Source organism: Geobacillus sp. C56-T2 (genome assembly GCF_007829715.1).
Lineage (GTDB): Bacteria > Bacillota > Bacilli > Bacillales > Anoxybacillaceae > Geobacillus > Geobacillus icigianus.
The window spans coordinates 1,909,428-2,140,113 of record NZ_VJWB01000001.1 but is presented as its reverse complement, the minus strand read 5'-3'; the positions used below and the strand labels follow the sequence as shown (position 1 = coordinate 2,140,113).

The 230,686-nt window shown below is 50.2% G+C and carries 197 protein-coding genes, 5 tRNA genes, 2 rRNA genes and 14 pseudogenes (2 of these 218 only partly in view); 173 read left to right on the top strand and 45 right to left on the bottom strand.

Annotation, left to right across the window (positions count from 1 at the left end; translation table 11 throughout):
- The 4 genes from GC56T2_RS10600 to nth form a co-directional block, all read left to right on the top strand.
- Position 1, top strand: partial view of a pyridoxal phosphate-dependent aminotransferase gene (locus GC56T2_RS10600; RefSeq protein ID WP_033019577.1) — a 1-nt sliver only. 1,181 nt of this gene lie to the left of the window's left edge; only 1 of the gene's 1,182 nt is visible here; its start codon lies off the left edge, out of view; only part of the stop codon is in view: it crosses the left edge, with 1 base visible at position 1.
- A 168-nt stretch (positions 2-169) separates the two neighbouring features.
- Positions 170-1,465, top strand: a complete 1,296-nt coding sequence (gene asnS / locus GC56T2_RS10595; RefSeq protein WP_144975041.1) for an asparagine--tRNA ligase — start codon at positions 170-172, stop codon at positions 1,463-1,465.
- 63 nt (positions 1,466-1,528) lie between these two features.
- Complete coding sequence (locus GC56T2_RS10590) at positions 1,529-2,236, top strand: DnaD domain-containing protein (protein WP_144975039.1); 708 nt, start codon at positions 1,529-1,531, stop codon at positions 2,234-2,236.
- A gap of 283 nt (positions 2,237-2,519) precedes the next feature.
- Positions 2,520-3,173 carry an endonuclease III gene (gene nth / locus GC56T2_RS10585; RefSeq protein ID WP_144975037.1) on the top strand — a complete coding sequence of 218 codons (654 nt, stop codon included), beginning with the start codon at positions 2,520-2,522 and terminating at the stop codon, positions 3,171-3,173.
- Positions 3,174-3,342: 169 nt separating this feature from the next.
- Here nth and GC56T2_RS10580 read toward each other — a convergent pair whose 3' ends face one another.
- Together GC56T2_RS10580 and recU are read right to left on the bottom strand one after the other, a co-directional pair.
- Positions 3,343-6,003, bottom strand: a complete 2,661-nt coding sequence (locus GC56T2_RS10580) for a penicillin-binding protein 1A (protein WP_144975035.1) — start codon at positions 6,001-6,003, stop codon at positions 3,343-3,345.
- A 16-nt stretch (positions 6,004-6,019) separates the two neighbouring features.
- The gene (gene recU / locus GC56T2_RS10575) at positions 6,020-6,637 is read right to left on the bottom strand and encodes a Holliday junction resolvase RecU (protein ID WP_144975033.1); all 618 of its coding nucleotides are present in this window, start codon (positions 6,635-6,637) and stop codon (positions 6,020-6,022) included.
- Between the two features lie 259 nt (positions 6,638-6,896).
- On the opposite strand from recU, the gene GC56T2_RS10570 reads away from it, so the two are divergent.
- Positions 6,897-7,139, top strand: coding sequence for a hypothetical protein (locus tag GC56T2_RS10570; protein WP_033021683.1), 243 nt, complete (start codon positions 6,897-6,899; stop codon positions 7,137-7,139).
- A 44-nt stretch (positions 7,140-7,183) separates the two neighbouring features.
- Here GC56T2_RS10570 and GC56T2_RS17820 read toward each other — a convergent pair whose 3' ends face one another.
- Together GC56T2_RS17820 and GC56T2_RS10565 are read right to left on the bottom strand one after the other, a co-directional pair.
- Positions 7,184-7,354, bottom strand: a complete 171-nt coding sequence (locus tag GC56T2_RS17820; RefSeq protein WP_172706135.1) for a hypothetical protein — start codon at positions 7,352-7,354, stop codon at positions 7,184-7,186.
- Between the two features lie 302 nt (positions 7,355-7,656).
- On the bottom strand, positions 7,657-7,857 hold the full coding sequence (locus tag GC56T2_RS10565) for a YppF family protein (protein WP_144975031.1): 201 nt from the start codon (positions 7,855-7,857) through the stop codon (positions 7,657-7,659).
- Positions 7,858-8,048: 191 nt separating this feature from the next.
- Between GC56T2_RS10565 and GC56T2_RS10560 the strand changes: the two genes are divergently transcribed.
- The gene (locus tag GC56T2_RS10560; RefSeq protein WP_144975029.1) at positions 8,049-8,396 is read left to right on the top strand and encodes a YppG family protein; all 348 of its coding nucleotides are present in this window, start codon (positions 8,049-8,051) and stop codon (positions 8,394-8,396) included.
- Between the two features lie 363 nt (positions 8,397-8,759).
- Here GC56T2_RS10560 and GC56T2_RS10555 read toward each other — a convergent pair whose 3' ends face one another.
- From GC56T2_RS10555 to GC56T2_RS10545, 3 genes are all read right to left on the bottom strand, one after another.
- Positions 8,760-9,014 carry a sigma-G-dependent sporulation-specific acid-soluble spore protein CsgA gene (locus GC56T2_RS10555; RefSeq protein WP_144977254.1) on the bottom strand — a complete coding sequence of 85 codons (255 nt, stop codon included), beginning with the start codon at positions 9,012-9,014 and terminating at the stop codon, positions 8,760-8,762.
- Positions 9,014-9,199 (bottom strand): hypothetical protein, encoded by a 186-nt coding sequence (locus GC56T2_RS10550; RefSeq protein WP_033021700.1) that lies wholly within the window; start codon positions 9,197-9,199, stop codon positions 9,014-9,016. The genes GC56T2_RS10555 and GC56T2_RS10550 overlap by 1 nt, the downstream gene beginning before the upstream one ends.
- A gap of 207 nt (positions 9,200-9,406) precedes the next feature.
- Complete coding sequence (locus GC56T2_RS10545; protein ID WP_144975027.1) at positions 9,407-9,871, bottom strand: Hsp20/alpha crystallin family protein; 465 nt, start codon at positions 9,869-9,871, stop codon at positions 9,407-9,409.
- 351 nt (positions 9,872-10,222) lie between these two features.
- Between GC56T2_RS10545 and GC56T2_RS18150 the strand changes: the two genes are divergently transcribed.
- From GC56T2_RS18150 to GC56T2_RS10520, 7 genes are all read left to right on the top strand, one after another.
- Positions 10,223-10,345 carry a hypothetical protein gene (locus GC56T2_RS18150; protein ID WP_255358719.1) on the top strand — a complete coding sequence of 41 codons (123 nt, stop codon included), beginning with the start codon at positions 10,223-10,225 and terminating at the stop codon, positions 10,343-10,345.
- A gap of 168 nt (positions 10,346-10,513) precedes the next feature.
- The gene (locus tag GC56T2_RS10540) at positions 10,514-11,188 is read left to right on the top strand and encodes a response regulator transcription factor (protein WP_144975025.1); all 675 of its coding nucleotides are present in this window, start codon (positions 10,514-10,516) and stop codon (positions 11,186-11,188) included.
- Positions 11,185-12,570: a HAMP domain-containing sensor histidine kinase gene (locus GC56T2_RS10535; RefSeq protein WP_144975023.1), complete on the top strand. Its 1,386-nt coding sequence runs from the start codon at positions 11,185-11,187 to the stop codon at positions 12,568-12,570. The genes GC56T2_RS10540 and GC56T2_RS10535 overlap by 4 nt, the downstream gene beginning before the upstream one ends.
- Positions 12,571-12,587: 17 nt before the next feature.
- Positions 12,588-12,743, top strand: coding sequence for a hypothetical protein (locus tag GC56T2_RS17815; protein WP_172706136.1), 156 nt, complete (start codon positions 12,588-12,590; stop codon positions 12,741-12,743).
- 16 nt (positions 12,744-12,759) lie between these two features.
- Entirely contained in the window at positions 12,760-13,314 is a 555-nt protein-coding gene (locus tag GC56T2_RS10530) for a glycerol-3-phosphate responsive antiterminator (RefSeq protein WP_144975021.1), read from the top strand.
- A gap of 188 nt (positions 13,315-13,502) precedes the next feature.
- The gene (locus GC56T2_RS10525) at positions 13,503-15,170 is read left to right on the top strand and encodes a glycerol-3-phosphate dehydrogenase/oxidase (RefSeq protein WP_144975019.1); all 1,668 of its coding nucleotides are present in this window, start codon (positions 13,503-13,505) and stop codon (positions 15,168-15,170) included.
- Positions 15,171-15,269: 99 nt separating this feature from the next.
- Entirely contained in the window at positions 15,270-17,456 is a 2,187-nt protein-coding gene (locus GC56T2_RS10520; RefSeq protein WP_144975017.1) for an alpha-galactosidase, read from the top strand.
- A gap of 165 nt (positions 17,457-17,621) precedes the next feature.
- On the opposite strand, the gene GC56T2_RS10515 is transcribed toward GC56T2_RS10520, so the two are convergent.
- Positions 17,622-18,404: an EcsC family protein gene (locus tag GC56T2_RS10515; RefSeq protein WP_144975015.1), complete on the bottom strand. Its 783-nt coding sequence runs from the start codon at positions 18,402-18,404 to the stop codon at positions 17,622-17,624.
- Positions 18,405-19,792: 1,388 nt separating this feature from the next.
- Here GC56T2_RS10515 and GC56T2_RS10510 point away from each other — a divergent pair.
- Together GC56T2_RS10510 and GC56T2_RS10505 are read left to right on the top strand one after the other, a co-directional pair.
- Positions 19,793-20,353: pseudogene (locus GC56T2_RS10510) on the top strand (IS4 family transposase); the annotation flags it as partial.
- Positions 20,354-20,853: 500 nt separating this feature from the next.
- On the top strand, positions 20,854-21,519 hold the full coding sequence (locus GC56T2_RS10505; protein WP_144975014.1) for a hypothetical protein: 666 nt from the start codon (positions 20,854-20,856) through the stop codon (positions 21,517-21,519).
- 52 nt (positions 21,520-21,571) lie between these two features.
- Here GC56T2_RS10505 and GC56T2_RS10500 read toward each other — a convergent pair whose 3' ends face one another.
- The 3 genes from GC56T2_RS10500 to GC56T2_RS10490 all read right to left on the bottom strand — a co-directional run bounded on the left by GC56T2_RS10500 (position 21,572) and on the right by GC56T2_RS10490 (position 26,251).
- Positions 21,572-22,759 (bottom strand): IS701 family transposase, encoded by a 1,188-nt coding sequence (locus GC56T2_RS10500; protein WP_144972415.1) that lies wholly within the window; start codon positions 22,757-22,759, stop codon positions 21,572-21,574.
- Between the two features lie 228 nt (positions 22,760-22,987).
- Positions 22,988-24,646 (bottom strand): IS1634 family transposase, encoded by a 1,659-nt coding sequence (locus GC56T2_RS10495; RefSeq protein WP_144972777.1) that lies wholly within the window; start codon positions 24,644-24,646, stop codon positions 22,988-22,990.
- Between the two features lie 414 nt (positions 24,647-25,060).
- Positions 25,061-26,251, bottom strand: a complete 1,191-nt coding sequence (locus GC56T2_RS10490; RefSeq protein ID WP_144974449.1) for an ISL3 family transposase — start codon at positions 26,249-26,251, stop codon at positions 25,061-25,063.
- 183 nt (positions 26,252-26,434) lie between these two features.
- Here GC56T2_RS10490 and GC56T2_RS18385 point away from each other — a divergent pair, with 183 nt between their 5' ends.
- The 12 genes and pseudogenes from GC56T2_RS18385 to GC56T2_RS10425 all read left to right on the top strand — a co-directional run bounded on the left by GC56T2_RS18385 (position 26,435) and on the right by GC56T2_RS10425 (position 42,356).
- Positions 26,435-26,545, top strand: coding sequence for a lipase family protein (locus tag GC56T2_RS18385; protein ID WP_172706494.1), 111 nt, complete (start codon positions 26,435-26,437; stop codon positions 26,543-26,545).
- A gap of 407 nt (positions 26,546-26,952) precedes the next feature.
- Positions 26,953-27,362 (top strand): annotated as a pseudogene (locus tag GC56T2_RS10475) (transposase); the annotation flags it as partial.
- 403 nt (positions 27,363-27,765) lie between these two features.
- Positions 27,766-29,784, top strand: coding sequence for a beta-galactosidase (locus tag GC56T2_RS10470; protein WP_144975012.1), 2,019 nt, complete (start codon positions 27,766-27,768; stop codon positions 29,782-29,784).
- Positions 29,785-29,989: 205 nt separating this feature from the next.
- Complete coding sequence (locus GC56T2_RS10465; protein ID WP_144975010.1) at positions 29,990-31,279, top strand: ABC transporter substrate-binding protein; 1,290 nt, start codon at positions 29,990-29,992, stop codon at positions 31,277-31,279.
- 234 nt (positions 31,280-31,513) lie between these two features.
- Complete coding sequence (locus GC56T2_RS10460; RefSeq protein ID WP_172706493.1) at positions 31,514-32,431, top strand: carbohydrate ABC transporter permease; 918 nt, start codon at positions 31,514-31,516, stop codon at positions 32,429-32,431.
- Entirely contained in the window at positions 32,424-33,248 is an 825-nt protein-coding gene (locus GC56T2_RS10455; RefSeq protein ID WP_144975006.1) for a carbohydrate ABC transporter permease, read from the top strand. Before GC56T2_RS10460 ends, GC56T2_RS10455 begins: the two co-directional genes overlap by 8 nt.
- Positions 33,249-33,269: 21 nt before the next feature.
- Positions 33,270-36,311 (top strand): beta-galactosidase, LacZ type, encoded by a 3,042-nt coding sequence (gene lacZ, locus GC56T2_RS10450; RefSeq protein ID WP_144975004.1) that lies wholly within the window; start codon positions 33,270-33,272, stop codon positions 36,309-36,311.
- A gap of 172 nt (positions 36,312-36,483) precedes the next feature.
- Complete coding sequence (locus tag GC56T2_RS10445; protein WP_144975002.1) at positions 36,484-36,894, top strand: transposase; 411 nt, start codon at positions 36,484-36,486, stop codon at positions 36,892-36,894.
- Between the two features lie 684 nt (positions 36,895-37,578).
- Positions 37,579-38,769: a galactokinase gene (locus tag GC56T2_RS10440; RefSeq protein ID WP_144975000.1), complete on the top strand. Its 1,191-nt coding sequence runs from the start codon at positions 37,579-37,581 to the stop codon at positions 38,767-38,769.
- Entirely contained in the window at positions 38,766-39,752 is a 987-nt protein-coding gene (gene galE / locus GC56T2_RS10435) for a UDP-glucose 4-epimerase GalE (protein WP_144974998.1), read from the top strand. The genes GC56T2_RS10440 and galE overlap by 4 nt, the downstream gene beginning before the upstream one ends.
- Before the next feature lie 2 nt (positions 39,753-39,754).
- Positions 39,755-41,281 (top strand): UDP-glucose--hexose-1-phosphate uridylyltransferase, encoded by a 1,527-nt coding sequence (gene galT, locus GC56T2_RS10430; protein WP_144974996.1) that lies wholly within the window; start codon positions 39,755-39,757, stop codon positions 41,279-41,281.
- Between the two features lie 55 nt (positions 41,282-41,336).
- Complete coding sequence (locus GC56T2_RS10425; protein WP_144974994.1) at positions 41,337-42,356, top strand: LacI family DNA-binding transcriptional regulator; 1,020 nt, start codon at positions 41,337-41,339, stop codon at positions 42,354-42,356.
- 19 nt (positions 42,357-42,375) lie between these two features.
- Here GC56T2_RS10425 and GC56T2_RS10420 read toward each other — a convergent pair whose 3' ends face one another.
- Positions 42,376-42,819, bottom strand: a complete 444-nt coding sequence (locus GC56T2_RS10420) for an Hsp20/alpha crystallin family protein (protein ID WP_144974992.1) — start codon at positions 42,817-42,819, stop codon at positions 42,376-42,378.
- A 62-nt stretch (positions 42,820-42,881) separates the two neighbouring features.
- Entirely contained in the window at positions 42,882-43,172 is a 291-nt protein-coding gene (locus GC56T2_RS10415; RefSeq protein WP_144974990.1) for a hypothetical protein, read from the bottom strand.
- A gap of 685 nt (positions 43,173-43,857) precedes the next feature.
- Between GC56T2_RS10415 and GC56T2_RS10410 the strand changes: the two genes are divergently transcribed.
- From GC56T2_RS10410 to GC56T2_RS10380, 7 genes and pseudogenes are all read left to right on the top strand, one after another.
- A 16S ribosomal RNA gene (locus GC56T2_RS10410) occupies positions 43,858-45,415 on the top strand.
- Positions 45,416-45,563: 148 nt separating this feature from the next.
- A 23S ribosomal RNA gene (locus GC56T2_RS10405) occupies positions 45,564-48,493 on the top strand.
- The 16S and 23S rRNA genes sit together here with 4 tRNA genes alongside, the layout of an rRNA operon.
- A 212-nt stretch (positions 48,494-48,705) precedes the next feature.
- Positions 48,706-48,777, top strand: a tRNA-Gly gene (locus GC56T2_RS10400).
- A 9-nt stretch (positions 48,778-48,786) separates the two neighbouring features.
- Positions 48,787-48,860: transfer RNA gene (locus tag GC56T2_RS10395), tRNA-Arg, on the top strand.
- Between the two features lie 99 nt (positions 48,861-48,959).
- Positions 48,960-49,030 (top strand) — tRNA-Gly (locus tag GC56T2_RS10390).
- A 329-nt stretch (positions 49,031-49,359) separates the two neighbouring features.
- A tRNA-Arg gene (locus tag GC56T2_RS10385) sits at positions 49,360-49,436 on the top strand.
- Positions 49,437-49,802: 366 nt separating this feature from the next.
- A pseudogene (locus GC56T2_RS10380) lies at positions 49,803-50,159 on the top strand (transposase); the annotation flags it as partial.
- A 396-nt stretch (positions 50,160-50,555) separates the two neighbouring features.
- Here the strand turns inward: GC56T2_RS10380 and GC56T2_RS10375 are convergent.
- Entirely contained in the window at positions 50,556-51,689 is a 1,134-nt protein-coding gene (locus GC56T2_RS10375; RefSeq protein ID WP_015375695.1) for an IS4-like element IS5377 family transposase, read from the bottom strand.
- A gap of 664 nt (positions 51,690-52,353) precedes the next feature.
- On the opposite strand from GC56T2_RS10375, the gene GC56T2_RS10365 reads away from it, so the two are divergent.
- Complete coding sequence (locus tag GC56T2_RS10365; protein WP_144974988.1) at positions 52,354-52,602, top strand: helix-turn-helix domain-containing protein; 249 nt, start codon at positions 52,354-52,356, stop codon at positions 52,600-52,602.
- A gap of 434 nt (positions 52,603-53,036) precedes the next feature.
- Here GC56T2_RS10365 and GC56T2_RS10360 read toward each other — a convergent pair whose 3' ends face one another.
- Complete coding sequence (locus GC56T2_RS10360) at positions 53,037-53,636, bottom strand: hypothetical protein (protein ID WP_144974986.1); 600 nt, start codon at positions 53,634-53,636, stop codon at positions 53,037-53,039.
- A gap of 222 nt (positions 53,637-53,858) precedes the next feature.
- On the opposite strand from GC56T2_RS10360, the pseudogene GC56T2_RS10355 reads away from it, so the two are divergent.
- Positions 53,859-54,724 (top strand): annotated as a pseudogene (locus tag GC56T2_RS10355) (IS982 family transposase).
- Positions 54,725-54,750: 26 nt separating this feature from the next.
- Here the strand turns inward: GC56T2_RS10355 and GC56T2_RS18375 are convergent.
- Positions 54,751-54,978: a hypothetical protein gene (locus GC56T2_RS18375; RefSeq protein ID WP_370454567.1), complete on the bottom strand. Its 228-nt coding sequence runs from the start codon at positions 54,976-54,978 to the stop codon at positions 54,751-54,753.
- A 151-nt stretch (positions 54,979-55,129) separates the two neighbouring features.
- Between GC56T2_RS18375 and GC56T2_RS10350 the strand changes: the two are divergent.
- Together GC56T2_RS10350 and GC56T2_RS10345 are read left to right on the top strand one after the other, a co-directional pair.
- Positions 55,130-56,317 (top strand): annotated as a pseudogene (locus tag GC56T2_RS10350) (IS701 family transposase).
- Between the two features lie 239 nt (positions 56,318-56,556).
- On the top strand, positions 56,557-59,367 hold the full coding sequence (locus GC56T2_RS10345; protein WP_144974984.1) for a tetratricopeptide repeat protein: 2,811 nt from the start codon (positions 56,557-56,559) through the stop codon (positions 59,365-59,367).
- 240 nt (positions 59,368-59,607) lie between these two features.
- Here the strand turns inward: GC56T2_RS10345 and GC56T2_RS10340 are convergent, their stop codons facing one another.
- Positions 59,608-60,849: an aminopeptidase gene (locus GC56T2_RS10340; protein WP_144974982.1), complete on the bottom strand. Its 1,242-nt coding sequence runs from the start codon at positions 60,847-60,849 to the stop codon at positions 59,608-59,610.
- A 288-nt stretch (positions 60,850-61,137) separates the two neighbouring features.
- Here GC56T2_RS10340 and GC56T2_RS10335 point away from each other — a divergent pair, with 288 nt between their 5' ends.
- Positions 61,138-62,574, top strand: coding sequence for a sodium/proline symporter (locus GC56T2_RS10335; RefSeq protein WP_144974980.1), 1,437 nt, complete (start codon positions 61,138-61,140; stop codon positions 62,572-62,574).
- 145 nt (positions 62,575-62,719) lie between these two features.
- Here GC56T2_RS10335 and GC56T2_RS10330 read toward each other — a convergent pair whose 3' ends face one another.
- Both GC56T2_RS10330 and GC56T2_RS10325 read right to left on the bottom strand, forming a co-directional pair.
- Positions 62,720-63,022, bottom strand: a complete 303-nt coding sequence (locus GC56T2_RS10330; protein WP_370454544.1) for a 4-hydroxyphenylacetate 3-hydroxylase C-terminal domain-containing protein — start codon at positions 63,020-63,022, stop codon at positions 62,720-62,722.
- Positions 63,023-63,054: 32 nt separating this feature from the next.
- A complete protein-coding gene (locus tag GC56T2_RS10325; protein WP_186440028.1) occupies positions 63,055-64,359 on the bottom strand; it encodes a diguanylate cyclase domain-containing protein in 1,305 nt (434 codons plus the stop codon).
- 438 nt (positions 64,360-64,797) lie between these two features.
- Between GC56T2_RS10325 and GC56T2_RS10320 the strand changes: the two genes are divergently transcribed.
- From GC56T2_RS10320 to GC56T2_RS17810, 7 genes are all read left to right on the top strand, one after another.
- A complete protein-coding gene (locus tag GC56T2_RS10320; RefSeq protein ID WP_033843638.1) occupies positions 64,798-65,313 on the top strand; it encodes a DoxX family protein in 516 nt (171 codons plus the stop codon).
- Positions 65,314-65,552: 239 nt separating this feature from the next.
- Positions 65,553-67,220, top strand: coding sequence for a class I adenylate-forming enzyme family protein (locus GC56T2_RS10315; protein ID WP_222427769.1), 1,668 nt, complete (start codon positions 65,553-65,555; stop codon positions 67,218-67,220).
- A 785-nt stretch (positions 67,221-68,005) separates the two neighbouring features.
- Complete coding sequence (locus tag GC56T2_RS10305; protein ID WP_144974972.1) at positions 68,006-68,290, top strand: autorepressor SdpR family transcription factor; 285 nt, start codon at positions 68,006-68,008, stop codon at positions 68,288-68,290.
- Positions 68,277-68,924 (top strand): SdpI family protein, encoded by a 648-nt coding sequence (locus GC56T2_RS10300; RefSeq protein ID WP_144974970.1) that lies wholly within the window; start codon positions 68,277-68,279, stop codon positions 68,922-68,924. The genes GC56T2_RS10305 and GC56T2_RS10300 overlap by 14 nt, the downstream gene beginning before the upstream one ends.
- 22 nt (positions 68,925-68,946) lie before the next feature.
- Positions 68,947-69,729 carry a YhfC family intramembrane metalloprotease gene (locus tag GC56T2_RS10295; RefSeq protein ID WP_144974968.1) on the top strand — a complete coding sequence of 261 codons (783 nt, stop codon included), beginning with the start codon at positions 68,947-68,949 and terminating at the stop codon, positions 69,727-69,729.
- Positions 69,726-70,091 carry a VOC family protein gene (locus GC56T2_RS10290; RefSeq protein ID WP_014196160.1) on the top strand — a complete coding sequence of 122 codons (366 nt, stop codon included), beginning with the start codon at positions 69,726-69,728 and terminating at the stop codon, positions 70,089-70,091. The genes GC56T2_RS10295 and GC56T2_RS10290 overlap by 4 nt, the downstream gene beginning before the upstream one ends.
- Before the next feature lie 101 nt (positions 70,092-70,192).
- Positions 70,193-70,330 carry a hypothetical protein gene (locus tag GC56T2_RS17810; protein WP_011231615.1) on the top strand — a complete coding sequence of 46 codons (138 nt, stop codon included), beginning with the start codon at positions 70,193-70,195 and terminating at the stop codon, positions 70,328-70,330.
- A gap of 46 nt (positions 70,331-70,376) precedes the next feature.
- Here the strand turns inward: GC56T2_RS17810 and GC56T2_RS10285 are convergent, their stop codons facing one another.
- Positions 70,377-70,559: a small acid-soluble spore protein H gene (locus GC56T2_RS10285; protein ID WP_063165651.1), complete on the bottom strand. Its 183-nt coding sequence runs from the start codon at positions 70,557-70,559 to the stop codon at positions 70,377-70,379.
- Between the two features lie 208 nt (positions 70,560-70,767).
- Between GC56T2_RS10285 and bioF the strand changes: the two genes are divergently transcribed.
- On the top strand, positions 70,768-71,940 hold the full coding sequence (gene bioF / locus GC56T2_RS10280) for an 8-amino-7-oxononanoate synthase (protein WP_144974967.1): 1,173 nt from the start codon (positions 70,768-70,770) through the stop codon (positions 71,938-71,940).
- A gap of 356 nt (positions 71,941-72,296) precedes the next feature.
- Here the strand turns inward: bioF and GC56T2_RS10275 are convergent.
- From GC56T2_RS10275 to GC56T2_RS10270, 3 genes are all read right to left on the bottom strand, one after another.
- A tRNA-Pro gene (locus GC56T2_RS10275) sits at positions 72,297-72,370 on the bottom strand.
- Positions 72,371-72,526: 156 nt separating this feature from the next.
- Positions 72,527-72,658, bottom strand: coding sequence for a hypothetical protein (locus GC56T2_RS18145; protein WP_255516074.1), 132 nt, complete (start codon positions 72,656-72,658; stop codon positions 72,527-72,529).
- A 19-nt stretch (positions 72,659-72,677) separates the two neighbouring features.
- On the bottom strand, positions 72,678-73,139 hold the full coding sequence (locus GC56T2_RS10270) for a Uma2 family endonuclease (RefSeq protein ID WP_063165653.1): 462 nt from the start codon (positions 73,137-73,139) through the stop codon (positions 72,678-72,680).
- Positions 73,140-73,211: 72 nt separating this feature from the next.
- Here GC56T2_RS10270 and GC56T2_RS10265 point away from each other — a divergent pair, with 72 nt between their 5' ends.
- The 10 genes from GC56T2_RS10265 (at position 73,212) to GC56T2_RS10220 (ending at position 82,775) form a co-directional block, all read left to right on the top strand.
- Entirely contained in the window at positions 73,212-73,388 is a 177-nt protein-coding gene (locus GC56T2_RS10265; protein WP_255516073.1) for a hypothetical protein, read from the top strand.
- 126 nt (positions 73,389-73,514) lie between these two features.
- Positions 73,515-74,489 (top strand): glutaminase A, encoded by a 975-nt coding sequence (gene glsA / locus GC56T2_RS10260; RefSeq protein ID WP_144977242.1) that lies wholly within the window; start codon positions 73,515-73,517, stop codon positions 74,487-74,489.
- Positions 74,458-74,862, top strand: coding sequence for a cytosolic protein (locus GC56T2_RS10255; protein ID WP_144974965.1), 405 nt, complete (start codon positions 74,458-74,460; stop codon positions 74,860-74,862). The genes glsA and GC56T2_RS10255 overlap by 32 nt, the downstream gene beginning before the upstream one ends.
- A gap of 431 nt (positions 74,863-75,293) precedes the next feature.
- On the top strand, positions 75,294-75,737 hold the full coding sequence (locus GC56T2_RS10250; RefSeq protein ID WP_144974963.1) for a MaoC/PaaZ C-terminal domain-containing protein: 444 nt from the start codon (positions 75,294-75,296) through the stop codon (positions 75,735-75,737).
- A 133-nt stretch (positions 75,738-75,870) separates the two neighbouring features.
- Complete coding sequence (locus GC56T2_RS10245) at positions 75,871-77,184, top strand: MFS transporter (protein ID WP_144977239.1); 1,314 nt, start codon at positions 75,871-75,873, stop codon at positions 77,182-77,184.
- Positions 77,185-77,493: 309 nt separating this feature from the next.
- On the top strand, positions 77,494-78,498 hold the full coding sequence (locus GC56T2_RS10240) for a LacI family DNA-binding transcriptional regulator (protein WP_144974961.1): 1,005 nt from the start codon (positions 77,494-77,496) through the stop codon (positions 78,496-78,498).
- 152 nt (positions 78,499-78,650) lie between these two features.
- Entirely contained in the window at positions 78,651-79,730 is a 1,080-nt protein-coding gene (locus tag GC56T2_RS10235; protein WP_144974959.1) for a Gfo/Idh/MocA family protein, read from the top strand.
- A 60-nt stretch (positions 79,731-79,790) separates the two neighbouring features.
- Positions 79,791-80,540, top strand: coding sequence for a ThuA domain-containing protein (locus GC56T2_RS10230; protein WP_144974957.1), 750 nt, complete (start codon positions 79,791-79,793; stop codon positions 80,538-80,540).
- Positions 80,537-81,691, top strand: a complete 1,155-nt coding sequence (locus GC56T2_RS10225; protein ID WP_144974955.1) for a Gfo/Idh/MocA family protein — start codon at positions 80,537-80,539, stop codon at positions 81,689-81,691. Before GC56T2_RS10230 ends, GC56T2_RS10225 begins: the two co-directional genes overlap by 4 nt.
- Positions 81,692-81,803: 112 nt before the next feature.
- Positions 81,804-82,775 carry a sugar phosphate isomerase/epimerase family protein gene (locus GC56T2_RS10220; protein ID WP_144974953.1) on the top strand — a complete coding sequence of 324 codons (972 nt, stop codon included), beginning with the start codon at positions 81,804-81,806 and terminating at the stop codon, positions 82,773-82,775.
- A gap of 73 nt (positions 82,776-82,848) precedes the next feature.
- Here GC56T2_RS10220 and GC56T2_RS10215 read toward each other — a convergent pair whose 3' ends face one another.
- From GC56T2_RS10215 to GC56T2_RS10205, 3 genes are all read right to left on the bottom strand, one after another.
- A complete protein-coding gene (locus GC56T2_RS10215; protein WP_144974951.1) occupies positions 82,849-83,316 on the bottom strand; it encodes a CBO0543 family protein in 468 nt (155 codons plus the stop codon).
- Positions 83,317-83,590: 274 nt separating this feature from the next.
- A complete protein-coding gene (locus GC56T2_RS10210) occupies positions 83,591-83,923 on the bottom strand; it encodes a hypothetical protein (protein ID WP_144974949.1) in 333 nt (110 codons plus the stop codon).
- A 66-nt stretch (positions 83,924-83,989) separates the two neighbouring features.
- Positions 83,990-84,451: a CBO0543 family protein gene (locus GC56T2_RS10205; protein WP_144974947.1), complete on the bottom strand. Its 462-nt coding sequence runs from the start codon at positions 84,449-84,451 to the stop codon at positions 83,990-83,992.
- Between the two features lie 223 nt (positions 84,452-84,674).
- Here GC56T2_RS10205 and GC56T2_RS10200 point away from each other — a divergent pair, with 223 nt between their 5' ends.
- The 4 genes and pseudogenes from GC56T2_RS10200 to GC56T2_RS10185 all read left to right on the top strand — a co-directional run.
- A complete protein-coding gene (locus GC56T2_RS10200) occupies positions 84,675-85,001 on the top strand; it encodes a nucleoside triphosphate pyrophosphohydrolase (RefSeq protein ID WP_144974945.1) in 327 nt (108 codons plus the stop codon).
- On the top strand, positions 84,994-87,441 hold the full coding sequence (locus tag GC56T2_RS10195) for a DEAD/DEAH box helicase family protein (RefSeq protein ID WP_144974943.1): 2,448 nt from the start codon (positions 84,994-84,996) through the stop codon (positions 87,439-87,441). Before GC56T2_RS10200 ends, GC56T2_RS10195 begins: the two co-directional genes overlap by 8 nt.
- 102 nt (positions 87,442-87,543) lie before the next feature.
- Complete coding sequence (locus GC56T2_RS10190) at positions 87,544-88,335, top strand: putative hydro-lyase (protein WP_144974941.1); 792 nt, start codon at positions 87,544-87,546, stop codon at positions 88,333-88,335.
- Positions 88,336-88,831: 496 nt separating this feature from the next.
- Positions 88,832-89,221 (top strand): annotated as a pseudogene (locus GC56T2_RS10185) (transposase); the annotation flags it as partial.
- Between the two features lie 207 nt (positions 89,222-89,428).
- On the opposite strand, the pseudogene GC56T2_RS10175 reads toward GC56T2_RS10185, so the two are convergent.
- Positions 89,429-90,019 (bottom strand): annotated as a pseudogene (locus GC56T2_RS10175) (ExeA family protein); the annotation flags it as partial.
- Positions 90,020-90,247: 228 nt separating this feature from the next.
- On the opposite strand from GC56T2_RS10175, the gene GC56T2_RS10170 reads away from it, so the two are divergent.
- Positions 90,248-91,420 (top strand): RNA-guided endonuclease InsQ/TnpB family protein, encoded by a 1,173-nt coding sequence (locus GC56T2_RS10170; protein ID WP_144974939.1) that lies wholly within the window; start codon positions 90,248-90,250, stop codon positions 91,418-91,420.
- 600 nt (positions 91,421-92,020) lie between these two features.
- Here GC56T2_RS10170 and GC56T2_RS10165 read toward each other — a convergent pair.
- Positions 92,021-92,623: a M20/M25/M40 family metallo-hydrolase gene (locus tag GC56T2_RS10165; protein ID WP_255516072.1), complete on the bottom strand. Its 603-nt coding sequence runs from the start codon at positions 92,621-92,623 to the stop codon at positions 92,021-92,023.
- On the opposite strand from GC56T2_RS10165, the gene GC56T2_RS18140 reads away from it, so the two are divergent.
- The 22 genes and pseudogenes from GC56T2_RS18140 to GC56T2_RS10060 form a co-directional block, all read left to right on the top strand.
- Complete coding sequence (locus GC56T2_RS18140) at positions 92,598-93,323, top strand: hypothetical protein (RefSeq protein ID WP_255516071.1); 726 nt, start codon at positions 92,598-92,600, stop codon at positions 93,321-93,323. The two genes, GC56T2_RS10165 and GC56T2_RS18140, sit on opposite strands and share 26 nt — an antisense overlap.
- A 279-nt stretch (positions 93,324-93,602) precedes the next feature.
- Positions 93,603-94,793, top strand: a complete 1,191-nt coding sequence (locus GC56T2_RS10155) for a M20 family metallopeptidase (protein ID WP_144977227.1) — start codon at positions 93,603-93,605, stop codon at positions 94,791-94,793.
- 108 nt (positions 94,794-94,901) lie between these two features.
- Positions 94,902-95,072, top strand: coding sequence for a DUF4004 family protein (locus GC56T2_RS10150; RefSeq protein WP_255516070.1), 171 nt, complete (start codon positions 94,902-94,904; stop codon positions 95,070-95,072).
- A 3-nt stretch (positions 95,073-95,075) separates the two neighbouring features.
- Entirely contained in the window at positions 95,076-95,264 is a 189-nt protein-coding gene (locus GC56T2_RS10145) for a hypothetical protein (protein WP_255516069.1), read from the top strand.
- A gap of 179 nt (positions 95,265-95,443) precedes the next feature.
- A complete protein-coding gene (locus GC56T2_RS10140) occupies positions 95,444-96,724 on the top strand; it encodes a right-handed parallel beta-helix repeat-containing protein (RefSeq protein WP_144974937.1) in 1,281 nt (426 codons plus the stop codon).
- The gene (locus GC56T2_RS10135; protein WP_144974935.1) at positions 96,721-97,254 is read left to right on the top strand and encodes a nitrous oxide reductase accessory protein NosL; all 534 of its coding nucleotides are present in this window, start codon (positions 96,721-96,723) and stop codon (positions 97,252-97,254) included. The genes GC56T2_RS10140 and GC56T2_RS10135 overlap by 4 nt, the downstream gene beginning before the upstream one ends.
- A gap of 127 nt (positions 97,255-97,381) precedes the next feature.
- Positions 97,382-98,191, top strand: coding sequence for an ABC transporter permease (locus tag GC56T2_RS10130; RefSeq protein WP_144974933.1), 810 nt, complete (start codon positions 97,382-97,384; stop codon positions 98,189-98,191).
- Positions 98,188-98,889 carry an ABC transporter ATP-binding protein gene (locus GC56T2_RS10125; protein WP_144974931.1) on the top strand — a complete coding sequence of 234 codons (702 nt, stop codon included), beginning with the start codon at positions 98,188-98,190 and terminating at the stop codon, positions 98,887-98,889. The genes GC56T2_RS10130 and GC56T2_RS10125 overlap by 4 nt, the downstream gene beginning before the upstream one ends.
- Before the next feature lie 166 nt (positions 98,890-99,055).
- The gene (cdr, locus tag GC56T2_RS10120) at positions 99,056-100,699 is read left to right on the top strand and encodes a CoA-disulfide reductase (protein ID WP_144974929.1); all 1,644 of its coding nucleotides are present in this window, start codon (positions 99,056-99,058) and stop codon (positions 100,697-100,699) included.
- A 166-nt stretch (positions 100,700-100,865) separates the two neighbouring features.
- Positions 100,866-101,459, top strand: a complete 594-nt coding sequence (locus GC56T2_RS10115; RefSeq protein ID WP_144974927.1) for a hypothetical protein — start codon at positions 100,866-100,868, stop codon at positions 101,457-101,459.
- 384 nt (positions 101,460-101,843) lie between these two features.
- Complete coding sequence (locus tag GC56T2_RS10110) at positions 101,844-102,551, top strand: cytochrome c biogenesis CcdA family protein (protein WP_144974925.1); 708 nt, start codon at positions 101,844-101,846, stop codon at positions 102,549-102,551.
- Between the two features lie 18 nt (positions 102,552-102,569).
- Positions 102,570-103,124, top strand: coding sequence for a TlpA disulfide reductase family protein (locus GC56T2_RS10105; protein WP_144974923.1), 555 nt, complete (start codon positions 102,570-102,572; stop codon positions 103,122-103,124).
- 20 nt (positions 103,125-103,144) lie between these two features.
- Positions 103,145-103,513: a YidH family protein gene (locus tag GC56T2_RS10100; RefSeq protein ID WP_144974921.1), complete on the top strand. Its 369-nt coding sequence runs from the start codon at positions 103,145-103,147 to the stop codon at positions 103,511-103,513.
- Between the two features lie 300 nt (positions 103,514-103,813).
- The gene (locus tag GC56T2_RS10095) at positions 103,814-105,013 is read left to right on the top strand and encodes an FAD/NAD(P)-binding oxidoreductase (protein WP_144974919.1); all 1,200 of its coding nucleotides are present in this window, start codon (positions 103,814-103,816) and stop codon (positions 105,011-105,013) included.
- Positions 105,014-105,026: 13 nt separating this feature from the next.
- On the top strand, positions 105,027-105,569 hold the full coding sequence (locus GC56T2_RS10090; RefSeq protein ID WP_144974917.1) for a hypothetical protein: 543 nt from the start codon (positions 105,027-105,029) through the stop codon (positions 105,567-105,569).
- Positions 105,570-105,583: 14 nt separating this feature from the next.
- The gene (locus GC56T2_RS10085) at positions 105,584-106,993 is read left to right on the top strand and encodes an MBL fold metallo-hydrolase (RefSeq protein ID WP_144974915.1); all 1,410 of its coding nucleotides are present in this window, start codon (positions 105,584-105,586) and stop codon (positions 106,991-106,993) included.
- A 340-nt stretch (positions 106,994-107,333) separates the two neighbouring features.
- Positions 107,334-108,356: a PAS domain-containing sensor histidine kinase gene (locus GC56T2_RS10080; RefSeq protein ID WP_144974913.1), complete on the top strand. Its 1,023-nt coding sequence runs from the start codon at positions 107,334-107,336 to the stop codon at positions 108,354-108,356.
- Positions 108,334-108,963: a response regulator gene (locus GC56T2_RS10075; protein WP_011231571.1), complete on the top strand. Its 630-nt coding sequence runs from the start codon at positions 108,334-108,336 to the stop codon at positions 108,961-108,963. Before GC56T2_RS10080 ends, GC56T2_RS10075 begins: the two co-directional genes overlap by 23 nt.
- Positions 108,964-109,119: 156 nt before the next feature.
- Positions 109,120-109,473, top strand: coding sequence for a cytochrome ubiquinol oxidase subunit I (locus GC56T2_RS10070; RefSeq protein WP_255516068.1), 354 nt, complete (start codon positions 109,120-109,122; stop codon positions 109,471-109,473).
- Positions 109,470-110,498, top strand: a complete 1,029-nt coding sequence (locus GC56T2_RS10065; RefSeq protein WP_144974911.1) for a cytochrome d ubiquinol oxidase subunit II — start codon at positions 109,470-109,472, stop codon at positions 110,496-110,498. The genes GC56T2_RS10070 and GC56T2_RS10065 overlap by 4 nt, the downstream gene beginning before the upstream one ends.
- A complete protein-coding gene (gene cydS / locus GC56T2_RS18460; protein ID WP_013145009.1) occupies positions 110,495-110,587 on the top strand; it encodes a cytochrome bd oxidase small subunit CydS family protein in 93 nt (30 codons plus the stop codon). The genes GC56T2_RS10065 and cydS overlap by 4 nt, the downstream gene beginning before the upstream one ends.
- Before the next feature lie 180 nt (positions 110,588-110,767).
- Positions 110,768-111,334, top strand: a pseudogene (locus tag GC56T2_RS10060) (MFS transporter); the annotation flags it as partial.
- Positions 111,335-111,393: 59 nt separating this feature from the next.
- Here GC56T2_RS10060 and GC56T2_RS10055 read toward each other — a convergent pair.
- Positions 111,394-112,581 (bottom strand): IS701 family transposase, encoded by a 1,188-nt coding sequence (locus GC56T2_RS10055; RefSeq protein WP_144972415.1) that lies wholly within the window; start codon positions 112,579-112,581, stop codon positions 111,394-111,396.
- 119 nt (positions 112,582-112,700) lie between these two features.
- Between GC56T2_RS10055 and GC56T2_RS10050 the strand changes: the two are divergent.
- Positions 112,701-113,381 (top strand): annotated as a pseudogene (locus tag GC56T2_RS10050) (MFS transporter); the annotation flags it as partial.
- A 5-nt stretch (positions 113,382-113,386) separates the two neighbouring features.
- Here the strand turns inward: GC56T2_RS10050 and GC56T2_RS10045 are convergent.
- A pseudogene (locus tag GC56T2_RS10045) lies at positions 113,387-113,603 on the bottom strand (hypothetical protein); the annotation flags it as partial.
- Positions 113,604-114,121: 518 nt separating this feature from the next.
- Here GC56T2_RS10045 and GC56T2_RS10040 point away from each other — a divergent pair.
- Positions 114,122-115,384 carry a glycoside hydrolase family 18 protein gene (locus GC56T2_RS10040; RefSeq protein WP_144974909.1) on the top strand — a complete coding sequence of 421 codons (1,263 nt, stop codon included), beginning with the start codon at positions 114,122-114,124 and terminating at the stop codon, positions 115,382-115,384.
- Between the two features lie 385 nt (positions 115,385-115,769).
- Here the strand turns inward: GC56T2_RS10040 and GC56T2_RS10030 are convergent, their stop codons facing one another.
- Positions 115,770-117,428, bottom strand: a complete 1,659-nt coding sequence (locus GC56T2_RS10030; RefSeq protein ID WP_144972777.1) for an IS1634 family transposase — start codon at positions 117,426-117,428, stop codon at positions 115,770-115,772.
- Between the two features lie 240 nt (positions 117,429-117,668).
- On the opposite strand from GC56T2_RS10030, the gene GC56T2_RS10025 reads away from it, so the two are divergent.
- From GC56T2_RS10025 to GC56T2_RS09960, 14 genes are all read left to right on the top strand, one after another.
- Positions 117,669-118,058 (top strand): DsrE/DsrF/DrsH-like family protein, encoded by a 390-nt coding sequence (locus GC56T2_RS10025; protein WP_020278573.1) that lies wholly within the window; start codon positions 117,669-117,671, stop codon positions 118,056-118,058.
- A 25-nt stretch (positions 118,059-118,083) separates the two neighbouring features.
- Positions 118,084-118,329 (top strand): glutaredoxin family protein, encoded by a 246-nt coding sequence (locus GC56T2_RS10020; RefSeq protein ID WP_011231561.1) that lies wholly within the window; start codon positions 118,084-118,086, stop codon positions 118,327-118,329.
- A gap of 46 nt (positions 118,330-118,375) precedes the next feature.
- Positions 118,376-119,503: an MBL fold metallo-hydrolase gene (locus GC56T2_RS10015; RefSeq protein ID WP_144974907.1), complete on the top strand. Its 1,128-nt coding sequence runs from the start codon at positions 118,376-118,378 to the stop codon at positions 119,501-119,503.
- A 174-nt stretch (positions 119,504-119,677) separates the two neighbouring features.
- Positions 119,678-120,247, top strand: coding sequence for a class I SAM-dependent methyltransferase (locus GC56T2_RS10010; protein ID WP_011231559.1), 570 nt, complete (start codon positions 119,678-119,680; stop codon positions 120,245-120,247).
- Positions 120,248-120,754: 507 nt separating this feature from the next.
- Positions 120,755-121,150 (top strand): rhodanese-like domain-containing protein, encoded by a 396-nt coding sequence (locus tag GC56T2_RS10005; RefSeq protein ID WP_370454543.1) that lies wholly within the window; start codon positions 120,755-120,757, stop codon positions 121,148-121,150.
- On the top strand, positions 121,117-121,377 hold the full coding sequence (locus tag GC56T2_RS10000; RefSeq protein WP_044743707.1) for a metal-sensitive transcriptional regulator: 261 nt from the start codon (positions 121,117-121,119) through the stop codon (positions 121,375-121,377). Before GC56T2_RS10005 ends, GC56T2_RS10000 begins: the two co-directional genes overlap by 34 nt.
- A gap of 104 nt (positions 121,378-121,481) precedes the next feature.
- Complete coding sequence (locus GC56T2_RS09995; protein ID WP_011231556.1) at positions 121,482-121,709, top strand: sulfurtransferase TusA family protein; 228 nt, start codon at positions 121,482-121,484, stop codon at positions 121,707-121,709.
- A gap of 50 nt (positions 121,710-121,759) precedes the next feature.
- Positions 121,760-122,242 (top strand): DsrE/DsrF/DrsH-like family protein, encoded by a 483-nt coding sequence (locus GC56T2_RS09990; protein WP_013524024.1) that lies wholly within the window; start codon positions 121,760-121,762, stop codon positions 122,240-122,242.
- 14 nt (positions 122,243-122,256) lie between these two features.
- Complete coding sequence (locus GC56T2_RS09985; protein ID WP_033012001.1) at positions 122,257-122,622, top strand: rhodanese-like domain-containing protein; 366 nt, start codon at positions 122,257-122,259, stop codon at positions 122,620-122,622.
- A gap of 12 nt (positions 122,623-122,634) precedes the next feature.
- The gene (locus GC56T2_RS09980) at positions 122,635-122,931 is read left to right on the top strand and encodes a rhodanese-like domain-containing protein (protein WP_095859509.1); all 297 of its coding nucleotides are present in this window, start codon (positions 122,635-122,637) and stop codon (positions 122,929-122,931) included.
- Between the two features lie 36 nt (positions 122,932-122,967).
- Positions 122,968-123,537, top strand: a complete 570-nt coding sequence (locus GC56T2_RS09975; RefSeq protein WP_144974905.1) for a sulfurtransferase TusA family protein — start codon at positions 122,968-122,970, stop codon at positions 123,535-123,537.
- Positions 123,538-123,588: 51 nt separating this feature from the next.
- Positions 123,589-124,725 (top strand): MBL fold metallo-hydrolase, encoded by a 1,137-nt coding sequence (locus GC56T2_RS09970; protein WP_144974903.1) that lies wholly within the window; start codon positions 123,589-123,591, stop codon positions 124,723-124,725.
- Between the two features lie 83 nt (positions 124,726-124,808).
- Positions 124,809-125,591 (top strand): sulfite exporter TauE/SafE family protein, encoded by a 783-nt coding sequence (locus GC56T2_RS09965; RefSeq protein ID WP_144974901.1) that lies wholly within the window; start codon positions 124,809-124,811, stop codon positions 125,589-125,591.
- A gap of 130 nt (positions 125,592-125,721) precedes the next feature.
- Positions 125,722-126,105: a DUF302 domain-containing protein gene (locus GC56T2_RS09960; RefSeq protein WP_144974899.1), complete on the top strand. Its 384-nt coding sequence runs from the start codon at positions 125,722-125,724 to the stop codon at positions 126,103-126,105.
- A gap of 286 nt (positions 126,106-126,391) precedes the next feature.
- On the opposite strand, the gene desB is transcribed toward GC56T2_RS09960, so the two are convergent.
- Together desB and GC56T2_RS09950 are read right to left on the bottom strand one after the other, a co-directional pair.
- Complete coding sequence (desB, locus tag GC56T2_RS09955) at positions 126,392-127,510, bottom strand: Delta(10) desaturase DesB (RefSeq protein WP_144974896.1); 1,119 nt, start codon at positions 127,508-127,510, stop codon at positions 126,392-126,394.
- A 333-nt stretch (positions 127,511-127,843) separates the two neighbouring features.
- On the bottom strand, positions 127,844-128,263 hold the full coding sequence (locus GC56T2_RS09950) for an EamA family transporter (protein WP_231559827.1): 420 nt from the start codon (positions 128,261-128,263) through the stop codon (positions 127,844-127,846).
- Positions 128,264-128,578: 315 nt separating this feature from the next.
- Between GC56T2_RS09950 and GC56T2_RS09945 the strand changes: the two genes are divergently transcribed.
- The 18 genes and pseudogenes from GC56T2_RS09945 (at position 128,579) to GC56T2_RS09850 (ending at position 150,553) form a co-directional block, all read left to right on the top strand.
- Positions 128,579-129,439 (top strand): Cof-type HAD-IIB family hydrolase, encoded by an 861-nt coding sequence (locus GC56T2_RS09945; protein ID WP_144974894.1) that lies wholly within the window; start codon positions 128,579-128,581, stop codon positions 129,437-129,439.
- Positions 129,440-130,513: 1,074 nt separating this feature from the next.
- Positions 130,514-131,845 (top strand): hypothetical protein, encoded by a 1,332-nt coding sequence (locus tag GC56T2_RS09935; protein ID WP_144974893.1) that lies wholly within the window; start codon positions 130,514-130,516, stop codon positions 131,843-131,845.
- Complete coding sequence (locus tag GC56T2_RS09930; protein ID WP_144974891.1) at positions 131,826-133,067, top strand: hypothetical protein; 1,242 nt, start codon at positions 131,826-131,828, stop codon at positions 133,065-133,067. Before GC56T2_RS09935 ends, GC56T2_RS09930 begins: the two co-directional genes overlap by 20 nt.
- Before the next feature lie 53 nt (positions 133,068-133,120).
- Complete coding sequence (cas6, locus tag GC56T2_RS09925; RefSeq protein WP_144974889.1) at positions 133,121-134,086, top strand: CRISPR system precrRNA processing endoribonuclease RAMP protein Cas6; 966 nt, start codon at positions 133,121-133,123, stop codon at positions 134,084-134,086.
- 10 nt (positions 134,087-134,096) lie between these two features.
- Positions 134,097-135,794 (top strand): Cas10/Cmr2 second palm domain-containing protein, encoded by a 1,698-nt coding sequence (locus GC56T2_RS09920; RefSeq protein ID WP_144974887.1) that lies wholly within the window; start codon positions 134,097-134,099, stop codon positions 135,792-135,794.
- A complete protein-coding gene (locus GC56T2_RS09915; RefSeq protein ID WP_144974885.1) occupies positions 135,788-136,441 on the top strand; it encodes an RAMP superfamily CRISPR-associated protein in 654 nt (217 codons plus the stop codon). The genes GC56T2_RS09920 and GC56T2_RS09915 overlap by 7 nt, the downstream gene beginning before the upstream one ends.
- Positions 136,438-137,631, top strand: a complete 1,194-nt coding sequence (locus GC56T2_RS09910; protein ID WP_172706261.1) for an RAMP superfamily CRISPR-associated protein — start codon at positions 136,438-136,440, stop codon at positions 137,629-137,631. Before GC56T2_RS09915 ends, GC56T2_RS09910 begins: the two co-directional genes overlap by 4 nt.
- Positions 137,632-137,634: 3 nt before the next feature.
- The gene (locus GC56T2_RS09905; protein ID WP_144974881.1) at positions 137,635-138,036 is read left to right on the top strand and encodes a hypothetical protein; all 402 of its coding nucleotides are present in this window, start codon (positions 137,635-137,637) and stop codon (positions 138,034-138,036) included.
- The gene (gene csx7, locus GC56T2_RS09900) at positions 138,002-138,856 is read left to right on the top strand and encodes a type III CRISPR-associated RAMP protein Csx7 (protein ID WP_144974878.1); all 855 of its coding nucleotides are present in this window, start codon (positions 138,002-138,004) and stop codon (positions 138,854-138,856) included. The genes GC56T2_RS09905 and csx7 overlap by 35 nt, the downstream gene beginning before the upstream one ends.
- Entirely contained in the window at positions 138,853-139,635 is a 783-nt protein-coding gene (locus GC56T2_RS09895; protein WP_144974876.1) for an RAMP superfamily CRISPR-associated protein, read from the top strand. The genes csx7 and GC56T2_RS09895 overlap by 4 nt, the downstream gene beginning before the upstream one ends.
- A gap of 32 nt (positions 139,636-139,667) precedes the next feature.
- Positions 139,668-140,108: a hypothetical protein gene (locus GC56T2_RS09890; protein ID WP_144974874.1), complete on the top strand. Its 441-nt coding sequence runs from the start codon at positions 139,668-139,670 to the stop codon at positions 140,106-140,108.
- On the top strand, positions 140,109-141,125 hold the full coding sequence (locus GC56T2_RS09885) for a hypothetical protein (protein ID WP_144974872.1): 1,017 nt from the start codon (positions 140,109-140,111) through the stop codon (positions 141,123-141,125).
- A gap of 39 nt (positions 141,126-141,164) precedes the next feature.
- Positions 141,165-142,511 (top strand): hypothetical protein, encoded by a 1,347-nt coding sequence (locus GC56T2_RS09880; RefSeq protein ID WP_144974870.1) that lies wholly within the window; start codon positions 141,165-141,167, stop codon positions 142,509-142,511.
- A gap of 19 nt (positions 142,512-142,530) precedes the next feature.
- Positions 142,531-144,549, top strand: coding sequence for a TIGR03986 family type III CRISPR-associated RAMP protein (locus tag GC56T2_RS09875; RefSeq protein WP_144974868.1), 2,019 nt, complete (start codon positions 142,531-142,533; stop codon positions 144,547-144,549).
- Positions 144,550-144,955: 406 nt separating this feature from the next.
- Complete coding sequence (locus GC56T2_RS09865) at positions 144,956-145,270, top strand: hypothetical protein (RefSeq protein WP_144974866.1); 315 nt, start codon at positions 144,956-144,958, stop codon at positions 145,268-145,270.
- Between the two features lie 125 nt (positions 145,271-145,395).
- Entirely contained in the window at positions 145,396-146,169 is a 774-nt protein-coding gene (aroD, locus tag GC56T2_RS09860; protein ID WP_144974864.1) for a type I 3-dehydroquinate dehydratase, read from the top strand.
- A 60-nt stretch (positions 146,170-146,229) separates the two neighbouring features.
- Positions 146,230-146,796 carry a shikimate kinase gene (locus tag GC56T2_RS09855; protein ID WP_144974862.1) on the top strand — a complete coding sequence of 189 codons (567 nt, stop codon included), beginning with the start codon at positions 146,230-146,232 and terminating at the stop codon, positions 146,794-146,796.
- Between the two features lie 499 nt (positions 146,797-147,295).
- Positions 147,296-150,553 (top strand): annotated as a pseudogene (locus tag GC56T2_RS09850) (hypothetical protein).
- Positions 150,554-150,711: 158 nt separating this feature from the next.
- On the opposite strand, the gene GC56T2_RS09845 reads toward GC56T2_RS09850, so the two are convergent.
- A complete protein-coding gene (locus GC56T2_RS09845) occupies positions 150,712-151,122 on the bottom strand; it encodes a hypothetical protein (protein WP_144974860.1) in 411 nt (136 codons plus the stop codon).
- A 286-nt stretch (positions 151,123-151,408) separates the two neighbouring features.
- Between GC56T2_RS09845 and GC56T2_RS09840 the strand changes: the two genes are divergently transcribed.
- From GC56T2_RS09840 to GC56T2_RS09830, 3 genes are all read left to right on the top strand, one after another.
- Positions 151,409-153,451 (top strand): glycosyltransferase family 39 protein, encoded by a 2,043-nt coding sequence (locus tag GC56T2_RS09840; protein ID WP_144974858.1) that lies wholly within the window; start codon positions 151,409-151,411, stop codon positions 153,449-153,451.
- A gap of 241 nt (positions 153,452-153,692) precedes the next feature.
- A complete protein-coding gene (locus tag GC56T2_RS09835) occupies positions 153,693-154,655 on the top strand; it encodes a glycosyltransferase family 2 protein (RefSeq protein WP_144974856.1) in 963 nt (320 codons plus the stop codon).
- Positions 154,627-155,037 (top strand): GtrA family protein, encoded by a 411-nt coding sequence (locus tag GC56T2_RS09830; RefSeq protein ID WP_144974854.1) that lies wholly within the window; start codon positions 154,627-154,629, stop codon positions 155,035-155,037. Before GC56T2_RS09835 ends, GC56T2_RS09830 begins: the two co-directional genes overlap by 29 nt.
- A gap of 195 nt (positions 155,038-155,232) precedes the next feature.
- Here the strand turns inward: GC56T2_RS09830 and GC56T2_RS18370 are convergent, their stop codons facing one another.
- The 4 genes and pseudogenes from GC56T2_RS18370 to proB all read right to left on the bottom strand — a co-directional run bounded on the left by GC56T2_RS18370 (position 155,233) and on the right by proB (position 158,178).
- Positions 155,233-155,520, bottom strand: a complete 288-nt coding sequence (locus GC56T2_RS18370) for a hypothetical protein (RefSeq protein WP_370454575.1) — start codon at positions 155,518-155,520, stop codon at positions 155,233-155,235.
- Between the two features lie 14 nt (positions 155,521-155,534).
- A pseudogene (locus GC56T2_RS18455) lies at positions 155,535-155,735 on the bottom strand (beta-eliminating lyase-related protein); the annotation flags it as partial.
- Positions 155,736-155,812: 77 nt separating this feature from the next.
- A complete protein-coding gene (locus GC56T2_RS09820) occupies positions 155,813-157,057 on the bottom strand; it encodes a glutamate-5-semialdehyde dehydrogenase (RefSeq protein WP_144974852.1) in 1,245 nt (414 codons plus the stop codon).
- Positions 157,054-158,178: a glutamate 5-kinase gene (gene proB / locus GC56T2_RS09815; RefSeq protein WP_144974850.1), complete on the bottom strand. Its 1,125-nt coding sequence runs from the start codon at positions 158,176-158,178 to the stop codon at positions 157,054-157,056. The genes GC56T2_RS09820 and proB overlap by 4 nt, the downstream gene beginning before the upstream one ends.
- 512 nt (positions 158,179-158,690) lie before the next feature.
- On the opposite strand from proB, the gene ilvD reads away from it, so the two are divergent.
- The 13 genes from ilvD to paaX all read left to right on the top strand — a co-directional run bounded on the left by ilvD (position 158,691) and on the right by paaX (position 171,977).
- Entirely contained in the window at positions 158,691-160,370 is a 1,680-nt protein-coding gene (gene ilvD, locus GC56T2_RS09810) for a dihydroxy-acid dehydratase (RefSeq protein WP_144974848.1), read from the top strand.
- Between the two features lie 529 nt (positions 160,371-160,899).
- Complete coding sequence (gene paaK / locus GC56T2_RS09805) at positions 160,900-162,225, top strand: phenylacetate--CoA ligase PaaK (protein WP_144974846.1); 1,326 nt, start codon at positions 160,900-160,902, stop codon at positions 162,223-162,225.
- A 92-nt stretch (positions 162,226-162,317) separates the two neighbouring features.
- Positions 162,318-163,286, top strand: a complete 969-nt coding sequence (gene paaA / locus GC56T2_RS09800) for a 1,2-phenylacetyl-CoA epoxidase subunit PaaA (protein ID WP_144974844.1) — start codon at positions 162,318-162,320, stop codon at positions 163,284-163,286.
- A 12-nt stretch (positions 163,287-163,298) separates the two neighbouring features.
- Positions 163,299-163,652, top strand: a complete 354-nt coding sequence (paaB, locus tag GC56T2_RS09795; protein ID WP_031408967.1) for a 1,2-phenylacetyl-CoA epoxidase subunit PaaB — start codon at positions 163,299-163,301, stop codon at positions 163,650-163,652.
- The gene (paaC, locus tag GC56T2_RS09790) at positions 163,628-164,455 is read left to right on the top strand and encodes a 1,2-phenylacetyl-CoA epoxidase subunit PaaC (protein WP_033843714.1); all 828 of its coding nucleotides are present in this window, start codon (positions 163,628-163,630) and stop codon (positions 164,453-164,455) included. The genes paaB and paaC overlap by 25 nt, the downstream gene beginning before the upstream one ends.
- A 156-nt stretch (positions 164,456-164,611) precedes the next feature.
- Entirely contained in the window at positions 164,612-165,088 is a 477-nt protein-coding gene (gene paaD / locus GC56T2_RS09785) for a 1,2-phenylacetyl-CoA epoxidase subunit PaaD (RefSeq protein WP_144974842.1), read from the top strand.
- Positions 165,089-165,112: 24 nt separating this feature from the next.
- Positions 165,113-165,424: an EthD family reductase gene (locus GC56T2_RS09780; protein WP_031408974.1), complete on the top strand. Its 312-nt coding sequence runs from the start codon at positions 165,113-165,115 to the stop codon at positions 165,422-165,424.
- Positions 165,417-166,193 carry an enoyl-CoA hydratase/isomerase family protein gene (locus GC56T2_RS09775; protein ID WP_144974840.1) on the top strand — a complete coding sequence of 259 codons (777 nt, stop codon included), beginning with the start codon at positions 165,417-165,419 and terminating at the stop codon, positions 166,191-166,193. Before GC56T2_RS09780 ends, GC56T2_RS09775 begins: the two co-directional genes overlap by 8 nt.
- A 12-nt stretch (positions 166,194-166,205) precedes the next feature.
- Positions 166,206-166,979 carry an enoyl-CoA hydratase-related protein gene (locus tag GC56T2_RS09770; protein WP_031408979.1) on the top strand — a complete coding sequence of 258 codons (774 nt, stop codon included), beginning with the start codon at positions 166,206-166,208 and terminating at the stop codon, positions 166,977-166,979.
- 16 nt (positions 166,980-166,995) lie between these two features.
- Positions 166,996-168,513, top strand: a complete 1,518-nt coding sequence (locus tag GC56T2_RS09765) for an aldehyde dehydrogenase family protein (protein ID WP_144974838.1) — start codon at positions 166,996-166,998, stop codon at positions 168,511-168,513.
- A gap of 303 nt (positions 168,514-168,816) precedes the next feature.
- A complete protein-coding gene (locus GC56T2_RS09760; protein ID WP_144974836.1) occupies positions 168,817-169,680 on the top strand; it encodes a 3-hydroxyacyl-CoA dehydrogenase in 864 nt (287 codons plus the stop codon).
- Positions 169,681-169,706: 26 nt separating this feature from the next.
- Positions 169,707-170,918, top strand: coding sequence for a thiolase family protein (locus GC56T2_RS09755; RefSeq protein WP_144974834.1), 1,212 nt, complete (start codon positions 169,707-169,709; stop codon positions 170,916-170,918).
- Positions 170,919-171,119: 201 nt separating this feature from the next.
- Complete coding sequence (gene paaX / locus GC56T2_RS09750; protein ID WP_144974832.1) at positions 171,120-171,977, top strand: phenylacetic acid degradation operon negative regulatory protein PaaX; 858 nt, start codon at positions 171,120-171,122, stop codon at positions 171,975-171,977.
- A 53-nt stretch (positions 171,978-172,030) separates the two neighbouring features.
- On the opposite strand, the gene GC56T2_RS09745 is transcribed toward paaX, so the two are convergent.
- Complete coding sequence (locus tag GC56T2_RS09745; protein WP_144974830.1) at positions 172,031-172,585, bottom strand: gamma carbonic anhydrase family protein; 555 nt, start codon at positions 172,583-172,585, stop codon at positions 172,031-172,033.
- A gap of 69 nt (positions 172,586-172,654) precedes the next feature.
- Here GC56T2_RS09745 and GC56T2_RS09740 point away from each other — a divergent pair, with 69 nt between their 5' ends.
- The 10 genes from GC56T2_RS09740 (at position 172,655) to GC56T2_RS09695 (ending at position 187,030) form a co-directional block, all read left to right on the top strand.
- A complete protein-coding gene (locus GC56T2_RS09740; protein ID WP_144974828.1) occupies positions 172,655-173,605 on the top strand; it encodes an NAD(P)H-dependent flavin oxidoreductase in 951 nt (316 codons plus the stop codon).
- Between the two features lie 398 nt (positions 173,606-174,003).
- Complete coding sequence (locus GC56T2_RS09735; protein ID WP_370454566.1) at positions 174,004-175,140, top strand: Glu/Leu/Phe/Val dehydrogenase dimerization domain-containing protein; 1,137 nt, start codon at positions 174,004-174,006, stop codon at positions 175,138-175,140.
- A 125-nt stretch (positions 175,141-175,265) separates the two neighbouring features.
- Positions 175,266-176,336 carry a pyruvate dehydrogenase (acetyl-transferring) E1 component subunit alpha gene (gene pdhA / locus GC56T2_RS09730; protein ID WP_144974826.1) on the top strand — a complete coding sequence of 357 codons (1,071 nt, stop codon included), beginning with the start codon at positions 175,266-175,268 and terminating at the stop codon, positions 176,334-176,336.
- A gap of 5 nt (positions 176,337-176,341) precedes the next feature.
- Positions 176,342-177,328 (top strand): alpha-ketoacid dehydrogenase subunit beta, encoded by a 987-nt coding sequence (locus tag GC56T2_RS09725; RefSeq protein ID WP_144977215.1) that lies wholly within the window; start codon positions 176,342-176,344, stop codon positions 177,326-177,328.
- A gap of 887 nt (positions 177,329-178,215) precedes the next feature.
- Entirely contained in the window at positions 178,216-180,693 is a 2,478-nt protein-coding gene (locus tag GC56T2_RS09720) for a S8 family serine peptidase (protein WP_255516065.1), read from the top strand.
- A 382-nt stretch (positions 180,694-181,075) separates the two neighbouring features.
- Complete coding sequence (locus GC56T2_RS09715; RefSeq protein ID WP_144974824.1) at positions 181,076-182,566, top strand: peptide MFS transporter; 1,491 nt, start codon at positions 181,076-181,078, stop codon at positions 182,564-182,566.
- A gap of 282 nt (positions 182,567-182,848) precedes the next feature.
- On the top strand, positions 182,849-183,949 hold the full coding sequence (locus GC56T2_RS09710) for an ABC transporter ATP-binding protein (protein WP_144974822.1): 1,101 nt from the start codon (positions 182,849-182,851) through the stop codon (positions 183,947-183,949).
- Positions 183,946-184,887 carry a carbohydrate ABC transporter permease gene (locus GC56T2_RS09705; RefSeq protein WP_144974820.1) on the top strand — a complete coding sequence of 314 codons (942 nt, stop codon included), beginning with the start codon at positions 183,946-183,948 and terminating at the stop codon, positions 184,885-184,887. The genes GC56T2_RS09710 and GC56T2_RS09705 overlap by 4 nt, the downstream gene beginning before the upstream one ends.
- Positions 184,884-185,696 carry a carbohydrate ABC transporter permease gene (locus tag GC56T2_RS09700; protein WP_144974818.1) on the top strand — a complete coding sequence of 271 codons (813 nt, stop codon included), beginning with the start codon at positions 184,884-184,886 and terminating at the stop codon, positions 185,694-185,696. Before GC56T2_RS09705 ends, GC56T2_RS09700 begins: the two co-directional genes overlap by 4 nt.
- Before the next feature lie 17 nt (positions 185,697-185,713).
- Positions 185,714-187,030 (top strand): ABC transporter substrate-binding protein, encoded by a 1,317-nt coding sequence (locus tag GC56T2_RS09695; RefSeq protein ID WP_144974816.1) that lies wholly within the window; start codon positions 185,714-185,716, stop codon positions 187,028-187,030.
- Positions 187,031-187,332: 302 nt separating this feature from the next.
- Here the strand turns inward: GC56T2_RS09695 and GC56T2_RS09690 are convergent, their stop codons facing one another.
- Positions 187,333-187,734, bottom strand: coding sequence for a hypothetical protein (locus tag GC56T2_RS09690; RefSeq protein ID WP_081917020.1), 402 nt, complete (start codon positions 187,732-187,734; stop codon positions 187,333-187,335).
- A gap of 773 nt (positions 187,735-188,507) precedes the next feature.
- Positions 188,508-189,944 carry a DDE-type integrase/transposase/recombinase gene (locus tag GC56T2_RS09685; protein WP_144974183.1) on the bottom strand — a complete coding sequence of 479 codons (1,437 nt, stop codon included), beginning with the start codon at positions 189,942-189,944 and terminating at the stop codon, positions 188,508-188,510.
- A 191-nt stretch (positions 189,945-190,135) separates the two neighbouring features.
- Here GC56T2_RS09685 and GC56T2_RS09680 point away from each other — a divergent pair, with 191 nt between their 5' ends.
- The 3 genes and pseudogenes from GC56T2_RS09680 to GC56T2_RS09670 form a co-directional block, all read left to right on the top strand.
- Entirely contained in the window at positions 190,136-191,158 is a 1,023-nt protein-coding gene (locus tag GC56T2_RS09680) for a CapA family protein (protein WP_483299727.1), read from the top strand.
- A gap of 753 nt (positions 191,159-191,911) precedes the next feature.
- Complete coding sequence (locus GC56T2_RS09675) at positions 191,912-192,895, top strand: MBL fold metallo-hydrolase (protein ID WP_144974812.1); 984 nt, start codon at positions 191,912-191,914, stop codon at positions 192,893-192,895.
- Positions 192,896-192,900: 5 nt separating this feature from the next.
- Positions 192,901-193,308 (top strand): annotated as a pseudogene (locus GC56T2_RS09670) (bile acid:sodium symporter); the annotation flags it as partial.
- Positions 193,309-193,428: 120 nt separating this feature from the next.
- On the opposite strand, the gene GC56T2_RS09665 reads toward GC56T2_RS09670, so the two are convergent.
- The gene (locus tag GC56T2_RS09665; RefSeq protein WP_144974810.1) at positions 193,429-194,265 is read right to left on the bottom strand and encodes a rhamnogalacturonan acetylesterase; all 837 of its coding nucleotides are present in this window, start codon (positions 194,263-194,265) and stop codon (positions 193,429-193,431) included.
- A 514-nt stretch (positions 194,266-194,779) separates the two neighbouring features.
- Between GC56T2_RS09665 and GC56T2_RS09660 the strand changes: the two genes are divergently transcribed.
- The 16 genes from GC56T2_RS09660 (at position 194,780) to GC56T2_RS09580 (ending at position 214,246) form a co-directional block, all read left to right on the top strand.
- Positions 194,780-196,030: an esterase/lipase family protein gene (locus tag GC56T2_RS09660; protein WP_144974808.1), complete on the top strand. Its 1,251-nt coding sequence runs from the start codon at positions 194,780-194,782 to the stop codon at positions 196,028-196,030.
- A 423-nt stretch (positions 196,031-196,453) separates the two neighbouring features.
- Positions 196,454-196,750 carry a 4a-hydroxytetrahydrobiopterin dehydratase gene (locus GC56T2_RS09650; protein WP_144974806.1) on the top strand — a complete coding sequence of 99 codons (297 nt, stop codon included), beginning with the start codon at positions 196,454-196,456 and terminating at the stop codon, positions 196,748-196,750.
- Between the two features lie 146 nt (positions 196,751-196,896).
- Positions 196,897-198,264, top strand: a complete 1,368-nt coding sequence (locus GC56T2_RS09645; protein ID WP_144974804.1) for a sigma-54 interaction domain-containing protein — start codon at positions 196,897-196,899, stop codon at positions 198,262-198,264.
- 237 nt (positions 198,265-198,501) lie between these two features.
- Complete coding sequence (locus tag GC56T2_RS09640) at positions 198,502-199,188, top strand: CoA transferase subunit A (RefSeq protein ID WP_144974802.1); 687 nt, start codon at positions 198,502-198,504, stop codon at positions 199,186-199,188.
- A gap of 29 nt (positions 199,189-199,217) precedes the next feature.
- Positions 199,218-199,877 (top strand): CoA transferase subunit B, encoded by a 660-nt coding sequence (locus tag GC56T2_RS09635; RefSeq protein ID WP_144974800.1) that lies wholly within the window; start codon positions 199,218-199,220, stop codon positions 199,875-199,877.
- 23 nt (positions 199,878-199,900) lie between these two features.
- On the top strand, positions 199,901-201,220 hold the full coding sequence (locus GC56T2_RS09630) for a GntP family permease (RefSeq protein ID WP_186440027.1): 1,320 nt from the start codon (positions 199,901-199,903) through the stop codon (positions 201,218-201,220).
- A gap of 80 nt (positions 201,221-201,300) precedes the next feature.
- The gene (locus GC56T2_RS09625) at positions 201,301-202,077 is read left to right on the top strand and encodes a 3-hydroxybutyrate dehydrogenase (protein WP_144974798.1); all 777 of its coding nucleotides are present in this window, start codon (positions 201,301-201,303) and stop codon (positions 202,075-202,077) included.
- Positions 202,078-202,110: 33 nt separating this feature from the next.
- On the top strand, positions 202,111-203,286 hold the full coding sequence (locus GC56T2_RS09620; RefSeq protein ID WP_144974796.1) for a thiolase family protein: 1,176 nt from the start codon (positions 202,111-202,113) through the stop codon (positions 203,284-203,286).
- Positions 203,287-203,392: 106 nt separating this feature from the next.
- The gene (locus GC56T2_RS09615; protein WP_144972437.1) at positions 203,393-204,874 is read left to right on the top strand and encodes a transposase; all 1,482 of its coding nucleotides are present in this window, start codon (positions 203,393-203,395) and stop codon (positions 204,872-204,874) included.
- Between the two features lie 212 nt (positions 204,875-205,086).
- Positions 205,087-208,326 (top strand): BTAD domain-containing putative transcriptional regulator, encoded by a 3,240-nt coding sequence (locus GC56T2_RS09610; RefSeq protein ID WP_144974794.1) that lies wholly within the window; start codon positions 205,087-205,089, stop codon positions 208,324-208,326.
- A gap of 394 nt (positions 208,327-208,720) precedes the next feature.
- Positions 208,721-209,929 carry a substrate-binding domain-containing protein gene (locus GC56T2_RS09605; RefSeq protein WP_144977206.1) on the top strand — a complete coding sequence of 403 codons (1,209 nt, stop codon included), beginning with the start codon at positions 208,721-208,723 and terminating at the stop codon, positions 209,927-209,929.
- 81 nt (positions 209,930-210,010) lie between these two features.
- A complete protein-coding gene (locus GC56T2_RS09600) occupies positions 210,011-210,760 on the top strand; it encodes an ABC transporter ATP-binding protein (RefSeq protein ID WP_063165730.1) in 750 nt (249 codons plus the stop codon).
- Positions 210,761-211,465 (top strand): ABC transporter ATP-binding protein, encoded by a 705-nt coding sequence (locus tag GC56T2_RS09595; protein WP_144974792.1) that lies wholly within the window; start codon positions 210,761-210,763, stop codon positions 211,463-211,465.
- A 17-nt stretch (positions 211,466-211,482) separates the two neighbouring features.
- The gene (locus GC56T2_RS09590; protein WP_144974790.1) at positions 211,483-212,349 is read left to right on the top strand and encodes a branched-chain amino acid ABC transporter permease; all 867 of its coding nucleotides are present in this window, start codon (positions 211,483-211,485) and stop codon (positions 212,347-212,349) included.
- Between the two features lie 3 nt (positions 212,350-212,352).
- Positions 212,353-213,339: a branched-chain amino acid ABC transporter permease gene (locus tag GC56T2_RS09585; protein ID WP_370454542.1), complete on the top strand. Its 987-nt coding sequence runs from the start codon at positions 212,353-212,355 to the stop codon at positions 213,337-213,339.
- A 46-nt stretch (positions 213,340-213,385) separates the two neighbouring features.
- The gene (locus tag GC56T2_RS09580; RefSeq protein ID WP_144974788.1) at positions 213,386-214,246 is read left to right on the top strand and encodes an alpha/beta fold hydrolase; all 861 of its coding nucleotides are present in this window, start codon (positions 213,386-213,388) and stop codon (positions 214,244-214,246) included.
- A 268-nt stretch (positions 214,247-214,514) separates the two neighbouring features.
- Here GC56T2_RS09580 and GC56T2_RS09575 read toward each other — a convergent pair whose 3' ends face one another.
- Positions 214,515-215,951, bottom strand: a complete 1,437-nt coding sequence (locus GC56T2_RS09575; RefSeq protein WP_144974126.1) for a DDE-type integrase/transposase/recombinase — start codon at positions 215,949-215,951, stop codon at positions 214,515-214,517.
- A gap of 168 nt (positions 215,952-216,119) precedes the next feature.
- Between GC56T2_RS09575 and phaZ the strand changes: the two genes are divergently transcribed.
- Both phaZ and GC56T2_RS09565 read left to right on the top strand, forming a co-directional pair.
- Positions 216,120-217,013, top strand: a complete 894-nt coding sequence (phaZ, locus tag GC56T2_RS09570) for an intracellular short-chain-length polyhydroxyalkanoate depolymerase (protein ID WP_144974786.1) — start codon at positions 216,120-216,122, stop codon at positions 217,011-217,013.
- Positions 217,014-217,049: 36 nt separating this feature from the next.
- Positions 217,050-217,826, top strand: coding sequence for a 3-hydroxybutyrate dehydrogenase (locus tag GC56T2_RS09565; protein ID WP_144974785.1), 777 nt, complete (start codon positions 217,050-217,052; stop codon positions 217,824-217,826).
- 219 nt (positions 217,827-218,045) lie between these two features.
- Here GC56T2_RS09565 and GC56T2_RS09560 read toward each other — a convergent pair whose 3' ends face one another.
- Complete coding sequence (locus GC56T2_RS09560; RefSeq protein WP_144974783.1) at positions 218,046-218,573, bottom strand: YceI family protein; 528 nt, start codon at positions 218,571-218,573, stop codon at positions 218,046-218,048.
- A gap of 320 nt (positions 218,574-218,893) precedes the next feature.
- Positions 218,894-219,147: pseudogene (locus GC56T2_RS17805) on the bottom strand (DNA-binding domain-containing protein); the annotation flags it as partial.
- Positions 219,148-219,282: 135 nt separating this feature from the next.
- Between GC56T2_RS17805 and GC56T2_RS09550 the strand changes: the two are divergent.
- From GC56T2_RS09550 to GC56T2_RS09510, 8 genes are all read left to right on the top strand, one after another.
- Complete coding sequence (locus GC56T2_RS09550) at positions 219,283-220,230, top strand: aldo/keto reductase family protein (protein WP_031409069.1); 948 nt, start codon at positions 219,283-219,285, stop codon at positions 220,228-220,230.
- Between the two features lie 459 nt (positions 220,231-220,689).
- Positions 220,690-221,826 (top strand): IS110 family RNA-guided transposase, encoded by a 1,137-nt coding sequence (locus GC56T2_RS09545; RefSeq protein ID WP_144974779.1) that lies wholly within the window; start codon positions 220,690-220,692, stop codon positions 221,824-221,826.
- A gap of 212 nt (positions 221,827-222,038) precedes the next feature.
- A complete protein-coding gene (locus GC56T2_RS09540) occupies positions 222,039-223,754 on the top strand; it encodes a sigma 54-interacting transcriptional regulator (protein ID WP_144974777.1) in 1,716 nt (571 codons plus the stop codon).
- A 251-nt stretch (positions 223,755-224,005) separates the two neighbouring features.
- Entirely contained in the window at positions 224,006-225,193 is a 1,188-nt protein-coding gene (locus tag GC56T2_RS09535) for an iron-containing alcohol dehydrogenase (RefSeq protein ID WP_144974775.1), read from the top strand.
- A gap of 198 nt (positions 225,194-225,391) precedes the next feature.
- Entirely contained in the window at positions 225,392-226,855 is a 1,464-nt protein-coding gene (locus GC56T2_RS09530; protein WP_144974773.1) for a CoA-acylating methylmalonate-semialdehyde dehydrogenase, read from the top strand.
- A 493-nt stretch (positions 226,856-227,348) separates the two neighbouring features.
- Positions 227,349-227,645: a UPF0175 family protein gene (locus tag GC56T2_RS09525; protein ID WP_255516063.1), complete on the top strand. Its 297-nt coding sequence runs from the start codon at positions 227,349-227,351 to the stop codon at positions 227,643-227,645.
- Between the two features lie 286 nt (positions 227,646-227,931).
- Entirely contained in the window at positions 227,932-229,380 is a 1,449-nt protein-coding gene (locus GC56T2_RS09520; protein WP_144974771.1) for a PTS mannitol transporter subunit IIBC, read from the top strand.
- Between the two features lie 371 nt (positions 229,381-229,751).
- Positions 229,752-230,686, top strand: the 5' portion of a protein-coding gene (locus tag GC56T2_RS09510; protein ID WP_144974769.1) for a BglG family transcription antiterminator. It continues 1,159 nt past the right edge of the window; 935 of the gene's 2,094 nt are visible here — the first part of the coding sequence; the start codon lies at positions 229,752-229,754; its stop codon lies off the right edge, out of view.

The following is a 230,686-nucleotide window of genomic DNA, read 5'->3' as shown; positions in this document are numbered from 1 at the left end:
ACAGCGATCCGCCCGCCTCTTTGGCCGCTAGGCAATGGAAGGGCGGCTTTGCTTGAAGCAAAGCCGCTTTTTCCGCGCTTCAGCTAGGGGGCGAATTGTCGCGGCGGGGCGGCATCATGAGGGCAAACGCACAGACAAGGCGATAAGAGGAAAGGAAGGGAATGGATACGTGAAAACGACAACGATTGCGGAAGTGAATCAATACGTCGGACAACAAGTGACGATCGGCGCTTGGCTGGCGAACAAGCGCTCGAGCGGAAAAATTGCTTTTTTGCAGCTGCGCGATGGAACGGGCTTTATTCAAGCGGTGGTGGAAAAAGCCAATGTTTCCGAAGAAGTGTTTCAGCGGGCAAAAGCGCTGACGCAGGAAACGTCGCTCTATGTGACCGGCACGGTGCGCATCGATGAGCGCTCGCCGTTCGGCTATGAACTATCGGTTTCCGATTTGCAAGTCATTCATGAAGCGGTCGACTACCCGATTACGCCTAAGGAGCACGGCGTTGAATTTTTGATGGACCATCGCCACCTTTGGCTGCGGTCGCGGCGTCAGCACGCGATCATGAAAGTTCGCAACGAGATCATCCGTGCGACGTATGAATTTTTCAATGACCGCGGCTTCGTTAAGGTCGATGCCCCGATTTTGACCGGCAGCGCGCCGGAAGGAACGACCGAGCTGTTCCATACGAGATATTTTGAAGAAGACGCGTATTTATCGCAAAGCGGCCAGCTTTATATGGAAGCGGCCGCCATGGCGCTCGGCAAAGTGTTTTCCTTTGGTCCGACGTTTCGCGCCGAAAAATCGAAAACGCGCCGCCATCTGATCGAGTTTTGGATGGTTGAGCCCGAGATGGCGTTTTATGAGTTTGAGGACAACTTGCGGCTGCAAGAAGAGTATGTGTCGCACCTTGTGCAGTCCGTGCTCGCTCGCTGCCGGCTCGAGCTCGGCCGCCTTGAGCGCGATACGGCCAAGCTGGAATTGGTGAAGCCGCCGTTCCCGCGCTTGACGTACGATGAGGCGATCCAACTGCTGCATGACAAAGGGTTTACCGATATCCAATGGGGCGATGATTTCGGCGCGCCGCATGAGACGGCCATCGCTGAAAGTTTTGACAAACCGGTGTTCATCACTCATTATCCGACATCCTTGAAGCCGTTTTATATGCAGCCGGACCCGAATCGCCCGGAAGTGGTGTTGTGCGCCGATTTGATCGCGCCGGAAGGATACGGGGAAATCATCGGCGGCTCCGAGCGCATTCACGATTACGAACTGCTCAAAAAGCGCCTCGAGGAGCATCATTTGCCGCTTGATGCTTATGCGTGGTATCTCGATTTGCGCAAATACGGTTCCGTGCCGCACTCCGGATTCGGCCTTGGCTTGGAACGGACCGTCGCGTGGATTTGCGGCGTTGAGCATGTGCGCGAAACCATTCCGTTCCCGCGGCTGCTCAATCGTCTTTATCCATAATCCCTCAGCAAAAAAGGGTTTTTTCGCCGCCGGCATGGTATACTATCATTGAGGTGCATCGGCATGGAAAAGAAAAAAGTGGCCGAATGGCTGGCGCAAGGAAGCATTGCTGTTTCCAAACTGCTGCTTGACCGCTACAAGCAGCTCGGCTTGGACGAAAGGGAACTTGTCCTGCTTCTGCACATGCAGTCGTTTTTCGAAGCGGGGGTTTCGTTTCCAACACCGGCTGAACTGGCTGAAAAAATGACGATCTCGGCGGCGGAATGCATGGAGATGGTGCGGCGGCTTCTGCAAAAGGGAATGATCGCCATCGAGGAACAGACGGATGAGCGAGGCATTCGCAGCGAAAAATATACGCTCGAGCCCCTCTGGGAGCAGTTGGTGCACCATTTGTATACAGAAGCCGTTCGCAGCGGGCAGGCTGGCGAAGAGAAGGCGGAGGAAAGTTTATACACCGTTTTTGAACAAGAGTTTGGCCGCCCCCTTTCCCCGTTTGAATGCGAAACGCTGGCGATGTGGATGGATCAAGACGGCCACGAGCCGGCGATCATCAAGGCGGCGCTGCGCGAGGCCGTGCTGTCGGGAAAATTGAATTTCCGCTACATTGATCGCATTTTATTCGAATGGAAAAAGAACGGCATTCGGACGATTGAACAGGCGCAAGATTACGGAAAAAAATTCCGCAAACCTAAGCCGTCCGCTCGTCCGGCGAAGCAGGCGACAGGGGAATTTCAACCGACGATCCCGTTTTTCAACTGGCTCGATTCCTAAAAGGCCGATGAACACCAACGGCTCCCCTCGATCGATGAGGAAACGTGGGAAAAGAAGCGCGGATGCGGCAAGGAGGTTCTCGTTGAAAAACGAGGCTGGGATCCGACTCGCTTTCGTCAAAGAACGGGAAAGACCGACAGAGCGGGGAAATCACAAGGGAGGAAACGGTCAGTGACTCGGGGGCGGTCAGCGCTCTTCGATCATCGGTCTCCGAAAACGAGAGGCGTTGTCTCTCGTTTTTGTTTGGTCTGCGAGCGCGGCAACGAAAGGAGGGGGAAGACGGGTGCTGACGAAACAGCAAATCCGTTATTGTTTGGATGTCATGGCGCGCATGTTTCCCGATGCGCATTGCGAACTTGTGCACCGCAATCCGTTTGAGCTATTGATTGCGGTTGTCCTGTCGGCGCAATGCACGGATGCGTTAGTCAATAAAGTGACCAAACGGCTGTTTGAAAAATATCGAACGCCGCATGACTACGTCGCTGTGCCGCTGGCGGAGTTGGAGCAGGATATTCGCTCGATCGGCTTGTATCGAAACAAGGCGAAACATATTCAAAAGTTGTGTGCGATGTTGATAGAACAGTATAACGGCGAAGTGCCGCGCGACCGCGATGAATTGATGAAGCTGCCGGGAGTGGGGCGGAAGACGGCGAATGTCGTTGTTTCTGTCGCGTTTGGCGTTCCGGCCATCGCCGTCGATACACATGTGGAACGCGTCAGCAAACGGCTCGGCTTTTGCCGCTGGAGCGACTCGGTCCTCGAAGTGGAACAGACGCTGATGAGAAAAATCCCGAAAGAGGAGTGGTCCATCACCCACCACCGGATGATCTTTTTCGGCCGCTACCATTGCAAGGCGCAAGCACCACAATGTCCGGTCTGTCCGCTGCTTGAGCTATGCCGGGAAGGAAAAAAACGAATGAAAAAGCGCGAGCCATAACTTACCCGCGCTAGAAAAAGGGCTGTCCGATAAGCCGCTAAAAAATAAAGCAAGTGGAGAAAAACCTTTCGTTTCTCTCCACTTGCTTTTTGTTTCAACGTTTGTCTGAAAGCAGCTGGCGGACGCCGGCTACGTTCAGGAAGTGATGGGCTAATGCCGCCATCCTTTTTTATCGAGCGCTTCCGTTGGTGGTGCCTGATCCTTTGTTTGATGGTGTGGAAGGCGCTGACGGTGACGAGCTGCCCCCCGTGTCTCCGCTTGGCTGGTCGCTGTTGGTTCCGCCGTTCGACTGTCCGCTTGGGTTGTCGGAATGGTCTTCGTTTTCATCGTTTCCGCCATTTTCGCTCGTTCCGTTATTTCCGTTGTTTTCATCTTCGTTGCTGCCATTTCCTTGGCCTTGGCCGTTTCCTTGCCCGTTGTTTCCGTTTCCGGAGTTGTTGGAACCATCACCCGGCGTGGTCGGCGTGCCTTCATTTGGTTCGCCGCCAGGAATTTGAATCGAGGTGATGGCTGGCTTGCTCATCCGTTCGCCTTCTTTCGCATAGACGGCGATCGTGTAGGAAGCGCCCGGCGTCGGGTTGGAAATCGAGACGGCCAGCTCTTTCGTTACAGCGGTCTGCACATGGCCTTGGCTGTCTTTCATGTGCACCTCAAAGACCGTGTCGTCCGTCTGTTCGCTATACGACCACGAAACGGAAATGGTGTTCGCTGCTTGGTCGTATGAAGCAGTCAAGCCGGTGACCATCGGCAGCTCTTTAGGCTCATCTTTCGCTGTTTCCGTCGGTTCGGTACCACGGATGAACAGTTCGTAGATAATCTCGTTTTCCGGCGTGTATTTGCCGGCGAGCTTCGGCGGATTCGTCCCTTTTTTGATCGGCAGTTTCACGACGCTGGATGGCTGTTGAAACTTGCCGCTGCCGTCATCAATATGGGACATGATGTCTTTGAGCAGCAGTTTTGGAATCCGCTGTTCTCGATCTGTCAGGGACGCCGTTTCGCTTTTTTTGCTGAAGCCGACCCAGACGGCGGTCGTGTAGTTCGGCGTATAGCCAATGATCCAGCTGTCAGGCACATCGTCTTTGCTAAGCCCGAATTTGCGACCATCCTCGCCGTAGTTGGTCGTCCCTGTTTTCCCGGCCATCTCGAGCCCGGGTACGTAAGCGGACTGCCCCGTTCCGGAGCGGATGACCGATTTGAGCATATCGGTAATCATATAGGCTGTATAATCGTGCATGACTCGCTTCGGTTTCGGCCGCAAATCCATTTCCGTGCCGTCTGGGAAGACGATTTTGGTGACGGCGTACGGTTTGGTGTAGATCCCGTTGTTGCCAAACGCGGTGTAGGCGCCGGCCATTTGCAGCGGCGATACATAATGGGAAACGCCGCCGATCGCAAACGGCTCATACACTTCGGTAAAGCCCATACCGAGTCGGTTGGCGAACTCCATCGCCCGCTCTTTGCCGACAGCTTGGAACGTTTTGAGCGCCGGGATGTTATACGACCACGTGAGCGCCTCGCGCATCGTCACCTCGCCTGCGTATCTGTTGCTGGCGTTGCGGATCGGCGTGCCATCCGAGTACGCATACGGCTCATCGACGAGGATGTGCGCTGTCGACCATTTTAAATATTCGATGGCCGGGCCGTAGTCCAAAATCGGTTTAATCGTCGACCCGGGCTGGCCGACCGGTTTAATCGCATAATTGAAGCCAAACTCGACTTGGTCGCGATGACGGCCGCCGCCCAACGCGCGAATCGCGCCCGTTTTCGTGTCGATGACGGCAATCCCCGATTGCAAATCTTTTTTATTCGTGAAATAGCGATTGGAGTTTAGCAGGTTTTCAACGTAGGACTGGGCGTTTTGATCGAGCGTCGTGTAAATTTTCAGCCCATCCTCAAAGACGTTGACGTTCGCTTTATCCGTTACTTCTTTGATCACTTCTTCAATGAAGGCGTCGTACGGCACGCCGCTTTGCTTTTTCCGCTGTTTGACGAGCATCGATTGGATCGGCACTTGTTTCGCTTTTTCGGCTTCGTCTTGGCTGATGAAGCCATGCCGCGCCATGAGCGTCAACACGGTGTCCCGCCGCGTTTTCGCCGCCTCCGGATGGTCAAACGGGTTGTAGCGGTTGGGCGCCTGCGGCATGCCGGCTAACAACGCGGCTTCCGGAAGCGTCAAGTCTTTCAGATTCGTCTTGCCGAAGTAATACTCAGCGGCACGGGCGACGCCGTAAATGCCATCGGAATAATAAATTTTGTTCAAGTACATTTCCAAAATTTCTTGTTTGGAATATTTTTGCTCAAGCTGGAGCGCCAGCCATGCTTCTTGCGCTTTCCGCTCCAATGTTTTTTTCGGCGACAAAAACGTCATTTTGACGACTTGCTGGGTGATCGTACTGCCTCCCTCAGCGCCGAATCCTTCTTTAATGTTAGCGAGGGCGGCGCCGGCCAAGCGGACGATGTCAATGCCGTGATGTTCGTAAAAGCGCGCGTCTTCCGCGGCTAAAACCGCTTTTTCCAGCACTTTCGGCACTTCTTTGTACGAAACGTACGTTCGTTTGTAGCCGCCGAGTTCCGCCACTTTCTTTCCGTTCATATCAAACAAGGTCGAAGAGAGCGGGTCTTTGATCTTTGCCTCATCGAGCGGGGGAGCGTCTTTGATGAAATAGGCAAACGTCGCCGCGCCCCCGACAACGGCGAGGACGATGACAAATAATATGGCCATGGCGATCGTTTTCATCCATGAAGCCCCTTTTTTCGCTTTTCCTTTTTTTTGTTTTCTCTGCTTTGTCGCCTGTTTCCGTTCCGCGCGAGAACGATATTCACCAGACATAAAAATCCTGCCTTTCTTACGAGTTTTCACCGGAAAGGGTGAAGTATACGCGTTCTACTACACTAATATAATCAATTCTCGGTTGACAGCCAAGCGGGATGTAGTGACCGAGCTGCTCGATCTCCCGCTTAGGAATGGATTTCCGGCCGCCGGATTGTTGCTCGTTCCACCGAGTGATCAGGTGAGATGCATTGAGCAAATACGTCTCCTGAAGCGAGGAAAACCGCAAAATCGCAAAACAAATGCCGCCATGAGCGACCACTTGCTCCATATGACGGATTTGGTGAGCGTGAAAATTTTTGAGCGGGAACGCTGTTTGATTTCGCGTTTCCTTCGCTTCAAAATCGATGTATTTGCCGCGGTACACGCCGTTGTAGTCGGTCGTTGACGCTTGACGGAAATACGCTTCTTTAATGACCGCCGCGCTCCGCCTCGGATAGTCGACGCGAACGATTTGCACCGGGGTCGGTTTTTTATGCACAATGGCGATGCCGTGCTCCCGGTAATATTCATTCGTTGCATTCAAGTCGTCTTCGAGCGTCATGCCGCGATTGGCATAGCCCGCCACAGACGGGGGCTTCCACCTTGCTCGTTCATCGCGGTACGGTTTTCCGTTCGGATAGTTCAGCGTCATGGCCTCCCCTCCTTTGAATGGTTTTTATTATACCATACGCTTGAGGAATGTGCGCTTTTTTGTTTTTTCGAACGGCTCAGGCATCGAAATCCCCCGCTTCCGCCGGGGGCGCCATCAAGCCGCTGGGGAGCCATCGCTGTCGAACGGCGGCTAGTTGCTTCTTTCTTTGCCGAATTCGTTCTACTTTTGTCGCCGAGGAAGGGAGTGGTTCGCCCGGCCGCGAAAGGAATATCATCACGCCAGGAATGGGGGAAAGGGAATGAAAGAACGGCTCGTCAAAAAAGAGGAAATCGAAAAACAGCTCGAGGAAATGGTGGCGTTACTCGAACAAGTGGATGCAAAAATGGAAAAGGTGATTCATGACGTTATCGAAGACCGATACAGCCAACATCAAAAAGAAATCGGGCGTTTAGAGAAACGGATCGCCGGCATTGAACAACGGCTTGACGGCAAGAAAACAGACGGGCGGCTGCCGCTGTCGTCCACACTGTATGGGGTGTAAGCGGAGAAGCTGTCCCCTCGCGCTAGGGGACAGCTTTTTTTCGTTCAGCCATCTTTTTTGGTGGTGATGGACACAGGACCGCTTTCCGCCGTGGCGACGGTGTGAATGTCATACGCGACCCGTTCGGTATGTTTGGATGGAGCGGGTTCGCCATGTTTCGGTTTTTCGTGATCATGGCCTTTCTGCTTATGATTGAAATGCACGCCGCGTCCCATTAGCTAGCACCCCCTTTGTATTACGATGGGGTGTCGCTACGAAAAATATGCAAAAAAAAGAAGGGAAAAGCTCCCTCGTTAGGTGAATGAACGGAAACGGGTGCTGTGCCGCGAGCTGAAGCGATCGGAGACGTTCATCGGACGGTCAGCCGCACGTTCAGCCTTTTCCGCCGGTTTGATGAACATTCGTGTTCGCCACCCATCGTCCGATTCGGCGGCGATGACGAGCCCCGCCTTCCCTCTCCTTGGCGAGACCATCGTTCGTCTCGCCCCACGAGGCAGAAGATGTTTTTCCCCGGATGTCAAAGGCCGGCATATTCCTCTGCTTCGTTCGGCAGGGAGGCGCCTGCTCGTTCAAGCTCGCGGGCTAAATCGCGGTACTGGGCGAGCGAAATGTCCCCGCGCAAATACAGGCGGCGGGCAAAATCGAGCAGTTCGTTCGCCTCGGTCGGTTCGCTCTGTTTGACCGCGATAAACTTATGCTTTAATTCGGTCACGTTCATTGCTGCTTTTCCCCCTTCCCCTTTTTTACATCGTACCATGAAAATAGGAAAAACGAACGATTTCGGAAAATTAAAACTTCCGACAAGAGGTGACATGTCCATACACGCCATTGGTCGTTCGCACATATACTAGTGGCAGCCCATCCCTTTTTAGGCTGGGGAACGGAACAACGAAAAAGGGGAGAGCGACGATGTACCGTTATCCTCGTCCAAGTTCGCCGCCCTTCTATGGGCCATACGGCTTCGGCGGTCATCACTACGGGCCTTCGTTCCCGCATGGAGCTTCATTCTTCCCGCCCGCTCCTGTTCACTGGCCCCATTTCTCGCCTGGTCAAGCGGGGGCGACTTCCCACCCGGCATCGTATCCCAAACCTGGGCCTTTGTTGCCGCCGCCGCGCCCCTCTTTCCTCGAGCAGTTTAAAAACAGCGATGGCACATACGACATCAACAAAATGATGAGCACGATGGGGCAAATGATCAATACGATCAATCAGGTGAACGGTATGTTAAAAGGGCTGCTCAGCACGTGGAAAAAATAAATCATAGCGGTCTTCGGTATGGAAGGAGCGGTGGAAAAGAAAGCGGGCGCCTTCATCGCTTTTGACGCCCCTTTTGGTGGCGTCAGCAAGCGTCCCGTGGCCTCTGTTTCGCTTAGCGGGTGAAAACGGTGAGAGCGGTGAGCTCGATGGAGTTCGCCACGAAAAAAGCCGGTGTTACGAACCTTCTTGGGAGGAGAGTCCGGGGGAACGATCCGTCACCGGCCTTTTCACCCAGAGACTGTCAAACGGCGGCGCATTCGGCGAACAAACCGCACGCCGAAACGCGCCGCCGTCGTCCTTCCCCTTATGCACGGAGCCCGCGCGGCCGACTCGTTGAGACGGAAGACGTCGTTGCTCGTGAAGTTAAATGAGCAGCTCGTATACTTCGTTGAGATGGAAGGCGCGTTTTTCATCGCGCTCGTCCATCGCATAGCGGATTTCATGCCGCAAAATCCGATCCAAAAACGCGCTTTCTTCCTGCGTCAAGTCGCGGACGAATTCCCCTTCTCCCCGATACGGCTTGGTAATGAGCTTTTGATAGATGCGCTTTGGCGTGTCGTCATGGCTGTCCAAATAGTTGGACAGCACCTCACGCAAGTAAGCGAGCGTTTGTTCCATCATGGCTCGCCCCCTTCAAAAAACGAAACGAACGCTTGGCTGACCTCGGAACGGCCTTGGGCGTAGGGGTTTTCTTCCGTGACGCGGTCCGGGTCGAGCTTCGTCTTGATGACGAGCATCGGTTCGTTCGGCGGCTCATTGATCACCCGATCGTTCAGCTGCTTGAAATCAGGCAGTTTGGTCATTCGTTTTGCACCTCCTACCTAGTAGCGTAGCTTGTCAGCCAGAAAAGTATGTATGCCTGCGGGGGAGTTTCGGCAAGGAACGCCAAGCCGGGATCGCGAGCAGCGGAAGCGGCAGCCGCGAGCGGAAAAGCAACTGTCGCAGAAAAAAGGAGGGTATCCCGATCGTTTTGGGACACCCTTTTTCTACTCGACGAGATGAGCTTTGGCCTATTCAATGTCGATATATTTTCGTTTTTGTGGCAGCCGAATGACGAGTGCCCCGTTGTGAAACGAAGCTTTGACTTCGTGTTCGGCGACTGGGTAGGGAAACGGGATCCACCTCGCCACACGTCGCCGCGCCTGCCGACGCTCGTACACATGGCCATGGCTATCGGCGGACTCGATCGTTTCATAATGGTCGATGAACAGCTGCAGCCCATCGTCCTGCCACTGCAGGCTGATTTGTTCCCGTTTTGCTTCAGGCAGTCGGACGATGATTTGGTATTCGCGCTTCGTCTCTTTGACTTCGATCGGGATGTACGCTTCGACAAACGTTTGCGCGAAATAGTCGTCGAGCGTTTCCAGCAGTTTTTGCCACGGACGTTCGTCCAACCATTGATGGATCATGTGCCGCAAATGATGAAACGGATGCTCTCCGTCTCCACCGGACGGCGGTTGAAACGGCTGATTCATGGCGCTTCCCTCCTTCAGCAACAAAGCAAAATGGCTCTGCCGAGACGGCTCCGGCCGGCAAAGCGATTCATTGTCAATGTATGTTGCAGGCAAGGAAAAGGCGACGGTTGCCGGGCCGTTTCGAAACCGAGGAGAACGCGAATGGTATGCGCCCGCTGTCGGCGGTTCGTCATCGGGCCAAGTGTGCTGGCCGCGTTTTTTTCGGCGAGAAAACCGCCGTTTTTTTGTCACCATCCTTTTAGGAACTTTTCATTTTGTTTTAATCCGAATGGAATATAATGACACTTGCATCGAATAAGCGTGCAAATGGTGCCGTCAGCTATAGCTGGCGACCTAAAGGAGGGTGACGCGATGCATATCATTCATTGGTTGGTGACGGCGTTTTTTTCCGGAACAGCCGTCTCGCTTCTGTCTTATCAAGCCGTGGAAATCGTTCAAGCCATCATCGACTGGTTGGTCGACCGTCATTCGTGAGCGGTCGCGATTCGGCGGCGCGCTGGACGGCCGCCAACCTCTTTTTTCGGCTCGGTTGCCGCGGTGCGTTGGCGAACAAGCAAGACGAGGTGTATAGTTAAAGAAGAAATATCTTGAGGACGAAAATGAATGGGCGCACGGTCATGGATGGAAAGGAGGACGACAACAGTGAATGGACGCATTTTGCTAATAGAGGATGAAGCCGGGCTCGCCCGGTTTTTGGAGCTGGATTTGACGCACGAAGGGTTCGAAGTGCGTGTATGTGCTGACGGGCGCGAAGGATTGGATGTCGCCTTGTCGGAACCGTGGGATCTCATTTTGCTCGATGTGATGCTGCCGCGTCTGAACGGCATGGAAGTATGTCGCCGCATTCGGGCGGCAAAATCAACGCCGATTATTATGATCACCGCGCGCGACAGCGTGTTTGACCGCGTCATGGGACTTGACAACGGCGCCGATGACTACATCGTCAAACCGTTTGCCATTGAAGAGCTGCTCGCCCGCATCCGTGCTTTATTTCGCCGCGTTCGCCCGGAAGCGGATGCACAAGTGTTAACGTTTAAAGACTTGGTCGTCGATGTGCAGGCGCGCACGGTGAAGAAAGGGGATGAGTTTATTGAATTGACGAAGCGGGAATACGATCTGCTCGTCGCGTTTATGCAGAACATTAACGTTGTCTTGACGCGCGACGCGCTTCTTGACAAAGTGTGGGGGTTTGATGCGGAAGTGGAGACGAACGTGGTTGACGTCTATGTGCGCTACTTGCGACAAAAGCTCGATGAGCACGACAAAGAGCGATATATCCAGACGGTGCGCGGCGCGGGATATGTGATGCGCCCATGACCCGCCGCCTTTCGTTGCAAGGCAAGCTGACGATGTTGTCCGCAGCGGCCATTTTCATCACGTATTTTCTCTTTACGTTTTTGCAGTACCATATGGTGAAACAGTGGATGCTGAGGGAAGAACGAAAAACGATGGAACGAACCGTGGCGGAAATTGAAACATATTACGCCGAAAAACGTAATTTATCATGGGAGGACATTCGCCGCAGCCGTTCGTTTCTCGAGAGGCTGAATGAGCGCTATCAGCTCATTCGCGTGACCGATGAGAAAGGGACGATCATCGTTTCTGTTTCGAACGGCGCTTCCGTCTCGCTGACGCCGGACGAAAGACCGAGCACGCGCAAATTGGATGAGCATTTCGTCAACCATGAGCGGTTTTTGTTGCTAAGCCAGCCTTTTCATGCTGGTCGGCTGCACGGGACGATTGAAATCGCCCGCCGGCTCGTCAAGTTTCAACAAGCGATGGATACGTTGTTTATCATTATGACGGTCATCGGTGTGATGGCCATGGCGGCAAGCGCGCTCGCCGGTCGATTCGTCGCGCAAACGTTCGTCCGGCCGCTGCAAAAGCTGGCAAAAACGATGGTTGCCATCCAGGATAACGGGTTGAAACAGCGCATTGATGTGCCTCCGGCGCGCGATGAAATCACCGAGCTGATGCATATGTTCAACCGCATGATGGACGAAATTGAACGGTCGTTCGCCGTACAGCGCCAGTTTGTGGAGGACGCGTCCCATGAGTTGCGCACACCGATCGCCATTTTGCAAGGCCATCTGTCGCTGCTGCAGCGATGGGGCAAGCACAATCCGGAAATTTTGGAAGAATCGCTTCAGGCGGCGGTGAAAGAGGCGGAGCGGCTGAAACGGCTCGTTTTGGAACTGCTCGATTTATCACGAGCCGAGGCGATTGCCGTGCCTGAGGAGATTGCTCCGATCGATGCAGCGGCAGCGGTTGGACAAGTCGTCAAAAATTTTCGCGTTCTGCATCCAGAATTTGTGTTTCTCATCGACCAACCGGCCTATCCGCTCGCGCGTGTTCTAATCACAAAGTACCATTTTGAACAATTGCTGTTCATTTTGCTTGACAATGCGGTAAAATATTCTCAGCAGGTGAAAAAGATCGTCATTTCCTTGCGCGAAGAAGACGCGTTCGTCATCGTGGCTGTTCGCGATCACGGCATCGGCATTCCAAAAGACGAGCTGAAAAACGTTTTTTTGCGCTTCTACCGCGTCGACAAGGCGCGTAGCCGTGAACAGGGCGGCGCTGGACTTGGGCTTTCGATTGCCAAGGAAATCATCGATAAATACGGCGGGCAAATTGCGGTGGAAAGTGAAGTCGGGCAAGGAACGACGGTCGAGCTCGCCGTTCCGAAAGCGGAGTAGGAGAGGAGCGTGAGGCTATGGAACATCTTCACGAGGAAGAGGCAGCCAGCAAAAAAACGATCCATCACGTCGTCGAAAAGTTTCGCAAGCGCGGGGTGAAAATCGCGACGTGCAAACCGCGAACTATGATGTCGTTCACATGCTTAGAGGAGATGGACAAAACGAGAGGATGAATCGAGGCAGCGAAATATGGAAACAAAGCAACGCGTCATCCCAGCCATCAAAACGATGAAGCAATTCGAGTCGTTTTTGGCGAGCCGCTATGAATTGGCGGTGTTGCTTGAGGTACATATCGCCCAGTTACGAAGCCTTTTTGACTATGCGCGCCGCCGCCATAAGCAGCTGATCGTCCATGCGGATTTAGTGCAGGGGTTGAGCCACGACGAACACGCGGCGGAATACCTTTGCCAACAATTCCGCCCGCACGGCCTAATTTCCACGAAAGCGGGCGTCATTACGAAGGCGCGTCAAAAACGCGTCTTGGCCGTGCAGCGCATCTTTTTGCTTGATTCGCACGCGTTGGAGAAAAGCTACCAGATGATTGCGAAAACGAATCCCGACTGCATCGAAGTCATTCCAGGAGCTATGCCGCACATCATCCGTGAAGTGAAAGAGCGGACCGGGAAGCCGATTTACGCCGGCGGGCTCATCCGCACCACTGACGACGTCGAACGCGCGCTAGAAGCTGGGGCGGCGGCGGTGACCACGTCAAATGAAACGCTTTGGCGCCATTACAGCCCGTAGCGCCCGCCTGAGGCCGCCATAAGCAGCTGTGTGCATCAGGCTGGTCAAACGGGCTACGATCTGCTATAATGAAAGCAACAAGTTAATCATCAGTCAGGAGACGAGGAGAGACCATGCACACATGGTAGGCGAAGGCTTATCGTGTTTGCACTGGTCTCTTTTTGTCTTTTTCAAAGGAGGAGTCAACCATGACATTCTCAAGCAAACAGCGGAACGATGTTCTTGAGGCGATGAGCGAAAAGCCATACGATCTGTTGGTGATCGGCGGGGGGATCACCGGGTGCGGCATCGCCCTCGATGCCGTCTCGCGCGGCATGACGGTCGCGCTTGTCGAAATGCAAGATTTCGCCGCCGGCACGTCAAGCCGGTCGACCAAGCTCGTCCACGGCGGCTTGCGCTACTTGAAGCAGTTTGAGGTGAAGCTCGTCGCCGAAGTCGGGCGCGAACGGGCGATTGTGTATGAAAACGGCCCGCACGTCACCACACCGGAGTGGATGCTGCTGCCCATTTATCGCGGCGGGACGTTTGGCAAATGGAGCACGTCGGTCGGCCTTTGGCTGTATGATCGGCTGGCCGGTGTCAAGCCGAGCGAGCGGCGCACGATGCTTAACGCCCGGCAGACGTTGGAAAAAGAGCCGCTCTTAAAGCGCGACGGCCTCCTTGGCGGCGGCTATTACGTCGAGTACCGGACGGACGATGCCCGCTTGACGATCGAGGTGATCAAAAAAGCGGTCGAGCTTGGCGCCGACGCTGTCAACTATACAAAAGCCGAACAGTTGTTGTACGATGAGCGCGGCCAGATCATCGGCGCCCGCTGCCGCGACATGCTGAGCGGGCGGACGTATGACATTCGCGCCAAAAAAGTCGTCAACGCCGCTGGGCCATGGGTCGATGCACTGCGCGACAAAGACGGTTCGAAAACGGGCAAACGCCTCCAACTGACCAAAGGCGTCCATATCGTCATCGACCAAAAGCGGTTTCCGCTCAAGCAAGCTGTTTATTTTGACACTCCGGACGGCCGGATGGTGTTCGCCATTCCCCGCGACGGGAAAACGTATGTCGGCACGACCGATACATTTTATAACGGCGACCCGGCCCACCCAACGATGACGGACGAAGACCGCGACTACTTATTGCAAGCGATTCACTACATGTTTCCATCTGTCGGCATCACCGCGGCCGATGTGGAATCAAGCTGGGCCGGCGTCCGCCCGCTCATCTATGAAGAAGGGAAAGACCCATCGGAAATTTCCCGCAAAGACGAGATCTGGACGTCGCCGTCTGGCCTCATTACGATCGCCGGCGGCAAGCTGACCGGCTACCGGAAAATGGCCGAGACCGTCGTCGATCTTGTCGCCAAGCAGCTCGAAAAAGAGGAGCGGACAACGTTCCGTCCATGCCAGACGAAACAATTGCCGATTTCCGGCGGCGATGTCGGCGGCTCGTACCGCCTCCCTGCCTTTATCGCTGAAAAGGCGGACGAAGCGGTGCGCTACGGATTAACGAACGAAGCGGGAGCGCGGCTGGCGCGACAATACGGCACGAACGTTGATCAGCTGTTTGCTTTAAGCCGGCAATACGACCGTTCATTTGGCGTAACGCGCGAAACATTCATCCGCCTCGTTTATGCCATGGAAGAAGAAATGGCGGTCAAACCGGTCGACTACTTCATCCGCCGCACCGGCGCGCTGTTGTTTGACATTGATTCGGTCCGGCGGGAGAAAGAGGCAGTGGTGGCGTTTATGGCGCGGTATTTGGGGTGGACGGAAGAAGAGCGGGACGTGTATGAGAACGAACTCGACACAGAACTGCGGCGCGCGGTGTTGGGGGAAAAGGGGGAAGGGAACGAGCGGTAGGCCAACAAAATAACGAGCGCCTAAATTAAGGCGCTTTTTTATTGGTCTTTTCATAAAAAATTAAGTAAAATTTAAATAAAAAATAAGGGGGAGAAGGCGATGGCGATTACTTATCATCCGCAAACGCGGCAGTTTCATTTGCAAGCAGGCGAGGCAAGCTACATCATTCACTTGTTCCGCTCGCGATATTTAGCACATGTCTATTGGGGCAAAGCGGTGCGCGATGTTCGGGGGGAGCGGAGGTTTCCGCGGCTGGACCGCGCGTTTTCCCCCAATCCCGACCCATCCGACCGCACGTTTTCGCTCGATACGCTGCCGCAAGAATATCCGGCCTATGGGAATACCGATTTCCGTGCCCCGGCGTATCACGTGCAGCTTGAGAACGGTTCGACGGTGACGGATTTGCGCTACAAGACGCACCGCATTTACAAAGGGAAGCCTAGACTGAACGGGCTGCCGGCGACATACGTGGAACACGAGAATGAAGCGGAAACGTTGGAAATTGTCCTCGAGGATGCGCTGAGCGGTCTAGAGGTCACGTTGCAGTATACCGCGTATGAAAAATGGAACGCCATCACGCGTGCGGCCCGTTTCGAAAACAAGGGGCGTGAGCGCCTAACGCTGTTGCGGGCGCTCAGCATGAGCGTCGATTTCCCGTCTGCCGATTATGACTGGATCCATCTCCCCGGAGCGTGGGGGCGCGAACGCTGGATCGAGCGGCGTCCGCTTCTGACCGGGGTGCAGGCGGCCGAAAGCCGCCGCGGCGCGAGCAGCCACCAACAAAACCCGTTTATCGCGCTCGCCGCCAAAAACGCCGATGAGCATCAAGGTGACGTGTACGGGTTCAGCTTTGTGTACAGCGGCAATTTCCTCGCCCAAGTCGAGGTGGACCAGTTTCACACCGCCCGTGTCTCGATGGGAATCAACCCGTTTGATTTCACATGGCTGCTTCAGCCGGGCGAGTCGTTCCAAACGCCGGAAGTGGTCATGGTCTACTCTGACCAGGGGTTAAATGGGATGTCGCAAACGTACCATGAACTGTACCGCACCCGCCTGGCGCGCGGCGCATTCCGCGACCGCGAACGCCCGATTTTGATCAACAACTGGGAAGCAACGTACTTCGATTTTAACGAAGAAAAACTCGTCAACATTGCGAAAACGGCAGCGGAACTGGGCATCGAACTGTTTGTGCTTGACGATGGCTGGTTTGGCGAGCGCGACGACGACCGCCGTTCGCTCGGCGATTGGATCGTCAACCGGCGCAAGCTTCCGAACGGCTTAGACGGGTTGGCCAAACAAGTGAACGAACTCGGGCTGCAGTTCGGCTTATGGATCGAGCCGGAAATGGTGTCGTCAAACAGCGAGCTGTACCGGAAGCATCCCGACTGGTGTCTCCATGTGCCGGACCGTCCGCGCTCTGAAGGGCGGAACCAGCTTGTGCTCGATTACTCCCGCCAAGATGTATGCGATTATATGATCGAAACGATCGCGAACGTGTTGGCGAGCGCTCCAATCACTTATGTGAAGTGGGATATGAACCGCCACATGACGGAAATCGGCTCGGCTGCCCTGCCGCCTGAGCGCCAACGCGAAACGGCGCATCGCTACATACTTGGACTGTATCGCGTCATGGACGAGATCACCTCACGCTTTCCGCACATTTTGTTTGAAAGCTGCTCAGGAGGCGGAGGGCGGTTTGATCCGGGGATGCTGCATTACATGCCGCAAACGTGGACGAGCGACAATACCGACGCCGTCTCGCGCCTGAAAATCCAATACGGCACGAGCCTTGTTTACCCGGTGAGCGCCATGGGCGCCCACGTCTCCGCGGTGCCGAACCATCAAGTCGGGCGAGTGACGCCGCTCAAGACGCGCGGCCATGCCGCGATGTCGGGCAACTTCGGCTATGAGCTCGATATCACAAAGCTGACAGAAACAGAAAAACAAATGATAAAAGAACAAGTCGCGTTTTACAAGGAAGTGCGCCGCCTCGTCCAGTTCGGCACGTTCTATCGGTTGGTAAGCCCGTTTGCGGGCAATGAAGCAGCGTGGATGTTCGTCTCCGCCGACCGCTCGGAAGCGCTCGTCGCCTACTTTCGCGTGTTGGCCGAGGCGAACGCGCCGCTGTCCTACCTGCGCCTCAAAGGGCTTGACCCGAATCAAGACTACGAAATCGAGGGGCTTGGCGTTTATGGAGGCGATGAGCTGATGTACGCTGGACTCGCCGTGCCGCCTCGTGCGGGTGATTTTTTCAGCGCGATGTGGCGGCTGAAAGCCATTCGATAGGCTTTCGCCAATGAGGACGGTGAAAAACAGCGCCGCCCCTTAACTGACGTCAGGTGATGTGAAAGTTGCTGCTGTGAGGCTTCTCTATTTGGAGAGGGAGCAACATGCTCTTTCAATCACGGGCTTTCTATCGATCATCCCGAAATCAATCGAACCCGGTGTCGTCTAGACATCGGGTTCCCATTGTTTGAGCTTCTCGATAATGCGCCGCTTCCGATAGAGCATCTTCCCGGTTTCGGCGATATCTTCCATAAACGATTTGTTAAACAGCGAACCGAAAATGACGCCGATGATCGGCACGGCTTGAAACAGCTTTTTCCACCCGTATTGGTCGCGGAACGTCATCATCACTTCCCGCCAGCCTTGCAGCTCGGAAAATACCCGCTCACGCTGGCCGGTAAATGAAGCCAGCTCCTCTAAAATCGCTTTTTTCCCGACGATGTCCGCTGCGGCAAACTGCAGGCATTTCACGACAAACACGCGCTCTTGTTTTTCGTTTGGGTCGTATCCATAGATGATGGCGATTTCTTGCAGCGTTTTCAGCGCCAACCCGAGCAGGGCGGGAACGTCCACCGCCAGCGTCAGCGCTCCGCCGATTCCGGTCGCCGCTCCTTGCAACTGGGCGAACGTCACGCGCGCCTCGATCAATTCATCACAGACGCGATCCATCGTCTCAAGCGGCAAGTGCGGCACTTCCTCAAGCGACGTGACACCAAGGCGTTCCAATATGTTCTCTTTCTTCACTAAGTATTTTCCGCCGTTTTGAATATAGCTTCCTAATTCGTCGAGCCATTGCCCGAGCTTTCGATGAACCATTTTTGGCGTCAGCTTGTCCAACACTTGAAACGGCAAGCGGCCGAGCTTTTCCCAAAACCAGAGATCTTTTTGGGAGTGTTCCCACTGGTTGATCCGCTTCAATTCCTCTTGCAACTGTAGTTTTGCTTCCATTTTTGAAGGGCCTCCATGTTTTTTCTAGTTTTAGGATATATGGATTTTAATGAATTATACGGGTTAGGGGATGATTTTGTTTCAAGTAGTCCAACTATGTCCATCACTTGAAATAACAAACAAATTTAAAAAAAGTTGGTTCATCACCGAAAGATGTACTTGACTTTTAGGAACAAACATGATATTATCCCTCCCGGTTGAACAAAAATAACAAAAAATGGCAATAAATCTTTTTGACGTTTTTATCATGAAAAACGTTTTTTGTCAAGTACATTTTGTGGTGAAGAGCCAAAAAGTTGTTTGAAACAACTAGACATAATTTTTTAGATTTGATATTATGAAAGCGTAGACATTTTACTCAAATTTCAGTCCCGAAGAGAGGTCTTGTTGGGATTCCCCAATGCTGGATACGCAGGCGAACAGCACCACTGCCCCATACCGTTTCACCGCTCAAATTACTTCAGCAGTTGATACAATAGATCCTATGATACAGTATGGTATAGATGTAGATAAAGATGAAAAAGTCTATTATTTCGGTGTAAACAAATTTAGCTTCGGTAAATTTGCTTGGCGATCCTAAACATAAAACAGCCCTTATGTTGATTAAGGGCTGTTTTATTATTAATATAAATTCGTAAAAATGGATAAGGAGGATTTATTTTGAAGTTATTCTCTAAACGGCTTATTATATCATTTTTAGTTTGTTTATTGATGTTATATCTAACGGAACTTTTTACGAAAGAGCCTCACGTAACTTCAGGTAACGGAAATCCGGGGCTTTTTATTATCATGTTAGCAGCATTTTCATTTTTGTTCTTTGGGATGGAGTTATGGAAAGTTCTCACTAACAAGAGCATTTCAAAGAGAGGTTTGTTGTCTATGAGTATTGGTTCATTCTGTATTTTAAGCATGTCCGCTTTTTTAGAAATTACATATGTTTTAGACTTAATTAAACAACTCGGAGGACCTCCATCTAACGTAAATTCCAAAATCTACCGTTTTAGCTGGATAAATCAATATACAAATACTTTTTACGTTAATGCTTATACGTTGTTAATCTTTATTTCAAGTATTCTTTTAATTTACTCCATACAAAAAATGTTTACAAAAGACTGTAGATGAGCGAGTCAGTCAAGACTTTGTGGAGAACATTTTTTAGTCTACTACGGGTGTTGTCAATCACCGGTTGGTAGACTATTTTTAGGAATTGATATCGTAAGGGCTTTCGGACCCTCATCCCATACCCGTCAAGTTTAGCGGTATAAAATTTTTAAGACGATACTCGTGTTCATCCCCATAGCCATCAAGTTAAGAAAACAGGAATAAATCTATGCCTCATTTGACCATCCTTTTGAAGACTTCATCATGTCTTAGAAAGGGTGGTTTTTTTGAAGACGTCCTTATCTCTCCAAGAGGAATGGCATTGTTTTTTAGAGGGTTTACGAAGGGTGTTATCGTGCGAAGAACTGGAACAGATGGCCCGAGATCATCGATTTATTCAACGAAAGGGGAAGTTGCGCGCCCATGATTTCGTGGCACTTTGCACATTTCTCTAGGAAGAAGGCGGTCAAAAATCATTGGTGCAGCTCTGCAGTGCTCTAGCTCTCAAGCAAAACACCTCTCTGAGTGCGGAAGGGCTCAATCAACGGTTTAACGAAAAAGCAGTGAGTTTCCTCAAAGCGGTGTTCGAAAAACTGCTGATTCATCAGACGCAGGAGGCCCGTCACGTGTGTCAAAGACATTCGCTGTTTCGGCGGATTCGCATTCTCGATTCCACATCGTTTCAACTGCCTCCTGAGATCCAAGGGATTTACAAGGGATGTGCGGGGCCTGGGGTGAAAATTCAGTTAGAATATGAATGTCTAGAAGGGAAGTTTCTCCATGTGGACGTCGGGGATGCTCGTCATCATGACGCCGCCTACGGAGCGTCCCTTCGATCGACCGTTCAAGGAATTGTAATATATCAGAAAAAGTGGTATGATAATCAAAGGCATCCATGATTAAGCAAAATAATCATGGCTGTTTTTGTTTGATTTTGCATATAAGAAAAGATGATAGTTTTGATGATAAAGGTCTAGTCATCCTCATATGATCGTGTGGTTGAAATCATGGATATTCCCTCGTTTTAAGCGATGAAACAAGTCTTTTCTTAACAAAGTGAGGGAATATGCATGTTTGTCATGTCAAGAGGAAGATTTGTTCGTATTTGTGTTATGGGGGTGAAACAATGAAAACCCTAAGTCGTGAGACTCGAATGATCAAGGGATTTTAAAATCTGAGAGATCATTTGAATAAAAATAAGGCGATAAATTAAGATATTATTAAAAAATTTCCATAAATAGAATATTATGTTGATATTTTAGCACTAGCATATAAAAGTTTCGACGATACCGATCATCTAGAGCAACGATAAACACTATAAAAAATAATCGAAAAGGGATGAAGGATCTTGAAATCTTGGCTCATTGCAGGACTCTTATCTTTGTTATTTCCTGGACTAGGGCAAATCTACAATCGCCAAACAAGTAAAGGGCTTGTTTTGATGCTTCTTCAGTTTGTTTTTATTTTAGTTGGTATATTGACGATGGGGTTTTTAGGAGCGCCCGCCGTTATTCTATGGATTTGGGGAATCGTCGATGCCATCATTAACGCTCAAAAAAGAGACAGACAAAATATGAAACAACCATTCACAACAAGTGATAAATCTTTATATGTTTATGTTGAACTTGGTATTGGTGCAGTTATAGCTATTGTATTGGTATTTCTTGTTTGGAAAATTGGTACAGGGATTTATTGCGAACCTCATCCTGATAAAAAGGTAGTCAAGGAAGATGCCGTTCAATATTTAACAGAAAAGTATGAACAAGAGTTTGAGATTACAAAGGTAAAGTTCAACTGCTATCCTTACAATACGTTTGAAATCAAAGCGTATTCATTAAATAACCCTGATGTGACTATTACTATGTATGCACCATCTACAGGTGATGAATTTTCGGATGATTATATTAGTAAACTCTGGGATAAGGAATCGAAAGAGGAATTAAAGCCTTTAGTAGAAAAATTTTACCCTGAGTCACCGCCATTTAGAGCAGACATTATTATTAACTGTAGATGAGCATTTTTCATTACAGTAATTTCCATTCCCTAAGAGACAAACAGGGTCCCCCTTAGGCGACATGGAGCTGTTTTTTAATCACATCAATGGGAATATCTTGTTTTGCGGCGTCATAGATGAACTCGACGACGCTGTGCCCTTTCCGAGACCGAAGAAGCTCCAGGCCGGAAGAGAGGTCTTGTTGAGATTCCGCGATGCTGTATACGCAGGCGAACAGCACCACGGCCCAATACCGTTTCACCGCCCGAATGTGACGAACACGGTATCCATCGAGCTTCAGCTGGTCTTTGGCCTGCCGGAAAAAGCATTCGATCGTCCAGCGCTGGGCATAGTAACGCAAGATCTCTTCATCGCCTAGCTCCCGGTCGGTGCTCAAGACGACATGGAGATGATCCGGCGTCATCGGTTGATTCGCCTTCCAAGCCAGCAGCACCACCGCGTCATCGAGACCATGGATCGCTCCCTCGTAGCGATACACGCGGTAACGCTCCTTCCCCACCGTGACGAGGCGGGTGTCGTTGGGCTCGATATAGCGGGCGAACTTCTTCGCTTGGATGGCGATGCCTTTCGGATAGAGAATCCGGTTCGTCTTGAGCATGGCGATGACATGGAATCCTTGTTTCAGGCAGGCTTCGATGAGCGCTTGGGACGGATACCACGAATCCATGAGCACATACACCGGCTGAGCCCGTTTCCCCTTGAGCGAGGAAAGCATCTCGATCGCTAGGTCGATTTTGCTTCTTCCCGCCGCCTTATCATAGAGACGAAACGCGAACGGAAACGCTTGCGAGAAAGTATGCACCATCAGCCAAACAAGCGAATGCCCCCAGACGGATTGATGATCTTTGTGCGAGTAGTGCCAATCACACCCTTGAATGGCGCGGGCAGCCCGTGACGAAGGCTTCGTTTTTTGGCAAATGGTATCATCAATCGAAACAAAAAGGGGTTGATTCTCCTGTTTGGCTAGGCGTTCGATCTGGCGAAGGATCCATTCTTGCAGCTTCTCAAGCAGTTTTTCCTCGTTCCAAGGGCTTTTCGTGAAAAAGTGGCTCAGTGTCGTTCGATGATTCGGGTGAAAACTCCAGTACCGGACATCCGTCAATGTCCCCGAAAATCCCTTGGTCGTCAAGGCGTCGACAAGATGAACGAGATGCTTGATGACCGGCTTCGAGAAATAAAGCGCCAATCCCAGCGTCATGAAAAACTTGTGGATTCCTTGATGATGTGCTAATCTATTCATGAGACATGAACCTCCTTGTGGGTAGTTGGTAGCACATCTATTCTAACCAAGGAATCGGGTTCATGTCTCCTTTTTTGTTTAGTTGTCAATTTATGTTAGCACTCACATTTCGCACCCTAACAAGGTCAAAACAAAGGATTTTTTATTTAGTTTTTCAGAATAACTTTTTGACCAACACAACGAGCGATGGCTATCCTTTTTTACCATCGCTGGTCGTTCCGTATGACGTTACACGTAAATGCTCTCATCCAGCCCCAACCCCTGCAGAATCCTTCGTTGTTCAGGGGTGAGGGAGCGATCCAGTGAGCGTTGGATGCGCCCATCCGGCAGCTCCAGGAGGACGACGTTCACATATTGAAACAGCTGAAAAATCGCCTGTCCCGTCGGCCGGGTCAGCTTGCGGCCTCCAGGACCCTTCAACGGGTGTTCTGGAGTAATAAACTGACGCACTCGGCGCTGAAAAACGCGGTAAATCGCCAAGGCCAACAGAAACAAATAGCCTAATACTGCGACCCGTTCTGGTTTTTTGACGTAAATCTCATCCGTGAAAAACGGATCTTTCAAAAAAGCGAAGTTCATTTCCACCGAGATCTGCCCTTTATATAGCTTCAAGATCTCTTGGGCATCCATTTGTTGGCCCTTCCATTCCTCCGGAACGGTCGTGACGAGGACAAACCGGGACGCTTTCCGTCTTGCCTGTTCCCACGCGTTTTGGTCGAATTCGACGTCAAGGCGCAAGAGATACCGCGTCTCCATCTCGGGTTCCACCCCTTTTTTCGGCCGTCCGCGCCGTTTTTTCGGGCGTACGATCTCTTCGACCGCGGCCTTGACCTGATGAAACCGTGGGCGAAGGGACATCTTGAGGGACGCCAAGGCTTGTTCAGCGTCTTCCCGGCACGAGAAAGGGTGGCGCTCCCAATGGGCTTGTTCCTCGCGAAGAAGCTCCGCTTCTTTGGTTCGTTCTTTTTCGAGCGTCTTTCCTTTTCGCTGGTCGAGCGCACTCGATTCGACGACGATCAGCCGAACGGGGTGGCCTTCATAGGTGGAGGATGTTTCCCATACCCGGTACGTGGCGCCGTTTCTCTCCGCCAGCGTAAAGGGTTCGCTCCACGGGATGTGAGGCGAATCGGCCTCCGCTAATGCCCGTTTCACGATCCGAAGCGACGAAGGGCCTCGGGTGATCAAAAAGGCGTTGGCCGCTTTGGTTTGCGCCAGAGTGTCTTTTGTCATCGCGGCGGAATCGGCCACGTAAATCCATTCGTCTTCCATCTTGGCTTGTTTGAGCTGTTCGTGGACACGGGACAGCACCTCCGGATTCCACGTTTTGTCAGGCAGGTTGCCGTCGTGCACATCGCCGTAAAACGGGATGCCGTCCTCGTTGCCGACCAGTCCGAAACCGATCTGTTTTTGCCAACGATGATGGCGGTTATAGCCATGTGTGATTTGTAAGGCCTCTAACGAGGCCGATTCATACGCGCCGTAAACGGTCTTGTCCGTCGTATCGGCGTGAAAGGCTCGGAGGGAAAGGCCTTCTTTGCGATAAATGTGAATCAAGCAAGTGCTGATCACCTTGTGAATATCGGCCTCATACAAGCGGTCGAGATGACGAGCCAAGGCATCGTCGTTCAACCAGGAAGGATGGAGACCGGGACGGATGAGTTTCTCTAGATCGATCTCCTGAGCCCATCGTTCCACGTGAACGAGGGCTTGCCGGCCGTCAAACATATTGTAGATGATGGCCTGAACGGCATCGCTGACTCGAGTCTGGCACTGTGGATCAACGGGAACGAGATGGTCAATCAATTGGGGCAGGCCCAGTTTCTTGAATAGGGCACTTATTATATTCAAATAATCATTACGATAGACCTTTTTGACTTGAACGTTCATGAGAGAAAAACTCCTTCACTTTCCTTGTGTGTCAAGGATTCATTCGACATCGGAACGAAAAAATCCTCCCGATTTTCGTCGAGAGGGTGCGAAATGTGAGTTAGCAAATTTGCTCATCTACAGTTATTAATAGAGATGCGATAGACAAATTACAGAAATCTACTAAAGTTCCAAGCTTGAAACAGGCTCGAAAACACTATATCAATGAGATGACTTTATCTTTTGGGGTCTTCACCATTTTCTGTGATTTCCACTCAATCCTAGAAACATGTTAGCTGGATGAAATAGGTTCATCAGTCAGGATCCTTCTTCCGCATACAGACCACGAAGTTGGTAGAATGGAAACAGTCAAGTGCTTTCCTTGACGGGTTCCATTCTACCAACGATCATACCGAGAGCGGAAGAAGGGAGCGTTTAGGCAGCCTGACTACCTGTAGTGTTCCCTGTACACTCCAGAAATACACGCAAACGAAACCGTTCCCGATTTCGATAGCCATATGCCCGGCGTTTGATGTTTTTGATCTTGTGATTCGTTCCCTCGATTCGGGCATTGGTATAGGGGCACAAAAAGTAGGAAAGAATCGGCTCCTTCCACCTTTCAAGCGTGTTGGCTACTTCCTGAAAAGAAGCAAAAGGGCTCTGTTTGGCTAACTGAATCCATTCTTCCAAGCGTTCCTTTGCTTCGTTATATCCATCGGTTCGGTAAAAATCCCGAAACAACTCTTTCAGATAATAGGCAATGGAAAGTACCGGATACTCCTCCAAGATATCGTCTAATCGATGCCGTTGGTCCTGACGAAGCTTTTCACAGCCTTTCAAGAGAAGATATCGAGCCTTTTTCAATGGAGAACATTCCTTTCTTGCTTGATCCAAGGCTTGTGTCACTTTTTGAACCACATGGTACTTATCGATGACAATCGAAGCAGATGGAAACAGGGCACGAACCGCCTTATGATAAGGTTCCCACATGTCAAGAATCACCGTTTGAACCCTTTCTTTCGACAGGACCTTTTGGCTCAACAAGTGGATAGCGGAGTCACATTGGCGATCGGCATGCATTCCCATGACGGATCCAGCTTTGGCATCCATCAATATGGTTTCATACTGATGTCCCTTTTTTACAGCGATTTCATCTAAGCTAAGCACCATCTCTTCTTGAGAAGATGTTTCTATCGCTGTCTGACGCTCTTTTGCTTTTTTCGATGCGATGGAGTAATAGATGCGTTCCAATGTCGTATATGGGATACGGTGCTTTCGGCTCACCTCTTGAATGGTGGAACCTTCACAAAGTTCATACAAGTACTCACAAAATCGGTTGGTGTAGTGCTGATTGGGTTGAACCGATTCCAAAGAGGCGGAAAACACTTGAGAGCAATTCCAGCACCGATAGCGCTTTATTTTCACGAACAAGTACACCGGTTGATGGAAAATCGCCAAATCCCGTACTTTTCTTGTCCGTCTGTCGTGGACAGAGGAAGTGGCAAACCCACAATGAGGGCAATGTTCCTGTGTCTCTGTTTTCTCTACATGAATCGCATAACCATAGGAATGAAGTTCTTGTTTAATCACTTTAAATTCTGGCAATCCTAGTGGTATAGAAAGCACTTACGAGACCTCCTTAATGTTGATTTCACCGCTAACATTATTGCCAGGATCTCGTTAGTGCTTTCTCTTTTTTGTCACTAAATCACAAAATTTGGTGATGAACCAAAAAAATTAATGATTAAAAAATTATCAATTTTATAGAATTACATTAGAAAGGAGAATTTAAATGCCAAGGGATAAAGAATATCTGATCTTAAGTCAACTTGCCAATCATTTTATAATGAAGTATTAATGAAAGCTGGAAATAATCGTATCACCGTAACGGGACATTCTTTAGGAGGAGCAATAACCTAGGTGTTGGCGGCGAATAATGATCTGTCTGCGGTTACCTTTAACACGCCTGGGGTTCTGCATCTCTTAAATCCTTTGCAGATATTAAAAGCTTTAAATGGAGGGTATGATAACTAAATCATTAACTATTCAGATTTCCATCGGTCCACTAGGCGCGCTGGAAATCTTCATCTGAAAGGGCGTGCAAATGTTCCGAAAGAATGTGCAAAATCCGGAACAATCCGCAAAAATTTTGCACATTATTTCCGAATCCGCCTGAAATAATTTGAAAAAGGGATTCTGAAATAATGTACTAATTTACAGGAAGTTTCTCCATGTGGATGTCGGGGATGCTCGTCATCATGACGCCGCCTACGGAGCGTCTCTTCGATCGACCGTTCAAGAAGGAGACCTTTGTTTGAAAGACTTAGCATGACATTCATACGCTGTATTCTCTTCGCTGGCAAATTGAGGTGATAGTTAAAACATGGAAATCCCTGTTTCACATTCATCGATTCAAACGGATGAAAGGGACTCGCTTTCAGTGCCACTTGTATGGAACGTTGATTGCCTTATTGATCAGTTCTACGGTCATGTTTGCCATGAGAGAATGGCTCTATCGAAAACAGAAAAAGGAATTGAGCGAATAGAAGGCGATGAGTATGATCAAGGAGTGGGGGATGGATTGATTTCAAGCCTTATGGTGTTCTGAGACTTAGCTATCCAGCTCCTTTTCAAACTGTGTGACATCATTGCTCAACACGGAAAAAAATCAAGGCGTTATACAAAAAAGAGCGCTTTAGACATGATCGAGAGTTTGGTCATCATGCCGTTGTCGTAAGAAATTCCCGTCTCATACCATAAAAAAACCTTCTATAGGGAAGGTGTATTTGGCATGCCTATCTTTCCATATTCCCACGGTCACAACCTCCAAAGATGAAGAGGGGATGACCCAAAAGGCGATCTCTCCTCAAGAAAGACACAACATATAGCTTGGATTCGCCAGCCATTGTCTATAATAGTTTTGAGAGAGGGTACCCCGATCCTTTTGGGATACCCTCTTGATGGCTATGGGGGGCCTGTTTATCTCTTAGGGAATGGAAATTACTGTAATGAAAAATGCTAATCTACAGTCTATAATTTAAAAATTTTAAAAAATATATATTTAGTAAAATTTTATCGTTGACTTATATTAAATTTTAACTTAATTTATAATTAGATGAAAATTATTAGGGGGGATAACTTTGAATGTATTATCCTCAATTTGTTACGGAGGAGATTACAACCCAGAGCAATGGCCGGAGGAAATTTGGTATGAAGATGCTCAGTTGATGCAAAAAGCAGGAGTAAATTTGGTATCTTTGGGGATTTTTAGTTGGAGCAAGATCGAACCGTCTGATGGACTGTTCGACTTTGAATGGCTAGACAAGGTTATAGACATACTATATGACCACGGTGTTTATGTTAACTTGGGGACGGCAACTGCAACTACTCCGGCTTGGTTTGTAAAAAAGTATCCAGATTCTCTACCAACAGATGAAAGCGGTGTCATTCTCTCGTTTGGTAGTAGACAACATTATTGTCCTAATCATCCTCAATTAATTACGCACATAAAGAGACTTGTAAGGGCTATAGCAGAACGGTATAAAAATCATCCGGCACTGAAAATGTGGCATGTTAATAATGAGTATGCATGTCATGTTTCTAAGTGTTTTTGCGAGAATTGCGCTGTCGCGTTTAGAAAATGGCTGAAGGAAAGATATAAAACAATCGATGAATTAAACGAACGTTGGGGTACAAACTTTTGGGGACAACGATACAATAACTGGGATGAAATTAATCCACCTAAAAAAGCCCCAACTTTTATTAATCCGTCTCAAGAACTTGATTATTACCGTTTTATGAACGATTCAATTCTTAGATTGTTTTTAACGGAAAAGGAAGTTTTACGTGAGGTAACACCAAACATCCCAATATCAACTAATTTCATGGGTTCATTCAAACCGCTAAACTATTTTCAATGGGCTCAGCATGTAGATATTGTGACATGGGATTCATATCCTGATCCTAGAGAGGGTTTGCCAATTCAGCATGCCATGATGAATGACCTTATGCGTAGTTTAAGAAAAGGTCAACCGTTTATTTTAATGGAGCAAGTAACCTCACATGTTAATTGGCGTGATATTAATGTCCCTAAACCGCCAGGTGTAATGCGTCTATGGAGTTATGCAACTATTGCCCGTGGTGCAGATGGTATTATGTTTTTTCAGTGGCGTCAAAGTAGAGCAGGAGCTGAAAAGTTCCACGGTGCAATGGTGCCCCACTTTTTGAATGAGAATAATAGAATTTATAGGGAAGTTACACAGTTAGGGCAAGAACTGAAAAAGTTAGATTGTTTGGTCGGATCTAGAATCAAAGCAGAGGTCGCGATCATTTTTGATTGGGAAAATTGGTGGGCTGTCGAACTAAGTTCCAAACCACATAATAAACTAAGATATATCTCTATAGTTGAAGCTTATTATAGAGAATTATATAAACGCAATATTGCTGTCGATTTTGTAAGGCCATCTGATGACCTAACAAAATACAAAGTAGTTATCGCTCCAATATTATATATGGTTAAAGAGGGAGAAGATGAAAAATTACGGCAATTTGTTGCTAGCGGTGGCACTTTGATTGTCAGTTTTTTTAGTGGTATTGTGGATGAAAATGACCGTGTATATCTAGGTGGATATCCTGGTCCTCTGCGAGATATTTTGGGGATTTTTGTTGAGGAATTTGTACCATACCCAGAAACAAAGGTAAACAAAATATATAGTAACGATGGGGAATATGATTGTACAACGTGGGCGGACATAATCCGATTAGAGGGAGCAGAACCCCTAGCAACGTTTAAGGGAGATTGGTATGCAGGACTTCCGGTGGTTACACGTAACTGCTACGGTAAAGGAGAGGGGATTTACGTCGGTACTTATCCAGATAGTAATTATTTAGGCAAGCTTTTAGAGCAGGTTTTGGTTAAACATCATATTAATCCCATTCTTGAAGTAGCTGAAAATGTAGAGGTGCAACAAAGAGAGACTGATGAATGGAAGTGTTTAATTATTATCAATCATAATGATTACGAAGTGACGCTGTCACTGCCAGAAGATAAGGTATACCAGAATATGATTGATGGGAAATGTTTTCGAGGAGGTGAATTGAGGATTCAAGGGGTTGATGTAGCAGTGTTAAGAGAGCATGACGAAGCCGGGAAGGTTTAGATAGTCTCGTTCCAGCAGTTGGCAACATAATATGCATAAGATGACAATGTTTATAAACATTGTCATCTTATGCACTTAGTGAAAAGGTTCATTTACTTTCACTAAAACGACAAATGAAAAATGTATGTTTTTCGTCTGTGTATTCTTAATTAGACTTCTTTTTTGCCAAAAATTTATAAGAATTAAAAAACAGGAGGGGTTTTCTTTGAAAAAGATTTTGACACTATGTTTAGTAAGTATTCTTTTATTAACTGCTTGTTCTTCAAAAACGCAAAACGGTGGAGCTGGAGATAGCACAAAAAGTACGAAAGAAATAACAGTGTGGACGTGGGATCCAAATTTTAACGTAAAAGCGATGAAAATTGCAGAAGAGTTTTATAAGAAAGAGAATCCTAATTTTAAATTAAAAATTATTGAAAATGCTCAAGAGGATATCGTTCAGAAGCTTAATACAAGTTTGAGTTCTGGCACAACGAAAGGCTTGCCAAATATCGTATTAATTGAAGACTATCGTGCGCAGAGCTTCCTTAAAGCGTATCCTGATGCATTCTATGACCTATCAAAATATTTCAAAGCGGAAGATTTTGCTGAATATAAGCTTGCTCCTACTAGTTTAAATGGCAAACATTATGGTCTTCCATTTGATACAGGGGTTGCTGGACTATACGTGAGAACAGATTATTTACAAAAAGCAGGATATACTATTGATGATTTGCAAGGATTGGACTGGAACAAATATATTGAAATCGGAAAAAAGGTAAAACAAGCAACAGGTAAATATATGCTTGCGCTCGATCCTAAAAATCTGGGGATCATTCGCGAGATGATTCAAACTAGTGGTTCGTGGTATGTGAAAGAAGATGGCGTAACTCCGAATTTGGCAGACAATGAGCCGCTGAAGGAAGCGTTTAGAACTTACAAAGAGATTGTAAACGCAGGGATATCGAAACCTATTTCCGACTGGAGTCAATTTGTTGCCTCTTTTAATAGTGGAGCAGTTGCATCAATTCCAACGGGAAACTGGATTACGGCTTCTGTTAAAGCTGAAGCTTCTCAAGCCGGTAAGTGGGCTGTTGTGCCTTTTCCAAAACAATCGGGCATTCCAAACTCTGTTAATGCTACGAACCTAGGCGGAAGTTCTTGGTATGTACTTAACATTCCCGGAAAAGAAAAGGCGGCAGAATTTTTAGCCAAAACGTTTGGATCAAATGTGGAGTTCTATGAAGCACTAAACAAAGAGATTGGTGCAATTGGCACATACAAACCAGTTGCTAATAGCGAGACTTATCAAGCTGCAGATGAATTTTTTGGAGGACAAAAAGTTACAGCGGATTTTTCTAAATGGATGAAAGACATTCCTCAAGTTAACTACGGTGCACATACGTATGTGATTGAAGACATTTTAGCAGCTGCTATGCAAGACTACTTGAAAGGTAAAGATCTGAACAAAGTATTGGAAGATGCACAGAAGCAAGCAGAACAACAAATTAAATAAATATACAGAACATCTATCAATTGTTTTATGAATTAAGCCCCGGGATTCCGCCGTCCTGTCTGATTGTTATACTAGAACCATTCCGTAGGAGGCGGAATGGTTCGGGGCTTTTCAGTGAAGAGGTGCGCCTTGAGTTGTTATTTTCATGCACGTACGGAGAGTAAAAGTTTGTCCACGGATTTTTTGTTATCAATAGTGATAGGGAGTTGAGATAGAGTGATTCCGTCAACAAAGATGAATATAGATTTGACGATTAAAACAGGTCGAAATATTAATCGGAAACACCGTATTAAGAGCACAATAGTTGGATGGTCTTTTGTGATATTGGCTACTATTATGATTTGCGTATTTTATTTCTATCCAATGGTTCAGGCATTGATTCTTTCGTTACAATCAGGTTCGGGTGCGAATCTAACTTTTGTTGGACTGAAAAATTATGCTCGTCTATTTAACGATCCTACCTTTTTAACAACTGTAAAAAATACAGTGATATACCTTATTATTCAAGTTCCGATTATGATTATTGTCGCTTTATTCTTAGCCGTACTATTGAATAATCCGAAATTAAAGCTGAGAGGATTGTTCCGAACAGCAATCTTTTTACCATGTGTCACTTCCCTAGTTGCGTATTCTGTCATATTTAAATATTTGTTTAGCCAAGATGGACTGATCAACGTTCTGTTGACGAAATTTTCCCTTATATCTGAACCAATCAACTGGCTAGCTGATCCTTTTTGGGCTAAAGTGACCATTATTATTGCTCTTACGTGGAGATGGACAGGCTATAATATGATTTTTTACTTATCTGCTCTACAAAATATCGATCAATCCATTTATGAAGCCGCTAAAATTGATGGTGCTTCGCCAGTTCAGCAGTTTTTTAAAATTACGATTCCATTGTTAAAGCCTATGATTTTGTTTACATCAATCACTTCAACAATCGGTACGCTCCAGCTGTTCGATGAAGTAGTGAACATTACGCAAGGGGGACCGGGAAATGCAACGATGACGATTTCTCAATATATCTACAATCTTTCATTTAAATATACTCCTGATTTCGGTTATGCGGCAACAGTTTCGTATGCGATTGTGATTATGATTGTATTCTTTTCTATTATTCAGTTTAAAGTGGCAGGTGATAAAAATGAGTAATCTTAAAAACGTATTCAACTATACTGTTTTAACCATTGCATCTATTGTTTCTGTGTTTCCATTTTTGTGGATGGTTGTTAGTGCAACGAATAAATCAGTAGAAGTGACGAAAGGGCGGTTGTTGCCAGGTAGTCACTTTATGGAAAACTTCCGCAACCTGCTTGATAGCACTAATCTGGTCAATGCATTAATGAATTCGGCAAAAATCGCGATTGTAACAACTTTACTTGCACTGTTGGTCTCCTCTTTGGCTGGTTACGGATTTGAAATTTTTAAAAGCAAAACCAAAGATTTGGTATTTAATTTCTTATTGCTTTCAATGATGATACCTTTTGCTGCTTTAATGGTCCCGTTGTTTAGAATGTTTGGGACAATATCGCAAATATTTCCGAGCATGGGTATTGATACAATGATGGCCGTTATTTTGCCGACAGTCACAACGGCATTTCTGATTTTTTTCTTCCGCCAAAGCACGAAAATGTTCCCGAAGGAAATTATTGAAGCGGGCCGAATTGATGGATTGTCTGAATGGGGGATCTTCTTCAGGCTGTATGTCCCTACCATGAAAACAACCTATGCAGCCGCGGCCATTATTACATTTATGTCGAGCTGGAACAGCTATTTATGGCCACTTGTCATATTACAGTCTCCGGAGAACCAGACGGTGCCATTGCTTATATCAAATCTCGGATCGAGTTATTCTCCAGACTTTGGAATGATCATGACCGCTATTGTGATCGCTACCTTGCCGACGGCGCTGATCTTCTTTTTCATGCAAAAACACTTCGTTGCCGGGATGCTCGGTTCAGTAAAATGATGAGTAGGGAGTGTGGAAATAATGAAAAAAACATTAACAACCCCCACATTAGAATGGCTTTTGGATCCTTGTGTTTTCGGGGTTAATCGCCTGCCTGCCCATTCGGACCATATTTATTATGAGACGTTGGAAGAAGCAAAAAGTAGAATTTCTATGTCGATGCGCTATGAGTTGAATGGGAATTGGAAGTTTCACTATGCAGTCAATCCAGCTAGCCGCCCGGCGAAATTTTATCAGCTTGATTTTGATTGCTCAAACTGGAGTGATATTTCCGTACCAGGGCATATTCAGTTGCAAGGTTATGGAACTCCCCAGTATGTAAATATAATGTATCCGTGGGATGGTCATTGCGATGTTCATCCTCCAGAAGTTCCAATGGATTATAATCCAGTAGGAAGCTATATAAAAATTTTTAATCTCCCTAAAAGCATGAAAGATAAACCGGTGTATATTTCTTTTCAAGGAGTAGAGTCAGCGTTTTATGTTTGGTTGAACGGGCAGTTTGTTGGATATAGTGAGGACTCTTTCACGCCGGCAGAATTTGAACTTACACCTTTTATAAAGGATGGAGAGAATAAGCTCGCGGTTGAGGTTTACCAGTACAGTACCGGAAGTTGGCTTGAGGATCAGGATTTCTGGCGTTTTTCTGGAATCTTTCGCGATGTATACCTTTATACAGTGCCAGATATTCATGTCTATGACTTACATGTTCGCGCCGAATTGGATTCGTCCTATACGAGAGGCATGTTAACGGCGGACTTTACCTTTTTGTCTCCGGTACCTGCTGGCTCTAGGTTTATCGCTGCGCTGTATGATGCGAAAGGCGACCTTGTAGCCCAAAAAAACGGAGAGCTTCATGGCGAAAAGGGGACATTTTCTATTGCGGTCGATGAACCGGAATTATGGAGCGCGGAGAAACCGTATTTGTATAAGCTATATATTCAGATTTTTAACGAGTTTGGTCAATTGGTAGAGGTTGTTCCACAGAAGGTTGGTTTTCGAAGATTCGAGATCATCAATAAAGTTATGCACCTTAACGGAAAACGGATCGTATTTAAAGGCGTTAACCGACATGAATTTCATTGCCGAAGAGGCCGAGCGATCACAAAGGAAGATATGCTATGGGATATTAAAACGTTGAAGCGTCATAACATTAACGCAGTCCGCACGTCACACTATCCGAATCAAAGCTATTGGTATGAACTATGTGATGAATACGGCATCTATGTCATTGATGAAATGAATTTGGAAACGCACGGGACATGGCAAAAATTAGGGCGTGTCGACCCCACATGGAATGTTCCGGGGAACAATCGAGAATGGCAAGACATTGTTATGGACCGGGCGATTTCAATGTTTGAAAGGGATAAGAACCATCCTTCCATCCTGATTTGGTCATGTGGAAATGAATCGTATGCTGGGGAAGTTTTGTTAAACGTCGCCAACTATTTTCGGTCAGTTGATCCGAGCCGTCTTGTCCATTATGAAGGAGTATTCCATGCTCGCGAGTACAATGATATAAGCGATATAGAAAGTCGTATGTACGCAAAGCCTCATGAAATTGAAAAGTATTTAACAGAAGATCCGGATAAACCGTATATCAGTTGCGAATATATGCATGCAATGGGGAACTCGCTCGGCGGTATGTACAAATATACGGATTTGGAACAAAAGTATCCGATGTATCAAGGTGGTTTTATTTGGGACTTCATTGATCAAGCCCTTGTAAAAAAAGATTGCTATGGAAAAGAATTTTTGGCATATGGAGGGGACTTTGGCGACCGTCCAACCGATTACAATTTTTGCACGAATGGAATTGTCTATGCCAACCGGGAGTTGTCGCCGAAGATGCAGGAAGTAAAATATCTTTATCAAAATTTTAAGCTTTCACCCGATCAATACGGTGTCAATATTAGAAATGAAAGTCTTTTCGCTGACACAAGTGAATATGATTTAGAATACGTCCTATTTCTTGAAGGAAGAGAGTTGTATCGAAACAAGATGAATGTATCAGTAGCACCGCAGAAAGAGAAAAGAGTCGAGTTTGACTGGCCCATTGGGATGATGAAAGATGCAGGTGAATATTGCATTCATGCTTCATTTAAATTGAAAGAAAAAACCCTTTGGGCTGATGTTGGTTATGAGGTGGCATTCGGCCAGTTTGTATTCCAGATTGGTTCCAAGGAATTCGGTATTCCTAGCGGAAAGTTAAAAGTTGTCCATGGTGATGTCAATATTGGAGTGCACGGCAAAGATTTTACAATCTTGTTTTCCAAACATGTAGGAAGCCTAGTTTCAATGAATTACGCAGGCAATGAGATGATTGCAGTCCCCCCTGCACCATTGTTTTGGAGGGCCTCGACTGATAATGACCGAGGGTTTATGCAAGACTTTTATTCGGGGCTTTGGTATGCGGCAAGTTTGGCGCGTAAATGTGTAAAAGTCGATGTGAAAGAGGAAATGGCCCAAGTAAATGTCACCTTTACCTACAAATTTTCTATTAACCCCGAATTGGAAGTGAAAATTGGTTATACCGTTTATGCTGATGGCAGCATTCGCGTGCAAGTGGTCTATCATGGAGTTGAGAATCTTCCATCAATTCCAATTTTTTCGGTATCATTCAAGGTTCCAGCCGACTATAATCAACTCGAGTGGTATGCAATGGGACCCGAAGAAAACTATGTCGACCGCTCAAAGGGGGCAAGACTTGGAATTTTTAGAAATCAAGTATCTGACAATGTATCGTGCTATCTCAAACCGCAGGAATCAGGGAACAGAACAGGCGTTCGTAAAGTGAGCTTAACGAATAACAATGGACAGGGAATAAAAATTTCTTCTATAACTGAACCGTTGGAATGCAACTTTTCGCCATACACAGCCTTTGAACTTGAACATGCCAATCATCATTACGAGTTGCCCAATATTCATTATACGGTTGTCACTGTAGCAGGTCGACAAATGGGAGTTGGCGGAGACGACAGCTGGGGCGCCCCCGTTCACGATGAATACGTCATTAAGGCAGATCAAGACATGGAATTTGAGTTTATGATTCATAAAGTTTAGCAAAAACAGCATTATGATGTAATCTTCTCATCTTAGCGTTTTCATTTATCTCGAAAAATAAAAATTGCCATAACAATATGTGCTCATTAAAAAACTAATCTTCGTAATTACTCGTGCACACTCCAATGATCCTGTTCCTAAGGAAACCAATGGAAAAGGAGCAGGATCATTCATGAAGCGTTTGTGCATCACCAACGATCACGGATGGACGCCGCAGACGCTTCGTAAACAGGAACGGAACGTCAAACATGCTCTTCTTCGCCAACGGGTGATGGGCGTTCTCCTGTTCATCGATGATGAAATGCCTGTCTATTCGCATCCTGTGTTGAGGTTCACTTGGTCTGAGGTTCGCCGTCAAAAACGAGTGTTGACATTCGGCTACCACACCACCTTGGGTATTTGGGGCTGTCAACGTCCACGATGGGGATGCCGTCCTTCACGAGGCGGAAAAGCCGTCAATGCCACGACATTCTTGGATGTCTTGCTCCGGCTCAAAGAGCGGGATCCCAATCCGATCGTGGTGCTTGTCTTGGACCATGCCCGGATTCATCAAGCTCGAATCGTGAAGGGATTTTGGCAATAAGTAAGATTATAGTTTAATTTCCTATATTCCCCCTGCTCGTCTCAGCTCAATCCGATCGAGCGTTTGTGGAAATGGTTGAAAGGGATACGGTGATTAACAACGCCTTTCACAAAGACCGCCCTGGATCCGGCAAGCGATTCAACGATTGGGTCATTCCATTCAGGAACGCCCGAAGGATGTGTTGCAGTGCTTGGGGTATGCTGTTTCATGGAGAAGTTCACTTTTCAAGGTGCATGTATTATAGGTAGATAAACAAAAATGAAAAGTGCAGGAAGCTATGTTTTCAGCTCTCATTGGCCAATATAGTACAAGAAAAATTGGTGCCTATGCAATTATCAAATTTGAAAGTGATATCCGGTATATTTTATTTATTTGTTGCTTTGGATTAGCTCGATACTAAGATTTGAACACTACCGCTAGTTTAAGGTTAAGAAATAAAATTATGAAGTGATTTTACTTTTTTAGGTATATAAAAAGAAAAGTTCCATAGATAGTGCCATCTGCCCTCCACCCGGGGATGAAGATACGCGTCAGTTCGGTATTTTCACAGAAAGGAAAGGTATTACGGTTGTAATTTTGAATTACATGTCGAATAAGCAACCTAGAAAAAATTCTTTTTTATTGTTTTTAGTAAAATTTATACTAAAATATATACTAGGAATTGATTGTTTAGGAGGCGTCATCATGGCTGCTAGTTTCGGCTTGACAGAAACCTTTAGAAATGTATTTGGTGGGGGTGAAAAACAGGTTCGTATCTTCTTCGCCCCCGGCCGCGTCAATTTGATCGGCGAGCACACCGATTACAACGGCGGGCATGTGCTGCCGTGCGCCCTTGCGATGGGCACGTATGCGCTTGTGCAGCCAACGAAAGAGCCGCTCGTGCGGCTGTACTCAACAAACTTTCCGGGAACCGGCGTCATTACCGTTCCGTATGATGACTTGTCATACCGGAGCGAGCACGGCTGGGCGAACTACCCGAAAGGGGTTTTGGCCGCGTTCCAGGCGCTTGGCCCGCTGGAGACCGGATTGGATATTTTGTATAACGGTACGATCCCGAACGGCGCCGGACTGTCGTCATCGGCGTCGATTGAACTCGTGACCGCGGTGATGCTCAACGAATTGTTCGGGCGCGGGCTTGACCAGCTGGAGCTTGTGAAAATGAGCCAAAAGGTAGAAAATCAATACGTTGGCGTCCATTGCGGCATTATGGATCAGTTTGCCGTCGGCATGGGGAAACAAAACTGCGCCATCCTACTAAACTGCCAGACGCTTGAGTACCGCTATTTGCCATTGGTGCTTGACGATTGTTCGATCGTCATCGCCAATACGAACAAAAAGCGCGGCCTGGCGGACTCGGCGTACAACGAGCGGCGGGCGACGTGCGAAGCAGCGCTTGCCAAGTTGCAAAACGTGCGCAACATCGCCTCGCTCGGCGAGCTGACGAGCGCAGAGCTCGATCAATACGCTCACCTTCTTTCCCCGCTCGAACAAAAACGGGCCCGCCATGCGGTGACGGAAAACGAGCGGACGCTTGCGGCGGCCGCGGCGCTTGAGCAGGGAGACCTCGGTCGTTTTGGTGAGCTGATGAAGCAGTCGCATTTGTCGCTGCGCGATGACTATGAAGTGACGGGCATCGAACTCGATACGCTTGTCGAAGCGGCATGGGCGCACGAAGGAACGGTCGGGGCGCGCATGACCGGAGCCGGGTTCGGCGGCTGCACGGTGAACATTGTAAAAAAAGCCTATGTTCAAGACTTCATTGAACGGGTCGGAAACGCGTATGCCGAAAAAATCGGGTACGAAGCAAGCTTTTATGTCGTTGATGTTGGTGACGGGGCGAAAGAACTCACGGAACTGGAGGAGATGTGCCGATGATTTTGGTTTGCGGAGGGGCAGGGTATATCGGCAGCCATGCGGTATACCGTCTGCTCGAAAAAGGGGAAGAGGTCGTCGTTGTCGATAACTTGCAGACGGGGCACAAAGAAGCGGTTCACCCTGATGCAGTGTTTTGCCAAGGCGATATTCGCGACCGCGACTTTTTGCGCGGCGTGTTTCGCCGGCACGACATTGAGGCGGTCATTCATTTTGCGGCGAACTCATTGGTCGGTGAAAGCATGGAAGAGCCGCTGAAATATTACGACAACAATGTGTACGGCACACAAGTGCTGTTTGAAGTGATGAAGGAATGCGGCGTCAACCAAATCGTTTTTTCCTCAACCGCCGCGGTGTATGGAGAGCCGAAACAAGTCCCGATCGTTGAAACCGATCCGACGGAACCGACGAATGCATACGGAGAAACGAAGTTGGCGATGGAAAAGATGATGAAATGGGCGGATCGCGCCTACGGCATTCGTTCGATTTCGCTTCGGTATTTTAACGTTGCCGGAGCGTACGGCACGGCAATCGGCGAGGATCATGATCCGGAGACGCATTTGATTCCGTTGATTTTGAAAGTGCCGCTCGGCCAGCGCGAGGATATTTCCATTTACGGTGATGACTATGATACGCCCGACGGCACATGCATCCGTGACTACATTCATGTGCTCGATCTCGTCGATGCCCACGTTTTGGCGCTTCATAAACTGCGGAACGGAGCGGCCAGCGACGTGTACAATTTAGGCAACGGCAATGGCTTCAGCGTCAAAGAAGTGATTGAAGCGGCGCGGCAAGTGACCGGTCATCCCATTCCCTCCCGCGTTGTGGCGCGGCGTCCGGGCGACCCGGCGAGACTTGTCGCGTCATCGGAAAAAGCAAAGCGCGAGCTTGGCTGGGAGCCCAAATTCCCATCCATTACCGATATTGTCGCCTCGGCGTGGGAATGGCACAAAGCGCGGCCGAACGGCTATCGAGGTGTGTGACAATGGAAACGATTTTTGCGGCGATTGAACAACTGATCCGTTATGCCGAGCAACGCGGCCTTTTAGCGCCGGAAGATGTTGTGTACGCGCGCAACCGCCTGCTGGCAACGCTCCGACTCACGGAATGGCAGCCGGCCGAGGTCAAGGACGTTCCCTTGGCCTCGCCGGCCCCGGGATTGGACGCCATGATCGATTGGGCGTATGAACAAGGATTGTTGGAAACGAATACAACGACCGAGCGCGATATATGGGATGCGAGACTGATGGACTGCGTCATGCCGCGGCCGTCGGAAGTGATCCGCGCCTTTTACGAGCGATACCGCCGCGACCCGCAGGAGGCGACGGACTGGTTTTATTCGTTGAGCCAAGCGTCCAATTACATTCAAACGGCGCGCATCGCCAACAATCAGCACTGGAAAGTGTCAACCATCTATGGAGAATTGGATATCACCATTAACTTGGCGAAGCCGGAAAAAGACCCGAAGGAAATCGCCAAAATGAAAGAAGCACCGTCATCCTCGTACCCGAAATGTGTGCTGTGCAAAGAAAATGAAGGGTATGAAGGAACGTGGAGCCACCCAGCTCGTTCCAATCATCGAGTCATCCCGATCACGTTATTGGATGAACAGTGGTATTTCCAATATTCTCCCTACGTGTATTATAATGAACATTGCATCGTCTTCCACGCCGAGCATGTGCCGATGAAAATAGAACGAAAGACGCTCGAGCGTTTGCTTGATTTTGTGGAACAATTTCCCCATTATTTTATCGGCTCGAACGCTGACTTGCCGATTGTCGGCGGCTCGATTTTAACACACGATCATTTTCAAGGCGGGCGCTATCTGTTTGCGATGGAAAAGGCAGAGATCGAGGAATATATTGATCTCCCTTCGTTTCCATCACTGACGGCAGGGATTGTCCGCTGGCCGATGTCGGTCATCCGTTTAACCGGGGCGAAAGAGGACGTGCTGGAGGCGGCGGTGCGTCTGTATGAGGTGTGGCGGGCGTACAGCGATCCAAGTGTCGAGATTATCGCTTCTAGCGGCGATGTCCCGCACAATACGATTACCCCGATCGCCCGGAGGCGCGGCAATTTGTTTGAATTGGACATCGTTTTGCGCAACAACCGAACATCGGCAGAGCATCCGTATGGCATTTTCCATCCGCATCAGGAACTGCATCATATCAAAAAAGAAAATATCGGCTTGATCGAAGTGATGGGGCTGGCGGTGCTGCCGGGGCGGCTTGCCGTGGAACTCGAAACGTTGGCCGACTACCTTGTGCATCGGACGAAAAAAGAAGACTGGGACGAGACAATGCGTAAACATTGGCATTGGTGCGAAGCCATTCGCTCGGCTTATCCGGACATCACAAAGGAAAATGTCCATGACATTTTGCGGTACGAAGTCGGACAACGGTTTGTGACCGTATTGGAGCACGCCGGCGTATTTAAGCGGGACAAGCGGGGAAGGGGAGCGTTTCGCCGCTTCCTTAGCCATGCGGTGGAGAAGATGTCGTCTTTTGCATAAACAAGGCGAAAAAACGTGTTTCATATGAAACAGGAAGGAAGGAGTCACACAGACTATGGCCACCTTAAAAGAAATTGCCGAAAAGGTCGGCGTCTCTGTCGCAACCGTGTCGCGCGTGCTCAACTACGACACAACGCTATCCGTCTCCGACGAGACGAGAAAGCGTATTTTTGAAGTCGCTCAAGAGCTGAACTACAAAACATTGCGGGAACGGAGCCAACAGGCGCGTGAATCATTTCGCTTCGGGCTCATTCACTGGTATTCGGAGCATCAAGAAATCGACGACCCGTATTATATGGCGATCCGCCTCGGCGTGGAAAAAGAATGTTTTGAACGCGGCATCGAACTCGTCAAATTGTTTAAACAGAACGGCGCTTATCCGATTGAACGGATGAAAGGGCTTGATGGCATCATTGCCGTCGGGAAATTCGGTCCGAACGAAGTGAGCGCCTTTGCCGAAGGGGCGAAGCAAATCGTCTTTGTCGACTGCTCGCCGGATGAACGGCGGTTTGACTCGGTCGTGATTGATTTGCGTCAGGCGACGATTGCGGTGCTCGACTACTTGCTTCGGCTTGGGCACACGAAAATCGGATATATCGGCGGCCGCGAATATGTCGACGGGGAAACACCGATTCGTGATGAGCGGGAAACAGCGTTTTACGAATATTTGTATGTCAAGGGGATACACGATTCGCGCCATGTATGGATTGGCTCCTTTACGGCCGAGGATGGCTATCGGCTGATGAAAGAGGCGATTGCCAAAGGGGACTTGCCGACAGCGTTTTTTATCGCCAGCGATTCGATGGCCATCGGCGCTTTGCGCGCGTTGCACGAAGCGGGCATCGCCGTTCCGGAAGAAGTGGCCGTTGTGGGGTTCAATGATCTTCCGACCGCCGCCTTTCTTCACCCGCCGCTTTCAACGGTGAAAGTATACACAGAATTTATGGGCGAAACAGCGGTAGAGATGCTCGTTGAACGGTTGACGACCAACCGAACCATCTGCAAGAAAGTTGTCGTGCCAACAGAGTTCGTCATCCGCGCCAGCAGCGAGAGACGTGAAAAGGGGAGCGGTTGATCAACCGCTCCCTTCCATATTAGTGGAATTCGATATCAACGCGTTTTTTCGTTCCTGTTGTTGTTTTCGGGATGTGAATGTCGAGCACGCCGTTTTTGTACGTCGCGCGAATGTTTTCCGTCGCCGCATCAGCCGGCAGGGTGATCGAACGTTGGAAGCGGCCGAAGAAGCGTTCGCGCCGGTGCATTTGTTCTTCTTTGACATCATGATGGCGCTGAATCGTGCCGCTGATGGTCAACATGTTGTTCTGCACGTCGATATGTACATCTTCTTTTCGCTCGAGACCCGGCAAGTCGCACGAAACAACGTATTCGTTGGCTGTTTCATGCATGTCGATGCGCGGCATCCAGTGCTGCTCATCCATATGAGTGAACAGCGATGGAAAATCACTCGTGAAAAAGCGGTTCATATCACGGCGAATCGATTCCAAATGGCGAAACGGGTCATACGGAATTAACGCCATAACTGCTTTCCTCCTTGGTGTCACTGGATTCCGTTCAATAGTATGAGCCGTATGTTCGTGAATTATGTATGACTGGGGCGCAATTGTTCCATTGCCGTCAAATACGTTTGAATGAGCGCGATTTTTATGTCATTGGGCAAATCCGACGCAGTCACTCGCTTAACTGCGTAATAAAATTTCACTTCAGGCGTCTGCCGCAAACGCGGATGCGTCCATTCGTCGCGCAGCTCCTGCCGGATCGTTTCATATAAAAGGGTTTTGCTTTTCTGTTCATCAAGCGACTCCGGTGTGAGCGAACGATTCGGCCAAAGGCGGCGGTATCCGTCAAGCAAAACAGAAAATGGGTGATTCATTGTAACGATTCCTCCTTAATTGATGGGGTGTTTTTCGTCTTACAATATTATATAAGAACGATCATGACAGAAGGCAATCGGGCTGCGATGTGGCGGTCAGAAATTCCAATTGACATGAAGGGATGGACGTAATATAATCAAATTCGCCATTTCGCGATCGTGCAAAGTCAAAAGGCAAACGACGGAGATGGGACAATCAAAAAAGTTGTTGACAAACAAAGAATGATGATTATAATAATATATTGCCGTGATGAAATGAACGCGGCACAAAGCGATGGAAACAACCGCTTGACATTTTGAAAGATTTATTTATAATAATAGTTGTCGTTAAGTTGCAAAAGCAGTTGCTTGTTCCTTGAAAACTGAACGAAACGAAGCGCAACGAAAGGCTGAGGTCCGTGGATCGCCGCGACGGGCAAATGTTCTTCACCCGCAGGGGTGCTTGCACCCCGAGGGGGAAGGTTATTTGACCCCGAGCGGCGGCGGACCGAAGCTAGACAATACGAAAAGCGGAGGCCGCTTGCCTATCGGCGAAACGCGCTGGAGGGCCTGCGAGGAGGCTGTTGCCGCCGCAGCAGGACCGAAGCGTCGCGAGCCGATAGCGGCCGAAGCTAGACAATACGAAAAGCGGAGGCCGCTTGACACGTTTGGTGTCGGCGCCGAAGCTTACAAAGCCAATCAACTTTCATTGGAGAGTTTGATCCTGGCTCAGGACGAACGCTGGCGGCGTGCCTAATACATGCAAGTCGAGCGGACCGAATCGGAGCTTGCTCTGGTTGGGTCAGCGGCGGACGGGTGAGTAACACGTGGGCAACCTGCCCGCAAGACCGGGATAACTCCGGGAAACCGGAGCTAATACCGGATAACACCGAAGACCGCATGGTCTTTGGTTGAAAGGCGGCCTTTGGCTGTCACTTGCGGATGGGCCCGCGGCGCATTAGCTAGTTGGTGAGGTAACGGCTCACCAAGGCGACGATGCGTAGCCGGCCTGAGAGGGTGACCGGCCACACTGGGACTGAGACACGGCCCAGACTCCTACGGGAGGCAGCAGTAGGGAATCTTCCGCAATGGACGAAAGTCTGACGGAGCGACGCCGCGTGAGCGAAGAAGGCCTTCGGGTCGTAAAGCTCTGTTGTGAGGGACGAAGGAGCGCCGTTTGAACAAGGCGGCGCGGTGACGGTACCTCACGAGAAAGCCCCGGCTAACTACGTGCCAGCAGCCGCGGTAATACGTAGGGGGCGAGCGTTGTCCGGAATTATTGGGCGTAAAGCGCGCGCAGGCGGCTCCTTAAGTCTGATGTGAAAGCCCACGGCTCAACCGTGGAGGGTCATTGGAAACTGGGGAGCTTGAGTGCAGGAGAGGGGAGCGGAATTCCACGTGTAGCGGTGAAATGCGTAGAGATGTGGAGGAACACCAGTGGCGAAGGCGGCTCTCTGGCCTGTAACTGACGCTGAGGCGCGAAAGCGTGGGGAGCAAACAGGATTAGATACCCTGGTAGTCCACGCCGTAAACGATGAGTGCTAAGTGTTAGAGGGGTCACACCCTTTAGTGCTGCAGCTAACGCGATAAGCACTCCGCCTGGGGAGTACGGCCGCAAGGCTGAAACTCAAAGGAATTGACGGGGGCCCGCACAAGCGGTGGAGCATGTGGTTTAATTCGAAGCAACGCGAAGAACCTTACCAGGTCTTGACATCCCCTGACAACCCAAGAGATTGGGCGTTCCCCCTTCGGGGGGACAGGGTGACAGGTGGTGCATGGTTGTCGTCAGCTCGTGTCGTGAGATGTTGGGTTAAGTCCCGCAACGAGCGCAACCCTCGCCTCTAGTTGCCAGCATTCGGTTGGGCACTCTAGAGGGACTGCCGGCGACAAGTCGGAGGAAGGTGGGGATGACGTCAAATCATCATGCCCCTTATGACCTGGGCTACACACGTGCTACAATGGGCGGTACAAAGGGCAGCGAACCCGCGAGGGGGAGCGAATCCCAAAAAGCCGCTCTCAGTTCGGATTGCAGGCTGCAACTCGCCTGCATGAAGCCGGAATCGCTAGTAATCGCGGATCAGCATGCCGCGGTGAATACGTTCCCGGGCCTTGTACACACCGCCCGTCACACCACGAGAGCTTGCAACACCCGAAGTCGGTGCGGTAACCCTGACGGGAGCCAGCCGCCGAAGGTGGGGCAAGTGATTGGGGTGAAGTCGTAACAAGGTAGCCGTACCGGAAGGTGCGGCTGGATCACCTCCTTTCTAAGGATGACAAACCTTTCGGTTCAATGAACATGGCGCTTCCGTTTCGTTCAGTTTTGAGGGAACGAGTGATGTTCTCTCAATGGCAAACGTCGTTCTTTGAAAACTAGATAACCGCAAAAGTAAAGGAAGAAGCCGAGACTCTGTAGGTTAAGCTAGAAAGGGCGCACGGTGGATGCCTTGGCACTAGGAGCCGATGAAGGACGGGGCAAACGCCGAAACGCTCCGGGGAGCTGTAAGCAAGCGTCGATCCGGAGATGTCCGAATGGGGGAACCCACTGTCCGTAATGGGGCAGTATCCATGCCTGAATCCATAGGGCATGGAGGGCACACCCGGGGAACTGAAACATCTTAGTACCCGGAGGAGAAGAAAGCAAACGCGATTCCCTGAGTAGCGGCGAGCGAAACGGGAACAGCCCAAACCAAGAGGCGAGTCCTCTTGGGGTTGTAGGACCGCTCACTATGGGAGTGAGAAAGGAACGGGGTAGACGAACCGGTCTGGAACGGCCGGCCAGAGAAGGTGAGAGCCCTGTAGTCGAAACTTCGTTCCCTCCCGAGCGGCTCCTGAGTACGGCGGGACACGGGAAATCCCGTCGGAAGCAGGGAGGACCATCTCCCAAGGCTAAATACTCCCTAGTGACCGATAGTGAACCAGTACCGTGAGGGAAAGGTGAAAAGCACCCCGGAAGGGGAGTGAAAGAGAACCTGAAACCGTGTGCCTACAAGTAGTCAGAGCCCGTTCATGGGTGATGGCGTGCCTTTTGTAGAATGAACCGGCGAGTGACGATGGCGTGCGAGGTTAAGCCGAAGAGGCGGAGCCGCAGCGAAAGCGAGTCTGAACAGGGCGCAGGAGTACGTCGTCGTCGACCCGAAACCAGGTGATCTACCCATGTCCAGGGTGAAGGCCGGGTAACACCGGCTGGAGGCCCGAACCCACGCACGTTGAAAAGTGCGGGGATGAGGTGTGGGTAGGGGTGAAATGCCAATCGAACTTGGAGATAGCTGGTTCTCCCCGAAATAGCTTTAGGGCTAGCCTCGGGTGTAAGAGTCTTGGAGGTAGAGCACTGATTGGGCTAGGGGCCCTCATCGGGTTACCGAACCCAGTCAAACTCCGAATGCCAACGACTTATGCCCGGGAGTCAGACTGCGAGTGATAAGATCCGTGGTCGAGAGGGAAACAGCCCAGATCGCCAGCTAAGGCCCCCAAGTGCACGTTCAGTGGAAAAGGATGTGGAGTTGCGAAGACAACCAGGATGTTGGCTTAGAAGCAGCCACCATTTAAAGAGTGCGTAATAGCTCACTGGTCGAGTGACTCTGCGCCGAAAATGTACCGGGGCTAAACGTGCCGCCGAAGCTGCGGGATGACCGTTGGTCATCGGTAGGGGAGCGTTCTAAGGGCAGAGAAGCCAGACCGGAAGGACTGGTGGAGCGCTTAGAAGTGAGAATGCCGGTATGAGTAGCGAAAACAGAGGTGAGAATCCTCTGCGCCGAAAGCCTAAGGGTTCCTGAGGAAGGTTCGTCCGCTCAGGGTTAGTCGGGACCTAAGCCGAGGCCGAAAGGCGTAGGTGATGGGCAACAGGTTGAGATTCCTGTACCACCTCCTTCCCGTTTGAGCGATGGGGGGACGCAGGAGGATAGGGCGAGCAGGCGGCTGGAAGAGCCTGTCCAAGCAGTGAGGCTGGCCAGTAGGCAAATCCGCTGGCCGGAAGGCCAAGCTGTGATGGCGACGGAGTGATCCGGAAGTCCCCGATTTCACACTGCCAAGAAAAGCCTCTAGCGAGGGAAGAGGTGCCCGTACCGCAAACCGACACAGGTAGGCGAGGAGAGAATCCTAAGGCGCGCGGGAGAACTCTCGTTAAGGAACTCGGCAAAATGACCCCGTAACTTCGGGAGAAGGGGTGCTCTTTCGGGTGAAGAGCCTGGAAGAGCCGCAGTGAAAAGGCCCAAGCGACTGTTTATCAAAAACACAGGTCTCTGCGAAGCCGAAAGGCGACGTATAGGGGCTGACACCTGCCCGGTGCTGGAAGGTTAAGGGGAGCGCTTAGCGGAAGCGAAGGTGCGAACCGAAGCCCCAGTAAACGGCGGCCGTAACTATAACGGTCCTAAGGTAGCGAAATTCCTTGTCGGGTAAGTTCCGACCCGCACGAAAGGTGTAACGACTTGGGCGCTGTCTCAACGAGAGACCCGGTGAAATTATACTACCTGTGAAGATGCAGGTTCCCCGCGACAGGACGGAAAGACCCCGTGGAGCTTTACTGCAGCCTGATATGGAATTTTGGTATCGCTTGTACAGGATAGGTGGGAGCCTAAGAAGCCGGAGCGCCAGCTTCGGTGGAGGCGACGGTGGGATACCACCCTGGCGGTATTGAAATTCTAACCCGCACCCCTTAGCGGGGTGGGAGACAGTGTCAGGTGGGCAGTTTGACTGGGGCGGTCGCCTCCCAAAAGGTAACGGAGGCGCCCAAAGGTTCCCTCAGAATGGTTGGAAATCATTCGGAGAGTGCAAAGGCACAAGGGAGCTTGACTGCGAGACGGACAGGTCGAGCAGGGACGAAAGTCGGGCTTAGTGATCCGGTGGTTCCGCATGGAAGGGCCATCGCTCAACGGATAAAAGCTACCCCGGGGATAACAGGCTGATCTCCCCCAAGAGTCCACATCGACGGGGAGGTTTGGCACCTCGATGTCGGCTCATCGCATCCTGGGGCTGTAGTCGGTCCCAAGGGTTGGGCTGTTCGCCCATTAAAGCGGTACGCGAGCTGGGTTCAGAACGTCGTGAGACAGTTCGGTCCCTATCCGTCGCGGGCGTAGGAAATTTGCGAGGAGCTGTCCTTAGTACGAGAGGACCGGGATGGACGCACCGCTGGTGTACCAGTTGTCCCGCCAGGGGCACCGCTGGGTAGCTATGTGCGGACGGGATAAGCGCTGAAAGCATCTAAGCGTGAAGCCCCCCTCAAGATGAGATTTCCCATCGCGTTAGGCGAGTAAGATCCCTCGAAGATGACGAGGTTGATAGGTCCGAGGTGGAAGCGTGGCGACACGTGGAGCTGACGGATACTAATCGATCGAGGGCTTAACCTAGAAAAGTGGAAGCGCCGTGTTTCGCTCTCGAAGCCAAATGTTCTTCACCCGCAGGGGCGCTCGCGCCCCGAGGGGGAAGGTTATTTGGCAGAAGAGAGCTAGGCGCTGGAACTGGACAATAGAAAAGCGCAGGCGAGCCGGAGCTAGACCGGACGAAATGCGGCTTCTTCCGACGGTTATCTAGTTTTGAAGGAATGAATTCCTCTCATGATGCGGAAGTAGTTCAGTGGTAGAACACCACCTTGCCAAGGTGGGGGTCGCGGGTTCGAGTCCCGTCTTCCGCTCTCTGCCGTGCGCTCGTAGCTCAATTGGATAGAGCATCTGACTACGGATCAGAAGGTTAGGGGTTCGAATCCTCTCGAGCGCGTTTATTCATTAGTTTGAGAAAGATATTGACAAAAAAGAAATTAGCGATTATATTTTTATTGCAGTTGTTTCTAAGACAAGTTCCAATGATATGGATCATGCGGGTGTAGTTTAATGGTAAAACCTCAGCTTCCCAAGCTGAAGTCGTGGGTTCGATTCCCATCACCCGCTTTTCTTTATTTAAAGAAACGGTGAAGGATGTTACTCATTGTCTGCATTGCATTTCCGCAGCTCAGCGGGATAGAGCAACAAACGAGACATCCTCGAATGAACTGCGAGTTGCCCCGACGCATCAAGCTTCTTTGCGTGAGCTGGTAGAGGAAGGGGCAGCGATGGAAGATTAGAGTGTCATCTTGGTTATGTCCCAGTAGCTCAGTAGGATAGAGCAACGAGCGAGACATCTTCGAATGAGCTGCGGGTTGCCCCGACGCATCGTGCTTCCTTGCGTGATCTGGTAGAGGAAGGGGCAGCGATGAAGATTAGAGTGTCATCTTGGTTATGTCCCAGTAGCTCAGTAGGATAGAGCAGCGGCCTTCTAAGCCGTCGGTCGGGAGTTCGAGTCTCTCCTGGGACGCCACTTACATACGATCGGTTCGGGTTAACAGTGCTGAAACCCTTGATATGACCGCATTTGCGGTCATTTTTCATTTTTTGGGAATCCCGAAAAAAACGATAGAATCCGAAAAAATTTTGCACGAATTTTGTGCGCATGAGAAGTGTGTTGCCCATATAAAAATGATTTTGCCAAGTGACCTATAAGACTGGTGAAAGACCGCGGATTCCCTTCATCAATGGGGAACGCGTGAAAAGCAGAACCGATGCAACAAGGTTTTTCTCGTTAAGTAATTGTAAATTATCACTTTATCATCGGAATAAATGAGTCATTTTTTGCCCATTCTTTCAGAAAGCCCTCTCCCCTTTTCTGAAGGAATGTGCTAATTTACATCATGAGAGTGCAGGGAAACGGTTGTCAGGTCGAACGAGGAAAACGAGGAAAGGGAACAAGAAGCTGAGGTCGTGCCTCGTGGAATGCGCCCGTGCCACCGCCCGAACGAAGAACACGTACCTATCGGCCAAGTATTATCGGATCGCCAAACGAAGAGGAGCGAATCGAGCGAGTGTCGCAGTCCGGAGAACGATTTTAGAACGGATTGATTACATCTTAACTCGAAAGGAACCGTATAGAGAGTTGGGAGCGGACTACTGGGATCGGCAGCGAGAAGCGAGCCTCGTGCGTCAAACGGTGAAACGATTAGAGGGGGTAGCGTACGAAGTGAAACTGGAAAAAACGAGTGCATAGCACGGATAAACCATATATATACTGTAATGCCTTAATTTAGAAATTAGTTCCAAAGACTAGGGGATCCTTGTTTTTTTTGTCTTAAGTGGTGTTTTCAGGATAGACAAAATCAAACAACCATAAAAATAGCCCTTGCCTAGAAAACTCAACTAGCAACGCGGCCTATAAATAATACAAGAAAACCAACTGATCCACAAACCTAAAGGGAGCTTGGTTTTTTGTTGTATTTTTATCCATAAAATAACAATGCCTTTCTTAATCGTCTTTAGTGTAATACTTTATAAAACTTATAAATGAAATTAGAACTATTGCAATGATATTAGCTGTAACAGAAACTCGTTCATTCTCAACAAACACGTTAAACACCCAAACAAAAAAGAAAATCACGAGTGTTGATTATCCAAAATTATACATACGCCTTCCATAAATTTGGGCATACTCAAACAAAGCAGCGGCCATCCCGGATTTCCAATCGAGAGGAAGCTGCCCAGAGAAAAAACGGCGAACGAACGAAATGAAGGAAAGAGAGACGTTCGTCTGTTTTTTGGTTTGATCATACAGCCATCGCAGCAACACATACGCGATGAACGCCGCAAACAGTTGGTTGTATACCGCATTTTCCGTCGTGCCAAACAAGGTCGGGACATTCAGATATTGCTTCACCCAACGGAAAAAGACCTCAACAGTCCAACGTTGTTGGTACATGTCGGCAATGGTTTCCGCAGACGCATGGAAGAGGTTCGTCACGACCCGAATGTCGCGGCCATTCGCATCTCGAAAGATCACCACCCGGTGACGCTTGGTGGAGCGGCATTGTTTCGTCCCCAACTGGCACGTGAAGTCGGCTTGAACCGATGAGGATGTGCTGGAAAGGCGTTTCAAGCTTTTTTTCTGATGAAGTTCGATGTTGTCCTTCATCCGAATGACAAAGAGCTGATGCTGCTCCACAAATCGATCGAGGCGTTCGATTTTGAAATACGCCCGGTCTTCCACCAGCACTTGTTGAGCGTTCGTCAACTGTTCTCCCACCGGGCCATCATGACGCAGTCCGATGGTTTCCACCACGTCTGCCGGCAACGAGGATTCCGGCGAATACGCGACGTGCAGCTTCACTCCGGCGCGTTCGCCGTGATACGGCGCCCATGGCAGGCGGTTTTTCCCGACCGTGACGGTCGTCGAATCCACCACCCGAAGCGGTTTGGGAAACCGAAGCGAACGGCGGGTTTGGCGGTTGCACTTGGAAATGATCAACGCCAACAAGCGTTTCATGATGTCATAGGGAACTTCTTTCGCTTTCTTGGATACAGTTGAATAATGGAATCGCGGCAATCCATACAGAGGCCCCACATCGGCTCCGTGGCGAAAGCTTTTCCATTGATGCATGGCGGCCAGCAGGAAGAAGTGAATCAACTCGCGCAACGTAAAGGTTCGAGACGAATCACGATACCCAACCGCTTCGGCAATCAGTTGAATCTCTTCATCCGAAACAAGTTTTTGCATCAAATTCGGGAGTGTGGTATGCTTGTTCATAGAGAGCACCTCCTGGGTTTGTTTGTGTCGCTACTCACATTCTACAGGAAAGGTGCTCTTTTTTCTATACCCTTTGGATTTTATTGGATAATCAACACGCCTGAAAGAAAATGATCAACAGAATATCTTTATATTTTTGTTTAATTGTTTTTTTCATCTCACTCTTCCTTTCTTTAAATAATTTATTCTTACTGTAGATTTGCTCATCTACAGTATCAAACAAAAAAACGGAAGAGAGCGCTCACTTTCTTGGAATGAACAAAAAAGCAAGAGGTGATACGGAATGAATATCGTTGCAATCAGAATATTTTTACGCTTGCAGCTCTCGCGACATTAATCAAAACAGCGCTAGAGATTGAGGAAATGGTCGCGAAGCGCAAGCGTAAGAAACGAAAAAAACGATAAGCTAACTAGGGGTGGGGTTACCGCCAACCTCACCCTCTCAAGAATATTATATCCGTTCTTCCACACAAATTCCAATGAAGAAATGGTTCAAAAAAATCGAAGCGACAGATTGCTTTTTCGCAATGTTGTTCCTGTCTTGGTTGAACGAAATTGATTTCCACAACATGACGATTTTAAGATGGCTCACGTTGGTGCTTGTTGCAGCTTGGGTGATCATGATCGTGATCAAATACAAATTGAAATTCGAGGGTGATGATTGATGGAATACCACTTGAAGAACCGGGAAGAAGTGGAGTGCTTCATTAAAAATGAAGTCCTCACCACTTCCGAAGTGGTTGAAATTCTTGGAGTTACTCGTCAACGGATTAGTCAAATGATTTCCGCTGGCAAGTTGAATCCGATAAAAAAATTACGTGGTGATAGCTTGTTTTTACGGCGGGATATTGAAGAAAGAAAAAAAGAACTTGAGGCATTGCGAAAAAAATATCGCCCGTATGATGCAGAATAATGCAAAAAGCCCTTCTCATTCGAGAGGGGCTTTTATTTGTATTCATTAACCAAATATAAAGACTAGATAAATAAAAACGACAAATAAGAAAAACAAAGTAACTAAGGCGATACCTAACCACACAACTTTTCTAAAAATTTTTATTTTCTTGTCCGAATTACTTCTAAATGTTACTAGAGAAATAGCGCCAAAAATTATCCCTAAAAAGCCTCTATATAATGTGTTAAACCAAGTAACGTGATCATTTGGCCCTACTATTAACGTACCTAGTGCATAAATAAAGAAGATTATAGATAATATCAAAGAACTGTAAGTAAAAATTCGTCCTTTCTTGTTATTATTAGCAGAAAAATTATACATAAAATACCCCTTGTCTTAATTTTATTTTCTTTCTTTCGAAGCTTCTTTTATGATATAGTTTTTGAAGGCATCACCTATTGCTTTAATTTGATTATCTGTCGGGATTCCGTATTTTTTAAGTTTTTTTCTGCTAATGGGGCCATTAAGGATATAGGTGTTACATCGGCTTTGCCTATTTTAATATGAACATCAACTTTAGTTAAGTTTCTGTCAACAGATTCTTTAAATTTCTTTGTACCCCCGAAAGATTCGATAAATTCACTAAAGCGATGATGTACATCACCAGACTTTGAATAATATTTCTTAATTGCATCAGATAGTAGTAAATTTTTATTTTCTCTCATCATATTGGCAATGTTTACAGCATCTACATCCGCCAATATATCATCCCTTGAGAATGAACTGTTACCCCCAATAATGTTTTTTGCTTCTTTTTGAAGAACCTTTAGCTTGTTTGAATCTTTAGTATTTTCTTGGAGGTCTCCTAATGCAGTATGCAAATCACCCGCCCATCCAGCCCAAGAATCAGGAACAGGAGTATTTGATAATATTGCATCAATGGTTGCCGCTATATGTATGAAGTCAATCTTGTCACCAGTGACAGGATCTTTTATAAAAGCGCCTTGACCATTTGGACTAAAAAAATTATCTAATTTTTTGTTTTTTTGATTCAATATATTTCACATGTTTATCATCTATGGTACCAGCTGTAACATCCCACTTGAAGCCGTCATACTTCGTAGATCTTAAGTATTCTAAATCATAATCATTCAATACGTTTAGTTGTATCAAATAATCCGTGGTGCTAGATGAACTTGATCAAGCAAAAATAGCCCTTGCCTGGCGGATCTCCTGTAGAATGAAAGTGCAACCTACCATTCGAAAGGAGAATCCTCATGCAAGAGCACTTTCATTTTACTACAGATCGAGCTAAGATTCAAAAACAATATGCCGCCATTTTCTTTTTTGTCTCCGCCCAACTGTCATTGATTCAGACGCATCTTCAACAGCGCAACCGCCATTTGGTAAAGCAAGAAGATGGCGTGATCATAGCGATTCACATTTGGGGGAAACCGCTTGGTTTTTCTTCCGAACGGGCATGGCATCGCTTTGTCACCGGAAATTTGTTCCCAAACGGGCAGTTTCTTGAACGTTCCCGATCCAACCGTTGTTGTCGGGCACTGCGCTTTGCCATCAAATGGATTCGCCATGAACTGGCGAAACGCGGCCACCATCATGCTATGCCGTGGCCGATAGCTTACCGTTAGAGTGGTGCCATGCCACAAGAAGGCATCGTGTCAAACGGGTTCAAGGGATCGCCGACATCGGGTATGGCGCTTCAAAAAAGCAATGGTACGACGGCTGGAAACTGCACCGTCAAGTGACAGATCAAGGGTTGCCTATGGGCTATGTGGTGACGGAAGCGTCCTGCCATGATCGGATCGCCGCTGAAAGCGTGATGACTCAAATTCCTCATCCTTATCACCTCGGGGACAAAGGGTTCATTAGCCGTGAGTTGCAAAAAAAGCTGCACGAAGAATACCAAATGGCGCTTTGGACTCCGTCTCGAAAAAACCAGAAACATCGCCCGTCCGGGGCATGGGAGAAGTGGATCAAAAACACAAAATGATCGAGACGGTGTTCTCGGTTCTGGTTAACCAATACCGGATCACAGAGATTCGAGCGAATTTCGTGATCGGATTTGAAGTAGCGCTCGTGGTTAGCCTATTCGCTGATCACACTCGGGCTAGTTGAGTTCTAACGCTCAACTAGCGCCACGGGTTTTCTCTATAAATGTTTATTGATCTTTAATGGTTCTTCAAATCCGTTAATATATCTAAAAACTTTCTTATCACGATCAAAAATTGCTTTTCCGGCATGAACTAATCGGTGATGTGTTGGACACAAAATTACGATATTGGAAGGTTGATGATTTAGACTAATGGAGAAATACTCGATATGATGTGCTTCGACAACATTCACCCCGTAGGGATGTTGATGATTGACCCCACAAATTTGGCAAGAGTAGCTATAAATTTCTTTAAGATACTGTAGATGAGCAAATTCGCTAACATAAATTTACAACCAAATAAAAAAGGAGACATGAACCCGATTCCTTGGTTAGAATAGATGTACCACCAACTACCCACAAGGAGGTTCATGTCTCATGAATAGATTAGCACATCATCAAGGAATCCACAAGTTTTTCATGACGCTGGGATTGGCGCTTTATTTCTCGAAACCGGTCATCAAGCATCTCGTTCATATTGTGGATGCCTTGACTACCAAGGGATTTTCGGGAACATTGACCGATGTCCATCACTGGAGTTTTCATCCCAATCATCGAACCACGCTCAGCCCTTTTTTTCACGAAAAGCCCTTGGGATGAAGAGACGTTGCTTCGCAAACTCCAGCCATGGATCCTTCATCGCATCCAGCGAATCGCCAAACAGGAGAATCAACCCCTTTTTGTTTCGATTGATGATACCATTTGCCAAAAAACGAAGCCTTCGTCACGGGCTGCCCGCGCCATTCAAGGGTGTGATTGGCACTACTCGCACAAAGATCATCAATCCTTTGGGGGCATTCGCTCGTTTGGCTGATGGTGCATACTTTCTCGCAAGCGTTTCCGTTCGCCTTTCGTCTGTATGACAAGACGGCGGGAAGAAGCAAGATCGACCTAGCGATCGAGATGCTTTCCTCGCTCAAGGGGAAACGGGCTCAGCCGGTGTATGTGCTCATGGATTCGTGGTATCCGTCCCAAGCGCTCATCGAAGCCTGCCTGAAACAAGGATTCCATGTCATCGCCATGCTCAAGACGAACCGGATTCTCTATCCGAAAGGCATCGCCATCCAAGCGAAGAAGTTCGCCCGCTATATCGAGCCCAACGACACCCGCCTCGTCACGGTGGGGAAGGAGCGTTACCGCGTGTATCGCTACGAGGGAGCGATCCATGGCCTCGATGACGCGGTGGTGCTGCTGGCTTGGAAGGCGGATGAACCGATGACGCCAGATCATCTCCATGTTGTCTTGAGCACCGACCGGGAGCTAGGCGATGAAGAGATCTTGCGTTACTATGCCCAGCGCTGGACGATCGAATGCTTTTTCCGGCAGGCCAAAGACCAGCTGAAGCTCGATGGATACCGTGTTCGTCACATTCGGGCGGTGAAACGGTATTGGGCCGTGGTGCTGTTCGCCTGCGTATACAGCATCGCGGAATCTCAACAAGACCTCTCTTCCGGCCTGGAGCTTCTTCGTTCTCGGAAAGGACACAGCGTCGTTGAGTTCATCTACGATGCCGCGAAGCAAGAGATTCCCATTGATGTGATCAAAAAACAGCTCCATGTCGCCTAAGGGGTACCCTGTTTGTCTCTTAGTGAATGGAAATTACTGTAATGAAAAATGCTCATCTACAGAACTATTAATAATTTTGGGAGACAGGCAGTTTGATTTGGGCCTGAATTCAAATTTCTCGTTTACCGCAACCGCAGAAGCTTTTTGTCTTGCAAATGAAAACAAATTGAAACGTTCATGGTGGTGAAAGTTTGTTAAAATGTATAGGATAGAAATAAAATGACCAAACAAGCCATACAATGAACATGCATGGCAAATCAGTAAGTCGGGTGATGGACATGGAGTTTGAACAACGGCTTGTTCATAAAACGTTTTATGAAACGCTAATTGACGAAGGGGAGGGCGATGTGGTTGGCGCGCTCGGCGACGTTTTTTTCGCCGCGCACCGCGATGGCGCGGATCTATCGTCCATTCGCTTTGCCCAGGGGGAAGTCTATTTTCATCGCCGCGATTATGAGGCCGCCATTTTTAAGTGGGAAAACGTTCATAACGAGCTGCGCCCATGGGCGCAAAAGAACATGGCGGACAGCTACTATGAGCTCGGGCAGCTGAGAATGGCTGAGGAGCTGTACCGTTCGGTCGAGACGGAAAGTGAGACGCTTCAAGCGGAGCTCATTTTGTGTTTGTTTTCCCTCTATCGCGAGTTAGGGGAAACAGAAAAGGCAGATGAAATGATCAAGCGCGGCGTGACGTTGTATCCGGATTATCCGAACATGACCGAATGGGCGCGTGCCTTTTTCGAGGAACAAGGCGATTGGGAAAGCGCCATTGAGCTCGCTTTGGGGGAGGCGGTGCGGACTTCATCGCGCCGCTGGGCAGACATTTTGACCGGTTATGTGGAACAAGGACATGCGCGGACGATGGCGCCGGCGCGGTTTTCACGCTGCCTAGCGCTGTTGTATGAAACGGATCGCGTAAAGTTTGAGCGGCTTGTGCAGGCGCTATGGAACGGTTATCGAGATGGGGATCTCTATTTTTCGTGGCTCGCGGAGTGGAATCGCCTCGATGATGAGTTGGCGCTAGGTCGAGACTATGAGTGGAAGAGGATTCCTGCTCTTTTGGCCGAGGTGTACGAAGGGTTAATGAAAGGACCGTATCGATGGAAAGAGCTCGTGGAAGTGATCCCGCCGCTGTTAAAAAGCTGGGTGAATATGGCGGAAGGTTCCGCGGCGGCGGTGGCTGCGGCTGCCTTGTTGGCGTGGAGCGAGAAAGTTCCCGAGGCGTTTGCCGAAGACATCATTCGTGATGCGGCCAAGCGGCTTATGGGAACAAGAGGAAAAACACGGGAAGCAGCGCTAGCCCTGTTTGAAGAAATGGCCGAATGGGCAGAAGCGCAGCGGGCAGGGGCTCATTTCCGGTTTCGCTGGCTCATGCGGCGTCTAGCGGATGCGCAAGGACATTGCGTGTTGATTGCCGGGGCGTCGCGCCATGAGCGGTTGGCGTTTTTGCGGACGCTGGTTGGTGAGGCGGCGCTGGCGGCGCCATCTGCCCCGGTGCTCGTGTGGAAACACGGGGAAGAAGCCGAAATAGTGAAAATCAGCGATGAACAGTTTACGGTTTTCTCAAACATTGAAGAGTTTCAACAAGCATCAGGAGGTCGCGGAAGCCGGTTCCCCGATGATGCGGTCATTGAATGCACAGCTCCGTTTTCCCTTTTGCCGCAGGGAGTTTCCTTGCTCGATATCGGTCCGCTTGGCGGGCGCGCTTCCTTCGACCATGAGGCGCTGATCTCTATTGCGCTTGCCGACAGCGTTCTTTTTCTTCTGAACGGAGACGATCCGTTTTCCAGCATCGATGAGCAGCTGGTATTCCAGCTGCGCGAACGGATTCCGCAGGCGCCGATTCACTTTTTGCTTCCTCCAGGAGACGGGATGGTCGATGAGCAGGAGACAATGAGTATTGTTCGGGAAATAGAGGCGCATATCCGCACGGTTGTTCCGGAAGCCAATGTCATCGTTTATTCGCCGCATGCCCCAAGCCGCAGCCAGCAGCAAACGCTCGTTGACTGGCTCGGCGAATTGGGCCGTCATCGGTCGATAGAGCGTCGGGAAACGGCGCTATTAGCGACGATCCGCCAGTTCATTGCTCATTTGTTCCGGCAGCGAGCGGAGGCGGAAAGCCGGTTGGCCGAGTCGATTGTCTGGAAAAAAGAGATGGCGGCCAAGCTGAACGGGGCGATTCACCAGCTCGGTGATCAGCAAGAAGAAAAGACGGTGAAGATCGTCAAATCGTTCCGCGCGGTGTTGGAAGAGACGCGGACGGCTTTGGCAACGGCGATTCCCGACATGTTGCGCCAAGCGGCTGACTTCGTGGGCGACGACAGCGATTTTGCCCGTCTTCACCTTGAGTTGAATGAGCGGGTGAACGAGCGGATTCGCGCCTATATCGACGGCGAGGTGCTGCCGCGGTTGCATTGTGCTCTAAACGAGTGGATTGCTGGAGCTGAGGATGAATTCAATGAATGCCAAGCGTTTTTATATGAAATGGCCGAAGGATTGAATGCCATGTTTGGCGAGGAACGGCTGAAGCTTGAATGCGATTTTCGCCTTCTCGCCGATTGGCGGCGCGATACGGATCGATTGATCAGCGGAGTACAAATAGACGAGGTGAACGTGTTTTTGCGGAGAACGCCAAGTCAGCTGTTGTTGAAAGGGGCGGGCAAACTGCTCGGTGCGTTTCCGCAAAATAAGGCGATGCTCGCGCAAAGGTATCGACAGTGGATGCAAACGCAAGATTACAGCGATGTGGCGGAAACGGTCGCCCAGCAGTTGCTGATGCCGTTTGAATGGTTTGCCAAATCGCTCGAGCGCGATATGGCTCGGTTTTTCCAAGCGCCATCCGCCGTTTTAAATGAAACGTTGGAACGGTTGGAGCTCGAAACGGTCGCCCAAGAAAGAGAATTAAAACAGATGCGCACCCATCCGGAGGCGTACCGCGACCCGCTCGTTCTCTTTAGCATTCGTTTGCGGCAATGCGAGCAACTGGCGCAGGCGGCATCGGCCGCTGTGCATTTGCGGCAAGATATAAACAACCCTATCGGTTCGCTTTGATCGTTGCATGTGAATCCGTGTTGGAATCGAATCAGGCTGCGCCAACGGTCGGGTCTGCCCGCCTGTTGGACGCAGCCTGATGGCTTAGGAGGCTGGTGATTTCATCATGGGTACGGCTTGACGATGTTATTTCTCAATGAGAAATACTTTATTGCATCGATCGTGCTTTTCGCTTATTTTCCCATTAATGAAGGGAATCAACCGTTTTTCACCGGCCTTTTCGAGTGAAGGGAAACCAGCTTACGACAATTCGAACGCCCAGTTGCCGCGGCGGAAAATCGGTTCGCGCTTGCCGTCTTTCGTGACGCCATCGATGTTCAGTTCGGCCGAGCCGATCATAAAGTCGACGTGGACGAGGCTGTCGTTGACGCCGCGGCGGTCAAGCTCTTCTTTGGACAGCGCCGCGCCGTTTTCGATGTTCGTCGGGTACGCTTTGCCAAGCGCAAAATGGCAGGCGGCGTTTTCATCAAACAGCGTGTTGTAAAAAATGAGATTGGACAGCGATACGGGCGACTGGTGCGGCACGAGGGCGACTTCGCCGAGGCGGCGCGCCCCGTCATCGGTATCAAGCAAATGTTTGAGCGTCTCATATCCTTCTTCGGCGCTGAAATCGATGACTTGACCGTCTTTAAAGGTGAGCGTGAAGCCGTCGATGATGTTGCCGTTGTAATTGAGCGGCTTCGTGTTGCGGACCGTGCCGTTGACGCCGTCTTTATGCGGCATCGTAAACACTTCCTCGGTCGGCATGTTCGGGTTGAAGCGCACTCCGGTTTGGCTGGTCGCCGCGCCGCCGTGCCAAACGTGCCCGTCGACGAGCTCGACCGTGATGTTGGTGCCCGGCGCTTCGTAAACGAGCTGTTTGTATTGCTTGTTGTTTAAGTAATCGACGATGCGGGCGAGCCGATCGTTATGTTCGCGCCAAGCGGCGATCGGATCGTCTCGGTCGACGCGGACGATGTGGAAAATCGCTTCCCATAATTTGTCGATGGCTTCTTCATCACGCAGATCGCTAAATACTTTTCGCGCCCATGCGGCCGTCGGGACGGACAGGAGCGACCAACAGTTCCGGTCGGCCATGATGGCGCTCCGGTAGTTGGCGAGCGCTTGGGCGGCCGTTTTATTGGCGGTCGCGATCCGCTTCGGATCGACGTCTTTCAATAAGTCCGGGTTCGGGGCGTAAATCGACAAAAAGGCCGCTCCTTGTTCGACGAGCTCTTCCATCGCTTTGGCCCGCCACATCGGATATTCGGAAAACGCTTCCTCAGGGGCGTGATGAAATTTGATGTATGTAAGTGCCTCATCGTTCCACTCGACATACACGTGTTTCGCCCCGGTTTCATACGCCGTTTTGGCGATTTTGCGGACGAGCGGCGCCGCCTCGAGCGGGGCGTTGACAAACAGCGTCTGTCTAGGCTGAATGTTGACGCCGACTTTCACGGCCAATTCGGCGTATTTGTTTAGCTCGTTTTCCCAGCGATCCATATCGTTCACTCCTTTTTTTGGTGTCAAGTCCACTTTATTACATAGCGTTGTTTTTTGCAACTTTTTGAACAGCGAGAGGGAAAGGTGACAACGAGTGGAGCAAGAATTTCAGCATAAACCGCTTCCCATCATCATAATGGTAGTAATGAACCAAATAACTCAGAAGCTGCACTTTTCTTGGCTGTACCGGCATTGTCGTCTTCGTTCGATGGCAATGTCGGTTTTTTTACGGGGAAAACGGCGGGCGGCAGTGTCGTGAGGCGAACAAGATCGCGAGGGGGAGAAACGATGAATGGCCTCATCTTGGCGGAGCTCGTGCTGTATTGTCTCGTGATGGCAGCCCTTGGTTATTGGTATGGAAAAAAAGAGATGAGCCATAGCGATTTTTTGCTTGGCGGAAAAAAGCTTCCGGGTTGGACGCTCGCTTTTTCCGAACGGGCGACAGGGGAATCGGCGTGGCTGTTGCTTGGCTACACGGGGGTTGTGTTTGCGAGCGGTCTTTCTGCGATTTGGGTGGCTGTCGGCATTGTCATCGGCATCGTCTGCGCTTGGCTTTTTTTGGCTGACCGGTTTCGCCAAGAGGCGGAGCGGTACGGCGCGCTGACCCTGCCCGGCTATTTGGCGAAACGGTTCGGCGCGCACGGGCAAACGATTTTATGGCTTGCGACCGTCCTTATTTTTAGCTTTATGATGTTTTATTTCAGCGCGCAAATTGCCGGAGCGGGCAAGACATTGTTTACCGTTTTCCATATCGACCCAGCGCTTGGCATGGTCATCAGCGTGGCGATTGTCATTATCTTGTCATACACTGGCGGGTTCGTCAGTGTCGTTTGGACGGATATGATTCAAAGTGTGCTCATGCTGGCGACGCTCGTGATTTTGCCCATTGTGGCGTTCGTGGAAATTTATAGTGGTGGCTTGTCGATCAGTGAAGCGCTTCATCACGCGAAACCAGGCCTTGATTCATGGACGGGGGGAGTCACTGGATTTGCGCTTGGGCTATTGTTGTTTAACAATTTTGCTTGGTTTTTCGGCTATCTGGGCGGCCAGCCGCAGCTGAGCGTCCGCTTCATGGCGTTGAAAGACGCTCGCGAGGCGAAAACGGCCAAAACGGTGGCGATCATTTGGACGCTGCTGGCCTATGGCGGCGCGTTTGGCATCGGTCTTGCGGCGATTACCCTTTATCAGGGTCATTCCTTCGCCGACGTGGAAACGGTATTGCCGCATATGGCGCTCGATTTGTTGCCGCCGTGGCTCGCGGGAGTATTGCTGTCGGGCATTTTGGCGGCCATCGTGACAACGGCCGATTCGCAGCTGCTGGTGATCACGAGCGCCATTAGCGAAGACATTGCGCGCCGTTCATTGCGCCTTCGTCTGTCGGAAAAGCAGCTTGTCGCGCTTTCCCGCGCGGTGGTGGTTATCGCCGGACTGCTTGGTTTGGTGCTGGCGATGACATCTGAGTCGCTCGTCTATCTCGTTGTCAGCTGGGCGTGGGCTGGAATCGGCTGCACGTTGTCACCGGCGATTTTACTCTCCTTTTTCTGGAAGCGGTATTCTGGCATCGGCGTCATCGCCACGATTCTGGCTGGGTTTCTCAGCACGGTCATCTGGATTTCCTCGCCGCTTGAGGCCATCATCAGTTCACGGTTTACGACGTTTGCCATTGCGCTGGTGGCCGGGGTGCTGTTCAGCTTGTTGTTTCCCGATCGTCAGCGGACGATGTGATCGATCACGTCAATCCATTCGCATGAGGGTGTCCCGAAAGAGGCGGGACACCTTTTTTCTACACGAAACGCTTGATGATATCCCGCCTCTTTGAAGAAAAGGCGGGCGTTTATGCCGGTCCGGTGCGGTGGTTGCTGCTGTTTTGTCAACGTTGTTCGCTGTCTAAAAACCGTCGCACCATTTGGGCGCATGCCTCCCGGTCGTAGCGATGGTAAAAGGTTGTCGCAAACCGGGCCGGATCGCCGAAGAAAAACCGTTCGTACAGCGTCTGCCGCGTCCCAAAGGCGCTCATCGCCAAATCCCATGCGAAGCGGAATAGCTGCACCCGCTGTTCGGCCGGAAGCGTCGCTATTTGACCGAAGATTGTCAATGCGCTCGATATACTCGGTTCCGTTAATAATGGCCATAGTTTCCATCCCCTTTTTCTGTAAAAACCGTTTATGGCCATTGTATGCGCGCCTAGAAAAAAGGGAAGGAGGTTCATCGGCGAGCAGGACAGGCGATTTCCACCCGGTTGCGCCCGTTTTGTTTAGCCCGGTATAGCGCCTGATCGGCAAGGGAAAGAAGCGCCTCGGCATGCTCATTTGGCTGCGGGATGGCGACCGCGGCTCCGACGCTGACAGTGACGCAGTTGGCAGCGGGCGATAAGCGGTGTGGGATGGCCAGCCCTTCAATGTTCAACCGTATTGCTTCAGCGGCCGCTGCCGCTTTTGACGGCGAAGCGTGCGGCAAAATAACAGCGAACTCCTCGCCGCCATAGCGTGCCGCCGCCCCGCCGTATTGCTTGGCTGTTTGTTCAAGCGATACGGCGACTTTGCGCAAACAGTCGTCGCCGCATTGGTGCCCGTATGTGTCGTTAAACCGTTTGAACGCATCAATATCGATCATAATCAAGGCCAGCGGGGCGTTTTGTTGTTTGGCGCTTTCCCATTCACGGGCGAGCAGCTCATCGAACGAACGGCGGTTGGCGATGCCGGTCAATCCGTCAAGCGACAACATGCGCTGCAGCAAATCGTTCGCCTTTTTCAGCTGCTCCTCAGCCTCTTTTCGCAGCGTAATGTCGCGAACGACGGCGATCATCCCTTTGCCGCCGCCGAGTTTGCGCCCCGTCGTCTCAAGCCAGCTTTTTGTGCCATCTTTTTTACGGAAGCGGAAACAAAACGTCAAAATATGAAATGCCCCGCCTGTTTCTATCGATCGCGGCAGGAGCTGTTGATCTTCGTTTCGCTCAATCCATTCAAATACAGAGCGGCCGAGCAGTTCTTCCGGTTCATAGCCGAGCAGGTAGCGGCAGGCAGGCGAAACGTACACGAGCGTTCCGTCTGCGGAGATTGTTGCGATGATGTCCGAACAGTTTTCCGCGATAAATCGGTATTGTTCTTCCCGCTGCTGGAGCTCGCATTCGATCATTTTTTGTTCACTGATGTCGGAAAACAAGGCGACATAGTTGGCAATCTGCCCAGACTCATCTTTCACAGCGTCAATATGAAGCCGTTGCGGATAAACCGTCCCATCTTTTTTTCGATTCCAAATTTCCCCTTGCCATTGCCCCGTCCGCAGCAACGACTCCCACAATTGTGCGTAAAACAACTCCCCGTGTCTCCCTGACCGCCATAAGCGCGGCGTTTTTCCAAGCACCTCGTCTTTAGAGTAGCCGGTGATCGTTGTAAATGCTTGATTGACAAAAAGAATTCGGCTGTCGGCATCAGTCACCATCATCCCTTGGCTTGTATGTTCGACGATTTGCCTGTACCACTCGTATAAATGTTTCTGGTTTAACGGCATATTCACCATTTCCCCCATCGCATCTTACCGTTCCTTCTCTGTAAAAATTAACATTTTTTATTTTATTTGGCTCTTCACCACAAAATGTACTTGACAAAAAACGTTTTTCATGATAAGAACGTCAAAAAGATTGATTACCATTTTTTGTTATTTTTGTTCAACCGGGAGGGATAATATCATGTTTGTTCCTAAAAGTCAAGTACATCTTTCGGTGATGAACCTTTTATTTTCTAGACTATTTCTCAAAATGTCAATCCTTTTTCCTAGGATAAAAGACGCTCTTGTTTTGATTTTAGGGAAAAATTATATTCGTCATGATTCAGTCATAACTTTTTGACTGTATTGTGAAATGATGAACAAATCCATTTCATCGAGTAAAAAAAAAGATTAAGATAAAAGTGTAAAGAACAATTGTAAAAATGAAAGGGGAGGAACAAAATGGTTGTCAAATGGTTGCGCGAACATGTCACAGCGTCGGCGTTGATGGTGGTGTTAAGGTTGTATTTAGGGTATGAATGGATGATGGCGGGGTGGGAAAAAATCACGCAAGGGTTTGACGCCACCGGATTTTTAAAAGGAGCGTTGGCGAAGGCCACGGGCGAACACCCGGCCGTGCAAAGCTGGTGGGCGGGCTTTATCGAAAACGTAGCGCTGCCGAATGTCGGATTGTTCAACTTCCTCGTGCCATGGGGTGAATTTCTCGTCGGGATCGCGCTCATTCTCGGATTGTTTACGACTTTTGCCGCACTTATGGGAGCTGTCATGAACTTCGCTTTCATGTTCTCGGGCACGACGAGCACGAACCCGCAAATGGTGCTGCTCACCGTCTTCATCCTCGTCGCCGGAGCCAATGCCGGACGCTACGGTTTCGATCATTGGGTATTGCCATATCTCCGTCATTGGTGGACGAATAAAACGCATCGTCCACATCGTCCGGCCGCAGCGCATAAATGACCGCCGTCAAGCCGCGTAAGCTGCTCCGGGCTTTCCTCCTTTTCCTAACGGCCGCTCCTTCTCCAACGTGGAAGGGGGCGGCCGTTTGCCAGGGCGGCGAAAATGATGGGTCGTTCAAAACAAGGAAATCAACGAATGACAGCGAAATTCTATTCATACGAATGAAGCAGAGGACATGATCATAGGTTGAAAGCATTTTCTGAGGCGAAAATACTGACCGTTCAGTATTCTATCGGAGGATGGTGAAACAGGTGAACCAAACGCGCCCGTATTGGCCGAGCGGGTTGCCGAAGAAGCTTCGCTATGTGCTCGGCGAACAGCCGCTCTATCATTATTTGCGCCACCGCGGTGAACGTGAAGCGAACGAACCAGCGTACATCTTCTACAATACGGTGATCACATGGGGGACGCTGCTTGACCATGTCCACCGGTTTGCCCGCTATTTGCGGGAAAAGGGAGTGGAAAAGGGGAGCTGCGTAGCTTTGTACATGCAAAACTGTCCACAATACATCATCGCTCACTTCGCCGTTCAGCAGCTCGGCGGCATTGTCGTTCCGCTCAATCCGATGTACCGCGAATCTGAACTTGCCTACTTCTTTTCCGAAGTGCCGCTTGTCGGCATCATCGCTGGGGAAGAAGGATTATCCCGCATTCAACAAGCTGAACAACAAACGGCGCCGCTGTCGTTTACGGTCGCTTGTCATTACGGCGACTATGCGGATCCGGCAGGGGAGATCCCGCTTTGCGAGGAGGTGCTGCAACCGAAGCAGACGTGTGAAGGCGCGGATGAGTTCACCGCCATCATTGCCACTTCTCCGCCGCTTGATGAGACCGCTCCCATTGACTTGTGGAACGATGTCGGATTGATCGTTTTTACGTCGGGGACGACCGGTCGGCCGAAAGGAGCGATGCTCCCGTATGGCAGTGCGCTCTTTAAGACAGCGGCGTCCGCGCAGGCGAACCGGCTGACGGAAAAACGCGAACAGCTTATGGCCCATTCCCCGCTTTGCCATATTGCCGGCATGGTGATGGGACTGAATATGCCGGTGTACACCGGCCATCCGTGCGTATTATTCACCCGCTTCGACCCGCTGGCGACGATCAAAGCCATCGAAACGTACAAAGTCACGGCATGGTACAGCATCGCTCCGATGAACGCGGCCATCCTGCAGGCGCTCTCTTCTGTCAATGCGGATTTATCGAGCCTAAAACGCAACTTAGCGACGAGCTTCGGCCTGCCGGTGACGAAAGACCTTGCCGAGCGGTGGGCGGAAGCGGCCGGCGGCTGCCTGTTGTACGAAGCCGCCTACGGGTTGAGCGAGACGCATACGTGTGACACGTTCATGCCGGATGACCGTGTGAAATTTGGTTCGTGCGGCATCCCAACGTATGAGACGGACATTCGCATCGTGGATCCGGAAACGAAACAAGAGCTTGGGCCCGGACAGTCGGGGGAAATTGTCGTCAAAAATCCGGGGGTTTTTAAAGGCTACTTCCGCCGCGATGACGCGACGAACGAGACGCTGAAAGATGGGTGGGTGTACACCGGCGATATCGGGTATGTCGATGAAGACGGCTATTTGTATTTCCAAGGGCGGCTGAAAGAGATGATCAAAGTGTCCGGCTACAGCGTCTTTCCAGAAGACGTCGAAGCGTTGTTGAACGAACATCCGGCCGTCAAGCAATGCGCAGTCATCGGTGTGCCTGATCCGATGAAAGGGGAAGTGCCGAAAGCGTTTGTTGTTCTTCACGATTCGTATAAAGGAAGGGTCGCGCCGTCTGACTTGATCGAATGGGCGAAAACGCATATGGCGGCGTTCAAGTATCCGCGTTATATCGAGTTCATTGATGAATTGCCGGCGACGCCGTCAGGCAAAGTATTGCGAAAGCTGCTTCCAAGAGAATAACATAGCGGCGGGGGGCACGGGCCGCCCCGCCTTTTCCAAAAAAAGGGGGATCATGGTGGAGAATTTGCGGCAATGAACAGACGAACTGATGGAGAAAAAAGCGAGCGCTTGCTTGCCGCTTGGCCGACGGGGTTTTAACATCATTCCGAAAGAAGTCTCCCACTTTAAGCGTGTGAAGGGCGTAGCCCAACGATCAGTGAGAGATGAATGTCGGTTGGCGTTAGCCAAATCTTATGATAAACTGAATATATCATATGTTTCTTGATAAGTGGCTATATAGGGGTTGAGTGGACAAATGAATAGGCGAGAACCAAGCAGATTCCTTCCGCTCGTAAAATAGCCAAGGTAGAAAAGAACTTCCGTCATGTCGGATATCTAGCGTTGGAACGACCCGAAGTCACGCTCAGGGGAGACGAAAAGTTGTCGCGGAACTGAGAGGCTCCCACTTCAAGCAAAGCTAAGTGGGAGTAGTTCACCGGAAATCAGTGGGAAGCCAAGCCCCACGTTACCATGGACTCCGGGGGCGTCTAGCTGTGCGCCCTCCTTTCCACTGATATCTACGGGGGAAAACGGGAAAAGACATTGACAGTCAAATGGAATATTCTTTAATTAATAGCGAATCGTTTGTCCGATATTTAGATGTTTTTCTAAATATCTAATTATATACGTATACATGTATGAAAACTTGTTCACATTGGCGCATAAGAGGCAACGACAAAGCTCTTCTGGTGTCTTCCTAACTCCGTAAGGCGCATCGAAACATCGCTCACAAGGTGGGATGACCATTGTCGTTCAACGAAGCGTTTAAAGCGATTGCTGATCCGACGCGCCGGAAGATTTTAACGTTGCTGCAGGCAGGAGAGCTGACGGCAGGAGAAATCGCTTCGCATTTTGCTATGCAAAAGCCAAGCGTATCGCATCATTTGAAAATTCTAAAGCAGGCTGATTTGGTGCAAGACCGGCGCGAGGGACAGCATATCTACTACTCTCTGAACACAACGGTGTTTCAAGATTTGCTTCGCTGGTTTTACGATTTTGTCGAAAAGGGGGAGGGACATGATGAACGTTAGCCGGCTGACGATCGTGTTGACGGTTCTCGCTTATTTCTTGAGTTTGGCCGCCCTTCCGTATTTGCCGGATCAAGTGGCGATTCATTGGAACGCATCAGGGAAAGCGGATGGCTTCAGCAGCAAATGGTTTGGCGCGTTGCTGCTGCCCGTTCTCATGACGGTGTTCACGCTTTTAATGGCGGTCTTGCCGAAGCTCGACCCGAAAAGAGAAAACTACGCCCGCTTTCAAAAAAGCTATCGTATTGTCAATGCGGCGCTTTCCTGCTTTTTCTTGGCGCTGCATGCCGTGACATTGGCGTACAACCTTGGATTTTCCATCGATGTTGGGGCGTTCATGCCGCTTGCCATCGGCGGTCTGTTTCTTGTCATCGGAAATTATCTGCCGAAAATCAAACACAATTATTTCATCGGCATTCGCACACCGTGGACATTAGCGAGTGAGACGGTTTGGCATAAAACGCACCGTCTTGGCGGCAAAGTGTTTATCGCGATGGGGATTTTGTCGATGCTCACCGCGTTTTGGCCCGGAGAGATGAGGGCTGTTTTGTTTCTCGTCATCATCGTTGTCGGCAATTTGTATCTCATCGTTCGATCGTTTCTTTATGAGCAGCAAGAACAGCGCAACCGTTCATAAATAAGCGGGAGGGGGAGAGGATGTGGGAATGATCGGTGCGGCGGTGCAGCTCGCCATTTCACTGTTGGTTCCAGTCGGTCTCATATGGTACGGAAGAAAAAAAGGATGGCTTTCGTGGAAAGCGCTCGGCATCGGAGCGCTGATGTTTCTTATATTTTCACAAGTGTTGGAAAAAGCGCTTCACATCGCTGTCCTTGAACCGGGACGGCCGGCGCTGAAAGGGACAGACAGCGTTTGGCTCTTTGTGTTGTACGCCGCGCTGGCTGCCGGTGTGTTTGAGGAAATCGGCCGTTATGTCGGGTTTCGCTGGCTGTTGAAACAAAACCGGACGTATGGCGACGGCTTGTCATTCGGGCTTGGGCACGGCGGGGTGGAAGCAGTGCTGCTTGGCGTGTTTGGCGCTGTGAACACGATTGTGCTTTTGAGTTTGATTCAATCAGGCGCCTTCGACAAAATGATCGCCCCATCGCTCCCGGCAGGCCAGGCGGAGCTGATCAAAGAACAAGTGCTGCACACGCCGTTGGCGATGTACGTGTTGGGCGGTATAGAACGGCTGTTTGCTTTGGCGGTGCATGTGGCGCTGTCGCTCCTCGTTTTGCTTGGCGTGCGCCAGCGGCAGTTCCGTTATGTGCTGTACGCGATTTTGCTTCACGCGGCGATGGACGTCTTACCGGCGCTTTATCAAGCGAAAGTGGTCACAAACATCTGGGCGGTCGAGGGAGTGCTGCTCATTTGGGCGGTTGCGGCGGTTTCGTTCATCCGCCGGATCAAACCGGCATTCGGACAGGGGGGAGAGGAACGATGATTCGTGTAAAACGGCTTGACCATGTGCAAATTTGCATTCCGTTTGGCGCCGAAGACGAAGCGCGCGCCTTTTACACCGGTGTGCTTGGTTTTCAAGAAATCGAAAAGCCGGAATCGCTGAAAGGAAACGGTGGACTTTGGTACAAAGTCGGCGATATCGAGCTCCATATCGGAGCAGAAAACCGCGACGGCTACAACAGCAAAAGCCACCCGGCGTTTGAAGTGGAAGATGTCGAAGCCGCGCGCCGCTATTTGGAATCACAAGGCGTCGTGACGCAAGACGAAAAACCGATCCCAGGGGTGAAGCGGTTTTCCTTTCGCGATCCGTTTCACAATCGGATCGAGTTGTTAGAAAAAGGATAAGATCGTTTCATAAGCCGTCCGATCGGGCAGTGCTCTTTTGCTCCTTCGCGATAGTAACCTCTTGTCATTCAGGGCATGCTAGAGACGAAGGAGGAATCGAGATGGAGAGAAAAGCGAACAACAAGCGCAACGACAAATCTGTCCGCACCGCTGATGCCCGGACGGCAGGCCGAGCAGCGATGAAGGAACAAACGGTGCAAGAGGCCTACAAGCAACGGGAAGAGCTGACGGCCGATTAAATCAAAAAGCGGGAGAAAGGACGCGTCCTTTCTCTCGCTTTTTTCGTTATGAATGCTCCTCTAAGCTGGCGACCGGTACGCTTTGTTTTTGATTCGGATTGTCAAGCGGATGGATCGTTGCCATTCCTTTTTGCTGGTCGACATGCTCAATGTAAATGCGCTGGCCGTTGTATGTGACGTTCGCCATCACCGGTGACGAGGCGATCTCTTGCGCCCGCCGAGCATCCATTTTCAGCACCTCCTGTTTTTGCCGATAACACGTATAGTATGACATGTCTGCGGTTGGACTATGCATGTGGTCGAGGGTGGAAATCAATAATTAACAGAACTATGTGCTAAATAATCAACAAACGAAACTGACCATCTTTTCCTAGCCGATTCGCGGTTTTTAATGTAAACTATTTTTTATAAAAAGTTTACATATAAGGGGGATAGGGATGAAAACCGAACTAATCGCCAAACTGCACGAATGGGAACAAAAAGCGCAAAAGCGCCAGCTGCGCCGAGCACAGGCCTCAGGAGCTTCGGTTATCCTGAACGGAAAGCCGATGTTAAATTTAGCGTCCAATAATTATTTAGGGTTGGCGGATGACCAGCGGCTCATTGAAGCGGGTTGCGAGGCGATGCGGGCCTACGGAGCCGGAGCGGGTGCGTCACGGCTTATCGTCGGCAACCATCCGCTCTATGAGCGGGCCGAAGCCGTGTTGAAACAGTGGAAACAAGCGGAGGCTGCGCTCATTTTCAACAGCGGTTATACCGCGAATATCGGTGTGCTGACGGCGCTCATTCGCCGCGATGATCTCGTCTTTAGCGATGAGTGGAACCATGCAAGCTTAATTGACGGGATTCGCCTGAGCAAAGCCACCTGTTTCCGCTACCGGCATAATGACGTCGATCAGTTGGAAGCATTATTAAGGAAATCTCCGCCGGGCAAACGAAAATGGATCGTCACCGATGCTGTTTTTAGCATGGACGGCGATCTAGCGCCATTATCGGAGCTTGTCGAGCTGAAACGGCGCTACCGCGCGATATTGATTGTGGATGAAGCGCACAGCGGAGGGGTGTTTGGGCCGAACGGCGAAGGGCTGCTTCACCATTTCGGGCTCGAGAAAGAAGAAGATGTGATCGCCATCGGCACTTTCAGCAAAGCGCTCGGCAGCTTCGGAGCGTATGTCACCGGCGAGCCGTGGCTGATCGACTACTTGATAAACAGCGCTCGCAGCTTCATTTTTACGACCGCCTTGCCACCCGCTGTTCTGGCTGCCAATGAAGCGGCCATTCGTATCGTCCAATCCGAGCCGGAGCGGCGCGAGCGGCTGCACGCCTTCAGTGAACGGTTCCGCACGAAATTGACACAGCTCGGCTTTGACACCGGCGGCAGCGAGACGCCGATCGTTCCCGTGATCGTCGGTCCGAACGACCAAGCTGTGGCGATGAGCGGGTTGCTGCAGGAAGCGGGCCTTGCCGCCATCGCCATCCGGCCGCCGACCGTCCCTGAGGGAACGGCGCGCATTCGCTTTTCCATCACCGCCGCCATGACGGAAAAAGACGTTGATATGGCTGTTGACCGTATCGCTTGGGCAGGAAGGCAGATCGGGTTGATTTCCTAGGAGAGCGGTGAAAAACGGCTGATTCCCTTACTCAATGGGGGAATGGGCGAAAAGCAGGATCGATGCAACAAGGTTTTTCTAATTGAGAAGTGACATTGCAAAGCCGTATCTAGGATTAAATCACCAACCTCCTAGAAGGCTGGTGAAATCCCCCTAATCCTCTTAATCAATGGGAGAATGAGTGAAAAGCAGGACCGGTGCAACAAGGTTTTTCTAGTTGAGAAATGGCATTGTAAAGCCGTATCCGCGAGTAAATCACCAGTCTCCTAGGGAAAAACAGCGTCACGAGGAGGAAACGCGTGAGAGAACAAAAAAAAAAACAGCCGGGCGTTTTCCGGCTGGTCTCCTTCGATCGATCGGGATGACAGGATTTGAACCTGCGACCCCACGCACCCCATGCGTGTGCTCTACCAAGCTGAGCTACATCCCGAAATGGTTTGTCAGACATACTTCATTATACAAGAAAAACAGGATAAGATCAATGGCTAATTTTCCATGAAGTCAGAAAAGGATGCCGTTGAAAGGCCATCGGCATCCGACAAGGCTTCGTCTGTCAGCTATGGATTAGCCGTGCTGTGAAACGAGGTTATGCCATCGATCGGGCCATTCGCTCCAACTGTTTGCGAATCTGGCCGCGGCACACTCCACTGTGGTAACAGACGACCGTCTCGATGCCAAAATCAAGCAATTTTCGGACAGACCGCCTCGCTTCGTCCATATCGGGCGTTTCCTCTTTTCTACACGCCTTGGAACACGAGCGCTGTGTCAATCGTTCCGATGACAGAATCGAACATTTCGCCACAGGCGATGATCGTTTCGGCGTATCGATCATGTTCGAGTGTGCACTGACGGATCGTTTTGTTGTAGGGGTCGGCGATCCAGTATTCTTCCACTCCGTAGGCGCAGTACAAATCTTTTTTCAGCGTCACATCGATTTTGTAGGTTGACGGGCTGACAACTTCGATGACAATGAGCGGCCGCCCCTTATAGCCGCCGATGATTTTTTCCGGCCGTTCGCAATAGACAGCGACATCCGGCTGGATAAACTCGTTCATCACGTTTCCGTTCTTTTCGAGTTTCACGGATAAGTTGGAAATCGGTTGGCATGGGCTTTTTCCTTTGATCATGGAAACAAGATTGTCGCAAACGATTTGATGTTCCCATGACGGGGACGGGGACATGTTGATGGCTTCTTGCATGCTCCTCACCTCTTTTTTATTATACTTGAAACCGTTCTCCCTTGCCTACAACAAGGTTGTTGGAGAAAGACGATGGATGTCTATGTGCTCGAAGAAGGGAGATTCCGCCATCAAGGGATGTATGTTCGCGATGAGACGATTCCTGTCCGCCCCTTTCCCGGATTTGCGATCGATTTGAAAAACGTGTTTGCGGAGGAAGAACGAAAAAAAAACAGCTGCTGTTCAAACAACAGGCTAAGGACAGCTTGAGAGGAGCAGGGCCGTTATTTGCCGGCGGCCCGCTTGGCGAGGGCAAAGCGAACCTATCGGTAATTGCTGCTGTTTGAACCATTTGGGCATAGAAACGGAAAAAACAGGCGATACTAACGATCGGTGATGAATGTGTACAATCAAGAAGAACTGGCCCGCTTTGTCGAAGAAGCAAAGCAGTACGCCCGCTACGGAAAAGTGGCTGACTACATCCCCGCCTTAGGCAAGGCGAATCCGAATGAACTGTCGATCGCCATTTACACGCCGGACGACGAAGTGGTAAGCGCCGGCGATGTAACGGTGAAAGTGACGCTGCAAAGCATTTCCAAAATTCTTGCCCTCGCCCTTGTGTTGATGGATCACGGAGAAGATGACGTGTTCCGCAAAGTCGGCATGGAGCCGACAGGAGACCCGTTCAACTCGATCGCCAAGCTCGAGGAAGTGCAGCCGGCCAAACCGCTCAACCCGATGATTAACGCCGGGGCACTGGCGGTGACGCACATGATCCGCGGCCGTTCGGTCGAAGAGCGGCTCGGGCGGCTGTTGGCGTTCGTGCGCCGATTGGCGGGCAACGAACAGATTACGTATTCAAAAGAAGTGGCTCAATCGGAGTTTGAAACCGCGTTTTTAAACCGGTCGCTTTGCTATTTTTTAAAGCAGCACGGCATTATTGATGAAGACGTCGAAGAGTTGATGGACTTGTACACGAAGCAATGCGCCATTGAGATGACATGCATCGATTTGGCGCGCATTGGCTTAGTGTTCGCGCTTGACGGGCGCGACCCGCATTCGGGCAAACCGCTCATGCCGTTGGATGTCGCCCGCATTTGCAAAACGTTCATGGTCACGTGCGGCATGTACAATGCATCCGGGGAGTTTGCGATCAAAATCGGCATCCCCGCTAAAAGCGGCGTCTCGGGCGGCATTCTCGCCGCCGTCCCTGGGCGGTGTGGCATTGGCATTTTCGGTCCGGCGCTCGATGAGAAAGGGAACAGTCTCACCGGGATCAAGCTGCTTGAGCGGCTGTCCAAAACGTATTCATTAAGCATTTTTGGAGGAGGGAATGACAGTGAAAACATTTACGGTCCAGTTTCACCGTGAAGATGATGTGGAAGCGATGAACGTCGGCAAGTTGAGCCAAGAGGATTTTGATAAGGTGACCGAAGGCGGAACGCGGCATTTGTTTGATCTTGACACGAACATCGGCTATTTTGTCTTTTTTGACGCTGAAGACAACGAAGGGAATGTGTCCTACTTAATGCTTCAGTATGAGGAGGACAACGAAGACCCGAGCGCGTGCTACAGCTTCGAGCTAAAAGATTTTTACGAGTTTATGGCGCTCTATTTGAACGACCTCGAATTCGCCGACGAAGAAGAAATGGCTGAAGACGGCGAGGAAGAATATGGCCCGATCCACCACTTGGCGCATTTGCTTTACCATGTCGTTGAGGAAGGGAAGACGGTGGAGGTGTGAGATGGCGATCCCGGACGGAACAGTCCGGGAGTTTTTATTGATACGACTATGAAAGATAAGTGACACTCCTCCACTTATCAACCCCACCGTTTAGAAGAGGGCTACCTAGACATAAGCTTTTCGCTGCTAACATTGCCTTGTTCTCGAGTAGGGGTGAGGGGACTAGCCTGTTACATTATTACAGCCGTTTAGAAACAAGAAATCATAAATAACCGTTCTATCCGCCACTTCTCATTCATATGTTAGTGACAAGTATGAGGCCAAACCGTTGTGAAGAACCGAGCGGTTATGTCTCGTGATTTTCGATGATAGTTCGCTTAAAATATACTGAAAATTTGTGAAATTTTGATCGGTGAATCGTTCTTCCGTTGCTTGAAAGGGGGTGGGAAGGGGTTCACTCTTTTTGAACATGAAACGAAAGGGGGATTTCATTGCGTTTTGACCGACCTTTTGAAGGGTATGCCGTAGGCGAGCGCTATCGGTCGCGTGGGCGGACGATTACCGAGGCCGATATTGTGCAGTTTGCCGGCGTTTCCGGTGATTTTTATCCGCTGCATACGGACCGAGAATATGCGAGGCAGACACGGTTTGGCGAACGGATCGCCCACGGGATGCTGACAATGTCGGCAGCGACTGGGCTATGGGTGATGGAGCCGGGATGTGTGCTCGCTTTTTACGGCATCGACGCGCTCCGCTTCGTCCGCCCGGTGAAAATCGGCGATACGATTTACGTTGAATCGGAAGTGAGGCAGTTGACTGAGCGGGGCGGGACAGCGGGGCTTGTCACGGTGCATCAACAAGTCGTCAACCAACGCGGTGAGACGGTCATCGATGCGGTTGTGCATGTGCTTGTGGCGCGGGAAGGAAAGAGGTGAACAGCGGTCGGGGCGCTGCTTTGGAAGCCGTCGTGAAAGAGAAAGATGGTTTTTGTAAGCGCTAACATTAAAGGGTAATCGGCTAGAGCTGCTTCAGCTATTATTCATTCGTTTTTCCGCGGTTTCACATATGATGAAAGGGGTGTTGGCAGCAGTGACAACGACGATGGATGCGGCGGAATTAAAACGCCAAAAAAGGCGGGCTGTGATTTCGAGTGTGGTCGGCACGACGATTGAATGGTATGATTTCTTCCTTTACGGGACGATGGCCGCGCTTGTGTTTCCGCAGCTCTTTTTCCCGCAAAGCGACCCGTACGTAGCGCTTATGCAGTCATTTACAACGTTCGCCTTAGGGTTTGTTGCTCGGCCGGTCGGGGCTGCGATTTTCGGCCATTTCGGCGATAAAATCGGCCGGAAGGCGACGTTGGTCGCCACTTTGTTGTTGATGGGGCTGGCGACGGCGTTGATCGGTTTGATGCCAACGTACGAACAAATCGGCTTATGGGCCCCAGTCTTGGTGACCATACTCCGTCTCATTCAAGGCATCGGAGTCGGCGGAGAATGGGGCGGCGCCATTTTGATTGCGATGGAGTGGGAAGAAGGAAAACGGCGCGGATTGATGGCTTCGCTGCCGCAAATGGGCGTGCCGTTTGGGCTGTTGTCCTCTTCGCTCGTGACGACATTAATGCTCGCGGCTGGCGGTGACAGCTTTTATGCGTGGGGGTGGCGTGTTCCGTTTCTGCTTAGTTTCCTGTTGATTGCCGTCGGCCTATATATCCGGCTGAAAGTGCTCGAATCGCCGCTGTTCCAAGAAGCGATGAAAAAACAAGAAACGAGCAAGATGCCGGTCGGCGAGGTTCTCGCCAAACATCCGCGTGAAATTCTTTGGTCCGCGCTCGCACGGGTGATCGAAAACGGGTCGTTCTATATTTTTGTTACGTTTATCGTCAGCTACGGAACGACATTTTTGAAAATGGACAAAAGCATTTTCGTCAATGCGACGATTATTGCGGCCATTATCAATGCGCTTTCCATTGTGTATTCCGGCCATTTATCCGACCGGTGGGGGCGGCGGCGCGTCTATATGACAGGCGTCATTTTGCTTATGCTTTGGGCGTTCCCGTATTATTGGCTCGTCAACACAAAAAGCGTAGGTCTGATCATGTTGGCGACGATCATTGCCATGGTGTTCCACGGTATGCTGTATGGCCCGCAGGCAGCCATGATCGCTGAAAACTTCCCGACGCGCCTGCGCTACAGCGGCGCTTCGCTCGGCTACCAGTTGGCATCGATCATCGCCGGCGGCCCGGCACCGCTCGTGAGCACGTGGCTGCTGCATAAATACGGCAGTGCAACGGCCATCTCCTTCTATATCGTCGTCATGGGCTTGATCTCACTGGCCGGAGTGAAAATGCTGCAAGACCGAGCGCGCCAGGCGCTTGATTAATAATCAATCCGAATCCATAGGCGCCCCTGCGTTCGGGTAGGGGCGCTTTTGGTGCTGAATCGCTTGACTTTCTTGTAAAAAAGCAAGCTGTGGGTAAAGCTAAGGAAAGCGATTGATTTCAACGATCATCGCCAAACTAGGTGTTTATCAATCGTTGCCAACTAAAAGATTGTGATGCTGGCCACTCATTCCTTCACAGGGAGTAACTATCACAGATTTTTATTCATACGAAAAGAGGACTTGACAACGGTACTGAACTTCATATACGATGGGAATGTAATCGATTACATAACTGAGAGGATCTCATCTATGGCAAGCATAAAAGACGTAGCGAAACGGGCGAACGTATCGACGGCAACCGTGTCGCGCGTATTGCGCAATGCCGGCAACGTCACGGAGGAGACGAGAAAGCGCGTGCTTGAGGCGATCGAAGCGCTCAACTATCAGCCGAACGTGCTCGGCCGGTATTTGCGCCGCATGGAAACGGAAACGGTGCTCGTCGTTGTGCCCGATATTACGAATCCGTTTTTCTCGAAAGTGTTGCGCGGCATCGAAGCGGTCGCTCTCGAGCACGGCTATCAAGTGCTGCTTGGCGATACGCAAAACGATGCCCGGCTTGAGGAGCAATATTTAAATGTGCTGCCGCAGCGGCAAGTCGACGGGATGATATTTTTGACCGCCCGCATCCGCAAAGAGCTGATGGAAGAGATGGCGAGGCAGTTTCCGATCGTCCTCGCGTGCGAGTATTTGGAAGGGACGGACATCCCGACCGTGTCGATCGACAACATCAGCAGCGCCCGCAAGGCGACAGAACATTTGATTCGCCTTGGCCATCGCCGCATCGCCCACCTATCCGGGCCGATGAACATCATTTTGAGCCGCGATCGGCTGCGCGGCTACTACCAAGCATTGGCGCAGCATGACATCGATGCCGATCCAGCGCTCGTGCAGGAAGGCGATTTCACTTATGAATCCGGCTATAATGTCACATTGAAGCTGCTCGCTCTCGAAGAGCCACCGACGGCGATTTTCGCCGCCAACGATGAGATGGCCATTGGGGCGATCAAGGCGGTTCGCCATCGCGGCGGCCGTGTTCCGGATGATGTCGCTGTCGTCGGGTTTGACGATATTCAAATGGCCTCGATTTTTGAACCGAGCCTCACGACGATCGCCCAGCCGATGTTTGAAATCGGCCAAAAAGCGATGGAGCTTTTGCTTCAGCTAATTGAAGGGAACAGTGTCGAGCGCCGCCAGTTTGTGTTGCCTGACCGCCTCGTCATTCGGGATTCGTCCGGGGGGAAGCGCCCGGTTTGATGGAAGCGCTCCCTTCCCTGGCGGCAGGGGAGTAGGCCCGTTTTTTGTGAATGTGATGTAATCGATTACATCGCGGAGTGCGTTGCTTCAAACATAGAGGCGACGTAGAAGCAGGTTGCGCGAAAACAAGTGAACGCAAGGGGGAAATCGATATGGAACACGCACGTCCAATCCGCCTCGGATTGATCGGGGCTGGGGGGATTTCAAAAGAACATATCAAAGCGGCGCTCAAGCTCCCAGAGCGTGTCGTATTGCAGGCTATTTGCGATGTCAATGAACAAGCAGCCGCGGAAAAAGCAGAAGCATACGGCATCCGCGACGTGTACCGCGACTATACAGAGCTGCTCGCCTCACCGGATGTCGATGCCGTCATCATTACCGTGCCGAACTTTTTGCACGCCCAAGTGGCGGTCGACAGCTTGCGGGCCGGAAAACACGTTCTTTGCGAAAAGCCGATGGTAACGAAAGCGGAAGAAGCGGATGCCATCATCCGCGCCCGTGATGAATCGGGGAAACAGTTTATGGTCTCGCTGAACAACCGGTTCCGCCAGGCGGCGCAATGGCTCCATAAACGCATCGCAGAAGGCGCGTTCGGCGAGATTTATTATGCGAAAACGGGCTGGGTGCGCCGCCAGGGCATTCCGGCGTGGGGGGCGTGGTTTTTTGACCGCGAGCGCTCCGGAGGCGGCCCGCTCATCGACTTAGGCGTTCATATGCTTGATGTTACACTTTGGCTGCTTGGAAACCCGAATCCGGTCGCGGTGACGGGGAAAACGTACGCCAAATTCGGCCCGCGCCACCAAGGGGCATGGCCGGGGACATCGTTTGCGCCGAACGCTGCGTATACGGTCGAAGATTTTGCTTCGGCGTTCATCCAGCTGGAAAACGACGCAACCGTGCTCCTTGAGACGAGCTGGGCGTCGCACATCGAAGAGGAGCGGGCGTATGTCGAGTTTCTCGGCACGGAAGGCGGCGTGCGCTGGGAGTGGAATGTGGCCGGAAACCGCCAAGAAGTGAAATGGTTCCGCCATGAGCACGGCGTCCCGGCTGATGTCATCCTCCATTTTGACGATCAAGGCGAACGGGTGGCACTGCTTGACCATTTCGTCACAAGCATCACGGAGAAGACGGCGCCGCTTTGCACGGCGGAACAAGGGCTCACGATCGCCAAAGTGTTAGAAGCGATTTATGCCTCGTCCGAACAAGGGCGGCAAGTCCGCATTGAATGGTAAAGATCCACTGCTTTTTGCTTGCCGCGGCAAGCCGAAATCCAATCGAGGGGGAACGAACATATGACAACACCAATCCGCGTCGTCGTCTGGAACGAATTTCGCCATGAAAAGAAAAATGAAAAGGTAAGGGCGATTTATCCGGATGGGATGCATGCCGCCATCGCGGGCTACCTGGCTGAAGCGGGGTTTGACACAGCGACCGCTGTGCTCGACGAACCGGAGCACGGCTTGACCGATGAGGTGCTCGACCGGTGCGACGTTCTCGTCTGGTGGGGACATATCGCTCATGATGAAGTGAAAGACGAAGTAGTCGAACGCATCCATCGCCGCGTGCTCGAAGGAATGGGACTCATCGTCCTTCATTCCGGCCATTTCTCGAAAATTTTCAAAAAGCTGATGGGAACGACATGCAATTTAAAATGGCGTGAGGCGGATGAAAAAGAGCGGCTTTGGGTCGTCGCCCCGGGCCACCCGATCGTCGAAGGGATCGGGCCGTACATCGAGCTCGAAGAAGAAGAAATGTACGGCGAGTTTTTCGACATTCCGGAGCCGGACGAAACGATTTTCATCAGCTGGTTTGAAGGCGGCGAAGTGTTCCGCAGCGGCTGCACGTTCACACGCGGGAAAGGGAAAATTTTCTACTTCCGTCCTGGCCATGAAACATACCCGACGTACCATCACCCGGACGTGCTGAAAGTGATCGCCAACGCCGTCCGCTGGGCCGCGCCGGTCAACCGCGGGGAAATCGTCTTCGGCAACGTCAAGCCGCTGGAACCGATCAAAGCGAAACAAGGGGGAACAGCGCGATGAAACCGATCAACGTCGGCATCATCGGCACCGGCTTTTCCGCCTCGTCCCATATCGAGGCGCTCCGCCGCCTGCCGTTGGTGAACATTGTCGCCATCGCCTCAAGCAGCCAAGAAAAAGCGGAGGAAGCCGCGCGCCGGTTCGGGATTCCGAAAGCGTACGGCGACTACCGGGCGCTGATTGACGACCCGGACGTGGAAGCGGTCCATAACTGCACGCGCAACGTCTTGCATTTTCCGATCAACAAGGCCGTGCTCGAGGCGGGGAAACATTTGTTGTCGGAAAAGCCGCTCGCCATGGACAGCGAGCAGTCGGCCGAACTGAAACAACTGGCGGAAAAAAGCACAGGTTTGAGCGCTGTCTGCTTCAACTACCGCCATTATCCGCTTGTCGCTGAGGCGAAAGAGCGGCTCGCCCGCGAAGCGAAGCGCGTCCATTTCGTCTATGGCGGCTATGTGCAAGACTGGCTGCTTTATGACACCGACTACAACTGGCGGCTCGACCCGGCGCAAAACGGCCCGTCGCGCGCCATCGCCGACATCGGCTCGCACTGGTGCGACACAGTGCAATACGTGCTCGGCAAACGCATCGTCGAAGTGTTCGCCGATTTGCGCACCGTCCATCCGGTTCGCTACAAGCCGAAGCAGGAAGGAAGCACGTTCACATCCGGACGCGCTCAAGACGCCGAACCGGTCCAGATTGATACGGAAGACGGCGGCAGCGTGCTCGTCCATTTTGACGACGGCACCCACGGCGCATTCACGATTTCCCAAGTGAGCGCCGGCCGGAAAAACCGGCTCTATTTTGAAATCGCCGCCGATGCCATGACGCTCGCCTGGGATCAGGAGCACCCGAACCGCCTCTGGGTCGGGCGCCGCAACGGCCCGAACGAAGAAGTCGTCCGCGACCCGGCGCTCTTGTCGCCGCGTGCCGCCTCGCTCGCTCATTACCCGGGCGGCCATGAAGAGGGCTGGCCGGACGGGCTGAAAAACTTGTTCTTAGACTTTTACAGCGCCATCAGCCGGAAGCAACGAGGCGAGGCGCTCGGCGAGCTGCCGTTTGCGACGATCGCCGACGGCCATCATACGATGACGATCGTTGACGCCATTTTGGAAAGCCACCGGACGAAACAATGGGTGCGGGTGGCGGAATAAACAGCGTCAGCGCGGCCGGCACGGGCGCGAACGGCGCGCCAAAACAAAACGACACGGTGGGGCCGGCCGCTGACTGACCGGCCCTACACCGCAAGAAGGGGGAGAAACATCAATGAAAGTAGGCGTATTTACCGTCTTGTATCAACAGCTGCCGTTTGAAGACATGCTCGACAAAGTGGCCGCGATGGGCATTGAGGCCGTCGAGCTCGGCACCGGCAATTACCCGGGCAGCGCCCATTGCGATCCGGATGACCTGTTAGACCAGCCGGACAAAATCAAGGCGTTGAAAAAAGCGGTTCACGACCGCGGACTTATCATCAGCGCGCTCAGCTGCCATGGCAACCCGCTCCATCCGGACAAAGCGTTTGCGAAACAATCGCATGACACGTGGCGGAAAACAGTGAAACTCGCCGAGCAGCTCGAAGTCCCGGTCATCAACGCCTTCTCCGGCTGCCCGGGCGACCATCCTGGCGCCAAATACCCGAACTGGGTCACGTGCTCCTGGCCGCCGGACTACTTGGACATTTTAAAATGGCAATGGGACGAAGTCGTCATCCCGTACTGGCGCGAAGAAGCGGCGTTCGCCAAGGAGCACGGCATTCATCAAATCGCCTTTGAAATGCATCCGGGCTTTGTCGTCTACAACCCGGAAACGCTCCTCAAACTGCGCGAGCACGTCGGCGAAGCGATCGGCGCCAACTTCGATCCGAGCCATCTCCTTTGGCAAGGCATCGACCCGGTTGAAGCGATTAAACTGCTCGGCCGCGAAAAAGCGATTTTCCACGTCCATGCGAAAGATACGTACTTGGACGAAGTGAACATCCGCAAAAACGGCGTGCTGGATACGAAACATTACAGCCAAATTCTTGACCGCTCGTGGGTGTTCCGCACCGTCGGCTACGGGCAAAGTGAAAAACGGTGGCGCGACATCGTCAGCGCCTTGCGCGCCGTCGGCTATGACTATGTGCTCTCCATCGAGCATGAAGACATGCTCGCCTCGATCGACGAAGGGCTGTCCAAAGCGGTGGCGCTCCTCAAGCACGTGCAGTTTAAGGAAGAACTGCCCGAGATGTGGTGGGCATAAAAAAGGAGGCGGCAAGGAGCGAGGGGCTCTTTGCCGCCGATCTTTGTTTCTCCATTTGAAAGCTTGGCATCCACTAGCCTGTCGATTGTCCCCACTTATGAATAAGTTCCATCAGCATCCGAACGGAAAACGAGACAAGAAAGAGGCTAGCAAACGAATGCATCCACGTCCATCGATGGTATTCAATCAAATTCGTGTACTTTTCGTAAAGCACCTCAACGGTTGTCAGCGCCGACGTATACAATACGCACTGGACAATAATTCCAGGCAGGCGGGAATGGTACGAAGTTTGGTAAAAATAAACACAAACGGTCGGATAAAGAAAGTATTCAAAAAGAATGCTCGCTTCAAAATATTTGCCTAAAAAACGGACAGGGTACTCTAACAGCTTGGCTTCCACAACAATAACGCCAAAAAACGAGGAAAAGTACGCTTTTAACAGAAACACTAAAATTTTGTCTTTGATGGGCGGGGTTCGCAAGCTGAAAAATAGTAGAATGATGCCAACAACAAGCAACCCCCACAAATGGATTCGGTCCATCCGTTCATCGTCTCCTATAATGGCTTGGTTTATTGGTTAGTATGTGCGGCTTGGTGTCAAATCATCTTCAACTAGGCTGTTTTTGTCCGTACTTTGTCGCCAGATGGAGAGACCGCTCCATATCCGCAAGCCGTTGTATGAAGGGGAAACGGTGGTTTTTCCCTGTCTTTCTAAGCATCATGTGCATCGTATCCAAGACGAAGAAAGAGAGGGACAAGGATTCGCTGGCAGCTTCAGTGTCCCCATGATCCAGCAAGTGCGTCAGCCCTGCATCTTACACAGCAAGCGCCGCTTGGCGGCGGATGCGCCCTTTCATGAACAGAAGCCGATGCCCATCGACGGTCAAATCGATCATCGCCCCATCGAGCACATCGTGTCCCGACTCCCGTTCATTCGCCTGCAAATACGCGACCCGATACCACTTCTGGCCGTATTCAAAGTACATATACCGCCCGCGGCGAAAATCGATCCAAAACTTCACCGGCTCCCCGTTCACGGTTTTCCAGACATACCCCCACGCCCGGTCCTGGCGAACCGGCGCCATTTTCGGGCGCGCCGAATTGATCGCTTCATAGTACAATCGGTGTTTCACGTCAAACAGCACCACGATTCTTGTCCCCTTTCGGATAGGCTATAGTATATGTATAGCGCTTCAAAGGAAAAGTAGACATGCCTACTTCTCCGTCTTCCCCACCACCCGCCCCGCAAGCAGCCGAACGGCGAGCGTTAAGAAAAACATCGTCACGAAGGAGTACACCCATGTCCAGCGGTGGTACTCAATCAAATCCGTATACCGCTCAAATACTACCTCTACCCCCGTCAACACCGCCGCATACCCCGCACATTGCGCCGCCACGCCCAACCTGCGCGAACGCCTTGATGTCGCATACACATATACGCTAACGACCGGATAGAGAAGATATTCAAAAATGACACTATTGTCCGTATAAGCGGCAAAAAAACGGACCGGATACTCGAGCAGCCCGGCCCCAGCCACGATCGCACCGAAAAAACTCGCCGCATACGCATTGAGCAGAAAGGAGATTGACACTTCCCGCAACGACAACAAGCGGAAACTGAACAAAAGCAACCCGGTGCCGACCGCTACAAGCAGCCAAAGAATGAGGCATTCCATACAAGCCTCCAAGCACGAATCATGTCGATTTTTCTTTAGTATGGCACGGAGGAGGGGGGAGTATGTGAGTCTTTTGGTTTAGTTATTTTGTGACGATTGATAACAGTTTTATTTAGCCAGAAACAATAGTCCTTAGAAAAAGGGCCTTCTGCTTGTTCTTTCTATGAAAAAAAGGCGATATTTTGTAAAATAATAGTATAGTCTCGTAGATGGAGGAGTAGATATGCCGATATACAATAAACTCGTTCGCGACCGCATCCCAGCCATTATCGAACAAGCCGGAAAAACGTTCACCACTCGCATACTCAATGAGGAAGAATATAAGAAAGAACTGCAGAAGAAAGCGTTTGAAGAGCTTGAGGAGTATGTTCAGGCAGCGACCGGCGAGGCCGCCCTCGAAGAGCTTGCGGATGTGTTGGAAATCATTCATGCCTTAGCCGCATGTCATGGCGCTTCGATCGAACAAGTGGAACAAATCCGGGCGAAAAAAGCAGAAGAACGCGGGGGCTTCCGTGAAAAAATTTTTTTAGTCGAGGTTCATGATGGGTAAAGTCGAGTTGATTTCACGGCGGCTCATTGACAAGCTGCAGGAACAAATAGGCCGCTCATCGACGATATACATATTGACGTCGTTTGCCATGAAATCCGGGGTCCGTCTATTGAAGGACAGTTTGCGGGTAGCGGCAGAGCGGGGGGCAGACATCAAAATTTGTATCGGTGATTACTTGTTTGTCACCCAGCCGGAAGCGCTGCGTGAACTGATTTCGATTCATCCTGACATCGAGGTGCGTCTGTTTAGAAGTGATGGGATTTCGTTTCATCCGAAGGCTTATCTGTTTGAGGACAGCAAACAAGGCTACTTTATCATCGGGTCTTCTAATTTATCTCATTCAGCTCTCACAGACGGCATCGAGTGGAATGTGGGGCTGGATAAAAGTGTTGATGAAGATGTATTTGCCGAAGCGATGGAGCAGTTTTTAAAGCTGTTTTACGCTCCCGAAACGGTGCCGGTCAACGCCGAAACGATCGCTGACTACGAAAAACAGTATCAAGATAATCACCAACGCCATCCCAACTTATCTCGTACGTGGGCTAAGACAGAGGAAATCGAGTTAATGCTTCCGTCGGAAACGGAAAAGAAGCAAGATGGAGAGACGGCGGACAAGGCCGATGTTGTTCATGAAACGACGGCGCCCTATGGAACGATTCAGCCGCGCTTTGCCCAAGTTGAGGCATTGGAGCGGTTGGAAGCGGCCTATGAAGAAGGATACGATAAAGCCATGGTTGTCATGGCGACCGGGTTGGGAAAAACATACTTGGCCGCTTTTTTTGCCCGCCGTTTTTCGCGAGTGCTGTTCATCGCCCATCGCGAGGAGATTCTTCGTCAGGCAAAACAATCGTTCGAACGTGTGATCCCGGATCGAACGGCGGGTATATACGACGGCAATCAAAAAGACGGAAATGCGGATATGGTGTTTGCCTCGATCTTTACGCTGAGCATGAAAAAACATTTGCTTTCGTTTCGTCCTGACTCATTTGACTTGATTATTGTCGACGAGTTCCACCATGCGGCGGCTCGCTCATATGAGCGCGTCCTTCACTATTTCCGGCCGGAGTTTTTGCTTGGCATCACCGCCACCCCAGATCGGAACGACAATAAAGATGTGTACGCGATTTGCGATGGAAACGTTGCCTACCGCATAGACTTTATTGAAGCAGTGCAGCGCGGTTGGCTTGCGCCGTTTCGCTATTATGGTGTGTACGATGACACCGATTATTCGCAAATCAAATGGCTCGGCAGCCGCTATGATGAGAAAGAATTGCTTCAAGCGCAGCTTCGCGAGGAGATGGCGGAAAACATTTTGCGAGCATGGGAGCAATATAAGAAAACAAGAACACTTGTTTTTTGTTCATCGATTCGGCAAGCCGATTTCTTGTGTGAATATTTCCGCCGCCATGGCTACCGGACGATCAGTCTTCACTCGAAGCAAACAGACATCCCGCGCCAACAGGCCATTGCCATGTTGGAACACCGTGAACTGGACGCTATCTTCACCGTCGACTTGTTCAATGAAGGGGTCGATATTCCTTCTGTTGATACCCTTTTGTTCGTGCGGCCGACGGAATCGTTGACCGTCTTCACCCAGCAAGTCGGGCGTGGCTTGCGGCTGTATGAGGGCAAGGACTACTGCGTGATTATTGATTTAATCGGAAACTACCGCAATGCTGATGTCAAACTGCGCCTGTTTGATGCACAGCGGGGCGAAACGAGGAAAAAGGCGAGGGAATTCGTTGTGCCAACGGTTCCGGAAGCGTGCGAACTGCATCTTGATGTTCAGGCCATCCATCTTCTCGAGGAGATGCAGAAAAAACGCCAACCGCGCAAAGAACGGCTGCTGGCCGATTACAGACAGCTTAAGCAGGAGTTGGGCAGACGACCAACGTATTTGGAATTGCATCTTCATAGCCGAAGTGAAGCGGCGGAGTACAAACAAGAGTTCAACTCTTATGTCGGCTTTTTATATTGGGCCGGGGAGCTGTCGGATTTAGAGAAGGAAGTGTTTCTTAAGCATGAACCGTGGCTTGTTGAGGTTGAGCGGACGGTAATGTCGAAAAGTTATAAAATGGTTGTCTTAAAAGCCATGCTCGAGCGTGGGCCTTCGGGTTGGCATGAGCCCATCACTCCGCAACAAGCGGCACCGTTTTTTCACCAGTATTTAATAGAAAAAGAATACCGGAAGCGCATCGATTTTTCCGATGGGGAAACGAAACGACTTTGGGAGTACGACGAGGAAAAGGTGAGCAAACTGGTCGCCCGCATGCCGATGACGAAATGGAGCGGCAGTTCAAGGGGACTGATCTCCTTTGCAAACAATGTGTTTGCGCTCCAATTTTCCATCGCACATGAACACGAAGAAATCTTGTACAACTGGACGAAAGAAATTTGTGAGTATCGGTTGCATGTGTATTTTGAGAGGAAAAGTGGATAAATGAGGGTAAGAGCATCATCCTTAATAACTACGTAGGATATTCGGTCACATGTGCTTACTCGAAGGGAAGCGGCAAATAGAATCTAAGGGGGAGAGGATAAGGTGTTTTCTGTTGCATCAATAAACCCAACAGAGGCTCGGTGGATGATACGAAATAACGAATGGATAAAACCGACGGCAGGAGTGGCAAACGGATATACACAAGCTAACCTAGTTGTTTTGCCAAAAGAATTAGCGTTTGATTTTCTCCTATTTTGCCAACGCAATCCGAAGCCTTGTCCGGTATTGGATGTGACGGAGCCAGGATCATGGGTTCCAAACCTGGTGGCACCGAACGCAGATTTACGTGTGGATTTGCCGAAATACAGGATTTATCGAAATGGCGCACTAACGGAAGAGAGAACAGACATTATTGATCTTTGGAATGAAGAAATGGTCGGTTTTCTAATAGGGTGCAGTTTTACGTTTGAGCATGCTCTAATGAATAATGGAATCCCCGTTCGCCATATTGAAGAAAGCCGGAATGTTCCGATGTATAAAACGAATATTCCATGTGTAAAAGCAGGAAGATTTGAAGGGCCTATGGTTGTAAGTATGCGCCCCATCCCTCGTAAGGACGTGGTAAGGGCAGTCCAAGTCACAAGTCGTTTTCCATCTGTTCATGGGGCTCCTATTCATATTGGTGACCCGGAACAGATAGGAATCAAGAACATTCATCAACCTGATTTTGGTGATCCGGTCACAATACATGAGGGAGAAATCCCTGTGTTCTGGGCTTGTGGGGTTACACCTCAGGCTGTTGCGATGGAAGTAAAGCCGGAAATTATGATTACTCATGCTCCAGGCCATATGTTTATCACCGATTTGCGTGATGAGCAGTTTGGAATTTTGTAGTGCAAATGATTTCTTTATCTCGATCCGGAAGAAAAAGAAGATTAACGTTTTGGTAATCGACAGAATTCATGGTGATCGTTGTTTCTATAATGGATAGATGGACAAGTCATCAACTACATGCGTATTTGAATATGGAAAGAAGGTAGGGGAAGAAATTCTCTAAGCAAAGTCTATACTTCTAAAATAGAAATCGTTGATTGACTTATTTGATAAAACAGTCCATGCTGTTGTTGTCTAAATTTTACGAAATCAGAGGAGAGATGAGTGTAGTACAGGAAACCCGAGTTCGACAGTGACTAGGCAAACAAAATGCCTCTCATCCCTTGATACCAAAGGGACGAGAGGCATTTGGGCATACGTTGAGCGTGTATCTAGGTGCGAGGATGAATACCTAGAATCTTCGGAGGAGGCTCCAGCCCTAGAAGGCCGGTGAAAAAGTACACGCCAAGGCAGGGATGTAGGGGGCTTATGTCGAAAAAGGAAGAAGAATCTTTGAATGGAGCGTGAGCAGATCATGAAAGCCCCCAAACATCCTTCGACTCAGCCTCGTCTGTTTCAAGTCATCGACATGGAGGAACTGGTTCCCCCACATCATATCCTGCGCCAAATCAACGAAGCAGTTGACTTTTCCGTCATTCACGATTGGGTGGCTCCCCTGTACACGGAAAAAACGGGTCGTCCGGCGGCGGATCCGGAACGGCTGCTTCGCCTGATGCTGCTATCGTATTTGTTCGACCACTCCGAGCGGGAGTTGTATGAGATCCTCCCCATGCATGCCGGATACTTGTGGTTTTGCGGTCTCGACTTTGAATCCGTGCTCCATCCGGATCCTCATCACCCCACGCTGCCGGATCGAACGACGCTCGTCAAAACACGGAAGCGCTGGTGTAAATTAGCACATTATTTCAGAATCCCTTTTTCAAATTATTTCAGGCGGATTCCGAAATAATGTGCAAAATTTTTGCGGATTGTTCCGGATTTTGCACATTCTTTCGAAACGTTTGCACGCTCTTTCAGATGAAGATTTCCAGCGCGTCTGGTGGACCGATGGAAAAGAGAAAGTACAAAAGAGGCCGATTCGACCCCTTTCGTGCTAATCCCCCATTTCCTCTGTGGCCATACGTACTACTTCTTCGTCAATGATGTCCTTTTTCAGCTGATGCCCGTACAGCAGGCATGTCGTAGCCAACGTGTTGATCACCCGAGGCCATCCCCGCGACTGCAGGGCAATCGCCTCTAACGCCGATGGAGTGAAGATCGGATGCTTCGCCCCGGCCTGTTTCATCCGATGCTCGATGTAGCCCGCCACCTCCTCCTTCTCGAGCGGCCTCATCCGGCATCGCATGATGATCCGCTGGTCGAGAGGGCGGTGCTGATTGAGCCGCAGCTTCCCCTGTAAATGGGGCAGCCCAGCTAACATCAAGACAAAGGGGTTGGTTGAATCCATCTCAAAGTTGAACAAGATCGCGATGTCCTGTAAAAAGGCATCCTTCGCTAAATGCATCTCGTCCAATATCAACACCGGTGTGATCCGCCGTTCATGATACAACCGCTCAATGGCCTGCTGGATTTGGCGGAAGAGATCCACCTTGCGGTATTTCGGTTCTTCCCCCAACCCAAGGGCCAGCCCGTGGTAAAAATCCATCACGCCTCCGGTCGATAACGGGAAGTAGACCACGTGATACCTCACATTTCGCACCCTTCCGACGAAAATCGGAAGGATTTTTTGTGTCCATTGTCGAATGAATCCTTGACACCCAAGGGGGGTACCCTGTTTGTCTCTTATAACACGGAAATTATTGTAATGAAAAATGCTCATCTACAGAATTATACTAAAGGAACGAATGAATCAGGGGGGCAATGAGATGAGCTCAACTTGTTTTGCTCGTACAATCAAAAGGAGATCATTGTCATGAAAAAGATAACGATGACGGTCAAACTGCCGCTGTTCCGTCCAACCCATGCCAAACAGGAGATGTATCGAACGATGAGAAGCGAGTTTGCCCGGCTGTTAAATCGAGTGCTTGACATCAAACGGCAGCAACCAGCTCTCAACGCTAAGGACATTGATCACCTCCTCAAAAAAGAGAGCATCCTTCCCTCGACAACAAGGCAAGAAGCAAGGAAACTTGCGCTATCCCGTTATGAAGAATGGGAAATGAACAAAACAACGAAATCCTTTCCCCGCTTTAAAGAGAAACAAACGATTTTGTTCAACAATCAAAACTGGCGGCTTCGCTATGACAACGGCCGCCTGAAACTAGGGATCCCTACTATTGAAAAGGGAATCTTGACGTTGGAAAAGTATGTCCCTGTTCAAACGAACGACTACACGGAATTTTGGGTTCAGACGTTGCTGACGGGAGAGTGGGATCGAACGAGTAAGCATTATCATCCTTCTTTTGAACGAATCATAGAGATCAAAAAAGGACAAGGTCAGCTGTATGAAAAGAAAAAACGGTGGTATTTTGCGTTTTCAGTCACCTTGATTATGAGAGAGACGGAGAAACCGGTTCAAGGAAAAACGGTCGGGGTTGATCGTGGACTTAAGATGATTGCTGTCGCTGGATGCGGGCAAACGGGTGAGTATTTGATTTTCCACGGTCGGCATCTCGGCCATATCCGGAGGAACTATCATCGGTTGCGGCGACAACTGCAGACGGCCAAAAATCGAAAGGCCATCAAACGTTTAGGATGTAAGGAGCGGCGAATAGTTCATTACTGGAATCACGTCATTTCAAAACGAATCGTCCAGTTTGCCGAGCAAACTGGAGCGACGGTGATAAAACTGGAACGACTCAAAGGAATTCGCCAAATGAAGCGGCATTGGAAGCGAAGTGACCGCAATATTCATTCGTGGTCCTTTTTCGATTTAGAAAAGAAAATTCAGTATAAAGCGGAACAGAAAGGGTTAACCGTTGAATATGTTGATCCATATAAAACGAGCCAGCAATGCTTCCGGTGCGGGAACGTGAAACGCACGAACCGAAGGGGTTCGTTGTTCCAATGCTCGTGCGGGTATACCAAACAGGCGGATGTAAACGCCAGCTTTGTAATCAGTGCACGACCATCCATCGCGGGGTAACCCGCTGGCAGGGATGCTATGCCCGCGCCAAGGCCGATGGCCCGGCTGTACACTTGCCCAATGAAATTGAACCGCTTGGAAGCTGTGCGCGTTCAGGCGGATGAGATGGAGGTGCAGGTAATCGGTTTCGCTTCTCTGCGGAAAAGATGAGCAAGTTTCATGATTTGTCTGCAGGCAAGAAGCGGACGGAGGCCAACTGAACGTAGTGGGATGATACGGGTTGTTTCAGTGAACTACTCACCATTTAGCTAACGTAATATTTTAGGCAAACGAAAATGGCCTTAGTTGTTATATCAAGAAATTCGCGATGCGGGACCTGGAAAAGAACTGGATTTCGTCGGCACACGATTGGGCAATCGTGTGCCCATATACTTTTAATGTCTTTTGTATTAAGGGTGGAGAGACATTTTGTTTGCCTAGCGACGGTCGAAGTCTGGGCAGTAAAGAGGCTTTTTGAATGTTTGGTTGATGAAAGAAAACTCCCGCTTCGGGCGTGTGAGGCGCTCAGCGGGAGAGGAATGTCGATTGACGCCAGCTAGGCGTGATCTGGTGTCTGTTCGGCCAGTGGAGGATAACTGGTTTCGGTTTTACGCCGCCGCTTTAGTTTTGTACGGCTATCCGCCGTTCGAGGAACGGGGTTAACCAATTTTGGTCGAATACCGTTTCAAGAAGCAACACCGTTTCAAGGGCGGCTTGGCAGTCGAGCGTTTCGTCTTCGGTATGTTCGTTTTCGTAGCCGACGGACAAGTTGACGGACGGAATGCCGAAGGAGGCGAATACTTTTGCATCGCTTAGGCCGCCTGTCGTTGTTTTCCAATCGGGCATGCCGGCGAGCGCTCCGGCTTGTTCGAACAATCGCCCGTATTCATCCGGACAAAATGGTGTGCCGCCGTTGGAGGTGACGATGTCGCGGGTGCTGCGGCGGTCGACGACGATGGCGGCATCAACGTCGCACAAAAAGTCGCGGTCGAGATGGTGCGAACCAAGGCAGCCGATTTCTTCTTGAACGGTAAAGGCGATTTTGAGCGTGCCGCGAAAGCGGGAATGGCGGATGACATCCATCAGTTCGAGGATCACCGCAATGCCCGCGCGGTCGTCAGCGCCTAAAAGGTCCGATGAAGCGCGCAACGTATTCCCGTTGCACAAGAGGGCACGGTCAGGCAGGAACGAGCAGACGGTGTCCATATGGGCGGATAGAAGCACAGTCGGGCCGTCTCCGCAACAAGCGGTGTACCATTTCGAGCGCGCGCTTTCGGAACGCGAGGATCACGGATTCAACGATACGCAACGCATGCCTAGTCATATGGTTCTTGTCAACTGCAGCCTTTTGTTGGCTTCAGAGTCCCTGCGGGCAATCAAACAACTCGAAGACCGCTTGTATGACGAAAAGTTGGTTGAACGCTACCGCGGTGAGATTTTGCTGCAGCGGGCGGAAGAGTTTGCACGGGCGTTATATGGCATCGTGACGCCAGCTGACAGAAACATTGTGGCAGAAGAACGGTATTTCGCTGAGCAGGAGGAATGTCTTCCGAATGAAGTGCAGCTGTTCATTGAAAACGACCGCGATGGGCTGCTTGTTCGATACGGAGGCGGCGAGTGGATCGGCTTAGACTACGCTTCGTTTTACTTGTTGGCGTTGCTGCTATATAGCGAGCGGCCGCTGACAGGAGATGAAATACATCAAACATTGTTTTTTTCTTTTTTGGAACGCGAAGTGACGGAAGCGGCGATCCGAAAAATGATCGAACGGCTCCGCCATCGGCTTCCGTTTTGGGAGAGCATCATTGAAACGGCGCGCATCGGCAACAGGGTGGCGCGCCGCCGTCAGCGAGGTGTTTCGTCCCGCATTTTTTGCCGCGCCAGTGACGTGTTTCCGTGGGAGAGTGGATCTTTCCTGAAGTAAAACTATGTTCTAAATCATCAAATATGAAAGCCCGTTTTCTCACTAATGCAAAAAACTTGTTCGCTTTTGCGAAGATATGGTAATGTTTTGAAGTAGGGCATAGCGAGTTTCGGACATGGCTGGTTTGATCGTTGAAGCAGGGCATCCCTATGTTTGATTGTCAGTACGGCGCCGTTTTCTTGTTTCAACGCTGTGAGGGAGACAAGGTTCCTGCCGAGGAGGAAACGAGTGGGCGAATCTTGGTTTCCCGGTACCATTGACCGTTGGAGTGATCAACAGATGAAGCAAAAACTAATGAGCATGTTAGAAGAACGCAAAGAGGAAATGATCCGCATTCGCCGCTATTTGCATGAACATCCGGAGTTGTCGTTTCAAGAGGAGAAAACAGCCCAATACATAATGGATTTTTACAAGGGGAAAGAGGTCGACATCCAGGCAAACGTAGGGAATGGCTATGGGGTTGTCGTTACGATCAACGGAGGGAAGCCGGGAAAAACGATCGCCCTTCGCGCTGATTTTGACGCTCTTCCGATTACGGAGGAAACCGGCCTCCCTTTCCAGTCGAAGAATGAAGGGGTTATGCATGCGTGCGCCCATGACGGGCATACGGCGTATTTGCTTGTTCTCGCCGATTGCTTGATTCAATTGAAAGATGAGATTCCCGGCACGGTGAAAATCATTCACCAGCATGCGGAGGAAGTGCCGCCTGGTGGGGCAAACAGCATTGTTGAATCAGGGGTGCTGAATGACGTTGACAACATTTTCGGCATTCATTTGCTTCCGATGCATCCAGCGGGTGTGGTCGGGTACCATAGCGGTTATTCGATGGCCGGCCGGGCTTATTTGAAAGTGGAAATTCAAGGGCGCGGCGGCCACGGCTCTTCCCCCCATAAAGCCAACGACGCGATCGTGGCGGGAGCGTATTTCGTCACCGCGGCGCAAACGATTGTCAGCCGCCGTTTGAATCCGTTTGACATGGGGGTCATTACGATCGGCTCCTTCGATGGAAAAGGAACGTTTAACGTCATCCGCGATCATGTGACGCTCGAAGGAGATATTCGTTATATGTCTAATGAAACGAAAGAGATCATGGAAACGGAGCTGCGGCGGATCGCTGCCGGAATTGAAGCGGAATTTGGAGTGAGATGCGAGCTGACTTTCACTCCTGACTACCCGCCGCTGTATAATGATCCGGACGTGACGGCGTTTGTGAAGAAGTGCCTCGAAAACGCCAATGATCCGGACATTCAGGAAGTCGTCGAGTACCCGATGTTGTCGCCCTCGGACGATTTTGCCTACTACTTGGAACAAATCCCTGGCTGTTACTTTTATGTGGGATGCACGCCAAAAGGCGTCGAACAGCCGTACTTTAACCACCATCCGAAGTTTGATATCGACGAGGACGCCCTGCTTGTTGCGGCGAAAGCGGTAGGTTATGTCGTTTGCGCGTATTATGGACTTGATTCATAGCACTTGTTTTGGTAAGGAAGGCATCGTTGACTGCCTTCCTTATTTTTTGGGGCGGATGGTGGTGCGTGTTGCACATGTTTTGGTTCGCTGTACGGGCTAAAACCTATTTTGCAAGGAAAGACATGCGAGCTGATCGTTCTTCGCAAAATGGGAGTGGCGACTTGCTTTTTGACGGAAGGGGCGGCCAACTTGCACATCGAAGAAGGAGCGAAACTCGCAGTGCGGCTGCATGTGCCGACATGCATTGAAGAGTTAAAGTTGAAGCTTTCGGAGGGATGACAAATGGAACGCCATGATTTGGTCATTGCCGGGGCTGGTCATGCGTCCGGCGGACTGTATCATACCGTAAAACTTTTCGGGAATGGAAAACTATACGGTGACATCGACTGTATAGAGATGCAAGTGCAAGGAAACACGATGGTTGAAGGCAGTGTAAAAGCGAACGCTGTTCATATTGCCGGAAATGTATAGCTTTTCAGCCGTGCACTTTCCCAAGTTTATTATAATTTGCGCTGGCGCCACGATTCGCTTCCATTGGGTTGGAGTCAATGATTCGAGAAAAATAGATGCGGAAAGTCGAACAATTGACAAACGTTTTTCACAAATTGCACAACGTTGTTTGCTAATTTATACGTAAAGGTGGTGAGCAGATGAGAAGGGGCATAGATCATGGGCTGCTTGCTGCATTGCTGTTGCTTGTTTTTCCGTTGTTGGTAGGCGCGGAAGAAACGGTTCAAGCCCGCATCGACGAAGCTTCCGCATATGGGGTGGTGAGGTTGCCAAGCGGCGTTTATGACGAAGCAATCGTATTATCGAAACCACTTACACTGGAAGGGATTGGGGAGGTGACCATTCGCTCGTGTGGCCAGTCTCCCGTTATTTCCGTATTTGGAAGACATGTTGTGCTTAAGCATATTCGTGTCATCTCATGTGGGAAGACGTCTGATTTGGCAGCTGTTTATGTAACCGGTTCAGATCATGTGATCCATGATGTACATGTAAAGGCGAGGCATCGAGGCATTCAACTTGATCAAGCCCATCACGTCACAGTCTCACATTGTACCATCCAGGGAGAGAAAAGCGGAAATGGCATCGATCTATGGGAATCAACACAAAACGTGATCCATGATACGGCGGTTGCGCATGGAAAAGATGGAATTTACATAGAGAATAGCCATAACAACAGGGTGGTTAGCAATCATATCGCCTATTCCCGCTATGGTATTCATGTCATGTTTTCCAATCGTATTATCGTACGAAACAACGTTTCCGAAAAAAATGTCGCCGGAGCGATGGTGATGGGGACAGAACAAACGATAGTGGAACAAAACGTGTTTACACGAAATCTCCAGCATGTTCACTCGCAAGGCCTTTTGCTGTATGATGCGAAGAAAACAAAGGTGCGAAACAACCGGATGGTGGCCAATCGGGTCGGAATGTATGTTGAACGCGCTCACGATAATGAATTGACAGGAAACGATGTTTCTTACAATTTTATCGGTATGCAGTGGAATGAATCATCGAACAACCACGTTTCAGACAATTCATTCATCGGCAATGTTTATGACGGGCAAGCCGTTCGCAGTGCGGATAATGTCATCGTTCGTAACTACTGGGATGCAGCGTCCAAGCTAGATGTTACAGGCAAGGGAGAAAGCGCGATTCCGTACCGAATGGATCCGTTTTTTCTCGCATTGACGGCGCGCATTCCGGAATATCAATGGTTTTTCCATTCTCCAGGGATGATTGTCTTGCAAAAGCTGCTTCGCAGTCCTGACGAACAAGTGTTGACGGACGATGCTCCGCTCATAGAGACGCCAATGGTTACGAAGGACGATCCTTCTCAGCCGACAATATTGTTGTACGTGATTAGTGCCGGAATGATTATCGGAAGTCTCACTGGATTCATCAAAGGGAGGAAGCGAGCATGAAACGAAAAGGAAAATGGTTGGCTGCTTTTATGTTGCTAGTTATGAGCATGATGGGGTGTCAGCAACAACCTGAGCCGGTCGCGATTGATGAAAACAAGGATAAATGTGAGGTTTGTCATATGGCGGTAGGAAATAATCCGTTTGCAACTGAACTTGTATTGAACCATGGGCAAGTGCTCAAGTTTGATGATATTGGATGCATGTATGAGTGGAGGAAAGAACATAAAAACGAAACGGTAGAAGCCGCTTTCGTGCGTGATTATGAAACGGGCGACTGGCTCGAGGCAGAGAAAGCGACATACGTATACGACCGAGCGATTCGCACGCCGATGGCATACAATGTCATTTCTTTCAAACATAAAGAAAGCGCCAAGAAATTTGTTGATCAACACGGCGGAACGGTTTTCACGTATGATGAACTTAGCCGTCATTCATGGGAACGAAATCAAGAGATGATGATGGAAATGAAGCAAAAACATATGAAAATGGATCAACAACAAGGCCAGCATGATGATCATATGGGCAACTGAACACCGGTTGCCTTTTTTTCTCCCTCGTTTTAATTTTTAAGCGTTTGATGTCTCTATTGGTGAAAGATTTCCGCGCTCAGTTGCCATACCCTCGTTTGTGAATATCGTATGGAAAGGACAGGGTAGGATGTGGAAAATCGCACGGATGGAATGGAAGCTGCTCATGCGCCAACGTTCGTCTTATTCGTTTGTGCTGTTATGGGTCATCGTATTGTCGATGTTGTTTCTTATGGCGAAAAATCACATGGATTTAGCTGGATATACGAATATGACGGGAACGACCGCCAACGTTATTTTGTATCTGTTGCCGTTGTTAATGATGATTGCCGGTTCTTTTGCGATTGCGGGGGAGAGAGAAAACGGCCAATGGCGATTGTTATGCACGTATCCGCTGCCGCAGCGTATGTACGTGACGGGAAAATGGCTCGGGCAATGGCTTGGACAAACAACATTGTTTACGTTCAGTTTTGGCGTGAGTGTGGCGTTAAGTACCTTGCTTGGAATTGTGATCCCAGTGAAATGGATGATGGTACTCTATAGTTTCTCGTTGTCGCTCATCGCTTTGTTTCTCATGTTCGGAGTAGCGGTCGGTGCATTTACGTCGACCCGGTGGCAAGCGTTGACCATATCGGTTGGAGTGTGGTTTTTATTCATCATGATTTGGCCGACGTTGTTGATTGCGGTGCTTTCTTTCGTTCCGTACCCGCTCATTGCCCCCTTGCTGCAAGCAGCTACCCTTTTCAATCCGGCCGAGGGGTTGCGTGTGGCGTTTGTCGTTAAATTAGGGGGGAGCGCCATTTTTGGACAAGCGTACGATCATTTGCTTAATTTAGGAGAAAACGGGTTCGGTTTGATATGGTTGATCTATGTAGTCGGCTATTTAGGCGTGTTATGGCTGATCGCCACGTGGAAGTTAACAAGGAGGAAACAACGATGACCGGACTCGATGTGCGGGAAGTGTCAAAAGTGTATAAGAAGAAAACCGCGTTGTCTTCGCTGTCCTTTCAGGCGAATCGAGGGGAGTGTATCGTTTTATGCGGAGGAAACGGCGCGGGGAAAAGCACGCTTCTTTCCATTTTAGCAGGAGTGTTGCCGCCGACAGACGGAACAGTCACCCTTCATGGTGTTTCTTTACGGAGGGAGCGGGAACAATACCTTTCGTACATTGGCTACATGCCCGATGAATTTCAGGCACCGTCGATGATGACGGTTTGGGAATTTCTTTCGCATTATGCGTCGTTGCGAAAAGTGCCGCGGGAACAGGTGAAGGAAACGCTTCGTGACATCGGATTAGAGGCGCAAAAACACGAATGGATCAAGAGTTTATCCAAAGGAATGCGGCAGCGGTTATTGTTTGGTCAGTCGTTATTAGGTCATCCATCGCTCTTGCTTCTTGACGAGCCGACAAATGGTCTCGATCCGTTTTGGATCGACCGGTTCATTGACATTTTAAACCAAAGAAAAAATGAGGGAACGATCATTATATTTTCGACCCATATGATGGATGTAGCTGCGGATGCTGGGGATGTAATTCTTTTTATGAAAAACGGAGCGGTTGTTCAGCGAATCAAGGCTACCGATGGCGAATCAAAGGAACAAACAGTATGGAAACTGTTAGCTTTGCATAGAAGATAGTCGAATAGGTTGGCATGATTGATGTTGATGAGGCAAAAGAAGGGGAATGTGTGAGAAATGTCACTGTCCCTCTTCGTTATGAGTGTTATTATACATATAGGGGTATATGTCTAGGGGGTCTTGCCCATGGGGGATGGGTGAAACGAATGTGAGGAGGAGGAGCAAAATGAGAAAAATCGTCATTGTCGGCGGAGTGGCAGGAGGAGCGACGGCGGCTGCGCGCCTTCGCCGGCTGAGCGAAGAGGATCGTATTGTCTTATTTGAGCGCGGTGAATATATTTCGTTTGCTAATTGCGGCTTGCCGTATTACATCGGTGGAGTCATTGAAAAGCGAGACAAACTGCTTGTGCAAACCGCAGACGGGATGGCGAAACGATTTCGCATCGATGTCCGTACGCTGAGTGAAGTGACCGCTATTCACCGCGATCGCAAAACCGTTTCCGTCCGGAATGTAAAGACGGGGGAAGAGTACGAGGAAACATACGATATTCTCATTTTATCGCCAGGAGCGAAGCCGATTGTCCCGCCGATTCCGGGAATCGAAGAGGCGGAGGCATTGTTTACGCTGCGCACAGTGCCGGATACAGACCGCATCAAAACGTATATTGACGAACAAAAGCCGCGGCGTGCTGTCGTGATCGGCGGCGGGTTTATCGGGGTGGAAATGGTGGAAAATTTAGTCCGACGCGGCATCAAGGTGACTTTGGTCGAACGGTCCAATCAAGTGATGGCATCGGTGGATTATGAAATGGCTGCTATGGTTCATGACCATATAAGGGAACATGGAGTGGAGCTTTTGCTAGAAGACGGGGTGCAAGCGATAGAAGAGCGCGGCCGCCGTGTTGTTTTGACGAGCGGACGTGCGATCGAAACGGATATGATCATTTTGGCCATCGGCGTCCAGCCGGAAAGCGGGCTGGCCAAGGAAGCCGGCCTGGAGTTAGGCGTTCGCGGCACGATTAAAGTGAACGAGCATTTGCAGACGTCTGACCCGTCGATTTACGCCATTGGCGATGCGGTGGAAGTGAGACATTATATTCATGGGTTTGAAACGTTCGTGCCGCTCGCTTGGCCAGCGAACCGACAAGGGCGGCTTGTTGCCGACCATATCCACGGTTTTGACGTGACATATAGCGGTACGTTAGGAACATCGATTGCAAAAGTGTTTGAACTAGCAGTCGCAGCGACAGGGCTGAACGAAAAAACGTTGCGATCGCTGGGCATTCCGTATGAGGCGATACACATTCATCCGCTCAGCCATGCGGGGTATTACCCGCACGCTGCGCCGATGATGTTCAAATTGATTTTTGACCGCAACAGCGGGCGTATTTACGGCGCACAGGCGGTTGGAAAAGAAGGGGTTGACAAACGGATTGACGTCATCGCCACTGCGATCAAAGGGGGATTGACCGTCCGGGACCTGCCGGACTTGGAGCTGGCCTATGCTCCGCCGTTTTCTTCTGCGAAAGACCCGGTGAATATGGCAGGGTACGTCGCGTCGAATATCATGGACGGTCTTGTCGAGACTGTGTCATGGCATGAAATAGATCACATCGTTGCGAAAGGCGGCGTGTTGGTTGATGTGCGCACGAAAGAAGAGATCATGCAGGGCATGGTTCCCAGTTCGATCCACGTGCCGCTCGATGAATTGCGCGATCGTCTGCAGGAGCTTCCTAAAGAGAAAGACATCTATGTCATATGCCAAGCCGGGTTGCGTGGATATATTGCCGTCCGCATTTTGCGGCAGCACGGGTTTCGCGCGATCAACGTCGATGGCGGGTATCGCTTGTATGCTGTTGCCAAACAATAGCAAATAGGACGTCTTGCCGAAAGCGGCAAGACGTTTTTCATTCGAACGACCCGTTTTTTCAGCAAACATTGACAATCAGTTAACAGATGGCTAATATACCCGTAGGGGTAGTTGTAAAACAAGATGCTTCCTCGTTCGAAAGCATCTGATGGCAGGAGTGTCGCATATGGGTGATGTCATTGCCATAGGGCCGTTGCTGATTCGCACAAGTTGGATGATTTGGTTTGCTGCCGGTGTGGGAGGGTATTTATTTTGGCGGGCGGTTTGGACGGGTTCAAGCGAGCAGCGGAGGGCGATAGAGCAATTATTTATAGACGGCGTATCGATCTATATACTTGTATGGAAACTGAGTCCGGCCATTGCAGATCCTTCTTTGTTATGGCGCAATCCGCTCGGCGTGTTATATTTGCCAGGAGGAAGCAAAGGAGTGCTTTGGGGGATGGTCGTGTCTGCGGCCATGATTGTCTTTCGAACGTATCGCCGAAACATTTCTTGGCATGTGGTGGCGAATTCGTTCATTGCGGTTTATTTGGGTGCTCACTTCATATACTATTTATTTGAGCGGCAATACGGGAAGCTGATGGGGCATTCTTCTCTTTTTTTTCGCCATCCGATTCATTTATATCAATTGCTGCTCTCCGTATTGGTCATGTTGTGGCTGATCGGGCGAAGGAAGCCGATTGAAAGGGGGGATGGTCCATATTGGTTTTTCGCTGTATGGGGCGTTGGTCAATGGCTGATTTGGATGATCGCCCGGTAATCGGTGTCGAGAAGGGTGGTGAAAAACGATGGTGTTTGTAAAATCGCTGAAGTTCGCTAAGAAACAAACGCCGAGTTTATAAGACTTCGTGATTTGAAACGGTGCGATTTGCTCTCATTTCCCCTTCATTCACCCATCTTCTAGTGTGAAAGGAAGAAAAGATAGGGAAAAATCGCTCACTGAATGAAAGATTGAGACCATAACGATGCTCAGAATCTTTTGCAGAAAGGTCTCTGGCTGCGGTCTTTATAAGGCAGCCCAAGCGTGGGGTATGCGGGATCGCTCGGTCCACTTCCCGTTGTGAGAGGGGATGCCCCGGAAAGCCCCCGCTTTTAGGCGGTGGGAGGAGGCCACCGGAATCAAAAAGAAGGGGTGTTGATCCATATGTCAGCGATTTTTGCGTTTGTTGCAGGTGCTCTTTCTTTCTTTTCTCCTTGTATTTTCCCTCTTATTCCTGCTTATGTCGCTCATTTGACAGGGACGAAAGTGGCAGAAAACAAAATTCAAGCCCGAAAACAGGAAATTGTTCTTCGCTCCCTTGCTTTTATTGGCGGATTCAGCATCATTTTTGTGCTGATGGGTGCAACGGCAAGCGCGATCGGACAAATGTTGATTCAATATCGAGGATTGATGGAAAAACTCGCCGGTCTATTTATTATCGTATTTGGGCTGCAAATGGCGGGTGTTCTCTCCTTTCGTCTGCTGATGAAGGAAAAACGTTGGGATACAAGCGCGAATAACACAAAAGGATGGCTCAGTTCTGTATTTGTCGGAATGGCGTTCGCCGCGGGTTGGACCCCATGTGTGGGATTGACACTGTCATCTATTTTGTTGTTGGCGAGCTCAACGGAAACGCTATATAGTGGAATGACACTTCTCTTGCTTTATTCTCTCGGATTGGGCGTCCCGTTTTTGTTCATTTCTCTCGTCATGACAAAATCATTGCAAGTTATCAAAAATGTGAACCGCTGGCTTCCGATGTTGGCGAAAGTGAACGGCTGGTTGCTCGTTGTGCTTGGTGGGTTGCTTTATACGGGGCAGATGACGAAAATTAGCGCTTTGTTATCGAGTTACTCGATCTTTTCGTTTTAGCGTGGGGGAGGGAGAAATTTGAAAAAAGCAGCCGTGGTATTAGTGCTTCTTGTGTTGACAGGATGGGCGATTTACGATGCGTTTTTACAAAAAAACAACTTTGAGAAAAAAACGGAAGGAATGGACAGCAGCCAAGCAGTTGAAGGAATTGAAGTGGGAAACAGGGCGCCTGATTTTGCGTTGCGAACGCTTGACGGAAAAGAAGTGCGACTGTCTGATTTTCGTGGAAAAAAAGTAATTGTGAACATATGGGCAACATGGTGTCCGCCGTGCCGTGCGGAAATGCCGGATATGCAAACGTTTTATGAAGAATATAAAAATCAAGGAGTAGAGATTGTAGCGGTGAACTTGACTAAATCGGAGAAGAATTTGGAACAAGTAGCGCGCTTTATTGAAGCGTACGGCATTACATTTACAGTGGTTCTTGATGAACAAGGGGAAGTATCTCAACGATACCAAGCTCAGGCGATTCCGACAAGCTATGTGATCGATTCAGCAGGAATCATACGGAATAAAATGATTGGACCAATGAGCAAAGATTGGATGGTGGAGCAGATGAAGCAAATAGACTAAAGGCAAAGGAGACAGTGAGGATGGAAAAGGAACAACGACAGACGACGGAGGATTCGAAGTATATTCAACAACATTTGGCGAACGAGCGAACCTTTCTCGCTTGGATTCGTACATCGATCGCGGTGGTCGGGATCGCGTTTTTGGTTATCCATTTGCATGAAAAGTCAACAAGCAGCGCATTGTCTACGGCGATTGTCCAATGGATCGGGGCGTTGGCGGTTGTGATTGCGATCTGCACGATTATATTTTCAACGGTTAGTTACGTGATAAAAACAAAACAAATTAATGAGCAGACATTCCGACCGTCACGCCCGTTAATTTGGTTTTTAGCGGCTTTGTTGTTGCTGATTACCGGATTGTTCGGTTACTATTTTTTTAGTTTGTTTTGATGGAATGGAAAACGTCAACACGTTCCCGCTAGACTGACGGTTTGGGAACGAATCTCTATGGGTGAAATGATGTCAAGAGCGATGGCGAAAACAAAAGGGACGGATCATTCGCTCCGGTCTTTTGAACAACATACTGTTGCCCACTTCATTTGATTGAGGGATATAAAATACCCTCTTTCTTTTTTTTAGGACCAAACAGAATCAGGGAAATCCCCTATGGGTATATGAATGTATGATATATACAATGTAATTAAGTTAGTTAAATAGATTTCAATCCAAATAATGAAGGAGTGATCGGAAATGGCGGATGTACATCATGTAAAGGTTGCGATTGTTGGAGCGGGTTCAGCGGGGATTTCCATTGCGGCCCGTTTATTAAGAAAAAATCGTGAGTTGCATGGTCAGGTGCTGCTCATTGATCCATCAGATAAACATTATTATCAACCACTCTGGACGCTTGTCGGCGGCGGCGCAGCCAAAGCCGAGGATACCGTACGGGAACAAGCATCGCTGATTCCGGAAGGGGCAAAGTGGCTCAAAGAAGCTGTCGAAACGTTCTCTCCGAAACACAATCAGTTGAGAACGAAAGAAGGTTCAACGATTCATTACGACTATCTTGTCGTAGCGGCTGGAATTCAAATCAACTGGGAACGCATTAAAGGTCTAAAGGAAACGATCGGAAAAAACGGGGTTTGCAGCAACTATTCCTATGACTATGTCCGGAGCACATGGGAGAACATCCGCCATTTTCGCGGCGGCACGGCTATTTTTACTCAACCGAGCACACCGATCAAATGTGGCGGCGCACCGCAAAAAATCATGTATCTCGCCGATGATTATTTCCGTCAGTCAGGTGTGCGTGACGCAACAAAGATCGTGTTTGTTTCTGGTTTGCCTAATATTTTCGCTGTCAAACGATATGCGGATACGCTTGAAGAAGTCATTCAACGGAAAAATATTGAAACCAAGTATCGCGCAGACTTAGTGGAGATTGATGGAGAAGAGAAAAAAGCGACGTTCCAACATTTAGATACCAATGAACGTTTTACGCTAAGTTTTGATATGATTCACGTTACCCCTCCGATGGGGCCACCCGACTTTATTGCCAAAAGTGCGTTGGCTGATGCCGATGGATGGGTGGATGTCGATCCGTATACACTGCAGCATAAAACATACAAAAATGTGTTTGGTTCTGGCGACTGTACGAATTTGCCTACGTCCAAAACGGGAGCGGCCATCCGGAAACAAGCGCCGGTCGTGGTAGAAAACTTGCTCGCGCTCATGCGCGGAAAGCCGTTGCACGCCCGCTATGACGGTTATACTTCGTGCCCGCTCGTAACCGGTTACAATCGACTTGTTTTGGCTGAATTTGATTACGATAAAAATCCGCATGAAACGTTTCCGTTTGACCAATCGAAAGAGCGATTCAGCATGTATATCATGAAAAAGCACTTATTGCCAATCGTGTATTGGGACGGGATGTTAAAAGGATTGATGTGAAGGAGGGGAGAATATGTCGCTCGAACCTGTGTTGCAACTACTCGAAAAAGATGAACAACGCGAAGCGCTGCGTTATTTGATTGAAAAGCTCCCAGAACTAAAAAAAGCAATGGAGTCTGCGGAAGACAAACTCGCCTTTGTCCAACATGTCATGAACGATAAGCAATCGCTCGAAGCATTGTTTACCGAGTTCGAGGAAAAAATGGAGCCATTCCGATTGACGGCCGCGCACCTTGAAGCGATGGCAACGTTCATTCAGTTGCTGCCAACACTAGTTCAATGGTTGCAAAAAGCAGAGGAACTCATTTCGTTTTCCATTAGTGTGCTTCGTGACCGCGAGTCGATGGCGTATATGGTGGAGGGAGCGAAAGAGATTGTTCCGGTTGAAAAAGGACTGGTCATGTTAAAAGAGACCAATGAACGTTTTCGGCGTGAACGTGATTCATCCACTGTCTCGCTGTTGCGCATGTATCGTTTGTTAAAACACCCGTTGCTCCAAGATGGTGTTAAATATATAGAGACGCTCTTGGATGTCATCCATCAACATCGTTTGTAAAAGGGGGATGTGACATGTTATTTCGTTCATTTTCCGATGAGCAGCTGGCCCACATGTCTTACTTAGTTGGTTGCCAACGGACAGGGGAAGCGATTGTCATCGATCCAGGACGCAACGTAGATCAGTATATCGACACAGCCAAAAAAGAAGGAATGAGAATTGTTGCAGCCGCCGAAACACATATTCACGCAGATTTTGTCTCCGGTGCCAAAGAATTAGCCAAACGTTGTGGGGCAAAATTGTATTTGTCGGATGAAGGAGATGAAAATTGGAAATATCAATATTTAGATGAGGTTAATCACGAGCTTGTGAGAGAAGGAAGTGTCTTTACCGTTGGAAATGTCGAATTTAAGGTGCTTCATACACCAGGGCATACACCAGAGCATGTTTCGTTTATTTTGATAGATCGGGGCAGTGGCACAACAGAACCGATGGGCATTTTCACCGGCGATTTCGTGTTCGTTGGTGATGTCGGCCGACCGGACTTGCTTGAAAAAGCAGCAGGGATTTCCGGCGCAGCGGACATTGGCGCTCGTCAAATGTTTCAATCGCTAAAAAAATTTAAAGCGCTCCCAGATTATTTAAAAGTATGGCCGGCGCACGGAGCAGGAAGTGCATGCGGGAAGGCACTTGGTGCTGTTCCTTCTTCAACGGTTGGATATGAAAAGCGGACCAACTGGGCGCTAAAAATTGAAGATGAAGAAGAGTTTGTGAAACGATTGCTTGCAGGGCAACCGGAGCCGCCAAAATATTTTGCCATGATGAAACAAGTGAATAAAGTTGGTCCTGAATATTTGAATGAAGAAGAAGTGCCAGTGCTGTCAACACGTAAGCAACTCGACGAGTATCAAGCAAACGGAGCATTTATTTTAGACGTTCGTCCGCCTCAAGAATTTGCAAATGCACATTATGCAGGATCCATCAACATTCCGTTTAACAAGTCATTTACAAATTGGGCAGGTTGGTTTATTAACTATGACCAAGACATTGTGTTGATTGCAAGTCAAGAAGATGTACAAGCGATTCGTAAAGCGCTTGCTTATATTGGATTGGACCGCATTGTTGCATACATTGAACCAGTCGTTGCATTAAGTGGTGAAGTAGAGAGATATGAAGAAATTGATGTGCAACAATTGCGTCAATATTTACAAGACGAGCATTATCACCTTATTGATGTGCGCAATCAAGCAGAATGGGATGAAGGATATATTGAAGGGGCCCAACATATTATGCTCGGCACGCTTGTGGATCGTTTAAACGAGATTCCAGAGGGAAAAACGTACATTGTTCAATGTCAATCAGGTGCACGTTCAGCAATTGGCGCCAGTATCTTACAAGCAAAAGGGGTAAAACAGGTGCTGAATTTAAAAGGTGGATATTTAGCGTGGGTGCAAGCAAAACTTCCAATTGCCAGAAAAGCATAAGGGCTGATTTCATCAGTCCTTTCTTTCAATTTTTTTCTTTTTAAACCTAATATAAGTTGAAACTTTGTTTTACATCCATCAGAGCACCCGCCGCATTCTATCAAAGTCGACTTGTATGAAGGGAAAACAGAATCGAACAATTGGAAAATCTTTATTGAACTTAATATAATAGGGCTCTTCACCAAAAGTTGTACTTGATTTTTCCATCACACATCTTACTTATGCATCCATGAAAGAACAGGAAACCAATCATGTTTTGCTTATACCTGTTCAGAGAAGTGCACCGTCTGTCAAGTACACGTTGTGGTGATGAGCCTATAATAGGGGAATGGAGGTAAAAATGAGATTTTTGGATAGAATTTTTACTTACATTCAAGACGGGATCATTGTAATGGACCATGAGCGAACAATTGTCGAAATGAATCCAGCTGCTAAGCGACTCACTGGATGGCAACTTGGCGAAAAAGTACCATATTGCTCGTTTTGTCAAAAGCGTGATGTACGTCAAGGCGAAGAGCGATGTTATTTAATTTCCACTGAAGAAGTGCCGTATTTTTTATCTGAAATGCCAACTTATCATGGACACTTAATTGATGTGGAAATGAGCACAGCGCTTATCCTTGAGCAAGACGGTGCAAAATATTATTTGCTTGTACTTCGTGACCAAACGGTGAAGAAAAAAGAAGAAGAAGTACTGCATTCCAAGTGGATGGTGAAAAAACTAACAGAGGCAAAAGAGGAAGAACATAAACGTCTCGCACAAGAATTGCACGACGGTGTTGGTCAGTCACTCTACAGTATTTCTATTGCTTTAGATAATATCATACAACGTATACAGGATGAAAAATTACACGCATATGTCAAAGAGGTGCGTGAAGAACTTGGCCGTGTCATGGAGGATGTGAAGCTATATGCGCAACAACTTCGTCCGAAAAGTTTAGACGCACTTGGGCTCGTTCCGACCATTCAATCGCTCATTCGTTCATTTCAATCAAAAATGCCAAATATGTCATTTTCACTTCAAACGAATGTATACATGCGTTTGTCGCCAACAGTGGAAATTAATCTTTACCGTGTCATTCAAGAAGCATTGCACAATGTCATGAAACACGCGAAGGCAACAGATGTATGTATAACAATCGAACGAGTGGGGCAAGAATTACACGTATCTATTAAAGATAACGGAGTTGGTTTCGAGGTTGAAGAAAAACGTGAAGGACTTGGCTTAAAACATATTCAAGAGCGTATTTCTCATTTGGGTGGAGAAACAATAATTACGTCTTCACCAATGAAAGGAACAACGATTTTTGTATGTGTACCGATAGAAGGGAGTGAAGAGGATGAAAGTGTTAATCGTCGATGATCATGATTTAATTCGCAAAGGCATTCGTCTACTTCTCGAAGGGTTTCCAGATGTTGAAGTCGTTGGAGAAGCAAGCAACGGTTGTGATGCGATTACGCTCGCGTTGAAGCATCATCCTGATGTTGTTTTGCTAGACCTTTCTATGCCGACAGGACTTGATGGATTTACAACTGCAAAAACAATCATGGATGAACTGGATACCAAAATCGTTGTTTTAACCATGCACGATGAAGAAATATATGTGCAAAAAGCCCTTCAACATAACATTCATGGCTACTTGCTAAAAAATAGCCAAACGAACGATTTGTACAAAGCATTGAAGGCGGTATGTCGAGGAGAACGGTTTTACCGTACACATATTCCACAAGAGAAACTAGAAAAAATAATCATGGAAAAAGAACCGAGATCTCCTCTTACAAATCGTGAACGGGAAATTGTTCGGTTGACATTTTTAGGATATACCAATAATCAAATTGCGAACAAATTAAAAATCAGTCCTAAAACAGTTGAAAGCCATAAAGCGAACATTATGCAGAAGCTTGGGATTAAGGAAAAACATGAGCTCATTCAATACGCTTTAAAAAATCAGATTGCAGATTTAGTATAATTTATAAATTTTAGTGATCATTCTATGCATGTGATTGGAGATAAGGGGGTCTGATTCTTTGCTTTTTACAATGAATATGTGAAAAATGTCACAAATCATTCGCATTTGTAGAGGATAAGAGAGCATGTTTTGTGGGATCATAAAAATGACTAGTTTGTGATATTTATCACAAAATTTGTTGTGCATGAATGTCGATGGGAGAGGAGGATCGTGGGGAAACGGCAAGAAAAATGGTTTTTTGGACTGTTAGCGGCAGGAGGGCCGTTGTCGATGATCGCGATTGAGGCCGGATGGTACTTGGCGGAGGTTGGACGGCAACCTTGGATTTTGCGCGGCTATATGAAAACGGTAGAGGCCGCGACATTATCTGCCCATGTCGATCTGATGCTTGTCTTGTTTTGCCTGTTATACCTCGTGTTAGGAATCGCAAGCGTAATAGTCCTTGTTCGTTTGTTCCGCCGCAACCCGGTTGAGCGAGAATTGGCGGAGCGCGGGGAGGTGGAACTATGACGCTTGAATTTATTGGTGTTTCGGTGTTATGGTTGTTTCTGTTTGGTTATATTATTATCGCTTCGATCGACTTCGGGGCTGGGTTTTTCAGTGCCTACAGCCATTGGGCGAACAAACAGCATATTTTGCATCGCATCATTCAGCGCTACCTTTCGCCGGTGTGGGAAGTGACGAACGTCTTTCTCGTCTTTTTCTTTGTCGGCGTCGTCGGCTTTTTCCCAAAGACAGCTTATTATTACGGATCGATTTTGCTGGTTCCGGCCAGCCTTTCCATTATTTTGCTTGCCATCCGCGGTTCGTACTACGCGTTTCACACGTACGGGGGGACGGAGCGGAACTGGTATTTGCTCGCTTACGGATTGACAGGATTGTTCATCCCGGCATCACTGTCCATCGTCTTAACGATTTCAGAAGGCGGATTTGCTGAAAAAAACGGGGACTCCCTGATGCTTGATTACGGCAAGTTGTTTGCCAGCCCTCTATCATGGAGCATCGTGCTGTTAAGCGTCACAAGCGTTTTGTACATTTCCGCTGTGTTTTTGACGTATTATGCAGACGCGGCTGGAGATGAACGAGCGCGAGCATTGTTGCGCCGCTATGCTCTTATTTGGAGCGGGCCGACGATGTTATCGGCACTGCTCATCATTTACCAGCTACGCTACCATAATCCTGAACATTACGCAAATTTGTGGAACATGTCCTGGATGTTTGGCGTTTCTTTTCTCTTTTTTGCGTTCACCGTTTGGCTTCTTTGGCGGCAAAGGCGGTTCGGCTGGGCGTTTATTGCGCTTTTGTGTCAATATGCGTTCGCCTTTTACGCTTACGGTATTTCGCACTATCCGTATTTGCTTTACCCGTATTTGACAATTTATGACGGGTTTACGAATGAGACAATGGCTATTGCGCTGATCGTTGCGTTTATTGCTGGCTTGTTTCTTTTGATCCCATCGCTCTATTTGCTGATGCGCCTCTTTTTGTTCAACAAAACGTACGTCAAAGGAAAATGGGAAGGAGGAAAAGGATGATGCAAACGTTTTTGATCACGTATGCACCGATGATCATCGTTGGACTGTCGGTCGTCGTCTCATTCTGGGTGGGCTTGAAAGATGTGTGAGTGAGTAATTGCCTTCTTTATCATTCTAAACCGAGAAGCCCCCACTTCCACGCGTGAGCGTAAGTGGAGGGTGAATTGGTATTCGTCATCGATCTCTCTCTTCCCTCCCACAAATCAAAGATGTAATAATGAAAGATATGTCCCAACACTTTTGGGACATACTCTTGAGAGGTGAAAGGAATGTCTAAAAAAATCGGGATCAAGGAAAATTTATATCAATTTATTTTATTAGTCGTTGCCAATTTATTTGTTGGATCAATGGTAGGGATTGAACGAACTGTTCTACCGTTATTAGGTGAGGAACAGTTTGGTTTGGCTTCTACAAGCGCAGCCCTTTCTTTTATCATTAGTTTTGGTTTTTCTAAGGCGATTGTCAATTATTTTGCAGGGCAAATTGCTGATAAGTTTGGCAGGAAAAGAGTTCTCTTGTTAGGTTGGGTCGTTGGTTTATTTGTACCTATTCTCACTATTTTCGCACATGCATGGTGGGTAATTGTATTTGCAAATATTTTGTTAGGTATTAACCAAGGACTGACTTGGTCAATGACAGTTAATATGAAGATAGACATTTCCAAAGCGAACCAAAGAGGAACAGCAGTAGGTTTGAATGAATTCGCAGGATATTCTGGTGTGGCAATCATGGCTGCAGTATCAGGTTATGTTGCTTCTTCCTACTCGTTAAGACCGGAACCGTTTTATTTAGGAATCGGTATTGTCATTATTGGAATTTTATTATCTTTAATTCTGTAGATGAGCATTTTTCATTACAGTAATTTCCATTCCCTAAGAGACAAACAGGGTCCCCCTTAGGCGACATGGAGCTGTTTTTTAATCACATCAATGGGAATATCTTGTTTTGCGGCGTCATAGATGAACTCGACGACGCTGTGCCCTTTCCGAGACCGAAGAAGCTCCAGGCCGGAAGAGAGGTCTTGTTGAGATTCCGCGATGCTGTATACGCAGGCGAACAGCACCACGGCCCAATACCGTTTCACCGCCCGAATGTGACGAACACGGTATCCATCGAGCTTCAGCTGGTCTTTGGCCTGCCGGAAAAAGCATTCGATCGTCCAGCGCTGGGCATAGTAACGCAAGATCTCTTCATCGCCTAGCTCCCGGTCGGTGCTCAAGACGACATGGAGATGATCCGGCGTCATCGGTTGATTCGCCTTCCAAGCCAGCAGCACCACCGCGTCATCGAGACCATGGATCGCTCCCTCGTAGCGATACACGCGGTAACGCTCCTTCCCCACCGTGACGAGGCGGGTGTCGTTGGGCTCGATATAGCGGGCGAACTTCTTCGCTTGGATGGCGATGCCTTTCGGATAGAGAATCCGGTTCGTCTTGAGCATGGCGATGACATGGAATCCTTGTTTCAGGCAGGCTTCGATGAGCGCTTGGGACGGATACCACGAATCCATGAGCACATACACCGGCTGAGCCCGTTTCCCCTTGAGCGAGGAAAGCATCTCGATCGCTAGGTCGATTTTGCTTCTTCCCGCCGCCTTATCATAGAGACGAAACGCGAACGGAAACGCTTGCGAGAAAGTATGCACCATCAGCCAAACAAGCGAATGCCCCCAGACGGATTGATGATCTTTGTGCGAGTAGTGCCAATCACACCCTTGAATGGCGCGGGCAGCCCGTGACGAAGGCTTCGTTTTTTGACAAATCGTATCATCGATCGAAACAAAAAGGGGTTGATTCTCCTGTTTGGCTAGGCGTTCGATCTGGCGAAGGATCCATTCTTGCAGCTTCTCAAGCAGTTTTTCCTCGTTCCAAGGGCTTTTCGTGAAAAAGTGGCTCAGTGTCGTTCGATGATTCGGGTGAAAACTCCAGTACCGGACATCCGTCAATGTCCCCGAAAATCCCTTGGTCGTCAAGGCGTCGACAAGATGAACGAGATGCTTGATGACCGGCTTCGAGAAATAAAGCGCCAATCCCAGCGTCATGAAAAACTTGTGGATTCCTTGATGATGTGCTAATCTATTCATGAGACATGAACCTCCTTGTGGGTAGTTGGTAGCACATCTATTCTAACCAAGGAATCGGGTTCATGTCTCCTTTTTTGTTTAGTTGTCAATTTATGTTAGCAAATTTGCTCATCTACAGATCTTTAATTGTAAAGGATACCGGGCAGCATCTAAAGATTCAAATTCAAGACAATGCCACAAAAACGAAGAGTAATACTAATTTATCCTCCAAAGAGGTATTTAACTTAACAACATGGAAAGATAAAAACCTTTCCAGTATTAGTTTTTCTGGATTGGCAACGAATTTGAAAGATGGGATGGCTTGGGGGCTCTTTCCTTTATATTTTACTAATGCAGGTTTAAGTGTTAGCCAAACAGGTACAATAATAGCCATATATCCAGCCGCATGGGGATTTTTTCAGCTGTTTACGGGAGTATTGAGCGATAAAGTCGGAAGGAAAAAATTAATTACTTATGGAATGTGGACACAAGCATTTGCCCTTTGGTTTATCTTATTTGTTAACCGTTTTTCTCTATGGATTTTAGGTGCTATTCTTTTAGGTTTGGGTACAGCAATGGTTTACCCAACTTTGCAAGCAGCAATTGGTGATGTTGCATCACCTAACTGGCGCGCATCTTCAATGGGAGTGTACCGTTTTTGGAGAGATAGTGGTTATGCGTTCGGTGCGTTAATTGCTGGAATAATAGCAGATTTATTAGGAGTGACATGGGCAATCGGGATAGTGGCCTTGCTACCGTTTTTTGCTGGAGTCTATTCACGTATGCGGCTGGATGAAACTTTGAAAACAATGGCAAAGTGATGTCATGCCCGTTCGGAAGAAGAACTCAGCAGCTTTCCTGAAAGGTAAGTCGCTTTGTCCACGGCATCTTCCTGATTGACTAGGCGGTTGCGGCAATGAAGATGCATCTGAATCAATGACAGTTGAGCAGAGACAAAAAAAGAAAATGGCGGCATATGATTTTTTGAAGTCTGGCTTGAGGTGATTTCCATCGGCACAATTGTGTTTTCTGCCATTAGTTATGTCGTGAAGACGAAACAAATTAATGAACAAACGTTCCGGCCTTCGCGCCCGTTAATTTGGTTTTTGGCTTCTCTGTTGCTGTTGGCCACCGGATTGTTTGGATATGATTTTTTTACCTTGCTTTAACAGCGGTTTTTTGGCCGCTTTTTGTTTTTTCCTGTTTTAGGATTAAGAGTAGCGTACAAGCAAATGAGAATAAAACAAAAGAACGGCAATGGACTGTCGTGGTTCGCTCAACCAAATCGATACTAGGATGTATTGGAGATTACATACAAGGAGGAGTCCGCGACACAAGGTGTCCCCTCATTGTCTTACAGGAAGGAAGAAGGGGAGTTCAATGTGTGCAGTATAAAGAAAAAAAGAGAGCGCTCTAGGGGGGGATCATACATGCCACAATGGGGAGTAGAACACATACATGGGGTACAGAAGATAGCAAGACAAGGTGCAGATGCGGGCAACAGGCATATATATATATCATATTCGGAAACTTTGTTGTTCCATGCAATGGAGGGACGATCATGTTTATTCACACTGTTCAGCCTGGAGATACGCTTTTTTCCATTAGCAGGCGATACGATTATCCGTTGGAAAGTCTGCGTCTTGTCAATGGCTTAGTTGAAACGAATATTGTGCCTGGTCAAGCATTGCTGATCCCGAGCTATACGTATACAGTACAGCTAGGGGACACGCTCAGCGCCATCGCACGGAAGGCATTTGTGACGGTCGAACAGTTGCGGTCGGCCAACCCGACAGTGAATCCGTATAGAATGTATCCAAGAATGAAAATTTCTATTCCTGATATTTCTTCGTATCGAGCCATAACGTTAGCTTATTATATTTTCCGCGAACCGAACGTAGATCGGGCGTTCGTGCGGGATTTCGCTCCGTATTCATCATACATCGCTTTGTTCGAATATCGTTTCGCGCCCAATGGCGATATTGTCACGATGCGGGATGACGCCGCAGCGATTGAAACAGCATGGCAAAACCGCGTCACCCCCATCGCGGTAGTGACGAATCTAACATCGGAAGGGTTTAGTCCGAGACTGGCGAGCCAAGTGCTGAACAATCCGGAAGCGAGAGCGAATTTGGTTGAGAACATTTTTTATTTAGTGTCACGAAAGGGCTATGGTGGTGTCAATATTGATTTTGAGCAAATTCGCGGCGAGGATCGTGATTTGTTTACTGGCTTTTTGCGTCAGCTACGCGATCGGTTAAAACCGGCTGGATATGTTTTGACGATCGCCGTTCCAGCGAAAACAAGCGAGGAGATCCCTTGGCTCAAAGGCTACGATTACGGCGGCATTGGCGCGGTCGTCGACTATATGTTTATCATGGCATACGATTGGCACCATTTAACAAGTGAGCCAGGTCCAGTCGCTCCGATTCAGGAGGTGAAATCCGCTCTTCAGTTTGCTGTCGAACGTGTGCCTCGAAAAAAAATATTGCTCGGACTCCCATTATATGGATACGATTGGATCATTCCGTACCAGTCCGGGACATTGGCGGATGCTCTCTCCAACCAAGAGGCGGTTTTAACCGCTATGCGGTATCAATCGCCCATTCAGTATTCATTGGAATATGAATCGCCTTTTTTCCGGTATAAGGATGAGCTAGGAAATATCCATGAGGTATGGTTTGAAGATGTCAGAAGCATGGGGCAGAAAATGAAATTGGCTCGTCAATATCGGATTGCAGGCGTTGGGGCATGGGAGTTGAAGTTAAGATTTGCGCCAGGGCCGTGGCTTCTGAGAAAGTTTTTTACCGTAATCAAAGTGTAATGAATCGTGCGAAGTAGTGTTGATGGGGATATGAAAATGGAACGAAGTAATGGTAAGAAGTAAAGAACACGGGTGGCTGTTTTCTTTGCCGTTCGTAAAGAAAGTGTTTATAGCCATCGTCTTAGTTCGTGTCTCAATAGGGGTTATGGTGGATGGTTCTTTGGAGCATCAACGTGAGTGACTGTGGAATTGGATACAGGGGAATATGGGGATGCGCCGAAAAAGCAGCGAAAATAACGCTGCTTTTTTGTTGACAACTCACATTTCGCACCCTAACAAGGTCAAAACAAAGGATTTTTTATTTAGTTTTTCAGAATAACTTTTTGACCAACACAACGAGCGATGGCTATCCTTTTTTTACCATCGCTGGTCGTTCCGTATGACGTTACACGTAAATGCTCTCATCCAGCCCCAACCCCTGCAGAATCCTTCGTTGTTCAGGGGTGAGGGAGCGATCCAGTGAGCGTTGGATGCGCCCATCCGGCAGCTCCAGGAGGACGACGTTCACATATTGAAACAGCTGAAAAATCGCCTGTCCCGTCGGCCGGGTCAGCTTGCGGCCTCCAGGACCCTTCAACGGGTGTTCTGGAGTAATAAACTGACGCACTCGGCGCTGAAAAACGCGGTAAATCGCCAAGGCCAACAGAAACAAATAGCCTAATACTGCGACCCGTTCTGGTTTTTTGACGTAAATCTCATCCGTGAAAAACGGATCTTTCAAAAAAGCGAAGTTCATTTCCACCGAGATCTGCCCTTTATATAGCTTCAAGATCTCTTGGGCATCCATTTGTTGGCCCTTCCATTCCTCCGGAACGGTCGTGACGAGGACAAACCGGGACGCTTTCCGTCTTGCCTGTTCCCACGCGTTTTGGTCGAATTCGACGTCAAGGCGCAAGAGATACCGCGTCTCCATCTCGGGTTCCACCCCTTTTTTCGGCCGTCCGCGCCGTTTTTTCGGGCGTACGATCTCTTCGACCGCGGCCTTGACCTGATGAAACCGTGGGCGAAGGGACATCTTGAGGGACGCCAAGGCTTGTTCAGCGTCTTCCCGGCACGAGAAAGGGTGGCGCTCCCAATGGGCTTGTTCCTCGCGAAGAAGCTCCGCTTCTTTGGTTCGTTCTTTTTCGAGCGTCTTTCCTTTTCGCTGGTCGAGCGCACTCGATTCGACGACGATCAGCCGAACGGGGTGGCCTTCATAGGTGGAGGATGTTTCCCATACCCGGTACGTGGCGCCGTTTCTCTCCGCCAGCGTAAAGGGTTCGCTCCACGGGATGTGAGGCGAATCGGCCTCCGCTAATGCCCGTTTCACGATCCGAAGCGACGAAGGGCCTCGGGTGATCAAAAAGGCGTTGGCCGCTTTGGTTTGCGCCAGAGTGTCTTTTGTCATCGCGGCGGAATCGGCCACGTAAATCCATTCGTCTTCCATCTTGGCTTGTTTGAGCTGTTCGTGGACACGGGACAGCACCTCCGGATTCCACGTTTTGTCAGGCAGGTTGCCGTCGTGCACATCGCCGTAAAACGGGATGCCGTCCTCGTTGCCGACCAGTCCGAAACCGATCTGTTTTTGCCAACGATGATGGCGGTTATAGCCATGTGTGATTTGTAAGGCCTCTAACGAGGCCGATTCATACGCGCCGTAAACGGTCTTGTCCGTCGTATCGGCGTGAAAGGCTCGGAGGGAAAGGCCTTCTTTGCGATAAATGTGAATCAAGCAAGTGCTGATCACCTTGTGAATATCGGCCTCATACAAGCGGTCGAGATGACGAGCCAAGGCATCGTCGTTCAACCAGGAAGGATGGAGACCGGGACGGATGAGTTTCTCTAGATCGATCTCCTGAGCCCATCGTTCCACGTGAACGAGGGCTTGCCGGCCGTCAAACATATTGTAGATGATGGCCTGAACGGCATCGCTGACTCGAGTCTGGCACTGTGGATCAACGGGAACGAGATGGTCAATCAATTGGGGCAGGCCCAGTTTCTTGAATAGGGCACTTATTATATTCAAATAATCATTACGATAGACCTTTTTGACTTGAACGTTCATGAGAGAAAAACTCCTTCACTTTCCTTGTGTGTCAAGGATTCATTCGACATCGGAACGAAAAAATCCTCCCGATTTTCGTCGAGAGGGTGCGAAATGTGAGTGACAAACAAAAAAGCATTCGATAACATGGTTAGTGTAATACACATACATGTATATGTATGGGTCTAGGCAGCATGTATGTATAGAATTGAGTTAAGTACTCAAACATAATTACGAAAATATTCAAGGAGGTTGTTTTCGATGAAAGTGGCGATTATTGCAGCAAACGGCGGGTTGTTTGATGCGTACAAGGTGTTTAACATTGCGACAGCGGCTGCGGCGGCAGACGCAGAAGTCGGCGTGTTTTTCACGTTTGAAGGGTTGAACCTCATCCATAAAGAGGCGCACAAACAATTGCCGATTCCTGAAGGGAAAGAGCATTTCCAACAAGGGTTCCAAAAAGCGAACGTTCCATCGATTGCCGAATTGCTTCAAATGGCGCAAGAGATGGGTGTCAAACTGATTGCTTGCCAAATGACGATGGATGTCATGGGGCTTGACAAAAACCAATTCGTCGATGGCATTGAGGTGGCGGGAGCAGCGACGTTCCTGCAGTTTGCGAAAGACGCCGATATTACATTGGCCTTCTAATCGAAGGAGAGGAGGAAAGAGAATCATGGCACAAGTTACTGTTTATACTACAACGACGTGCCCGTACTGCGTCATGGCGAAAAACTTTTTGCGCGCTCAAGGGATTCCGTTTAAAGAAGTGAATGTCGAATTCGACCCGGAAGCAGCGCGCAGACTGGTGGAAACGACGGGGCAAATGGGCGTGCCCCAAATCGAAATCGGTGGCCGTTGGGTGCTCGGGTATGATCCAGATGCCATTATGGCATTGTGGAATCAGACGAATCATCGTTGAGAATAATGGACCATTGACAAAACCATAAGATCAGGAGGGGATATCGTTGGCAAAAACGATTTCGGTCAAAGAGATCGCCAATAAAATTATGCGCGGCGAGGAGTTGTTTATCGTAGACGCCCGCAATCCCGAAGATTTTGCTGATTGGCGTATTGAAGGAAAAGGAGTCGAAGTCGTCAACATTCCGTATTTTGAAGTGTTGGATGGCATTGAACCATATTTGGACCGTTTGCCGAAAGATAAAAGCAAAACGATTTATGCCGTTTGCGCGAAGGGCGGTTCGTCAGAGTTTGTGGCCGAACAGTTGGAAGCAGCGGGCTATACGGACGTTTATTCGATCGAAGGCGGGATGAAGGCATGGAGCGAGCATTTGGAACCCGTAAAAATCGGTGAGCTGAAAAGCGGAGGGACGATTTACCAATTCGTCCGCCTTGGCAAAGGGTGTCTCTCGTATCTTGTCGAATCGAACGGTGAGGGGGCGTTGATCGATACGAACCGCATGACTGACGCTTACGTCCGTTTTGCGAACGAACACGGCATTACAATCAAGCATGTGCTCGATACGCACTTGCATGCCGACCATATTTCTGGCGGGCGTAAGTTGGCGGAAGAACTGGGTGCGACGTATTACTTGCCGCCGAAAGACGCAGAAGAGGTGACGTTTACCTACACACCGATTCAAGATGGCGACCGCATCCACGTTGGCCATGTCGTGATTGAAGCGTTGTATTCACCGGGACATACGATCGGCAGTACATCGTTTATCGTAGACGATCAATATTTGTTAACCGGTGATATTTTATTCATCGACTCGATCGGGCGCCCGGATCTTGCTGGGAAAGCGCAAGACTGGGTGAGCGATCTGCGGGAAACCCTTTATCGTCGTTATAAACAATTGGCGGATGATTTAATTGTGTTGCCAGCCCATTATATGGGGCCGAAGGAAATGAACGAGGACGGCAGTGTCGCTGAACGGTTGGGGATTTTGTATAAGAAAAATCACGGACTGAATATTTCTAGTGATGAAGAGTTTCGTCGTACCGTGACAGAAAACTTGCCGCCGCAACCGAACGCTTATCAGGAAATTCGGCAGACCAATATGGGGAAACTGCATCCGACAGAAGACGAACAACGGGAAATGGAAATCGGTCCAAACCGTTGCGCCGTTCGATAAAAAAGGAGCCGGCGTTTTCGAATGCCGGCTTTTTTCATCGGGTTGAACAATTGAGATTTCGTAGTTCTGGAAACCAAACCGCGCAGCAGTTGTTTAATGCTATGATCCTGTGTTGATGAAGGAGAAAATGGAGAATACGATTAAAATGAAAAGTCCGGAATCGGAGGGAAACGAATGACAGGGCATCGTTTTCATCATGAACATGCGGAACGGTTGTTGGATCCGAAGCGCAAAGAATGGATCGACCCGGAGAAGGCGGTTTCGGTGTTGTCAGTGAAACCGGACGATACGATTATGGATCTAGGGGCAGGGAACGGCTATTTCACGATTCCGTTGGCGCAAGCAACGAACGGGAACGTATATGCGGTTGACGTGCAGCCTGAGATGATCGAATTGCTAAAGCAGCGGGCGCGACAGCTAGGAATGACGAACATACAGTACCAAGTCGCGGATGTCGTTTCGACGTCGCTGCCTTCCCGCTCCATCGATAAAGGCATCATGGCGTTTGTCTTTCATGAAGTAGAACAAAAAGACGCTGCCATTGACGAAATTCGCCGTGTGATGAAGCCGGACGGGACGTTCCTGTTGATTGAATGGGAAGCGATAGAAAGCGAAATGGGACCGCCCTTGTATGAGCGCATCCCGTCCGATCAGTTGCTTTCCTATATGAAACAAAAAGCGGGTCATGTGGAACTCGTCCGTTTCCATCCAGCTGTCTATGGCTTGTTGATTCGTTGGACGTAATCCGATTTTTCAGAGGGCGGATAGTCGCACCGAGTACGCGGTGCAACAATCCGTTTCTTGATTTGAGAAGGTGGATTGTTGAGCATCGTTCTTCATGGTATCACCGGTCTTGTAAAAGGCCGGTGAATCATGGGGACTACAAGGAACAAAAAACTGATGTGACAAAGTTTCTCTATATTTGATAAATATTGTCGGAAAATAGCGTGTTTCGTTACATCACCAGCTTTTTTGGAAGCCTAGAAGGTTGGTGAAAAACAGCTGTTTGTCTTGATCGATGATTGAACGCGTGAACATAGGGGCTGATGTAACAAGTTTTTTCTACTTGGGAAACGATTCCGAGAAGCGGTTGCGCGAGTAAATCACCAGCCCGCTAGAAAAATGACAGGTTTCCCTGCCTGCAGCGGTTTTTGTGGAAATGCAAGACGGTTGGAAATACATTCCTGTTGATTATATACTATTAGGGGTATATAATCACTTTGCATAGATAAAGAAGAGGAGGGTGAGATATTGATTGGGGGCAGTTTGTTGCTGATTTTTCTCACTTTGTTCATCGTAGCACTGTATCGACGCTACGGTCCGGTAAAAGGCGTTTTGTGTCTTCCGGTCGATCAAGTGCCGAACCGCTTGCTTATTGTCGATTTGCGTGATTATAATGAAATCAACGACCATATGTTTCGCCATGCACTGCATATCCCTGTTGCCTATATCAAACGGCAGCTGTCATCCATTCCGCGGCAGCCATTGCATGTGGTCGCTCAAGATGCGGTCGAAAAAAATATCGGCATTCGGTTGCTGCGCAGCTACGGTTATGAGGTGAAAAGCTACTCAATCGCGGCTTGTGATTGTCAAGAAAGGGGGCGAACGAGCCGGTGGAATATAACAAAGAAGTCAAAAACCGCTTAAAACGGATTGAAGGACAAATTAAAGGTGTCCTCGGCATGATGGAACAAGGCAAAGACTGCAAGAGCGTCGTTTCCCAGCTGTCGGCGGCGCGCAATGCCATTGACCGCGCCATTGCGGTGATCGTCAGTACCAATTTGGAACATTGCCTGCGGGAAAACATGGAAAAAGGAGAAAGCACAGACCATCTTGTCAAAGAAGCCATCGAACTGTTGGTTAAAAGCCGTTAATGCGTTGCTCAACAAAAAGGTGTTGACAACGTTCTTTTTCTTGTAGTAATATACCCATAGGGGTAATGGTAATAAACTTTATCTAACCAAGGAGGTCATCAATGATGAATGTAGCAAAAGTATTGGATGCCAAAGGACTAGCTTGCCCGATGCCGGTGGTGAGAGCGAAAAAAGCGATGGACGAATTGCAATCAGGTCAAGTGCTCGAGGTGCACACAACCGATAAAGGGGCGAAAAACGATTTGCCGGCATGGGCGAAAGCGAGCGGCCATACGGTGCTTGATATGAAAGAAGACAATGGTGTGTTGATGTTCTGGATTCAAAAAGGATAATTTTCACCTTTTTGTATACCCATACAGGTATAAGGAGAGGAGGTAGCAAGATGACACAGCCGAAGAAAAAGACAACGATCATTTTGTTCAGCGGCGACTATGATAAGGCGATGGCGGCTTACATCATCGCCAACGGCGCTGCGGCTTATGATCATGACGTGACGATTTTCCACACGTTTTGGGGGCTGAATGCCTTGCGGAAAGAGGCGCCCGTTCCGGTGCAAAAAGGGTTTCTTGAAAAGATGTTCGCCAAAATGATGCCGCGCGGCGCCGACCGCATGGGACTGTCGCGCATGAACTTTGCCGGCATCGGCCCGAAGCTGATCAAAAAGGTGATCAAAAAGCATAACGCCATGCCGCTTCCGCAGTTGATCGAGATGGCGAAAGAGCAGGGTGTGAAGCTTGTCGCCTGTCAAATGACGGTCGATTTGCTTGGACTGAAGCCGGAAGAATTGATTGACGGCATTGAGTTTGCGGGGGTGGCTGCCTATTTGGCCGATGCTTCGGAAGGAAATGTGAACTTATTTATTTAAAATGAGGGAATGGTATGTCGCAAACCATCATCAACATCGTGTTGTTCGTTTTGCTTGCTTGGTTTCTCGCCAGTCGTTTCATTCCGCCGAAAGGAGTGAGGATGATCACGACGGCGGAATTGAAACGCCGGTTAAAAGAACCTGACGTGCAATATATTGACGTGCGCACTCCGATGGAGTTCCGTTCTTTTCACTTGCCAGGATTTCGCAACATCCCGCTGCATGAATTGGCTGCACGCGCTCGCGAACTATCAAAAGAAAAAGAAGTAGTTGTCATTTGCCAAAGCGGAATGAGAAGCCAAAAAGCGAGCAAATTATTAAAGAAAATGGGATTTCAGCACGTAACTAACGTCAAAGGCGGCTTAAACGCCTGGCAGTAGAGGAGGATGACGATGAAAACAATCACACCGAAAGAGGTAGAAGAACGGCTTCGCGCCGGAGAGCCACTTCGAATCATTGACGTGCGCGAGCCGGATGAAGTGGCCGCAGGAAAAATTCCGGGAGCGGTCAACATTCCGCTCGGCTTGATTGAGTTCCGCATGCATGAATTGGACAAAAAGGAAGAATATATTCTTGTCTGCCGTTCCGGCGGACGGAGCGGCCGCGCGGCGGAGTTTCTTGACAGCCGCGGTTACCGCGTCGTCAACATGACAGGCGGCATGTTGTCCTGGGAAGGGCCGATCGAATAAACCGGTCGAATAAACCATCAAGGAGGGAATTTGTCAATGATTAAAGTCGATATGACGGTAGACGCGAAAGGACTGTCCTGTCCGATGCCGATTGTCCGCACGAAAAAGGCCATCGGTGAGCTGCAGCCAGGCCAAGTGCTGGAAGTGCAAGCGACGGATAAGGGCTCCAAAGCCGATATTAAAGCATGGGCGGAAAGCACAGGGCATCAATATTTAGGAACGATTGAAGAAAATGGGGTGTTGAAACATTATATCCGCAAGTCAGCGGAACATGAAACACGCAAAGAAACGACATTCCCTCATGTCGTATCGAATGAACAACTGCAAGAAAAACTTCACGATCCGGATTCGTTTGTCTTGGATGTCCGCGAACCGGCGGAGTATGCGTTTGGCCATATTCCGGGTGCGGTCTCGATTCCACTTGGGGAGCTCGAGAATCGGATGGCTGAGCTTCCGAAAGACAAAACGATTTACGTCGTGTGCCGCACAGGGACGCGGAGCGATTTGGCCGCGCAAAAGCTGGCCGAAAACGGATTTGACCGTGTGCGCAACGTTGTTCCAGGCATGTCGCAATGGAACGGGCCGCTTGATTCCGCTCAATCGTAATAGAGCGGCCTTTTTCAACAATCAAATATACATCGGGGGGTATATGATAAGATGGTGAAAGAAATGACCGTACAACAAATGACGGAAAAGGTGTTAAACAAAGCATCGTTGTTCATCTTGGATGTTCGCAATGAAAGTGATTTTCGCGATTGGAAAATCGAAGGGGAAAACTTCGCGTATTTGAACGTGCCGTATTTCGAATTGATTGACGGCGTGGATTCGATTGTCGACCGTCTTCCGAAAGACCAAGACATCGTCGTCGTGTGTGCGAAGGGCGGATCGGCGGCGTTTGTCGCTGAGCAGCTGGCAGAAGCCGGGTTTGACAACGTGTATACGCTCGCCGGCGGGATGCAGGCGTGGAGCGAGCATCTCCATCAAGCGAAGGTATACGAAGATGATCAATTGAAAATTTACCAATTCATCCGCGTCGGCAAAGGATGCCTGTCGTATATGGTCATCTCAGGAAGCGAAGCGCTTGTCGTCGATCCGTTGCGGTTTGTCGATGTGTATGAACAAGTGGCCAAACAAGAAGGAGTAACGATCACGCATATCGTGGATTCGCACTTGCATGCCGATCATTTGTCCGGAGGCAAAGCGCTGGCCGAACGAACGGGAGCAGCATATTACTTGATGAAAAGCGAAGGGGCGGTGTTCGATTTCAAGCCGCTTGAGCAACATGAAACGATCGACTTTGAAAACGTTCATCTTGAAGTGCTGGCAGTGAAAACGCCGGGCCATACGCCGGGCAGCGTCTCGTTCTTCGTCAACGGAAAATGGTTGTTCTCAGGTGACACCATTTTCGTCGGTGGTCTCGGGCGTCCGGACCTTGGCGGCAAAGTGGCCGAATGGGCGGAAGATTTGTATCACACCGTATATGAAAAAGTGGCAGCCATGGCTGATGATGTCATCGTCCTGCCAGCGCACTACGCGAACTTAGACGAAGAAATCAACGCGGAGGGATATGTCGGCGATACGCTGGGCCGCATCCGCGCCCGCAATGAGATGATGCAAAACAAAGCGAAAGACGAATTCATCGATCTCGTCATCCAAAGCGCCAAAACGGAAACCCCGCCGAACTTCGAAGACATTGTCGCCATCAACCGCGGTCTCAAAACGGTGGATATCGAAACACAACGAGAGCTTGAGATCGGCCCGAACCGCTGCGCGCTGCATCATACTCATGCCTAATGAGCGGTTGCTTAGGTAGAGGGGGATGTGCTGAACAGATCCCCCTCGTTTTTCAATAAAGATCAAGAGAGGAGGCGTAAAAGGTGGACATATCGCTTCAGTTTATCATTGTCATCTTTTTGATCGGCTTTATCGGCTCCTTTATTTCCGGTATGGTCGGCATTGGCGGATCCATTATTAAATATCCGATGCTGCTATACCTCCCGCCGTTGTTTGGGCTGGCGGCGTTCAGCGCCCATGAAGTGTCGGGGATCAGCGCCGTGCAAGTGTTTTTCGCCACGATCGGCGGCGTATGGGCGTACCGGAAGGGCGGCTACTTGAATAAATCGCTCATTTTGTATATGGGGGCAAGCATTTTAATTGGCAGTTTCGTCGGCGGCTATGGCTCGAAGCTAATGAGTGAAGGAGCGATTAACGTTGTCTACGGCGTGCTGGCGGCGTTGGCAGCGATCATGATGTTTGTTCCAAAAAAAGGGATCGATGACATTCCGCTCGACCAAGTGACATTCAACAAATGGCTGGCGGCCGTCTTGGCGTTTCTGATCGGCGTCGGGTCCGGCATCGTCGGGGCGGCGGGGGCATTTCTACTTGTGCCCGTTATGCTCGTCGTCTTGAAAATTCCGACTCGAATGACGATCGCTACTTCTTTGGCGGTGACGTTCATTTCCTCGATCGGCTCGACGTTCGGGAAAATCACCACCGGCCAAGTCGATTACGTTCCAGCGTTCATCATGGTCATCGCAAGTTTGCTTGCCTCACCGCTCGGGGCGAAAGCCGGACAAAAGATGAATACGAAAGTGTTGCAGGTGATCTTGGCAGTATTGATTTTGGCGACAGCATTGAAAATTTGGGTGGATATTTTATGAGTGGATCGATGGACGACGGAAAACGATATGTGTGAAGGCGAAAACGGATCATGTTTCGCCTTTTGTTTTTTACAGATCCGTTTGGGTATGATAAACAGTGGGGAACTATTCGCGAAGGGAAGAATAAGCAATGTTTCATTACACGATTCACGTAACAACAGGTTTGAACGAAACGATCGAGCGTTTGGAAGAACACTTGAAACAAGAAGGATTTGGCGTGCTCTGGCGGTTTAGCGTCACGGAGAAACTGCAAGAGAAAGGACTTGACTTTTCGACGCCGATGGTCATTTTAGAAGTGTGCAACCCGCAAGAAGCGGCGCGGGTGTTAAGTGAAAATCTCTTAGTCGGTTATTTTTTGCCGTGTAAAATCGTCGTCTATGTGGAAAACGGAGTGACAAAGATCGGTATGCCGAAACCGACGATGCTTGTCGGCATGGTCAGTGAACCGGCGCTCGAACAGGTGGCGGCCGATATTGAAAAGCGGTTGATCGCTTGCATCGATCGGTGCCGCTGATGGAACGGGAAACAGAAATCAGCGGCAAACGAACTCGTTTATGGTTGGATCAGCTGCGTGATATGGGAAAGTGGAACAAGAGAGGGCTCACAAAGTGGCGAGCCCTCTCTTGTTTACTGCCTATCTGTATCTGCTCCGTCAAGAAAACGTGTCTCTCGGCTGCATGCCGCGGTCGTTTCGATCTGTTGCAGATCGGCTTGTGCCCGCCACCGCTTTCCTTGCGGCGGATGCAACGACATCGGGCGCTGATGATTCCGGTAATGACACATCGTTTGGTGAGCGGTTTTTATGCCTTGCCGACCCCGGACGCTTTTTTCCATTTTGCCTTCCGCGTCGTCGGCAATGCTTCGGCGTCTTCTTCCTGCCTGCGGGGCGCGATCTCATCGGGATCGAGTCCGTTGCCAAGCGTGCCGTACACATGACCTTGCTTCGGCTCGATGAGCTCATTGTGCTCGTAGTAGATGCGCGGCGTTTTCCAAAGCGCGGCCAGCGCTTTAGTCATCGGCATCTCGTGGTAGCGTTCTGGCCACATCCGTTTGATCTGCTCTTTCACGAGCGGGTAGTATTTTGAGCTCATCGCCGGAAAAAGATGATGTTCGGTATGATACGAGAAATGGAAGTGGAGAACATCCACCCATTTCGGCACGGTGACCGACAAGCTGTTCGCCAACGGGTCGTTGACCGGCACCAACGGATTGAGGCGGTGGTTGGTCGAAATGTAGCCCATGACGATCATGTTGGCGACAAGCAGCGGAAGCAAAAAGGCGAACAGCCACTTTTCCCAGCCGACAAGCCATAACAGCCCGATCCACGTCGTCCACGGCAAGAGAAATTGACATAGGACAACGATGCGATTTTTCCAGCGGAAGTCTTGCCAAAACGAAACGAGCATCCGAATCGAGTGGACGGTAAACATCACCGACAGGGAGGCAAACGCGAAACTAGTGCGAACTGGGAACGGAATGCGGTAGACCCAGCGAAGCAGGCGGCTTTTCGCCAATTGTTCCATGCTTGGCCAGGCGTCAGGGTCTTTTTCTTCATGTTGGGTATGCACATGGTGGGTGGCATTATGCCATTTTCGCCATAGCTTCGGCCCGGTGCAGAGCGGCCAAAAGGCGATCGCCCCAAGAAGATCGCGCAGCCACGGCGTTTTGACGACCGTGCCGTGCAAAATTTCATGGCCTAAAAATCCTAACGCTGCGAAACTGAAACCGAGCACAACGGAAATGAGGAGGTTCCATACCGGGTGAAAGTGGAAAAGGGACACAGCGAGGATGCCGCCAGTGACCACCAACAAATAAGCCAAACCTCCAAACAGACGGGATCTCACAGGCTGAAACGCTTTTTTCGGCAAATGCGGGGAAATTTTCGCCGCATACCAGCCGAACGGGTGAAAATCGTTCATTCCATATCTCCTTCCACATCACTCTTCGCTCGATGTGCCGCGCGATCATGCAAGCGCGGGTTCATCGCCGCGACCATTCATTGAATGAAGGTGATCAAATGCCGAGTGGCTTTTCATCATAGTGAAGACCATCATATCATCTTTTCCTTCGTCCTGTCTATAAAAAAGTAAAAAAATTGTGGCGCCAAGCGAGAATGGAGCGTTTCTCCGTTAAACGGCGGGCTCGTTCGCGGAGCTCGGGAGGGGGCGGAGAGGAGGGCCAGGGCGCATCGTTCCCCTGATGGCCGGCTGGCAGCCGAGAGGGAAGACAAGGCGCCCGCTGAGACGGACGGGCTACAACATCATCAGCAACGTCCCCGCGGTGATGAGCAGCACCCCGATCACGACCTTCGCGGAGAGCGGTTCACCGAGAAACATCGCCGCAAACAAAATCGTCAGCACCAAGCTCGATTTGTCAATGGCCGAGACGCGGGACACATCACCGATTTGGATCGCTTTGTAAAAACAAAGCCATGACAATCCGGTCGCCGCCCCGGACAAACATAAAAACCACCAGCTCTTGGGAGAGATCGATTTGATGCCATGGTGGGCGCCGGTCAACCACACGATGGCCCACGCGAGCACAAGCACAACCGCGGTGCGAATGGCGGTCGCCAAGTGAGAATTGACGTTTTCAATCCCGATTTTCGCCAGCACCGACGTCAACGCCGCGAACACCGCCGCCAACAAGGCGTAAACAATCCACATGGGCATCCCTTCGCTTTCATTGAGAATTTTTTTCATCTATTATACTATGAAAAGCGGGCAGATTTCACGTTTTTGCCATCATTTTGGTATAATAGGGGAGCGCCTACGAGGACGGCTCTAGGAGGCCGGTGATTTCGTGCAAAATACTACTGCTTCCACCTATTTCTCAATTAGAGAAACCTTGTAGAAACAGCCTTCTTTTCTGAATGAAAATGCGATGATTGGGGTGTGACAGCGGTTTTTCACCAGCCTTCTAGTGGAAAGCGAGCCCTTGGTTTATGGTCCGCGGTGTGGAGAACAGCGAAAGAGAGGGATGGATCGATGCTTATTGCCTTAGATATGGATGGAACGCTATTGAACGGGGAGGGGAAAATCAGCGAACCAAATCGACAAGCGATCGCAGCCGCACAAGCGCAAGGCCATATCGTCGCCATCGTCACCGGGCGGGCGCGCAAAGACGCACTCGCCCCGCTTCGCGAGGCGGGGCTCGTCTGCCCGATCGCCAGCTTAAACGGGGCGATCGTCACGCTCGAAGACGGCACTGTCATCAGCGAGGCGCCGCTTGAGCGGGCGGCGGTCCGCCCAGTGCTTGAGTGGGTGCGCGAACAGACGGACTTGTATTGTGAGACGTACACGGGCGATGCGGTCTATGTCGGTTTGCACAACCGCGCTCAGTGGGAAGCGCTCGCTTCGGAGATGGCCGAGGCGGCGCCAGAGGTGAAATGGCTCGTAAACAAACAGTTCCAGCAGGCGCGGGTGACGTACGTCGACGATATCCGCACCGTGTGGGACGACCCGGCGCGGGTGATGTATAAGCTGCTGATTTTCGCCCTTGACCGCAAGCGGCTTCTTGATGCGGCGTCCCGTTTCGCCCTGCTCCCCGGCGTCACGGTCACCTCGTCACATCCGCACAACATTGAGATGAACAACGAACGGGCGACGAAAGGGGAGGCGCTCAAGCAACTCGCCGCCCATTACGGCATCGATATGCGCGATACGGTCGTCTTTGGCGACAGCCATAACGACTTGTCGATGTTTGCGGTGGCGGGCTGCCGCGTCGCCATGGCCAACGCCGCCCCCGAATTGAAAGCGAATAGTGATTTCGTCACCCTCTCCCATGAGGAAGACGGCGTGGCCGTGGGGCTTGAGCAGGTGTTGGCGCGGCGAGGAACAAGCCGATGACCTTCCCTAGCTGCACACCCCAAAACAGCCGCAAAAACGGCAGGGGTGTGCAAGCCTCTTTTTCTTTCGATTCACGAAATATGGTATTGATAGATCAATAGTTTGAACGTTTGGCAATTTCGGTCATCTGTACAAGTTTACATAATCAATTTTTATAGTTTGCGGGAGTGTGAGGGGTGTGCAAAATGGCCTCTTGCCGCCTTAGAGAATCAATGGTAAAATAAAGATGCTGTTGAAGGAATTGGGCCTCGCGGAGAGGATTGAACCAAATAAATTCCTTTTACCAATAATTGAATTTGAAACTAGTTGAAGGAATTGGGCCTCGCGGAGAGGATTGAACCATCTTTTATTGGTGTGGCGGCGTTTTGCAACAAAGTTGCGGTTGAAGGAATTGGGCCTCGCGGAGAGGATTCTTTACCCCTTCGAAAAATGCTAGAAGGCCGGTGATTTAAGGGAGCAGGCCGCTTACCGATCTCGTTTCTCAAATAGAAAAGCTCTGTTGCATCGGTATCGCCTTTTACACACTCCCCCATCGTTCAAAAGAAACAACCGTTTTTGCCTAGCCTTCTAGGGAATGTTTCCCCTGTTTGTCCTCAGTTGACGCTTCACGCGGGATAAAGCCGCAGGAGTCTTGAATCGTTAACGCCTTCACCTGTTTCACGTTCGATAGCTCCTAGGTTCAAAGATGTGTCGTTGGCTTGTTAAAGTGTACAGTTCCGTAAGCTGATGGGCTTTCGCTTATGCTTAGGCATGTTTATTATGTTAATGTCCCCCGCGTAATGGCGATGGGGTGTGTATCTACAAGCTTGAAAGCAATATGGACAGACTTTTGCTTATGAAGCAGCAACAAACTAGACGCCTTATTTTGCCTCTAAAAGAAGCGGGCTGTCACGTCGACTTTTGGTGATGAGAGGTGGAAAATGGGGAAGATTCTCCTAATCTGACGCAAAAATAATTAAAGAATAGTGAAAATTAACTATTTTTATGGTATGATAACCATATCAATCTAGAAATTTCTTCGTATGGAAGAACCGTCCTTTCGTTTGCGTACTGTCACAGTAAGGGGTGAACAGATTGCGTGAGGAGCAGTTGATTCCGCAAGTATTGATGCCGAAAGTGATCCTAAAGGCGGGGGACCTTTCGCGGACGGTGGCCGAGGTGACGAGGGATGAGGAATGTCTTCGCGCAGTGCAGCGTCTTTCGCTGTTGTTGCGGCGAATCGTGTCGAACGGAAAGCGGCGTCTCGTTGTTTTTTGGCCGCTCGATCCTCAGTTTCAAGCCATTGAGCGCGTTGTGCTTGAGCGGAAGCTTGAAGGATGGTTTGAGAGGCAAATCAAAGGCGGCTGGCGCGTGGAAGTTCATCTTCTTTCCGTTGGAAAAGGCGGTGACTTCGCTCTGTGTCGGGCTGAAATGGAAAGGATCATACATAAGTTGTGCATTCGTTTTCCCTTTGCCCAGTTCGGCCATTTAGTTGGATTTGGGGATTCTCCGCTGGTTTCCTTGTTGTTTCTTGAGGGGATTCGTCGGTTTGCGGACCGGTATGTGAGCATCTATTGGAACGATGCCGAGATACATATGGAACCGACTGTTGCGGACCCGCCCGCTGAGACGTGGCTGAAGCAAGTCCAAAATTTCATTATTGAACATGACTATAAAGCAGCATTGGAGATGTTGCAAGACTTGGAGGAGACGAAAGAAAAAGAGGCGGCTTCCCATTTGTTGCAGATGATGATCGACCGCTTGAATTTTGCGATGGAAGAGGCGCTCGGCCACTGGCATGAGGCGGTGAGGCGCATCGGCACAAACCGTGTGCTCGAGGAGACAAAGCACATTTTGCAATCATTGGTATCCGATGACATCAAGCGGCGCGACTTGGCTCGGATTGTTGAATTATACCGGCATTTGGACATGTATTTGGACGCCGGCAATACGGTGGCGTTTTTAGTTCGTTTTTACCGTGCGCGCGAGGCGGTTTTGTACTATTTGTTGCAACACGCGCAAACGGTTCCGGGAAACGTGATGATCGAGAAAAAATCAACCATTTATGAAGTGATTGAATGGCTTGAAGAAAAATATGACCAATGGGAAGTGGACGGGTATTATGGGGCGTATTTTTATTTGAAAAGTCTGAATGTGGCGAATGCCCTGCAAGTGCGCAACCGCAGTTTTATTGGCCACGCGCGAAGCGGAATCAATGAGAAAAAACTGTGGCATTCGTACTATGGGACAGACAGCGTCACCATGGAGAAGGCCAAGCGTCGGTTTATTATGGACACCTCGCTCCTGTTTCGGGATTTAGGAGTCCGGTGGGATGAAAACATTATGGATGTCAACCGGTTTCTCCTGCAGTTCATTTCCCAACTTGCCAAGGAGAGGAAGGAAGCGTATGAGATGGGTGCTCGTTGATGCTTGGTCCGACCGCTCAGCTGAGGTGATCGATGCCGTCGTTGAGGAAATGTTGGTGCGTGGATTTCGTTCGTTGGCGATTCATTTTTTTCTGCATGAAAGCGAATGGCATCGGAATGAACGAAAGCGATGGGATGAATGGACTTCCGCCATCGAAGCGACAGTCGAATGGCACCTTGTTCCGCATGGCATCGGCTTGGCGGAACAACTCGAGTTTGTTCGTTCTCGCCTGCGCGGCATTAAAGAGGGGGCGGACCGCGTTTTGTTGCCGCTCGGCCGTGGGGAGGCGAACTTGCAGCAAATGGTTGCCCATGAAGCTGTACAGTTGTTTGCGGATAAAACAGTGGTTTGGCTTGAAGAGCTGGGAATCGAAAGTGCTGGTTGGGCGAACGCCTATATCCGCAATGAGGATATTTACCATCATGTCGATGAGCTGATCGCAGCGGGAAATTTTCACGCGGCCCAGCGGCTGCTTGAGGGGAAGGTGAATGATGAACGGATTCAGACGTTGCTGGAATTTGGGGAACGGTTGAAATCATTGCGGTTCTCGCCGAAAGAATTCGAGTGCTATTTAACCGTTTTGAAGGAGTCCCTTTCCCACATTGACCGTGAAGAGGCGGAAAAAGAAGCAGCGTTCATTGAACAGATGAAAGGATTGGCGACAGGGGAACAGCGGGCGTTTCTCTTTTTTTTGCATAGCTATGCCGAACTATTGTATGAGCAACAAGAATTGATTGACTTCATTGTTATTTATTACCGTTTGGCGGAAGAAGCGCTTTTGTATGCCCTTGGCTGGGATGCCCACGACGAGGAGAGGGGTTTTCCGTTCTTTGACCGTCCTGGCGCTCAGTACCGGCTGCCGCTTGGGAAGCAAAAGCGCTTAACCCGGCATTTTCATCGTTATATGAAGGCGCTTAGCCAAGAAGTGCGGGAAATGGAGCGGCGGGAAAACGTGCGGATTCGCCGCGACCGATGTGTCGGGTTGGAACGGTTGAGCTCGCGCGATCGGTATTTTGCCGACCTGTATTTGCTGTTTAACGAAAAAGCCTTTGAGTCGCTGCTTGATTTGCGCCACGAAGGAGTAAGCGGCCACGGGTTTGCTGATTTTTCGGCAGAAATGTTCGAAGGGCTGTTGGGCGGGGAGACGCCGATGCAGAAAATGAATCGCATCTGTGATTATTTAGGGATTTGGCCTGCTTATTCGATTTTTCGGCTCATCTAAAAAGCTGTTCTCGGCTTGATCGCTCAATCATCTATACAAAGGAGTTTACCGTGATGAATAGGGAGACAAAAGTCGCCTTGTCGCTTCCGGATTTTCCGTACGTTTTGTTGCGAGCAACGCTGTTATGCACGAAAGGCGGGGCGCTGCCTGAATATAAATCTTCCGCCATCCGCGGCGTGTTGGCACGGGTGATCCGGAAAAGCGTCTGTCATGACGAGTCGCTCGCTTGTTCCCGCTGCGTTTATCGTTGTCAATGTGTGTACGCCCATTTGTTTGACTCCCCGGCCGACGAGGGAGAACGGCTGGGCATTGGCGGGACGATGCCGCATCCGTACTTGATTCGCTGCGAAGACCGGTCCACGCTGGTCAAGGAAGGGCAAATGGTCACCGTGGATATCGTCTTGTTGGGGCGGCGGGCTGTTGACTTTTCGCTTCATTGGTTATGTGCGCTTGAACAGATCGATCGGTATTCGTTTGGCCGCCAACATGTCCGTTTTTCGCTGCATGATGTCCGTCAGCGGGATGAATCAGGGCGCGAATCGATGGTGTTTGACCGTTCCCGCTTTTCTCGCCCGTCTGTTTCTTTCTTCCGTTGGCAAGGCGTGGTTGACGATTACCGGGCCGTTGTGCTTCGTTTTCGAACTCCATGCCGAATGATGCGGAAAGGAAATGTGCTGCGCCAGTTTTCCCTTTCCGAATTTTTATGGCAGCTCAAACAACGGGTCAGGCAGCTTTACTGGCTGCATGGCGAGCATGAGATCGGCTTGCAGCGTTTCGATTTTCTTCCTGAGCCGCCGAGGGAAACCGTACGGGTGCACCGCGAGCAGTGGGAGGAGCTGGCTCGCTATTCATGGCGGCAGCAAAAAAAAGTATGGCTTGGCGGGATCAAGGTGGAATTGGAATGGGAGCGCTCCGCGGAGCTGGACGAATGGCTGCCGCTGCTGCTGTTTGGCGAGAAGTTCCATGTAGGGAAAGCCACAACCTTCGGATTAGGACAATATGAACTTTTGATTCGCTAGGGGGTTGCCAATGGAGCGGTATCGATTTTTGCTGTTGCTGGACACAGACAAAATTAAAGATTACGTATTCGCGTCATCAAAGCTGAAAGAAGTGCGGGGAGCCAGCCGCCTTCTTGACTACTTAAACCGGGACGTCTCCCGGCGCATTATCTATCAATCTTTCGGGCTGCCTGATGATTTTTCCAAGGATGAGCACGAACGGTTTCGCATTGTTTACCTCGGCGGTGGGGCGGGAAAAGTCGAGTTCGTCTCGCGCGAGGACGCGATCCGTTGTGGCGAGGAGATCGCCAAGGCGTACAAGAAATGGACGCGGACCGCTTCTTTATCTTGGGAAGTGGTGGAAATTGATACAAATCACTATTACAAATGCGTGGCCAAGGGAGAATTTTTGCTGCGCTTGAAAAAACAGTCGCCTCTGACTGCTGGCCAATCGTTCCATCTCGGCATTTTTCATCGTTGCCGTCATCAAGAGACGGATGCCGTGGAGGCGGTGAACCAGCATTTTTATGAAATCAAAGAAGTGACCGAAGCTTACTATTCCTTGCGGGCTCAACAAGGAGAATCGTTTGTCAAAGTCGGCCCCGCTTCTTTAATCAAGCGAGCTTTCGATCAATATTATGAACGTTATCAAAGTTGCTTGAGCCGTTCCTCCGTTGTGAAACAGTTGCGTGCTTTCTATGGGGAAAACTGGGAGTTCCCAAAACAGCTGTCCGTGATTGGTCAAGCGGATCAGAGCGGCCACATCGGCCTCATTTATATGGATGGCAACCGCATGAATAAAGTATTGCAAACTTTGCAAACGGTAGAAAGCTATCAACAATTTAGCATTGGGTTGCAAAACGCTATCGACCGAGCGCTTGTCGAGACAATTACACAGTTGTATCCCCGCGGTCAATTGCCGAAGCTTGCTAATGAGGATGAAGATGAGCAGAAAGGACAGCCGTCCGAAGCATCGGTTTTGCCGGTGGAGTTTGTTTTGGCGGCGGGGGATGACTTAATTGTTATTGTTCCAGCCACCAAAGCGATGACGTTTGCTGAGAAGTTTATAGAAGCGTTTGGGGTGTATGCTAACAAACTAATAGACGGCCAGGCGGAGTGTTTGACAATGTCTGCCGGCGTAGCCATTGCCAAGTCGTCGTTTCCAATAAAATATTTGGTGCCATTTGCGGAACAGTTGCTGAAGTCGGCGAAAAAGAAACATTATGAACGTCGTTTGCAAGGAGAGAGTTCTCTAGAGAGACTGGCGACGATTGATTATATGGTTGTATCGATGTCCTCCAATCCCGATCTAGCCACCATTCGCCAAGAACAGTTGAAAAAGAACGAGGAAGACATCGATTATGAACTAACGGTTCGTCCCTTCGACTTAGCGACTTGGAAGTCGTTGCGTCAGCTTGTCGCCCAAGTGAAGCGGCATCGCCCCCGCTTCCCAAGTTCAAAAATGAAACAGTTATACCATCTTCATTTTATGGAACGGTGGGAAGGAGAGTATTATTTTCAAAAACTGTTTATGAACTTGAGTGATTTTCATAAACAATCGTTGCGGCAATTGTACAGTTTGGTTGGGCAAGGGATATTTCCATCGTTTTGGTATCAAAAAGAAGAAGGAGTGTATGCGAGCCCACTGCTTGACTTTTTAGAGATTTATCCGTTTATTGACGAAGCGGAAAATGTTCTTGTTGGCGAAAAGGGGGGAAATGGATGCTAACGTTTACTGTCCATTTGACTATTCGCTTTTGCTCTCCGTTCCATATTGGCACAGGAGAAGGGGTCATTGGCATTATTGACCGTCGAACCCTGTCCCATCACGACACGATAGGGGGAAAACGGATGCCGCTCATTCTCGGTCATACAGTAAAGGGGATCGTCCGCGACCGTTTTCGGGAATTGTCGCGTTTATTGAACATTCCTCACGAAGCGGAGGAAGATTTGTTTGGATCTGTCAAGAGGCAAGGAAGCGTCTATTTTTCCCCGTGGCGCATCATCGAAGAAGAACGTCGGGGCGTGGATAGTCAGTTTCTGTTTAGCACGAAAACCGGGAACCAGCTTGTTCGCTCAAGGCGGGTCGCCAAACAAGATCACTTGTTTACCTACGAGATGGCGCAGGCGTGGCCGACGTGGGAAGGAATGGTTTCAGGAGTGATCGAGGGAGAAGAATCGACAACGGACATTCCGAAGAAGTTGGTGTGGCTTCTTTTGGCGATCCAATCAGTAAGAGCTGTCGGTGGCAGAAGAAGAGCAGGCAACGGCGCTTGTACAGTAACGATTGAACGATTAATCATCAATGGACAAGCCCTCGACGATGACAAGCTGTGGAAAGAGCCGATTTTAGAATCGCTAGGAGGGTTATCGTGACGAAAGAGCGCGTTTGCTATCATGTTCGCATTACGGCCACGAGTCCGCTTTTATTGTCGAATCGGCCAGCGAGCGAAGGTTCATCTGTTTATCAATCATTGGAATATATTCCTGGAACATCTATCCGTGGGGCGTGGATTGAAGCGTACAAACGACGGAATCCAAGTCGTAGCGAAAAAGCGTATTCCCACCTCATCTCGGAAAAGTTTATGGATAGGTATTGGTTTGACGACTTTTCCCCTGAGGGACGTCAGCGGTTGCCGTTGACCGCGATTACGTGCAAGCAGTTTCCTGGGTTTAAGGATGATGAGGGACATGGCCATGGGGTAAAGGACAGTTTGCTTCTTTATTACCGAACGTTGAAACGATGCGAAGCGAACGAAGAATTCGTGGAAACCGAGTTGACGTGTCAGCGTTGTCAGTCGGTTTACACCTCCTACGGTCAATGGGTGAATGAGGAATTCGATCGTCCGGCTCAACCATTGCGCAAAATTCAGTCAGGCCATGTCGCTATTTTGCCCGTTACCCAAACGATTGTCAAAGGGAAACTGTTTTTTGAACAAACGCTTGATATTGATCAGTCGTTTGAAGGGAAAATTCATGTGCCGGTCGATGACAAAGCGGAGTTTGAGGAAATGATGGAGTGGTTGAAGGAGCATCCGCTGCGTGTCGGGGCGAAGCGCACGTCAGGATATGGGGAAGTGAAGGTGATGACATATAGGGAAAGCGCTGAGGAACATTCCCCTCCTTTGCGGGAGAGGTTTTACCGGTTTCAGGAACGTTGTCGCGAGATGGGGATCATTGGGGCCGAAGAAAAGGCGTTCTCTCTCACCATGTTATCTGACGGGGTGTTTGTGGATCGTTGGTTTCGTTTTCGCGCGGATCTCACTCCTGAACTGCTTACGGAGCTGACAGGGGTGGAATTTCCCGGGGTGAAGCTTGTGTACCGACACGTTGAGTTGCGCCGGGTGTATGGTTGGAACCAAAAATGGAACGTAGCGCTCGATGAACAAATTGCGGTCAAAGCCGGGAGCAGCTATTTGTATATCGTCTCCGGTCGGGAGAGTGAAGATTTTTGGATAGAACAGTTGGAGCGGCTTGAACAAAGCCGGATCGGGAAACGGATTCATGAAGGATTCGGGCGTTTGCGCGTGTGCGATTCTTTCCATGTTTGTACAGAGGAGGTGTGATCTGTGAATGCGATTGAGCAAATTCGACGACAGCGTATCATTGCTAAAGACATGTATCGGCTAGCTCGGCGAATCCACGATGAATTCAAAGGAACGGAGTATGGAACTTCATCGTATTTTTATTCGCTGGCTGAGCGTTTTCCTTACTTAATATCCGATCCGCAAAAATGGATGAAAGAAAAGAGCAGGCGTTCTGTTGCTAAGTATTGGGAAACAGTTGGAAAATACGAAACGTTTGCTGAAGCTATCGAACAAAGCTTTGCCGATGACGAACTGTCTCGCCATTTGCACGTTGCTTCGCGCTATTTTTGGCCGTTTTTGGCGCATTTGTTGAAGCTGGAAGAAGAAATAAAGGGGGAAAAGCAGGAGCATGACGGCAATCGAAACGACATCAGTCAAATATGATTATGTCTTTATTGAGGGAACGCTTGAATTGCAGAGCGGATTGCATATCGGTTCAGGACAAATGGCAGATGACACGGATGCGGCAGTGATCAAAGACGCCCAAGGCCGCCCTTACATTCCCGGCTCTTCACTAAAGGGAGTGATGCGGACGCTTTCCGAGCAGTTCCATCATCTCGTGATCGATCAACCTCGTGTTCCTGTCTGTTTTTTAGCCGACAGTGACTGCAACAAAGGAGAGAAAGCGGATCAGCTCCGCGCCCAAATCGAGCAGTTGATTCAGCAACAACGGGAAAGCGAGATCAATGAGTTGATTGATGAGCACGTTTGTCCTGTTTGTCAGCTGTACGGTTCACAGTTTCGAGCGTCAAAATTAGTAGTGGCCGATTCGTATTTGCAGGAAACGGAAGGCAACACGACGAGCGAGAACAAGAACACGACCATTCGTCATAGCGTAGCCATTGATCGGGACACTGGGACGGCGAAAGATGGGGCGAAATACGACTATGAAGTAGCGAACCGTGGGCTTCGTTTTTCTTTTCATCTAGAAGGAAAACAGCTGAGTAAGCAAGACGAAAAGTTGCTATTTATTGCCCTTCTTCATTTTGTCTCAGGACGCGTTCAGCTGGGTGGCAATATTTCGCGCGGATTGGGTGCGGTAAAGCTTGAGAAAGTATCGTTGTACACCTACTCCTTTGCCCAACCTGAAGGGAAGAAAGCGTATATAAACTTTTTGCTTACAGGAAGACATCAAAACGGAAAAACGTTTGAAGAATGGAAAGACGAGATCATCAAGAAGATACAAGGAGGACAAAATGAATGAACAGGACGAGAGGGACATGGAGAATGATGATGGCTGAGCTGGTTGTTACCATTCAACTCCAGCCATCTTCTCCCCTGTTGGTACAGGCGCCCGAGGAGAGGGACGATAATGAAGTCGTTCCGGTCACATGCAAAGTGAACGGTCAAGAGGTATATTATCTTCCCGGCGGCTCTATGAAAGGAGCGTTGCGCGCTCATACAGAAAAGGTGTTTTATCATTTGTTTCCTAAAAAACAGAAGCAAGCGGCTAAAGAGAACGGTTGCTCGTATGAGAAGCTAGACTATGTGAGCCAGTTGTTTGGTCATGTTCAGTTTCGTGGACGATTGACGGTGGATGATGCGTATTTTCAAAATCCGACAGATGAGAAGCGCTGTCATGTAGCCATTGACCGTTTCCGTGGCGGAAGCGAAACAGGCGCCCTTTTTGTCACGAAACCGCTCGTATCGGGAACAGCGTTGACAACCATTCGATTGAAAAATCCGGAGTTATGGCAAATCGCTTGGCTTTGTTTGCTGTTGCGGGATTGGCAGGCAGGCGATATCACCATTGGAGCGAAGGCGGCTTCCGGTTATGGGCGTCTAGAAGTCTTGGTTTCATCGCTAGACCTTCATATGTATAGTAAGGAATTGGAAGAACAGTGGAAGGGATTGGGGGTATTTGAACACGCCACGCTAAGCGGCGACTTGTATTCTATCTATCATTTTTCCGATGTACAATCGTTGGCTGTTCGTGTCATGCCGATGTGGCAGCGTTTGCTCAATGGAGGGGAAGCGTCGTGAATCTTTACTCTTTTACATTGCAGCTAGACGAAATGGAACGGCAATTCCATGAACTGACGACAATGGAGGGAACATGGTGGTGGCTGCGTGAACATCTCGAGTATAAACGGCTGGATCGGGTTGAAGATTTGCCTCCGTTTGACAAGAACGGTCTGGATTTGGCGGGGCGAGTGTTCTCATCATCGGTCGAATGGCGATATGAAAAGGAAGGAAGCGTCTATCGCTGTTTGCTTGCATCATTGCAGCCGACGACAACCCTTTCAACTCCTTCTAGGGGGGAAGTGGAAACAATGAATGTGTCATCTCTCTATGAGGAGCCAAAAGAAATATTTGTGCGCTCGTTGACTGCTTTAATGGGCAATAGGGAGGAAGATGTTGCGGATGGAAAGGTACGGGTGTTAGTGAGGGAATATGCATTTACGGATGGGATTGGTGGAACGGGGTATATGCTTTGTGGAGTAACGGGGCGATGAATGATGAAAACGATTTTTTGCACCGTGGGAACATCAACGATGGAAAAGACACGACTAAGAAACTTGCCTTGGGATAAGTATGAAAGAAAAAATCCGGTGTATGTCGAACCCACCAGCGACCAAATGAAAGTTTTTACTCGCTATAATCAAGATCTTCTTTCCTACCGGTCTGAAGATCCACAACGAAACAATATGTATCAAAAAATCGATGATAAATTTAGCCATTATATACAGAAGATTGTGGACGCGTATAAGCAGCAAATAAAGCAGCATTCATGGCCGAACTGGACAGCAGAAACGTGGCGGCTCATGCCGGCTGAGGTGTCGAGTACGATGGCTATGGTTGATTGTCTTGTCCCATCGGCGGAGAGCCCATTTAGCGACGTGCGTCTTGTGCTCTTTGTCTCGGATACCGTGCAAGCGCATCTCAGCGCGTGCGTGATTGAAAAGATGTTCGAAGACATCGGATTTAGGCGGGAAAATATAGAACGAGTACGAATTGAACGTTTCCAAATGGAAGACATCCAAGTGTTTGCCGAAGAAGGTTTGCCTAATTTCATTCGCCATCTAAAGGACAGAATCGATGTGAACGATACGGACAACCAGTGGCTCAACATTACCGGCGGCTATAAAAACTTTATCCCTTTAGTGACCCATATCGCTTCGTTCTACGGGTTGGATATGTACTACGTATTTGAAGAAGCCATTGTAAAAGGGAAAGACGCGCTTGTAAAAATTCCGAGGATTCCTACGTTGAATCATCTATTAGGAGCAAATGAAAGTATCGTATCTACGATATTGAGTATATTGAATGACATTGAAAAAGGGGAATATGGTTCGACTCCAAAAGAGGTATGGAAGAACATTGATAGTATTCTTTATTGTGATCTCTCACTTCCATCTGAAGTAGCTGAAATTTTTGTTGGTTTTATCAATAGCTTTATAGATGTTAGTGAGGGAGAGTTTAAACTTTCGACTATCGGTCGTGTGTATATGGAGCTTTTCAAATCGAGGTAGATGGATTGACAACGAACTTGTATGGTAGGGTGAATAAGCATGGGATTGGATTGGGTGTTTAAAAGAGAAGAGGTCAAAAATAGACAAGGAAAAAACTTTGACTATCGGGTGGGGATTGTAGAAACAGAGAAAGGAAAAGAGTTTATATACTATTTTGATCTTCCAGATCATCTCCAGGAACCCGCAGTCGAATGGATGGAGCAAGAGAGAAGAATTTGTAAAGGTGACGAACAGTTTCCAATTATTAAAGGGTTGTTGATACATTATTTTAGTGAGGAAACAGCATTTGATTTGGAGGTGTCGGAAAATAAAATAGAAGTGGGGAAAAATATAAATAGTTCCCGTTTTTGGGATAAGTACAAAGAAACGATCGAAACAAAAGTGAAAGAAGAATTGGAGCAGTGTTCAAACGATATTGTTCGCCTATTGTTATTGCAAAAGCTTCTTCAAATGACCCATATTTTAGCTGACCCTATTCGGGTCTCGCGAATATCTGATAATGAGCGCAAGCATCTCAATTTGTTCGGCTATTTTGTGCGCATGCATATTTTGCATACATTGTTACAACGTGAAGAAATGAGAGATTATGATCAGCTTCGGCAAAATATTGAAAATGAATATCGAAAAGAGTTTGAACATTTTTGTGAATACTTATCGGAAGAAGCGTTTTACCGATATGATTTGCCTTCTTATACAAGGGAAGTGTTTGCGGCGATTCTCGGCAAGACACATTTCGAATTTGATGATATTGTAGTTCATATCCTTGAGAAGTATATGAACTATAGAGGTCCAGATCAGATGGATCAAAGCGAAAAAAAGTGTATTTCCAAAGTGATCAACGGCTGTCTTTTGCCTAGGTATAATGTGCCTGAGTGCTTGAAACTGGTGAAGGTCACCAAGAATAGAGGAGATAGGATAAATATTCATCTGTTGCCGAGACTTTTGTCATCGATTCTGGTTGGCTTTCTCCCCGTTTTGTTGACGGGAGAATTGTACGAGTGGTATCGAAATGTAGTCAAGGATCATATTATAGCGCAACTAATTATTGTTTTATTTTCTGTTTTATTGCTTTTATTGGCATATGGATATTTAAGTCTAGAGATTAAAAACTTTTTAGGGTTTTGGGCGTGGAAACGAGCAAGGGTTATTTTTGGCCGAGGATTGGCATGGACTTTTCTCATCGCTAGTTTACTCATTCCATTTAGTGGCTATATGTTATTGGGAGAAGAAGAGTTCGGAAAAATAGAAAGCTTTTGGGGGTTCATCGAGAGGTTAGCGGAAAACAATATGTTGTACCTATTATTGTTTCAAGTTGCGCTGTCCTATTTCCTTGGCATTGTGCTGCAAGCGATTTGGGAGGACAAGCCGATTACACAGCCGTTATGATCGAAGGGAGGAAGGATTGATGAAAAAAAATAGTTGGAAATCACTGGCGCCCAAGGGATTTTACAATCCATACAATTTTGTTCGTTGGTCCCCTCCGGCGAAGCAAGAAACGGAGCTGGCGAGGGGGCCGGCTCCGAGATTGCTGGAGCTGAACGGTTACACGGGTGTAATTGTTTGCCGGCTGAAGACTCTTTCTCCGCTGTTTATAAAAGGAAATATAGTGTCGAAGACAAACCAAAACCATGAAACGTACGAGTTTTTTAAATCACATGGCCGTCATGTCATTCCCGGCAGCTCATTACGCGGCATGATCCGGTCTGTTTTCGAAGCGGTCACGAATTCAACGTATACGGTATTAAACGAAGCGAAGGAAAATGAGCCGCTTTTTTACCGTGGAGATTCCACGATGGGTGCGCGTGTCGTTCCGGCGCGCGTGTTCCGGAATGGTGACGGACAATGGATGGTCAAGCTGATGACTGGATACGTCGGGAAAAAAGATATACGTTTGGGGAATCGCTTGTCGTATGCGGCATGGGTTTTGCGGTACAGCAAACATTGGACTCCGAGCAACGAATCTCCTTATCATCAACGTTCGATTGTGAAGATTCCGAAAGGAGTTTCCCATGGAAGCAAAGTGTATGCTATTCTTTCTGAGCAACCGATTCGTCGAAAAGGTTTTTTCTTTTGGAATGTGCTTGAATTGGCAGAAGCCCCCAATCAACTAAGTGACCCGTCTAAAGCGGTCGAAGGGTATTATTACTGTTCAGGCCTTAATATAAATAGAAAACATGATGAACGCTTCTTTTTCTGTGCAGATGAATCTATGTTGAAGTCGAAAGGCGGATATCCGTTTGGAAAAAACGTTTTTCCTCTTTCTGAAGATGTCCGGCAGAGCTATGAACGGCTGTTGCAAAACTATAAAGAGGTGAATAACGGAAAAGAGTCGAAAGGGAATCTTCAAAAGAGCCGGCATATTGACGAAGATCCGCGACTGAGAGAAGGAGATCTTGTATATGCTGATCTGGACGAACAACAAACAGCAGTGAGAGCTTTGTATCCGGTCATGATTTCCCGGCGCCAATATCAAACATCGGTGCTTGATTTGCTTCCGGAGCATGTGCGGCCGCCTCAATCACTTCAGGATTTATGCCCGGCCACTCGCCTGTTTGGTTGGGTCAAAAACCGAAAAGAGGGAAATGAGGATGTCGCTTTAAAGTCAAGAGTGTATATAAGCGATGCGGTCATTCAAACATTGCGCGGCACGTTCTCAACGACGTTTCCGGTGCTAGGGACACCGAAGCCCACCGCTATTCCGATGTACTTGCGTCCTGCTTCGCCCGAAGCTCCTATTGAAAAAGTAAGAGATTTCAAGCGTGGTTATGATGAAGGACCAAAGAAAGCGACTATTCGAGGGCGAAAAATGTATTTGGCACATCACGACAAACCAAAATGGAAAGAACAAGAGGGAACACATTTGAATATTAGCGCAGTGGACGTTGTAGAGGCTGGAAGCGAATTTGTTTTTGAAATTCGATTTCGCGATTTGACGGCTGTTGAACTTGGCGCGCTTCTTTGGACCCTTCAACTCGAACAAAGAATGGTTCATCGGCTAGGTTATGCGAAACCGCTTGGATATGGGCATGTGAAAATAGAGATTGACCGCTTATGCATAGAAGATTTGAAAGCGAAATATATGAACTGGTCTTTCGATTCGAATGAGCAGTCGACGGCACATGGGGAGACTGACCGTCGAACCGACGTTGCTCGTTTCATTGAGCGATTTAAGCAAGAAATGGAGCGCGCTTTCGACAAGCCGTTTGATAACATTGTTCAAGTCGCTGACTTAAAAGCGATTCTAACTCCAAAGCCAAAACGTAGTCCAATTCATTATCCATCTAATGGATCGGGAGAGGATGGATATAAGTGGTTTAGCAACAATAAGAAAGTACCTAAGGATAGAAAAAGCGAGCGAGATCGTACGTATCGGGAAGTATTGCCCTTGGCAACCGAAGATAGGCCGCTGCCCTACAATGACTAGACTCGCGGGTCACCGGTCAGAAGGAAACTTGGGATTTAATAGAAAATAGGCTTAAACGGGGGAGTAAAACCATATGCGTTCATTGCACACCCCAAAACAGTCGCAAAAACGGCAGGGGTGTGCAAGCTCCTTTTTCTTTCGATTTGCGAAACATGGTATTGATAGATCAATAGTTTGAACGTTTGGCAATTTCGGTCATCTATACAAGTTGACATAATCAATTTTTATGATTTGAGGGGGTGTGAGGGGTGTGCAAAATGGCCTCTTGCCGCCTTAGAGAATCGATGGTAAAATAAAGGTGCTGTTGAAAGAATTGGGCCTCGCGGAGAGGATTGAAACTGGCATCGAACAGGTTATCGAACGATTTACGAAGAGCTGTTGAAAGAATTGGGCCTCGCCGAGAGGATTGAAACAACATTCCTGCGAGACCTTGTTTAATCTGTTCAACAGTCAAGTTGAAAGAATTGGGCCTCGCGGAGAGGATCTGAGTCGGCCATCCCGCCGTGGTTGCTTGGAAAAGGATAGCGCATTTTTCGGCGGTTTGGTCTATGGAACACCTAGGAAGGGCGATGTTGCCGTTTTCCTGGGTGTTTTTTGTTTGGCTGAATGGCTGTTGTGTCATTGTGCGGGGATGTTCGGCTTGCGCAACGGGCAGGAGCTGGCTTATGATGAAGGAAAGATGACATATCACCGTGTTGGCGATCAAGCAATTGGTGAATGACCGATTGGGTGACGCATGGCCAGACGGTTGGTGATGAGCGGACGATCTTCGTTTGCGGAAGTTGGCCTTTTCGACGGCTGGCCGCCGTGTTAGATTGGGCAAGGTGATGAATGGGGGAGCGATGAATGGGGATTTCAGCGAACGTGATCAAAGTTAGAAATGTCATCATTGGCGGCGACAAACCATGCCTTTGCGCGCCGGTTGTCGGGGCGGATGCAGAGCAGGTGCTGCGCGAGGCGGAGGAGGTTTGCCAAAAGAAGCCCGATTTGATCGAATGGCGGGCCGATTTTTTTCATCACATCGGCGATCTGGAGCGCGTGTTGGCCGTAGCGAACGAGCTGCGGCATGTGGCGGGGGACATTCCCGTTTTGTTTACCATCCGTTCGGAGCGGGAAGGAGGGCAGCCGATTCCGCTTGATGAGGAGGAAAAGCAGCAATTAATGAAAGCGGTGTGTGAAAGCGGAGCCATCGATCTTATTGACTGCGAACTCGCTTACGGGGAGCGCATCGCCGACGTGCGCCGCGTCGCTTATGAGTGCGGGGTGCGGCTTGTTGTCTCGAGCCACCATTTCGATGGTACGCCGCCGGAAGAGGTGCTGGTGGACATGATGCGTCGAGCCGCCCAGAGCGGTGCGGATATAGCGAAAGTGGCGGTCATGCCGTCGTCGCCGGAAGATGTGCTTGTATTGCTCGAGGCGACGCAGCTGGCGCGGCGGGAGCTTTCCATTCCGCTCATTACGATGTCGATGGGGGGATTAGGCGCGATGACGCGGCTTGTCGGATGGCTGTTTGGTTCGGCGGTTACGTTCGCCGTCGGCCAACAAAGCTCCGCTCCAGGGCAAATCCCGATCGAAGACGTGCGGACGGTGCTGTCGGTATTGCAACAATATAGCCGTTGATTTGTTGTTGCATACGGGAAGACGATGAGTTGCTGGCTGAAGGAGAAAGGGGAGTTCATCATGAACAGGCAAACCGCCATCCCGCTCCGCGAGCGAAACATCATTTTGATCGGCTTTATGGGGGCGGGAAAAACGACGATCGGGCAGCTGGTGGCGAAAAAGCTGTACCGCGATTTTATCGATGTCGACGCGGAAATCGAGCGGCGGCACGGGATGTCGATTCCGGAGATCTTCGCGCAAAAAGGGGAAGCGTACTTTCGCAAGGTGGAACGCGAGGTGATCATCGATTTATGCACGAAAACAAGGTTGAAAATTTTATCGCTTGGCGGCGGCGCGTATTTGCAGGAGGAGGTGCGGCGCGCGTGCCTCGCTCATGGGATCGTCTTTTTCCTTGACTTGTCATGGGATCAATGGAAAGAAGAGCGCCTGCCGCTCATTGTCGACAGCCGGCCGGTCTTGAAAAATAAAACATTGGAAGAGGTAGAGCAGCTGTTTTTCCAGCGGCAGTCAGCTTACGCCCTCCATCATTCCCGCGTGGTGCTGAATGAGCTTGAGGCCGAACAGGCGGCCGAGCAAATCGTCGAGTCGATCAAATGGATGTGGGATGTATACGAACCGAATCGATAGATGGTCATGACGAAAAGGCAGGCTTTTGTCGGGAGCTTGCCTTTTCGTGTTGGATGGCCGCGGCGAGAGCCGGTGGCGGAGCGGGAATCTGACGGTAATGATGTAGGCCGACTTCGTGCCTCGGTTAGATGGCTGCATCGGAAGCCGGTGACGGAGCGGGAGAGGCTGGCGTTGTCATCGCGGTTTTTTCAATAAGTGGGGTTAGCGGGCGCGGTCAAAGCGGTTCGGGAGCCAGATCTGCTTGTCCTCGCCTTGCGTTCAGTCTCGCATCCTTGATCGGCGAGGGTGTGGATGTGAGTGATGGACGGACTCGTTTTCTCAAGCCCAGAGAGGCCTGTTTCGGTGTTGGGGATCGGACATGGGGCGCGTTCTGCGAGTGGGGGAGGACGAACGACCCTGCGTTTCTTTTCTTTTTTGGGTAGAAATGCCTGTTTGTTCTTGCCGGACAAGCGCTCCTTTTGTTATAAGGAAGATACCGGGTGTGAGGGAGAGTGGGAAGATGGAGAAAAGGGCGTTCCGCTGGCTTTATGTGTATATTGTCTTGGCGGTGCTGCTTCTGTCGGCGCCGTATTGGCTTTGGTGGCTGAAGCCGGAAACGGAGCTTGAGCTGCTCATTGTCGATGACACGGTGCCGGATCGGTCGTACCGGGAGCACCAAGGGCTTGTTTGGCTGCTCCGGGCGCAAAAGTACGTGCACCGGAACGGTGAGACGTATGATGCGGCGCGCGATTATGTCGGATTTGTGCCAAAGGGCGGCGAGGCATACGAAGTGCGTCCGCTTCCGAACACGATGGCTCGCTATGATGCCGTGTATGTCGCTGACACGTACGGTGTCTATGAAGAAGAATTTGTTCGCCAGCGGACGGACGGGGCGCGGTCGGCGAAAGTGCACGGCGGTCTGGATGGCGAGACGGTGAAGGCGCTTTGGCGGTTCGCCCGGGAAGGGGGAAACACGTTGATCGCCGAATTCAACTCGATGGCCCACCCGACAGCGCAGGAGGTGCGCGCGTCGTTTGAATCGCTGTTCGGCTTGCATTGGACGGGGTGGATCGGGCGTTATTTTCCCGATTTATCCAGCCGGGAAGTGCCGGCGTGGGTCAGGGAGAACTACGAACAACAATATGGGACGCCGTTTGCGTTTCGCGGTCCGGGAATTGTGCTCGTGGATGAACGGGATCGGTTGATCGTTTTGGACCGGCGCGATCTTGGCGGCGATGGCGTCGTGTTTTCGTATACGAAAGCGGGGAAAGCGCGGTGGGGTCAACACGAGCGCGTTCCTTATTCGTACTGGTTTGACATCGTCCAGCCGCTTGATCCGGACGATGTGTTGGCGACCTATACATTGTCGCTTTCCAAACGCGGGAACGAGAAGCTGCGCGCCATCGGGGTTCCGGTTTCGTTTCCGGCCGTTGTCCGCTATGAGACGCGCACGTACCAGTCGTACTACTTTTGCGGCGATTACGCCGATCAAGGCAGTGTGCCATCGATTTACCAAACGGTTGGATTCGATCGATGGCGCAAGTGGACGGCGAGCAGCCGCCCGGATGATGAGACGGCGTTTTATTGGAAAGTGTACGTGCCGATGATGAAAGCCATTTTGCAAGAAATCAAAACGTATCAAGAGGAGAAGAAGCGGCCTGCCGCTACAGAAACGGCGGAGCAGGACGGCATCCGCTTGGCGGGGACGGTCGGGCGCGACGATCTGCAAGTATACCGCCGCGGTCGGTGGGAGCCATTGCTCATCAAAGGCGTCAACCTCGGCATCAGCAAACCCGGCGCGTTTCCGGGCGAGGCGAAAATCACGAAGGAAGAATACTTCCGCTGGCTTCAGTATATCGGGGCGATGGGGGCGAACGCCATCCGCGTCTATACGATCCATCCGCCGGCGTTTTACGAAGCGCTCTACGAATACAATCAAACCGCCAAGCAGCCGCTCTATTTGTTTCACGGCGTTTGGATCGATGAAGCGATGATGCTTCGGATCAAAGATGTTTGGTCCCCCGCGGTGGACGGGGCGTTTCGCGCCGAGATTCGCCGCACGATCGACATCATCCACGGCAACGCCAACATTCCAAAGCGGCCGGGCCACGCTGGGGGAGTGTACCGATATGACCTTTCCCCTTATGTCCTCGGGTGGATTTTCGGCGTCGAATGGGATCCGGACGTTGTTGCCGCCACGAACAAAGCCCATCGCGGATCAGGGGATTACCGCGGGACATATGTGTATACGAAGGGAGCAAGCCCGTTTGAAGCGTGGCTCGCGCGTGCGGTCGACGAAGCGGTCGGCTATGAGACGGAAACGTATGGGTGGCAGCGGCCCGTGAGTTTCACCAACTGGGTGACGACCGATTTCCTTCGTCATCCGGCCGAGCCGTTTGTCAAAGAAGATCTTGTTTCCGTCAATCCGAATGTCATGTACGCCACCGACAAGCTGCACGCCGGATAGTTCGCTTCGTATCATATTTATCCGTATTATCCGGATTTTTTGAACAGAGAAGAAACGTATATCCGCTATGTCGACTCGCGCGGCGAGCATAACAGCTATGCCGGCTACTTGCATGAGATGAAGGCCGCTCACCGGATGCCGATTCTCGTCGCCGAGTTCGGTGTTCCTTCGTCGCGCGGCATGGCGCACCGAAACGTGCACGGCAAACACCAAGGGTTTCTGTCGGAACATGAACAAGGGATGATCGACCGGAAGTTGTTTGAAGATATCGTTCATGAGCGAATGGCCGGCGGGCTGTTGTTTTCGTGGCAAGATGAGTGGTTTAAACGAACGTGGAATACGATGGAGTATGACAATCCAGACCGCCGCCCATTTTGGCTGAACGCACAAACGAACGAGCAACATTTCGGCCTGCTTCGCTTCGACCCGGGGCCGAGCGCAGCGGCGATGATCCAAGTCGATGGGCGGAAAGACGATTGGACGTTCAATGGAATCGATCCCGTATGGTCGGACGGAGAGCGGGCGCTGTATGTCACGAGCGATGAAGGGTATTTGTACGTGCGGCTTGACGGTGCGCGCATCACCGATGAAACGACGACGTACATTGCGTTTGATACGATTCCAGGCCAAGGGCAATCGCGCCTCCCGGGCCTTTCCGGCGTGCGCACGTCGGGGATTGACTTTGCTTTAGTCATCCATGGAAAGCAGCGCGCCCGGCTGCTTGTCGACAGCTACTATGACACGTTTTCTTATCATTACGGCCATCAGCTGCACATGATGCCGATGGCGCCGTACGCCCATCGCAAAGATAACGGAGTATATCATCCGATTCGGTTGACGCTGAATAAAAAGCTCGAGGAAGCCGATGGCAAGGCCGTGCCGTTTGATTCGTATGAGACCGGGGTGCTTCGCTTCGGCACCGCCAACCCGGCCGATGCGGCCTATGACTCGCTTGCCGATCTCAGCGTGAGCCGCCGCGGTGATATGTATGAAATTCGCCTGCCGTGGGCGCTGTTGAATGTCACTGATCCAAGCCGGCGCGAGGTGATGGGTGACATCTGGTCAAAAGAAGGTCTAAAAAGCCGAAAGATCATCCCTGGCATCCGCCTCGGCTTGTACATCGCCAACGGGGAGCGCTCATTTTCGTTCCCGGCGCTGGAAGGGAATGTGCTGCCGGCTCGGCAGTTTTACACGTACACGTGGCCGACGTGGGAGACGCCGCGCTACCACGAGCGGCTGAAGCCGTCGTATGAAGCGATGAAAGCGGCGTTTTCCGGCGCGGACATCGCCAAGCAGCAAGGAAACGAATAAGAAGAACGCCCCGCAACATTGGCCGCTGTTTGACATAACGATGATCGGTCAAGGCGGTTGTCTGTCCAAAAAAATTTGGCAAGCACGAGACAAAAGCCCAACCGGCCGTCAAGCAAAAAACATGCTGGCGGCCGGTTGGCTTGTTTCTTTTTCAGTTTTCAGGAGATTTCGTTTTGTTCAGCCCGGGAACGGAGTTTTCGTTCATGTTGGAGAGTTTTGCGGGCGAGGAAGTCAACCGTTTCCTGCGTTTCCGACCATTCAAGGCGCCAATAGTTCATTTTCGTTTCCAAGCGCTCAAATCGAGCATCCGTGCGCTTTTCCAAATCCAAAAGTTTTTGGTGCAACCGGTCTTCCGTCTCTCGAATTTTGGTATACAGCCGATTTTCGGTATCCTGAATCTCTGCGCGCAATCGGTCTTCTGTTTCTTGAAGTTCAGTACGTAATCGGTTTTCTGTATCTTGGATTTCGGCGCGCAATCGCTCTTCCATTTCCTTCATTTGTTGACGGAGTTGATCGGAATGCAAGTCAAGCGCCTTTAGAATTTGCTGCACGATCGTTTCGCCTTCCATGAGTTTCACCTCCTTTACCTCTGATCATAGCACATGGCCGGCATCGGGAAAATGAAAATCTAGTCCACTCGTTTCATTTTTTCACCAAACTTTCACCAACACTATGTAACGTAACCATAGAAGACGGGTGATGATAAGAAGCGTGTTGTATCACCCCCTTGTTTTTTAAATGAAGAAACCTTGGGTGGGATCGGCTTCTCGTTTCATGTCATCTGACGTCAGTTAAGGGGCATCGCTGCTTTTCCCCCTTAGTAGGAAAAAAGAAAACGAGGGAAAGGGAGAGTACATGAAGAAAAAACAATGGAAATTGGACGGATGGATTATCGCGATCATGGTCTGGTCGGCTTTTTTGCATCTCTATCAAATAGGAAACAGCGGTTCTAACGTCTATTACACGGCAGCAGCGAAAAGCATGGCAGCAAGCTGGAAGGCGTTTTTCTTTGCCGCCCTCGACCCAGAGGGATTTATTACCGTTGATAAGCCCCCAGTCGCTCTTTGGTTGCAGGCGCTCAGCGTGAAGCTGTTTGGCGTTAATGATTGGAGTGTTTTGCTTCCGGAAGCGGCGGCGGGGATCGCGTCCACATGGATGATTTATGTCATCGTCCGGCCGTGGGCCGGACAGACAGCGGCGCGGTGGGCAAGTTTCGCCTTTTCTTGCACCCCGGCGTTCGTCGCTGTGGCGCGGACGAACAATATTGATGCCGTTTTGGTGTTCACATTGCTCTTTGCGACTTGGATGCTGATGAAAGCGGTGATGACGCAACGATGGACGTGGCTGGTTGGCAGTTTTGCGGTCGTCGGCATCGGGTTCAATATGAAAATGTTGCAGGCGTACATGGTGCTCCCGGCGTTTTACTTATTTTACTGGCTCGCTGGGCGGGTGCCGTGGAAAAAACGGGCCGGACATTTGCTGTTGGCGACGATCGTGCTGCTTTCGGTTTCGCTTTCGTATGCGGCTGCGGTGGCGCTGATTCCTGCTGACAAGCGTCCGTATATCGGGGGCAGTCAGACGAATTCTGTGTTAGAGTTGGCGCTTGGATATAACGGAATTGAGCGATTGACCGGGGAAGCTGGACCGGGTGGCGGAAAGGGGAAGGCGGATGTTAACGGCAACGCGCAGCCACCTGTTGATGACAAGCCACCGTTCAACGGCAAAGCGGGAACGGCGTTTCCGGGTGGGTCAGAAGGGGCGCCGCCAACGATGGGCAGTCAACTGCAAAGTCCGCCGTCTGTACCTAGAGGTGGGATGGGTGGTATTGGTAGCGGCGAGATTGGTGACCCGGGTGTCTTTCGTTTGTTTCAGCTGCCGCTTGCTGGGCAGGCGAGCTGGCTGTTGCCGTTTGCGGCTGTCGTAGCGATCGGTTTGGAAATAGACGTATGGCGACGCCGGCAGATGACCGCGTTTCATCAATTCTTGCTCTTTTGGTTCGCTTGGCTTGGTCCGATGCTCGTATTTTTTAGCATTGCCGGATTTTATCACCGCTATTATTTAAGTATGCTGGCGCCGGCTATAGCGGTATTAGTGGGAGCGGGTGGAGCGATGTTGGCGTCCAGCGAACGGTGGACGAGATGGTTGTTCCCGGCCGCCTTGGTGGCGACGTATGCGTTTGAAGGATGGACAGCTTGGCAGTACCGTAGTTCGTTCTCCCCAGTATGGCCGCTCGCTGTCGGATTTTACGGGCTTGCAATGGTTTGCCTTTGGTTCGCGATGGAAGGCCGCGAGCATGGGAGGCGGATCGTCTATCGAGCGGCGCTCATTGGCGTGCTGGCATTGCCAGCCTATTGGTCGCTGACGCCAGTGCTATATGGGACAAACAGCACGATTCCATACGCTGGACCAGATTTACAACGAGATAGAGGCGCGCCCATGCCGACAGCCGCGATGCCGGATGGACAAGAGGAGCGTTCGCTGAGAGGAGAGACGGGCCAACCCGGCGATGGAGCGGGGCGGTGGCAAACTTCGCGCTCGTTGACAGCGTTAGTGTCGTATTTGGAGCAGCATGCGGGTAAAGCCAAATATTTAGCGGCCACCATCCGCGCGACCGAAGCGGCGGAGTTGATGCTTCACACCGATCGAGCGGTGATGGCGATGGGCGGATTCGGCGGAACGGATCCCGTACTGACCCCGAAGAAGCTAGAGGAAATGGCTCGCAACGGTGAGGTGAAGTATTTTCTCCTTTCCGGTGAAGGGCGAGGAAATCAGGAGCTTGTTCAATGGATTCAAACACATTGCAAAGAAGTTCCATTTTCAGAATGGAGTGGCGGAGAAAAGGCCTTAAACGGTGGAATGGAGCGCAGAGAAATGACGCTCTACGTATATAACGGATAAAGGGCTCGAGAAAAACAGCCGACATCCATCGCTGTTTTTGAAAACTAGGACATTCGTAGAAAAGCGTTTTTTATGGGATTCTCCATTAAAATAATTGAAGCTGATTCAAGCCGATCATTGGCGCGTGATCTGCTTCGTAGCCGAAGAAATCCATAGAGGAAAACGTAAAGCAGCCGGTGGCAAAATTGGCGAGGGTGTTCGTAGCTGAAGAAAACTATAGGGGAAGCAAGGAGGGAAATCAATGGCGACCTATTCTGTCATTATTCCTGTCTATAATGAAGCGCTCGTGATCCGTGAGACGTACCAACGGCTGAAAACGGTGATGGAGCAAACGAGTGAGCCGTATGAATTGTTGTTTGTGAATGACGGCAGCACCGATGGGACGCTCGATATTTTGAGGGAACTGGCCGTGAAAGATGAAACGGTGAAGTACATTGACTTCTCCCGCAATTTCGGTCATCAAATCGCGATTACAGCAGGAATGGATTATGCCTCTGGCCAAGCTGTCATCATCATTGACGCCGACTTGCAAGATCCTCCTGAACTGATTTTGGACATGATCGCGCGATGGAAAGAAGGGTATGATGTTGTCTATGCTCGGCGCGTCAAGCGGAAGGGGGAGACGTTGTTCAAACGATGGACAGCATATGTGTTCTACCGCTTGCTGCGGGCGGCGACCGAGATCGACATTCCCGCTGATACCGGCGATTTCCGTCTCATTGACCGGAAAGTGTGTAATCAGTTACGCTATATGCGGGAGCGAAATCGTTTTGTTCGCGGGCTTGTCAGCTGGGTCGGTTTTCGGCACATAGCGGTGGAATACGAGCGAGAGCCGCGGCTGGCTGGGGAGACAAAGTATCCACTGAAAAAGATGATTCGTTTTTCGTTAGACGGCATTACGTCTTTTTCGCATAAGCCGCTCAAATTGGCGAGCTGGCTTGGGTTTGCTTTGTCGGCGGCAAGTGCAGTCGGCATGATGGCGGTATTGTACTTGAAGTGGTTCACCCATTCGACCGTGGCCGGATGGGCATCGCTGTTGATGGTCATGTTGTTTTGCAACGGAGTGACGATGACGATGCTTGGGATTACCGGTGAATACATCGGCCGCATTTACGATGAAGTGAAAGAGCGGCCTCTGTATATTGTCAATGAAACATGGGGAGTCGGAACGAGACATGAACGAAAGCCTTCCTACATTCCGTAAAGAAAAACAAGCCATATGGCGGTTTGCCGTCGTCGGGGTGGGCAATACGGCGGTCGACTTCGCTGTCTTTTTTCTACTCACCGCCGCAGGCGTTCCTGCGGCCGTGGCGCAAGTCGGTTCTTACGGCGCCGGGGTGGCAAACAGCTACGTTTGGAACCGGCGCTGGACGTTTCAAATGAAGCAAAAGGCGAATATCAGGGAACTGTTTCGGTTTCTTGCCGTCAACGGGCTGTCGCTCGGGGTGTCGCTTGTCGTCTTGTTGGCGGCCGAACGGCTCGGCCCGCTTTGGCTCGCGAAAGGTGCGGCCACGGTCATGGGCATGGCGGTGAATTTCATCGGCAGCCGCTGTTGGGTGTTTGCGGCACCGCGAAGCGAACGTTGACAGAAAGCACGGACGGAGAATAACGAAAACGACCCGAAAGCCATAGGCGATCCGGGTCGTTTTCTGTTTAGAAAGGACTGTAAAGGAAAACGATATTTTACAACATCTATTGCCTTTCAGAAAAAAGAAATATAGTGTTCAAAAAGTGTTTCCAAATCGGGAAGGATGAAAACTCATACCTATTCGCTGAATCTGTTAGGACAATTGCCGCTTGATTCGTTCGAGTGCGGTTTGCACTAGATCGGCGGTGATTTCCCGGTGGGTGACGAAGCGAATGACGCCGTCATCAAACGGGCTGGCCAAGATGCCGGCCGCTTTCAAAAGGGCGAGAAACGCTTCGTTCGAAAGCCCAGTGTCGTGAATATGGCAAAGGACGATGTTCGTTTCGACTCCATCGACATCGACGGACAAGCCGGGAATGGCCGCCAGCCCGTTCGCAAGCAGGCGGGCGTTTGCGTGGTCTTCGGCAAGGCGATCGACCATTGTTTCAAGGGCGATGATGCCCGGCGTCCTTGCGTGCCGCTTGTGACGAACAAGGCGTCTTCTTTTCCAAGCATTTTGGCCGCCAACGCTTCTAAACGGTTGACGGTCGGATCTTCGCCGTATACGTCGTCACCGACTTCAGCTTCTGACATCGCCCGGCGCATTTCTAGCGTCGGTTTGGTCACGGTATCGCTGCGAAAATCAATGAACGGCATCGTGGCATCCCTTCTTTCCTGATCGTTGTATGCATCAAAAGGACGGGAGCGCAGGGGGTCCCGCTTCCCGCCTTTGGTTACACGGTTCGAATTTGCCCGGTCCCGTACACGAGCGATTTCGTTGTCGTGATGGCCACAAGCCCCATCGGTCCGCGGGCGTGCAGCTTTTGCGTGCTGATGCCGATTTCTGCCCCGTAGCCGAACTGTTCGCCATCTGTGAAGCGGGTGGACGCGTTATGGTACAACACCGCCGCGTCGACCGCTTGGAAAAAGCGGCGGACGTGCGCCTCGTTTTCGGTGATGATCGCTTCCGAATGTTTCGTCCCGTAGCGGCGGATATGCTCGATCGCTTCATCGACATCGGCGACGAGTTTCACGGCTAAAATCGGCGCCAAATATTCCGTATGCCAGTCTTCTTCCGTCGCTTCGTGGACAAACGGATACATAGCGGCAAGGCGGCGGTCGCCGCGCAGCTCGACGCCGCGAGCGTGAAGCGCCTCAAGCAGCTCGCCGGCGTGCGGCCACCGTTCATGAATGAGCACCGTTTCGACGGCGTTGCAGACGGACGGACGCTGCAGTTTGGCGTTTACGACGATATCGATTGCCATCAGCCGCTCGGCTGATTCGTCGATGAAAATATGGCAGTTGCCGACGCCGGTCTCAAGCACCGGTACGGTGGCGTTTTCGACGACCGAGCGGATCAGCCCCGCTCCGCCGCGCGGAATGAGGACATCAAGATAGTCGTTGAGGCGGAACATGCGCTGGGCCGTTTCCCGGCTCGTGTCTTCGAGCAGCTCAATGGCGGTTTCCGGGATGGCCGTTGTGCGAAGCGCCTCTTTCATGACGGCCACAAGCGCTTTGTTGGAATGAAGCGCTGATGAGCTGCCGCGGAGCAAGACGGCGTTGCCCGTTTTTAGGCAAAGGCTGGCGGCATCGACCGTCACATTCGGGCGCGCCTCATACACCATGCCGATCACCCCAAGCGGCACGCGCACCGTTTGAATGCGCAGCCCGTTTGGCCGCGTCCATTCAGCAACGATTTCCCCGACCGGGTCAGGCAATGAAGCGACTTGGCGGACGCCGCCGATGATTTGATCGATCCGTTCATTCGTGAGCTGCAGCCGGTCAAGCAAAGCCGGCGATAGCCCTTGCGCGCGGCCGGCGGCCATATCGTTTTCGTTTGCCGCCAAAATGACGGCGCGTTCGCGGTCGAGGGCTTTGGCGATCTGTTCCAATGCCGCATTTTTTTCTTCGGTAGACAGCATGGCCAACGTGTGTGCCGCCGTTTTCAACCGTTCGGCTTTTTTCAGCAGTTCGTTCATCTTTGGACACGCTCCTTTCGCAAAGCGACCCAATTGTCGCGGTGGATGACTTCCGGGCGGTGAAGGTAAGAATATTGCCGGGCCTCTTCGCTCGGCCGCCCTTTCACTTTTTTTAAATCGGCAGCGGCGTAATACACTTGGCCGCGGCCGATGGTAATGCCTTTTTCGTTGACGACGTCGACGACATCCATCGCATGGAAGTCGCCGGAAACGGCCGTGACGCCGGCCGGAAGCAAGCTTTTCCCCCGGGCAAGCAGCGCCTCCTCGGCGCCGCTGTCAACGGTGATCGTGCCGGAAACGGGTGCATGATAGGCGATCCATTGCTTGCGCATTTGCATTTGTTTCGGAAACGGAACACCGATATACGTACCGTCGCCTTTTCCGGCTAAAATATCAGCCAGTTTTTCTCGGCCGCTTCCCGTGCCGATGAAGACGCTGACACCAAACGAGAGCGCTTTTCGAGCGGCCAACAGCTTTGAGCGCATGCCGCCGGTGCCGACCGCCGAGCCGCTGCCGCCGGCTGAGGCGAGCATCTCGCTTGTAATCTCCGGCAAAAAGGCGTACTTTTTCGCCTGTGGGTTCGTTTTCGGATTGGCGTCGTACAGCCCGTTAATGTCGGTGAGCAAAACGAGCGCATCGGCGTGCAAAAAGCCGGCGACCAAGGCGGAAAGCATGTCATTGTCGCCAAACGTCAGCTCCTCAGCGGAAACCGGATCGTTTTCGTTAATGACCGGGACGGCGCCGTGCTCAAGCAATGTCGTGATCGTCGCAAACAAATTGCGAAACCGCTCGCGGCTGTAAAAATCGCTGCGCGTCAACAACAATTGGGCGGCGGTGAAGCCGAATCGGGCGAACGCCGAACTGTACGCCTGCATGAGCAGGCTTTGTCCGACGGCGGCGGCCGCCTGTTTGCCGGCGAGCGTCGTCGGCCGCGCCGGGTAGCCTAACGGTCCGAACCCGGCAGCGACCGCCCCCGAAGTGATGAGAATGACGTCATGGCCAAGCTGTTTCAGGTGCGCAATGGCTTCGACGTGATCATGAAGTTTGTCAAGGCATAGGCCGCCTTTTGGATCGGTGAGCGAGCTGCTCCCGATTTTGACGACGACGCGCTGCCGTTTCATGGGATTCCCTCCTTTGCGAGTTTTGCCGCTGTCGATGCCATTGTTGTTTGCCGCCCGTTGGAAAGGAGTCCAACAAAAAAACGCTTTTCCTCCCTTGGCAAAAGGACGGAAAAGCGTTCCGCGGTACCACCTTTTTTGGCGCACAAAGCGCCCACCTCTGGCCTATAACGCAGGCATGCGGCTTATGTTTGCATAAGCGGCCGTCTAGGGCAGGTTCAACCGGCTTCCCGCGAGGAACCTTCCAGCCTATGGGTTCCACTCTCTGGCGCGTTCCCTCGGTTTACTAGTCCCGTGCCGTTCCCGTTGATCCATTGTCATCATTCAGAACGATAGATAGTTTGTAAGAAATTATGCCGGCAAATTCGGCTGTTGTCAAGAGAGAAAGAAACGGAACGATCTTGGACTGCAGGCAGCCAATGAAAACGTATTCAAAATAAAGATAATTGTCTTTTTATTAAAAAAAGTGGTACAATACTAGCAACCTAGCACTTTGTACGATGGAGGGACAACAGATGAAAAAACGGCGCAGTGACATGATCAAAAAAGGGTTTGACCGCGCTCCGCATCGGAGTTTGCTGCGGGCGGCCGGCGTGAAAGACGAAGATTTTGACAAACCGTTCATTGCCGTGGTCAACTCGTACATCGACATCATTCCGGGGCACGTCCATTTGCAAGAGTTTGGAAAAATCGTCAAAGAAGCGATTCGCGAGGCGGGCGGCGTCCCGTTTGAAATGAATACGATCGGTGTTGATGACGGCATTGCGATGGGCCATATCGGGATGCGCTATTCGCTTCCGAGCCGGGAAATCATCGCGGATTCGATTGAAACGGTCATTTCCGCGCACTGGTTTGACGGTATGGTGTGCATTCCGAACTGTGACAAGATTACGCCGGGGATGATGATGGCAGCGATGCGGCTCAACATCCCGACGATTTTCGTCAGCGGCGGGCCGATGAAAGCCGGTGTCACGAAAGATGGGCGCAAAATCTCGCTTTCGTCCGTGTTTGAAGGCGTCGGCGCGTATTTAGGTGGAACGCTCGATGAAAAAGGGTTGGAAGAGCTCGAGCGCTACGGCTGTCCGACGTGCGGGTCGTGTTCCGGCATGTTTACCGCCAACTCGATGAACTGTTTGGCTGAAGCGCTTGGGCTGGCTTTGCCGGGCAACGGCACGATTTTGGCGGTCGACCCGGCGCGCAAAGAGCTCGTCCGCCGCTCAGCGAAGCAGCTCATGTATTTGATTGAGCATGATATTAAGCCGCGCGACATCGTGACGGAAAAAGCGATTGACAACGCGTTCGCGCTCGATATGGCGCTTGGTGGCTCGACGAACACGGTGCTGCATACGCTCGCGATCGCTAACGAAGCCGGCATCGACTACTCGCTCGAGCGGATTAACGAAGTGGCGTCACGCGTGCCGCACTTGGCGAAGCTCGCACCGGCTTCCGATATTCATTACATTGAAGATTTGCACGAAGCCGGCGGCGTCTCGGCGGTGCTGAATGAATTGGCGAAAAAAGAAGGGACGCTGCATTTGGATACGCTGACCGTCACCGGCAAGACGCTCGGTGAAAACATCGCCGGCTGTGAAGTGAAAAACTATGACGTCATTCGGCCGATTGACAACCCGTATTCGGAAACGGGCGGCCTCGCCATTTTGTTCGGCAACTTGGCTCCGGACGGCGCCGTCATTAAAACGGGTGCGGTTCAAGGCGGCATTACCCGCCATGAAGGCCCGGCGATCGTCTTTGATTCGCAGGAAGAGGCGCTGGAAGGCATCGCCAGCGGCAAAATCCAACCGGGTCATGTCGTCGTCATCCGCTATGAAGGGCCAAAAGGCGGCCCAGGCATGCCGGAAATGCTGGCGCCAACATCGCAAATTGTCGGCATGGGGCTTGGCACCAAGGTGGCGCTTGTGACCGACGGCCGCTTCTCCGGCGCCTCGCGCGGCCTGTCGGTCGGGCATGTGTCTCCGGAAGCGGCGGAAGGCGGCCCAATCGCCTTCATCCAAGACGGCGACATCATTGAAATCGACACAGTGAAACGGACGATCAACGTCAAGCTGTCCGACGAAGAGCTCGAACGCCGAAAAGCGAACTGGAAAGGCTTTGAGCCGAAAGTGAAAACCGGGTACCTCGCCCGCTACTCGAAACATGTCACCTCGGCGAGCACGGGCGGGATTATGAAAATTTAGTAGTTTGTCGTATGGATGAATCGAAATCCGTTCACGCAACGCTTCCGAGGATGATGAAAATTTAGTGGTTTGTCGTATACCGCGTTCGCTTGATAAAGCGCCGCAAGATGTCGAGGAGATGATGAAAATTTAGCAGTTTGTCGCCTAGCAGAGGCGGAAGCGCATATGATCACGAAGGGGGATCCAACCGTTGACGGATCCCCCTTTTTTATTTTTCTTGCGCCGATTTCACGATATGAAAAGCGTATTCGACTAGTATGAAGCACGGGAGCGCCGCAAACGTTTTTGGCGCGGACTTCGGCTGCAAACGGGGAAAAAAGCGGGGCGCCTGTTTCTGCGTGCCTTTGTCTGAAACGAAGAACCGAAAGCGGCTGCTTTTTTCTTGGCGGATGAAGGCAAAAATGATATTGACATTTTATAATATTTAGACTATTTTAAGATTAGATATGATGTTTTATATATATTACGTTTATATAACGTTATATATTTTTGTATTTTTGGAAGCGCTTTAAAAAGGAGGGCGGAAACGATGATTTTGCATGACATCGAGACGGCTGCACGCCGGGAGCTTGAGGCGCTCCAGCTCGAGCGGCTGCGGGTGACGGCGGAGCGGGTGTATGCGCGGGTGCCGTTTTATCGGCAACGGTTTGATGAATGCGGAGTGAAGCCGGAGGACATCCGGACGCTTGAGGATGTGCGCAAACTCCCGTTTACGACAAAGCGGGATTTGCGGGACCATTATCCGTTTGGTTTGCTCGCGGTCGATCTTTCCCACTGCGTCCGTGTGCACGCTTCAAGCGGCACGAGCGGCAAACCGACGGTGGTCGCTTACACGAAGAAGGACATTGAGCACTGGGCCGATATTGTGGCGCGGGCGATTGTCATCGCGGGCGGAAAACCGGGGGATGTGATTCACAACGCCTATGGATACGGGCTGTTTACGGGCGGGCTCGGGCTGCATTATGGCAGCGAGCGGCTTGGCGCCGTGACGGTGCCGGTATCCGGGGGCAACACCGACCGGCAAGTGATGATCATTGAAGATTTTCAGCCGACTGTCATTTGCGCCACGCCGTCCTATGTATTGAACATTGCTGAACGGATGAAGGAGCTGGGCAAAGATCCGCGGCAAACATCGCTCAAATACGGCATCTTCGGGGCGGAACCGTGGTCCGAGGAAATGCGGCGCACGCTTGAAGAAACGTTTGATATGAAGGCATGCGACATTTACGGGCTGAGTGAAGTGATCGGCCCGGGGGTGGCGATGGAATGCCACGAAGCGCAAAACGGCCTCCATATCGCCGAGGACCATTTCCTCGTGGAAGTGATCGACCCGAACACGCTCGAGCCGGTGGCGGAAGGGGAAGAAGGAGAGTTGGTGTTTACGAGCTTGACGAAAGAGGCGTTTCCGGTCATCCGCTACCGGACGGGTGACATCGCTTCCGTGACGAGAGAGCGGTGTGCTTGCGGGCGGACGACGGCGCGCATGTCGCGGGTCAAGGGGCGGGTTGATGATATGATTATCATCCGCGGCGTCAACGTGTTCCCGTCGGAAATTGAGCACCATCTGCTTCGTGTCTCGGAACTGGCTCCGCACTATCAGCTGCACCGTCTCCGAAACGGACATTTGGAAGCGGTGGAATTGCATGCCGAAGTGACCGACCGTTTTTACAGCGAGGTCGGGGGAGATTTGCAAAGCGAGCAGGCCGCGGCCCTTGCCCGGCGCATTCAGTCATTGCTGAAAACACACTGCCTCATTTCGATCGACGTTCATCTCTATCCTCCAAAAACGCTCCCGCGCTCGGAAGGAAAAGCGGTGCGTGTCGTTGACCGGCGCGAACAAGAGCATGCGGTGTAACGATTGAAAAAATAGTTGCTAATTTTATAACGTTAAAATATAATAACGTTAAATAAACGTTATATATAAAAATTTTTACAGGGGGAGGAAGGATGGCAGCGATGATGACGTTCACCCGCCTGTCCAATGAGGAGAAATACGAACGGTTTATGCAGCGCATCGAGGCGGGGGAAAAGATCGAAGCCGATGACTGGATGCCGGATGAATATCGAATGACGCTCATCAAGCTGATTGCGATGCATGCGGTGAGCGAAATTATGGGAGCGCTTCCGGAAAAAGAATGGGTGCCGAAAGCGCCGTCGCTGCGCCGGAAGCTTGGCATCATGGCGAAGGTGCAGGACGAGATGGGGCACGGCCAGCTGCTGCTGCGGGTGGCGGAAGATTTGCTGGCGCCGCTTGGGAAAACGCGGGAAGACATTATCGAAGATTTATTAAACGAACGGTTGAAGTTTCATAACGTGTTTCATATGCCGGCGCCGACATGGGCGGACGCCGGGCTGATCGGATGGCTTGTTGACGGGGCGGCGATTATGACGCAGACGAACATGCTGGATGCCTCATACGGACCGTACGCACGGGCGCTGAAGCGCATTTGCGCCGAGGAAGTGTTTCACGCCCAGCACGGCGAGTCGATCATTTTGGCGCTCGCCGAAGGGACGAAGGAGCAGAAGGAGATGCTGCAAGAGGCGCTCAACCGTTGGTGGGAGGCGTTGCTCATGTTTTTCGGCCCGCCGACGGCCGACACGACGGGAACCTCGAAGCAAGACATCACGATCAAATACCGCATCCGCACGAAAACGAATGAACAGCTGCGCCAAGACTTCTTTACGAAATATGTGCCGCGCATTTGGGCGCTTGGTCTGAAGATTCCGGATGAGACAATGCGTTTTGACAAAGAGAAGGGCCAATGGATTTACCAGCAGCCGGACTGGGAGAAGTTTAAACAAATCATTCGCAATCATGGTCCAAAATCGCAAGAGCGGCTGGAGCTGCGGCGGACGGCATACAAGCAGAACGCCTGGGTGCGCGAGGCGCTCAGTGCGGTGCGGACGGCTGGATGAGGAGGGATGGCCATGGCGGGGAAAGAACGAGGATTTTATCAAGTGTTTGAGGTGTTCAGCCGCAAAGCGCCGGATGCACCGATGCAGCATCAATTCAGTCTGCTTGCCCCCAATGAGGAGATCGCGCTCGTGATGGCGCAGGAAAACTTTATGCGCCGTGAGCCGGTCGCTGACCTTTGGGTCGTAAAGCGGGACTATATCCGGCGGATGAGTGAAGACGAAAAAGCAGCGCTCAAGCGGCTTGACAACAAAGATTACCGGCTGACGCGAGGATATGGGGATTTGAAAAAGCGGTGGCGCAAATATGAACAACAGGCGTTTGACGAAAAAGAAATTTTGTCATGGAAAGGCGAGATTCAACGATGAGTGAAAAGCATGTCGATGCGAACGGCCGGGAGGCGTTGACGGAGCTGTTGTTCCAGCTGGCCGACGATGACTTTTTGCTTGCCTACCGCGGCTCGGAATGGCTCGGCCTGGCGCCGCATATTGAGGAGGACATCGCGTTTTCTTCCATCAGTCAGGATACGATGGGCCATGCGGCCATGTATTATCAGCTGCTTGAAGATCTTGGCTGTGGATCAGCCGACGAACTGGCGCACGCCCGCCCAGCTTCGGCCCGGCGCAATGCGGTTTTGCTCGAACGGGCGAACGGCCCGGGGCATTATTTGCGTGAGCCTCGCTATGATTGGGCGTTCACCGTTGTTCGCCACTATTTTTATACGCAGGCGAAGCGCGTCCGTCTCGAATCGCTGACCAAAAGCAGCTATGCCCCGCTCGCGGAAGTAGCGGCGAAAATTCAAGTGGAGCTGCACTATCATTTGCTTCATTGGCATACGTGGTTTGTCCAGCTGACGAATGCCCCTGGGGAAGCGCGGACGCGAATGACCAAAGCCATTCAAGACGTGGCCGCTGATTTTGCCGGTGTGTTGACGCTCGGAGCGAAAGGAACGGACATGGTGCGGTGGGGGCTGATTGATGAGGAAAAGGTGCTGACCGAAAACACCATTGCCGCGCTGGCGCCAGCGTTTGCCGAAGTGGGGCTTGAGTGGCCGATGCCGTTTGGCATGAAGCATGGCAACGGCCGCAACGGCGAACATACGCCCGATTTGGACGAAGCGCTGGCGACGTTGTCAGAAGTATACCGCGCCGTCCCGCATGCGATATGGTAATGCCGGAGCCGCTGTTTGCCAACATGCGGCGTTGGGCGTGACGCCTCTTTATGACGGACGAAGTGTTTGTTCAAGGAGCAAAACGGTGCACCATTGGCGGCACTAGGCAGCCCAAGCGGGAAAGCGGCAGCGGGTTGGAAAATGTGAGGGAGAGCCATGACAAATGAAGAGGTTTGGAAAGCGTTAGAAACGGTGAAAGACCCAGAGATTCATTCGATTAGCATTGTCGAGCTTGGGATGGTGGAACAGGTTGACGTTCGGGATGAAGCGGTCTCGGTCTGTCTGCTGCCGACGTTTCTCGGCTGTCCGGCGCTTGATATCATCTGCACGCGGGTGGAGGAAGCGGTGAAGCAAGCAGGGGCTTCGGCGGTGACGGTTGAGTTTCTCCGCCATCCGCCGTGGACGTCCGATCGGATCAGCGAAGCCGGACGGGAGCGGCTGAAGCAGTTTGGCATCGCTCCGCCGCCGCGGCAAATGCCGTCAGGGGCGTGGCAAGTCGAGTGCCCGTATTGCGGGGCGGAGCGGACCATCATGGAAAATTTGTTCGGCCCGACCGCCTGCCGCAGCATTTTCTACTGCAAACAATGCAAAAATCCGTTTGAGGCGATGAAGCCGGTATTGATTTCGGGATAAGAAAAGGGAAAGGAGACGTTCGTGATGTTTAAAATGATTGCCTTGTACAAACAGCCGAAAGATAAGGAACAGTTTGACGCCCATTATTATGGAACGCATGTGCCGCTGACGGAAAAAATTCCTGGCCTCCGAAAAATCGAGGTGACGAAAATTACGGGGACGCCGATGGGGACGGAAAGCGAGTATTATTTGTTGTGTGAAATGTATTACGACAGCCAAGAGGCGTTCCAAGAGGCGATGAAAACGAAAGAAGCGAAGGCATCGGCCAAAGATGTCATGTCATTTGCCGGCGATCTCGTCACCTTTATGGTCGGTGAGGAAGTGGAACATGAGTGAGTGGACGTTCCTTGCGGTGCGGCAAGAGGGAGCGGTTGGCGTCATTGAACTGGCCCGTCCTGATGTGTTGAATGCGCTCAGCCGTCAGATGGTGGCGGAAATCGTCGCTGCCGTCGAATCGTTCGACCGGGATGAAGCCGTGCGTGTCATTGTGCTCACCGGGCGCGGGCGGGCGTTCGCCGCTGGGGCCGATATTCAAGAGATGGCGGACGATGACCCCATTCGTCTTGAGTGGCTGAACCAGTTTGCCGATTGGGATCGCCTGTCCCTCGTGAAAACGCCGATGATTGCCGCTGTCAACGGCTTAGCGCTCGGCGGCGGCTTCGAGCTGGCGCTGTCATGCGATTTGATCATCGCTTCGGCCGCAGCGGAATTCGGTTTTCCAGAAGTCAACCTCGGCGTCATGCCAGGAGCGGGAGGTACGCAGCGGCTGACGAAGCTCATCGGGCCGAAGCGGGCGCTCGAGTGGCTTTGGACCGGGGCGCGCATGTCGGCGAAAGAAGCCGAGCAGCTAGGGATTGTCACCCGCGTCGTCAGCCCGGAGCTTTTAATGGAAGAAACGATGCGGTTGGCCGAGCGTCTCGCTGAACAGCCGCCTTTGGCTCTTCGGCTGATCAAAGAGGCGGTGCAAAAAGCGGTCGACTATCCGCTGTATGAAGGCATGCAATTTGAGCGAAAAAACTTTTACCTATTGTTCGCCTCGGAAGACCAAAAAGAAGGAATGGCGGCCTTCCTCGAAAAACGAAAGCCGCGCTTCCAAGGAAAATAAGGGGGGCGTCCGATGTACGAAACGATCCGTTATGAAGTGAAGGGGCAAGTCGCCTGGCTGACGCTCAACCGCCCGGATCAGCTCAATGCGTTTACGGAACAAATGAATGCGGAAGTGACAAAGGCGCTGAAGCAAGCAGGAGCGGATCAAAACGTCCGCTGTGTGGTGATCACCGGCGCCGGCCGAGCGTTTTGCGCCGGCGAAGACTTGAGCGGCGTGACGGAAGAAATGGACCATGGCGACGTGTTGCGCACCCGATACGCGCCGATGATGAAAGCGCTTCATCATCTGGAAAAGCCGGTTGTCGCCGCGGTGAACGGAGCGGCGGCCGGCGCGGGCATGAGCTTGGCGCTGGCGTGTGATTTCCGGCTTCTCTCGGAAAAGGCGAGTTTCGCTCCCGCGTTTATTCACGTCGGTCTTGTGCCGGATGCGGGGCATCTGTACTATTTGCCGCGCCTCATCGGGCGGGCAAAGGCGCTTGAGCTTGCGGTGCTCGGGGAAAAAGTGGCTGCCGAGGAAGCCGTTGCTCTTGGGCTGGCCACCAAGGTGATTCCGCTCTCGTCATGGGAAGAGGAAGTCAAGCAGTTTGCCGAGCGGCTGGCGGCCATGCCGACGAAAGCGATTGGACTGATCAAACGGCTGCTGCGCGAAAGCCAAGAAGCGACGTTTGACCGCTACCTCGAACGGGAAGCGGAATGCCAGCGCATCGCGGGCTTGACGTCCGACCACCGCGAAGGCGTTAAGGCGTTTTTTGAGAAACGGAAACCGATTTTCCAAGGAAACTAAGCAAGGGGGAAAAACGATGGCGACTGTCAAGCAAAAGAAAATGGAACCGATGCCGACGAAACGCGATTTCTATCATTTGATTATCAATGGGGAGCGGGTCGAAAGCGCCGCGGGCGAAACGTTGGTCGTCACTAATCCGGCCACGGGCGAACCGGTCGCTCGCGTCGCCAAAGGGACGCGCGAGGATGCCGAGCGTGCGGTGCAGGCGGCGCGGCAAGCGTTTGACCGCGGGAAATGGCGTCATTTTCCGGTGCAAAAACGGGCGCGCATCTTATACCAAATTGCGTCCATCATGCGCGAACGTTTCAATGAATTGGTGGAGTTGGAAATTTTGAATACCGGCAAAGCGTTGTCGGCGGCTCAAGGGCAAGTGATGCAGGCGATTGAAGACTTTGAATTTTTCGCTGGGGCGATCATTGGGCACCGCGGGGCGGTCAACCCGATGCCGGGGGCGTTTCACAACTATACAGAAAAGGAGCCTGTCGGCGTGTGCGCCCAAATTATTCCTTGGAACTATCCGCTCATGATGGCAGCTTGGAAAATTGCGCCGGCCATTGCCGCGGGATGCTCGGTTGTCGTCAAACCAGCGTCGCTGACGCCGCTCACCTGCCTTGTGCTGGCGGAAATTTGCCATGAGGCTGGCGTGCCGGAAGGGGTCGTCAATGTGGTGACAGGCGCCGGAGCGGAAGTGGGGGACTATTTGGTCGAACATCCGCTTGTCGACAAAGTGGCGTTTACCGGATCGACGCCGGTCGGGAAGGAAATTATGGAGAAAGGGGCGAAAACATTAAAACGGGTGACGCTCGAGCTGGGTGGCAAATCGCCGAGCCTTGTGTTTGCGGACGCTGATTTGGAAGCCGCTGTCGCCGGCTCATTGTTCGGCATTTTCTACAACAGCGGCCAATCGTGCGAGGCGCGCTCCCGCTTGTATGTGCATGAAAGCATCTATGACGCGTTTATGGAAGCGTTCGTGGCCAAAACGAAACAGCTGAAGCTCGGTGATCCGTTTGATGCCGGCACGCACGTGGGAGCGATCATCAGCCGCGGTCAGCTCGAAGTGATCGATGAGTATGTGCAGTCCGCGGTCGCTGATGGAGCGACGATCGCCGCCGGCGGAAAAGAGGCGGTCGTGGCCGGCTTTGAAAACGGTTACTGGTATGAACCGACGATTTTGACGAACGTGAACCAGCAAATGAAAGCGGTTCGCGAAGAAATTTTTGGACCGGTTGTCGTCGTGATGAAATTCCGCGATGAAGCCGAAGCCGTTGAATTGGCAAACGACAGCGACTATGGACTGGCCGCCGCGATTTGGACAAAAGATCATGGCCGCGCCGTTCGCGTAGCCAAACAGCTGCGCTCCGGCATTGTCATGGTCAACAGCCCATTCTCCGCTTTCCCAGGCACGCCGTTTGGCGGCTACAAACAGTCCGGATTTGGGCGCGAGCTGTCTGTCGAGGCGCTTGATTTGTACACCGAAACGAAAAGCGTGCTGTCGTATTATGGTCCGCGTCCGCTTAATCCGTTTGGCGTCTAAGGCTTTTCATCGTTTGGCGTTCGTCACAATGCGCGAGCGTGTCGCGTCCTTGGAAGCAGCGTGCAGTTTGTCGCCCTTGCAGGCAAAGGCCGGTTAGGGAGGGCGATGGAGAGACACGTCCGCCCGATTGATGCGTTTCCATTTTTGGTGGCGGGCGGCCATGGGGCAGATCTATCTGGCTATCGAGCACCCCGTCGCTCGTGATGGGGTGCCCATTCATTTGACGGCGTCCGCTGCTTGGCGAACGGCACACCGGCTTGAGGCATCCGCCATGATATGCGAGAGCAGGAGAGGGGGAAGACGATGATCGAACGCCTTGTTGTCGTCGGCAGCGGCGTGATGGGGAGAGGCATTGCCTATGTCGGCGCTGTCGGCGGATTCCAGACGATCGTAGTGGACATTCAGCAAGAACAGTTGAAGAGCGCCCAGAAAGAGATTGCTTCGCTGTTCGAACAAGCCGTTGCCCGCGGGAAATTGACCGACAGCGAGCGGCAAGAAGCCGAGGCGCGCCTGTCGTATTCACTTGATTTGGCGTCCGCTGTGCGCGATGCCGATTTGGTGATCGAGGCGGTGCCGGAAAAGCTTGAACGGAAAAAACAAGTGTTCGAGACGATGGACGCCCATGCGCCGGCGTCGTGCTATTTTGCGACGAATACGTCCACCATGAGTCCGACCGAAATCGGTTCGTTTACGAAGCGGCCGGAGCGGGTGATCGCCATGCACTTTTTCAATCCGGTCCATAAAATGAAGCTGGTGGAAATCATTCGTGGCCTTGAGACGAGCGACGAGACGGTGCAAGTGGCGAAAGAAGTGGCCGAGCGAATGGGGAAAGAGACCGTTGTCGTCAATGAATTTCCGGGATTCGTCACCAGCCGGATCAGCGCCCTTGTCGGCAATGAAGCGTTTTACATGCTGCAAGAAGGGGTCGGGACGCCGGAAGAGATCGACAAGGCGATCAAGCTCGGCCTCAATTTCCCGATGGGGCCGTTTGAGCTCGCAGATTTAGTTGGGCTTGATACGCGACTGAACAACTTAAACTATTTGCACGAAAAACTCGGAGAAAAATACCGCCCGGCGCCGCTTTTGGAGCAATACGTCAAAGCGGGGCGGCTCGGCCGCAAAACCGGCCGCGGCGTCTATGACTATACGAATCGGGAAGACAGCTAATCCGCGAGAAAAGGAAGGGAGAAAACATGGGCAGAGAAGTCGTGATTGTCGATGCCGTGCGCACCCCGATCGGCCGCTATAAAGGGGCGTTGAAAGACGTGCGGCCGGACGATTTAGCCGCCGTCGTCATTCGGGCGCTCATGGAACGCAACCCGAACGTGCCGCCGGAGCAAATCGATGATGTCGTATTTGGAAACGCGAACCAGGCGGGGGAAGACAATCGCAACGTCGCCCGCATGGCGGCGCTGTTGGCCGGGCTGCCGATGGAGGTGGCGGGGGTGACGGTCAATCGGCTGTGCGGTTCGGGGCTTGATGCGGTCAATTATGCGGCGCGGGCGATTTTGGCCAATGAGGCGGACATTGTGATCGCGGGCGGCGTGGAAAGCATGACGCGCGCTCCGTTTGTGATGGCCAAACCGTCAAGCGATTTTCCGCGCGGCAATATAGAGATGTACGACACGACGATCGGCTGGCGCTTTATCAACCCGAAGATGCACGAGATGTACGGCACCGACAGCATGCCGCAAACGGCGGAACATGTGGCGAAGCGATTCGGCATTGCGCGCGAGGCGCAAGATGAGTTTGCTTACGAAAGCCAAATGAAAGCGAAACAAGCGCTCGAAACGAATCGGTTTGCCGATGAACTCGTGCCGGTCGTTTACCACGACCAAAAAGGCAACCGGATCGTTGTTGACAAGGATGAACACCCGCGCCCGGATACGACGTTGGAGAAGCTGGCCAAGCTGCCGCCGCTGTTTGAAAACGGCACCGTAACGGCTGGCAATTCCTCGGGCATTAATGACGGGGCGGCGGCGCTGTTGTTGATGAGTGCCGATAAAGCGAAAGCGCTCGGTTTAAAGCCGTTAGCCAAATACGTAACGTCCGCTGTCGCCGGCGTGGAACCGGCGGTGATGGGAATCGGCCCGATTTTTGCGACGCGCAAAGCGCTGCGGCGCGCCGGGCTGTCCATCGATGACATTGGGCTTGTCGAGCTGAACGAAGCGTTTGCCTCGCAAGCCCTAGCATGCATCCAGCAGCTTGAGCTTGATCGGGCGAAAGTGAACGTCAACGGGGGGGCAATTGCGCTTGGCCATCCGCTTGGCGCGAGCGGCGCCCGCATTTTGACGACATTGATTTACGAAATGCGAAAACGCGGCGTCACCTATGGCTTGGCGACGATGTGCATCGGCGTCGGCCAAGGAATCGCGACGATAGTGAAAAACGCCGACGAACGGTGAAACTTTTTCGCTTGCTGGGGTTGTGATGGAAGTGGGGGCGGCCGGTTTTGCGGCCTCCCCCTCGCTTGTCACTCCCAGCGCTCTATCCCGCTAAGAAGAGCTGCCGGTTTTTATGCCGCCAATTGGGTTGTCCGTCTTGCCAGCGTCATCAAAGTCTGTTACGATTATGTTTCGAAAACAAGATCAAGGGAGCCTTTTTCCATGAACACACGCTCGATGATTTTCACGATTTACGGCGACTACATCCGCCATTATGGCGGCGAAATTTGGATCGGCAGCTTGATCCGCCTTCTTCGCGAGTTCGGCCATAACGACCAAGCGGTGCGGGCAGCGGTGTCGCGCATGAGCAAACAAGGCTGGATCCGCGCCGAAAAGCGCGGCAACAAAAGCTACTATTCGCTCACGGAGCGCGGCGTCAAGCGGATGGAAGAAGCGGCGCGGCGCATTTACAAAACGCGTCCCGAGCATTGGGACGGGAAATGGCGCATTCTCATCTATACGATTCCTGAGGATAAGCGGCATTTGCGCGATGAACTGCGAAAGGAGCTTGTTTGGAGCGGATTCGGCACGATTTCCAACAGTTGCTGGATTTCACCGAATAATTTAGAGCAACAAGTGTACGACTTGATCGACAAGTATGACATCCGCCCGTATGTTGACTTCTTTCTTGCCGAATACGATGGACCGCATACGAATAAGCAACTTGTGGAAAAGTGCTGGAACTTAGAAGAGATTAACCAAAAATATGAACAGTTTATCGCGGTCTACAGTCAAAAATACGTCATTGACAAACATAAAATTGAGCGCGGCGAAATGTCGGACGCGGAATGTTTTGTCGAGCGGACGAAGCTCGTCCATGAATATCGAAAGTTTTTGTTCATCGACCCGGGGCTGCCTGAGGAATTGTTGCCGAATGAGTGGATGGGAAGCCATGCGGCCGCCTTGTTCAACGATTATTACCAACAACTCGCAGCACCAGCCAGCCGTTTTTTTGAAGCGGTGTTTCAAGAAGGAGCGGAGCTTGGCAAAAAGGAAGAGGAAGCATGTTCGCTTGAATGAACACGGATGCACGGCGGAAGTTCCGTCGTGCATCCGGTGGACAAGCGGCAGACTCAAAGCGCCTCGCCGCTCGGTGAAGGGCTGTGTTGTTTCATGCCGGCCAACTCGTTTCGATACTCTTTTCCTTTTTGGACGTATGTAGCTACCGACAGCTCAATGAGCGCCAAATCGCGGTCCGTCAATTCGCGCACCACTTTCCCAGGCGAGCCGATGACCAGTGAACGGGGCGGAATTTTTTTGCCGGATGGAATGAGGGTATGGGCGCCAATGATGCACTCCTCGCCGATTTCCGCCCCATCTAAAATCGTGGAGCCCATGCCGATGATCGAGCGGCGGCGGATCGTGCAACCGTGCAGCACCACGTTATGTCCTACCGTCACTTCATCTTCCACCACAAGCGGAGAGCCTTCGTACAAATGGCACGTCGTATTGTCTTGAATGCTCGTGCGCGCCCCTATCGTGATCGGTCCTTCATCGCCGCGAAGCACGGCATTGAACCAAACCGTCGACTCCGCGCCGATGGTGACGTCGCCAATCACGCGGGCTCCCGGTGCGATGAAGGCGGTTTCATGAATGCGCGGTTTTTTGCCTTTATACGGATAAATCATTCCCATCCCCCCAAGCATTGTGATATAGTTATAGTAAGTATAACACATTTTTCACGGAGTGGGAACGAAATGAATGATGTTTGCCGTTTGCTTGGCCTTCGTTATCCGATCATTCAAGGGGGGATGGGCAACATTAGCAACGCCGAGCTGGCGAGCGCCGTATCGGAAGCGGGAGGGCTTGGAACGATCGGGGCAGGAACGATGCCGCCCGCTGAGGTGGAGGCGCTGATTATCGAAACGAAGCGGCGCACGAGCCGGCCGTTTGCCGTGAACATCCCGCTGCAGGTGACGCCGCACGCTGCAGAGATCGCCGAACTTGTCATCCGCCATCAAGTGCCGGTCGCTTCGCTTTCCGCCGGCAATCCGGCGCCATGGATTCCGCGTTTTGCCGAACATGGCATCAAGGTGATCGTCGTTGTTGCCTCGGTCCAGCAGGCGAAAAAAGCGGAAGCGGCAGGCGCCGATTTAATCGTCGCTGAAGGATATGAGGCGGCCGGAATCAATTCGCCGCTCGAGCTGACGACGATGACGCTCATCCCGCAAGTCGCCAGCGCTGTCCGCGTTCCGGTCATTGCCGCCGGCGGCATCGGCGATGGGCGCGGGCTGCTTGCCGCGCTGGCTCTCGGCGCGCAAGGGGTGCAGCTCGGCACAAGGCTGGTGGCCACGAAGGAAGCGCCGTTTCATGAAGCGTATAAACGGCGGCTCGTCGAGGCAAAGGAAAATGAAACGGTGATTGTCGGTCGCTCGGTCGGGCGCATTCGCCGCGTCATGCGCACGCCATATGCGGAGAAGCTGCTCGCGTATGAACAGCAAGGCATGCCGCTCGAGCAGTTTCAAGAATATACATCGGAGGAGCGCCATCGCCGCGGCGCGCTTTCCGGCGATTTCAGCGAAGGATTCATCAATGCGGGGCAAATTGCTGGGCTCATCGATGACGTGCCAACGGTGGCCGAGCTGTTTGAGCAAATGATGACGGAAGCGAAAAGGCAGTGGCAATCATTATCTACGCTATTTCGCTGATCGAACGAAGACGCCTGTCAAACGGCGTCTTTTTTTGATGAAAGAAAATGACAGAAAAACGGGTTGACGGTGAGGAGCATCATTGATACTATGTAAATAGTATAACGTTATTTTTTCGTAATAAAAATTTTTATTATATTAATTTGTAAACGCTTTCAAGCAGTGAAGTGAAGGAGGAAGACAGCCGACCGCCCGCTTTCTTTCGCTTGCCGCCGCGGGGACGAAGCGTCCAAAGGAGCCCGAACGGGTGAGGGAGCGTAAAGCGGGGAAGAGAACAGCAGACAGGTGCACGTCAAGCCAAGGGGTGGAACGGCACTCAGATGACGCGGCAGGAGACGAAAATTTGGGGCATGCAGACGCGGATCGAGGACATTGACGGAGGGAGAGGCACGATGGCGATGATCGTGACGGCTCAAACGAAAGAAACGTTTGATTTATTTGCCTATATGCGCGAGCATGAACAAGTGGTGTTTTGCCATGATGAAGGAACCGGGCTCAAGGCTATTATTGCCATCCATAGCACGGCGCTGGGACCAGCGCTTGGCGGCTGTCGGATGTATCCGTACGCGACGACGGAGGAAGCGCTCATCGACGCGCTGCGGCTGTCGAAGGGGATGACGTACAAATGCCTAGCTGCCGATGTCGATTTTGGCGGCGGCAAGGCCGTCATTATCGGCGACCCGCGCAAAGACAAATCACCCGAGCTGTTTCGTGCCTTCGGGCAGTTTGTCGAGTCGTTAGGCGGTCGATTTTACACCGGCACCGATATGGGGACGACGCCGGAGGATTTCGTTCATGCATTGAAAGAAACCAATTGCATCGTCGGCGTGCCGGAAGCCTATGGCGGCAGCGGCGATTCATCGATTCCGACCGCCGAGGGCGTTGTTTACGGCATTCAGGCGACCAACGATGTGGTGTTCGGCAGCAAGCACTTGCATGGCAAAACGTATGCAGTGCAAGGACTCGGAAAAGTCGGAAAAAAAGTGGCGCTTCGTTTGCTTGAAGAAGGGGCGGATCTGTATGTGTGCGATTTGAACGAAGCGGCAGTGGAAGAGGTCGTAGCGTACGGCAAGCAAATCGGGGCGTCCGTCAAACCGGTAAACGGAACGGATATTTATCGCGCCGAAGCCGATGTGTTTGTCCCGTGTGCATTTGGCGGCGTCATCAACGATGAAACGATCACCGAGCTGCGGGTGAAAGCGGTCGTTGGCTCGGCAAACAATCAGCTGGCTGACAAACGCCACGCCCGCATGTTGAAAGAAAAAGGCATCGTGTATGCCCCTGATTATATCGTCAACGCCGGCGGGCTCATTCAAGTAGCCGATGAACTGTATGGAGCGAACAAAGAGCGGGTGCTTTCGAAAACGAAAGCAATTTATGAAACGCTGCTCGCCATTTACGAGCGGGCTGAAGCGGCCGGAGTGACGACGGTAGAGGCGGCTGACCGCTTTTGTGAAGAACGGCTCCAACAGCGGCGCCGGCGCAACGATTTTTTCGCCCATCAACAGCGCCCGAAATGGGCCATTCGCCGCTGATGCAAAGAGCGCTCGCCGGGAAACGTAGGACACAGCACAAACAGGGGAGGTTGGGGCAAAGCCGTTTTGCTGCCGGTTGAAATCATCGGCATCCACGGGCAACACGTTTCAAGTGGGGGGATTTCATGGAAGAGCAATTTCCGTTGCGACAAATCATCAATGAACGAGGAGAGCTTGTTGATGAAAGCTGCCGTTTCCACATAACGGAGGAGCTAGCGAAAACGATGTACCGCCATCTTGTGCGGACGCGGACATTCGACCGGAAGTGCGTTCGGTTGCAGCGGCAAGGGCGAATCGGCACGTACGTTCCGTTTGAGGGGCAGGAGGCTTGCCAAGTCGGGAGCGCCTTGGCGTTGGATGAGGGCGATTGGATGTTCCCGACTTATCGCGATCATGGGGCGATGATGACGTTTGGCCGTTCGTTGGTGACGACGCTTCTGTATTGGAAAGGGCGGACGGAAGGATGCGTGCCGCCGGTGGGGAAAAAAATAGCGCCGCCCGCCGTGCCGATCGCCACACAGCTGCCACACGCCGTTGGGGCAGCTTACGCAGAACGGCGAAAAGGGACGAAAAATGCGGCTATCGTTTATTTCGGCGATGGAGCAACGTCGGAAGGGGATTTTCATGAAGGAATGAATTTGGCGAGCGTGTTTCATGCACCGGTGGTCTTTTTCAATCAAAACAATCAATTTGCCATTTCGGTGCCGATCGCTCGCCAAATGAAATCCAAAACGATCGCGCAAAAAGCGCTCGCCTATGACATCCCTGGCATCCGTCTGGATGGGAATGACGTCTTCGCGGTTTACATTTACACGAAAGAAGCGCTCGAGCGGGCGCGAGGCGGAGGGGGACCGACCTTGATTGAGGCGGTGACGTGGCGTTACGGCGCTCATACAACGTCCGACGATCCATCAAGATACCGCGATCAGACGGAAAGCGAACGGCGGCGGCAAACGACCGATCCGATTGTCCGGCTCGAACGGTGGATGAGGCGGGAAGGCTTGTGGAGCGACAGTTGGGCGAAAGCGGTTCAACAGGAAGCGGAAGAAGAAGTCGAAGCCGCGGTTGCCGAGTTTGAACGCTATCCTTCTGTGCAAATCGAGGATATGTTTGATGATGTATTTGCCAAACGAACGCCGAAACTCGAAAAACAAAAGCAAGCATACTTGGAATGGAAACGGGGGGCGGTTCGGTGACAACGATGGCAGCAACCAAAACGATGACGTTGGCGCAGGCCATCCATGATGCGCTGCGTTTGATGCTGCGTGAGAATGGTGACATCGTGCTGCTTGGCGAAGATATTGGTCGAAACGGCGGCGTGTTTCGCGTCACCGATGGGCTACAGGCGGAATTCGGCGAAGAGCGGGTGATGGATACCCCGCTTAGCGAAGCGGGCTTTACCGGTATGGCCATCGGCATGGCGATGGCCGGTTTTCGACCGGTCGTCGAGATTCAATTTTTAGGCTTCATTTACCCCGCCTACGAGCAAATCATGACGCACGCAGCGCGCATGCGCATGAGGACGCGCGGGCATTTCACCGTTCCGCTTGTTATCCGCGCCCCGTATGGCGCTGGTGTGCGCGCTCCTGAAATTCATTCGGACAGCACTGAAGCGCTGTTTACCCATATGCCGGGGGTGAAGGTCGTTTGCCCTTCTTCGCCGTACGATGCAAAAGGGCTGCTGATTGCGGCAATCGAAGATCCAGATCCGGTTTTGTTTTTGGAACCGATGCGCTGTTACCGGTCTGTGCGTGAAGAAGTGCCGGATGGCAAGTATACGGTTGCCATCGGCAAAGCGCGGAAACGGCGCGAAGGGAAAGATGTGACGGTGATCGCTTGGGGAGCAATGGTGCCAGTGGCGATGAAGGCGGCCGATCTCGCTCTCGAGCGCGGCATTTCTGTTGAAGTCATTGACTTGCGCACGCTTGATCCGCTCGATGAGGAGACGATCATCGCTTCGGTAAAAAAGACGGGGCGGACGGTTATTGTGCAAGAAGCGCCAGCCACTGGAGGGGTTGCTAGCGACATCGCGGCGTTGATTAACGAGGAAGCGTTTCTGTACCAAGAAGCGCCCGTTGCCCGGGTAACAGGTTATGATGTGCCGGTGCCGTTTTTCGCCTACGAGGACGAATACTTGCCGTCGCCCGAACGCGTGCTCGCAGCCATCGAGCGGACGGTGCGCTTTTAATCGAAGACGCTTTCGGAAGAAGCGGTTGGGCGTCGGGGTTCTCGTGAAATGACTGGCCTTGCGGGTCAATCATCAGCTAGAGGAGCGGTGATGAAAGGAACAGCTCGCCTCACCGCTAAGGGTTTCAAATGACGCAACTTTATGTTGTTTGCTTCTCATTTAACGTGATTGAGCGCTAGTTAGGAACGAGCGGCGGGGGTGCCCCAAAAGGACTGGGGACCCCTTTTCTCATCGCCATATAGAAGGCACCGGTCGCTTCCCTGCCATACGATTATGTTGTGTCTTTCTTGCGGAGGGATCGCCTTTTGGGTCAGCCCCGGCTGTTTCTTTTGAACGATGGCGGAGCGTGTGAAAGACGATCCTGATGCGACAGAGCTTTTCTATTTGAGAAACAAGGCTGATAAGCGGCCTGCTTCCTTCAATCACCAACCTTCTAGGTATAACGAGGGTGTCTGATCAGGCACCCTCGTTACGCTTTTTGGCGGTTTACCGCTTGCCCGTTTCATCACTCTCTAAAAGGCCATCTTCGGTACTCGCTGATCGCTTTCCAAGACGGTGCATCAAGCGCCTTGCTTGGGAGATTTTTCCGTAGTTTGGGGCTGTTAATTCTAATGGGGCAAAATGTATTTTGAGATTTTTTTGGGCTCTTCACCACAAAATGTACTTGACAAAAAACGTTTTTCATGATAAGAACGTCAAAAAGATTGATTACCATTTTTTGTTATTTTTGTTCAACCGGGAGGGATAATATCATGTTTGTTCCTAAAAGTCAAGTACATCTTTCGGTGATGAACCTTTTTTTGCTTAGGTACGGTCAAATGGGCACAAATTACTTCGAATTATCGAAATAGATGAAAAATTAAATTATCCATTAAGGGGGAGAGAAAGTGAAAGCAATAAAATGTCTTGTTATGATGGTGCTCATGTTGTTCCCGATCTTGTTAGGCAAAAAGGACATTGCTTCGGCAGCGGAGTGGAAACTTGACCCCTATCTGCAGAAAAAACTAGCCGAAGGAGCCGAGAGTTTAGAAGTAATCGTGACGTTTACTGGCGATGGTGCACCGACTGCTGAACAAGTAAACTTGCTAAAAAAGATTGGTGTTGAAAAAGGAGTGACAATGCAATCATTGCCGATTGCCGGAATCGTAGCGACGAAGGAGCAAATCGCTTGGCTCGCTGAAAACCCTCAAGTGCGCTCTATTTATTTCAATCGAAAGCTCACGTATTTTAATGAAGACGAGACAGTTCTTACCGGTGTGGACAAAGTAAGAACGGATGAAGCAATGAGAAAGGACAACGGCGGTTTGCCGCTGACCGGTAAAGGCATTGGGGTTGTGGTGAATGACAGCGGGATCGATGCAACGCATAAAGACCTCGAGTGGGGGAAAAACGTCGTTCAAAATGTGCTCGGTACAGTAAACTTGAGCAGTTTATCTCCTGGCATTTTTCCTATTACCTATATCGAAAATGTGGTGAATACAGATACAAATTCAGGGCATGGCACCCATGTTGCCGGTACTGTGGGGGGAACAGGGGCCATGTCTGGTGGAAAATATGAAGGGGTGGCACCGGGGGCAAGCCTTATAGGCTACGGGTCCGGAGCAGCGTTGTTCATTCTTGATGGAATTGGTGGATTTGATTATGCGATTACCCATCAAGCCCAGTATAACATTAGGGTGATTACAAATTCTTGGGGGTCTTCGGGCGATTTTGATCCAACCGATCCAATCAACATTGCCAGTAAAAAAGCATATGATCGAGGGATTGTCGTCTTGTTTGCCGCAGGGAACGAAGGACCAGCGGAAAACACAATGAACTCATATGCGAAAGCTCCTTGGGTGATTGCCGTTGCTGCCGGTGATAAAGATGGAAAGCTGGCCGACTTTTCTTCACGAGGGACAAAAGGAGGCGGTGGAACATTTACAATCGACGGGCAAACGTGGAAATGGGAAGACCGTCCAACTGTAACCGCACCTGGGGTTGATGTGATCTCGACCCGCGCGATAGCTCCGATATCGACACTTGGAGCAGATAAAGATATTGAAATGCTTGCTCCTGCCTATTTGCCGTATTATACCGTCATGAGCGGGACGTCAATGGCAACGCCCCATACAGCGGGCATCGTGGCCTTGATGCTTGAGGCGAACCCAAAACTGTCACCAGCTGAGGTGAAAGACATATTACAAAAAACAGCGACCAATATGCCGGGCTACGAACCGTGGGAAGCGGGGGCTGGCTATGTGAACGCCTATGCAGCCGTTGATCAGGCTCTCCATCCGGACCGAACCTATGGGAGGACGGTCAATATGTACCGCTCTTTTTTCAGCCGTGTAAATGTCTCTATCGCTAAAACAGCATTTACGGTCGACTATAATCCTGTTTCACTTGCCTCGGAGCAGCCGTACTGGTTTGAAGTACAGCCTGGTCTGGCTAGCCTAGTGGCAAGCATCGATGCCAAAGGGTTATTGGAACAAACTGGGAATCCTATCAATTTAGTATTGGTCGGTCCGGATGGAGCGGAATACAGCTCCGGGGTCAATATTGTATTTCCACTGTATACGAATCGAACGGTTACCGTGACATCTCCAGCCCCTGGAAGGTGGAAAGTACTTATTCGCGGGCTGCGGGGAAGCGAACGGAATCCGACAGGTGGAATAGCGTTTCCAGAAAAAGTGAATGGGACGATTGCCATGATGAAGGTAGAGGGATATGAAGGGCTAAAAGATATTGCGGGGCATCCAGCGGCTAGCGCTATTCAGATTGGAGTGGCGGAGCGATTGTTTGACGGCTACGCTGACGGGACGTTTCAACCGGATCGTTTGCTTAAGAGAGCGGAGTTGGCGAAGTATTTAGTGATGGGGGCTGAGATTCGGCAGTCGCTTCCGCCGATGGTAACAGCAAAAGATGTTGTGACGGCGGATCAGCCGTTTGTGGAAGCTGTGTTGGCAAAAGGGGCAGCGTTTCGCGACAAAAAACAAATAGGCGATGGAGTTATGACGGTTAAAACCGATGGTCGTTTTGCTCCTAATGACAGCGTTTCACGCGCTGAGCTTGCTTATTCGCTTGTACAAAGTTTGGGGTTGCAGAAAGAAGCGGCCAACTTTCAAGGCGATCTTACGGTTTTATACAAAGGGGAGAGGATAAAAATAGAGGACGCTGAAAAAATTCCCGATCGTCTAAAAGGGTACGTCCAGCTGGCGTTGGATTTGAACATTTTAAATGCTAAGTTCTCTGTTTCCCAAGGTCCCTATGATTTGCAGCCGACTGTTCATGCCTACTTCTCCCCAAACGAAGCCGTTGCGCGCGGCGATTTCGCGGTGGCGATGACGAGATATTTTCACGCCTTTTTTGCCTTAAACAATTAAGACAGATTTTTGTTTGCTTCGGGCAAACAAATGGATTGTTACCTTTTCCAGAAAGAAAGTGCGGACCGAAAAGGGTTGCCTGTCTACAGGTGCAACATATAGCGTAATAAAGATGTCCAATGCGTATATAACGGTGAAAGAGGTGTCCTAATTCTTCGGGACACCTTCCTCTTTTTTGTAACAAACGGTCGGTAAGCTATCAGTTTCTAAATGATAAATATCAATTATCTGTTTTTTAGCAAAAATAATATTATTAAAATGAAATAGGTATAAATACGAACAATCTCAAACCATATACCGATCTTTTTTGAGGAATCAAAAGTTTTTTGACAATATAAATAGAATAAATTATTATAGTAAAAGAATTAAAGGAGGGTTTGTTATGTCATCGATCAATAAGCAAGAAATCGCTGCCAGCGTTCCCCAGCGCGGCTTTTTCGGCCATCCGAAGGGGCTGTTTACGCTCTTTTTTACCGAGTTTTGGGAGCGCTTTTCGTACTATGGCATGCGCGCCATTTTAGTGTATTACATGTATTATGAAGTGTCGAAAGGCGGATTGGGCCTCGATGAGCATCTAGCGCTCGCGATCATGTCGATTTACGGGGCGCTTGTGTACATGTCGGGAATCATTGGCGGCTGGCTTGCCGACCGGGTGTTTGGAACTTCACGGGCAGTCTTTTATGGCGGCCTTCTCATTATGGCTGGCCATATCGCGTTGGCCGTTCCGGGCGGGGCGGCGGCGCTGTTTGTGTCGATGGCGCTCATCGTTCTTGGCACCGGGTTGTTAAAGCCGAACGTCTCGAGCATTGTCGGCGATATGTACAAGCCTGGCGATGACCGCCGCGATGCCGGATTTAGCATTTTTTACATGGGGATTAATCTGGGCGCCTTTTTGGCTCCGATTATTGTTGGAACGGCCGGGATGAAGTACAACTTCCACCTTGGCTTCGGACTTGCGGCTGTCGGGATGTTTCTCGGGCTTGTCGTGTTTGTGACGACAAGAAAGAAAAACCTCGGTTTGGCGGGGACGTACGTGCCCAACCCGCTGACGCCGGAAGAAAAGAAAAAAACGGCGGCGGTCGCCGGGGGCGCAGCGGTCGTCATCGCTGTGCTGCTCGCAATCTTGATTCCAAACGGCTTGTTTACGGTGGAAACGTTTATTTCCCTTGTCGGCATCTTAGGAATCATCATCCCGATCATTTATTTTGTCGTGATGTACCGCAGCCCGAAAACGACGGCCGAAGAGCGGTCGCGCGTCATCGCTTACATTCCGCTGTTTGTCGCTTCGGCGATGTTTTGGGCGATTCAAGAACAAGGGTCGACCATTTTGGCGAACTATGCGGATAAACGGACACAGTTGGATGTCGCTGGCATTCATCTCTCGCCAGCTTGGTTTCAGTCGCTCAACCCGTTGTTCATTATCATCTTGGCGCCGGTGTTCGCTTGGATGTGGGTAAAGCTCGGCAAACGGCAGCCGACGATCCCGCAAAAATTCGCTCTTGGTCTGTTGTTTGCGGGCCTGTCGTTTATCGTCATCCTCGTGCCGGGGTATTTGAGCGGTGGTGAGCTCGTCCATCCGATTTGGCTTGTGTTGAGCTATTTCATCGTTGTGCTCGGCGAGCTTTGCTTGTCGCCGGTCGGTCTGTCGGCGACGACGAAACTCGCCCCGGCGGCGTTTTCGGCGCAGACGATGAGCCTTTGGTTTTTGTCAAACGCGGCGGCGCAAGCGATCAACGCCCAGCTCGTTCGCTTTTACACGCCAGAGAATGAAACGGCGTACTTTGGCACGATCGGCGGGGCGGCGCTCGTTTTAAGCTTGATCTTATTCGCCCTTGCGCCAAGCATCCAGCGGTTGATGAGAGGGGTCCGATAATTGGGCGGATGGTTGCCGCTGTTTAGGAAGACAATCGTATTTAAAGACAAGACGCTCTGCGTTGGCAGGGCGTCTTTTTTATCGCCCTCAACATAGGTTCGTACGGTGACAGCTTAATGAACCGTGTGCCGGAGAACGAGAGGAGCAAGAGTCTTGCACTTTGAAGTGGTAACGTGGGGAATTTCATTACGAAATATTTACATAAATCAAAATATACGTTCAGACTGTATTTACAAAAATGGATTACGATGGAATAGAAAACGGGAAAAGAGGGGGAAGGGAATGGCGTTTCTTGAGCTTATTGATGTGACGAAATCGTATGATGGCAAAAAGCAGGTTGTGGAGAATGTGAGTGTGGCGATTGAATCAGGGGAGTTTTTTGTGCTTGTCGGCCCATCGGGATGCGGTAAAAGCACGCTGTTGCGGCTTATTGCCGGCCTTGAATCGCTGACGTCCGGTTACATATTGATCGACGGGCAGGTAGCGAACGATTGGCCGCCTCATGCGCGCCGATTGTCGATGGTTTTTCAAAACTATGCGTTATATCCGCATTTGACGGTCGAGCAAAACATGCGCATCGTTTTGCAGGCGCAAAAGGTGCCGAAAGAAGAGCAAAGGCGCCGTTGCCTAGAAGCGGCGGAAATGCTCGGGCTGACGGATGTATTGGGACGAAAACCGCGGGAACTGTCGGGAGGACAGCGCCAGCGCGTCGCTTTAGGGCGAGCGATTGTAGCGAGAACGCCGCTTTGCCTAATGGACGAACCGCTCTCCAATTTGGATGCGAAACTGCGAGCGACCATGCGCGTTGAGCTCCGCCGTTTGCAGCGGCAGCTCGGCATGACGGTGATTTACGTCACCCATGACCAAACCGAGGCCATGACGATGGCGGATCGGGTCATGATTTTGCGGGCTGGGCATCCGCAGCAAGTTGGCGCCCCGCTTGACATATACAATCATCCGGCCAATACGTTCGTGGCTTCGTTTGTTGGAACGCCGCCTATGAACTTGGCAGAGGCGCACGTGCTTGAACATTCGCTTCTTTTGCAAAACGAGCGCCCCGTTCGCTTGATGCGCCGCCCTTTGCCGAAGACAGAACGGGTGACGATCGGCCTTCGTCCGGAGCATATTCATCGGGCGGCGCTCGGGGACGGGCATGTAACGGCTAGCATCGTCCATGTAGAGCGGCTTGGCAGCGAAACGCTTGTAACGTTTGAATTGACGAAACAAATTCATTGGACGGCGCGTTGGAGCGGACAAGCAAATGTGGCTGTCGGCGAAGTGGCGTCATTTTCGTTTGATGAACATGCCCTCCACTTTTTCGATGGCCACAGCAAGCGGATCGGGCCGCCGACGAGAAGAGAAGAGGAGGCATTTGAGCGATGAATGACCGGGTTTCATCCCCCATGCCATCAGCATGGCCCGTTCCAACCCAGCCGATGGTGCGGCGGACGGCGATGAAGGCATGGATGGAAGGGATGGTCTATCTTTTGCCTTCCTTGCTGTTGTTTGGCGTCTTTCTGTTCTATCCGTTGGCAAGAACGTTGTACTTAAGCATGTTTTCTACGAATTACCAAGGAGCTCCCATCCGTTTTGTAGGTTGGGCGCATTTTGCCGCTCTGTTTCAAGATGAATCGTTTTGGCACAGTGTAAAGACGACGTTTTTCTTTGCCTTCCTTACCGTTCCGACAACAGTCGCCATTGCTTTCTGCCTAGCGCTGCTCGTCCATGAAAAGCGGAAAGGAATCGGGATCTTTCGAACATTGTTCGCTTCGACGATGGGAATGAGCGTGGCCGTAGCTTCTATTATTTGGATGTTTATGTACAACCCAGCCATCGGGATCATGAACCGCTTGTTGTCTGCGCTTGGCTTTCCCGCTGTTTCGTGGCTGCTTGATCCCGATACGGCGTTGTATGCGGTGGCGGTCGCAACGGTATGGATGAATATTGGTTTCACCTTTTTGTTGTTGTTGGCCGGCCTGCAAAACATCGATCCGTCCTTGTACGAAAGCGCGCGCATCGCTGGACTCAGCTATTGGCGCCAATTATGGACGGTGAGCGTGCCGCTGCTATCGCCGACTTTGTTTTTTGTCACGACCGTCTCGCTCATCCAAGCGCTGCAAACGTTCGGACAAATCGACTTCTTAACGAAAGGCGGGCCGGTGGATGCCACCAATGTGTTCGTGTATGCCATTTACCGGGAGGCGTTCGTCAACTATCAGTTCGGTTTCGCCAGCGCACAGGCGATCGTACTGTTTGTCATCATCGCCGCGATTACGTTTTTGCAGTTTCGGTTTGCCGAGAGGAAGGTGCATTATCAATGAAAACGGTCCGGCTTGTTGCTTATTATGGGGGGCTATGCATATGTTCAGCGCTTCTTTTATTTCCGATGGTCTATGCTCTGTTGATGAGCTTTATGGATAAAGCCGATATCTTTGCTGGGCGCCTGTGGCCTGAGCGGTGGGAGTGGACCAACTATCAAGCGGCGTTCGAACAGGCGCCGCTCGGGTCGTATTTGCTCAACAGTTTGTTTGTCGCTTCCGTGATCACGATCGGTCGCCTGATCGTTTCGAGCTTGGCTGCTTTCGCTTTTGTGTTTCTCCGCTTTCCCGGCCGCGATGCATGGTTTTACATTTGCATTGCAACGATGCTCGTTCCGTGGGAGGCGACGGTCATTCCGAATTTTTTAACGGTCCAGCAGTTCGGTTGGACGAACCATTATTTCGGATTAACGATTCCCTTTTGGGCGATGGCGTTTGGCATCTTTTTATTGCGGCAACAGTTTCGCCAGATTCCTTACGAGCTGTATGAGGCGGCTCGTCTGTCCGGCATCGGGAATTTCCGCTTTTTTTGTCGCATTGCGTTGCCGCTTTCCAAAACCGGCTTGGTGACACTGGCGGTTTATAGTTTTTTGGATGCTTGGAACATGTACTTATGGCCGCTGCTTGTCACGAGCGATGATCGCGTCCGCACTGTGCAGATCGGGCTGAAGCAGCTGCAGACGCAAGAAATGGCGAACAGTTGGGGCGTCGTCATGGCAGCGGCCGTTGTGGCGATGCTGCCAACATTGGTACTGTTGTTTGTCGGCCAGAAGCAGTTGCGTAAAGGATTGATGCAAGGGGCCATCCAATAACAGGGGAGGAGAACAACGTGAGAAACGTTTTGCTTGGATTACTACTCGCTTTCGTATCGATCATCGCTGGATGTTCAAGTGTGGATTCCAAGGGGGAGACCGCCAATCGAAAAACGGAAGTGGTGTTTTGGCACTCGATGAGCGGGGATTTGCAGCCGGTGTTAGAGGAAATTGTCAACGATTTTAATCAAACTCATTCAGACATTGAGGTCAAACCTGTGTTTCAAGGTACATATGAAGAAGCATTGACGAAATGGAACGCGGTGGCCGGAACGAAAGAAGCGCCGACGATCATGCAGACGTTTGAAGTCGGGACGAAGCATATGATCGACAGCGGGCAAATCGTTCCGGTGCAAACATGGATCGACAAGGACCAGTACGACGTTTCGCAATGGGAGAAAAACATTGTTCGTTATTATACGGTCAACGGGCGAATTTACTCCATGCCGTTCAACTCATCGACGCCGGTGCTAATTTACAATAAGGATGCGTTCCGAAAAGCGGGGCTCGATCCCGAAAAACCACCGCTCACTTACAGTGAACTGAAAGAAGCGGCGAAAAAGCTGACAAAGAAAAGCGGAAAGGAAACAAAACAATATGGATTCTCGATGTTGAACTACGGCTGGTTTTTTGAAGAGATGATCGCCGTGCAAGGCGGATTGTATGTCAACCATGACAACGGCAGAAGCGCGGATGCCACCGAAGCGGTGTTTCATGGACAGGAAGGGAGACGGGTGTTTGAGCTGATCCGCGATATGTATCGGGACGGCACGTTTTATAACGCCGGGCAAAATTGGGACGATATGCGCGCGGCGTTTCAAGCAGGAAAAATAGCCATGTATTTGGATTCATCGGCCGGCCTCAAGTCGCTAATCGACAACTCACCGTTTTCGGTCGGGGTTTCGTATTTGCCCGTTCCGGACGGGATTGAGCGCCAAGGGGTGGTCATCGGCGGCGCTTCTCTTTGGATGATGAAAGGAAGCAGCGAGAAGGAGCAGAAAGCGGCTTGGGAGTTCATGAAATATGTAACCAGTCCTTCTGTTCAAGCCAAGTGGCACGTGCGCACAGGGTATTTTGCTATCAATCCCGCCGCCTACGATGAACCGCTCGTTAAAGAAGAGTGGAAAAAGTACCCGCAATTGAAAGTGGCTGTTGACCAGCTCCATGAAACGAAGCCGACGGCGGCGACTCAAGGGGCGCTCATAACGGTATTTCCGGAATCGCGCCAACACGTGGTAAAGGCGATGGAGCAACTATATGAAGGGGTAGATCCGCAAGAGGCGCTCGATCAGGCGGCCAAGGAGACGAATCGGGTATTGCAAAAAACAAATTGATCGAATGGTCATATGAAGATGCAAACAAAGCCACACAACATTTACCCGTGTGGCTTTGTTTATCGTCCGAATTCGTTCTTTTGCTGGCCAAAGGCTGGATGGACTGTCGAAACAACCATCGCAGCCCAAGCGATGGACCGAGCCCGGAGAGGATATGATAGCTCGCATCGTAAAGTTGGCAGCCAAACAAAAGGCGAAAGGAAGATGTTCGCTTAGACTATTGTGCTCCTGAAACGCCTTGACGGAATTGACGAACGAGCCGCGGAAGATGTTCACTTAGACTATTGTGCTCACCATGCCTGCTAGTTTGCCGCCTTCAGCAAGTGGATTTCCTCTTCCACCCGCGCGATGCGGCCAAGTTGATAATCAAGACGCTGATGAATGAGGGAGATGTCTTCTTTGGTCGCCATGTTTCCGCGAATGTCGACGACTTCGCCGCGAAGGTTGGCAATTTCATGGCGCATGCCGTCTTGAATGCTTCGCTGCTCGAGTTGATTGTCGCGGATGGCTTTGATCATCTCCGTATTTTCTTTTGTTTGCTCTTTTAGCCAGCGCAGTTCTTCTTCTTGTTTGTCCATCCGTTGTTCAAGCCGATCCATGCGCCGTTCGAGCTTGTCTACCTTTTGTTTCACGAGCTGGATTTCCTGTTTCATGGCATCCATGTCTTTTTTCATGGTATCCATGTCTTTTTTCATGGCATCCATATCTTTCTTCATGATGTCCATGTCTTTTTTCATGATGTCCATGTCTTTTTTCAGCGTATCGACATCTTTTTGAAGGGCGGCGATGTTTTGCACGACTGTTTGCAAATTTTGTTTGACTCCGGTCATGTCGTGAACGAGATGCTGCACGAGTTCTGTCAATTGACGCAACAGTTGTTCCTCCATCAGGAAAGGCAACCTCCTTGATCCGATTTGGTGAGTGAAAGGGCATTTCCGACAGTGCGGTGGAAGGGATGTTTGAGGTGTGAGAGTGAGGAAGGAAATGCCTGTGAGGCCATTATATCACGAAACATGGAAGCCATCACGCAAAAAATTTGCTAGTCAGAAAGGAAAGGACGGGAAAAGTGTCGAAGGATATACAAAACGACAGGGAAAAAGATAGGAGAAGGGATATGGACGTACAGAGAAAAAACATCCAGAGAAAAAGAAAAGGTTTAGCGCTTCTCTTCGTTTCAGCGCTGCTGTTGCTCTCGTGTGACAAAGTTGTTGAGGTAGCGTCAAAAGTTCTATGAAAACTCCACACAGACCATCCCATTGAGCATCGTGGGGCATGCAGAGAGCCGGATTCGCCCTTGACCAACACCCGCCAAAGGTGGGAAAGAGTCGTCAAGGGCGACGGGGACAAAAAAGAAGGCAATAGGAAAGCCGCCCTTGCTTTTACCGAATTTTACCTTTGGCGGTGTTCGGTTGGTCAAGGGTTCGCTTCGCCGAATCCGGCAGGAGTTCTGTTCAACGGGCTCTGGAGGACAAAAAAGTTAGGCTGCCTCGTTTTGAAGGAAGTCCTGAGCCATGGTGATGAGCTTCGTCCACCGGGCTGGCATATGCGGCAGCTCGGCGAGCTCCGGGATGACGACCGGTACCCGGCCTTCGAGCGCGCTATGCGGGCGCAGAAAGTTGAAATACGCCACAAACAGCGTCACAAAGGACACCGAGCCTTCCTCGGCGCCAAACCCATGGGTCGGGCGGTAGTTGCCTTTAAAGGTCCGGTTGAATCGCTCGATGATCTGCTTGAGAGGGCGAAACTCTTCCGAGACCGGATCTTCGTTGGTCAGGCCGATCACCTGGCGGACGTCAAACGAAATCCCGTGCTGGGCAAAGAAGTGTTGCGCCAACCGGTAAATCGGGTTGCCATCCACGACGAACGACAAGTCGTCTGGAAGGGACGGCAGCTTCCTGAGGACATCATTGATCGCCTTGATGGCCGAGAGCGTGTCCCGGTTGGGCGAGACGCGATAGGACAGCACGATCTTTTTCACGGCGTCGAACATAAAGAATAGGTAATGCCAACGGCCCTTCACACGAATATATGTCTCGTCCCCACAGAACGAACCGGACAGCTCATACGGGAATCGGTCGACAAAGGGCTTGATCCAAAGCGCGACGCTGTTGGCGTAGTTGAGCACCGTCTGATGAGAGATCGAGACGCCATGGATGTCCTTCAGGGCGGCGGCGGTTTCCCTCGAGGACATCCCAAAGTTGACGTAGTACGTCAACACGAGCCCCAACACGTGCGGCGACGCAGCCAGCCGGGACAAATCGACCTTCGGCTTGATGAGCGACGAGGAAGCCAACGGGAGAAAGTCAAACAAGAACTCCCGAAACAAATACCGCACCTTGAAGGCTTGAGGATTCTGTTGAAACTGTTGGCGCTCTTTCTTCGTCATCCGGCGAAGGTTGGCCTGGTAAAACGGGCAATCGTTGTTCTTGCACTTATAGACGTTGTATTCCTTGCGTTCCTTGATTTTTTCCAACGTCTTTTTGCAGTGCGGACAACGAAAGACCGCTTGCTTGGTGAACCGATTTCGGTGGTTGAACCGGCATTGGCACACTTTGCATTGGTATTGCCCTTTTCCGCCGTTATTGGCGTACAGGTAAGAAGAGGGAGCCTGGCAGCGAGGGCAGGTCAACGAATCCGGAACACGGTGTTTCGCCTTCGCGCGGCGCTGGATGGGCCGTAAAGGACGTCTGTGCTGGGCTTCATAGTCTGCCAACAGCTTCCGGTAATCAAGGGTTTCCGGCACATCGATGATCGGAAGGTCATCGACCTGAAGTTTCCGGTACGGCTTTTGGATGGGTTCGTCCCAGTCCTCGAGATGCAAGGATTTTCCCAATATCACACCCATCAAATACACAATGATTTGATATTGGGTCTTGATGATTTCGAGCAAATAGGCTAATAATTGAGGTAACAAGCTTGTCACTCCTTTGTTTTGGCTGTTGGGTGTCGTTACCTCAATGATGGCCGAAAACAATGGGGGTGGCAAGCTTTTTTTCTTCCAACCGTTGAAACTCAAGGGAAAACCGTGAGTGTGGAGGATAAACTTTTGACAATACCGTTGTTGAACATGGGGGAGATGAAGTGTTAGCAGCGCGAAAGGGAGAGGTGAACTCCGTGCCGCTGCCTAGCCCGGCTGATAAGACGACTATAGCGCGAGCGGCAGTGAAATCCGCTGTGCGGAGACCGGATGAAGTACGCATCACCATCAGCGCTGCGGGCGATGTGACGCTTGGGCGTGATGAAAACTACGGTTATACGTATTCGTTTGATGAAGAAGTGAAAAAGCATGGATTGCGTTATTTTACGAAATACATTGAGCCGATCTTCAAGAAAGATGATTTTACGACCGTCAATTTGGAAACGACGCTGACGACCTCGACGCGGAAGGCAAGCAAGAAATTTCGTTTTCGCGGCCACCCGAGTTATGCGAAAATCTTAACCTATGGCGGCATTGATGCGGTCAATCTCGCGAATAACCATACGTACGATTATTTGGAACAAGGATACAAGGACACGATTGCCAGTTTAAAAAAGGAAAATATCGGTTATTTCGGTCGCACGCTCCGGCTGTTGAAAACGGTGAAAGGAGTCCAAATCGGGGCGCTCGGCTATGAAGGCTGGAGCAACACCAGCACGCTGCGCAAGCAAATCGCCAACGATATTCGTATGCTTCGGAAACAAGGAGCCGATCTCATCCTCGTTCATTTTCATTGGGGAGTGGAACGAAGCTATGTGCCAAACAGCACGCAAAAGGCGCTCGGCCGCTTTGCGATTGACAGCGGCGCCGATTTGGTCGTCGGCCATCATCCGCACGTCGTCCAGGGGATTGAAGAGTATAAAGACAAATTCATCGTTTACAGCCTTGGCAATTTTATGTTTGGCGGAAACAAAAATCCGAGCGACAAAGATACGTTTGTCTTCCAGCAAGTGTTTTCTTTTCAAAACGGCAAGCGGACGGCCAAAAAAGAAATCCGTGTCATCCCATTTCGCATTTCATCGGTGACGACAAGAAACAATTATCAGCCGATGCCGTTAACGGGAAAGGAAGCAGACCGGGTGAAACGGAAAATGGTCTCGCTGTCGGCGAAAATCAAAAAGCCGACTTGGACGGCGTACGAAGTAAAGTAAAAAGGCGTTGAGCTTCGGGATGATGAGTTCGCCGATTTGTTCACCGATTTCTGAAGCTGGCCATACAGCGGTGATGGATGCGGCCAAGGCAAAAGGAACGATGTTTTTCATGTCGTGACCTCCGGTTGTTTTTATATACGGATTCGGTATATAGGGACATGAGAAGTATGAAAGTAGATGAATATACGGAATTGTTTGAAAAAATTTGTAAGTTTCAATAAAGAATTTCTCATGTTTCGTTTCGATTTTCATCTCGTTCCTCTTAAGCCGGAGCGAAGTTGTTTCGGCATTTGTCTGTTCTTTGTTTGTCTTGCCTGCAAAAGAATAGAAAGTGTAAAATAAAGGTGATTCCGCTTTCATCATGCGCGCTCATCTCCGGGGGCGATGGAGGTGATCGGCAGAGTAGTCAGTTTTGCCGACAGGAGAGGCGTACAGATGACCGGGAGAATGATCGATCGCGTTCACCGGGCTTGCAAACGTCTCCACAGCTTCAGACCACAGGTTGGCCATACTTGAGCAACTCACCATTGTACTCTTCTTGACAACAAGCTGCACATCCTCGTTCGCATGTCATTTCCGAAAGAAGTCTCCCAAGAAACGTGAAAGGCACAACTCTGGCAAGCAGGGAAGGCGATTATCGATTGGCCAACACCGTCCGATCTTCCATCCATTGAACGAACAGCTTTGAATCGAAAGAATGGGTAGAACATCCCAGTTCTCAAGAAATGGCGAAAGGCAAGGGGAGGGGAAGAAATGGCGTCTACGCTGGTGGAAACGATCGGGGAGGGGATGTACCGTGTTCCGATTCCCGTCCCGTTTTCGATGAAACATGTCTACTGTTACGTGTATCAGGAGGCAGACGGCTGGAGTATTGTGGACGTTGGGTTTCGCGATCGCGAGGCGATGCGCGCCTGGGAGTCAGCGTTTCGAGAGCTGGGAATAAAGCCTCGCCATGTTCGTGCCATTTATCTTACCCATTTTCATCCGGATCATTTTGGCTTGGCTGGCTGGATGCAGCAGCAAACCGAGGCTCCCGTGTGGATCAGCGCCCTCGATTATCACATGGCAGAACGGGTCTGGGGGGAAGAAGGCATCCAAGCAGGCGAGGTGGCGGCTTTGTTTCGCCGCCATGGTGCGCCAGAGGAACTGACAGCGGAAATGGAGAAAGACATGTGGAAGCTGTCGATGCGTGTGAGTCCGCTCCCGGTGCTCACTGTCTTGGATGCTTCGGAAATTGTGCTTGGACAGCGGCGGTGGACGATTGTCCCGGTTCCCGGTCATAGCGATGGACTCATCAGTTTTTATCAGCCCGAATTGCGTCAATTGATCGCGTCGGACCACGTGCTTGATCGCATTACCCCGAATATTGGCGTATGGCCGGGAGCCGACCCGAACCCGTTGCAGCAATATTTCACTTCTTTGCGCAAAGTCGAGGAGTTGGAAGTGGATATCGCTTGGCCTGCCCATGGCGGGGCCATCCACCAGTTTCGCGAGCGGGTCAGCGCTATTGTCCGCCACCACGGACAGCGGTTGCAAGCCGTAAAAGCGCTTGCGACGGCTCGGGTGACCGCCTACGACATCGCGCGGCGCTTGTTTGACCATAAGCGATTGACTCCGACCCAATGGCGATTGGCGATTGCCGAGACGCTCGCGCATTTAGAGTATTTAGTATCGACTGGAGAATTGGAAAAAGAGGAGCATCAGCGCACTATCTTCTATGAGCAACCGGCTCGCTAACTTGGCTGACGCCGGCGTTGTCGCCGTTTTCCAAGCTGGCGCTGGCGTTTGTCGTCATGATCAACAGCGCGGTCGTTGCTCCGTATTTTGGCCGTGTTGACGCCCGGCTGTTTTTCATGGTGTTGCTCGTCTTGGCGATCGCGAGCTCCGGTTATGTTCTGTCTTGGATGGCGGCCCGATGGCTCGGGTTTGCCCCTTCGGATATTATTGCGTTAACGTTTATCGGCGGAATGCGCAACATTAGCGCCGGTGCGGTGCTGGCCATGACCTATTTTCCACCGCCAGTGAGCGTGCCGGTCGTGCTCGGCATGCTGTTTCAGCAAGTGCTTGCGTCCCTATACCACCGCTTGTTGAACAAAATGTACCATTCACCATCGAGCGGCAAAGCGCCATACGTCGGAAGCGCCCGGTAGAGATGGAAAGGGCAGGCGGTATGCTGGCTATCAGACAGCGCCTAGCGGGAGTAAAAAGTGAAAAAACACCCGTCCTAGGTGGAGCGGGTGCGGGAAAAAGCAGGTGAGGCGCTGCCGGCGTTACGGCGTTTCAGCGCTGAGGCGGTCCCGCATACGCTCTTGTTTCGGCGAACGGACGAGGTGGCGGCGAAGAGGAAGGTTGAGTTCGACAATCCCTTCAGCGACGAGCCGAGCGATTTCTTTCGCCCCCCGCCGGTGAAAGTGGGTGTTGTCTTTGATGCCGTTTGGGTAATTACGGTGCTCGCCGCGCTCAAGCCATAAAAAGAGCCGTTTCGTCTGTTCCGGGCCGAGCTGTTCAAACCGTTGTCTGCTTTTGGCCGTCAAATCGATGACCGGAACGTGCTCTCTCTCCCCAAGCGCCTTCATGGCTGCAGGATAAAGTCCATGCGAGTTGAGCGCCCGCCCATCCGCAGAAAAGCGCCGCCGCTCGACCGGAGTGATGAGGACGGGAATCGCTCCTTTCATCCGGGCGCCGTCAATATATTGTTTTAAATAGGCTTGGTAAGAGGTGAACGGTTCGGTGTAACGCGCTGGATCGTTCGCCTTTTCGTCGTTATGACCAAACTGAATAAACAAATAATCGCCTTTTTTGAGCTCTCGCAAAATGCGATCAAGCCGTCCTTCTTCAATAAAACTTTTCGCACTTCGTCCCGAAGCAGCCATATTTTTGACGCGCACGTGGTCGTCAAACCAACGGCCGAGCATTTCTCCCCATCCGGCTCGCGGGGCGCGGGAGCGGGGCGCAGCAGCGACCGTTGAGTCACCGGCCAAATAGATGACAATGGTCGTCCCCTGCCTTGCCTTGGCTGCGTCTCCATTCGTCGCTGTCCTAGCTATGAGAACGGCGCCGATGGCGATGATGACGGAGCACAAGAAAGCCGCTTGTTTCCCTTTCAATCAAGTTCCCCCTACTCAACAACAGTTCATTTCGTTGTTATCGTGGCTTGTCATCCGCTTGTTTATGCGCAGCGAGGTTGGTCAATCTGTTACCATCCAGCGAAAACATGCGGATACCAAAAAAGTTCCGTGGTCATTGTGACCTGCCCTCCACCCAGATGGCTGGTGAAAAACGGTTGTTTCTTTTGAGCAATGGGGGAGCGTTTGAAAGACGCTCCTGATGCGGCAAGGCTTTTCTATTTGAGAAACGAGCTTGATAAGCGGCTTGCTCCCTTAAATCACCGGCCTCCTAGGGATGAAAATCACCGCTTGCCGACGGGACTTTCATAGAAAGGTTCGATGGACAGCGCGATCTGCTCTCCACCCAAGCATGAAAATCTCGCGTCAGGCCGGCATTTTTAAGGAAAATATTTCTGTGCTTGTTCATGTCGAAATCCCGACAATTGCGGGGATTGAAGGGGAATGGTTTTATAGATAAAATATTCGGGTAATTCAGAATAATGGAGGGAGCATAATGAAATGCGGTCGGGTTCTGTTTCTGTTGCTCGGATTATGGTTTGTGTTCGGTCTATCGGTCGCGGGAGGGCGGGCCGAAGCGGCAGCTTCACGCGCCAATAATGCCCCCATCGTGCTTCTCCATGGTTTTACCGGTTGGGGAAGGGACGAAATGGTTGGATTCAAGTACTGGGGCGGCGTGCGCGGTGATATCGAACAATGGTTGAACGACAACGGTTATCGAACTTATACGCTGGCGGTCGGACCGCTCTCAAGCAATTGGGACCGAGCGTGTGAAGCGTATGCTCAGCTTGTCGGCGGGAAGGTCGATTACGGGGCAGCCCATGCGGCAAAGCACGGTCATGCGCGGTTTGGCCGCACGTATCCCGGCCTGTTGCCAGAATTGAAACAGGGCGGCCTCATTCATATCATCGCCCATAGCCAAGGAGGACAGACGGCCCGCTTGCTTGTCTCACTCCTAGAGAAGGGCAGCCAAGAAGAGCGGGAGTACGCCAAGGCGCACAATGTGTCGTTGTCACCGTTGTTCGAAGGCGGCCATCGTTTCGTGTTAAGTGTGACGACGATCGCCACTCCTCATGACGGAACGACGCTTGTCAATATGGTCGATTTCACCGACCGCTTCTTTGACTTGCAAAAAGCGGTGCTGAAAACGGCGGCTGTCGCCAGCAATATGCCTTATACAGACAGCGTGTACGACTTCAAACTCGACCAATGGGGACTGCGCCGCCAGCCGGGTGAATCGTTCGACCATTATGTGGAACGGCTCAAGCGCTCCCCGGTTTGGACGTCCACAGATACCGCCCGCTACGATTTATCCATCTCCGGCGCTGAAGCGTTGAATCGGTGGGTGCAAGCGAGTCCCAACACGTATTATTTGAGTTTTTCCACCGAGCGAACGGAGCGAGGAGCATGGACTGGAAACCATTATCCAGAGCTCGGCATGAACGCGTTTAGTGCGGTCGTCTGCGCTCCGTTTCTCGGTTCGTACCGCAATCCGGCGCTCGGTGTTGACGATCGCTGGCTTGAAAACGACGGCATCGTCAATACGGTTTCGATGAACGGTCCAAAACGTGGGTCAAGCGATCGAATCGTGCAGTATGACGGGACAATACGAAAAGGGGTTTGGAATGACATGGGAACGTACAATGTCGATCATTTGGAAGTCATTGGCGTTGACCCGAATCCGTTGTTTCCGATTCGTTCTTTTTATTTGCGCCTTGCCGAGCAGTTGGCAGGCTTGCGGCCTTAAAACAAGCATTGGGCGAAAAAGCCATCCTGATCGGATGGCTTTTACTGTGAAAACCCCGCCGGTGTATCGTGATTTTCGTGCTTAGGTGGAGGGCAAAGCGTTGCTCATAGACCTTTTAGTGAACATGCGCTGCCTTGATCCGTCATTTTTATGCCAAGCTAGGGAGCAAGGGCTTATGAATGTTTTTTGCAGAGCAAGCGCGTGAGCTGTATGACGGCCGCGGATGTCCGGTGGTATAATAAGGAGAAAGCAGGCGGATGGGGAATGGGCGCGAAGCCGATCGAGCGGCAAAAGAACGGTATACATTTATGTCAAGTGGGATGGAAGGTGGAAGATCATCAACGGCGTGCCCTACAACATGACACCAGCTCCTTCATTTGTCCATCAGTATTGCAAAGGAATCATAGAGAGTGAGGGATCACAGTGCGGTTAACCGAAGAGGAAGTGCAAGCACTGCTTGCCGAGACAGACGGCTGGAAGCTCACCGACGAGCGATGGATCGTGAAAAAATACCGTTTTCAAGACTACTTGCAAGGCGTTGAGTTCGTCCGGCGAATCGCCGCCATTTCCGAAAACGCCAATCACCATCCATTCATTTCCATCGACTACAAGTTGATCACGGTGAAGCTGTCTTCGTGGCGTGCGAAAGGGTTGACGATGCTCGATTTTGACTTGGCGAAGCAGTATGATGAGGTGTATGAGCAGATGAAGCAATCCTAAATGTTTTGCCATGGCTTCAAGTTAGGCCGTGATTCGCTCAATTTTTCTGTATAGGTTTATTTCAATAAAGCGGTTGTGCGAGTAAATCACCACCCTTTAGGTGAGACCGATGGAGAACATTGAAAAGAAAGTGTGAGATGCAGACGATGAGAACGAATGAATCGACTGTAAATGAAATGCTGAAAACGATCATTGATAATGTCCATGAAGGAATCGTCATTGTGGATGAAAAAGGAAAAATCATTTATATGAATAAAAGTTATTGCAAGTTTTTGGAAAAAGAGCAGGAAGAAGTTATCGGCAAGCACGTAACGGAGGTGATTGAAAATACGAGAATGCATATTGTTGTTCAAACCGGAAAAGAAGAGATGGCTGATTTACAATATATAAAAGGAAACTATATGATTGCCAACCGTATTCCCATTGTGATCAATGGGAGAATCGTCGGGGCGGTCGGAACGGTTATTTTTCGAGATATTCACGAATGGAAGCGGATGAATAGTCATATTAAAAATTTGTTGCTTCAACTAAAAACATATTTAGAGGAATGGAAGGAAGACAATGGAGCGAAATATACATTAAAAGATATTGTTTCCCAATCAAAACAAATGGAAATGTTAAAGGAACGAGTAAAACGTATTGCTGATAGTGACGTTTCGGTGTTGATTCGTGGGGAAAGCGGCACGGGTAAAGAGTTGTTCGCCCATAGCATTCATCAGTTAAGCAGCCGAAGTCATAAGCCGTTTATCAAGGTCAACTGCGGTGCTATTCCCGATCACTTATTGGAATCAGAACTGTTTGGCTACGAAGAAGGGGCCTTTACTGGAGCGAAAAAAGGCGGAAAAAAAGGAAAGTTTCAATTAGCTGATGGTGGGACGGTTTTTCTTGATGAAATTGGCGATATGCCGTTGCATATGCAAGTGAAATTGTTGCGTGTTTTGCAGGAGAAAGAGATTGAACCGGTGGGGGCAACAAAAACAGTTCCCGTCGATGTCCGAATTATCGCTGCTACCAATCGGCCCTTGGAAAAGTTGATCGAAGAAAAACGGTTCCGTGAAGATTTATACTACCGTATCAATGTCGTGTCGATTTTCATTCCTCCTTTGCGTGAGAGGCCAGAGGATCTCAGCGCATTGGTGCATCATTTCGTCAATAAGATCAGCAAGCGTTTGGGAAAACGAATCACAGCCATTGATAAGAACGTATGGCATATTTTTTCTCAACATTCATGGCCGGGGAACATCCGTGAACTTGAAAATGTCATGGAAGTGGCTGTTCACTTTGCTGAAGGAGAAACGATTACCGTTGAAGCATTACCGGAGTATTTAAGAGCCAGTTCCGTATATCAATTGCAAGGAAAAACACTAAAGCAGTTGCTTGAAGAAACAGAGAAGGCAATTATCAAAAAAAGTTTGTCGCTTCATCAGAACGATAAAGTAAAGGCAGCTGAGGCTTTAGGCATTAGCAAGTCAACGATGTATGAGAAGATAAAAAAATACGGTCTGGATGGTTAGTTTCCGGAATCTTGGAATTTGTTCCGAGATTCCGGATTTTTTGTGTGAACAACATACAAGTGGAGCAGTGTTTGTGTAAGGAATAACGTTTTTATAGAACAAATGTCCGAGTTTTTGGAATAAAGAAAGAGATGTTGAACTCGTTATTCTGTCTGCTCTTAATATATTTTGTTGGCATCATTCTTGCTTGTATAGGTGAACGAAGAAATCAATAACACATAGGGAGGTAAAACACCAATGAAGCAAGTACATTCGTCTTTTATCGAGGCGGTGAAAGACATTCCAGATGGGGCAACGATTATGGTTGGCGGCTTCGGTCTTGTCGGCATTCCGGAAAACTTAATTCTCGCGTTAGCGGAAACGGGTGTCAAGGATTTAACGGTTATCTCCAATAATTGCGGTGTGGATGACTGGGGACTTGGATTGCTCCTCAAAAATAAGCAAATTAAGAAAATGATCGCTTCTTATGTTGGAGAAAATAAAGAGTTTGAACGCCAAGTTCTCAATCAGGAAATAGAAGTGGAATTAATTCCCCAAGGAACGTTGGCGGAACGTATTCGCGCTGGCGGGGCCGGAATTCCAGCTTTTTACACCCCTGCCGGAGTTGGCACGCCGATTGCGGAAGGGAAAGAAGTACGGGTATTTAACGGCAAAGAGTATATTCTTGAAACAGCGTTAGTTGCTGACTTTAGTTTAGTACGCGCGTGGAAAGGAGATAAAATGGGGAATCTGATTTACAATAAAACAGCGCGCAACTTTAACCCGATGATGGCGGCAGCAGGGAAAATTACGATTGCGGAAGTGGAGGAGCTCGTGGAAATTGGCGATTTGGATCCGGATTCCATTCATACGCCGAGCATTTATGTACAACGGCTAGTCGTTGGAAAACAAGAAAAACGGATTGAGCGTCTAGTTGTTCGCTAGGATGTTGAAGAAAGGAGCAAGTGAAAACAATGAATAAACAATCCATTCGTGAAAGAATTGCCAAACGTGCTGAGCGAGAAATTGAAAACGGTTTCTATGTCAATTTGGGAATTGGTATACCAACTCTTGTCGCTCATTTTATCCAACCGTATAAAAAAGTGGTGCTGCAATCGGAAAATGGGTTGTTAGGCATCGGACCTTACCCTACGAAAGATGAGGTAGATCCTGATTTAATCAATGCAGGGAAAGAAACGATAACCGCAATTCCGGGGGCTTGTTATTTTAGTAGTGCCGAATCATTTGCCATGATTCGTGGAGGTCATATCGATGTCGCCATTTTGGGAGGAATGGAAGTTTCTGAAGAAGGTGATCTTGCTAATTGGATGATCCCTGGAAAAATGATTAAAGGAATGGGGGGAGCGATGGATTTAGTGCATGGGGCGAAAAAGATTATTGTCGTCATGGAGCATGTCAGCAAGGATGGAAAACCGAAGATTGTGAAAAAGTGTAGTCTTCCGTTGACGGGAAGGAAAGTGGTCAACCGCATTATTACCGAAAAAGCAGTGATCGATGTGACCGAGGATGGATTGAAGTTAGTAGAAATTTTGGATGGAAGCAGCATCGAAGAGATTCAATCTTTGACAGAGCCAACATTGATTATCGATGAAACGCTTTTTATTCAGGCATAATTTTTGTCTAGGGGTGATCGGGGATGTGGAGCATGATCGGTCTAATAGGCGGGCTGGCATTACTCATTTATTTAACCATGAGAGGAATGAATTTATTTATTGCTGCGCCACTATGCGCATTCGTAGTGGCTGTTTTCAGCGGATTGCCGCTCTTTCCGCAGTTAGTTGGCGAAGGGGAAGCCAATTTCGTCGGAAATTACATGATGGGATTCTCAAGCTTTATTCAATCTTGGTATCTAATGTTTTTATTAGGTGCTATTTTTGAGAAATTAATGGAAGACAGTGGGGCAGCTTATAGCGTTTCGAAATGGATTGTGGATAAGTTGGGAATGAAGCATGCAGCGCTGGCTATTGTGATTGCTTGTGCCGTTTTAACATATGGAGGAGTCAGCTTATTCGTCGTTGCATTTTCTGTTTATCCGATGGCTGTGAGCTTGTTTAAGCAGGCTAATTTGCCGCGCCGCTTTATTCCAGCAGCCCTTGCCTTTGGTTCTGTGACATTCACGATGACGTCAGCGGGGTCTCCCGAAATTCAAAACTGGATTCCGATTGAATATTTAAAGACGTCTCCATATGCTGGTTGGGAAGTCAGCCTCATCGTTGCCATTTTTATGGCTTTGTTCGGCTACTGGTGGTTGAAGAAAATGATCGATAAGGCAGTGGCGAGAGGGGAGAGATTTGTTTCTAGACCAGGCGATCCGGTTGAAGAAGGCCAGGAACTGCCTCATCCCGTTCTTGGTCTCATCCCGCTTTTGGTTGTATTAGTGATTTCGTTTGTGTTTCATGATTCCTTAAAACAATCGGCGCTCATTGTGGCCTTGCTTGGTGGTGTCATCGCTACGTACGTATGCAATTATAAACATTTCAAAAATTTTGGAAGTGCTGTATCTGAAGGAACGATTGGAGCATTAATCGCTTTAGGGAACACAGCGGCAGTGGTTGGGTTTGGCGGTGTGGCGAAAGCTGTTCCTGCCTTTCACACAGCGGTAGAAACGATTACGAGCATTCCGGGCAGCCCATTAATTGGGGGAGCTATTGCGGTTAGTGTCATTGCAGGAATGACGGGTTCAGCCTCTGGAGGACAGGCTATTGCGTTGCCGCTCATCGCGCCGCACTATCTGGATATGGGGGTCAATCCGGAAGCGCTGCATCGTGTGGTTGCCATTTCTTCTGGAGCGCTTGATTCGTTGCCGCATAACGGATATGTAGTTACAACGATTCGAGCGATTTGTGGGGAAACCCATCAAGATGCCTATAATGCGGTAGGGGCTTTAACCGTAATTGTTCCCGCGCTAGGGACGGTGTTGGCAATCATTTTATTTTCTCTTGGTTTAGGAATTTGAAAAAGTGCGAAAAAGGAATTGTTTTTTGAAAAGATAGAGGGTATGACGCTTAGATGAAACATCGGTGGAGGGATCGGTTAGTGGTAAAAGGAAAAGTAATGTTCATTACGGGAGCAGCGAGCGGAATTGGATATGAAATGGCGAAAACTTTTGCTGAAAACGGCAGTAAAGTTGTGCTCACAGACATCCATAAAACAGCCGTGGAGAAAGCGGCTGAATCGCTGCAAAATAGCGACTATGAGGCGATTGGCCTGAAGTGCGATGTCACGTCTGAGGAAGAGGTTAAAGCGGCCTTGGATGAAACGTTGAACCGATTCGGTCGGATTGATATTCTGATTAACAATGCAGGACTGCAATATGTAGCCAATATTGAAGATTTTCCAACGCAGAAATTTAAACAGCTTGTTGATGTTATGCTCGTAGCCCCATTCATTGCTATTAAACATGTTTTTCCAACGATGAAACAACAAAACTATGGTCGTATTATTAACATCGCCTCCATTAACGGCTTGGTCGGTTTTGCTGGAAAAGCGGCGTACAATAGCGCGAAGCACGGGGTCATTGGTTTAACAAAGGTGGCGGCCCTTGAAGGAGCACCGTATGGAATTACGGTCAATGCTTTATGTCCCGGATATGTCGATACACCGCTTGTCCGCAACCAATTGAATGATTTAGCGGCCGCCAGAAATGTTCCGTTAGAAAAAGTATTGGAGGAGGTCATTTATCCGCTTGTGCCACAACGGCGTCTGTTATCGGTTGAGGAAATTGCAAACTATGCGCTGTTTTTAGCGAGCGAACAGGCAAGAGGTATTACCGGGCAGGCAGTTGTCATCGATGGCGGGTATACGGCGCAGTGAAGATGTTATGTGATGAGGAAGGAGCGGTACAGAATGAGAGAAGTGGTCATTACAGCAGCCGTGCGTACACCGATTGGAACGTTTGGCGGCGTCTTTAAAGACCTGTTGCCAACAGATTTAATTGTTCCTGTTTTAGAGGAAGCAGTAAAGCGCAGCCAAATTGAGAAAAACGAAGTAAACGAAGTGATTTTGGGGCATTGCATTCAGAGGACGGATATACCTAATACAGCGAGAACGGCTGCCTTGCTAGCCGGATTTCCTCATACAACAACCGGTTTTACGATTCAGCGCCAGTGCGCTTCTGGAATGCAAGCGATTATTTCGGCGGCTATGCAAATTGAAGTCGGGCTGAGCGAAGTGGTCATTGCCGGCGGTGTGGAAGCCATGAGTTCTAGTCCGTATATAGTAAAGCAGTATCGTTGGGGGGCGCGTTTACAGCACCAGCAAGTTTATGATAGCGTTTGGGAAGTTCTCGAGGATCCTATTCACCATGTGATGATGGGGGAAACGGCTGAGAATCTTGCCGAACAGTATGGGATCACAAGGGAAGAGCAGGATGAGCTGGCGTTGTTAAGCCATCGGCGAGCTATTTTGGCGATGGAATCGGGATACTTTGATTCTCAAATTGTTCCGATCACGGTAAAAACACGGAAGGAAGAGATGGTTGTAACGAAAGATGAGCATCCACGAGCCGATGTGACGAAAGAAAAATTGGCTTCTTTAAAACCTGTATTTCGAAAAAATGGAACGGTAACAGCAGGGAATGCGTCGGGAATTAATGACGGTGCTGCTGCGCTTGTGCTCATGTCCGCCGAGTATGCGCAGCAACGAGGAATCCAGCCGCTTGCGAAAGTAGTTGGTTATGCTGTTGCCGGAGTGGATCCTCTAGTGATGGGACGCGGTCCGGTTCCAGCGGTACAAAAAGGATTAGAAAGGGTAAATTGGACGTTAGCCGAAGCCGATTTGATTGAAATCAATGAAGCATTTGCTGCTCAGTATTTAGCTGTAGAAAAGGAACTGCGTTTAGACAGAGATAAAGTGAACGTAAACGGGAGCGGCATCAGTTTGGGCCATCCGATTGGGTGCACAGGAGCGCGGATTGTCGTCAGTCTTATTCATGAGTTGCAGCGCCGTCGGCTTGAAAAAGGAATTGCCTCTTTATGCGTAGGCGGAGGAATGGGGACAGCGTTGTTTATTGAAGCCTTGTAAAGCTGGACATATCATTTGTGAGGGGTTCCTAGAAGGCCGGTGAAAAAGTACACGCCAAGGCAGGGATGTAGGGGGCTTATGTCGAAAAAGGAAGAAGAATCTTTGAATGGAGCGTGAGCAGATCATGAAAGCCCCCAAACATCCTTCGACTCAGCCTCGTCTGTTTCAAGTCATCGACATGGAGGAACTGGTTCCCCCACATCATATCCTGCGCCAAATCAACGAAGCAGTTGACTTTTCCGTCATTCACGATTGGGTGGCTCCCCTGTACACGGAAAAAACGGGTCGTCCGGCGGCGGATCCGGAACGGCTGCTTCGCCTGATGCTGCTATCGTATTTGTTCGACCACTCCGAGCGGGAGTTGTATGAGATCCTCCCCATGCATGCCGGATACTTGTGGTTTTGCGGTCTCGACTTTGAATCCGTGCTCCATCCGGATCCTCATCACCCCACACTGCCGGATCGAACGACGCTCGTCAAAACACGGAAGCGCTGGCGCCAACACGGAATCTTTGATCGGCTGATGACCTACGTGGTGGATCAGTGCATCGCGGCAGGGCTGGTCTCGCCGGATGTGCATGCGGCGGCCGATGGCACTCAAGTGCGGGCGAATGCTTCGATCCACAGCTTGCGGGAAGTCAAGCTCGCTCCGGTGGAACCGTTGGAGGACTACCTCGCCCGCACCGCCCGGGAAGATGAACAGGCCGAGTCCCCGGAGGCGGACCGGGATCCCGATGACGACCCGCCTTCTCCGTCTCCCCCATCAGGGGAACGCGTCCATGCCGGAGAACGAGGAAACTTCCGTGGAACTACGTTTTCCAACCAAACCCATCGAAGCGTGACGGATCCGGATGCCCGGTTGTACAAGAAAGGCAAAGGACAGGAAGCGTATCCTCGGTATCTGGTGCACGACGTCATCGACGTCCAGTCGCGCGTGATTTTGTCCAGACGAGCCAGCCTCGCCACCGGAACGGCGGAGCGGGAGACGAGTTTGGAGCAGCTGGCTTCCATTCGGTTTCGCCACCCGTCGATCACGATTCGAACCTTGTCCGCAGACAAAGCGTATGGCACCACGGAGTATTTGAAAGAGCTCTTCGTCCAAGGCATCACGCCGCTCGTGTCGCTGCGCCGCAAGGAGATGGAAGAAATTCCAACCTGGAAGCGCCGGGCGAAGGATCCCGCTCAGGAAGCACAACGCCAGGCGAAAGTCCGGGAAGTTCAGATTCGCAACCAAGCGAGGCTCATTCAGCAACAGGGCGGTTATCGATCCATTCAAGCCCTTCGCACGCGTTGTGAGCATGTGTTTGCCGAAGGGAAGGAATGTCATGGGCTGGACCGGGCCCGAAGCCGAGGCCTTTACGCCATGGAAGAACAGGCGCTGTTGACCGCCGTCGTGCAAAATCTGAAGCGATTGTGCCGGTTTCGAAAAAAACGAGGGGAGACCGGCTCTTTGGCGTGCGCAAAAATGGAAGTTGGAGCAGGAAGTCCTGCTCGTCCTCCCGTCCTTTGGCGCCAAATGGCGGGGAGAATGGTCTCCAAAATTCGACATGAGGGAAGTCTATGCCCCATTAATTCACCGGCCTTCTAGAGTCAAAAATCGAACAACAGAGGGAGTCCAAAAGCATCCGCTTTTAGGCTCCCTTGATCTATTTTCATTTCTTTCCGTTCTTTGCCAATAAATTCACAACAATGGCGTTAAAATCAAGTAGGATTTTTTGGGTGACTGTCGAATCACTTACTATTGAGCAATGTGGAAACGGATTTAGTTCAACAAGGATTGTTCATCAGAGGGGGGATTGAATGAGCTATCCATCTTCAGTTATTGAGACGAAGTTCATTCCGCCTTATCTCAAGGAAACGGTGATTGTACGCCCGTCCTTGATGAAAAAATTAATTCGTATGAAAAACTATCCCCTCACCATTATTCACTCAGGACCGGGTTATGGTAAAAGCACATCGTTGGCTTTGTCGCTTAGTAGTTCGCATATACCATTTTGCTGGTATACGATTTCAGAACAGGACGATAATTTTTTTCCTTTTCTTATGCATATGGTTTATTGCGTGCGCACCTTATTTCCGGATTTTGGGGCAGAGCTGTTGACGATTCTTGAACAAGAAACTTCCTCCAACTATGATAAAGAAAAAGTAGAATTTATTTGTTCAAAATTTATTAATGAGGTCAACGCCTTCGGCCAGGAATTTGTTCTTGTGCTCGATGATTTTCACTTGCTTGAACGTTCGGAATGGATCAATCGATGGATGAAGTTGTTCATCGTGCACAAGCCAGCGAATATTCACGTTGTGATTTCAAGCAGAAGACGTCCTTCTTGGGATATTTTGGATAAGATGAAAGTAAAAGGGGAAATGTTAGAGATTACAGAGAAGGACTTAGTGTTTTCAAAAGAAGAAATAGACGTCTTGTTTTCGGATTCTTATGGAATTCCTTTAGAGTGGGAGACTGTTGAGCAAATCCATACTATGACCGAGGGATGGATCATCGCTATCCAGATGATTTGGCAGCAAATGAAAATAAAGGCCGATTATTCAATTGTTAACACTCAATCGGCTTCTATGGATGATCTTTTTCGTTTTCTAGCTTTAGAAGTGTTTTTTAAGCAACCAGACGCAGTGCGTGATTTTTTGGAACGGACCAGTGTGTTTGAAGAGTTTTCGGAATCGGTTTGTCATTTATGGTTTTCAGTGGAAGATACACGTTATATTTTAGACTACTTAATGAGGCAAAATTTATTTATCAATCTGATCAGTGAAGGGCGATATCGTTATCACGCATTGTTCCGAGAATTTCTGCAATCACAAATCAGTAAAAAGCGAGACATTTTTTATCATACCCATCAGCAAGCCGCTGAGTATTATAGTCGATGGCAAGACTATGAGAAAGCGATCCTTCATTTGTTAGAGATTAAGGAGTACGAACGAATAGCAATCATCCTTCAGTGCAACGGCAGATCGATGTTGGAGGAAGGGAAAATTGAGACACTTCTCAAAGTTCTTCGTCAAATTCCTCAACATATAAAAAATCAGTATTATATGCTATGGTTTTACGAAGGAGAAATTTATCGATACCGCTCGCAATACGAAGAGGCTCTCGATTGCTATCGACGGATGGAAAGCAGCGCGGGGATAAAAAATGATGGAATCGGCATAGGTTTAGGAGTGGAAGGACAGGCAAGGGTATATCTTGACACGGTGCAACCGAGCAAAGCAGATCCATTGTTGAGAAAAGCCATTGGATTACTGGATCACCCACACTCTGATCAGTTTGGAGGGAATGAGAGAAAATGGTCACTGTATGTTCTTATGGCTGAAAACTTGCTGAATATGGGGAATACTGTGGATGCGGAAAAGTGGTATTTACAAACGAAATCGTTCGAAGATGGTACAAAACATTTAAAAATGATTGAATTAGAAGCGCGGCTTTATTTAAGAACAGGGCGGCTTCAACAAGCAAAGGAAATTTTGAAAAACTATAGGGAAAAGCAAAACGAGCAGCTGTATTTATCGAGAGCGCACCGGACGAGTGAAATTTTACTGGCGCTCATTTGTGTATATATGGGAGAAGTCGAAGAAGCAAAAAAACTGGCTGAGTCAGGAATTCTCCAGGGAATCAAATGGAAAGCGCCTTTTGTTGAGGCTTGCGGATGGATGAGAAAAGGACATGCGTTGCAGCTGAATCATGTATATGAGCAAACAATGGCTATTCATTGTTATGAAACAGCCATTTGTATGATGGATGATATGAACATCTCACGCGGAAAAGCTGAGCCTTGGATGGGATTATGCTTGCTGTATGGAAGAAGCGGCTGCTATGATCTAGCATTGGAATGCGGGGTGAGAGCGCTTTCAGAAACAGAAAAGGTGAAGGATATTTGGCTGTCATCATTTATTCTCCTTGCCCTAGGAATTGCGTTGTATTATAGCGGTGATATTCAAAAAGCACGACAAATGTTTCACCAATGTTTATCGATCTTTCAGCAATGCGGTTGTCAATACGGTTTAATGGTTTCATATTTTTGGATCTCGCTGCTGGAATTTGAGCAAAAAAATGAACAGGCATTTCATGCATCCTTTCACCAATGTTTGCATCTAATCGATAAACAAGATTATTCATTTTTTGTTGAGAAAAAGACATTGTTTGGTCCGACTGACTTACAAAGCATCATACCGATGTTAATGAAAGCGAAAAAACAAGGGATCGAAACACATACCGCCAGTCGATTGCTTGAACGAGTGGGAATGAAAGACGTTTCTTTTCATCCTGGCTACACGTTGAAAGTTCGCACTTTGGGAGAGTTTAAACTGTTTTTGGGACAGAAAGAAGCGAGTGAACGGGAATGGAAGCGGGAAAAGGCCAAAGAACTGTTTCAATTGTTCATTACCCGGCGCGGCCAGCTGTTGCCGCGAAGCAAAATATTATCTTTGCTTTGGAAGGATAGTCATGAAGCAGCAGCGGAACGGGATTTTAAAGTGGCGCTGAACGCGTTAAACAAAGTCATCGAACCCCATCGTAAAGCGCGTTCGGAATCATTTTTTATCGAAAGGCGGGGGGTGTTGTATGGATTAAGCAGTAAAGCGGTCATTGAAATTGATGCTGTCCAATTTCAAACGTTGATTGAAAAAGGATTGGAAGAGCGGGACCGAGACGCGGCTGCCGAAATGTTAAAACAAGGACTCAGTCTATACCGAGGCGATTATTTGCCCGATCGTCTTTATGCGGACTGGTGTGCCGAAGAGAGAGAAAGACTGCTCCTTTTATTTTTGAAGGGAGCGGAGCGGCTGGCGCAAATTAACGTGTCGCAGGAGAATTTTGATGAAGCGATTTATTGGTGTGATCAAATACTCGCTAGAGACCGTTGTTGGGAAGAAGCCTATCGGCTGTTGATGTATTGCTATTATCGGAAAAATAACCGTACTTATGCGGTCAAGCTATATAAAAAATGTTGCGAGCAATTGAAAAACGAGCTTGGTGTCGAACCATCGGATACGACAAAGCAAATGTTTGAAATGATTACAATGAATTGACGGCGCGTTTGTCTGCGCTAATATCGATTTTCACGATGTGTTCATCATCTGGGGGTATGGTATACCGCCTTCTTCCTATCTTTCATTGGCATCACAAAACGGGTGCAGAGGAGCCTCTTTCAAGGGGCACAGGGTGTTTTCCTTGTCGAATGTGGGTGACGTACGTTCAGTCGCTTCCTAGCTCTAGCATATTTACGGGCGGGGAGCGTTTTCTTTTAGGTGCTAAGTGTCGTCAAATCATATTTGCCTATGTGTTCCGCCGTTTAGGAGGCGGTTTTTTTGTCGACAGATGTTTGTAACTGAATTGCAACTGTTTTATCCCATAATACATTCAAACGATGTTAAACCAAAGGGGGAAGGCGAGTTGAAAAGAAGGAAAAAATTGTTTAACTGGATGGGGACTCTGGCTGTCGCTGCCCTTTTCTTCGTATCGGCATGTAGCAGCAAAACAACCGAAGACGATCAAGAGAGTGGGGGAGACACTGCCGGTCAAGGCACGATCAAAATTGGTGTGCTCGCGTCTTTAACAGGTCCTTTGGAGGCATATGGAAAACAGACAGTTAATGGATTCGAGTTGGGGCTTGATTATGCGACAAACGGCACTCGAGAAGTAGCGGGCAAAAAAATTAAGGTTATTTACGAAGATACGGAAACGAAACCAGATACAGCGGTACAAAAGGCAACAAAGCTGTTTGAAGACGACGGTGTAGATATCCTTGTCGGTTCTAGTTCATCAGGCGATACACTTGCTGTTTTGCCGCTTGCGGAAGAATACAAAAAAGTGATGGTCGTTGAACCAGCGGTAGCCGACAGCATCACCGGCGCAAACTGGAATAAGTATATTTTCCGCACCGCTAGAAATTCCTCACAGGATGCGATTGCCGGGGCGCAAGCGATTGCCAAGGAGGGGGTCAAAATTGCCACGCTTGCCCAAGATAATGCGTTTGGACGTGATGGTGTAGCAGCGTTCAAACAGGCGGCCGAAAAACTAGGAGCTGATATCGTCTTGGAAGAGTACGCTGATCCACAGGGGGTGGATTTTACTTCCAATATTCAGCGAATCATCGAAAAGAAACCGGATTATTTATTTGTGATCTGGGCCGGCGCAAATTCCCCGTGGAAACAGCTGTCCGACATGAAGGTGCAAGAAAAAGGCATTAAAATTTCAACTGGCGCTCCGGATATTGCTGCGCTGAAGACGATGAACGATATTGTTGGTATGGAAGGATTTACAGTGTACCATTACACTCTTCCAAAAAACAAAGTTAACGATTGGCTTGTCGAAGAGCACAAAAAACGGTTTAATGGCCAAGTTCCAGACTTATTCACTCCAGGAGGAATGTCGGCGGCGATCGCTATTGTGGAAGCACTGAAAAAGACAAATGGCGATGCTAGTGGAGAGGCGCTTGTTAAGGTTATGGAAGGCATGACATTCGAAACCCCGAAAGGTAAGATGACGTTCCGAAAAGAAGACCATCAAGCGTTGCAGACACTGTATGCTGTTAGGTTAGAACGAAAGGAAGGATTTGATTACCCGGTTCCTGTGTTGATCAGAGAGCTGACTCCTGAAGAAACGGAGCCACCGATCATGAATAACCGGTAGTCATCCACAGGGGAAGGGGATTCACATGCATGGATTTGATCCTCCCCTTCCTCCCTCAAAATAAAACAAGGGAGTGGGAAAGTGGGAACGATTTTAGAAACGAAACAGCTGACGGTTCGTTTCGGGGATCATGTGGCTGTAGATCATGTCAGCATCCAAATTGAAGAGCATGAGGTAAAGTCCATTATCGGCCCGAACGGGGCGGGAAAAACAACGTTTTTTAACTTATTAAGCGGACAGCTAAAACCGACGCATGGCCATGTGTTTTTTAAGGGGGAAAATATTACAAACCTACCCCCAGCTTTGAGAACAAGAAAAGGAATCGGACGATCTTTTCAGATTACTAATGTTTTCCCGCAGCTGACTTGTTTTGAAAATGTCCGTCTTGCTGTGCAATCCAAGTCTAGAGTGTATTTTAACTGTTTTTCGAATGCAAAACGTTTTAAGGAAATTGAAGAGAAGGCATATGAGTGGCTCGAGCTCGTCTTGTTAGATAATAAGGCGGATGAGCTGGCTGTTCATCTTGCACACGGCGAAAAGCGGAAGTTGGAAATTGCCATGCTGCTTGCGTTAGAGACAGATCTTTTGCTTTTAGACGAACCGACAGCAGGTATGTCTCTTGAAGAAGTTCCGAAAATTCTTGAGGTGATTCAAAAAATTAAAGAACAACGAAATCGAACAATTTTATTAATCGAACATAAAATCGATATGGTTCTTGATTTGTCCGATACGATTATGGTGCTTTTCAACGGACGGTTACTTGCTGATGGAAAACCGAAGGAAATTATCAAGAATGAGCAAGTTCAGTCGGCATACTTAGGGGGAATATAAATGACTCTTTTGAAAGTGGAGGGCATTCATACATTTATTCAGCAATATCATATCCTCCAAGGCGTGTCATTGGAAGCAAAAGAAGGAAGGGTGACGGTCTTACTAGGGAGAAATGGGGCAGGGAAAACAACGACATTGCGTTCGATTATGGGGTTTCACAAAGTTAGCCGCGGCACCATTTATTTCAAAAATGAGCGTGTTGACTCTTTAGCCCCGCACGAAATCGCTCGTAAAGGCATTAGTTACGTTCCAGAAGATCAGGGAATTTTTAACGGGTTGACGGTCGGAGAAAATTTATACATTGCTATGCGGAAAAATGACGAAAAAGAGTCAGAGCGGCTCGATTATGTGCTGGCTCTTTTTCCTGACCTGAAAACATTTTGGCATAAGAAGGGCGGTCATCTAAGCGGCGGACAAAAGCAAATGCTTGCTCTTGCTAGAGCATATATCCAAGACAGCCAGTTAATGCTCATCGATGAACCGAGCAAAGGGTTAGCCCCGATTATGGTTGAGAAAGTTAGTGAATCGATTATGGAGATGAAAAAGAAACGAACCATTATTCTTGTTGAGCAAAATTTTGTGATGGCCAGTGCAATTGGCGATGATTTTTACATTATTGACAATGGACGAACGGTTTATAGCGGAAAGATGGAACAATTGAGAGAAGATAAAGAGATGTGCCGACAGTATTTAGGGATTACGTAACAGGAGGGTAGGAGTATATGGACATTGTATTCAGTTTGATCATTAACGGCTTGGCGACGGGAATGCTGCTTTTTCTGCTCGCGGCTGGCCTCAGTCTTATTTTCGGTTTAATGGATGTGCTAAACTTCGCCCACGGGGCGCTGTTCCTTTGGGGGGCGTACGCCGGAGTTTGGGTTTATACATTAACGGATCATTTTTTGTTAGGAATATTGGCTGCAGTTGCGGCGGGGGCGGTCCTCGGGGCTTTACTAGAGCGGTTCATTATTCTCCCTGTTTACGGAAATCATACTCAACAAATTTTGATCACTTTAGGTGCCATGCTTGTGTTAGGGGAGTTAGTCAAAGTATTTTGGGGACCAAATCAAATTATGGCACAGCCTCCGAAATATTTATTGGGAAGCTGGGGAATTGGTGATTTCGTCGTCATTAAATATCGGCTGTTTATTATTTTCATTGGCCTCGTTGTATTGATTGCATTGTTGCTTCTACTAAACAGGACAAAAATCGGCTTAATTGTTCGGGCCGGTGTGATGAATAAAGAGATGGTTCAAGCGTTAGGAATTAATATTCGGAATGTATTTTTGTTTGTATTTATTCTTGGAGCATCCATGGCCGGGCTTTCCGGCATCCTCCTAGGGCCGTATTCGGGGGTCATTCATTCAGGGATTGGTTTGGAGTATGGGATTTTGGCATTCATTGTGGTGGTTATTGGAGGTATGGGAAGTATCGTTGGTTCTGTATTGGCTTCGGTGCTAGTCGGGCTGGCCGGCTCATTTGCGGCGTATTATATACCGGAAATTTCAGTTGGTGTCAATATGCTGCTTATGTTACTCATTTTAATGTTTAAACCGTCAGGACTAGTCGGAGATCGGGAGGTGACATAAGAAGTGCAGCCATCAAAACGCTTCTTCCTGTCGTTCTTTATTTTGTTTGCTCTCGCTATGCTGCCTTTTCTTTATGATTCCCGGACATGGCTCATATTGTTTAGCCAAATTTTTATCTTCGCTGTATTTGCTATGAGTTATGATTTGCTGCTCGGGTATACGGGGGTCGTGTCATTCGGTCATGCGATGTTTTTCGGGATTGGTGCGTATACATTCGCCCTTTTCATGAAAAAAGCAGATGAATCAACCATGTCAACCGTGCTTTTGGCTGCTCTTGTAACAATCGCCTTATCAATGATTCTTAGTTTTATCATCGGTATGCTGACATTAAGACTAAAAAATCATTATTTTGCGATGTTAACCTTAGCTGTTGCCGGCTTGCTAATGGTAGCAGCAGAAAAATGGCGTTCCTTAACAATGGGGAATGATGGGTTTACTTTTATGGTGCCAGCTCTGCTTCGGGATCGATGGTCTTTTTATTTTGTTTCTCTCTTGTTTATGGTCATTTCTTATTTCTGTTTACGCCGGTTCACAGAATCCCCTCTTGGAAAAGTGCTGGCAGCGATCCGGGAAAACGAGACGCGGGCCGAGTCGCTTGGTTATCGTGTGCTCTATTATAGAGTCATTGCCAACGTGGTGGCGGGCATGTTTGCCGGATTAAGCGGCATGTTATATGCGGCGAGTTTACGTTTTGTCAACACATCGGTTTTCTCGACCGAAATCACGCTTGATGCGCTGTTAATGACGATCATCGGTGGTGTTGGCACCTTAATCGGGGCAATCATTGGCTCTGGTCTTATTGAACTAGCGAAACACGGTTTGATGGGTCTAGCGAAGGTACATTGGGTTTTTGAACGCTGGATTATCTTTTTCGGGATGGTTTATATTCTTGCTGTTATGTTTTTTCCAAAAGGGATTGTCGGCACAATCAGACAATGGAGGAATAAAAAAGCAAACATCGATACAACCAACCGTGAAAAAGCAGTATGAACAATCTCTCTAACGAGGATCGAAAATTAGGAAAGGAGCTGGGGCTATGAAAGATAAAAAAATAAAAATTAATGGTATTGATCTTCATTTAGTTGATTTCGGCGGGACAGGAGAAACGATTATTTGCATCCATGGTTTAACGGCGAATAGCCGCTACTGGGATTCAGTAGCCGAGCGGTTAATAGATAGTTATCGTGTGTTGGCCATCGATTTGCGCGGACGCGGTGATAGCACGAAACCCGCATCTGGATATAATATTCGCCAGCATGTCGAGGACATTTTGCAAGTTTTAGACTTTCTCAAACTCGAAAAAGTGATTTATATGGGTCATTCCCTTGGGGCGCTGATAGGTGTCAGTTTTGCCGCCACCTATCCACAACGATTATCCCGTTTAATTCTTGTAGATGGAGGGGCAAATGTTGACGAACAAGTATTTGAAAAAATCCGTCCAGCTATCGACCGGCTTGATATGGTATTTCCTGATTTTACAACTTATCTAAACGAAATGAAGAAAAACCCTTTGTTTAGTGAGTGGAACGAATATGTTGAACAATATTTTTATGCTGATGTCGAGCACCGGTTTGATGGTTCTGTCTGTTCGAAAGTATGTAAGAAAGCTATCATAGAAGAATTGAATATGTTGAAGCAAACAGCAATTGATGAGTTTTATGAGCACATCAATATTCCAACTTTATTATTATGGGCTCCGGATTCTTTCGGAGATGGCAAGACGTTTATGGTGACGAAGGAAAAATGGAGACAATTAACCTCTTCTTTATCCCATAGTTATTTTGTGGAGATCGATAATGCCAATCATTACTCGATTATTTTATCGAAGTATGAACAATTGGTAGATGAAGTTAAGAAATTTTTACAAGACACGAAGAACATTTGTTTTCAAAACTAACTCTGGTAGCGTCAAAAGTTCTATGAAAACTCCACACAGACCATCCCATTGGGCATCGTGGGGCATGCAGAGAGCCGGATTCGCCCTTGACCAACACCCGCCAAAGGTGCGGAAGAGCCGTCAAGGGCGACGGGGACAAAAAGAAGGCAATAAGAAAGCCGCCCCTGCTTTTACCGAATTTTACCTTTGGCGGTGTTCGGTTGGTCAAGGGTTCGCTTCGCCGAATCCGGCAGGAGTTCTGTTCAACGGGCTCTGGAGGACAAAAAAGTTAGGCTGCCTCGTTTTGAAGGAAGTCCTGAGCCATGGTGATGAGCTTCGTCCACCGGGCTGGCATATGGGGCAGCCCGTCGAGCTCCGGGATGACGACCGGCACCCGGCCTTCGAGCGCGCTATGCGGGCGCAGAAAGTTGAAATACGCCACAAACAGCGTCACAAAGGACACCGAGCCTTCTTCCGCACCGAACCCATGGGTCGGGCGGTAGTTGCCTTTAAAGGTCCGGTTGAATCGCTCGATGATCTGCTTGAGAGGGCGAAACTCTTCCGAGACCGGATCTTCGTTGGTCAGACCGATCACCTGGCGGACGTCAAACGAAATCCCGTGCTGGGCAAAGAAGTGTTGCGCCAGCCGGTAAATCGGGTTGCCATCCACGACGAACGACAAGTCGTCTGGAAGGGACGGCAGCTTCCTGAGGACATCATCGATCGCCTTGATGGCCGAGAGCGTGTCCCGGTTGGGCGAGACGCGATAGGACAGCACGATCTTTTTGATGGCGTCAAACATAAAGAACAGGTAATGCCAGCGCCCTTTGACGCGAATATACGTCTCGTCCCCGCAAAACGAACCGGACAGCTCATACGGGAACCGGTCGACAAAGGGCTTGATCCAAAGCGCGACGCTGTTGGCGTAGTTGAGCACCGTCTGATGGGAGATCGAGACGCCATGGATGTCCTTCAGGGCGGCGGCGGTTTCCCTCGAGGACATCCCAAAGTTGACGTAGTACGTCAACACGAGCCCCAACACGTGCGGCGATGCAGCCAGCCGGGACAAATCGACCTTCGGCTTGATGAGCGATGAGGAAGCCAACGGGAGAAAGTTAAACAAGAACTCTCGAAACAAATACCGCACCTTGAAGGCTTGAGGATCCTGTTGAAACTGTTGGCGTTCCTTCTTCGTCATCCGGCGAAGGTTGGCCTGGTAAAACGGGCAATCGTTGTTCTTGCACTTATAGATGTTGTATTCTTTGCGTTCCTTGATTTTTTCCAACGTCTTTTTGCAGTGCGGACAACGAAAGACCGCTTGCTTGGTGAATCGGTTCCGGTGGTTGAACCGGCATTGGCACACTTTGCATTGGTATTGCCCTTTTCCGCCGTTATTGGCGTACAGGTAAGAAGAGGGAGCCTGGCAGCGGGGGCAGGTCAACGAATCCGGAACACGGTGTTTCGCCTTCGCGCGACGCTGAATGGGCCGTAAAGGACGTCTGTGCTGGGCTTCATAGTCTGCCAACAGCTTCCGGTAATCAAGGGTTTCCGGCACATCGATGATCGGAAGGTCATCGACCTGAAGTTTCCGGTACGGCTTTTGGATGGGTTCGTCCAAGTCCTCGAGATGCAAGGATTTTCCCAATATCACACCCATCAAATACACAATGATTTGATATTGGGTCTTGATTATTTCGAGCAAATAGGCTAATAATTGAGGTAACAAAGCTTGTCACTCCTTTGTTTTGGCTGTTGGGTGTCGTTACCTCAATGATGGCCGAAAACAACGGGGGTGGCAAGCTTTTTTTATTCTAACCGTTGAAACTCAAGGGAAAACCGTGAGTGTGGAGGATAAACTTTTGACAATACCCTAACTCTAAAGGCAGGGGACGATATGAAACATGTAGAATTAAAATCAGTTATACTGCCTAACGGGGAAACGATCGGCTATCGAGAAAGGGAGGGAGGAGAAAAGCCTGTCCTTCTTGTCCATGGCAACATGGTTTCATCTATGCATTGGGATGTTCTGTTTGAACGGATGGACGAGGTATATAAGCTTTATGCAGTTGACTTGCGCGGCCAAGGCATTTCGACCTACAATCGCCCGATTCAGTCACTGAAGGATTTTTCGGAAGATATTAAGCAGTTGCTCGATACGCTTGGCCTAAAAAAGGTGTCCTTGGTCGGCTGGTCGATGGGTGGCGGTGTGTGTATGCAATTTGCTGCTGATTATCCTGATCAAGTAGAAAAACTTGTTTTATTGGCCTCTGTTTCTACAAGGGGATATCCGTTTTACAAAGTGGATGAGCAGGGACAACCAATCTTGACCCAGCGGTTGAGAACGAAAGAAGAAATCGCTCGCGATCCTTTACGAAGCATTCCGATTACTGATGCGTATCGAAAAAAAGATAAACATTTTTTAAGACAACTGTTTAATGCAACCATGTATGTGTGTCATCAACCTTCACCAGAAAGGTACGAAGCCTATTTAGATGAGGTGCTGAAACAAAGGAATTTACTCGATGTGTACTATGCGCTAAATTATTTTAATATTAGTCATTTTGACAATGGTCTGACTTATGGGTCAGGTGAAGTGGACCGTATTACGGCTCCCACGCTTGTTGTTTGGGGCGAACATGATCTAGTTGTCACGAAGAGCATGCAGGACGAGATTGTTTATGATTTTAGGGGAAGGGCGAAGTTTACTGTATTACCCGATGCGGGACACTCACCATTTACTGACAACCCTAACGAGTTGCTGCAGCAACTGCAAAGTTTCCTTAGTTAACTGACGAAACCAATACAGCATAGGAAGGTGAGAAAGGTGATCGTTAACCGCACAGCCCTCGTCACCGGAGCGGCGCGGGGGATCGGCTATGAAGTAGCGAAAACGTTGGCGACCAACGGCGTGAACGTCGTGCTTGCTGACTTGAAGCAGGAAGAGGTGGAACAGGCGGCAGAGTCGTTGCGGCAGCTAGGTTGCGAGGCCGTCGGCGTCAAGTGTGATGTGACGGTGGAAGAAGAGGTGAAACAAACGATCCATGAAGCGGTCAAACGGTGGGGGCGTCTCGATATTGTCGTGAACAACGCCGGTTTGCAATATGTCGCCAATATCGAAGACTTTCCGACCGAGAAGTTTGAGCAGTTGATCCGCGTCATGCTCGTTGGACCGTTTTTGGCCATTAAGCACGCGTTTCCGCTGATGAAGGAGCAGCGCTACGGCCGCATCATCAACATGGCGTCAATCAACGGATTGATCGGGTTTGCCGGAAAAGCCGCCTACAACAGCGCAAAACACGGGGTAATCGGCTTGACGAAAGTGGCGGCGCTAGAAGGGGCACCGTACGGCATTACGGTGAACGCGCTTTGTCCGGGGTATGTCGACACAGAACTCGTCCGCAATCAGCTCGCTGACTTGGCGGCGACAAGAAAGGTGCCGTTGGAGAAGGTGCTCGAGGAAGTCATTTACCCACTCGTGCCGCAGCGGCGGCTCTTGTCCGTTGAAGAAGTCGCCCATTATGTTCTCTTTTTGGCAGGCGAACAAGCGAAAGGCATCACCGGGCAGGCGGTCGTGATCGATGGCGGATATACGGCGCAATGAGGCGAAACAAAAGGCTGCCATCGCACAGCGGTTTCGTTTCAAAGCCGAAAAGGGTTGACTCTGAAGGTGATCCGCCAGAACATGTGGTCGAAATGATTTTGTGTGCGGCTTATTAGGAAAAGGGGATTCGCCTTCAATGCAGCATCGTGTTGTTCGATATGTATATAGCCGCAAAAGAAGGTGTCCCGAGGCAACGGGACACCTTCTTCGCTGGGCCGCTCAGCTGAGGGCGAACTCAAAGCTGGCGTTGAGTTTTACCTCTTTTCCGACGAGGAATCCGCCAGTTTCGAGCGCGACGTTCCATACCAATCCGTAATCTTCACGATTGATCGTTCCTTCGACGTCAAAGCCGACGGTGATGCCGCCGGTCAGCGGGTTTTTCACTTGACCGTTGTATTCGACTTTGAACGTTTCCGTTCTCGTCATGCCGCGAATCGTCAGCTGTCCGGTCACTTCGTATTCAGTGTCGGACAGTTTGCGCACCGAGTCGCTGACAAACGTGATGGTCGGATGGTTTTCCACATCGAAAAAGTCAGCTGAGCGGAGGTGGTTGTCGCGGTCGGTGTTTTTCGTATCGATTGAAGCGGCGTCAACCGTTACCTTTACTTTCAGCGACTCCAGTTCATTCACATCGCCTTGCACGTCGACGTCAAAGTTGGTAAATTCCCCTTTTGCTTTGGAAATCATCATATGCCGGACTTGAAAAGTGATCGAGCTGTGCGCTTTGTCAAGTTGGAATGTCGTCATTGTTCTCCCCCTCTTGGTTACTTCATAATCCCATCATTATCATAGCAAATATATATCTTGAATTCAAACATTTTTTATTCAAGTTTTTTCTGGTGTAGAATCTAAAGAAAATTTGAAGGAGTGGGAGGTTCGTCAGCTGCCGCGGTGGATGCTAGTGATGAATTGATAAAACTTGGCGGCCGCCGCTTTTGTCTCATTCGTTGGTAGCAGGAAGACTCCATCGGTTGCTAGCGTGATGAAGATCTGATTCTTTGTCGCGCCTAGGGGCAACGAGGGCAAGCCGATGGCCTGCCCTCGACCTTGAGGCGTATCATCACCCTCTAGATTCGTTTCAGTTCGAGGAAAAAAGCGGTTAAAAACTTGCGCACATTCATGCGGCATTCCGTCTCGTTCTGGCCTCGCTCGAGTTCTTTCATGCGCCGGCGGATGTCCGCAAAATCAAACGGTCTTGACGCGAAATGTTCAAACGTCAGGTTCGTGTAATTGGTGAGGAGGAGGGAAGAGAGGGGGAAACGCCTGCAAGACGGACATGCTGTTCCATCAATGGTGCTTCTTTGCTCGTTTCCGTAGACGGCCGATGGATGCAGCGCGGCCTTCCACTGATCGTTTTGAATAGTCGGGCAAATTCCTTTGCAAAGAAACAGCTGAGGATTATAATGAGAGAGTAGTCTATTTGGCGTTGATCGCATTAAAGGGGAGGGGAAGGAAAATGAAGTATCGCAAACTCGGCCGCACCGGGCTTAAGGTGAGCGAAATCAGTTTAGGCAGTTGGCTTACATACGGCAATTCTGTAGAAAAAGAAACGGCCATTCGCGTCATTGACAAAGCGTATGAGTTGGGCATCAACTCTTTTGACACGGCGAACGTGTATGCGCGCGGGGAAGCGGAAAAAATCGTCGGCGAGGCGCTCCGCAAATATCCGCGCGAGTCGTACGTCATCGCGACGAAAGTGTTTTGGCCGATGGGCGACGGCCCGAACGACCGCGGTCTGTCGCGCAAGCATGTGTTTGAGCAGCTCCATGCAAGCTTAAAGCGGCTGCAACTGGATTATGTTGATATCTACTATTGCCACCGCTATGACAAAGAGACGCCCGTCGATGAAACGCTGCGCACGATCGACGACCTCGTCCGCCAAGGGAAAGTGCTTTATGTCGGCGTCAGCGAATGGACAGCCCAGCAAATTCAAGAAGCGCTCGGCGTAGCCGATCGCTATCTGCTTGATCGGATCGTTGTCAACCAGCCGCAATACAACATGTTTCACCGCTACATCGAAAAAGAAGTCATCCCGGTGTGCGAACAAAACGGCATCAGCCAAATCGTCTTCTCGCCGCTCGCTCAAGGGGTGCTGACCGGCAAGTACAAACGCGGCCAAGCGCTTCCGGCTGGCAGCCGCGCCGCCGATCCGAAAGCGAACACGTTCATCCAAGGATTGCTCAATGATGAAGTGTTAATGAAAGTGGAACGGTTGGAAAAGATCGCTGCTGAGCTCGGCGTGACGTTGTCGCAGCTTGCCCTCGCTTGGGTGCTGCGCCAGCCGAACGTCGCCAGCGCCCTAATTGGCGCCAGCCGCCCGGAACAAGTCGAAGAAAACGTCAAGGCGGTCGATGTCGTGCTGAGTGACGAAGTGCTTGAGAACATCGAGGCGATTTTAGCGTAACGGGAATGCGGAGACAGGCCAGTGAGGCGCCTGTCTCCGTTTTTTTTTGGCGAGTGGAGTGCATTCGCTTTCCCAACTGACAGCTGTTTTTTCAGCATGATTTTCAAGGAAACGATCCATGGGCAGCTGTTTCCCCTCCACTCAGGGATGAACATCACGGCTTGCCGGCTTGCGGTTTTCACGAAAAAGATCCATGGGCAATGGTTTGCCCTCCACCCGGGGATGAAAATCCCCCTTTTCTTCCCATAATGAAGAATAGGCGCAAACAGTTTAACAGGACGTTATACTTAATGGTGGCTTAGACCCTGTACGGAAAAGTGTTTAAATCCACTGGGTGCACCACCCATTGTCCGCCCTTTCCTGTGATAGAGGAAAGGTGACGACGAACGGAAAACTGCCGCATTTCTCCCGTGGATTCGCTGTTTGCGCACTCGATCATCGAAAAGGAGGATTTTCATCATGGATGTCATCTATCCTCGCTGCGCAGGATTGGATGTTCATGCCGAAACCATCGTCGCTTGTGCCCTATGGGAAGAAGAGGGGAAGATCCAAAAGGAGATCCAAACGTTCTCCACGTTCTCGAAAGGGCTTGGCGACCTGCTTGAGTGGCTCGAAGACCATGGGGTCACCCATGTCGCCATGGAATCCACCGGCGTGTATTGGAAACCGGTCTTTGCCTTCCTCGAGGGCTATGTCGACTTGACGTTGGCCAATCCGCAGCGGATCAAAAATGTCCCGGGAAGAAAAACCGATGTCTCTGACGCCGAGTGGATCGCCAAGCTGCTCCGCCATGGACTCATTGAAAAAAGTTTCGTCCCCCCAGCGGATATTCGCGAATTGCGGGATTTTACCCGCCTCCGCAAAAAGTGGGTCGGACAGTTGAGTTCAGAGAAAAACCGGATTCAAAAAGTGCTGGAGTCTTCCAATGTCAAACTGGGCTCCGTTCTCTCGGATCTCTTCGGCGTTTCCGGACGAAACATCCTTGCCCGGCTGCTCGAGAAGGGATACGTGGACAAGGACGAGCTGGATCAATGCCTGCGCGGCAGGCTCAAAACGAAAAAGCAGGCGGTGTATGATTCGCTGCTGGGCACCTTGACCGAACACGAGCTCCGTCTCCTTCGCCTCTTGTGGAAACACGTGGAGGAATTGGAGCAGTTAATCGAAGAAGTCGACCAGCACATCGACCGCCTGCTCGAGCCGTATCGGGAGGAAGTGGACTTACTGATGACCATGCCTGGAATCAAAAAACAAACCGCCGCCGTCATCATCGCCGAGATGGGAACCGACATGAGCGTCTTTGAAACGCCGGAACGGGCGGCTTCATGGACGGGGTTGTCCCCCGGCAACCATGAAAGCGCCGGAAAGCGAAAGAGCACGCGCACCACCAAAGGCAATCCCCATCTTCGATCAGCGTTATGCGAGGCGGCATGGTCAGCAGCTCGATCCAAGACACATCCCTTGTCCCGAAAATTTTGGTCGTTGGCGGCCCGATGCGGGAAGAAAAAAGCCCTCATCGCCACGGCTCGACGAATGTTGGTGATCATCTTTTGCATGATCTCCCGCAAAGAGTCGTTCCGCCAACCACAACTTATCTAGTATAGCCAACAGGCAGCCAGATCATACGAGATGTCCGAAAATCGGGCACCTCTGCTTTCCTATTGCCTTCTTTGGCCATTTTCAGTATACCCGCACGGATCAGGAGCGTATACAGCACTCACCCAGTGGTGGGGATTTTCACGGAAACAGAAGGATTTTTTGATGCCGGCGGCGAACGGTACGTGAAAAAGGAACAGGGAAGGGGGATTACAATGACGGTGGGTCATGGCGCATCAGTGCCCCTTGGCCGCCATCAAACATTGCAGCAGGCGGCTCAGTTGCTGGCGACGCACGGGATGGACGCCGTTGATGTCGTCGATGAATGCGGGGGCTCGGTCGGCCGATGCACGTGGCGGATGCTGCTATGGGCGGTGGCGCATGGAATGGATCGCATGATGACAGTGGAAGATGTATTGGCGGCATGTTCGATCGAGGGCGGGACGGAGCCGAAAGAGGACGGCACGGAAGCACCCGGCGCCAAAGAGGATGCGAGGACAACGGCCGAGCTTGAACGACTGCGGCGTGAGTTGGAAGAAACACAGCGCTTGGCGGAAACGATGAAAACGGTGCTGGATGCGGCGTATGAAGGGGTCGTCGTCGTTGATGGAGATGGCGTCGTTCGGGAAATCAACCGGGCGTACTGCCAGTTCCTCGGCATCCGTCGGGAGGACGCGATCGGAAAACATGTGACGGAAGTGATCGAAAATACCCGTTTGCACATTTGCGTGCAATCCGGCATTCCAGAACGCGGATATATTCAAAAAATTTACGGCCAGCCGATGGTTGTGCACCGCATCCCGATTTGGCGTGACGGCGAAGTCATCGGAGCCATTGGGATGCTCATTTTCCAAGGGGTATCGGAAGTATATGAAATTTTCCGGCGCCTGCAAGAGCTGTCACGCGAGGCAAGCCGGAAGGAGAAAAACGGGGCGGCAGCGCCAAAACAAGAGGCGGCCACCTCCGCCGCCGTAGGGGTGGAGCGCATCATCGGCCACCATCCGACGATCGTTGCGGTGAAACAAATGATCCGCCGGGCGGCGCGTGTGCCGTCAACCGTATTGATTACCGGCGAAAGCGGAACGGGGAAGGAAGTGGCGGCGCGAGCGATCCATGAGGGGGGTCCGCGTGCGGACGGGCCGTTTGTCAGTATCAACTGCGCCGCCATCCCGGAAGCGCTTTTGGAAGCAGAACTGTTTGGCTATGAGGATGGAGCGTTCACCGGTGCGAGAAAAGGGGGGAAACCGGGCAAGTTTCAGCTTGCCCATGGGGGGACGCTGTTTTTAGATGAAATCGGTGATATGCCGCTTGCGATGCAGGCGAAGATGTTGCGCGTGCTTGAGGAAAAGAAAGTGGAAAAAGTGGGCGGGGTATCGGGGACAGAGGTGGACGTGCGCATTATTGCCGCGACGAACAAACCGCTCGAGGAGATGGTGCGGGGCGGAACGTTCCGGGAAGATTTGTTTTACCGCCTGAACATTATCCGCATCCACCTCCCGCCGTTGCGTGAGCGGAAGTCGGATATCCCCGCCCTCATCGCGCATCATATGGAACGGCTTTGCCAGCAGTATGGGGTTCGGGGGAAATCTTTTTCAAAAGAGGCGATGGAGGTGTTGGTCAGCTATTCATGGCCAGGCAACATTCGTGAGCTGGTCAATGTCATCGAGTGGCTCATTAGTATGGTGGAAGGGGAGAAGATTGAGCGCGAACATTTGCCTGCCTATTTGTCCGCCATTCAGCCGATGGTGGCATCTATGCCATATGGCGGTGCGAACATCGCCGACCGGTGGAAAGAAATGGTCTACCAATCCGAACGTGAACGCATCGCTGCCGCCCTTGTCGCGGCGAACGGCAATAAGGCGGAAGCAGCGAGGAGACTCGGCATTCACCGATCTACATTATATGAGAAATTAAAAAAGTATGGATTTTGAGCGTTCTCCGCTGAGAAGGGGGTTCTCGTCCGTGATGATCAACAACGGCAGACGGGCCGTTGTTTTTTTTGTTGAGAGGAAAAGGTGTCGGGATAATGTCGGGTAATGTAGGGGATGTGTAGGTAAAGTGTAGGGAGGATATTGCATCAAGGAGATGGAAAATTCCTAATCGTAACGCTTTTCTAGTTTGGCATAAAGCTTGCATATAGAAGATATTGAAAACGATATCAAAGGGAGAGGGTGACGGAACAATGTACGAGCTGTTGGTGCCGAACCGGGTTATTTATGGGCGCGATACGTTTCGTGAGGTCGGCCGGCAAGCGAAAGCGCTCGGGTCGAAAGCGTTCATTGTCAGCGATCCGGTGATGGAGAACATCGGTCTGGTCGCCCGCTGTGAACAATATTTGCAGGAAGCGGGCGTTCCATTTGCCAAGTATACACGGGTCGACAAAGAACCGACGGATGTCCATGTAAATGAGGCGCTTGACGTCTGCCGGAGCGAACGATGTGACGTCATCATCGCGGTTGGCGGCGGCAGCAGCATCGATGCCGCGAAGGCGGTGGCAGTGATGATGACGAATGAGGGAACGATCAGCGACTATGTTGGCAACGCTAGGATGTTCACGAAAAAACCAGTGCCGCTCATCGCCATTCCGACGACGGCCGGCACCGGTTCCGAAGTGACGAAAGTGACGGTCATTATTGATACGAAGACAGACGTCAAAATGATGATTTCCCAGCCGGCGCTCCTTCCGGCCGTGGCGATCGTTGACCCGCTTCTTACTGTCTCATGCCCGCCATCCGTCACCGCGGCGACCGGTGTCGATGCGCTTTGCCACGCGATCGAGGCGTATATTTCCCGACGCGCCCATCCGGTGACCGATGCATTGGCGCTATCCGCCATTGAGGCGATCATCGGTCATTTGCGCCGGGCGTATGAAAACGGTCAGGACATCGAAGCGCGGGAGAAAATGGCGATCGCGGCGATGAAAGCCGGCATGGCGTTCTCGAACGCCTCGGTGACGCTCGTGCACGGCATGTCGCGGCCGATCGGCGCGCTTTTCCACGTGCCGCACGGCGTGTCCAATGCGATGCTGTTGCCAGGGGTGCTTGAATTTACAAAAGACAGCGCCACAGAACGATTGGCAGTGATTGCCCGGCTCATCACCCCGCAGCTGAAGGACGTTTCTGATGCCGAAGCGGCCGATGCGCTCGTTGAAGAAGTGAAACAGCTTTGCCGTGATTTGCACATCCCGAATATGAAAGCATGGGGCATTGACAAAGCGGCATTCGACAAAGCGGTTGATAAAATGGCGGCTGATGCGCTGGCAAGCGGCAGTCCAGCGAATAACCCAAGGGTGCCGACGCATGAGGAAATTGTGGCATTGTACCATTATTGTTACGACTATCAGTACAACACGAAAACCGTCAGTTCGTGAATCAGACGACGAGGATGGCGATTGCAGAATGCATGGCAGCGGACAGCCGCAAACAGACGGCAAAGGACGCCGTTTTTTGGAAGCGTTCAGCTTGCCAACTGTTCCCGCACAAGGCAGCATTCACCGCTGAATTGATCCCGCTTGTGCGCGTTCATGAGCCAATCTGTTGAAAAACTGATGAGAAAGGTGGTTTCATTCATGAGCTCTGTAACCGAAACAAAAACATTGAAAAACTTCATTGGTGGCCAATGGGTCGCTTCGACATCTGGAAAAGAAGAAATCGTGCCGAACCCGGCGACGGGAGAAGTGTTGGCGAAAGTGCCTCTCTCTTCGCGCGAGGAGCTGGATGCGGCGGTGGCGGCCGCCAAAGAGGCGTTCCGTGAATGGCGGAAAGTGCCGGTTCCGCGCCGCGCCCGCATTTTGTTCCGCTACCAGCAGCTGCTTGTCGAGCATTGGGAAGAGTTGGCTAGAATGGTGACGCTAGAAAACGGCAAAGTATACGAGGACGCGTACGGCGAGGTGCAGCGCGGCATTGAATGCGTCGAGTTTGCGGCGGGGATTCCGACGCTCATGATGGGGCAGCAGCTGCCGGATATCGCGACCGGCATTGAATCGGGCATGTATCGCTATCCGCTCGGCGTTGTCGCTGGGATTACGCCGTTTAACTTCCCGATGATGGTGCCGTGCTGGATGTTCCCGCTCGCCATCGCTTGCGGCAATACGTTCGTGCTGAAGCCGTCTGAGCGGACGCCGCTGCTCGCCAACCGCTTGGCTGAGCTGTTTACTGAAGCCGGACTGCCTGCAGGAGTATTGAATATTGTCCATGGGGCACACGAGGTCGTGAATGGTATTTTAGAACATAAAGACATTAAAGCTGTCTCGTTCGTCGGCTCGCAGCCGGTTGCGGAGTACGTATACAAGACAGCCGCCGCCCACGGCAAGCGGGTGCAGGCGCTCGCCGGCGCGAAAAACCATTCGATCGTCATGCCGGATGCCGACCTTGATCTGGCGGTGACGAACATCATCAACGCCGCCTTCGGTTCGGCGGGTGAGAGGTGCATGGCGTGCTCGGTCGTTGTCGCTGTCGGCGATATCGCCGATGAGTTGGTCGAACGGCTCAAAGAAGCCGCCGACCGCATCCAAATCGGCAACGGGCTTGATCAAGGCGTCTTTTTAGGACCGGTCATTCGCGAGGTGCATAAAGAGCGGACGATCAAATACATTGAAATCGGCGAAAAAGAAGGCGCGCTCCTTGTCCGCGATGGCCGCCGCGACTCGGCGACAAGCGGCAAAGGCTACTTCGTCGGCCCGACGATTTTTGACCATGTCAAGCCGGGCATGACGATTTGGACGGATGAAATTTTCGCTCCGGTTCTCTCGGTCGTCCGGGCCCGCGATTTGGACGAAGCGATTGAGATCGCCAACCGGTCGGAGTTCGCCAACGGCGCCTGCATTTACACCGACAGCGCCAAAGCGATCCGCCAGTTCCGCGAAGAAATCGACGCGGGCATGCTTGGCGTCAACGTCGCCGTCCCCGCGCCGATGGCCTTTTTCCCGTTCTCGGGCTACAAAAACTCGTTCTATGGCGACCTTCATGCCAACGGCCGCGACGGCGTCGAGTTTTACACGAGAAAGAAAATGGTGACGGCGAGATACCAATAAAATAGACTGAAAGGGGCTGACCCAAAAGGTCGCCTTCCTTCAAGATAGGCACAACATATAGTGTGGCAGAAGCAGTCAGTACGTATATACAGCGATGAAAGAGGGCGTCCCGGTCCATTTGGGACACCCTCTTTTTTATCACCTCGAACCGAGAATCCCTTCACTTCCAAATAGGGATGAACCGGCGTCTGTCACTAACATCTTCCTCTTGCGCCAAAAGAACAAAAGAAGCGTTTCGATTGCGATCGTTTTGAGGAAGTTTAACGGTGGGATGCACAGGGATGGCTTAGCTGACGGCTTACCGTAGGTTAGGCTGTTGTCAAGAATCCCCAAATTCTCTACGCGAGCGCGGGTGAGGAGTGTTCAATTGAGTTGTTTTTATTTTCCGGCATGTTGAGCGTGTAGTAAAAATTTATGGAATGCTATTCGTTCCGTGACCACATCCAAAAGGAGCAGAGTGTGATAGAATAAAATAAAAAAGGGTGTGAGTTCAATGGCCATGGACTATTTTCAGGTGAACTTGCCGAAAGAGTTTTTGCCCGCCATTAATGAATTGGAAGGCAACACAGTTGAGGCAAAAATAAAACTTTCATTGGCGATTGGTTTGTTTGTTGGAAAACAGGTGACGCTGGCAAAAGCGGCTGAGTTGGCCGGAAAATCCTTAGGAGAATTTATCGATGTATTGCATTCGAAGGCGATTCCTTGGATGGAATATACGGAGGAACACATCAAAGATGATTGGGACACGGTGCAAAAATTGAGTAATGAAAATAGGGATCACAATGAATAGGGTCACGGTCAATTCTACACCGATTATAGGTCTGTCGATCGTTGGGCAATTGACTCTTTTGTCTGAACTACTTCTTGAAAATGGATTTTATCTCTCCGAACGTCTTTATCAAGAGGCTTTATCGCTAGCGGAAGAAACGCTGTAGCCCTTCCCGCCACAATGGGCTTTTTTCTTTTTAACCCTTGTCAACAACCTCCTTGACAAAGTCGCATTTACTTCTCATTGAAGGCCGGTTGTAAGCGTTTTAAGATAAAGGTACAGTCAAACAAAAAGGAGGAACAGCTTCATGACGCATACAACCGGAAACGAAACAGGCTTCCGTGTAAAGATTCAACGGTTTGGTGGTTATTTGAGCGGCATGATTATGCCGAATATCGGAGCGTTTATCGCTTGGGGGTTGATCACGGCGTTATTTATCCCGACCGGCTGGTGGCCGAATGAGACGTTTGCCAAGCTGGTCGGGCCGATGATTACGTATTTACTGCCGCTATTGATTGGGTATACGGGCGGCAAAATGGTGTATGACGTCCGCGGCGGTGTCGTCGGAGCGACGGCGACGATGGGGGTCATCGTCGGTTCGGAAATTCCGATGTTTTTAGGCGCGATGATCATGGGGCCGCTTGGCGGCTATGTGATCAAAAAAGTGGACGGCCTCTTCCAGGGAAAAGTGAAACAAGGGTTTGAGATGCTTGTCAACAACTTCTCCGCCGGGATTGTCGGCGGCGTGTTGACGTTGCTCGCCTTCAAAGGGGTGGGCCCGATCATTTCTTTGATTAGCCAAACATTAGCGGCAGGGGTCGAAAAAATTATCGCTTGGCACTTGTTGCCGCTGGCGAACATTTTCATCGAGCCGGGGAAAGTGCTGTTCTTGAACAACGCGATCAACCATGGGATCTTGAGCCCGCTCGGCGTCGAACAGGCAGCGCAAACCGGGAAATCGATTTTGTTCCTGTTGGAAACGAACCCTGGGCCAGGACTTGGCATTTTGCTGGCGTACTGGCTGTTTGGCAAAGGGATGGCGAAACAGTCGGCGCCAGGGGCGGTGATTATCCACTTCTTAGGCGGGATTCATGAAATTTACTTCCCGTACATTCTCATGCGTCCGATCTTGATTTTGGCGGCCATTGCCGGTGGAGTGAGCGGAGTGTTCACGTTTACGGTATTCCATGCTGGGCTGGTGGCTGTGCCGTCGCCAGGAAGCATTTTTGCCTTGCTGGCGATGACGCCAAAAGGAAATTACCTCGGCGTGCTCGCTGGTGTGTTCGTCGCCGCAGCGGTGTCCTTCCTTGTCGCTTCGATTTTCTTAAAAGCAGCGAAGCAAAACGAAGAGGAAGAAGATTTGGCGAAAGCGGCGGAGAAAATGGAGCAGTTGAAAGGGAAAAAGAGTCAAGTCGCTGCCGCGCTGCAACAAAATGAAGCGGCTTCGCCAGCGGTGGCTCAATCCGCTCCTAGCCGGGTGAAAAAAATTGTGTTTGCCTGTGACGCCGGAATGGGGTCGAGTGCGATGGGGGCGTCGATTTTGCGCAATAAAGTACAAAAAGCCGGCCTTGATATTGAAGTCACGAACACGGCGATCAACCAGCTGCCGGTCGACGCCGATATTGTCGTCACCCATCAAAATTTAACCGACCGGGCGAAAGCGAAACTGCCGAACGCGTATCATGTGTCGGTGGAAAACTTCCTCAACAGCCCGAAATACGATGAGTTGATCGAGCAATTGAAAAAGAATGCGTAGATCTTGAAAAGAACGCAGGGGAGTCATGGTCCCCTGCGTTTTTATCATCCGAAACAGAAGAAGTTCTCTACGTCTCCGCGTTGGCGCAGGTGGTGGGAGGATATCATTGGTGAAGGCTCCCGCCCGGATTTGTCTTTGGCCGTGCTGATGAGCTCGGACGTGGATCTGCCCCTATCTTTGTCGTAGGCGGTCATGCGGCTGGAACAACGGAACGTATGACCAATTAAAAACTGTCAACAATAACAATGACGAAAACGAAACATCTATTCATTGTCACATCAAGAAAAAAGCCCTTACAATAAGAAATGAAAAGTCGATCAAACATTTTAAACGTGTCAACAGTATGGCCTCAGGATTGGAGGTGAACGGCGATGTACGTATCGGCACGGGAGCGAAAGCTGCTTGAACGTTTGTTGGCCGATGATCGGGAAATGACGGTCGGCGAACTGGCTGAGGAGCTGAATGTCAGCGCCCGCACGATCCACCGTGATTTGCAAGGCCTTGAATCCGTTTTGCGGCGCTACGGGCTCGAGTTGGTGAAAAAAGCGGGAGTCGGCATTCGTGTTATCGGGGAAAAGAAACAGAAGCAGGCGCTGGCTGTGGAGCTGCTTCATCTTTCTCACCGTGAATATACGCCGGAAGAGCGGCAGCTGATGATTTTAATCGCCTTGTTGGAAGCAGACGAGCCGGTGAAACTTGTCTCATTGGCGAATGACCTAAACGTTACGGTCGCTACGGTCAGCTTGGATTTGGATAAACTGGAGAAAACGGTCGAAGCGTACGGGCTTTCGCTCATTCGCAAGCGCGGGTACGGCGTCGAGCTTACCGGTTCCGAATCAGCGAAACGGCGCCTCATTGGCGAACTGCTATTTCGGCATGTCGATGAACACGAGTTTTTGGCACTGATGAAAGAGACGATTCAGAGACGGCCGGACGACCCACTCGATACGGTGGCGGAAAAACTGCTCGGGCTGGTCGATCGGAAAAAGCTGGCCGTCATTGAACAACAAATCGCGCAGGTGAAAGAAACGTTCCCGTTTACGATGGCCGACAGTTCGTACATCGCCTTCGTCGTCCATTTGGCGCTCGCCATCGAGCGCATCAGACGGGGGGAAGCGATTCATTTCGACCCGCGTGATTTGCAGGCGCTTCAGGCGACGAGAGAGTATGAAATCGCGGAGGTGCTTGCCGAATCGTTGGAAAGAGCGTTTGGCATTGACATCCCAAAAGAAGAGATCGGCTATATGACGATGCACTTAATGGGAGCGAAATGGCGCAGCCGCCAAGGAATGGTGATGGAGGAGCC

Bases quoted from the DNA above. Each gene is read 5' to 3' on its own strand.
- paaA (WP_144974844.1), top strand. From the start codon at position 162,318: ATGGCAGCGATGATGACGTTCACCCGCCTGTCCAATGAGGAGAAATAC.
- GC56T2_RS09535 (WP_144974775.1), top strand. From the start codon at position 224,006: ATGTACGAGCTGTTGGTGCCGAACCGGGTTATTTATGGGCGCGATACG.
- GC56T2_RS09590 (WP_144974790.1), top strand. From the start codon at position 211,483: ATGGACATTGTATTCAGTTTGATCATTAACGGCTTGGCGACGGGAATG.
- GC56T2_RS10170 (WP_144974939.1), top strand. From the start codon at position 90,248: ATGAAAAAGATAACGATGACGGTCAAACTGCCGCTGTTCCGTCCAACC.
- galT (WP_144974996.1), top strand. From the start codon at position 39,755: ATGGAAACGATTTTTGCGGCGATTGAACAACTGATCCGTTATGCCGAG.
- GC56T2_RS09945 (WP_144974894.1), top strand. From the start codon at position 128,579: ATGCTTATTGCCTTAGATATGGATGGAACGCTATTGAACGGGGAGGGG.
- GC56T2_RS10270 (WP_063165653.1), bottom strand. From the start codon at position 73,139: ATGCAAGAAGCCATCAACATGTCCCCGTCCCCGTCATGGGAACATCAA.
- pdhA (WP_144974826.1), top strand. From the start codon at position 175,266: ATGGAAGAGCAATTTCCGTTGCGACAAATCATCAATGAACGAGGAGAG.
- paaC (WP_033843714.1), top strand. From the start codon at position 163,628: ATGGAAAGGCGAGATTCAACGATGAGTGAAAAGCATGTCGATGCGAAC.
- GC56T2_RS10570 (WP_033021683.1), top strand. From the start codon at position 6,897: ATGAAAGAACGGCTCGTCAAAAAAGAGGAAATCGAAAAACAGCTCGAG.
- GC56T2_RS09950 (WP_231559827.1), bottom strand. From the start codon at position 128,263: ATGCCCATGTGGATTGTTTACGCCTTGTTGGCGGCGGTGTTCGCGGCG.
- GC56T2_RS09980 (WP_095859509.1), top strand. From the start codon at position 122,635: ATGAAAACAATCACACCGAAAGAGGTAGAAGAACGGCTTCGCGCCGGA.
- GC56T2_RS10205 (WP_144974947.1), bottom strand. From the start codon at position 84,451: ATGGAATGCCTCATTCTTTGGCTGCTTGTAGCGGTCGGCACCGGGTTG.
- GC56T2_RS10085 (WP_144974915.1), top strand. From the start codon at position 105,584: ATGTTATTTCGTTCATTTTCCGATGAGCAGCTGGCCCACATGTCTTAC.
- GC56T2_RS10080 (WP_144974913.1), top strand. From the start codon at position 107,334: ATGAGATTTTTGGATAGAATTTTTACTTACATTCAAGACGGGATCATT.
- GC56T2_RS09700 (WP_144974818.1), top strand. From the start codon at position 184,884: ATGAAAACGGTCCGGCTTGTTGCTTATTATGGGGGGCTATGCATATGT.
- csx7 (WP_144974878.1), top strand. From the start codon at position 138,002: ATGACGGCAATCGAAACGACATCAGTCAAATATGATTATGTCTTTATT.
- GC56T2_RS09520 (WP_144974771.1), top strand. From the start codon at position 227,932: ATGACGCATACAACCGGAAACGAAACAGGCTTCCGTGTAAAGATTCAA.
- GC56T2_RS09960 (WP_144974899.1), top strand. From the start codon at position 125,722: ATGTTTCATTACACGATTCACGTAACAACAGGTTTGAACGAAACGATC.
- GC56T2_RS10230 (WP_144974957.1), top strand. From the start codon at position 79,791: ATGACAACACCAATCCGCGTCGTCGTCTGGAACGAATTTCGCCATGAA.
- GC56T2_RS10460 (WP_172706493.1), top strand. From the start codon at position 31,514: ATGAATATAGATTTGACGATTAAAACAGGTCGAAATATTAATCGGAAA.
- GC56T2_RS17810 (WP_011231615.1), top strand. From the start codon at position 70,193: ATGGAGAGAAAAGCGAACAACAAGCGCAACGACAAATCTGTCCGCACC.
- GC56T2_RS09545 (WP_144974779.1), top strand. From the start codon at position 220,690: ATGGATGTCATCTATCCTCGCTGCGCAGGATTGGATGTTCATGCCGAA.
- GC56T2_RS10300 (WP_144974970.1), top strand. From the start codon at position 68,277: ATGATGAACGTTAGCCGGCTGACGATCGTGTTGACGGTTCTCGCTTAT.
- GC56T2_RS09580 (WP_144974788.1), top strand. From the start codon at position 213,386: ATGAAAGATAAAAAAATAAAAATTAATGGTATTGATCTTCATTTAGTT.
- GC56T2_RS10075 (WP_011231571.1), top strand. From the start codon at position 108,334: ATGAAAGTGTTAATCGTCGATGATCATGATTTAATTCGCAAAGGCATT.
- GC56T2_RS09820 (WP_144974852.1), bottom strand. From the start codon at position 157,057: ATGAACGAACTGCTGAAAAAAGCCGAACGGTTGAAAACGGCGGCACAC.
- GC56T2_RS10195 (WP_144974943.1), top strand. From the start codon at position 84,994: ATGGGTAAAGTCGAGTTGATTTCACGGCGGCTCATTGACAAGCTGCAG.
- GC56T2_RS10535 (WP_144975023.1), top strand. From the start codon at position 11,185: ATGACCCGCCGCCTTTCGTTGCAAGGCAAGCTGACGATGTTGTCCGCA.
- GC56T2_RS10130 (WP_144974933.1), top strand. From the start codon at position 97,382: ATGTGGAAAATCGCACGGATGGAATGGAAGCTGCTCATGCGCCAACGT.
- GC56T2_RS10525 (WP_144975019.1), top strand. From the start codon at position 13,503: ATGACATTCTCAAGCAAACAGCGGAACGATGTTCTTGAGGCGATGAGC.
- bioF (WP_144974967.1), top strand. From the start codon at position 70,768: ATGAAAACCGAACTAATCGCCAAACTGCACGAATGGGAACAAAAAGCG.
- GC56T2_RS10290 (WP_014196160.1), top strand. From the start codon at position 69,726: ATGATTCGTGTAAAACGGCTTGACCATGTGCAAATTTGCATTCCGTTT.
- GC56T2_RS09890 (WP_144974874.1), top strand. From the start codon at position 139,668: ATGGAACGGCAATTCCATGAACTGACGACAATGGAGGGAACATGGTGG.
- GC56T2_RS09630 (WP_186440027.1), top strand. From the start codon at position 199,901: ATGTGGAGCATGATCGGTCTAATAGGCGGGCTGGCATTACTCATTTAT.
- GC56T2_RS10335 (WP_144974980.1), top strand. From the start codon at position 61,138: ATGAATGGCCTCATCTTGGCGGAGCTCGTGCTGTATTGTCTCGTGATG.
- GC56T2_RS10560 (WP_144975029.1), top strand. From the start codon at position 8,049: ATGTACCGTTATCCTCGTCCAAGTTCGCCGCCCTTCTATGGGCCATAC.
- GC56T2_RS10110 (WP_144974925.1), top strand. From the start codon at position 101,844: ATGTCAGCGATTTTTGCGTTTGTTGCAGGTGCTCTTTCTTTCTTTTCT.
- GC56T2_RS09635 (WP_144974800.1), top strand. From the start codon at position 199,218: ATGAATAAACAATCCATTCGTGAAAGAATTGCCAAACGTGCTGAGCGA.
- GC56T2_RS10345 (WP_144974984.1), top strand. From the start codon at position 56,557: ATGAACATGCATGGCAAATCAGTAAGTCGGGTGATGGACATGGAGTTT.
- GC56T2_RS09880 (WP_144974870.1), top strand. From the start codon at position 141,165: ATGGGATTGGATTGGGTGTTTAAAAGAGAAGAGGTCAAAAATAGACAA.
- GC56T2_RS09530 (WP_144974773.1), top strand. From the start codon at position 225,392: ATGAGCTCTGTAACCGAAACAAAAACATTGAAAAACTTCATTGGTGGC.
- GC56T2_RS10090 (WP_144974917.1), top strand. From the start codon at position 105,027: ATGTCGCTCGAACCTGTGTTGCAACTACTCGAAAAAGATGAACAACGC.
- GC56T2_RS10340 (WP_144974982.1), bottom strand. From the start codon at position 60,849: ATGGATCGCTGGGAAAACGAGCTAAACAAATACGCCGAATTGGCCGTG.
- ilvD (WP_144974848.1), top strand. From the start codon at position 158,691: ATGAAAAAACGGCGCAGTGACATGATCAAAAAAGGGTTTGACCGCGCT.
- GC56T2_RS09705 (WP_144974820.1), top strand. From the start codon at position 183,946: ATGAATGACCGGGTTTCATCCCCCATGCCATCAGCATGGCCCGTTCCA.
- GC56T2_RS10320 (WP_033843638.1), top strand. From the start codon at position 64,798: ATGGTTGTCAAATGGTTGCGCGAACATGTCACAGCGTCGGCGTTGATG.
- GC56T2_RS10030 (WP_144972777.1), bottom strand. From the start codon at position 117,428: ATGAACGTTCAAGTCAAAAAGGTCTATCGTAATGATTATTTGAATATA.
- cydS (WP_013145009.1), top strand. From the start codon at position 110,495: ATGATGCAAACGTTTTTGATCACGTATGCACCGATGATCATCGTTGGA.
- GC56T2_RS10425 (WP_144974994.1), top strand. From the start codon at position 41,337: ATGGCCACCTTAAAAGAAATTGCCGAAAAGGTCGGCGTCTCTGTCGCA.
- paaB (WP_031408967.1), top strand. From the start codon at position 163,299: ATGGCGGGGAAAGAACGAGGATTTTATCAAGTGTTTGAGGTGTTCAGC.
- GC56T2_RS09780 (WP_031408974.1), top strand. From the start codon at position 165,113: ATGTTTAAAATGATTGCCTTGTACAAACAGCCGAAAGATAAGGAACAG.
- GC56T2_RS09675 (WP_144974812.1), top strand. From the start codon at position 191,912: ATGGCGTCTACGCTGGTGGAAACGATCGGGGAGGGGATGTACCGTGTT.
- GC56T2_RS10225 (WP_144974955.1), top strand. From the start codon at position 80,537: ATGAAACCGATCAACGTCGGCATCATCGGCACCGGCTTTTCCGCCTCG.
- GC56T2_RS10220 (WP_144974953.1), top strand. From the start codon at position 81,804: ATGAAAGTAGGCGTATTTACCGTCTTGTATCAACAGCTGCCGTTTGAA.
- GC56T2_RS10550 (WP_033021700.1), bottom strand. From the start codon at position 9,199: ATGACCAAACTGCCTGATTTCAAGCAGCTGAACGATCGGGTGATCAAT.
- GC56T2_RS10145 (WP_255516069.1), top strand. From the start codon at position 95,076: ATGGAACGCCATGATTTGGTCATTGCCGGGGCTGGTCATGCGTCCGGC.
- GC56T2_RS17820 (WP_172706135.1), bottom strand. From the start codon at position 7,354: ATGGGACGCGGCGTGCATTTCAATCATAAGCAGAAAGGCCATGATCAC.
- GC56T2_RS10375 (WP_015375695.1), bottom strand. From the start codon at position 51,689: ATGAACAAGCATACCACACTCCCGAATTTGATGCAAAAACTTGTTTCG.
- GC56T2_RS09725 (WP_144977215.1), top strand. From the start codon at position 176,342: ATGGCAGCAACCAAAACGATGACGTTGGCGCAGGCCATCCATGATGCG.
- GC56T2_RS09770 (WP_031408979.1), top strand. From the start codon at position 166,206: ATGTACGAAACGATCCGTTATGAAGTGAAGGGGCAAGTCGCCTGGCTG.
- GC56T2_RS10285 (WP_063165651.1), bottom strand. From the start codon at position 70,559: ATGGATGCTCGGCGGGCGCAAGAGATCGCCTCGTCACCGGTGATGGCG.
- GC56T2_RS09775 (WP_144974840.1), top strand. From the start codon at position 165,417: ATGAGTGAGTGGACGTTCCTTGCGGTGCGGCAAGAGGGAGCGGTTGGC.
- GC56T2_RS09970 (WP_144974903.1), top strand. From the start codon at position 123,589: ATGGTGAAAGAAATGACCGTACAACAAATGACGGAAAAGGTGTTAAAC.
- GC56T2_RS10415 (WP_144974990.1), bottom strand. From the start codon at position 43,172: ATGAATCACCCATTTTCTGTTTTGCTTGACGGATACCGCCGCCTTTGG.
- GC56T2_RS09920 (WP_144974887.1), top strand. From the start codon at position 134,097: ATGGAGCGGTATCGATTTTTGCTGTTGCTGGACACAGACAAAATTAAA.
- GC56T2_RS10025 (WP_020278573.1), top strand. From the start codon at position 117,669: ATGAAAGTGGCGATTATTGCAGCAAACGGCGGGTTGTTTGATGCGTAC.
- GC56T2_RS09975 (WP_144974905.1), top strand. From the start codon at position 122,968: ATGATTAAAGTCGATATGACGGTAGACGCGAAAGGACTGTCCTGTCCG.
- GC56T2_RS09690 (WP_081917020.1), bottom strand. From the start codon at position 187,734: ATGGATGCCATGAAAAAAGACATGGATACCATGAAAAAAGACATGGAT.
- GC56T2_RS10365 (WP_144974988.1), top strand. From the start codon at position 52,354: ATGGAATACCACTTGAAGAACCGGGAAGAAGTGGAGTGCTTCATTAAA.
- GC56T2_RS10240 (WP_144974961.1), top strand. From the start codon at position 77,494: ATGGCAAGCATAAAAGACGTAGCGAAACGGGCGAACGTATCGACGGCA.
- GC56T2_RS10325 (WP_186440028.1), bottom strand. From the start codon at position 64,359: ATGCCGTTAAACCAGAAACATTTATACGAGTGGTACAGGCAAATCGTC.
- paaX (WP_144974832.1), top strand. From the start codon at position 171,120: ATGAACACACGCTCGATGATTTTCACGATTTACGGCGACTACATCCGC.
- GC56T2_RS10440 (WP_144975000.1), top strand. From the start codon at position 37,579: ATGGCTGCTAGTTTCGGCTTGACAGAAACCTTTAGAAATGTATTTGGT.
- GC56T2_RS10420 (WP_144974992.1), bottom strand. From the start codon at position 42,819: ATGGCGTTAATTCCGTATGACCCGTTTCGCCATTTGGAATCGATTCGC.
- GC56T2_RS09605 (WP_144977206.1), top strand. From the start codon at position 208,721: ATGGGGACTCTGGCTGTCGCTGCCCTTTTCTTCGTATCGGCATGTAGC.
- GC56T2_RS09640 (WP_144974802.1), top strand. From the start codon at position 198,502: ATGAAGCAAGTACATTCGTCTTTTATCGAGGCGGTGAAAGACATTCCA.
- GC56T2_RS09740 (WP_144974828.1), top strand. From the start codon at position 172,655: ATGAATGATGTTTGCCGTTTGCTTGGCCTTCGTTATCCGATCATTCAA.
- GC56T2_RS09995 (WP_011231556.1), top strand. From the start codon at position 121,482: ATGAATGTAGCAAAAGTATTGGATGCCAAAGGACTAGCTTGCCCGATG.
- GC56T2_RS09550 (WP_031409069.1), top strand. From the start codon at position 219,283: ATGAAGTATCGCAAACTCGGCCGCACCGGGCTTAAGGTGAGCGAAATC.
- GC56T2_RS09985 (WP_033012001.1), top strand. From the start codon at position 122,257: ATGTCGCAAACCATCATCAACATCGTGTTGTTCGTTTTGCTTGCTTGG.
- GC56T2_RS18150 (WP_255358719.1), top strand. From the start codon at position 10,223: ATGCATATCATTCATTGGTTGGTGACGGCGTTTTTTTCCGGAACAGCC.
- GC56T2_RS10515 (WP_144975015.1), bottom strand. From the start codon at position 18,404: ATGGAAGCAAAACTACAGTTGCAAGAGGAATTGAAGCGGATCAACCAG.
- desB (WP_144974896.1), bottom strand. From the start codon at position 127,510: ATGAACGATTTTCACCCGTTCGGCTGGTATGCGGCGAAAATTTCCCCG.
- GC56T2_RS09620 (WP_144974796.1), top strand. From the start codon at position 202,111: ATGAGAGAAGTGGTCATTACAGCAGCCGTGCGTACACCGATTGGAACG.
- GC56T2_RS10055 (WP_144972415.1), bottom strand. From the start codon at position 112,581: ATGAATAGATTAGCACATCATCAAGGAATCCACAAGTTTTTCATGACG.
- GC56T2_RS10125 (WP_144974931.1), top strand. From the start codon at position 98,188: ATGACCGGACTCGATGTGCGGGAAGTGTCAAAAGTGTATAAGAAGAAA.
- GC56T2_RS09835 (WP_144974856.1), top strand. From the start codon at position 153,693: ATGGCGACCTATTCTGTCATTATTCCTGTCTATAATGAAGCGCTCGTG.
- GC56T2_RS09660 (WP_144974808.1), top strand. From the start codon at position 194,780: ATGAAATGCGGTCGGGTTCTGTTTCTGTTGCTCGGATTATGGTTTGTG.
- galE (WP_144974998.1), top strand. From the start codon at position 38,766: ATGATTTTGGTTTGCGGAGGGGCAGGGTATATCGGCAGCCATGCGGTA.
- GC56T2_RS10590 (WP_144975039.1), top strand. From the start codon at position 1,529: ATGGAAAAGAAAAAAGTGGCCGAATGGCTGGCGCAAGGAAGCATTGCT.
- GC56T2_RS10115 (WP_144974927.1), top strand. From the start codon at position 100,866: ATGGGTGATGTCATTGCCATAGGGCCGTTGCTGATTCGCACAAGTTGG.
- GC56T2_RS09710 (WP_144974822.1), top strand. From the start codon at position 182,849: ATGGCGTTTCTTGAGCTTATTGATGTGACGAAATCGTATGATGGCAAA.
- GC56T2_RS09745 (WP_144974830.1), bottom strand. From the start codon at position 172,585: ATGATTTATCCGTATAAAGGCAAAAAACCGCGCATTCATGAAACCGCC.
- GC56T2_RS10520 (WP_144975017.1), top strand. From the start codon at position 15,270: ATGGCGATTACTTATCATCCGCAAACGCGGCAGTTTCATTTGCAAGCA.
- GC56T2_RS10100 (WP_144974921.1), top strand. From the start codon at position 103,145: ATGGAAAAGGAACAACGACAGACGACGGAGGATTCGAAGTATATTCAA.
- GC56T2_RS09715 (WP_144974824.1), top strand. From the start codon at position 181,076: ATGTCATCGATCAATAAGCAAGAAATCGCTGCCAGCGTTCCCCAGCGC.
- GC56T2_RS10580 (WP_144975035.1), bottom strand. From the start codon at position 6,003: ATGTCTGGTGAATATCGTTCTCGCGCGGAACGGAAACAGGCGACAAAG.
- GC56T2_RS10265 (WP_255516073.1), top strand. From the start codon at position 73,212: ATGGATGTCTATGTGCTCGAAGAAGGGAGATTCCGCCATCAAGGGATG.
- GC56T2_RS10065 (WP_144974911.1), top strand. From the start codon at position 109,470: ATGACGCTTGAATTTATTGGTGTTTCGGTGTTATGGTTGTTTCTGTTT.
- GC56T2_RS09840 (WP_144974858.1), top strand. From the start codon at position 151,409: ATGAAGAAAAAACAATGGAAATTGGACGGATGGATTATCGCGATCATG.
- glsA (WP_144977242.1), top strand. From the start codon at position 73,515: ATGAATGTGTACAATCAAGAAGAACTGGCCCGCTTTGTCGAAGAAGCA.
- GC56T2_RS10315 (WP_222427769.1), top strand. From the start codon at position 65,553: ATGGTGAAACAGGTGAACCAAACGCGCCCGTATTGGCCGAGCGGGTTG.
- GC56T2_RS10095 (WP_144974919.1), top strand. From the start codon at position 103,814: ATGGCGGATGTACATCATGTAAAGGTTGCGATTGTTGGAGCGGGTTCA.
- GC56T2_RS10455 (WP_144975006.1), top strand. From the start codon at position 32,424: ATGAGTAATCTTAAAAACGTATTCAACTATACTGTTTTAACCATTGCA.
- GC56T2_RS10500 (WP_144972415.1), bottom strand. From the start codon at position 22,759: ATGAATAGATTAGCACATCATCAAGGAATCCACAAGTTTTTCATGACG.
- proB (WP_144974850.1), bottom strand. From the start codon at position 158,178: ATGAAACGGCAGCGCGTCGTCGTCAAAATCGGGAGCAGCTCGCTCACC.
- GC56T2_RS10215 (WP_144974951.1), bottom strand. From the start codon at position 83,316: ATGGACCGAATCCATTTGTGGGGGTTGCTTGTTGTTGGCATCATTCTA.
- lacZ (WP_144975004.1), top strand. From the start codon at position 33,270: ATGAAAAAAACATTAACAACCCCCACATTAGAATGGCTTTTGGATCCT.
- paaK (WP_144974846.1), top strand. From the start codon at position 160,900: ATGATTTTGCATGACATCGAGACGGCTGCACGCCGGGAGCTTGAGGCG.
- GC56T2_RS09540 (WP_144974777.1), top strand. From the start codon at position 222,039: ATGACGGTGGGTCATGGCGCATCAGTGCCCCTTGGCCGCCATCAAACA.
- GC56T2_RS10155 (WP_144977227.1), top strand. From the start codon at position 93,603: ATGAAGCAAAAACTAATGAGCATGTTAGAAGAACGCAAAGAGGAAATG.
- GC56T2_RS10445 (WP_144975002.1), top strand. From the start codon at position 36,484: ATGAAGCGTTTGTGCATCACCAACGATCACGGATGGACGCCGCAGACG.
- phaZ (WP_144974786.1), top strand. From the start codon at position 216,120: ATGAAACATGTAGAATTAAAATCAGTTATACTGCCTAACGGGGAAACG.
- GC56T2_RS10565 (WP_144975031.1), bottom strand. From the start codon at position 7,857: ATGAACGTGACCGAATTAAAGCATAAGTTTATCGCGGTCAAACAGAGC.
- cdr (WP_144974929.1), top strand. From the start codon at position 99,056: ATGAGAAAAATCGTCATTGTCGGCGGAGTGGCAGGAGGAGCGACGGCG.
- GC56T2_RS10010 (WP_011231559.1), top strand. From the start codon at position 119,678: ATGACAGGGCATCGTTTTCATCATGAACATGCGGAACGGTTGTTGGAT.
- GC56T2_RS10140 (WP_144974937.1), top strand. From the start codon at position 95,444: ATGAGAAGGGGCATAGATCATGGGCTGCTTGCTGCATTGCTGTTGCTT.
- recU (WP_144975033.1), bottom strand. From the start codon at position 6,637: ATGACGCTGAACTATCCGAACGGAAAACCGTACCGCGATGAACGAGCA.
- GC56T2_RS09735 (WP_370454566.1), top strand. From the start codon at position 174,004: ATGATCGTGACGGCTCAAACGAAAGAAACGTTTGATTTATTTGCCTAT.
- GC56T2_RS09610 (WP_144974794.1), top strand. From the start codon at position 205,087: ATGAGCTATCCATCTTCAGTTATTGAGACGAAGTTCATTCCGCCTTAT.
- GC56T2_RS10040 (WP_144974909.1), top strand. From the start codon at position 114,122: ATGTTTATTCACACTGTTCAGCCTGGAGATACGCTTTTTTCCATTAGC.
- GC56T2_RS09855 (WP_144974862.1), top strand. From the start codon at position 146,230: ATGAACAGGCAAACCGCCATCCCGCTCCGCGAGCGAAACATCATTTTG.
- GC56T2_RS10495 (WP_144972777.1), bottom strand. From the start codon at position 24,646: ATGAACGTTCAAGTCAAAAAGGTCTATCGTAATGATTATTTGAATATA.
- GC56T2_RS09915 (WP_144974885.1), top strand. From the start codon at position 135,788: ATGCTAACGTTTACTGTCCATTTGACTATTCGCTTTTGCTCTCCGTTC.
- GC56T2_RS09755 (WP_144974834.1), top strand. From the start codon at position 169,707: ATGGGCAGAGAAGTCGTGATTGTCGATGCCGTGCGCACCCCGATCGGC.
- aroD (WP_144974864.1), top strand. From the start codon at position 145,396: ATGGGGATTTCAGCGAACGTGATCAAAGTTAGAAATGTCATCATTGGC.
- GC56T2_RS18370 (WP_370454575.1), bottom strand. From the start codon at position 155,520: ATGGTCGATCGCCTTGCCGAAGACCACGCAAACGCCCGCCTGCTTGCG.
- GC56T2_RS10200 (WP_144974945.1), top strand. From the start codon at position 84,675: ATGCCGATATACAATAAACTCGTTCGCGACCGCATCCCAGCCATTATC.
- GC56T2_RS10555 (WP_144977254.1), bottom strand. From the start codon at position 9,014: ATGGAACAAACGCTCGCTTACTTGCGTGAGGTGCTGTCCAACTATTTG.
- GC56T2_RS10235 (WP_144974959.1), top strand. From the start codon at position 78,651: ATGGAACACGCACGTCCAATCCGCCTCGGATTGATCGGGGCTGGGGGG.
- GC56T2_RS09760 (WP_144974836.1), top strand. From the start codon at position 168,817: ATGATCGAACGCCTTGTTGTCGTCGGCAGCGGCGTGATGGGGAGAGGC.
- GC56T2_RS17815 (WP_172706136.1), top strand. From the start codon at position 12,588: ATGGAACATCTTCACGAGGAAGAGGCAGCCAGCAAAAAAACGATCCAT.
- GC56T2_RS09595 (WP_144974792.1), top strand. From the start codon at position 210,761: ATGACTCTTTTGAAAGTGGAGGGCATTCATACATTTATTCAGCAATAT.
- GC56T2_RS09560 (WP_144974783.1), bottom strand. From the start codon at position 218,573: ATGACGACATTCCAACTTGACAAAGCGCACAGCTCGATCACTTTTCAA.
- GC56T2_RS10020 (WP_011231561.1), top strand. From the start codon at position 118,084: ATGGCACAAGTTACTGTTTATACTACAACGACGTGCCCGTACTGCGTC.
- GC56T2_RS09875 (WP_144974868.1), top strand. From the start codon at position 142,531: ATGAAAAAAAATAGTTGGAAATCACTGGCGCCCAAGGGATTTTACAAT.
- GC56T2_RS09990 (WP_013524024.1), top strand. From the start codon at position 121,760: ATGACACAGCCGAAGAAAAAGACAACGATCATTTTGTTCAGCGGCGAC.
- cas6 (WP_144974889.1), top strand. From the start codon at position 133,121: ATGAATAGGGAGACAAAAGTCGCCTTGTCGCTTCCGGATTTTCCGTAC.
- GC56T2_RS10545 (WP_144975027.1), bottom strand. From the start codon at position 9,871: ATGAATCAGCCGTTTCAACCGCCGTCCGGTGGAGACGGAGAGCATCCG.
- GC56T2_RS09895 (WP_144974876.1), top strand. From the start codon at position 138,853: ATGAACAGGACGAGAGGGACATGGAGAATGATGATGGCTGAGCTGGTT.
- GC56T2_RS09525 (WP_255516063.1), top strand. From the start codon at position 227,349: ATGGCCATGGACTATTTTCAGGTGAACTTGCCGAAAGAGTTTTTGCCC.
- GC56T2_RS10245 (WP_144977239.1), top strand. From the start codon at position 75,871: ATGAAAGGGGTGTTGGCAGCAGTGACAACGACGATGGATGCGGCGGAA.
- GC56T2_RS09885 (WP_144974872.1), top strand. From the start codon at position 140,109: ATGATGAAAACGATTTTTTGCACCGTGGGAACATCAACGATGGAAAAG.
- GC56T2_RS09930 (WP_144974891.1), top strand. From the start codon at position 131,826: ATGAGATGGGTGCTCGTTGATGCTTGGTCCGACCGCTCAGCTGAGGTG.
- GC56T2_RS09845 (WP_144974860.1), bottom strand. From the start codon at position 151,122: ATGGAAGGCGAAACGATCGTGCAGCAAATTCTAAAGGCGCTTGACTTG.
- GC56T2_RS10530 (WP_144975021.1), top strand. From the start codon at position 12,760: ATGGAAACAAAGCAACGCGTCATCCCAGCCATCAAAACGATGAAGCAA.
- GC56T2_RS09765 (WP_144974838.1), top strand. From the start codon at position 166,996: ATGGCGACTGTCAAGCAAAAGAAAATGGAACCGATGCCGACGAAACGC.
- GC56T2_RS09830 (WP_144974854.1), top strand. From the start codon at position 154,627: ATGAACGAAAGCCTTCCTACATTCCGTAAAGAAAAACAAGCCATATGG.
- paaD (WP_144974842.1), top strand. From the start codon at position 164,612: ATGACAAATGAAGAGGTTTGGAAAGCGTTAGAAACGGTGAAAGACCCA.
- GC56T2_RS09615 (WP_144972437.1), top strand. From the start codon at position 203,393: ATGGAGCGTGAGCAGATCATGAAAGCCCCCAAACATCCTTCGACTCAG.
- GC56T2_RS18145 (WP_255516074.1), bottom strand. From the start codon at position 72,658: ATGGACGAAGCGAGGCGGTCTGTCCGAAAATTGCTTGATTTTGGCATC.
- GC56T2_RS10135 (WP_144974935.1), top strand. From the start codon at position 96,721: ATGAAACGAAAAGGAAAATGGTTGGCTGCTTTTATGTTGCTAGTTATG.
- GC56T2_RS10330 (WP_370454544.1), bottom strand. From the start codon at position 63,022: ATGGCCATAAACGGTTTTTACAGAAAAAGGGGATGGAAACTATGGCCA.
- GC56T2_RS09645 (WP_144974804.1), top strand. From the start codon at position 196,897: ATGAGAACGAATGAATCGACTGTAAATGAAATGCTGAAAACGATCATT.